This window comes from Acinetobacter genomosp. 15BJ (assembly GCF_000400715.1).
Classification (GTDB): domain Bacteria; phylum Pseudomonadota; class Gammaproteobacteria; order Pseudomonadales; family Moraxellaceae; genus Acinetobacter.
The window spans coordinates 1,091,052-1,280,388 of sequence record NZ_KE007347.1 but is presented as its reverse complement, the minus strand read 5'-3'; the positions used below and the strand labels follow the sequence as shown (position 1 = coordinate 1,280,388).

Here is a 189,337-nt window from a genome sequence, read left to right as displayed (position 1 = left end):
CAATTTGAAAGAGTTTGCATTGAAATGCCAAGTTGTCTGGCTGTTTCCGATACATTGCCTTGATTGGCTTCAATCAATTTTATTGCTTCAACTTTAAATTCTGCGGTGTAAGTCTTCTGTTTCTTGCTCATGGTAAACTCCTGATGAGTGTCTATAGTTTACCAAGTTAAAACCTCCTGTTTTCTCAGCACACATCAGCGTCTAGAAATGAAAAGAAATTCCAAACTGCAGATGAAGAATATGAAGAGTTTATGAAAGCGATAGTGAGCGTTTAAAATGTTTGAGATGTTGAAATTTGAAGGTCGCATTCAAAGATTAGAGATTTATGATGATTCTTTAAGTGCATTTGGTAAGTCTGGTGATACTCAAATTGCAGCTTCAGCAATTCTAAGCGGTGTAGCAGAAAGTGTTTCATTGTCCGCACAGACTGTATTTCTCGCATCGCGTAGTCGTTTACATGTTAAGTCCGTTGTTTTGGAAATAGGCGGTAAAGTTTGTGTGGGTCAATTTCATCGTGCTCTATTCGAACAGGAAGAGTATGTTATTTGCATTGTAAGAAGGCTAGAAAACAACTTATATGAGCTTTATTCTGTATTGAGCCCTAAAACAGGTCTACTCCATATGCAGGTTGGGATGGGAGCTTCTATCAAAAAACATAATATCTCAGCAAGAAAAGGCGGGTTATGGATGTATTTTATTTCTGTGATAGGCCTTCTTTTAATTCTTTTATTTGGGAGGGATTTTTCTTTTGATGATTTTTTGAGTTGGTTGATAGTCTCTATTTTATTTTATTTTATTTTATTTTTTATTATAAAAAATGCTTCAAAGTCATTAAAACATTTTTCAGAAAAGTCAGAACAGATTTTTGGCTTGTATGGATTTAAAGACCCCCAAGAGGTTTTCTTATTGCCAAGTCGCTATCTAAGTGAAAAAGATCACTTGTTGCTTGAGTCTGTATATGAATATAGAAAAATTATTGAAAGTGATCCATACCCAGAAAGCTATATAGAGCAAAAAGAACGGAATGTATAACTAGCTAGAAATTAAAAGGTTGTATAAGGTAAATCATTTGAAACTAAACTTAAAGCTTGTTTAAGGTCCAATCCACTCTCTAGAAAAAGCCAAATCTAAAATTCTTATAAATCAGAATGTGGGTGAGATTGCAGCAGGTACAGCTTTTTCGGGTGTACTTGCAGGAAGCAGCGCATTACTCACAAGCTCGCCGATTTTATTAATGGCTGGAAAGGCAAAAGATGGCATCACGTTTATGGGGGAAATAGAAGGACATTCTTTACTGGGGCAATCTGCATACGCCTGATAGATTTTCGGGCTAGAGATGAGTCGGAAATGATGAAGAATATTAGTAAAAATGAATTAATGCAGAGCTATATTATATTGCTACATTTTCATTGTGTAGCTATCTCTCTCCAGCATTGTTAGAAAATCTACGATTAAAGCAAATAGAAGAGGATGAATACCTTGTTGGGCAAGGAAGTTCATTAAATAATCTCTACTTACTAGTGGATGGAAAGTTGCAAGTACAACATTTTCAGCAACATGGAAGTTATGCTGTATTTTCTATTGAAAAGGCATTCTCGGTGATTGGTGATTTAGAGCTTTTTTAGATATCGATATGTATACGGTCAGTACTGTTTGGGCGATTCCAAAGTCAGATATTCTTGAAATACCTTTGAGCAAGATTCAGCAATATGGTTTTAATGACCCTATTTTTCTACGTTTTATTTGTACTCACCTGAGTAAAAAACTATATGCTTCGACTTAATTGCTGACGAATGTATCACTTCCTACATTTGTGAAAGAGCGAAAGTATTTGGCAATCAGGGCTGAAGTTGAAGGAACAGTTATCCACTTGGAAAAACGTGATTCTATTGCCGCTATGCTTGGAATTTCAACTAGGCAGCTGAATCGTGATCTTAAAGATTTAGCGGAGTTAAACATTATTCAGTTCAAAAATAAAACAGTGAAAGTACTGGACAGTGATTACCTGCCTGAAATCAAGGCGACAGATTTTTTCTAACTTAAAAGAGAATGTGTTGTTGGATAGCGATCACGATCTATTTTTAATTTTCAGAATTGATCAGCTTTCTTGAATAATATTTACACTTTATTGGAGGAGGGTATTGCAGACATTTCTTAAATTTGTAATCCTTGTCAAAAGGGTGTCTAGTTTTGAACTGAGGCAGGTGTTTGTTGTAGTCGGGCCGCTATAACGTAACTAAAGAGCACCTGTATGTTTAAGCTAAAGATTTTTGACGCAATCTCTACGGAAGTATTGACTTTAAAAAGTGATCTGGAACTGAATACTGAAATTCAGCTCATCACCAAATATAAAACATCTCACTCGGAAGCTTATAAAAAAGCGATCGTTTTAATATTTAAAGAACGAGGTTATTCTAGCCTAGAAATAGGGCAATTATTAGAGTTCTAATGCTTATATTTCTTTTTAAATCAAGGTTGTATAATCCTAGACATTATTATCTATAGCTATGTTAATTATCCCCATCCTTTTGTTATCGAGATTGGAAGGGCAATTATTGGACATGCTCCTAATAGGTCATGTCCTAGATCTTTTTTATTCCTTGAGACTAATTCAAGATATTATTTTTTCTTGATTGGTTTTTGAGACTAAAGATGTATCACGCTGCTAACAATATTTTGAATACTTTTGGATAGTAAAATAGCACTAAATATATGATATTTAATGCTATAATTGAGGTTTTAAGGGGTCTTGGCTTTGGCTGAACAGTAGGGGGTTCTTTACTTTATTTTCTTAAAAATAAAGTCATTAATTTTATGACCAGATTCAAGACCACGACGCTCAAATTTAGTCACTGGACGCCATTCTGGGCGAGGGTAGCTATTGCCTTTACCTGCCAAGTTTTCCATATCTGGACGGTTATCTAGGATGTCAAGCATCCACTCTGCATACGGTTCCCAGTCAGTTGCTGAGTGGAAGGTACCACCAAGCTCTAACTTCTGTTCAACCAGTTGCATACGCTCATGAATCACAAAGCGGCGTTTAAAGTGACGCTTCTTCTGCCAAGGATCTGGGAAATAAAGCTGTACACAGTTAATGCTGTTGTCTGGCATCTCACGTAACACTTGGATTGCATCAGCATCCAATACAAACAGGTTCTTTAAGCCTGCCATACCCGCTTCATACACACACTGTGCGATACCAGGCACATGCACTTCGATTCCGACAAAGTTACGTTCTGGGTTGGCTTTCGCCATTAACACCAAAGAACGCCCCATACCAAAACCGATTTCAACGGTTAATGGACGCTCAGGATGTTCAAAGTGTTGACGTAAATCACCAACAGGGTATTCCAAAATTAAATCACGATAATCTTCTAAAGCAGTACGTTGTGAAGTATTGAGCGGAGCTGAACGACGCATAAACGTCACAATTTCACGGTGCTCAGGCAAATTGTCGAGTTCCGTAATTTGCGTTTCTAACTGATCGTTTGACATGATTCTGGAGATATAAATATAGAAATGCCGTATTTTAAGTGTTCAGGTGGTCAAGTCAAACTTTAAGTGATTTTATTTAGCCAGTCATTTTTGAAATTGCTTAAAATTTGTCAAAAAATCTTCATGTAGCTGTCACAGAAATTGCATAGCCTAATTACAATTTTAACACTAAGTAAAAAACTATGAACAATTTTAAATACCATTCAATCGCCATTTGTCTAGGTTTATTAGGCGCATCTTCAATCTTTTCTGCTGCACATGCACAATTGATGTTTAGCCAATATGTGGATGGCAGCAGCAATAAAAAAGGACTGGAGATTTATAACCCCGATGCAACAGCCGTGAACTTGGCGGATTATGAAATCCAGCAGTTTAATAATGGTGGCACAGTTAAAACCGTGGCCTTCCCATTACAAGGAACTTTGGCCAGTAAACAAAAATTCCTGATTGGTCGTTCAGAATTACAGGCACAATTGGGTGATAAGGTTAATCAAGTTGCGGGATTATCTTTTAATGGTGACGATGCCATTGTTTTACTCTATCGTGGTACACCCGTAGATCGTTTCGGTCGAATTGGTGAGCGCCCAACTTCAGGGTGGGGTACGACGGTGTTTAGTACTGCGAATAGCTTTAAACGCATTCAAACGGACAATCCTGTGGTGAGTGTTGATCCGACCAGTCCATTTGATCTTGACCAATCTTGGCAGGCATGGACAGATCGAAATGACTTTTCGAATTTAACTGGCTCAACCACGACACCACCTGTAGATGCAGTGAGCTGTAGCAGTAGCGATACACCAATTGCTAGTTTAGCTGAGTCGACTCAGAATCAAAACTACACCATTCGTGGTGTAATCACGGCGGACTATCGTTATAGCAATGGCTTCTCAGGTTTCTATGTGCAAACGCCTGATAGCAAAGCAACGCCAAATGTCAGCAATGCCATCTTCGTTTATATTCCTGCAAGCAGTGCAGTTAAAGGTGGGCAGGTTGGTGATGAAGTGATCCTGCGTGGTCGTTTAACCAGTTATCAAAATCAACTTCAAATGGATCAGTTGCAGCAGGATATTAAGACCTGTAACCAGAACATGGCATCGCTGATTCAACCGCTGGATTTAAACTTACCATTTAGCAGCTTGACCGATACTGCGGGTAATTCGCCGAAACGCTATCAAGGGATGTTGGTGAAACTACCGCAAACGTTGACGGTGAGCGAAAACTATAATTTTGGTCGTTATGGTGAACTTTCATTGAGTCTTGGTCGCTTATTTATTCCGACCAACCTTTATCCTGCACTTTCAAATGAAGCCAAGGCTTTAGCGCAACAAAACTTACTTTCTAAGATTATCTTTGATGATGGTTATAACAATCAAAACCGTGCACCGTGGTTGCCACAAAACTTTAGTGCTTTAAATACGCTGCGTTCGGGATATCAGTTAAAGAATGCACAAGGGATTCTAGAATATCGTTTTAATGCTTGGCGTGTACAACCAATTGCGGGTGCGAACTTACCTGAAGTAGTCACTACCACCAATCCGCGTTCAAGCATTGCGGCTAAACAAAGCAAACATATTCGCGCTGCGGCATTTAATGTGCTGAACTATGACAATGGCAAGAATGGCTTCCCAACGGAACGTGGTGCCAACAGTCAGGCTGAATTTGATAAGCAACATGCTAAAATCGTTAACGCATTAAAATCAATCGATGCGGATGTGTATGGTTTGATGGAGATTGCCAATAATGGCTATGGCAGTGATAGTGCAGTTGCTAATTTGACTAAAGCTTTAGGGCCAGACTGGAAATATGTGATTCCAGAAGGACTAAATCAGCTCGGTACGGATGTGATTGCGGTTGCGATTATCTATAACAGCAAACGTGTTCAGCCTGTGAATAAACCTGCGGTATTGGACTTAGGTGATAAAAGCCGTTCGACCATTGCACAATCCTTCAAGCCTGTACAAGGTGGGCAAATCTTTACAGTGATTCCAAACCATCTTAAATCAAAGAGCTGTCGAGGTGTTGATGAAAACTCTCTCGATGCGGATCAACGCGATGGACAGGGCTGTTGGAACCCAACCCGAGTGAAAGCGGTTGAGCAACTCACTCAATGGATCGCCAAGAATCCGACCCAAGTTAAAAATCCGAATATCTTGCTCTTAGGCGATATGAACAGCTATGGCAAAGAAGATCCAATCTTAAGTTTTGAAAAAGCCAACTACAAAGTGCTCCTCAATGACAGCAAAGTGGGCGAGGGTAATAAAGCTTATAGTTATGTCTTCGGTGTAGCGAGCGATGCCGATGGTTATGGTGGAGCAGGTAACCTTGATCATGCCATTGCCGATACCAATCTGTATAAACGTGTGATCAAAGCTTTTGCATGGCATATCAATGCCGATGAGCCATCGGTATTGGATTATAACGAGGAATATAAGACCGATGAGCAAAAGGCCTTGTTCTTCGCAGCGGATGCTTATCGCTCTTCAGATCATGATCCTGTGATTGTTGATTTAGATATGAAAAGCTCGGATTCTCAACTGGAACCAAATAATCAGAAGAACATCATCGTTGAATTTTTAAACTCATTATTTGAATGGTTAGGCAAACTTTTTGGTCGAGCGTAATCTGATTTCCGTGACATTGTTGGGTTTGTTTTTTCATAAATTAATCAATCGTCACGGAATATAACTTGCAAGGCAGAAAAAAATTCATTAATAGTAGTGGTGTAGATGTTCTTAGCATGAAAGCTGTTATAAATTTTAGTTATTTCTGTTCTCGAGTTTCGTAGGAACGTTCTAGGGCATAAGTTGTTAGATAACAAGGATCAATTATGAAGTTGTATTATTCACCTGGTGCATGCTCATTGGCAGCCCATATTATTTTAAATGAAATAAACGTAGATTTTGATTTAGAACGAGTTGATCTAAAAACACATAAAACATCAAAAGGTGCAGATTATTACGAGATTAACCCAAAGGGCTATGTACCTGCTTTGGAAATTAATCCAGGTTTGATTTTAACTGAGAATGTGGCAATTTTACCGTTCTTGGCTCAGCATGACCCTAAACAGGATTTGATTCCACCGTCAGGCATGGGGCGTGCCAAAGTCCTAGAGTGGTTAGGATACTTGAACTCAGAATTGCATGATGCTTACTCAGTGTTCTTTGGCGGTAAACTCAGTGATGATGAGAAAACTAAAGCCTATGCAGAAGTTGATCGTTTGCTTAAATATATCGACAACTATTTAGCTGAATCGGATTGTGATTATTTGGTCGATGATAACTTTGGCCCTGCGGATGCCTATTTATTTGTTCTTACCAACTGGTCAAATCACATTGAGCATGATTTAACGCCTTATATCAATATTATTGCATTGCGCAATAAAGTGGCTGAACGTCAGTCAGTGCAAATTGCAATGCGCGATGAAGGTTTATTAAGTTAATTTAGACCAATAAAAAAGCCTCTGTTTACAGAGGCTTTTTTATTTCAACTCAATTATTGTTGAGCTTTTTCTTTCACATCAGCAGCAGTTGATTCTACAGCACCAGCAACTTTAGCGGTTGCATCACGTGCAGCAGCTTCAGTTTTAGCAGCAGCTTCAGCCGTTGCAGTTGCAGTGTGATCAGCAGCAGCATCAATTTGATCAGCAGCAGTATCTACAGCAGTTGCAACGTTGCTCGCAGCAGCATCAGTTGCATTTTGAACATCAGCACCAGCTTGATCAGCAGCATGTTCTATGTGCTCACCTGTAGTTGCACCAGTTTCAGGCGCTTTATCTTTATTACAGCCTACAAGCGCAACAGTAGCAGCAAGACCTAATGCAACAAGTAATTTATTCATTGTCTATTTCCTTTTCTTTGTGGCATCCAATCGGATATGGATACCGAAAATATAAACATAAACTTGATGAATAATAAAGTTGAAAATTTGTTGATAACTTGTAAAAACACGCACTTACATCGGAAAGTGTAAGTGCGTGCACATGTTTTAAATCGGCTTATACGCCAGAACGGATCATATAATCAAAGGCAGACAGCGATGCTTTGGCACCTTCACCTGTGGCAATGATGATTTGCTTGTACGGTACTGTCGTACAGTCACCCGCAGCAAATACCCCTTTGACATTGGTTTCATTGCGATCATTAATCACAATCTCACCACGGTTGCTGAGTTCAACCGCACTGTTCTTTAAGAAATCCGTGTTTGGCAATAAACCAATTTGTACGAAGATCCCTGCAAGTTCAACCGTGTGTTCAACCTCAGTGCCGCGATCTTTGTATTTCAACGCCGTTACTTGTGAACCGTCACCGACCACTTCTGTACTAAGCGCATTTAAGATCACCGTCGTATTTGGCAAGCTGTTTAACTTGTCTTGCAATACTTGGTCTGCACGAAGTTTGGTATCAAATTCAACCAAAGTCACATGCTCTACAATACCTGCAAGGTCAATCGCTGCTTCGACACCTGAGTTACCACCACCAATCACCGCAACACGTTTGCCTTTGAATAATGGACCATCACAGTGTGGGCAATACGCCACACCACGAGTACGGTATTCAGCTTCGCCAGGTACATTCATTTCTCTCCAGCGTGCACCTGTAGACAGGATGATGGTTTTCGATTCAAGTTTGGCACCATTCTCCAGTTCCACTTCAACCAGACCATTGGCCGTTTGATCTGCACCTGTGATCTTGCTGACACGTTGCAAGTTCATAATGTCCACACCGTACTCACGAACATGTGCTTCCATATCTTGAGCGAACTGAGGACCTACGGTTTTTTGAACAGTGGTGAAGTTCTCAATATCCATAGTATCCATCACCTGACCGCCGAAGCGTTCAGCCACGATACCGGTTTTAATGCCTTTACGTGCTGCATAAATCGCTGCTGTACCACCCGCAGGGCCGCCACCAATCACCAACACATCAAATGCATCTTTGGCATTGATTGCTGCTGCATCTTTCTCAGCTGAATTGCTATCCAACTTGGCAACGATTTCTTCTAAGGTCATACGACCTTGACCAATATGCTGATTGTCTTGGAATACCATTGGCACGGCCAAGATTTTGCGTTCTTCAACTTCATCTTGGAAGAAAGCACCATCAATCATGGTTGCCGTGGTATTTGGATTGTTGATCGCAATTAAGTTCAAGGCTTGAACCACATCTGGACAGTTATGACAGCTCAACGATACAAACACATCAAAGTTCGCTGTTAAGTTTAGACCTTTGATCTGGGCCAAAACCTCATCAGAAACTTTCGGCGCATAACCCGATACTTGTAATAATGCCAAGATCAAAGAAGTAAACTCATGTCCCATTGGTAAACCAGCAAAGAACACACGTGGTTGTTCACCTGCTTTGGCTACACCGAAACTAGGACGGCGAGCGTTTGAACCGTCAAAACGCGCCGTAACCTGATCAGAAAGTTCAGCAATTTCCGTGACGAGTTCTTTGATTTTTTCTGCTTTGTCAGAATCATCTAATGCAGCAACCAACTCGATTGGACTTTCTAAACGTTCTAAGTAAGCTTTTAATTGAGTTTTAATATTTTGATCTAACATGTATTTCTCCAAACGCTAAGACTTTTAAATCAGCTAAATTCATTCAATGAGGCTATAGTACGTAAAAGTACAGAATAGGTAAAACAGTATGTTTTTATGAGTTTAATCGGTTTTTTGAATTTTTGATAAATTTACTATTTTCTGAACATTTCTTTCACAAAAAATTTGATTACAATCAAAGTTGTTATATAACTGCAATCATTTCGTGGCATAAATAAAGGGTAAGTAATATGACCTTACAACGTGGCATTTATCAACACTATAAAGGTCAGCTGTATCAAGTGTTTAATGTGGCTCGTCATAGTGAAACAGAAGAAGAATTGGTGGTCTATCAATGCTTATATGGTGATTACTCAATGTGGGTACGTCCATTGGCAATGTTTAGCGAAACCGTTCAGCTCGATGATGGTCAAATTCTGCCACGCTTTAAACTGATACAAACGACTTAAGTTCAATACACTTTTGCATAAGCGTAGTTGGGGGATCAGATATGACCAGCACTGTATTTTTACAACGTATTTCTGATTTATATGATGAGTTTAAACAACATGATGCTCGACAGTCTGATCGCTTAAGACGCTACCGAAATATTGAAGCTGAATCAGCTAAGCTACTTGCGATGTTGGTTCGTACTCAACGATCAAAACGAATTTTAGAAATTGGCACCTCCACAGGTTATTCAACACTTTGGTTGGCAGAAGCAGGTAAAACCGTCGGTGGGGCTGTACAAACCCTAGAAATTAATGCCTTTCGTAGTGCGCAAGCAAAAAAATATGCGGAAGAATTTGGCTTAGAGCCGTTTATTGATTTTTGGGTGGGAGATGCGGCTGATTATTTGGCTGATGGGACTGAGCCTTTCGATTTAATTTTACTCGATGCTGAGCGTGGTAGTTATGTGAGTTACTGGCAAGACTTAAAGCGCTTATTGCAGTCTTCGGGAAGCACCTTGATTGTTGATAATGTGATTTCTCATGCAGCAGAGGTGAAGGAATTCCTTGAGCTGATTAAAGATGATGAAGATTACATGAGCACCATTCTGCCGATTGGTGCAGGTTTATGTATGGTGGTGTTGAAGTGAATTGATTTTACTTTGATGGTGGAGTCGATATGCTTGAGGGCTACAGCCAATCACTTTATTAAATGCACGAGTGAAATTGGCAGGATTGGAATAACCCAGCTCATAGGCAATATGGGTAATGGTAAAGCTAGAATTTTCTAATAACTCAATGGCTCGTTCAGTGCTGATCTGCTGCTTTAAAGCTTGAAATTCAACACCTTGTTGCTGCAAATAGCGTTGCAAGGTTTTAGTGGAAATGTTTAATACTTTGGCACATTCCATGAGGGTTGGGACTTGATTGGCTTGTCGCAACATCATGCTGACCCATTCAACAATTTCTCCTTGATGATAGATCTTCTGGATTTGCTCCTGACAGCGTTGTTCAACTATTTTTAAGCTATGTGCATCTGCTAAAGGCAGGGGTAGAGCCAATTGTTGCTGATCAATCACCACGCGTATGCCTGAAAGCCAGGTATAGTTAAAATGGAAATTGGCTTTTACCAAGGCTAAATAACGATCTTGATAACTTGGCTCTGGAACACTCAAATATACTTGGTAGCGTTGTAATTGCTGACCTGCCAATTCTAATAGGCTGTAGTAAAATGCTACGGCAATCGCTTCAATATGAAAGGCTAAACACTGCTTATTCATCTGCAAAATTGGTTCAAATAACAGTTCAACTTTTTGTGAGCCTGTTGGAAACTGAATGCTGAGCTTAAAACTTGGCATAATCAGTCTAAAATATTGTGCAATCAGCCTAAGCGCATGTTCCAGATTAGGACTAGTCATGAGTGCATAGCCGACAAGACTATGCGAGCTAAGTTTTATATTTTTACCCAGTTCAAAGGCCAAGTCTTGGGTATTGGGCAGACTTAAACCAATCTCAATAAATTGTTCAATTTGCTGAATCGATAATAATTCTGTTTTTGCCAGTTCTTGCTGAACTGCCATCAACAAATCATTATCGTATTGATGCGTACCGATTAAAATTTCAATCAGTCGTAAATAATAACGTGATGGAATAACAGGGATCTGTTGCTTTTGCACAAGAAAAACTCATTAAAGTCTTAAAATGATAATAGCAAGTCTTAAAATGATAATATAGAGCGGCGATGAAGGAACACAATCAATTCAAGCAAAGCATTTTGTGTTTGATTGAGGAATTTCTAATGAATATGCATACTCAACTGGATGTCGAGCAAGCGACAACAACATTTAAAGATAAAAAACGTCATTTATGGCTATTGGGTTTGGCTGTACCGACGATTGCAATGGGTGGTTTGGCGGGATATCAATTTGGCCCTAAAAAAACGAAAAAGTTCTTCGCTTCATTTGGGCCATTATTTATACATGGTGTTATTCCAACATTAGATAAATTGATTGGTGAAGACACGGAAAACCCGCCATTAGATGCAATCGCAGATTTAGAAGCTGATCCGTATTACGCTCGAATTGTTAAACTTTTTATTCCTTTACAATACGCGACCAATCTTTATGGAGCCTATTTAGCCAGTCGTAAAGACACGCCAGTTGCAGATCAAGTCTTATTGGGAACTTTGGTGGGAATGGTCAATGGAATTGCCATTAATACTGCACATGAACTGAGCCATAAGAGCGGACGTTTAGAGCATTATCTTTCTCATTTGGCTTTAGCACCATCAGGTTATAACCATTTCCGTATTGAACATCCTTATGGACATCATCGTCGCGTTGCTACACCAGAAGATCCAGCATCTTCACAATTTGGCGAAACCTTTTGGAAGTTCTTGCCGCGCACTGTGATTGGTAGCTTCAAATCGGCGATCGAAATTGAGAAAAACCGTTTAGAACGTAAGAAATTACCTTTCTTGTGTAAGGAAAATGAGTTGATTCATGGCTGGGCGATGTCTGCTGCATACCATACCGCCATGTTTAGCAAGTTTGGTATGCGTTCAATCCCATTCCAAGTCACGCAAGCGGCTTATGCGATTACTTTGTTTGAGTCTGTGAACTATATTGAACACTATGGTTTAAAGCGTGCAAAGAAAGAAAATGGCCAGTATGAACGTACTTTGCCAGAGCACAGCTGGAATAATAATAATGTCGTGACCAATTTGTTCTTGTATCAATTACAACGTCATTCGGATCATCACGCCAATCCGACCCGAAGCTTTCAAACCTTACGTCACTTTCAAGATGCACCGCAATTACCCGCAGGTTATGGTGCCATGATTCTGCCAGCGTTTATTCCATCATGGTGGTCAAAAATCATGGATGACCGTGTTGTAGCACATTATAAAGGTGACCTGAGTAGAATTAATATGCATGCAGATGTGAAGGAAGAAATGCTCGAGAAATATATTGAGCAAAATGACGCGGCTTAAATCATCGAAAGATATAAAACAGATCAGCCCCAGCGGGCTGATTTTTTTATGACTAGGCTGAAATACAGAGTCGTTTAAAATGTAGATCAAACTCAAGATATTTATGCACAAAGGCTGTTTTATCATTGGTGCGAAGTAAATTATTGTAGATAAACTCTGGAACGGGATGGTAAAGCTCACCTGAGCCATTGCTATAGAAAATTTTTAAATAGCGTGAAGAAACATCATATTTCCAAGAGGTTACAACAACAGATTTTTCCATATAACGACTCCTATTTTTGTTTGATCTTTTAGTACATATACAAAAACTCTTTTGTTTCATAATTTGACAGTACTCCAACTGCGGCAGTCTGACAATTCATAAATGAAGCTTGCTATAAATTTATAAGTATAAGAATTGTAAAAAATTAGCTATAAATTTTCGGTTGGAATAGGACTTGGATTGATAAAAATAATCAATAAAAAAACCACCCTAAAAAGGGTGGCTTCAAACCTATTGGTCTAATCTAAAAAATTAGATTTTACCAACTAAGTCGATAGATGGAGCAAGCGTAGCTTCGCCTTCTTTCCATTTAGCTGGGCAAACTTCACCTGGGTGAGCGTGAACATATTGAGCAGCTTTAACTTTACGAAGAAGTTCAGATGCATCACGGCCGATACCACCAGCGTTGATTTCAACGATTTGGATTTTGCCTTCTGGATCGATTACGAAAGTACCACGGTCAGCAAGACCAGCAGCTTCGATTAATACGTCGAAGTTTTTAGAAAGTGTCCAAGTTGGGTCACCGATCAATGGGTATTGGATTTTACCAATAACTTCTGAAGTGTCGTGCCAAGCTTTGTGCGTGAAGTGAGTGTCAGTAGACACGCCATAGATTTCAACGCCTAGTTTTTGGAATTCAGCATAGTTGTCAGCAAGGTCGCCTAACTCTGTTGGACATACGAATGTGAAGTCAGCTGGGTAGAAGAATACAACAGACCATTTGCCTTTAAGATCTGCTTCAGATACGTCAACAAATTGACCGTTATGGTACGCAGTTGCTTTAAATGGTTTAACTTCAGTATTAATTAAGCTCATCATTGTCTCCATGATTGAGGTTTTATTGAGAGGCTAACGCCTTACTTGTTTACGAGGTCAAGAATAAATAATTTTTAGTTATTGGGGAAATAGTATTTTTACATGACTAGAATCGGAAAATTGAATAAATCAATAAAAACGACTTTCACCCAAGAATATCTGTCCTATTTGACTGCATTGAGATGAAGCAAACATGACAAAAGATCCAGAACTAATGTGCATAACAACATGAAGTCTACGTCATCAAAATTCAAGGGTAAAATTGAAAAAATCTAAAATTATATAAAAAACGGAGGTATACGATTAAATTTTCTACGAGTATCAGTTTTATTTGGAAAACTATCTGTTCGTGATCCTGAGTTGTTGAGATAGATTGGCTAAAGAAAAAACACGAATCCGATAAGGAGAATAGTAATTAGTTTGATGAGATTATTGATTGGTTGCTATAAAAATTCAGGATTTATTTGGCAAGAGTGAAGGAATGGAATCATCTAATGGTCTGGTAAATGTTACACAAGCAAAAACTTATCTCCCAAAAGAGGGCGCAATATTTATTCCAAATTGTCAGGCAGTTGATTTATTCTCATGTTCGATGATTGTATTGGATGCAAAACAAAGTCAGCAAGAAATAAGAGAAGGCGCTATTTTCGTCCCAAAAGTATTAAAAGGAAAAGGTTATCAGCACTGGTCACAGGTCTCGACTTTTCTTAATCTTGTCGTTGATATTGATCCAAACGCAGTCAGTGGATCAAAATTAAGAGCTATTTTTATTGTTTCAGCCTCGGATGAGTAATTATTTAACTTGATTCAAGACCTGAATTTTTAGTGATAAGCCTCTGCGGTGGTTAAGACCTAGAAAAGCTTTCTTTGCATAGCAAGGGTTTAAGGCGTAAAATAGCCGATTATTTAATTTTTCAGGAAAGCTGTTCAGTGCAGAGTCATTTAAATGTAGATCAATTGGTTATGGCTCGTGACCGTCACCGTTTAAATCGACTGCGCAAAGATAAAAAAACAGAAACAGCAGAAATCGAAAAACTCATTCAACAATCGAATCATAAGGTAAAACAACGCTTAGCACGTGTTCCCACGATCAAGCTGAATCAAGACCTGCCTGTTACCCAATATGCAGACCGTTTAATTGAGGCAATTCAAAAGCATCAGGTCATCATTGTTGCTGGTGAAACGGGTTCTGGTAAAACCACACAGCTTCCACAAATTGCCATGCTGGCAGGCTGTGGACTCACAGGGATGATCGGTCATACTCAGCCACGTCGATTGGCTGCACGAAGTGTCTCGCAACGTATCGCTGAAGAAGTGGGCGAGAAGCTTGGCGAATCAATTGGCTTTAAGATTCGTTTTAATGAGCAAGGTTCGCAAGATTCAATCGTCCGTTTGATGACCGATGGTATTTTGTTGGCTGAATTAACCAATGACCGTTTTCTATCAAAATACGATACGATCATTATTGATGAAGCGCATGAACGCTCACTCAATATTGACTTCATCATGGGCTATCTCAAGCAGCTTTTGCCAAAGCGTCCTGATTTAAAAGTGATCGTGACCTCGGCGACTCTGGATGTAAACCGTTTTAGCCAGTATTTTTATAACGCACCGATTTTTGAAGTAGAAGGTCGTAGCTTTCCTGTCGAGCTACGTTATCGTCCGATTTCTGAGTTGAGCATTGTCGGTAGCGATGACGATGAGTTTGATGATTTTGAAGAAAATCTACCGCGTGCGGTGGTGCAGGCTGTAGAGGAATGTTTTGCAGATGCAGAGAGTAAAGGTCATCCTGAATATGCGGATATTTTAATTTTTGCCAGTACAGAGCAAGAAATCCGTGAATTACAGGAAACGCTGCAAAAATATGGTCCTCGTCATACTGAGGTATTGCCTTTATATGCACGTTTGGCTCTTGCAGAACAGCAAAAAATCTTTAGCCCAAGTGGTAAAGGGCGACGCATTATTATTGCCACCAACGTGGCGGAAACAGCACTGACTGTACCGAATATTCGTTATGTGATTGATAGTGGTTTTGCTCGTATCTCACGTTATAACTACCGTTCACGTGTACAGCGCTTACCGATTGAAGCTATTTCACAAGCTGCAGCCAATCAGCGTAAAGGTCGTTGTGGTCGTATTGCTGCGGGTGTCTGTATTCGTCTATACAGTGAAGAAGACTTTTTAAGTCGTCCTGAGTTTACTGAGCCTGAAATTAAACGAACCAACTTGGCCTCTGTTATTTTGCAAATGCAAAGCTTAGGTTTAGGTAATTTAGAAGATTTTGATTTTATTGAGCCGCCTGATTTTCGTTTGGTTAATGATGGACGCAAACTCTTGGTTGAGTTGGGTGCATTAAATGAACGTAAGAATGATTTAACCAAAGTCGGTCAAATGATGGCACGTATGCCGATTGACCCGCGTTTAGCACGTATGTTGGTTGGCGGTGCTCATTTTGGTGTACTCAAAGAAACTTTGATTATTGTCAGTGCCTTGGCCATTCAAGATCCGCGTGAACGTCCTGCGGACAAGCAAATGCAGGCAGATCAGAAACATGCCTTATTCAAAGAAGCAGATTCAGACTTTTTATTCTATCTAAAGCTTTGGAATACGTTACAAACCAGCCCCGAAACACAAACTGAAAATAAGCGTCGTCAATTTGCGCGTCAGCACTTTTTAAGTTGGTTACGTCTTCGTGAATGGAAACAAACCCATCAGCAATTGGTTGAATTGGCAGAAGGTTTAAAACTCAGTTTTAACGAAAAATCAGCTAATTATGAAAACTTACACCGTGCACTATTAACGGGTTTGCTTTCATTTATTGCGAATAAAACCGATGAACGTAATACCTTTATGGCGGTGCGCCAACAGAAGGCTAAAGTTTTTCCTGCAAGTACCTTACACAAGACCAATACCGCTTGGGTGATGGCATTTGAGATGGTGGAAACCTCTCAGGTGTATTTACGCACCTTGGCAAAAATTGATCCTGAATGGATTTTATTGGCTGCGCGTGATTTATTGAAGTACCACTATTTCGAGCCACATTGGTCGAAAAAGGCAGGTATCGTCAATGCTTATGCACAAATATCGCTATTTGGTTTAATCATTGAACCGAAACGAATGATTAATTTCGAGAAAGTTGATCAAGCCGCGGCACACGAAATCTTTTTACGTGATGGACTGACCACCGGGAATTTGGGCATTACACCGCCATTTTTAAAACATAACCTACTCAAACTTGAAGAAGTTGAACGGGTTGAAGATAAATTACGTCGTCGTGATTTGGTGGTGGATGAAGAGACCATTTACCAGTTCTATGCAGAAAAAGTGCCTGAGGAAATTGCCAGCCGTCGTAGTTTTGAAGATTGGCGCGCGACAGTCGAAACAGACAATCCACGTTATCTCTTTGTGGAAGATGATGCGTTGTGGATGAATGATCGTCCAACCACGCAACAGTTCCCTGATTATTTGCATAATGGACAACTGCGACTTGCTGCCAGCTATCGTTTTGACCCAAGTCATGATGAAGATGGTGCGACAGTTAAAATTCCTGTGCAGGCTTTACCGCAAGTGGATGAAAAGCAATGGTCGTGGGGCATTCCTGGCTGGCGTCAGGATTTAATCGAAGCTTTATTGAAAGCACTGCCAAAAGACAAGCGTCGCAATTTGGTGCCGATCCCTGATACAGCTAAAAAGCTCATGCAGGGGATTGATGCAGTTCATCTGCGTGAACATTTATTTAGCTACTTGGCGTTTGCTTTACGCGGTGAGCAGATTACGGAAAAAGACTTTTCTTTTGAACGTATCGATCAATATCTAATACCTTTTATTAAGGTTGTAGATGAAAAGGGCAAGTTGATTGCACAAGGGCGTGATTTAGACGAATTAAAAGCCCGTTGTCGTGTGGAAACACATCGCCCAGTGCAACAGCAACAAGGTGAGTTTCAGACCTTCCCTGAAAATTTTGTGTTTGAAGCATCACAAAAAGTAACAGGCGTTATTATTAAGCAGTATCAGGCTTTGGTTTCTACCAAGCAATTTGCTGAGCTTGAAGCCAAAGATGAATCGGGCGTGGTGATTCAAACCTTTAATGATCAGGATGAAGCGATTAAGCAACATCGGGAAGGGGTAATCCGTCTGGTACATATGCAATTGGGGGATTTAATCCGTCAATTGAAAAAGCAGATTTCTAAACCTTTAGCTCTCGCTTATTCACCGTTGGGTGATCGTGCCAAGTTAGAGCAAATGCTAGTCTATGCAACCTTGCAAGTTTCAATTCAAGAGCTACCAAAAAATGCGACTGAGTTTCAACAACTATTGACTGAAACTAAAAAGAAATTCTTAGCAAATGGTCAACAGACATTAAGTGATTTAACTGAAATATTTACCCAATGGCAGCAGATTCGCCGTGAATTATTGGTCTTGGATCAAACCATTTTTGGTCGAAGTGTAGATGACATAGAAGATCAACTTGATTTAATGTCATTAGCAAACTTTGTTTATAGCCAATCCCCTGAAATTTGGCAGGAATACCCGCGTTATTTGAAAGCGCTGCTATTGCGTTTAGATTGTTTGCCCAATAATCTACAACGAGACCTTGCTGCAATTGATGATGTCGATCCATGGATGGACAAAGTATTTAAATTTAAAAACGATCCTAAAATTAAAGAACTGTATTTGATGTTGGAAGAATTTAGAATTTCTTTGTTTTCTCAACCGATGAAAACAAAGCTGCCTATTTCACCAACTAGATTACAAAAACTATGGGATCGATTAGCAATCGGTTAAACTGAGAAATATGAAAGTTAGAACTATTCTTTACAGGAGTTTTACATGGGCATCCGTATAACAGGTACAGGTTTATTCCATCCAACTGAATCTATTTCCAATGAAGAGTTGGTTGAAAGTTTAAATGCTTATGTAGAACAGTATAACCAAGATCACGCAGCGCAAATTGAAGCTGGCGAAATTGAAGCTTTACGTGGCTCAAGCCCTGAATTTATCGAGAAAGCATCGGGTATTCAACGCCGTTATGTGGTCGAAAAATCAGGTATTCTTGATCCAGCACGTTTGCGCCCACGTTTGCAAGAGCGTAGTAATGATGAACTGTCACTTCAAGCGGAGTGGGGCGTTATTGCTGCTAAACAAGCGATGGAAAATGCAGGCGTAACTGCAGAAGACATCGATGTTGTAATTTTGGCATGTTCAAATATGCAACGTGCCTACCCAGCAGTTGCGATTGAAATCCAGTCTGCATTGGGTATTCAAGGCTATGCCTATGATATGAATGTGGCATGTTCTGCTGCGACATTTGGTTTGAAACAAGCCTACGATGCTGTGAAATGTGGCGCACGTCGTGTGTTATTGCTCAATGTTGAAATTACATCGGGTCATTTAGACTACCGTACTCGTGATGCACACTTTATCTTTGGTGATGTTGCGACTGCATCAATTATTGAAGAAACTGAAACCAAATCGGGTTATGAAATCTTAGATATTCATTTGTTTACCCAGTTCTCAAATAATATCCGTAATAACTTTGGTTTCTTAAACCGCAGTGAAGATGCGGTTGTCGACGACAAGTTATTCCGTCAAGACGGTCGTAAAGTCTTTAAAGAAGTTTGTCCATTGGTTGCTAAAATCATTACCGCACAATTGGAAAAACTTGAATTAAGCGCTGAACAAATCAAGCGTTTCTGGTTGCATCAAGCCAATGCCAATATGAATGAACTGATTTTGAAATTGGTAGTCGGTAAAGAGGCTGATTTAGAACGTGCACCGATTATTTTGGATGAGTTTGCTAATACCTCGTCTGCAGGTGTGATTATTGCAATGCATCGTACGGGTGAGCAGGTCAATGATGGTGAGTATGCCGTGATCTCTTCATTCGGTGCTGGTTATTCAGTCGGTTCGATTGTAGTACAGAAGCATATTGCTTAAGCTTTTGTTTTAATAATAAAAAACACCACAATTGTGGTGTTTTTTATTATTAAGCTCATTTAAATAAAATTGCTAAATCAATCACTTGAGGTGTGGAACTGTTTCCAATTTTCGATGCAGCTAAGTTTGGTGTGCCATCGACATTAATTGCTAATCTTGCACGCGGTGTTGTAATCGTTGTATCGCTATTTAAATCGATACGATAGAGGATGGATGCTCCCGATTCACCTGAAACTGTAGCAAGGGCATAACCATTATCTCCACCCGCAATATCAAAACCATTATCCAAGCCAAGATCAATGCCTAAATTTCCAATTAAATTTAGCGTTCCATTATTTGGAGGGTTCTGTTTCGCGAGAGTTTTATTGCTTTGATCTACATCAAAAAGTTCTGTGCTAAGCATGGCGATAGGTGTTTTAAAGCTATTTGTGTACGCTGCCGCTGTTACTTTTGCCCCTGAAGCTCCATTGATATCGCCATCTTTAATCGTATCGCCTGTATCAACATTTATTCGTAAGTTTTGTCCTGTGTCGCTAATTACACGGAGACGATCGGCAGTTGGATTGAAATCAACTGCAAAGCTCGTGCCTTGTAAAGTCGTAAAACCACTGCCTGCCGCTGGTTTTAAGGTGGTAACTAAGCTTGCTAAACCAGAATCAGTATTAATGGTATATAAGTTTGCCTTGTTGGTAAGTCCATACAGCTTGCCTGAATTTTCTGTTGCTGTTCTTAAGCGGTAGTCAATACCAATAAATCTTTCATCAACGAGCAGACCGTTTAAGTTTTTTTCAACTACTGAATTTGGGTTGCTTAAAGCGAAACTTAACAACTTATTATTTGCGGTTAAACCAAAGCCTTGAGCTGTTGAGTCGGTGGCTCTTTTTAAAGCAATTCCACGAATTCCCATGCTATTAAAACTTGTATTTAAATCACTCGTTGCAAAAATCGCATCACTGCTCGTACCAATATTAGCAAGGTTAAGTTGGTAGAATTTGTATGTTCCAGACACAAGTTTAAGCGCAGCAAATCCGATATTGTTGACAGGATCTATATCAAAGCCACCGCCACCATTGGTATTTATATCTGCACCAAGCGCTGCTGAACTTCCAAGTGTACCTGCATTGGCATTTTGTAAATAAATTCGATCAGAGTTTTGGTCGATGCTGTAAAGCTTTGTGGAGGCTGTTCCTGCAAAGGCATTGGTATATGCACCTGCAATAATAGCAGGGTTACTTTCTGCTAAATTAATTGCGCCGTCAGTAATTGTTGTACCTGTATCGACATTAATTCGAAGGTTTTGTCCAGTATTGGTCATAACTCTTAAACGGTCAGCAACTGGATTAAAATTCACAGTGATGAGGTTTGCCTCACCTAAAATTTTTGTAAATGGTGTATTTCCATCTATGGTATCGGTTGGATCTGCAATTAGAGCTTTAACAAATGTGGCAACGCCATTGGAGGGGTTGAGTGTATAAATATTTCCCAGTAAACCAATTGCGTAAAGCTTACTATCTTTAGGTCGATAATCAATTCCAACAAGTTCATCGCCAGATTGTAAACCTGTAATTTTAATATTTGAGACAATTGTGTTTGGTGTCATGCGGTCTATTGAACTGATCATCCCATTGTTGGTTAAAATTAAAGTATCACCAGTGTTGGCATTCAATGTCTCGGAGTCATTGTTTGAATCATTGTTACAGCCTAATAATATTAAGCTTCCTAGTATTGTCGCGGTGAGTGTGAATACTTTCTTCTTCATCGTTTTGGATCCTGATTAATATATTTTGGTTATAAGAAGCTTTGTAGATGCGTTGCTTGTTCTTTATAAAACGTTGTGCTTCTTGTCATTGAATGGCCTAGTGTTTTGGCCTTAAATAAAAATTTTGGCTTTATTCTTTAAATGTACGATTTAAAAACCTTGTATTCGGTCTAATCAGGATATAGAGGGATTTGGTTGAGGTAAACTAATGTTTTTATATGATTTTTTGTATTTGAGTTTTGAGTTGTAATTATTCACACTTATTTCACGGCCAACAAGAAAGTCTATTTTTATACTTAAGTTTATTGAAACTTGTGTTTTGAGATATAAAAGAAAGAGAGAATATTAGAATTCTCTCTTTCTTTTATTGAATCTTAAGCTTCAATCGCTTGAACTGCAATTTTCTTGGCAGGATCGACTTTACGGCGTACCGCTGGAACAGGTTCACCATGGTATTGGCGATCAGCAAAGTAGCTTGAGCGAACCATTGGTGCAGACCAGATATTTCTAAAACCAAGTTTACGACCATGCTCAGCATAGCGTTCAAACTCTTCTGGCGTTACAAAGCGATCGATTGGTGCATGTTGCTTAGATGGCTGTAGGTATTGACCAATGGTAATGTAGTCAACATCATGTGCTCTAAGATCATCGAGCAGGGCAATCACTTCTTCTTCAGTTTCACCGATACCGACCATCAAACCACATTTGGTTGGTACATCAGGGCAGTATTCTTTAAACATTTTTAACAAGGTTAAAGAGTGCTGATAGTCCGAACCTGGGCGCATCGCTTTATATAAACGTGGCACAGTTTCAATGTTGTGGTTGAATACATCTGGTGGACATTCAGTCATGATGCGTAAGGCGATATCCATACGACCACGAAAGTCAGGCACTAGAATTTCCAATAATGTTTTTGGGCTTAATGCACGTGCTTCTTTGATACAATCAACGAAGTGTTGCGCACCACCATCCAAAAGGTCATCACGGTCGACCGAAGTAATCACCGCATATTTGAGACCGAGATTGGAAATGGTTTCGGCCATATGGCGTGGTTCATCTGGATCTAAAGCATTTGGACGACCATGTGCAACGTCACAGAATGGACAGCGACGTGTACAGATATCACCCATGATCATGAAAGTTGCTGTACCACCACCAAAACATTCAGGTAGGTTGGGGCAAGCAGCTTCTTCACATACGGTATGGAGTTTTTGCGAGCGCAAGGTTGTTTTGATACGCTGAACTTCTTCTGGAGCGGTCATCTTGACTCGAATCCAGTCAGGTTTGCGAGGTACTTCAACCGTAGGGATAACTTTTACAGGAATTCTCGCGACTTTTTCCGCGCCACGAAGTTTTATACCCTGTTCAGGTTTACGGTGTTCAGACATATAATTTCTACAGCCTTTGACTTGAGATATCCCCTTATTATAGTCAAATTTACCGTAATAAAGCATGAAAAGTGGTATTCATTTTGAAAATGTAAATATATAAAAATATATAGTTGTGAAATACATCATCTGGCTGCATATTGGTTATCATATATATAGCAAAACGGTTAAGAGACAAAGGAGCTTTGAATGCCACGTAAGAAAGAGGTCGTCGGTGGGAATATTGTTAAATATGATGCAGTAATTCTCGGTTCTGGCCCAGCTGGCGAAGGCGCGGCAATGAAGCTTGCAAAAGCAGGTAAACGTGTTGCAATCGTTGATGTTCGTGATCAACTCGGTGGTAACTGCGCACACGTAGGCACAATTCCAAGTAAAGCTTTACGTCAAACAGTTTCAAGTATTATTCGTTATCAACGTGACCCAATGTTTCAAAAAGTAGGTGAGTGGAAACAATTCACCATGAAACAGGTATTACGTAATGCGCATAAAGTCATTCAACAGCAAGTTGATACGCATACACGTTTTTATGATCGCAATAAAATAGAAGTTTTCCACGGTCGCGCGTATATCCAAGATAAAAACACTGTACTGATTTTTGGTCAGGATGGCATCAAAGATACCATTATTTGCAAGCAAATCGTGATTGCAACCGGTAGCCGTCCATACCAACCGAAAGGTTTAGATTTCAATCATCCGCGCGTATTTGATTCAGATAAGATTCTCGATCTTGATTATTCAATCCAAAAAATCATCATTTATGGTGCAGGCGTAATTGGCTGTGAATACGCTTCAATTTTCATCGGACTTGATCATAAAGTTGATTTGATCAACACCCAGCAAAAGCTTTTAAGCTACCTTGATGATGAAATTGCCGATGCATTGTCATATCACTTACGTGAACAAGGCGTATTGATTCGCCACAATGAGCAAATTGATCGTTTAGAAACTTTTGATGATCATGTGGTCTTGCATTTACTTAGCGGTAAGAAGATCAAAGCAGATGCGATCTTATGGTGTAATGGCCGTTCAGGTAATACCGATGGTCTAGGCTTGGAAAATGTGGGTCTAGTACCGAATGGTCGTGGTCAGTTGATGGTGAATGATCAATATCAAACTGAAGCTGAAAATATTTATGCGGCAGGTGATGTGATTGGTTGGCCATCATTGGCGTCGGCTGCGTATGACCAAGGTCGTTGTGCGGGCGCAAATATGGTGGGCGAAAAGAATGTGAAGCCAATCCGTGATGTACCAACAGGCATTTATACCATTCCAGAGATTTCTTCAATTGGTAAGACTGAGCAAGAACTGACTGAAGAGAAAGTGCCTTACGAAGTGGGGCAAGCATCTTTCCGTCATTTGGCACGTGCACAGATTACTGGTGATACTGTTGGTGAATTAAAGATTCTGTTCAATCGTGATACTTTAGAAGTCTTGGGTATTCACTGTTTTGGTAACAATGCGGCAGAGATTATTCACATTGGGCAAGTGGTGATGCACAGTCCAAACAATACATTGAAGTATTTCGTAGAAACCACATTCAACTATCCAACCATGGCTGAAGCCTATCGTGTTGCGGCTTTGAATGGTATGAATCGACTATTCTAAATGTGATAGACGTTGTATGATCAAAATGCCAATCAATTCGATTGGCATTTTGCTATTTTGCGTCTGATAAAAGGTAAGTATGAAAACTCAAAAAAATAATCTGATCATTATTGCGATCATTGTATTGATTGCAGCTTATTTTGGCTTTGATTTAAAGCAAAAACAAAATACCAGCAGTAATTTACCGACTACAAATAGCAATGTCACTGTAGATGATCAACACAAGATCATGCAAGCCTATCAGCAGCAGCGAAGTAATGTGCAGGTTCAAGCGCAAGGTGTTGTGAAAGCTGTTTTGCCAGATGACAATGAAGGTTCAAGACATCAGAAAATGATTCTTAAACTAGAGAATGGTTTAACCGTATTGATCGCACACAACATTGATTTGGCTCCAAGAATCGAAGGGTTAAAAAAAGGCGATACAGTTGCGTTTTTTGGTGAATATGAATACAGCCAAAAAGGTGGGGTGATTCACTGGACTCATCATGATCCGCGTGGAAAACACGTCGATGGTTGGTTGAAATACCAAGGGAAAATGTATCAATAACAGTTTCCCTTGGCTGATTGCTTGCAAGATGTGCGCTAAATTAGCTTGTAAGCGCTGATTTTTGACGAATTTTCCATTTAGGTAGGACTTTAGCTAAATAAGCGTCCATGCACCATACAGGGCCAATCAGAAGGAATTGTAAATCTTTAAAGAATGAAGGTTTCTTGCCTTCAACTTTATGTCCATAAAATTGTCCGATCCACGCAATCACAAAAACACCGATATAGAATCCAACACCGACTGGTAAGATCACAATCAACCATGCCATAACGGCTAATAAGGCTGCCATCGCCACTGCTAAAACAATATCCAAGCGTGCATAAAAGACTAAAGTTAAAACCAGTAATAATGCGGTGAGTAAGGTGCTAAAGTGCGCCAGAATACCAATGATTGAAAATAGAATTGCAGGAACGCAGACCCAGTGGATTTTTTTGTTGGTTTGGTTTTGGTGACTGTCACTATATTCATCAAACCATTCGTCAATTGATTTCACAGCGCTCTCCTTGCGGTCTTCATTTTTATTTCTTCAATATACCGAAGAATAGGATAGGGCGTAAAGCATTAACAAATGTAATAGATAAAAATAAAAAAAGCCGCAAGAAGCGGCTTTTTAGTGATGGTCTTAACGATTAAGAATTAGGACCATCAACACGTTCAATGCTCACATTGCCCGTACCTGAACTAGACATACCAAGTTGCTTTGCAGCACCATAAGATAAGTCTAATACACGGTTACCATGGAATGGACCACGATCGTTAACTTTTACAACAACACTTTTGCCATTGTCTTTGTTTGTTACACGGATATAACAGTTCAAAGGAAGGCTACGGTGAGCAGCAGTCATAGCATTCATATCGAATGTTTCACCGCTTGCTGTTTTGCGACCATGGAATTGACGACCATACCATGACGCAACGCCATTTTGGCTAAATTTACGAACTGTGTTCGAAGCAACAGTATTCAGTTTTTCAATCACTGAAGGCTCTTCTGCTGGGATATCGATCTTAGCAGCGATCGTTTGGCGACGTACTTTGTCACCTGAACTCTCAGTGATTGAAAGACTATTAACGTTTGAAAAACGAGAATTAAAATTTTGAGAATCTTTGCTTAGTACGCGGGCAGCCAAATTAGAACCTTCCACATCATTGGTTAATGATGAAGACTGTACCATTTCAGCATGTAACGGGCTTAAACTTAAGCCTGCCGTCAGCGCTAGAATATATTTTAGCGAAAACTGCATTGTATAAACTCCTAGAGAACATGCTTTTCTATTTCAATAAAAACACCTTGAAATATAGTGCACATGTCTAATTATTCACTTTTGCAATTACTTTATCTTGCGGCGATAATATTCATCACTTACGAAGTGTGTCTAGTCCTTAACGATAAATAGTTACAAAAAGGGCAAAAACTTACAGTTTCTGGTTAAAAAATAATCAATATTGTAACAATTTATAAATTTTGCTGAATATATGCACTTTTTTAATAAAAAATTTATTGACTTTTCATAATTTTGTAAAAAAGCTAGCCTATCGGCTAGCTGCTTCTGTGCCCAATAACCACACTGCAGTGGCATACATTCTGCTTCTATTGTAGGTGGTAATCACTTGGAAATTTGGATAAGTAATATAGTAAATTGGACCGAATTGGTCTTGTAATTGAATAACATTGACTAAATCAAGGTCGTCAATTTTTACCAAAGGGTCAAGTGGTGCAATCCCTAATCTTTTCAATTCACCATAAGGGGTTGGCTGGGTTAAATCTTTAGCAATCACGCTATCTGGATTGTTACCTGAGTAACGAGCAGGGAAGCCAATTGGACGATCACGTTCCCATCCGTGTTGAGCTAAATAGTTGGCAATTGAACCAATCGCATCCGCAGCAGAGTTTCTTAAATCGATATGTCCATTACCATCGTAATCCACACCTAATTTTTGAATATTACTTGGCATAAACTGAGGGTAACCAATTGCACCCGCATAAGAACCCACAATACTGTTGGTTGGATAGCCTTCTTTATATGTCCAAGAAATTAAAGCGGCGAGTTCATCACTAAAATAGTCAGCACGACGTGGGTAACCAAAGGCAAGCGTGGCTAAGGCATCTCTGGTGATGAAAGAGCCTTTATTGGCCCCATAACCTGTCTCTACACCTAAAATGCCGAGAATCACCGATTTAGGCACACCGTACTGCTGTTCTGCACGATTAAGTACGTCTTCATATTGGCTTTTAAAACGTGCACCACGTTGAATGGTCCCTTCAACTAAAAACATTGAACGATATTGATACCAAGGTTTACTTTCACCAGGGCGAGTCATAATGTTCAAAATATTAGGTAAATTACGCGCACCACTCATCGCAGCATCGATTTGTTCGCTGCTTAAGCCGTAGGTTGTCATTGCCTTTTGTTTGAAAGCAACGTAATTAGGGTGATTGTAAAATTCATTTGCTTGTGCCCAATTACTGCTCAAGAATAAACCAGCACTTAAAGTTAAAAATTTAAAAGTTTTATTCAAAGTAGGAAGAAACATAAGTTTATAAAATTCCTCATTATCGATGTGTATGAATAGACATAACCAGTCCAAAAGTTGACATAAGGGTAATAATTGCAGTTCCGCCATAACTCATGAACGGCAAAGGCACACCTACTACAGGTAAAATACCACTGACCATGCCTGCATTTACAAATACATAAACAAAAAAAGACAAACCAAATGCGCCAGCAACTAAACGACCATAGTTATGGAAGCTTTGTAAGCCAATTTGGAATGTTCTAAAAATAATCGCGCAGTAAAGAAGAATTAGCAGGGTGACACCAATCAAGCCAAACTCTTCTGAATAGGCAGCAATAATAAAGTCAGTATGGCCTTCAGGTAAAAAGTGCAGGTGAGATTGAGTTCCCTCTAAGAAGCCCTTGCCTGAAAAACCACCAGAGCCGATTGCGGTTTTAGATTGAATAATGTTCCAGCCCGTTCCTAGTGCATCGGCTTCTGGATTAAATAAAGTTAAAACACGTTGACGCTGATAGTCGTGCAGTAAAAATTCCCATGCGATCGGAATAATGACACCTGCGACACCTGCTGCACCTGCAATCAATTTCCATGATAAGCCACTGAGGAAAAGCACGAAAATCCCACTGGCAAGTACCAATAAAGAAGTTCCTAAGTCGGGTTGTTCAGCAATGAGTAGAAAAGGCACCACAATCAGTAATAAAGACAGAATGACTTGTGAGAAGCTTGGAGGCAATGCTTTACGTGACAAGAACCACGCCACCATCATTGGCATACCAATTTTCATAAACTCACTAGGTTGTACGCTACCGAAGCCGGGAATATCAATCCAGCGTTGAGCACCCATACGTACTTCACCAAAGACCATGACAGCAATCAGGCACAATACACCGAATACGTAAAAGTAAGGTGAAAAGGCCTGATACACTTTTGGAGGAATCTGAGCCAAACTAAACATGACCACAAAACCGATACCAAAGCTCATGGCTTGTTTACTGACCAGTCCGACATCTTGTGCGGATGCACTATATAAGACAGTCAGCCCCAGCATGGCATTTAGAATCAGAAATAGACAAAGCCATGGGTCGATATGCAGTTGTTGCCAACGAGAAGGCTGATTGGCAGTGCTCAAGCCATCACGAGGTGCTTGACGTAAAAATTTGTATTGCGGGCTTGGAGACATGCGATTCTAAATCAGGTAAATCAACGCTTCGCGAATGCTAACATAAACGCTGATTTAGACAATGCAAATTTAGAAATTGTGACATTTATAAGAGATTAATTTGGAATAAAAAAAGCGACGATTTGGTAATCGTCGCTTTCTCAACATTCTAGGCTTATTTTTGTACCAAAAGTTGGTCGAAGTGCTTGGTAAAGACTTCAAGTTCCACTTGGCTTAAGCTCGGAATCAGTTTCTTAATCACGATATGAACAGCAGTTTCTACACCACTGGTCGCAACGCTGGCAACGCCACGTTTCACCATACCCAGACCAAGAGTTTTGTTGAATTCAGTCATAAAGTGATGGATCAAGGCATCCGCAAAAGCTTTAAACTGCTTTGTTAAAGCATCACGTTGCTCTTTACCGTTTCCAGCAGCGACTTCTGCAAAGCTCTTTTTCATCTCTGCAACAAGGCTATCTGGTAATACAGTACCTATACGTTGCTTACCTTCATTATCAATGAACAAGCTTTTTTCCATGAATGCTAATGATTCAAGCACTTGTTCATTTGAAGCTTTACCTAATAGCTGCTTCATTAAAGTTTCAACAATGCCGCGAATTTTAATCGCAAGTCCTTCGGTAGTATCTCGTTTGTCACTTGGTGGAAATTGTTGAACCAAGTGAACCAACATGGTGTCAATTAACTCATCAGTTAGCTGTAGAGAAATTTTGTCACGTAAAGGGTATTGAGGCTCTTTACTGTCACGGTTGGCTTGTGCAAGTTGAATATCCTGACTCAAACTTGCTGACGGAAGAATCCCGAAATAACTGGTCATTGAAGAACGTCCTCTATATCAAATTTATTCGTTTTATTGTCGTGCCAAGCGAATTGGCTCGGGCATCCATGACAGATCTGATACTCGGCATGGGTTAATATCCAAGCCCCCGCGGCGAGTATAGGTTGCATAGACCATCAGCTTTTCTGGCTTTAACAGTTGCCAAATATCCGCAAATATTTGCTCAACACATTGTTCGTGGAAACCATTATGCTGACGATACGAGATAATATAAGCTAAAACGCTGCGATAACAAGGTTTTTTACCTTGTAAACGAATAAAAACAGTACCCCAGTCTGGCTGACCCGTCACAGGGCAATTGCTTCTCAATAAATGTGAGTACAACTCAATTTCAACGTCATCTTGCACGCTTGCATCTAGCTGCAATAAAGTCGAATCAGGATGTTCTGATAAACACTCAGGGATTAGATCATCGATACAAATCCCTTTAGGTTTAGAAATCTCTAAATCATCGACTTGGAACAGTTGTAGTTCAACTTTTGCACCCGCAGCATTGGATAAATCACGTTCAACGGTTTCAACAAAGGTTTGCTGAGACTCAAATTGGGTGAAATTCATCCCATTGAAATAAAGTTTAAGTGACTTTGATTCAATTAAATTGGGAGAACTGGCTGGTAATGCCAAACGACCAATCGCTACTTGCGGTAAACCAAGATTATTCAGCCATGAAATTTCAAATACATGCCACCAATCTTTACCCTGCGTAATCCCGTTAACATGTAAATACTGCTGACGTGACTCTGCACGGGCAATGGGAAATAAAACATCTGGTTGATATTGAGTAGGGTATTGGGTGTCTTTACCCAATAAAGAATGTTCAACACTCATTCACGCATTCCTGAACCACGAGCTAATAAATGATAGGCAATTGCATAAAGGACAACACAGCACAGCGTCACAATACCTAAAGAAAAAGCAACATTGACATCACTGTGCCCTAAAATACCGTAACGGAAGGCGTTGACCATATATACAATTGGATTAACTAAAGAGACGTTTTGCCAAAATGGGCTGAGTGCACTAATGGCATAAAACACACCACCTAAATAGGTGAGAGGTGTCAATACGAAAGTCGGGATAATTGAAATATCATCGAACGACTTGGCATAGACCGCGTTGATGAAACCGCCCAATGAAAATAATAATGAAGTAATGATGACTGTATATATAGTCACAAACACATTATAAATTTCTAAGTGAGTAAAGAATAGGCTCATTATCGTGACGATCAAGCCGACCAATACACCACGGCTAACACCACCAATCACATAACCCCATAAGATTAAGTGTAAGGGTACTGGGCTCATAATCAGTTCTTCAATACTTTTCTGGAATTTGGCACTAAAGAAGCTTGAGGAAACGTTGGCATAGCTGTTGGTGATCACAGCCATCATAATCAAGCCAGGCACAATAAACTGCATATAGCTAAAGCCACCCATTTCACCAATACGTGAGCCCACTAAATTGCCAAAAATCACGAAGTACAAACTCATGGTGATTGCTGGTGGAAGCAGGGTTTGTGGCCAAATTCGCATAAAGCGACGAATTTCTTTAACAACTAAAGTCCAGAGAGCGGTTTGTAATTGACTGAAATTCATTAATCCGCTCCTGCAAGATTTTTCTCTACCATTTTTACGAACAATTCTTCTAATCGATTCGATTTATTACGCATACTGCTGACTTGGATATTCTGTGACTGTAATAATAAGAACAGATCATTCATGCTATGCGCTTTATCCATAGTCACTTCTAAGGTGACTGGATCAATCAAATTGAATTTAAAACCAATAATATTGAGATCAAATCCATTGATCGGTTCAGCTAAATCAAAAATGAACGATTCTTCATTCAGCTGATTAAGGAAGCCTTTCATCGAGGTATCTTCTTTAATCACACCACGGTCAATGATTGCAATACGACGACACAGCATTTCTGCTTCTTCTAAATAGTGTGTTGTAAGAATAATGGATGTGCCATTTTCATTCATTTCGGTGAGGAAGTCCCACATCGAACGACGTAACTCAATATCAACGCCAGCTGTCGGTTCATCGAGAATCAGCAGTTTGGGTTCATGCATCATCGCGCGTGCAATCATCAAACGGCGTTTCATACCACCCGAAAGCATACGCGATTGAATATTGCGTTTTTCCCATAAGCCAAGCTTTTCTAAATAATGTTCAGCACGTTGTTCGGCCAATTTCTTCGGAATGCCGTAATAACCCGCTTGGGTCACTAAAATATCGAAAGTTTTTTCGAATTGACCAAAGTTAAATTCTTGAGGAACAACACCAAGACATTGTTTTGCATGTGAGGGATGGGTATCTAAATTATGCCCAAAAATCTCAACTGAACCAGATGTTTTTTTGGTTAAAGAGCTGATGATACCAATCGTTGTCGATTTTCCTGCACCATTAGGTCCTAATAATGCATAGAATTCACCTTCAGGTACGGTAAGGTCAATCCCTTTTAACGCCTGAAAACCATTACGATAAGTTTTGGACAAACCGCTCAACACCAAAGCATCAGTCATAAACGTCTCACGTTGTTAAATAGAACGGCTATTTTGAGCGATATGAAAAAATAAACCAAGTAGAAAAATAGGTTTATGGCGTGTTAAAAACAGAACGATTATAAAAATAAGAGGAGATAGAGAAGAGAAGGAGATGCAATGGTGCGCTCAGCGGGACTCGAACCCACGCCACAGGCTTCGGAGACCTGTACTCTATCCAGTTGAGCTATGAGCGCATGTATGCGTGCCACATCATAGGCAAAAAATACAGGCAGGTAAATATATACCTTCCAATAAAGCTGCTTCTTGTTTATTAAAACATCAATTTTATTCTCAACTTATCGGGATTCTGCATATCTAACTATAAGTGCTGCACAGAATAATTGATTAATTTCAAAGTTTGATTCAGTTGAGCCGGTGGAATTCGTGATTCTTGCAGTGAGGTTATCCATTGCATTTGGCAGGCTTTGAGTTGTTGTAAAGAACTAATTGACTGAATTTTCTGTATCAATGGACGCGCCATCAAACCGCAAAATGTCGTGAGTGTTTGAATCATGACTTGCTGGATTTCAACAAAAGGTAATTTTTCTAACTCAAGAATTTCAGGTTCGATTTCAGGTTTTAATTCAGCTTCAATCGCTTTTGGTACGATTGTGATTGTTTCTTGTGTTGTAACGGGGTCTGATGGCGTTTTGAGCTCATGAGCTTTTAGTTCGGGCACTACATCTTCTTTTTGAACAATAGGTGTTGCTTGTTCAGCCAGTAGTCCCATATCAATCAGTTGTTGAACCAGTTCAGTCGGTGCAATCCTTTCCTTATAGTCTTGATCCAGTTCTTTAAAATCTTCATGATCAATTAAAAGTAGTAGACGACGTTGACGTGCTGTCAATGCAATACTGCGTTCTTGTAGGGCAGTTTGCCCAAGCTCTGTTTTAAAAAAATGTGACATCTCTTAATCTCCCCCAAATCAAGATCTAGACGGAGATTAAGATAAAGTTAAAAAATGACAATAATGTTAACAATTTATTAAATATCATTGTCTTGTTTAAAGTAAGTGGCAAATAAGCTAAAAATTGAGAACTTTATCCTTTATTTCACTCATTTAGTTTCTAATGCTTTACGCAAATATGGGTCAAGATCATCCTGACGCATCAACCACTGAATATAGTCAGCAGGCAGGTCTTGAATAGCAGTGCCTTTATGTTTGCCAAAGGTAATGCTTTTAGGAATACGGGCGTCTTCAGAAGCAAGATAAAGTTGTTCAATATTTTGAATGTTCAGCTGATGAATAATATGCATTAGAATGTTGGCGGTTAAGATAATGTCTGCATCGGCTCGATGCGCACCTTTCAACATTTCGCGGGCTTTATCACTGCCTTTCGAGATTAAATAAATCAGGGCGGAAATATTATGTGCCTCAGCATCTTCCCAAACGCGACGAGCTAAGGCCAAGGTACAAATTGGTTTTAGTTTTGAGGTATCAACGCCACAACGTGCAATAGCTGCAATATCATAATCAACGTTGTGCCCAATGATATAAGTTGTTTGAGCAGGAAGTTGAAATTCATTATAAAAAGGTTGGTCTACGAGATCGGATTCTAAAATATGGTGTACCGCCATCGCCGCAAAGGAAATAGGCTGACCAACTTGATAAAGCTGATCAAAAATTTGTTTTTTATCGAGACTGAGCTTTCCATTTTCAATTTCAATTGGGGCATAGGCAATTTCAATCGGCAAACCATTCAGTGTATGTGTTTCAGTATCTAAGATGATTGCTTGCATAAAGTTGACCTAGCTTGAGTTGAGAATTCGAATATCTTACAAGAAATTCATAGCAAGCAGTGCTGAATGAAGGGGAAGCCATTTAATTTTCTAGTTATCAAAAAAGAGTTTGAATAAATAAGCAGCAAAATAAAAAAATACTTGAACAATTTGGGATTTGGCGCATTCTTATGGAAGTAATTGCCTTAGTAAAAGAAATACTAAGCACTAAAATGAAAACGATAATAATCAGGGAAACATGACATGAATATGAAATTATTAACGGTTGCACTGCTGAGTTCTAGTTTGTTGCTTACAGCTTGTAATGATGATGACGACAATAATTCGTTTGTACCGAAGCCAGGCATTCCAGAAAATAATATTAAAAATCCTGTGGTTGGTATGCCTGTTGCCTATACCAAAACAGACTTTGGTGCCGTGGCTGCAGAAAGTTCAGTCATGACGTATAAAATGTTAGGACAAAATGGTAAAGAGACCATGGCGACCACGCTATTATTTGTACCTGGTGGGCCAACACCAGCAGGTGGTTGGAAAATTGTTGCATGGGCACATGGTACTACTGGTGTTGCTGATCAATGTGCACCAAGTCGTAATATAACCAATCCTGTTATTCAAAACATGATTAGCCAATTTTTGGAAGCAGGTTATGTGGTGGTTGCACCTGATTATGAAGGTTTGGGAGAGCCAAGCGGTCGTGAGTTGCATCCTTTCCTAAATGTAAAAAGTGAAGCTTATTCGATTACAGATGCAGTGGTTGCTGCACGATCTTATTTAGCAGGGCAAGGTAAATTAGTTTCACGCCAATGGATGACAGTCGGACATTCTCAAGGTGGGCAAGCCGCATTGGGTGCAGCACAATATGAAAGCCGTGCTAAGCTGGACTATAAGGGGACGGTTGCTGTGGCGCCTGCCTCTAATTTAGCTGCGATTTTGGTGAATGGTAATGCGTCAGTTGAAAATGCACCTTTAGCGCAAAAAGTTGGTATGTATGCCCAACTAGATACATTTACCGCTTTGATCACGGCCGGTTTAAGAAATATTGAACCAAGTTTTAATTACGCTAATGTTTTTAAAACTCCAACTGATTTGATAGCAAAACAAGCAGAATCAGATTGCTTTGACGTATTAGGTCAGAAATTTGGGGCAGCGATGTTGGATTATGCGAGTAAAAACAATAATAGTTTAACCAATTATCCACGTACCCAGACTAATTTTATGACAGTTCCTTTGGTCAAAACGTTCTTGGATACTGATTCCCAGCCGGCTCAGGTGAAACTGGATCAACCAGTGATCATTTATCAGGGAGCGAAAGATACAACAGTTCCTAAAGCTGCAACGGATGCATTGGTATCTACGGCCCAAAACAAAGGGTCAAAAATCCAGTACATAACCAATACTGAATGGGATCATGGTACAGCTTATGGGCTGAATATCGTTAGTATTGTGAATGATGTAAAAGCGGCGATGCCTGCAAATAATTAAGAGACGAGATAAGCCCGATTTATTTTTTACAAGGTAAGTTGGGCTGTTTATTTAATTTCTAATGATCTGTGTTTCCCAACCATCATATTTAGCATTAAATTGTTGAGCTAATTTACTTAGTTGTGTAGTACATTCATCAATAGATTGTTGATTCACAGAATCTTTTCTGGAAATTTGTAGTTGATAATGAAAGTTTTCACTTTCTTCAACTTGACCTTGCTGAATAACTTCAAAGCCTAAAGATTGAATTGTTTTTGAAAAAACAGTTCGGTCTGTGTCACTTTGGAAGTAAATCCAGTGATCTACAGGACGTTCAACTTCAAGATTATCTCCATGGTTTAAAAGTTTTTCAATGACAGATCTATTCGAAATGGATTGCATGATTTCTTCAGTCGGATACATATAATCGAAATAGGTTGACCAATTAGAATCAGCTTTTTGGTCAAAATGATAACTATAGTCTGGATAAGATTGCATAATTTTATGAATAATAGGGTCTACATCTATTCCATCTTGGCAATAAAAGTAAAAATATCTCAAATGATTATGAGTCAAACGGCCAACATAGAGGGTAGGGAGTCTTGTGGTAAGTGCAGGAATGATTTGATCCTCTATTTCGATCAGATGATCAAATTCCTCACTGGAAGATAGGCCATCTTCTCTTGAATGGTTCATCTGAATCTCAACCCTCAGTAAGGTTGATCTATCTGATATCGGTGCAATTCTCGTTAAAGCTAGATTGAGAAAATAACTTGCAGGTTGCCCATCTATATCGCACATATAAAAATCCCAATTTTCTGGAACTTCTTGTAATTGATTGGTGGATTCTTTCATGGTTGTATGATTCTTATTCGGCCAAAATTTATCTATTAATCCCATTCAGATACCCTTTTTTATTTGAGCTGTTAGCATAACAAGTAAGATGAGTAAAATTCACGAATAATTAAATAAATATCAATCTGTGAAACCATAAACTTCGTGCTACAATATGCACCAATCTTTAGCACGGCTTAAAAGCCCTAATTCATAGGACCCTCCGCTAATGTTTGCCAATATCTCTATTGCTGAATTTGATCCAGAATTAGCTCAAGCGATTGCTTCTGAAGGCGTACGCCAAGAAGCACATATCGAGTTAATCGCATCTGAAAACTATTGCTCACCAGCTGTAATGGAAGCACAAGGATCAAAACTTACTAACAAATATGCAGAAGGCTATCCTGGCAAACGCTACTATGGCGGTTGTGAATATGTGGATGTGATTGAACAACTTGCAATTGATCGTGCAAAAGAGTTGTTCGGTGCAGACTATGCAAACGTTCAGCCACATGCGGGTTCGCAAGCAAACTCTGCGGTTTACCTAGCACTTCTTAATCCAGGTGATACTGTTCTTGGTATGAGCTTGGCTCACGGTGGTCACTTGACTCACGGTGCTAAAGTAAGCTTCTCTGGTAAAACATATAATGCTGTTCAGTATGGTTTAAATACTGAAACTGGCGAAATTGATTATGAAGAAGTAGAGCGTCTAGCATTGGAACACAAGCCACGCATGATCGTTGCTGGTTTCTCTGCATATAGTCAAATTGTTGATTGGCAGCGTTTCCGTGACATCGCAGACAAAGTAGGTGCATACCTTTTTGTTGATATGGCGCATGTTGCTGGTTTAGTTGCTGCGGGTGTATATCCTAACCCAGTGCAAATTGCAGACGTAACAACAACGACAACGCATAAAACACTTCGTGGTCCACGTTCTGGTTTAATCCTTGCTAAAGCAAATGAAGAAATCGAGAAGAAACTTCAATCTGCTGTATTCCCAGGCAACCAAGGTGGTCCTTTGATGCATGCGATTGCTGCTAAAGCAATCTGTTTCAAAGAAGCAATGTCTGATGAGTTTAAAACTTACCAGCAACAAGTTGTGAAAAATGCGCAAGCAATGGCTGAAGTATTAATTGCACGTGGTTATGATGTTGTTTCTGGCGGTACAGAAAACCATTTATTCTTATTGTCTTTGATTAAACAAGATGTAACGGGTAAAGAAGTTGATGCTTGGTTAGGCTCAGCGCACATCACTGTAAACAAAAATGCGGTTCCAAATGACCCGCGTTCTCCGTTCGTCACTTCTGGTATCCGTATTGGTACGCCAGCAGTCACGACTCGTGGTTTCGGCGAAGCTGAAGTACGTGAACTTGCAGGTTGGATCGCTGACGTGATCGACAGCAAAGGTGACGAGAAAGTTATCGCTGACGTAAAAGCTAAAGTTGAAGCTGTTTGTGCAAAATTCCCTGTATATGCAAACTAATTTTTTGTATATCTAAAAAAAAGCGCCGTAAGGCGCTTTTTTTATGGATAAAGAAAACCTAAAAATATCAATCATTCCAATCTCACAGCATCATATTGGTGCTTTCTTTTTAAAACTGCACTTTGAACAAGCTAAAAATGATTCTTTAGGTATTACGAATATGAAAAATCGTATTACTTATTTGGCATGTCTTTTGCTTCATAACAAGATAGATAAAGTTGTCTAGGGTTCCGATGTGTCTGTACTGATACATGACTGGTCCGAGAGATAACGGTTCGATAGAACTACACGGAGGGATAAAAGCCCGGGAGGACAGGCATATTGCCATAACGAGGTTAAGCATCCGCAAGAGGTTTGTTATGAATCAATCGTTCTATCACGACAATAAAATACTGTGGCAAGAAATGTTGCCTGGTGGGCATCATTGGTCTAGTCGCATTCAACGTGGGGCAGTTTTACAACTGGAAGCACTGGGGCATGATGCCAATGTGTCTCTATACTGCGTCAATGCCGATGACAAGCTCGAGCACTTTAATATGCCCGATAGCCTGAAAGCACAACATACGGCTTTTCTCTCGACAGGGCATGTTTTGTACTCAGATCTGGGCCGTGTGATGGCCTCCATTATTCAAGATCAACATGGCTGGAATGATGTGTTTTGTGGCCCGAGTACCGCACAGCACATTGCACAAAATTTTGGCAAAAAAAACTTTCAAGATGCGCGTAATGACATGCATCAAAATGGTTTGGATAGTTTATTGGTGGAATTGACCAAGTTTGGTCTAGGCCAAGCAGATCTGAGCGCGACGGTGAATTTATTTTCAAAAGTCCAGCCCGATGATCATGGCCGATTAAGTTATGTCACAGACGACAATCAACAGCAAAAGATCGAATTGCGCTTTGAAATGGATTGTCTGGTTTTTCTTTCTGCGGCACCACATCCACTCGACTCATCCGCACATTATCAACCTGCCGATATCCAACTTCGCCTATTCAAAGCCAATGCCTTAACTGAACAGGATGTCTGTCGGGATTCATGCGCTCAAAATCAGCGTGGTTTTGCCAATAACACACGCTATTACGCATTGTCGAATTAAGGTAGGGAGCGAGAAAATGACAGCATCAGCAAAGATTGAACAGATTGTTTTAGACGAAATTTGCCTTGCAGGCGAAGCATGGATGGGCGAAGTGAAGCAAGGTCAGTACTTCCGCATTATTGATCTGGAAGGGAACCAAGCAGTGGATACCTTATTTATTAGTGCCAACAATGCCGAAGAGCGTTATAGCGCGACCGATACTTTAGTACAAAATCAGCAGCTTTATTTAGAAAAAGGAACGACCTTATTTAGTAATTTTGCCCGTCCTATTGCCAGCATTGTCGATGATAATTGTGGCAGACATGACACCTTAGGGGGCGCATGTTCATGTGAAAGCAATACGGTACGTTATGCACATGATAAATATCCGATGCACAGTTGCCGTAATAATTTCATGTATGCCTTGGCACAGCATCCGATTGCCAAAAAGCATCAGCTCAATGTCCGTCATATTGGGCCCAATATTAACTTTTTTATGAATGTGCCTGTGACTGCAGACGGCCATTTAAAGTTTGAAGATGGAGTTTCGGCGCCGGGTAAATATGTCGAGATCAAAGCGGAAATGGATCTGATCGTTCTGATTTCGAATTGTCCGCAATTGAATAATCCTTGCAATGCCTATAACCCGACAAAAATCCAACTTGTTATACGTGACGTGTGAGGGGGCATAATGTTTAAAAAAGTACTCATCGCCAATCGTGGGGCGATTGCCTGTCGTGTCATTCGTAGCTTAAAAGAACTTGGGATTCAATCTGTTGCTGTCTATTCCGAAGCGGATCGGGATTCCTTACATGTCAGTTTGGCTGATGAAGCGATTTTTATCGGTGATTCAGCTGCACAGCAAAGCTATTTAAATATTGAAAAAATCCTTGCCGCAGCACAGCACACTGGGGCCGAAGCGATTCATCCTGGTTATGGTTTTTTATCGGAAAATGCCGCATTTTGTGATCTGTGCGAGCAACAAGGCATTGCATTTATTGGCCCAACCTCACAGCAAATGCGTGATTTTGGTCTAAAACATACCGCACGTGAATTGGCAATTCAAAACAATGTGCCCTTGCTACCGGGCAGTCAGTTGCTCATCGACTTGGATGATGCATTGCTTCAGGCCGATCAGATTGGCTATCCCGTGATGCTGAAAAGCACCGCAGGCGGTGGCGGTATTGGTATGCGTCTGGTTTGGAATGAACAGGAATTAAAAGAAGCCTATCAAACCGTTTCGTATCTGGCACAGGCGAATTTTAAAGATGCGGGATTGTATCTGGAAAAGTTTGTCGAAAATGCCCGTCATATTGAGGTGCAAATTTTTGGAGATGGTCAGGGCCTTGTCATTGCACTTGGTGAGCGAGATTGTTCCGTACAACGCCGTAACCAAAAGGTGATTGAGGAAACACCCGCACCACATTTGAATGGTGAGCAACGCAATTATATTCAACAGGTTGCCATTCAATTGATGCAGTCGGTGCAGTATCGTTCCGCGGGTACAGTTGAATTTGTGATGGATACCGACACACAGCAGTTCTACTTTTTAGAAGTGAATACACGCTTACAAGTGGAACATGGGGTGACGGAACAGGTTTATGGCGTTGATCTGATCGAATGGATGGTGACCTTGGCCGGTGGAGATTGGCAAGCACCGCAACAGATTGCTGCACCTAAAGGTCATTCGATTCAAGTGCGTTTATATGCTGAAGATCCGATCAAAAACTTTCAACCCAGCGCAGGCTTATTGACCAGCGTCAAATTTGACGCTCAATCACGGGTGGAAACGTGGGTAGAAACAGGCTCGAATGTTTCTTCATTCTATGACCCGATGATTGCAAAGATTATTGTGACGGCAGCAGATCGAGAGCAAGCAATTGCTGCCATGCAAAATAGCCTAAGTAATACGGAAATTGCAGGGATTGAAACCAATCTCGAGTACTTACAGGAAATTATCGCGGGTGAGGTGTTTCAGCAAGGCACACAGACCACCCGTTTCTTGAATCGTTTTGAGTGGAAGACCCAGAAAATAGAGGTGCTGCAAGCAGGGATTCAAACTGCGGTACAAGATGTAAAAGGACGCTTGGGTTATTGGGATGTCGGAGTTCCGCCTTCTGGTGCGATGGATGCATTGAGCTTGAATGTTGCCAATCAATTGTTGAGTAATGCATTTAACAGTTCGGGACTAGAATGTACCTTACTTGGACCGACATTAAAGTTTCATTGTGATAGTCAGATTGCCATCACAGGTGGTGAGATGGAGGCCAGTCTAGATGGTCAACCTGTCGCGATGTGGTCAAGCATCAATGTGCGTAAAGGTCAGGTGTTAAAATGCGGTCGTATCAGTACGGGTTGTCGCAGTTATATTGGGATTAAACATGGATTTAATCTGCCTGCGTATTTGGGCAGTTTAGCAACATTTACCTTGGGGCAATTTGGTGGTCATGCAGGGCGTAACTTACTCATTGGTGATATGTTGCCAATCACTGAGGCGAAAACCGAGCAAACAGTTGCATTAAAACCTGAGCAAATCCCAAGTTTTAAAACTGAATGGGAAATCGCGGTCATGTATGGCCCGCATGGTGCACCTGATTTCTTTACGCCGAATGATATTGCCATGTTTTTTGATCAAGACTGGGAGATTCATTTTAACTCGAGTCGTACTGGTATTCGCTTGATTGGACCGAAACCTGAATGGGCACGGATTGATGGGGGCGAAGCAGGCTTACATCCATCGAATATCCATGACAATGCCTATGCGATTGGTGCAATTGATTTCACTGGAGATATGCCGATTATTTTAGGGCCTGATGGCCCGAGTTTAGGCGGCTTCGTTTGTCCTGCGGTGGTGATTAACTCAGAGTTATGGAAATTAGGACAACTCAAAGCAGGCGATAAAGTCAGATTTATTCCTGTCAGCTATGCACAGGCGCAACAGTTAGAACAACGCTATCAATCCACCTTACAGGATGAAACCACATCACAGCTTAATTTTGAACCGATATTTAAAGCAGAGCCTGTCACTTTAAAAAATGCGGTGTTGGCGACTTTGGATCAAGGCGCGGATAAACCGACGGTGAGCTATCGTCCCGCAGGCAACCAATATCTGTTGGTTGAATATGGTGAACTGGTCTTAGATCTCAATTTACGTTTTCGTATTCATGCCTTGATGCAATGGGTGCAGCAACAAAATATTCAGGGCATCATTGATCTGACTCCAGGCATTCGTTCTTTGCAGATCCATTATGATTCGACGGTCTTAGAGCAACTGGATTTACTCCGCTTGTTACAAGTGGCTGAAAGTGAATTACCTGATATTGAAAATATGCAGGTACCGTCTAGAACTGTGTATTTGCCGTTAGCTTGGGAAGACTCACAAACGCAGCTTGCAACCGAAAAATATACGCAATTGGTTCGTCCAGATGCACCGTGGTGTCCAGATAATATCGAGTTCATTCGCCGTATTAACGGTCTTGCATCTAAGCAAGCAGTAAAAGACGTGGTCTATGACACCGCTTATTTGGTGATGGGTTTGGGTGATGTCTATCTGGGTGCACCTGTTGCCACACCGCTAGACCCGAGACATCGCTTAGTCACCACCAAATATAATCCTGCCCGAACATGGACACCTGAAAATGCGGTCGGAATTGGCGGGGCTTATATGTGTGTTTATGGCATGGAAGGGCCGGGTGGCTATCAATTTGTAGGGCGTACCACACAGGTGTGGAGCCGTTATCGTCAAAATCCGAATTTTGAACCGCACAAGCCGTGGTTGCTCAGATTCTTTGACCAGATCCGTTTTTATGAAGTATCTGAGCCTGAATTATTGGAAATGCGTGAAGACTTTAAAGCAGGACGTTTGCAATTACGGATTGAAGAAGGGGTACTTAATCTCAAAGACTACAATGCTTTTTTGAAAGAAAATGAAAGTAGTATTCAGGCCTTTAAACAGGTTCAACAAAGCAATTTTGAAGACGAGCGCCGTCGATGGCATGAAGCAGGTTTGGCTGAATATGTTTCTGAAAGTATGGATGCGGTACTGGATGATTCAGAAATAACAGTTCCAAGTGGTGGCATGATTGTGGAGTCACATATGCCGGGTTCGGTCTGGAAAATTGAATGTACCGTGGGAGATATTATCGAAGAAGGTGAAACCTTGGCTGTGATTGAAGCAATGAAAATTGAAATCCCAATCCTTGCGCCTGCTAAAATGAAAGTCGACAGTATCTTGATTGATAAAGCGCAAACGGTAAAAACAGGACAGGCATTATTCACGCTAGCACCTGCCGTATAGCAATCAAATTCATGATGCAGAAAAGGCCCTATGATGAAACATCGGGCTTTTTTTATGTGCATTTATTCAGCAATTCACACCGGTTTTTCTACTTTATTTGGCTAAAAAACTGGCATAGATACTGCATTAAATATTACGAATTATAAATTTTGTATTACTAAAGCTGAGGTGGTTATGAAAAAGCAATCAATCCTAATTCAGTATTTAAAAATTACGATGCGCTGTTTTGCCAATTTACTTAGCGTCCGAGCAGGTCTGTATGTAAAGCAAAACCAAGTTTCTAAGCAATAGTCTGATCATTATGAATGCGCGTCCTAAACTGACTCGAATCAGTATTACCGTCCCTGAAAAGACGGTTGAAGCCTTAGATCAAACCATTGTCGAAGAGCATTATGAAAGTCGCTCTCAGGCGATTGTTGACATGATCAATAAGCATTTAATTGCTGAACAGGCACAGAAAAATGCAGTCATGGTCGGCACACTAACCTTGTTGTATGACGCCAGTTGTATGCCGTTGCGTATGCAGCTGTTGGATTTACAGCAAAAATTTTTAGAACAGGTGATCAGTTCATTACATATTCAACTGGATCAACAAAAAATATTGGAAGTCATGCTGTTACAAGGTGGCAGTAATGATCTTAAACAGATTAGTCAGCAATTTACTGCCTTAAAAGGGGTGATTAAAGGGCATCTGGAACTCATGGATGCCGTGATGCCACCCTTACAGCAAAATGAATAGCAAGCGACGACTGCATTCGTATGGTCGCTAAACACGTGGTTTAGATGTGGGCAAAATTTTCAAAAAAGATATGGGGTGATTATGAAGCAAGCAATAGCAACTTTATCCGTTTCAGTTCTGTTTGGGCTGCTCCTTACAGCTTGTGATAATTCGGCCAAGGTGCCAACAGCGGAGAAAGCGACCGAGGCCAAAGACGTGACGTCAACGACTCCAATGACGATTGGTTATAGTGATTGGCCGGGTTGGGTGGCTTGGCAAGTGGCGATTGAAAAGGGCTGGTTAAAAGATGCAGGCTTAAATGTTGACTTTAAATGGTTCGATTATTCAGCTTCAATTTCTGCCTTTGCTGCCAATCAACTGGATGCGGTGTTTATTACCAATGGCGATAATTTGGTGAATGCCTCGGGGGGAAGCAAGGGCATGATCATTATGGTCACAGATTATTCTGCGGGTAATGATGTGATTATTGCCAAAAATGGTATTAACAGCATTCAGGATTTAAAAGGGAAATCGATCGCAACGGAAAAAGGCTTGGTCGATCACCTGCTATTATCGACAGCTTTGACCGATGCCAAGATTCCATTTTCAGATATCAAACTGGTCAATTCAGTGACCAATGAACTGCCTCAAGTGTTTAGCAGTCAGGATATTGCTGCAATTGCAGTTTGGCAACCTGTTGCCAATCAAGCCCTAAAAGCCGTTGCAGGTTCCAGGATTATTTACAGTTCCAAGGATAAACCTGGCTTGATCTACGATACCTTGGCGGTAAATCCAAGTCATTTATCAACGCATAAAGAAGACTGGAAAAAGCTGATTCAAGTGTGGGATAAAACGGTGAAGTATATCCAAGACCCTGCAACGCATGCTGATGCCGTAAAAATCATGGCCAACCGTGTCGGTGTTGACCCTCAGCAATATGAGCAATTTATTGAGGGGACGCATTTACTGGATATTGCTGCGAATAAGAAAGTGTTCCAGAAAGGTACAGGCTTTGACTCGATTTATGGTTCGACTTATCACGTCAATCAATTCAATGTCAGTAACGGCATTTATAAAACTGAAGTCGATGTAGATGGCTTGATTTATCCAGCTTTGGTGGATGAGTTGAAATAAAGAATCTTTTTATAAATAAGGGGCTACTGTAATTCCAGAGAGATGATGGAGTTGTTGAATGTTAAATAAGACTTATCTGCCTATATTATTTTGTTCTGCGATTTTATTTGTAGGTTGTGATAATACCGCCAAGATTCCACAACCCAATAAAGACAGTATAGCCCCTCAAAAAGATCAGCCTATTACGATTGCCTATAGTGAGTGGCCTGGTTCTTTGGCTTGGCAAATTGCTCAAGATAAGGGATGGTTTAAAGAGGCAGGTCTAAATGTTGAATTGAAATGGTTTGATTATTCAGCATCATTACAAGCATTTATGGCAAATAAACTTGATGCAGTTGTAGTGGCGAACGGTGATAACTTTATTTTGTCGACAGGTGGTGCTCGCCCTGCCATTATCATGGCGCATGATTATTCTGCAGGGAATGATGTCATCATTGCGAAATCAGGCATAACTTCATTACAGGATTTAAAAGGTAAAACGATTGCATTGGAAAAAGGCTTGGTCAGCGATTTACTATTTACTACAGCGATGCAGGACGCGGGTCTTAATCCTAAGGATGTCAAAGTCACCAATGCAGCAACCAATGAGCTTCCACAAATTTTTCAATCTTCTGATATTGCTGCGATCGCCTTGTGGCAGCCGATCGCGCATCAAGCTTTGGCGAGTGTTCCCGATGCGAAAATTATCTATGACTCCAGTAAAAAACCTGGACTGATTTACGATACGTTGTCGGTGAATCAAGTACATTTGCAACAACATAGAGAGGAATGGAAAAAATCATTCAGATATGGGATAGAACGGTGAATTATATTAATGATCCTGCTACCCGTCAGGATGCGATTCATCTCATGGCGAAACGCGCTTCGATTAATCCAGTTGCATACGAGCGGATTATGAAAGGAACAAAGCTACTTAATCTTGCTGAAAATAAACGTATTTTTCAGAAAGGATCGGGGTTTGATTCGATTTATGGTGCTTCTTACTACGTCAACCAATTTAATCTTCGACAGGGTCTATATGCCCAAAGTCCAGTGGTTGATCAGTTAATTAATCCGAATCTGATTGAGGAGTTGCCATAATTTTTTCCAGTTTTGATGACGAAAATAAAGGCTGATTATTCAGCCTTTGGTTGTTGGTGAAATAGGCTTAATTTATTGGAATGATCCAAAGCTTATCAATGTCGTGTGCCGTGATCCATAATAGATGGTCGCAAGTGCAAATTGCACCGCTTCCTGCTGCTTGTTCATATTGAAAAACCCTTAAAATTACTCCTGAGTGTTCATCTATTTCAATCAGCGGAATATGGGTGGTGCGAATCCAGATTTTGCCATGACTTGCATGTATATCGCCACCATCACCGCATGCCAATGGAGGTAGTTGAATGGTTTTGATGCACAAGTTTGAATGAGGATCAATTTGGCTGACTGTGCCATGTGTTTGATTCAGTGTCCAAATCGCTTGTTTACTGGCGCAGAGAAACCATGGTTGTTGGTCAACCAGAATACAGTGGCTGACTTGTTTAGTGAATGGATCGATTCTTTGAACGCTGTTCTGTTTGGGATTGGTGAGCCAAAGTGAATTAAAAGCATAGCAAAGATTATATGACTCGGCTAAGACTTGGACGTGATGAGAGATGCGATTATTGACTGGGTCAATTTGGCAAATCAAACCATTCGCGCAAGCAACCCAGACACCATTGGGGTCAGCAGCTAAGCTAAATTCACCACTTAAATCTGCTAAACCAGTTGGAATAACACTAAGTACTTGACCTGAATCTGCATCGACACGGTAAATGGACTGAGTGGATAAGCTTGCGACCCAAATTGAATCAAAAGCATAAACTGGAATACCAGCAGCAGTTGGGACTGCTGCTTGATAGATAGGGGTAAATTGATCAAAAGAGAATTTTTGTAAAGTGTTTTGATTCGTCGCCCAAACAAACTGGTGATCTGTGGTTACAAAATCAATAAAACCAGCAATATCTCGACTTTGTAGGGCGACTTCTTCCATATACACATATTTCATATATGCCTCTAAATCAAAAAATTATGCAAAACGAGGCTTATTCATTATGAGAATGTTTACCAAAGTTTAGATTTGGTCCCGTTAACGTGATCTCACCACGTTGAATCATCCTTTGCATATAACCAAAGACTTTGGCGCTGACTTCAAAAAGATGTTGGCCTGCGATCACTGGGGGATATTTTTTCACAGCTTCAGGTGTTGCAAATTGAGGGAGGGGTTGAATGACAACATCATAGTCACAAGCAAAAAATAAAGGAAAAGCATAACGTTCTTCACTGACCTTCCTTACCCGATGAGAGGTCGCTATAAATCGTCCTCCGCTGAGTGCTTCGATCATATCCCCAATATTAACGACGAATGCGTTTTCAATTGGTGGTGCATCAATCCATTTTCCTTCCGAGTTGACGACTTCTAGTCCGGGTGCTGTTGGCAATAAGATTGTGAACAGTTCCATATCTGTATGTGCGCCAAAGCCAAGTGTATCTTCTATATCAGGATTGTAGGCATAGTGCATTAAGCGTAGCTGAGAAGTTGGCTTATTGACTAAACGATTTAGATCATTTGCGTTGAGTCCTAATGCCAATTCAAAACCACGGAGTAAGGTGCGTCCCAATTGAATGATGGCCTGATAATATGCATCAACATCTGTTTTAAAATTTGGAAGATCTGCCCAGACATTGCTGCCATGCATTGGTTTTCCCACAACTACATCAGGATCATCTTCTGGGAGGTCCCAGCTTAAATCAAAGGCTTCTTTATTATCGGTTTTATTGATGCTTCTATCGATCTCTACACTATTTTGCATCTCAGTACGTTCTTCACCAGGCGGGACATAGCCCCGATGTTTAATACCGAAATTTCCTGCATAGTATTTCATTTTCTCTGTTGTCGGCAGAGCAAAGAAAGCTTTTGCTTGGGACTTTAACTTATCAATCTGTGCCTTTTGAATATGATGGCCTGTAATATAGAAAAAACCGACATGTTCAGCAGCATAACCCAGTTCATCTGCCACTTTTTGTTGAATGGCGGGATCAGCACTATATAAACCAGTGATATCGATGACTGGTATATGGTCAAATGCTCGATTGGAAAGCGTGTGTTTTTCTTCTGTAATTATATCATTCATAGATCGTGCTCACTTTTCCAAGATTGGTCGTCCAACCTTTAGTTTTAAGCTGTTGATACAGGTCGTCCTGAAGCTTCATATCTAATCGTTGTTAGTCACTATGACTGACAGGTGTCATACGTGGAATCTGAGGTAAATCCTGCAAAGCGGGATCTACCGCTTCTTCTTGGTGATGTACCAACAGATCAACCCGCTGCCGTAGTTGTTTAAATTCAGGCGACTGCATCAATTCCATGCTTCGTGGGCGTGGTAAATTGACTTCGATAATTTCTTTGACTTTCCCAGGATTGGCTTTTAAGGCTACAATTCGATCTGCCAGTAAAATGGCTTCATCCATATCATGCGTGACAAATAAAATAGTGATATCAATGTTTTGCCACAAGTCCATGAGATGCTTTTGCATTTTTTGTCGGGTGTAGGGGTCAAGTGCGCCAAAAGGCTCATCCATGAGTAAAATCTTGGGTTCATTGACTAGGGCACGGGCAATGGCGACACGCTGTTTCATCCCACCAGAAAGCTCATGCGGGAACTGATTTTCATATTTTTCTAAGCCAATAATATTGATCCATTCACGTGCCATTTCTTCGGCACGGGTTTGACTGATACCTTTCATTAAGGGGCCAAACATCACATTTTCTTTGACGGTTTTCCATGGAAATAAGGTATAGCCTTGAAACACCATGCCACGTTCCGAACTTGGGCCTTTAATCTTTTGCCCTTCAACTAGAACTTCACCACTGTGGTAGTCATCTAGGCCTGCAACCACTCGGCTTAAGGTTGATTTTCCACAACCTGAAGGACCAATCACACAGACAAACTCACGTTTATGAATACGCAAATCAATCTGATTCAGTACGGTTCGTTCAGATGTGCCATGCTGAAAAATTTGCGTTAGTTGCTTGGTTTCCAACATTACGGGACGCGTATAAATATGCTCAAAATATGCTTTAGCATCAAAAAGATCAGTCATATTTATACTCCTTTTTTCCATTTGAATAGGAAAGTGCCCAATTTCATTAAAATCAAATCACACAACAGTCCAATCACCCCGATAATCAGGATAGCTGCATAAACATTATCGAAATTTTGATAACGCGCTTGTTGAGTAATAAACCATGTAATTCCTGAGGTCGCACCAATCAGTTCCGACACAATTAAATAGGTCCAAGCCCAACCCAATAGGACACGTTGATCACGATAAATATCAGGCAGTGCCGCAGGAATCACCACATGGAACAGGCTTTTAAGCTTATTGGTACCTAGTGTATAACCTGCTTCAACCAAGCCGCGATCAACCATTCGGGTGGTATTGGCAATGATCAAAATTTGCTGAAATAGTGTACCAATCACAATAATGGCAATTTTCGGGGCATCATTAATACCTAAAATCGCCACAGCCAATGCCCCAAAGGCAGGTGCAGGCAGGTAGCGAAAGAACTCGACAAAGGGTTCAGTTAGCTTGGAAATGGTATTGGAAAAACCACAGAGGATACCAAGCGGCACTCCGATCAAGGAGGAGATAAAAAACGCCGTAAATACAATCTTGATACTGTGCCACAAGCTTTGATGTAACCAAGGTGCGTCAGCCTGCTGAGGTGGCGTGGTAAACGAAGTAAACAGGGCTTTCGCCACTTGATGTGGTGCTGGCAGATAAATCGGATTGACCAGAATACCTGTAGGCGGTGTTTTACCTTGATTGACGGCATCTTGAGCCTCTGCATAATAAGCTTGCTTATCTATTCGGGTGCCTGCCTGTAGATAAGTGGCTGAGCCTGCATCGGTAATTTGAACTTGTGGATGCCAGATAAAAGGCAAGTAACTGACACAGCTCCAGATTAAGATGGGAATCAGAAAAGATCCCAAACTCAAGTAAAGCTTTTTCCTTTTTGACAATACTGAATGATGCATAGGTGCACACCCGTAGTAATACTAATTGAATAAAACGTAATACTAGTTAGCAATTTTGATGCCAGTGCAGATGCTGAATAGCAAAATCAGGATGAAGTACGGTCATTGAGAAGCGAGATAGGCGCTTTGTAACGTTTTTAATGTGTTTTCGCCTATATCGATGTGCGTATTTAATGTTTGAATAGATTGAGATTATTGAATTTTATCAGCAGCTGATCAGGAGATTCCAGCCACGCTGGGTCAGGCTGGATACAATCGATGGGACAGACAGCAAGGCAAGTGGGTGCTGTATATAAACCGATGCATTCAGTGCAACGTTCTGGATCGATTTCATAGACTTTTGCACCTTCATCAATCGCTTGATTGGGACATTCAGGCAAGCACATATCACAATTGATACATGCATTGGTAATGATGAGTGCCATATTAATGGGCCGAATAGGCAAGCGCTACAGATTGCAACTCGGTTGTGGCGTGTGGCAAATTACGGATCAAGAGTGCATATTCAATATCGACTTCTGGGGAAAATGGAATTTCGACGATATGTCCTGAGCCCTTGGCATTTTCAATGGCATTGCCTTTAAGATCACGCATTTGTTCTAATTTAAAGTTGATATTGCCTTTAGGTGTCATCAATTCAAGTGAATCACCAACCATAAAGCGGTTTTTAACCTCAATTCGGATATAGTCGCCATTGCGTTCAATCACTTCACCGCAAAATTGTTGATAGTCAAAATGTGATGAACCATCGGTATAATTTTGATAATCGCTATGCACATGGCGACGCAAGAAGCCTTCGGTATAACCACGATTGGCCAATCCTTCCAGTTGTGTCATCAAGCTAGGATCAAACTCTTTACCCACTAGCGCATCATCAATAGCTTTACGGTAAATCTGTGCAGTACGGGCACAATAAAAATAAGATTTAGTCCGGCCTTCAATCTTTAAAGAAGCGACTCCCATTTGAGTCAGACGTTCCACATGCTGCACTGCGCGGAGGTCTTTGGAGTTCATGAAGTAAGTGCCATGCTCATCTTCTTCAGCAGCAAACATGTCTTCTTTATTACGCTGCACCAAAACAGTTTGCGCCGTATCCGTGTTGTTAGATGTCTTTGAGCAACATTGCTGTTGAGTAGCGACCTGCTGAACAGGAATGACATCACCATTGGCATCTTCTTGCGCTGTGTGGATTTTATAGTCCCAACGACAGGCATTGGTACAGGCGCCTTGATTGGCATCACGTTTATTCATATAGCCTGATAGCAGGCAACGTCCTGAATAAGCCATACACAGTGCACCATGTACAAACACTTCCAATTCAATGTCTGGGACATATTTCTGGATTTCTTCTATTTCTTCGAGCGAAAGTTCTCGTGACAAGATCACGCGACTTAGACCATAGTCTTTCCAGAATTTTACTGTGGCCCAATTGATCGCATTGGCCTGTACCGATAGATGAATCTGCATCTCAGGGAAATGTTCACGTACTAACATAATCAAACCGGGGTCTGACATAATCAGCGCATCAGGTTGCATGGCAATAATCGGTTCGATATCTCGGATAAAGTTTTTTAGTTTGCTGTTATGTGGCTGGATATTGACCACCACATAAAATTTTTTGCTTAGGGCATGTGCCTCTTCAATCCCGATTTTTAAATTGTCATGGTCAAATTCATTGTTGCGCACGCGTAAGCTATAACGTGGTTGACCTGCATAAACGGCATCGGCACCATAAGCAAAGGCATAACGCATATTTTTAAGTGAACCAGCAGGAGAGAGTAATTCAGTATTCATGATGCAGAATAAAAGGCATATGGAAAATAAGGGATTATTCTAGAAAGTTCAGCATAAGGATTCAACCTAGCATTTTGCTCAGGATTTTATTGATGTTTAGGGAAAATCTAGGCCATAAAAAAGCACCCGAAGGTGCTTTTTAGAATTAGTGATGACGATGTTTTCTTTTTTTCTTGTATTTTTTAGACTGGTAATTGTCATAGTCACGGTCTTGACCGACTTTACGGCCTAGAGCAGAACCACCCGCCGCGCCAGCAGCAGCACCAATATAACCACCTGTAGTGCCACCCAGGTTTTTGCCTACAGTATAACCACCAACGCCACCTAGACCACCACCAATGGCAGCTTCAGTACGTGTACGTTTGCTACTTGCAGCTGCCGCACCACCAGCACCACCGAGTGCAGAGCCAATCATTGCGCCGCTGTTTCCACCCATTTCTTTACCAATTGCTGTACCTACAACACTACCAAGCGCAGACGTCGCAGCAACACGGGTTGCATTATCAGCATGAGCAGCAGTAACCAATGATGAGCTCGCAAAAACAGCAGCACATAACCAAGCATTTAATTTCATTTTTGACTCCGTGTCCGAAACATGGCGGACCTCTTTTTCATGGCTGCAAATGTAACAAAATTTGCATATGGAAGTGTGGAGAAGCTTTCCTGAATTATTACTCTTTAGTGTCTGGATTGTAGTGTTTTGTTGCTGAGGATGTTGAAGAATGAGGGTTAAGTTCGATTAAACAATAAGATAGTTAATCACTGCACAAAAACAATGGAACCTTATTTTAAGGTTCCATTCATTCTTTAATTAATCTAATTGATCGTCTTTGCTGATTTGTTCTTCAAGTTTGAGCTGGCGAGGATTCAGTTCAGTTTGCAAACGTAGATAGTTTAAGTCACGGATATTCTTTTGGGTTGCTACCACGCCAAACAGACTTAATAAGAAGGACATGATGTAAAAGCCTTTTTCACTCATGCTGAGTTCTGCATTCCATAAGCTCACCAATAATAGACCAATACAAAGTGCCATCGAAGCCCAACATAGTCCATAGTAAATCGCTGTAACGGGAATTTCTTCGAGTTGGTCACGAACAGTTTTCTGTAAAGAAGCCGCGGAAAAAAGTCCGTAAAGCAAAATCACAAGATAATAGCCTTTTTCATGCAAGGGCATATTGGTATTCCATAGACCAATCATAAAGCCAACGCCACCTGCGAGTAAGGCCACCCAGCTTGCAGCGATAAAGGCTGAGGTGGGACGGTTTATAAAATTATTCATAGATTATCCTGTTGTTTTATCTTTCTATTTGTCCTTCATTATTTATATATAAGCCTTGATCAGAGAACAAGCAATGAAAACTAAAACTGAACAATTTGTGATGAAATGGAGGAGGAATAGTAAGTTCCCCTGATTCTCTATGTCTTTTAAGCAGTAGAGTCTGTAAACTATGCGCAATTTTTTGATTTTGCTCGTGCTTCATTGGCACTGAGTCTTTAGATTTTGAGATATTCCGCCCATGAAAGCATCACTCCGTTTAAGACTCGATCAACTTTGTGATCGTCATGAAGAGCTGACTGCATTACTCGCTGATGTAGAAGTAATTTCGGACAATAAACGTTTTCGTAAACTGTCCCGTGAACACAATGATTTAACCGAAATCACCGAGGTTTGGAGCAAATATCGTCAAGCAGAAGAAGATATCGAAACGGCTGAAACGATGAAATCAGATCCTGATTTCAAAGACATGGCCGAGGAAGAAATCAAAGAAAATAAAGCACTGTTGGTTGCACTTGAAGAGCAATTGAATGTGTTGATGATTCCGAAAGATCCAAATGACGCCAATGCAGCCTATCTTGAGGTTCGTGCTGGGACAGGCGGTGATGAAGCTGCGATCTTCTCGGGTGATTTATTCCGCATGTATAGCAAATACGCTGAAACACAAGGTTGGCGTATTGAAGTGCTTTCTGAAAATGAAGGTGAGCATGGTGGCTATAAAGAAATCATTTGTCGTATTGACGGCGAAGGCGTTTATGGTCGTTTGAAATTTGAGAGTGGTGCACACCGTGTACAACGTGTTCCTGCAACGGAATCACAAGGTCGTGTACATACTTCGGCTTGTACGGTTGCGATTCTGCCAGAAGTCGATGTAGATACCACAGTCGAAATCAACCCTGCCGATTTGCGTATTGATACTTACCGTGCATCAGGTGCGGGTGGTCAGCACATTAACAAAACCGATTCAGCGGTGCGTATTACCCATATACCATCAGGTGTGGTGGTGGAATGTCAGGAAGAACGTTCACAACATAAGAACAAAGCCAAAGCCATGGCTTTGTTAGTCTCACGTTTAGAAAATGCGAAACGTGCGGCGGCTGATGCAGCAACCTCAGAAATGCGCCGTGACTTGGTTGGTTCAGGTGACCGTTCAGAGCGTATACGTACCTATAATTACCCACAAGGTCGTATGACCGATCACCGTATTAACCTGACCTTATATAAGTTAGATGCGATTATGGAAGGTGATTTAACTGAATTGCTGGATAGTTTGCATCGTGAATATCAGGCGGATCAGTTGGCGATGCTTGCACAGGAAAATGGCGGCTAATGAATATTGCTCAAGCCTTAGAGATTAAAGGTGAAATTGATAGCTATGAACGTCAAGAGGCGGCATGGCTACTCGAACATATTTTGGGGATTAATGCCTTAGAACTTAAATTAAGACTTGAGCAAGAATTGACGGAAATGCAGGAGCAAGCTTATTTAGATGGGCTGGCTCGTATTGAACAGGGTGAACCTTTGGCTTATGTCATTGGTTCTCAACCTTTCTGGACGCTCGATTTAAAAGTAACACATGACACTTTGGTACCACGTCCAGATACCGAAATCCTTGTGGAAACGGTGTTAAAACTGCCATTAAATTCACAAGCCAATATTGTTGACCTAGGTACAGGCACGGGTGCGATTGCTTTGGCACTTGCGAGTGAGCGTCCACAGTGGCAAGTCACTGCAACTGATATCTATGAACCGACTTTAGACGTAGCGCAGGACAATGCCGTGCGACACGGTCTCATGCAGGTCAAGTTTGCTTGTGGCGCTTGGTTTGAAGCTTTAGAACAGCAACAGTTTGATCTGATTGTATCGAATCCGCCATATATCGATCCTGACGATGTGCATATGCAAAAGCTCAAGTCTGAACCTGAGCGCGCATTGATTGCAGATAAGCAGGGTATGGCAGATATTGAAATTATCATTACCCAAGGTCAAGACTGGCTTAAACCGAATGGCTGGATTGTGCTTGAACATGGTTATGATCAAGGGTCAGCAGTATGTGAAATCTTTGAACAGTTAGGTTTTGAACAGATCCAAACTATCAAGGATTATGGTGGTAATGATCGGGTCAGTCTGGGACAAAAGCAGGCTTAATCTTGAATATATTGCTGTACTGCATTGGCTAAACGGCTTTCACCTTGTTGTTGCAGTCCATCCACCACGCCTAAAGCATCTGGCTTTTCCCGATTTTGGCTGAGTTTAAACTTTCCTGTAAGGTGTGAAATCGGAATTTCGATCCCAACAATGCCTTGCAGTTCCTGAGCAATATATTCGTCTGGTGCATCTGACATTTTCCATGGCTTTGCTTGTTTGGCTTCATGGGTACGTGTCAATCTAGCCAAGATGCCGCGTAACGCTTTTTCACCATGTAAGAAATTGATACATCCTTTGACGTGAACCACTTGATAGTTCCATGTTGGTACATGTTGATGGTGTTGTTGCTTGCTCGGATACCAATTCGGTGAGATATAACCTTGCTCACCCTGAAAAATAATCAAGACCGCTGCACCATTTTCAATTTGAGTATGTAGCGGATTATTCTTGGCAATATGTGCAATCAGTGTCGCTGTTTGGCTGTGCTCATCACGCAATAAATGAAAGGGTAAATGATTGGCTTCTAAGCCCTCAGCACTATGACTTATCAGTGTGGCAAAAGGGTAGTCCTGAATCAGTTGGTATAATTTTTCAAGATCTGTTTCTTCAAATATTTCAGGCAAATACATTGTCTACTCCTTCGATTATTCTAAATGACCCAACCGTTTCTTTTTATTGGGTGAAGACTTCCTATAGCTGCCCGGACTGACCCCCGTCCATTTTTTAAAGGCACGATGGAACGCACTTGGGTCATGGAAATGCAAATCATCACTGATGTTCTGGATTGAATCATTCGTTTTGCTGAGTCGTTCAATGGCAATATCACAGCGAATGTCATTTTTAAGCTGTTGATAACTGACACCTTCTTGCTTTAAACGACGTTGAATGGTAGCAGTCGACATATTCAGTTGCTGCGCAATCTCTTTTAGCTCATCCCATTGTGATGGTGGTTGTAACAGCAGTTGACGACGGATCTGTAAGCTTAACGAGTTCTCATTTTTAAAGCGTACAATTAGGTTATAAGGTGTGTGTTTGAGAAAATCCTTGAGCGCTTGTTTATCTTTTTTGATTTTATGCTTGAGATAATGCGCGTCAAACTCGATTTGGTTTTGCTCGGCATTAAATTGAATGTTTTCGCAAAACCGTACCCGATAATCTTGGATTTCCACAGGTGGGTGGCATCTAAAACTCATTTTATGAAAGCCAATGCGTTGATCACTCAACCAGCACATCAGACTATGCACCAACATTAAATAGGTAGAATAAGTAAACATCCGTTTGGGATGCTCACGATCATGCAAGATCAGATAGGCTTTAGCGCCACGTTGTACCAACTCACCCCGAATATCATCAAGCACCAAACTTAAAAATTTTAAAATCTCGTGGATGGCTTGCTCAAGGGTTTCAGCATTGAAAGCTAATTTTGCTAATAGGCTATAACTGCCTCGGCGCATGGGATGAGTGTCCATACCGAGAAATTCATCATTCATACTTTCCGCAAGCTCGATCCATAACTGTGCACATTGGGTCACGGGAACTCGTGCCTTGGAGGAAGTCAATAACTCTGCTGAAATACCTGCTCGATTGGCGATATTGACAATATTCAACCCACGACTTGCCGCAACACTCAACGCTTCACGAATTAAAGCATTTGAAATGGTGTCCTTAGCCGAATTAAGATCGAGGTTGAGATTTTTGTTCATATATCAATAAAATACAGGAGAAAAATGAAATCGAATGCTCAAAAGCCGCAGCAAATTTGCGACTTTTTGAAATTGTATCGGAAAAAACTTGCCTTTAGGCTTAGTTATAAAAATTTATATCTTTAATTTGATAGGAAACGTAAATGAAAATTCAGGGAAAACATTTTGTTATTACAGGTGGCGGTTCGGGTCTAGGCGCAGCAACAGCGGAATATTTAGTAGAAAAGGGGGCTTCTGTCACTTTGGTCGATATGAATGTCGACGCTGGGGAACAACAAGCGCAGACATTAGGTGCTCAAGCAGAATTTGTAAAACTGGATGTGACTGATGAAGCTGCGGCAGAGCAGTTTTTTAAAGATGTATTGGCGAAACATGGCAGTGTTTATGGTCTGATCAATTGTGCAGGCATTGGCCCCTCTGCAAAAGTCGTCGGTAAAGACGGCGTACATGATTTGGCCATGTTCTCAAAAACCTTGCATATCAATGTCACAGGGACATTCAATATGCTACGTTTTGCAGCAGATGCGATGAGTAAAAATACCGTTGCAGAAGGTGACGAAGATCGTGGCGTGATTGTGAATACCGCGTCAGTGGCTGCCTTTGATGGTCAGATTGGACAAGCGGCTTATTCTGCATCAAAAGGTGCTGTGGTGGCGATGACTTTACCGATTGCACGAGAGTTAGCGCGGCATGGTATCCGTGTCATGACCATTGCCCCAGGGATTATGGAAACTCCAATGTTGAAAGGTTTGCCTCAAAATGTGCAAGATGCTTTAGGACAAATGGTGCCTTATCCATCACGTTTAGGTCGCCCAGAAGAGTTCGCGCGCTTAGTGGCACATATTGCTGAAAATTCCTATTTGAATGGTGAGGTAATCCGTTTAGACGGTGCAATCCGTATGGCGGCGAAGTAATTTTTATTTTAATTAGGACATCAAGATCTGATTTTATGTAAAGCCGCTGTGGGCTTCACAGCGGTTTTTACTTTGGCATTGATGCTGTTTGGTATTTGATATTGTTTTCGAATCGATTTCGTTTTAAGGTCGAATCAGAATATTGATCTGGATGATAATAACAACGATGAAAGCGATGATCTTTTTATCTGCTATGATTGTGTCTTTAGCAGGTTGTGTGGGGAATATGAGCCCGACAGGTGGTAACTCAAGACCCAATTATCCCTACTATGTGACACAGCAACCAATGTTGGTTAAAAAAATTCATGTTCCAGCAGGAACGACCTTGGTCTATAAGGAACAGTACTTCAAACAAGGTAAGCAGCCCAAGATCATGTCAGAAAATAAACTGACCGATATTCGATTGCCCATTGGTCAAAGCATCGATTGGGGTGGTGTACCAGTCACCATGATTTCTCAGTTTTTTAATTCAGCTATGTGCGGCTATTCTGTGTATGCCGACTTTAAAAAACTAGATGCAGATAAACGAACCAGATTTTCTCAGCTATGGCAGAGTTGTGATGATGATCTAGGAATCAGCATCAAAGATCGAAAGGATTGGTCGTTTAATAAAGCCAATATTGCTGATGTGCAAAGCTGTAGTGGTCTTTATCAACGTTACTTTAAAAATGACCAAGAACAGCAGCAGTTCTTGGATCTTATGTATCGTGAATTGATGAAAATCAATGACCAATAAAAGAGGCAAAGCTTATTCTACCTTGCCTCATATCCATTGCTATTTCTTCGCCGTGACTTCGTCACCAATCAGATAGAATGTACCGCCTGCAATGTAATGCAGACTACGCAACTCTTTACTGGCATCTTGAAAGTGCCAATGCCCATCGCGGAATACCCGTGAATCAGCCCAAGCACCCACTACTGAGCCGATAAACAAATCATGGGCTTGTTGATTGTGTGGTTCTGGAATCACTTTACAGATCAGCCAAGCCAGACTACCTGCTACCAGTGGGACAGGAAAATCATCTTGGTAAAACAATTCAGTTTTGCATTCTTCTAACTTACTTGGATGATCAAACTGGCTAATGGTTCCAAGTTGATGCACCATATCAATTTGCGCATAGCAGGGCACTTGTAAGGCAAAATAACCACTTTGCTCAACCAATTGGCGAGTCTTGGTACTTTTATCTAGAACCACCGTGACTTTGGCTGGCGTAAGTTCCAGTGCGCAAGCCCAAGCCGCTGCCATGACATTGCGCTCTTGCCCATACTGAGCAGAAACCAAAACTGTCGGGCCATGATTGAGCAGGCGATAGGCTTTAGGAAGTTCAACAGCGGTAATTTCTGGCTGACTCATATAACATCCACAAGGTTGAGACATCACTCCATTGTTACATAAAGTTCTCTAATTTATTATTCAATTTCCCAGCGTTTATAGGCACGATTAAAACTTGAGAGAGAGGAATATCCCAGTTTTTTAGCAAGCTCATCTTTGGTCATAAAAGGATTTAGCATCAGTTTCTTGGCTTTTTCTTTTCGTACCTCATCATATAAGCTTTGGAAACTGATGGTTTTTTCTTGCAACATCCGTTGTAAGGTTCTTTTGGTTAAGTTTAGCTTTTGAGCAACTTGATCAATACTGAGTAAGCCTTCTGTTTTATCATCAATCAAATATTTGACTCGTTGTAAAATATCTTGCGTCGCATGTAGTTCATCCAGCTCTTTTTGACACAGTAATTTAAATTTCTCTGCTGTGAGTGGATCGGCCATACTGAGTGGTGCGTCTAGAAAAGTTGCAGCGGCAATTAAGCGGGTATAAGGCTGTTCATAACGTATTTCTACAAAAGTAGATGCCAAGATGTCGTTAAAACGAGAAAAATAATCAGGGTATTTACATTGTAGGTCGATGCTAGGTTTGAAGTCTGGGATAAAGAATCGGACTAAATGCACAAAACCAGTCAGAAAGAAAATACAGCTAAACTCGTAGGCTTGCGTATCAGATTCATCATTAAAATTCAGTAAGGAACGATCATAAGCAATGCTGTAATAGGCGAGCTCATTTTCAACTTTAAAATTTAATTCGACAAATGAACATTGCAAGCTGACAAATTGATTAATGGTTTCAATCGCTTCTAAGGCATTTTTTGAAATGGCAACAGTAAAACCGAGTAAGCCATGTGAACTGATTTTTAACTGGGTTCCTGCATAAAAACCGATGCCTTGTTCTTGTGTTAACTCAATGGTTCGAGCAATCACTTTTTTAAAGGCATTTAGGCTGATCTTATCATTGAGATCAGATAGTTTATCAATTTCAACACCTGTGCCCCAAAATAAGGTTTCAGCTGAAATATTCCATCCTGATACCACCTCACTCAGTAGATGTGCATAAGAGCTACTAATAAAATGCTGATTATGAAGACGGGGAATACTCATAGGACGAATTAAATTCCATTTTAAAGCTGATCCAATTCATTCTGAAATTAAAGCAGAGTGATGGATTTGAAAATGTGCATTCATCGGAATTTTTTCAATCCAGCGTAATTTTGGCACGAATTGTTATGATTTTGGCACAGTTTGTTTTAGTCTAAAAATCACACAATATTGCGAAGGAGTATAATTTTTTCCAGTCGTTTGTATGCTCGGAATGATTCCAGATACGAAGAAAAAGACTAAATCGTTGTAATAAAAATGAAAAATGCTAGGAGCAAAACGTGAAGAAAAAATATTTAAATGTCATGGCGCTGATGGCAGGCATGGTGGTGAGCAGCGGATCTGTAGTACATGCAGGTTTGTTTGATTTTTTTGCACCAAAGGCATCATGGCAAAACTGTAATGTGAACTCTTGTTCAGTCGGCGGTAGCACCAGTGTGACATCAAGTTATGCGAAAACTAAATATCCAATTCTATTGGCACATGGGATGGCAGGTTTCTCTGCGGTTGGTCCTTTGCAGTACTGGAATGGTATTACAGAGGACTTGGTGGGTAATGGTGCAAATGTCTTTGTCGCACAACAAGCTTCTTTTAATTCATCAGAAGTACGCGGTGAGCAATTATTGCTACAGGCGAAGCAAGTATTGGCAATTACTGGTGCGGAGAAAATTAACTTAATTGGCCATAGCCATGGCTCTCAATCAGTTCGTTATGTTGCGAGTTTGTTGCCTAACAAAATTGCTTCAGTCACAGCGGTGGGTGGTCCAACCAAAGGTTCGGATGTTGCAGATGTGGTTGACTCAGTGGTTAAGTCTCCTGTAGGTCCAGCACTTGCACCTATTATTGCGGCAGGGGTGAATGCCTTCTTCTCGTTGGTGGGTATTGGTTCTGGACATTATTATGATCAAGATGCACTGGCAGGCTTAGACTCTTTAACGACTCGCGGTTCAGCCAATTTTAACCAGCGTTTTCCAGCAGGTGTACCAACCACAGCGTGTGGTTCAGGAACAGAACTAGTCAATGGTGTGCGTTATTATTCTTGGAGTGGAACCAGTCCGTTTACCAATGCTTTAGATCCGATGGACTATGCATTAACAGCAACTTCTTTACTGATTTCTGGTGAAAATGATGGCTTAGTGCCGCGTTGTTCGAGTCATTTGGGAACTGTGATTCGTGACAATTATGCATTTAACCATTTAGATGAAGTAAACCAGATCCTCGGGTTGGTTGGTTTCTTACAAAACCCAGTAACCCCTTATCGTACTCAAGCAAATCGCTTAAAAAATCAAGGTTTATAATTTATTTGCCAAAGGGGCAATCCGTTGCTCCTTTGGCTATTAACGGTTCAACGAAAGAATGATAAATAGAGCAAGGGATGATGAACGGTAAATTTTTGAATAATAAAACCATCAGTATAGTTTTAATCGTATGTTTATTGCTCTTACTGGCTTTAATCTATTGGATATTTAAACCAGATGCTCAAAATACCCAGCATGCGCCAAATCAACAGGCTCAATCACAAATTACAGAAAATAGCTTAGAGGGGAGTGCGAAAAATAATCAAAAAGGCAAAATGCCTGAATTGGCATCTTCATTGCGAGGTACCGAAATTGACTGTCCAATTCAGGTCGATGCAAACGGTAAATTGATTTTAACCGTTGGGATTCGTAGTTGTTTTGATTATTTCTTTTCCAGTTTAGGTGAAAAAACCGAAACGGAACTGATTACCGATATTCGACAGTATCTCACTGCGACTTTACCTGACACAGCTTCAAGTTATGCGAGCTATCTGCTAGATCAATATGTTGCTTATACCCATGCCTTAAAAAATATAAAACCGACGGGTAATTTTAAAACAGGTGATATTGATGGATATCAAAAAGTGATTGAGCAGATGTACAAAGTACAACAGCAATTTTTTAATGCGGCTGAGATCAATGCGTTATTTGGCAATGAACGTAATTTGAACCAGTTTAATATCGATCAAATGCGTATTCATGCCAATAAAACCCTGAGCGCTCAACAAAAGGCGGCTGAGTTGGCGAAATTGATTGATCAACTTCCAACAACATTGGCTGATGGTGTTCGGGTTTCGATGCAATTCGCCGAATTGCAGCAGCTGACTCAAGAGGTTCGGGAAAAGGGCGGTTCTGCACAAGAGCTGCGGAATATGCGTGAAAGCTTATTGGGGCCAGAAGCAGCGGATCGTTTGGAGAAAGTTGATCAAGAAGAAGCAGGATGGCAAACACAGGTGAATGGATATTTGGCTGAACGTGACCAAATTTTAAAAAGCGATGCAAGTGATGCCAGTAAACAGCAGTCAATTAATCAGTTACGTAATCAATCTTTTGGAACTAAAGAAGATTTATTAAGAGCTCAGTCTTATGAAATGATGCATGATCGGAAGTAGAGTCAAAGTAATAGATGGAAATATAATCAGTAATCATTTTATTAGGCAAAGTTGAATATGTATGTGGCTGATTATATCGGTTTAGCATTGATCCAAGATATGACAGATAAGTGTTTGCCCCAGTCTGAAGTCTTGGTGAAAGGGAAAAAGACAGGGGTTAGGGTTGAGGGTAAAGTGTTAGAAGGTGTGGTCTGTGTATATTCTCACTGCTATCTTCTTTTCCTTAGCCATGATTGTATCTTCGAGGAAACTTTAACTTTGGCCTTAGCCGATCTGGATAAAAATATATTGCTGGAGTCATTATGGATAGGACAGGTTTATCAGACCGATATCTTTACTGGTCTGAGGATATGTGATGATAAGATCTTATTTGAATTTTTAGCCGAAAAAACATGGGTTCTTCAAGTATTACAAACTGCCAGAATTAGATTTCCCATTTCTTTAAACGCTTTGATACATCGTGGTTTTCAGTTTAAATCTTATCTCCAGTTAGAACATTAATTTATGTGACGTATGCCGTCATGAACGTAGACGGCACAGGCATCATTATTATTACGTTTTTCTAAATGACGTATGCCGTCATGAACCGATCGGCTCAGTTTTAGACTTTTCATAAAACTTTCTAAATGACGTATGCCGTCATGAACTAGGTTGATTTAAAATAACTGCCGTTTCTGTATTTCTAAATGACGTATGCCGTCATGAACTATAAAATAATTGAAATAATATAAGTTAAAACATTCAGTTATATCCCAAAAGGCAGAAATACCCAAAGTTTTTAACTGATATAGTAACTTATTGATTTGATTAAGCTGTTAAAGAGTAAGAAAAATATTGGGGTAAAAATAGCTTTTTGTCAAAAGAAAACAGTGTTCGTTCCCATTTATTACTTTCCTCAAATCCTACATCGACTTAAAATCGGCATTACCCTTGATGATAAAGAAGCAAGTCACGTGTCAGACCATTTAGAAAACGAATTTGAGCTAAGCAATGAGGAAATGCATCTCTATAGTCGTCAGATTTTATTAGATGGTTGGGATATCGAAGCACAAGAAAAACTAAAACTCGCGAATGTCTTGATTATCGGCGCAGGAGGAATCGGTTGCACCAGTGCTGAGCTATTGGCACGTGCAGGTGTGGGAAAGATTACTATTGTCGATGCCGATACGATTGAAATAAGTAATCTACAAAGACAAATCGCATTTACGACAAATGATTTAGGTCGATACAAGGCCGAAATATTGGCAAAACATCTACAAGAAATTAATCCGCATATACAGGTCAGCTATCAAAATATACGATTCGATGAAACGAATGCTGATGAACTCGTACAGCATCAAGATGTAGTCTTAGATGGTTGCGATAATTTTACCACTCGTTATCTGGTCAATGCAGTGTGTAAAAAACATCAGGTGCCACTCATCAGTGCCTCAGCCATTGGTTTTGAAGGGCAGATGTTTATGGTGGAATCGGATTCAGCCTGTTATGAATGCCTATTTCCGAAAGAGGATCAGACTAATGAAGGGCTGCGCTGTGCGGATTCAGGTGTATTGTCAACTACGCCTGTAATGATAGCGTCATTACAAGCACATCACACGTTACTGTTTTTAGGGCTTGGTTTGATGCCACTCAAGCAAAAACTATTACTTTGGAATGGTTTAAATCTATCGCAACGCATTCTTAAATTTGAAAAAGATGTAAATTGTCCAGTTTGTCAGGCAACTTGATCGGTAAATTGAGCAAAATTTGCTAAACTAATGCCATCTGTGAGGCAAGAAAGATTATGAAAAGAAATATTTTATTCGATGGATTACGATCTGTTGCACGTATTGGTGAAACAGTGGTGGTTGCAGCACAAGCAGGTGTGAAATATGCAACTGAAAAACCAAGCAACGCCAAACTTATGCGTGAGACCTTTGAGTCGCTTGGTTCGACTTATATTAAACTGGGTCAATTTATTGCCAGTACACCGTCTTTATTTCCGCGTGAATACGTTCAGGAATTCCAAGGCTGTTTAGATCAAACCCCAACCTTACCGTTTAGCTATATTCAAAAAGTATTGGCAGAAGAGTTTGAAGGTCGTAATCTCAATGAGATTTTCAGTTTTATTGATGAAAAACCTTTGGCTTCGGCGTCAATTGCGCAAGTCCATGCCGCTCGATTAGTCACGGGCGAAGATGTGGTATTAAAAGTTCAAAAACTTGGTGTTGAAACCATTTTGTATACCGACTTAAACGTAGTGCATTGGGCGACAAAACTTTTAGAAAAAGCTGTGCCAAAAATTAAGTTTGCATCGCTTTCTGAAATCGTAGATGAGATCAAAACACGTATGGTGCGTGAAGTTGATTTTATTGAAGAAGCTCAGAATCTGGATGACTTCATTCAGTACTTGAATGTTTCAGGCAATCAAGCAGCAACTGCACCAAAAGTTTATCATCAGTTTTCGACTCGCCGTGTGCTCACCATGCAGCGTTTATATGGTGTGTCATTGACTGACTTTGATGTGGTGAAACAATACGCCAAAGACCCAACACAGGTCTTGATCACTGCGATGAATACATGGTTTGGCAGCTTAATGCTATGTAAGAGTTTCCATGCCGATTTACATGCAGGCAATCTGATGCTGCTGGAAGATGGTCGTATTGGTTTTATTGATTTCGGTATTGTTGGGCAGCTAAACCCTGAGGTATGGACAGCATGTATGGCGTTTATGGATGCTTTACAGCATACCAATTACAACGCAATGGCTGAAAACATGCTGAAAATGGGCATGACCCATCAGAAAATTGATACTCAAGTATTGGCTGATGACTTAGAGCGTTTATTTAGTGGTGTGTTATTGGCAGATCCGCAAGAAATTCTGAGTTCCAATCCTTCAGATTTGAATGACATCATGATGGATATGGTGGCCGTGGGTGAGCGTCATGGCATTAAGTTCCCACGTGACTTCGCTTTATTATTCAAGCAAATGCTATATTTTGATCGTTTCATGCGTGTTCTCGCACCATATACCGATATTTATGCTGACCAACGTTTAAAAATGGTTCACAATATTGAACCTGCTTCGTTTTTAAAGCATTAATTTATTTATCGGTTCATTAGGTCATTATGGATGCCATTATAATTGAAGGGTTGAAGGTTGATACTGTGGTTGGCTGTTTCAACTGGGAACGCCAGATTATTCAACCTTTAATGTTAGATCTCACCATTCATAATGATCTATCACAAGCTGCCGATTCTGATGAGCTAGAAGATACGCTCAACTATGCGCAGCTTTGTGAGCTTGCAGCCCAAGTTATACAAGAGGCGAAACCGAAACTGATTGAGCACGCCGCACAATTGGTACTTGAGTGTCTATTTACGACTTTCCCCTCGATCGAATCGATCAGTATCACCATTCGCAAACCCGCCATCATTGCACAAGCCAATGCAGTAGGAATTCGCCTTGAACGCAACAGAAACAATTTTTGCGCTCGCACTGGCGAGTAATGTCCAGCAGCAACAAAATTTCACTTTTGCCTATGAGCAGCTCTCAAATTTGGGCACAGTGAAATTTTCTCCAATTTATGAAATCCCGTGTCGAGATAGGATAGGTGCAGATTATTGGAATTCTGCCTGCTTATTAAAAAGTCGCCTTGGTGTCGATGAAATGATTGAAATCCTCAAAAAATTAGAAGCACAATCAGGTCGAATTCGCCCATCACATCATATTAGTTTAGATATTGATGTCATTGCATGGGGTGAAACTTTAGATCATATGCAATTTAATCCAAAAAAGTTACCATTGGCTTTGGATGTAAAAATTCCTTTATATGATTTATGGCAGCATGCGGATTTAGCTCATCTTCAAAGCATGCAATATCCTGTCATTACAATGTAATACTTTGATAAAGTAACACTATAATAATAGGAAGTTTTTATGAAACTTATTTTGATTTTATCGACTTTAACGGTTTTACTTTCGGGTTGTGCGGCTATGAGTGTCGAGCAATGCAAAACAGCAAATTGGTTTAATGTGGGCGAAAGAGATGGCTCCGATGGGCATGAATCACGTTTAGACAAATACTATTCTTCCTGTCAAAAAGCCAATATTGTGCCCAATCAAAAACTATATGAACAAGGTTATCAGAAAGGTCTAGGGTATTATTGCCGACCAGAAATTATCTTTAGTGAAGCGCTCGAAGGTCGTGGCGATATTCGCGTTTGTCCAATCGAAAAGCGCGAATCCTTGCGCAGCTACTATCAAGTTGCCAATGAATACTATCAAGCAGATTCAGAGTTTGATCGTTCTCAAAATGATATGAATCGTTATTTGAAAGAGCTGGAACGAAAAGACCTTTCAAGCAAAGTACGGGATGATTATCAGAAACGTTTATATGATTTGCGTATCAATAGCAGTTGGGTACAGTCACGTTACCATCAAGCTGTCCGAAATCTAGAACGCTTTAAGGCCGAACATGGTTTGTATTAAGCCGTGATGCTTGAGTGATGATTTAAAAAAATCCATGGTTAAGTCCATGGATTTTTGTTTGTGACTAAACACACTTGAGTTACATACGCATGTATACAGGGATGTTTAAATAGATAACAAGCGAATAATGAAGGAATTATTTATGCAAGCCAAGTTACTTATTGCTCTAGGGATTATCCTCTATGGCAGCATGAACTCAGCCTATGCAATTGATGCCAAATATAGACAACAATTAGAACAATCGGGTTGTACCCAAGTCAGTGAAGCACAGGGTTGTGATATTAGCAAAAGCAAAGAAGAAAATATCAAGGCGGGATTTGTCGAACAAACGGTAGACGTATCAAGTCCGAGTGCATCAACTACAACGCAGCAACCACAGTGGATTGCGGAAAGATCAGATGGCACAGCTTTGGCTGTGATTAAAATTGATCAACAACAGCGAGTCTGGGTGAATGACACTCGTGTTATTGCTGTAAAGAAGAATGATCAGCTCAGTTTTAGACAGGGTAAAATCGACTACACGATTTTTACAGATTTAGACAAGCAGTCGCAGAGCTTTTGGAATGACCGTTATTCCACTGATAAAGGTAAAATTGTATTTCGTTAATTTTGATTGTGCCAGTTAAAAGAAAAGGGAATTACCAAGCAATAATTCCCTTGGATAACTTAAAGATAATAACTGGTTTTAGTCATAAGTTTTGAAATGGCAGTCATGGTAATCCGTACAGGTGTAGGTAAGTCCACACCACCTGCTTCTAGGGCGGTATCGCGATGATGCAATTCATCTTCATTCATCTGTACCAGAATTTTACGTGAACGTTCATCATGTGCAGGAAGTTGCTGAATGTGTTCCTGTAGGTGTTGGCTGACTTGACGTTCAGTTTCTGCGACAAAACCTAAGCTGTATTTGTCGCCTGCAATCCCGGCAATCGCACCCATACCATAAGATAGACCATACCAAATTGGATTTAACACACTGGTGTGACTATCTAATTCTTTTAAACGATCTTCGCACCAAGCCAAATGGTCTTGTTCTTCAATTGCAGCTTGCTGCATTTCTTCACGGACATGCGGTAATTTTGCAGTGAGTGCTTGACCATGATAAAGCGCTTGAGCACAGACTTCACCACTATGATTAACTCGCATCAAGCCTGCAACATGACGGGCATCACTGACACAAAGTTGTGAAGGTTCATCACTGGCAGGATTCGTCCGTTGTGCACTGGTTGCACCTGGTACCAAACTACGTAAGGCTTGATCAAACGAATGAATCATTTTATCGAGACCTGTGTAATGACGCATAGATTAATCCTCTAAAGTATTGGGAGCATTTTCCAATAAAGGTTTTAGGCGTTTTAATAACCAAAATGAAAAAATTGCACTTAAAACAGCGGTAATGGTAAATAAGATTTTAATATCAATTTTTAAAATGCTTAAGATTAAAATCGAGAAAACTGCGGAAGAGACCATAAATACAGCATTTAAAATGTTATTTGCTGCGACGACACGTGCTCGGTGTGAGCGTGGTGAATAGGCCTGCATCATTGCATAGAGTGGAACGATATAGAATCCACCGCTAATGCCCAGTAAAGTCACTGCCAACATCACATGATAATAGACTGCACCGAGCGTAAACATATCTTTTAAGCTAAGTAACTCACCCGTACGCTCAGGTACAAAGGCAAGGCTTGCTGCCAGATATAGCGCAAAAACGGTTAAACCAATTGCGCCGTATGGCACCATCTTGATATTAATGTCTGACCCACCAATTTTTCTGCAAAGTAAAGAACCGACGCCAATACCAACCGAGAAAAAGGTGAGTAATAGGCTCACTACATTTTCCGAAGCATGCAGGTTTTGTTGAGTCAGTTGTGGAATTTGGGTTAGGTAAGTTGCACCATAGAACCAATACCAAGAGTTACCCAACAAAATTACAAATACAACGGGGATGCTTTTGGCATATTTGATGGTTTGAAAACTGGTACGAATAAAGTTCCAGTCAATTTTTAAGTCTGGCGCGGCGACTTTCTGCGGCAAGATAAAGCGGCTACACAAATAGCCTAAGCATGCAATCGTCACAACGGTGACACTGATCCAGAGCAGATTGCCCGCAGAAGAAGCAATCACAGCGCCGCCTAGAATCATCCCCAACAAAATCGCAATCGATGTACCTGATTGAAACAAGGCATTGCCTGACATTAACTCTTGTGGCTTTAAAATTTCAGGCAAAATTGCGTATTTGATTGGACCAAAACAGGTTGAGTGAGTGCCCATTAAAAATAAGGCAAACAGCAGTAACCATAAATTGCCGAGCAGGAAGCCAGCCGTACCAATCAACATGATTACGATTTCTAATATTTTAATGAAGCGAATCAGTTGCGAGCGTTCGTACTTATCCGCGATTTGGCCTGCAGTTGCCGAAAAAAAGAAGTAGGGCAAAATAAACAATAAAGCAGCTAAATTATTTAAGGTACTGATCGGGGCACTTTGTTGTTGAATCCACCCATAGGTAATAACTAACAACAGCGCTTGCTTATAAACATTATCATTAAGTGCGCCAAAGAACTGAGTGAAAAACATCGGGGCGAACCGACGCGAAGTCATTAAGTGCTCGTCTTGTTTCATCGTGTGTTCACTTCATTGTGATTTATAAAAAAATGTGACGAACTGTAAAAATGTGATGAAATGCATGTATGATACCTATGTCTGATTGGATGAAAAATCAAAGATTTGAAGTTATTTCACCCGTCAAAAACGATAAATTAAAAAACAAATTTAGAGTTTTACATGCCATCTAAAACGAAGTTTAAACAGTCTACACTGGTTCATTCTATGCATTTAATTTTTAAAATGCAGGGTTTTCCTAAACTTATTTGTAGTGGTTTTTTAATTAGTTCTTGCATATCAGTTGCTTATGCTCAAGAGCAAAATTCAACTGTGTCTGAAAATCAGGCAGTTGAACAAACGGAACAACCTGTTGAATTGGCAGTTCCTGCATCTGCACCGACAACTCCAGCAATCAATCTTGCAGATCAAGGGGTATTGCCTGGGCAGGACAGTTTGGCTGCATTAAAAGAACAAGAACAATCAACTAATCAGATTAATGAATTAAAACCGATTCAGCTTGACGACAATTTAGAAAATTTGCCTGTAATTCCTGTGGATCAAGGTATGGCAAATGAAATCTTCCGTGTTGCTGAAGATGCGAAAAATGAAGCACAAGCGTATCGTGAAAATACGGCAAGAAATCCTGAACCAATCATCACTGATGCATCACAGACGGAACTGACTGAAATCAAGCAAGCGCCGTTGAATATTGACCAGTTAATGGGTGAGATCCAAGCGGATAGTAAAATCGTGGTTGAGGCCAATGAAACAGGTAAAACATTAGCTGATTTGCAGCCTAAGTCTGATCAACCGCAGGAAAAGGTTGGATTCTTTAAGCGAATTGTGAATCGTTTCCGCCCAGATAACTTACTCAATGTGGATAAAATTCCCCGTATTACAGCGGATGTAAGCGGTGCACCACCTATTCTTGCCCTCAATATTAAGGCAAAGCTCTCAAGTTTTACTCAAGAATCATTTGAGGAGTTTAATGTCGCTTTACCTCAACTCCGTGCTTTGACCAATCAGGCAGCACAGGCTGTAGGTTATTACAATGCAACTTATACCTTTGTGAAAGAGAGTGAGAGCAAAGTTAAGGTGATTGTGGTTCCAAATGAACCAGTCAAAATTAAAGAACAAAATATTGAATTTAGTGGTGCAGGCGCCAATACACCGCAATTCCAGGTCATCCGTTTAATTCCAGAACAAGATGTAGGCGATATTTTTAATCATGGTTCATATGAAGCAACCAAAACTAAAATTACCACAGTGGCTTCGGACAATGGTTATTTCGATGCCTTTTGGCGATTGCATGATGTTAAAATTAGTCAGCCTGAAAAAACCGCTGAGATTAATTTAAATTATGAAACAGGTGAGCGTTATAAGTTAAAGCAAGTTGAATATCGGATGAGTGATCCGAGCAAGCCTTTGCCACTCACTCAGAAGGTTTTAGATAGTTTGGCACCATGGAAAGAAGGCGATGATTATGCCTTCTGGCGTGTCAATGCATTGGCGAACAACTTAACCAACTCGCGTTATTTTAACTATACCTTGGTTGATACGATCAAGCCGGATGCCATTCAACCGCCTCTTGATTTACCACCTGACTTGCAAGCTTTGGTTGATCAGCAACGTGTGCAAGAATCACAATTGATGAGCAGTCAACAGAAAGCAGATCTTGCTCGTGCAAAAATTACCTCTGCGCAAGAAGTGACGCAGGATGTCGTGGATGAATCGCAATTCTCAGGCGCTGAACCTGCACAACCTTATGCTTTAGCTCGTTCAATGCCAATGCCCCCTGCACATGATGATGACGATGAAGAACGTCAAAAACTCGAAGAGCAAGCGCGGGTAGAACGCAAAATTCCTGTTGTGGTGACATTGAATGCCGATCGTTTAAATAGCCTTGAAACTGGTATTGGTTATGGGACAGATACGGGTGCACGTATTCGTACCCAGTACCGCCGTGCTATCGTCAATAAATATGGGCATTCTTTTGATGCCAACGTTGAGGTTTCAGAAATCCGTCAATCGATTGATGGTCGTTATAGCATTCCCTATAAACATCCATTGAATGACTACTTTAACCTTGTCGGCGGTTATGAACGTGAAACCCGTGATGACATTGGTCCAGATGTCAACTTATTGGTTGAATCTGCGGTACTCGGTGGTGAACGTGTCATTAAAAATCCCTTGGGCGATTGGCAACATACTTTTGGTTTACGTTATCGTTTAGACCGCCTCACCAAAAAAGGTGATGTCAATGTTGATGAATTACCTGATGCTTTTAAAGTTTCAGGAATTGATTCTGAGCAAGAATCCTTGCTCTTGGGTTATGAGGCATCAAAAACCAATACCAATACCCGTTTAAATCCAACGCGTGGATTCAAACAGACCTATAAAGTGGAATTGGGGACAGAATCTTTACTCTCTGATGCCAATATGGCAATTGTAAGTGCAGGTTGGCGTTTCATTTATTCATTGGGTGAAAACGACAATCATCAATTTGTCGGTCGTGGCGATGCAAGTTATATTTTTACCGATGACTTTAATAAAGTTCCTTATAACTTGCGCTTCTTTACCGGTGGTGATCAGTCTTTGCGTGGTTTCGACTATAAGAGTTTATCACCTGAAGAAAATGGCTATAAGATAGGTGGTCAAGCCTTAGGGGTTGGCTCTTTAGAATATAATTATCAATTTAAAGATGGCTGGCGTGCTGCGGTGTTCTCGGACTTCGGTAACGCTTATGACAAACAATTTAGCAACCCAACAGAATATAGTGTGGGTGTTGGTATCCGCTGGAGATCACCAATTGGACCAATTCGATTAGATATCGCATCGGGTATTTCTAATGATAACAATCCAATTCGATTACATTTCTTTATTGGTCCACAGCTTTAAAAACTTTTTTAGCCCTGTGTTTGATCAGGGCAAAACATTCTCGGGTTGATTATGACGGAAGTAGAACAGCAACTTACCCCTCCAACAAAACCAAGACCACCGCGGCGCATTGCTCGAAATGTAGTGCTGATTGTGCTGATCATTCTTTTATTACTGGTCAGTTCTTTGGTTGTGATGATGTCAACGGACAAGGGTAGCCGTTTTCTATTAGACCGTGTACTTCAAAGCCAGAAAACCATTAAATACGAATATGAAAGCGGTAATCTGATCTCAGGCATTATCTTAAAAAATGTGTTGGTACGACTGGAAGGAATTGATGTTTCTTTAGACCGCGCCGATGTATCTTTGGGATGGCGAGCGATTCTTAAGAAAGAAGTGCACCTTAGCCATGCCGATGTTCGTAATCTAAAAATTCTTGATAAGAAACCACCATCAGGCAAACCGTTTGGATTCGATCCGATCAAACTTCCTTTTGTATTGCGCGTTGATGAAGCCAGCCTAGACCATTTGCAATTGCAAACCACTACATCTAAAGTCGATTTTAGTGATATCTATCTAAAAGATGCTTTATGGTCAGAAACAAAATTAAAGTTCAAAGATTCACGCATGAAGATGGAATTTTTGGCAGTAAATAAGGCAACAGGAGAAATGGATTTTAGTGGTAAATATCCACTCAATGCGACTGCCGATTTGATCATTCCATCGCTCAAAAGCCTAGATATTGATGTGATTAAAGTCGCGGCTCGAGGCTCTTTAGATACCTTAAAAGTAGGGGTTGCAACACGTACCCCAGACCTGCTCACAGGTTGGGCGGTAGTGCATCCAGTACGTGATCATGTGCCGATGAATGGTGAGCTGTTCTTTAAGAACTATCATTTACCTTTATTGAAAGATCAGAAGCTTTTTGCCAAAGACGGTATTGCGAAATTTAATGGCGATATCCAAAAATTAGCTTTAAGTTTGAATACAGATTTAAAAGGCGAACAAGTTCCAGAGGGGCAATATACAGCACTGATGGATACTGATTTAACCCATCAATTGAATATCCGTGAGTTTAATGGCCAGTTGATGGGTGGTGTGGTTAGCTTACTGGGTTTTGTAAACTGGCATGATCATGTGTCTTGGGATGTTAAAGGTCGTTTAGAACGCTTAGACCCGAAAGACAAAACTGTTCCGCAAATTGCACAAGATTTCTTGCCACCAAACTTGGATGCGAATTTAAGTTCTACAGGTTCAATGGAAAAAGGCTTGGTGCTGAACGCGCAACTTGCATTTGATAAATTTGAAACTTGGGCGGTTAAGCTAGATCAAGCGGAAGAAAAAGATAATAAAGCACAACCAATGTTGCTGGATGTTTCATGGAAAGGGATTGATCGTGCCATGCCATATATTGGCTGGCTCAGTAGTGAAGAAGGTCATACCAATCTGACTTTAAAAGAAGGTCAGCAAGATATTTATCTGACAACAACGATTCGTCCTCATGAACAAGCTTTATTACCAACAGGAAAATATGATGCGCGTTTAGATGTAAAAGGCGATCTATTAGATGTGGAAAGCTTCCGTTATGAGTCGGAAAAAGGCAGCTTGTCAGGACAGGCCAAAGTTAAGTTGCCTACCGAAAAGCAACAGCTGTCGTGGCAAGCGCAGCTTAAAGCTCAGGATTTTAATCCGCAAACAGTTGCCGCGGCTGCACCGATTAACTTATTAAATGGTGAAATAAAAGCTACTGGTTTTGCCAAACCAAATCAACAAATTATTCAGCTTGAACAGATTGATTTAACAGGGCAATTGCCACAAGACAATAAAACAGAAACCATTGCCTTAAAAGGCAAAAGTACGGCTGCCTTGATTTTTAATGATGAAAAAGCAGGTGGCGGCTTTAAAAGTTTTGCCGTGGATTATAATGGCTCTTTAAATGCGTTGAATCAGGGTAACGGTGTATTAAAGATTAAGGTTGCAGGTACGCCGGATTACATCAAGATCAATGAACTTAATCATGATGGTGTGGCAGGCAAAATCTTTGCAACCGGTGCAGTCAATCTTAAAGATAAACTGGGTTGGGATATTGATGCTTCGCTGGTACGTTTTAAACCGCAATATTTTGTTTCAAGCGTCAAAGGTGAAGTCTCTGGACGAGTTAAAACACTTGGTGTTTGGTCGGATAAACTGAAACGTATTGATATCCGTCAGCTCAATGTTGCAGGTTTCCTAAATAACAAACCCATTCGTGGTCGTGGTAATCTGAGTTTGTTGCTTGATTCGAATCAACAAGGTTTCTTGCCACAACAATTCGAAGCCAATGACTTATTCTTTGCCTATGCACAGAACCAGTTACAAGCCACAGGTAATGCACAAAACCTACGTATTAAGTTGAATGCACCTGCTTTATATGAGCTTTATCCGGGCTTACGTGGTCGTGCCTATGGCAGTTTAAATGTACAGTCACAGCCACGCCTAAAAGCAACTGCGAATATGATGGTTGATAATTTTGCCTTTAATGATTTGGTGACAATTCGTTCATTAAAAGTGCAAGGTGAATTGCCAACCTCTGAAACCACACCAACACAACTGACCGCAACTGTAGATCGTTTGCGTAATGGCAATCGTGAAATTGAACAAGCGACAGTAAACTTGGCGGGAACGCGCAAGGCACATGTGTTAAAGGTTGAGAGTAAAAACCGTCAATCGAATTTTTATCTACAACTGGCTGGCGGTTTCAATCCGAAGAACGACTGGTTAGGTCAACTGCAAAAAGGTAATTTTACCTCGCGTAATATCAGTTTGGTACAAAACCAAAGTGCGCCGATTATCTATACCACGGCGCAACAGGAATTATATGTGGGTCAGCATTGCTGGCAGAGTTCGAGTAGTCAGTTATGTTTGGATCAACCTGCACGTCTTAGCAAAGCAAAAGGCAGTTTCTCATTCATTACCAAAAATCTGGATTTAAAAGACTTTACCGCATTTATGCCTGAAGGTTTGGCTGTTACAGGTCAACTCAATGGTTATGCCAAAGCATCTTGGGCACAGGGTAGTCATCCTAAACTAGATGCACGTTTAGTTACCCAAAAAGGTGAAATCGGATTGGCGGCAGATGATCCACAAGATCCTGCTACAACGGTCACTTATGATGAATTAAGTCTGATTGCGAAAAGTATCAGCGAAGGTTTGTTATTACGCGTCGATATGAAAACACCAGACATTGGGACGGGTTATGCCAATGTGATTGTTAATCCATATCAAGCCAATATGCCAATGCGCGGTGAAGTTGCATTTAATGATGTGCAGTTGAAAGTATTTAAGCCATTTATTAAAGATGTGCGTTCAATGTCAGGGACTTTGGCCTTAGCAGGTAAAATGAATGGAACCTTGACTCGACCTGAGTTTGTCGGTGAGATGCGCTTAAAAAATGGCGCAATTTCGATGATCTCTCTGCCTGTCAATTTAAGCAATATCCAACTTTATTCTTCGATACGTCAGCAATCTGCCAGTATTGATGGTGCGTTTAATAGTGGTCAGGGTGTTGGGCGTTTGAAGGGTAATTTTGATTGGAAAAATGACCCACATTTAAATCTGACCCTGAAAGGTGACAACTTATTGGTACGCCAAGCACCGATGATCACGGCCATTGTAGAGCCAGATTTAAGTTTGGATGTCTATCCTTTTGACCAACGTTTAAGCCTGAAAGGGAAAATTGATGTACCGCGTGCACGTATTTCGATGCCAGAAAGTTCTGCGACGGTAGTGAACTTATCACCTGATGTGCGTGTGGTTCAACAAGGTCAAGACCTGCTGGCGACATTAAAAGCGGCTAAACCGTGGGACATTCGTGCTGATATGACCGTGACTTTAGGTAACCAAGTCATTTTCCAAGGTTTTGAAAGCACCATTCCATTGGTCGGTCGTCTGCACTTATCGCAACGTGGTTTAGAAACTGCAATGCGTGCTAATGGTGCAATTGGTGTCAGTCAGAAAGTGAAGATCGAAGCCTATGGGCAAAGTCTTGATTTGAATCGAGCAATTGCACGTTTCAATGGGCCATTGGCGAACCCGACATTGGATATTGATGCCAATAAACCTGTTCAAGGTAGCATGGTCGGGGTGCGGGTTACAGGTACAGCGACTGTGCCGAATATTCAAATTTATAACGATGCAGGCTTGTCTGAACAAGAAGCCTTGAATGCCTTGCTGACCGGCCGTATTAATGAAGGTAATAGTGGTTTAAGTAACACTGAAGGCTTTAAGTCTGACGTGAATAATACCATTGCTGCTGCGGGTATCAGTATGGGCTTGGGCGGTACGCGTGCTTTGACCAACCAGATTGGTCGAACCTTTGGTCTAAGTGGCTTGGCATTGGATGCACAGGGTACAGGCGATGATACGCAGGTCAGTCTGACAGGCTATATCACGCCAGATCTGTTTATTCGTTATGGTATTGGTGTGTTTACCCCAGTGAATAAATTGACCTTGCGTTATCAGATGAATCGTCGTCTATATCTAGAGGCGAGTCAGTCTTTAGAACGTGCAATTGACGTATTCTATAACTGGCGTTTCTAAGCTTTCTTTAAGCTGTGCTTAGAACAGGAAAGAGGAATTATTTCGATGAAATAGTTCCTCTTTTTTATGGATGTAACACTGTTCAACCTCCCAAAAATCAATTAGGACAAATGTATTAGAGGCCTAGAATAATTTTCTAAACAGTTTTTTTATAAGACATTATCTTGGAAAATAGAAATGTGATAGAATTAATATAACTTATTGAAAATAAACGATTTTACGACATTTTTTGGAGAAAATAAATGAAATCTGTCACTTTTGGTCAGCTTTGGGCAGTGCTTGGCTTAGTGCTCCTCAGTTCGACACTCCAAGTTAATGCCAAGGAATATTATAAATGGGTCGATGCCAAAGGCGTTACCACCTATTCTGCAACACCGCAACCTGTACAAAGGCAAGAACCTCAGCTCGATCCTGTTAAAAAGAATAGCAATACCATAGCACAACAGCCGACTGCACCGAAAGAGCCAAAAATTACAACGGTGACCGCAGCAACTGCCGCAACAACACCAACCAAGCCTGTAACTGCGACCACGACAGCCACAAGCAACCTTACCGCGACAAGTGACGTGCTTATCCCTGTCAAAAACTGCAATGGGGTCAGATGTTGGGATATGAAAGGCAAGTTCTATAATCTCGTCGCAGGAACGACATATCTCTCTGCGAATGGGGGGAAATGTCAAAAGTTAGGCAATAACATGCGCTGTAGCAAATGATTTGTATGTTTTTATTACGGAAAGCATTGTTTTAAAGGCTTCCTTTTGCAAAATAAACAAGTTTCAGTATGATGTGTGCATCAAATTAGCCGCAGTATGATGATGAAAAAAGTTTTGTTTATTGCAATAGGTTTAGTTTTGGCTGGTTGTGCTGAGAAAAAGCCGTTAACCCCTGAAGAACAATGGCATGGCTATTGCGTCAGTGTGGGTAACGCTGCACGTTCGATTACGCTAGATCGTCAAAATGGAATTGAGCAAAAACAAGCAACGGAATATGCGGCAAAGATTGAAGATGAAATGACACGCAAATTTATCTTTAAAATTTTGGACACGGTTTATGCACTTCCTACCGATCAATTGAAAAAAGATCCAGAAGCATTACGTGAAAATTTAAAGAAACAGTTTATGGAAGAATGCTTGGTTACCCCACATGACAAGCTGCCAAACTATAAACTTTTTTAATGTGTATATAAAAAAGACAACACCGTTTGTCTTTTTTTATGGATGTAATTTATTGTTTTATTAGACTTTAACCTAAGACCAAAGCGGTATTTCCAAGGGATGAACATTTCGCTATAAAATAATGGGCATCACGTAGAAATACGGTAGTTGCATTAACATTTAACGCGAAGTCTAGTAAAATTTTACTTGTCCACATTACTTGTAAAGCTTGTAGCAAGCTGGAACTTACAAGTAATTTTTTAAAAAAGAGGAATAACACTGTGCTAGAAGCTTACCGCCAACACGTTGAAGAACGTGCCGCACTCGGAGTCCCACCGAAGCCGCTTGATGATGCTCAAACTGCTGAACTCGTAGCCTTATTAAAAAATCCACCAGCAGGTGAAGAAGCTTATTTAGTAGATTTACTAGAAAATCGTGTTCCAGCAGGTGTTGACCAAGCTGCATATGTAAAAGCTGCTTTCTTAGCTGCCGTTGCAAAAGGCGAAGCAACCTCTCCACTCGTATCTAAAGAACGTGCAGTTTACTTACTAGGTACAATGCTTGGTGGTTATAACGTAGCACCACTTGTTGAACTTCTAGACAATGCTGAACTTGCAGAATTAGCGGCTGAAGCGTTAAAGAAAACACTTCTTGTATTTGATGCGTTCCATGACGTAGCTGACAAAGCAAAAGCAGGTAATGCTGCTGCTAAAGCGGTATTACAATCTTGGGCTGATGCAGAATGGTTCACAAGCCGTGCTGACGTTCCAGAAGAAATCAAAATCACTGTGTTCAAAGTAACAGGTGAGACCAATACGGATGACTTGTCTCCAGCTCAAGACGCTTGGAGCCGTCCAGATATCCCATTACACGCAAACGCAATGTTGAAAAACGAGCGTGATGGTATTAAACCTGAAAAACCAGGTGAAGTTGGTCCATTAAACCAAATCAAAGAATTGATCGCGAAAGGCAACCAAGTTGCTTACGTAGGTGACGTTGTTGGTACGGGGTCTTCTCGTAAATCTGCAACGAACTCTGTACTTTGGTTCTTCGGTGACGAACTTCCACACATTCCAAACAAAAAAGACGGTGGTGTGTGTTTAGGTACTAAGATTGCGCCAATTTTCTTCAACACAATGGAAGATGCAGGTGCATTACCTGTTGAAATCGACGTTGCCAACATGAATATGGGCGACGAAGTTGTATTGAAAATTGATCACGCTGCTGCAAAAGTAACTGCATTCAAAGACGGTGCACAAATTGCAGAAGCTGAGCTTAAAACGCCTGTACTTTTAGACGAAGTACGTGCTGGTGGTCGTATTAACTTGATCATTGGTCGTGGTTTGACAACTAAAGCACGTGAAGAATTAGGTCTTGCACCTTCTACATTGTTCCGTACGCCTGTACAACCTGCTGACACTGGCAAAGGTTTCACCCAAGCTCAGAAGATGGTTGGTCGTGCATGTGGTTTAGCTGAAGGCCAAGGTATCCGTCCGGGTACTTACTGTGAACCTAAGATGACCACTGTTGGTTCTCAAGATACAACAGGTCCGATGACGCGTGATGAGTTAAAAGACTTGGCGTGCTTGGGCTTCTCAGCTGACTTAGTGATGCAGTCTTTCTGTCACACTGCTGCGTATCCAAAACCAGTTGACGTAACAACTCACCATACATTACCTGACTTCATTATGAACCGTGGTGGTGTATCTTTACGTCCAGGTGACGGTATTATCCACTCTTGGTTAAACCGTATGTTACTTCCAGATACTGTTGGTACTGGTGGTGACTCACATACACGTTTCCCAATCGGTATTTCATTCCCAGCAGGTTCTGGTCTTGTTGCGTTCGCAGCTGCAACTGGTGTTATGCCACTGGATATGCCTGAATCTGTACTTGTTAAGTTCAAAGGTAAAATGCAGCCTGGTATCACTTTACGTGACCTTGTACATGCAATTCCTTACTACGCAATTCAAGCGGGTGACTTAACTGTAGAGAAGAAAGGTAAGAAAAACATCTTCTCTGGTCGTATCCTTGAGATCGATTTATCAGAAATGGAAAATGACTTGACTGTTGAGCAAGCATTCGAACTTTCTGATGCATCTGCTGAGCGTTCTGCTGCTGGCTGTTCAATTACACTTTCTGAAGAGAAAGTTGCTGAATACTTACGTTCTAACATCACCATGTTGAAGTGGATGATTGCAGAAGGTTATGGCGATGCGCGTACAATGGCGCGTCGTGCTGAAAACATGCAGAAGTGGTTAGATAACCCAAGCTTGTTGAAAGCGGATGCTGATGCTGAATACTTAAAAGTTTACGAAATCGATCTTGCTGACATCAAAGAACCAATTCTTTGCTGCCCGAACGATCCAGATGACGCTAAACTTCTTTCTGACGTTCAAGGCGACAAGATTGATGAAGTATTCATCGGTTCTTGTATGACCAACATTGGTCACTTCCGTGCGGCGGGTCAGTTACTTGACAAAGTACCTGGTGGTTCATTGTCTACTCGTTTATGGTTGGCTCCACCAACACGTATGGACGAGCATCAATTGATGGAAGAAGGCTTGTATAACATCTATGGCCGTGCTGGTGCGCGTACAGAGATGCCAGGCTGTTCATTATGTATGGGTAACCAAGCACGTGTAGCACCGAACACAACATGTGTATCGACTTCTACACGTAACTTCCCGAACCGTTTAGGTCAAGGTGCAAACGTTTACTTGGCTTCTGCTGAGCTTGCGTCTGTCGCTGCGGTTCTTGGTAAATTACCAAGCCCAGAAGAATATCAACAGTACGCGTCGCAAATCGACAGCGCTTCTGCTGACATCTACAAATACTTGAACTTCGACAAGATGAGCGAATATACAAAAGAAGCTGATCAAGTTGATACCAAGAAAATCCAAGCTGCTCAATTAACCTAATACGTTAGTGAGCTAAAAATAAGGGCTGAGTAATCAGCCCTTATTTTTTTGATGCTGTACTGTCGTTATGCCAGATGTGACTTAACAATTTAGGCAAAGTAAATGTATTAAAAATGAAGATTTACTTTTCAGAATAACTTTAATCTGTGTTTTTTCTTGAGCAATTTCGAGTTTGCTTCTTTTCTATGCTAATTAAATCATCAATACATTTTAATTATTCATGAACAATAAACTTTCCTGTATATGTTCAAGCTTAGTATCTACTGCGTTTATCTTAAACATACAGGATTTTATTCAATCATATAAAAAGGAGTTCGATGATGGAAACTTTTTCCAAAACCTATGTTAAAGCAGCAGGTATTGTTCTTGCAGGATGCCTATTGGCAGCCTGTAATGGTGATGATAAGAAAAAAGTAAATTCTGAGATAAAGCTGCAAACCACCACAGTAGCCTTAACCGCTTTAAGTCAGAGCCTTGTTTGGAAAAATGACCAATGTGATTCGGTATATCGAGATGCGATAGAACAAAATAATAAAGCATTAACCGCCTTGTAAGATTTGAGAGCAGCATTATCCACGCAGCAAAACAATTTAGCCGCTTTTATTGATCAGCGCATGTTGCCTAAGCTTACTCAGTTTGGTTCAGAAGCCACTTTTATCCGTGAACGTTGTAATGCGTCAGATTATGATGGCACGGGTGTGAGTATGGAGCGTCCTGCAATGCTGCGTGAAATGTTGAATGAGTGGCAGGGAACCATTGATTTATTAACGAAACAGCTCAATAAGCCGCCACAAATGAATGTATCAATTCAACCTGCACGTTTAACCAATGTAGATGTTAATACAAACACCGTTGCGGCATTTAAATTTAAAGATTGTTCTGATGGCTTTTGCCCAGAGATGACAGTGATCCCTGCAGGAAGCTATCAAATGGGCGGGACGTTGGAAGAACAGGAGCGAGAAGGCGTACCTGCACAGGCAAGACCTTATGAATTGCCTCAACATCAAGTCAATGTTACGCAACCATTTGCAATGGCATCTCATGAAACAACTGTCTCTCAATTTCATCAATTCCAGAAAGAAACAGGTTGGGAAGTACAGGGCTGTAGAAGTTGGGAAACGCGTGGCGGTGAGTTTAATATGTGGTATCGCAAGGACTTAAACCCGAGTAATCCAGGATTTGCACAGACTGCCCAAGATCCCGTTGTTTGTGTACGTCGTGAAGATGGTCAGGCTTTTTCTGCATGGTTGTCTGAAAAAACAGGAAAAACCTACCGTTTGCCGACTGAGGCAGAATGGGAGTATGCAGCGCGGGCAGGGACATCTACCGCATTCTATTGGGGTAATGACCCTGAGCGTGATCAAGCCTGCAAGTACGCCAATGTTTTGGATGTAAGCACGACAAGCACAGAAACCAATACAGCGACATGGCGAGCATTTAACTGTAACGATGGTTATGCATATACCGCACCTGTGGGCTCATTTTTACCGAATGCTTTTGGTTTATATGATGTACTCGCCAATGCGCGTGAATGGGTAGATGATTGTTGGCATGCCAATTATCAAGGTGCGCCTGCAACAGCAGTACGTTGGGGTGCTGAAAATAATGGTCTGTGTAACTTCCCAGTATTGCGTGGTGGGGCGTGGATTTATAATGTTCATAATGTGCGAACGGCTTACCGCAATGCCTATTATTCGTCTCAGGCACGTTCAACGATGTGGGGTTTCCGTGTAGTTCGGGAAATTTAAGATTATCGGTTAAATTACTTAATTGACTTAAGCAGTTGGGTTAGCAAAAATAAGGACTGAGTAATCAGTCTTTTTTCTTAATTATTTGAAAAAGAATTAAAAATAGGATAAAAAGATATAAATAATTGGAAAAGTAATTATGGATAATAAAATTATAAGAGCTAGCTTGCTGGGTGATCAAATAGCGGAAAATGATAGGTTCAATCTTAGTATTAATTTTATTGAAACTGCAGCATATAGGACAATAATAGAATCTAAAGATGCTACTGTTGTGATTGGGCGGAGGGGTACAGGCAAAAGTGCTATTTTCTATAAACTCCATGAAGTATGGCGCCAGCAGAAAAATTATACTATTGCAATTTCACCAGAAGATCAGGAAACAATTTTTTTTAGAAGAGTTTTTTCATTCTTTAATGTTAATTACTCTACAGCTAGAGCTGCTGCAAAATTATTCGTTAAATATGGGTTTTATTTAGAAATATTAAATTCATTTTCGAAAGATTATAAATTGAAAGATGTATGTACAAATGATTTGGTTATTTTTAAGGAGCTAACAGAATGGCAGAAATATAATCAAAATAGTTTTTTTATGAGATTGGCGTTGAAAATGCAGGATGTTTTAAAAAGCTATAAAGACCCTGAGTTAGCTCTAGGGTTGTTAAGCGCCGATTTAAGATTGCAGGATTTTGAAAGGTTTATAGAAAAAAATATTGTTACTAAAAGAAATAATATATGTATTTTAGTAGATAAATTAGATGAAGGTTATGAAAATGATGAAATAGGGGCAGCTATAGTCTCTGGCACAATTCTTTCTGGTGTTGAATTAAATAAGAAGTTTGAGAAAATAAGAGTTATTATATTTCAGAGAGACAATATTATTCGTTCAGTAGCCCGTTATGATGATGATTATACAAGAAACATTGAAGGTGAGTTGATACGAATACATTGGGACGTAAGACAACTTTTTAACTTAGTTACGAAGCGTATAAACTCTAGTTTAAATCTTAATTTAGAAAATTCTAGAAAAATATGGGATCGTATTGCTGTAGATCAAGGGCTTGGTAATGAACTTAAAGGAGAAGAGGGCTTTAAAAAATGTTTACAATTTACTCTTTATAGACCTAGAGATATAATTTCATTATTAAATAAAGCTTTTTATCAGTGCCTATCAGAAGATAGAAATAACTTGATTATGCGAGATATTGAGGCTGCAGCTAAATTAATTTCTAAAGCTAGGCTAGATGATCTGCAAAAAGAATATTATGCAATTTTTCCATCAATAAAGCCTGCTGTAAATGCATTTATGGGCACAACATCCAAAATGTCTGTTGATGAAATGCTACAAACTGTTGAAAGTTATTTTAGTTCAGTGATTAGCTTAAGTGAGAAAGAAAAATTAGATTACAGCGTTTTAAGTTCCTCAGGTGTTTTGCGGTCATTATATAGCGTAGGATTCGTTGGTATATATGATAGTCAAAGTAATATTTTTACTTTTTGTCATGATGGAAGAAACCCAGATAGGGAATTTAGAGATAATGATAATGTATTAATTCATCCTTGTTATTGGATTGCACTAAATCTTTCAAAAAATGCTTTGTCTCCTGATGATGCTGAACAGATAAATGATGAATATGAAATTGAAGTAACATCTTTAGCACCTCAATTAAGATCACAAAAAATAGGTGAACTTACCTCTGCACTAGGAAATATAAAAGATGGCATAAGTGATGCTTCAGAATTTGAAAAATGGTGTTTTAATGTGCTCAAATTAATTTTTAGTTCACATCTTGATAATTTTAATTTACATCCAAATGGGGCGGCAACTCAGCGCAGAGATGTTATTGCCACTAATCTAGAAGTCTCTACAGTATGGAAACGTATTAAAGCAGATTATGATGTTCGTCATGTGATATTTGAGATAAAGAACTATAAAGACATAGGTTCAGATGAGTATAGACAAATGGCATCATATTTAAATAAAAACTATGGAAAACTAGGTTTTATTATTACAAAGAGTGATTTAAATGAACCAAAAAAAGGAGTTGAGTTAGATTGGTGTAAGGAAATGTATAATACTCAAGGTAAATTAATAATTAAATTAAATGCTAAGTTTTTAGCAAGTATTTTAAGTAAGTTGAGAAATCCAGAAAAATATGATGTGATTGATAAGTCCTTTGCCAAACTATTGGATAATTATGAAACTCAGTATCTAGGCGAATTCAAACATGAGGTGCGACAGTTTGAAAAGTCTTATGATAATCAACAAGCTGAGCAAATTTCTCTAATGGTGTAAGCCAATCTAACGCTTTTCTAGGACGAGTATTCAGTGACATGGCAACTTGATTTAAATAATGCTGATCTGCCTGATTTAAATCAATCCCTTTAGGTAAATATTGCCTAATTAAACCATTCATATTTTCGCATGTGCCTTTTTGCCAGGGTGAATGTGGGTCACAGAAATATACATCTATGCCTAAATCTTCTTCAAGTATTTTATGTTCTGCCATCTCGCGTCCACGGTCATAGGTCAACGTTTTACGCAGTTCTGCAGGTAAATATTTCAGAGCTTCAGTTAAAGCCTTGCGCACTGATTCTGCCTTTGCATCAGGTAATGTTGCCAAGATACAGAGCCGTGTATTTCGTTCAATAAGTGTTGCTATCGAACTTTTATTGTCTTTACCTTTAATTAAATCAGCTTCCCAATGACCCGGTATTTTTCTTTCTTGAACTTCGGCTGGGCGCTCATGAATAGTTTTAATATCCTGTAATATAGAATCTTTTTTAGGTTCACCGTTAGCTTTTCGCTTTTTATTTTCATGACGCAGACAGGATAATAAGTCTTTTTTCAACTCACCCTTTGGTAATGCTCGTATCGTTGAATAAATCGTTGTATGGCTTACATTCATTGTTTGATCCAAATCAGGAAATGTCTTTAAACGCTTTGCTATTTGCTGAGGAGACCATAAACAACGGATCGCTTCAACAATAAATTTCCAGAGGATTGAATCGATTTTGAGTTTTCTGTGACCACGTCTACGTCTAGCGAAGGTGTTATCAGAAGCATATCGAGCTTGATAAACGTCATTGATGCTATTTCTTTTAAGCTCACGATAGATCGTACTAGGATGTCTTTTAATGAGTTCAGCAAATTTTCTGGCTGAAAAGCCTTCTTTTCTTGACTCAAGCATTAATGCAGTACGATCTTCAAAGTTAAGATGATGGTATGACAATTTTATATACTCCATAAACCCTTTAAATTAATTAGGTGGTTTATGTCGCACTTCAAGTTTTACTCTGCCCTATCTCAAAAATCAACTAGAAAAAATATTAAGTAAAATTTTTGTGATGGTTTATTATTAAAACTAAACCATCACAAAAATTATTAAAATCACCAATAACCCAGCACTTTCCACCAAAGTCCGCCAATCACCACAAATATGATGATATTGACGACACTCATGACAAAGCCAGCTTTCCACCATTCACCCAGTGTGGTGTAACCCGAACCAAATACCACAGGCGATGTACCCGTTGCATAATGGGTTAAGGTCATCATGATGCTAGAGGCCGCTGCCATCATTAAGGCAAACAACATTGGTGGCGCACCTAACGCCAGTCCCGCTGTATAAAAGGCCGCGAACATGGCAGTAATATGTGCCGTGGTACTGGCAAACATATAATGTGCATACAAATAGGCGAGCATTAATAGTAAACAGGCCGGCATCCAGCTGAGACCTAAATGACCAATCCCAGTTTCTAACACACCTGAGAACCATGTGATTAAACCGAGCTTATTTAAATAAGTCGCCATCATCACCAAAGCAGCAAACCAAGTAATGGTATCCCACGCGCTTTTTTGCGTCAGGATATCTTCCCAAGTCAGTACACCCGTAATCAGCAGCAAGCCCAAACCAATAAAGGCAGTTGTGGTAGGGTCAACCGCCCAAGCTGAACCGAAGATCATGGCAGGGATACCTGCCCATAACAGCAGCAAGATACCAAATACACCGAGCATAATGATTTCATTTTTGCTGACAGGGCCCATTTCTTTTAACTTGGTTTTGGCAAACTGAGCAGCATTCGGAGTCTCTTTGACTTCAGGTGGATACATCCAGTACATAATCAATGGCATGATGATCAAAGCAATCAAACCGGGTAATAACATCGCCAGTGCCCATGTACTCCAACTCAAGGAAATCTGACTATTGGTTGCTTTCGCCACCAAATCAACGACCAAAGGGTTAGGGGCAGTTGCGGTAATAAACATGGCAGAGGTAATCGGGTTGGCTTGATAGTTGACCAAAGCTAAATATTTCCCCATACGACCTTCGGTGCCTTTGGAAGGGTCAGAGTCATAACTGGTAGAAATTGCACGGACAATCGGATGAATAATCCCGCCACCACGTGCGGTATTACTTGGGGTAACAGGTGCAAGAATCAGCTCGGAAAGCACCATGCTATAACCAATACCAATGGTTTTCTTGCCCCAAACTGCGATAAATAAATAACCTAAGCGTGCGCCGAGTCCCGTTTTTTGCAAACCTTTAGAAATCATGATCGAAATACCGATCAACCAAATCAGAGGATTGGCAAAACTGCTGAGTGCATCTTGAATAGCACCACTTGGACTATCGTTGGTAACACCTGTCACGGCGACTAAGGTAATGGCAATAATCGCAATCGCACCGATTGGCATGGCCTTACCAATAATGGCAGCAATCACACCAACAAACATTGCCAGTAAATGCCAAGCATCAGGATCAACGCCTGTAGGCACAGGAATTACGAACCAGATCAGTAATGCAATAAATAAAGAGATCAGCGTAGGGAGAGTTTTAAATCCCATGTAATTTCCCCTTGTTGTACGGGTTTAATAAAATTTATAGTTCTTTATGAATGAATCGTTAAAGAAAATAACCACTAAGCTTTTATTATCGTTGAAGCGAGCGCCAAACTGCAAAGAAAGTTTTGTTGAAACAGCGTTATATAGGACAATGAGTTGGCGAATGATTTTGTTTTAAACGAGAAAATAGGGCTTCAGATTAAAATCCCTTATTAAATATGAAAGCATCATGCTACATTTTGAGCTTGCTTGATCAAACAATAAGTATGGTATGACTCAATTTTCATGGCAGCAATTAAGACGCTTTGTTTATGACAATTTGCACAATGATGACTATAAAAGTACGGTTAGCACCTGCGTAAACTATCTACTGATTGCCTTGATTATTGGCAATGTTGCTGCGGTTCTATTGGAGTCCGTCAACGAATTTTATCAACTGTACAAGCCTTATTTCGATATTTTTGAAAATCTCTCGATCATCATTTTTAGTGGGGAATACCTGCTGAGGCTTTGGAGTATTGTTGAGAAGGAGCCACAAGAGGCTGCTTGGAAACAACGGATTCGCTGGATGAAAAGTGGTGGGGCAATTATCGATTTATTGGCGATTTTGCCTGCTTATCTCAATTTCATTGTTCCGATCGATTTGCGTTTCTTGCGGGTCTTACGTTTGGTTCGTTTATTGAAATTGACACGTTATTTTGTTTCCCTGCAAATTTTACTGCGCGTCATTCAACGTGAAAAAGGCTCATTCCAAGCGGTTATTTTTATCTTGGTCATTATGATTGTGATGACGGCATCTGCGATTTATGTGGTTGAAAATAAAGCTCAGCCTGAAGCCTTTAGCTCAATCCCACAATCGATGTGGTGGGCAGTGGTCACCTTAACCACAGTCGGTTATGGCGATGTGACACCAGTGACTAACTTGGGTCGGATACTTGGTGCATTTATTACTATTCTTGGTGTCGGTATTGCCGCTTTACCAGCAGGTATTTTGGCTTCTGGTCTTGCCAATGAGTTGAATATGCGTAATCAGCGACTGGAACAGGAATTTAGAGAGGTACTACAGGCCAAAGGTTTAGACTTGCTGCATGATCAAGTGGAAATTGAACGGATTCGCAAAAAGGTGGGTTTACCCAAAGAGCAGACCCATGAAATTATTATGCAACTGGTCAGGGAAAAGCTACTTGAAGATCAGGAGCAAGAAAAGAAATTGTGCCGCTACTGCCCACACTGTGGTGAAAAGCTTCCTGAATAATTTGAAATTTATTATAAAAATGTAGCCTAAGGTTTAAGTACCGGTTGGCAATACTCCGTCATTTATTCTGCTTAGATAGTACCTCAATTCGGCGCTAAAGCTCAGCTACGCTGCGGCTTAGCGTCTTTTTTATCATGATTAAATGTCGATTTAATTAAGCTGTACTTCACATAGATGATGTTTCATTTAAAAAAGTTAACAATAATCTTTATCATTTGTGATAGCTTCTTATTATCTGATTTGTATTTTTTAAGCTTATTTTAAGTTTGCGCATCCTATGAAGTTCTCCCAACATGATTAAGCGGCGTTATCTAATTTTACTATTGCTTCCATTGGCATTTATTTCCTTATTTGTCGGTGTGGGTGAGATGAGTCTTGCGGGTTTATGGGCAGGTAATCCACATGACTGGCAATTGTTCTGGACCAGTCGTTTACCGCGTCTCATGGCAATTATTGTGGCGGGTGCAGGCCTGAGTGTCTGTGGTTTGATTATGCAATCACTCAGCCGCAACCGTTTTGTTTCTCCAACCACTGCTGGTTTATATGACTGTGCCCGTTTAGGCGTACTGGTTTCGATTATTTTACTGCCGAGTGCTTCAATCTTTGTAAAAACAGGCTTTGCGATTGCCGTGACACTGATGGGGGCAATGGCATTTATGAGCATTCTGGCGACCCTCAAGCATCGGGATACCGTCTTTGTTCCACTGGTGGGAATGATTTTCGGCAGTATTATCTCAGCCTTTACCACCTTTATTGCCTTGCAAATGGATCTATTACAAAACTTGGCAGGTTGGTTGCAAGGTGATTTTTCCACCATTTTAAATGGCCAATATGAGCTGATCTATCTCAGTGTTCCTGTGTTGATTCTGATTTATGTCTTTGCCAATCGTTTTGTCTTGGCAGGTTTGGGACAGGATTTTGCCACCAATCTTGGACTGAACTATAAGCAGACCTTGTTTTTGGGTTTACTACTCGTCTCGGTGATTACAGGTGTGGTGATTGTGACCGTTGGCGCAATTCCTTTTCTTGGGCTGATCGTACCGAATTTGGTCAGCTTATATCTAGGCGACAATATCCGTCGAACACTTTCACATACTGCATTACTCGGTGCCTTACTGGTTCTGCTTTGCGATGTTTTTGGCAGGGTGGTGATTTATCCATATGAGGTCTCTGTGAGTTTGATTATGGGTGTCGTCGGCAGTGTGATTTTCCTGTGGTTATTACTGAGGAGATATCGCTATGCCTCATAAAACCAAGCTGATTATTTTAGCCTTCTTGATGCTGCTGAGTATTGCCTTATATCTGGGCTGGAATTTGGGTGTGGCATGGCAATACGCACTCGGTCTGCGTTTAAAAACCGTTGCTGCAATCATCGTCGCAGGCGTTGCTGTGGGTGTCTCAACTTTGGTCTTTCATACCATTGTGAATAACCGAGTGGTGACACCACAGGCTCTAGGATTGGATAAGCTATATGAACTATCCAAGACAGCAATTATTTATTTCTTTGGTGCGAGTACTTTACTGTCACTTAACTTTGTTACGGATTATCTGATCAGTTTGCTACTCATGGTCACTTTTGCCTTGTTGCTATATCGGTTTATTTTCCAAAAAGTTGCACAGCAAAATATTTATTTCCTGTTATTAGTGGGGCTGATCTGTTCGACTTTATTCGACAACATGACCACCTTCTTTCAGGTCTTGCTCGATCCTGATGAATTTCAAATTGCAGCCTATGCCGGTTTTGCTAGTTTTAATGTGGTGAAAATGGAAACGGTTGGACTGTCTTTGCTGACCATTGTGCCGATTCTGTTTTACAGCTTAAAGCACTATCACAGGCTGGATGTGATGGCGCTGGGACGAGATCATGCCCTGAATTTGGGTCTGGATTATGACAAGACCAGTCGCGTGTTATTGATTCTGGTGGTATTGGCCTTGGCTTCAGCAACAGCTTTGGCAGGTCCGATGATGTTCCTTGGCTTGCTGGTCCTTAACATTACCCTCGAGCTGTTCAAGACCCATCAGCATCACATCTTATTACTCGGCATTATTCTGGTCAGCATCCTGTGTTTGATGATCGGGCAATTCATCGTATTACATCTATTGAATTTCAAAACCACGTTGAGTGTGATCATTAATTTTGTCGGTGGAATTTATTTCTTCTGGATATTACTGAAGGAAAATAAAAAATGGCAATAGAGCTAAAGAATTTAAGCAAAAGCTATCAGCAACAACAGGTGGTACATGCGCTTTCACTGAGTATTGCCAAAGGTCAGTTTACCGCTTTCATTGGTCCGAATGGTGCGGGTAAAAGTACCGTACTTTCGATGATGAGCCGCCTAATCGAGGCTGATCAAGGGCAAGTTTTGCTGGACGGGCAAGATTTACATCAGATGAAAAGCGCCGAGATTGCGAAAAAGCTGGCCATCTTAAAACAGTCCAATCATACCGAGTTAAGACTGAGTATTGAAGATTTGGTGGCATTTGGTCGCTTCCCATATTCACAAGGACGCTTGACCGCAGAAGATCGCGAGGTCATCGACCGTTCCATTGCTTATATGGATTTAGAGGCACTACGCCATCGCCAACTCAGTGAGCTGTCTGGTGGCCAACGTCAGCGCGCTTATATCGCCATGATTCTGGCACAAGACACCGATTATATCTTGCTGGATGAACCTTTGAATAATCTGGATATGAAGCACTCTTCACAAATTATGAAGGTGTTAAAAGATCTGGCTGAAAATCATGGCAAATCCATCATTGTCGTGATTCATGACATCAATTTTGCCTCAGTGTATGCCGATCACATCATTGCCATGAAAGAAGGGCAATTGGTCTACCAAGGTCATCCACAGCAGATGATGGATGAACGCATTCTCAAGGATATCTTCGATTTTCATATCCCGATTCAACAGGTTCAACAACACAAATTAGGTTTGTATTTCATTAGTTAGGAGTTCGTTATGCTTTTCAAAAAAACATTGCCAGTCATGATGCTGAGTGTGGTCTTGGCTGCATGTGGTAATTCCAACGCACCTTCTGCAACACAGGAAGGAAATACGGCTGCTGCACAGGATACGCGTAGTTTCGAAAGTAAGGCGGGTCAAATCACGATTCCTGCAAATTTATCTCGAATTGCGGTATTGGATACCAGTGCTTTGAATACCATCCATGCTTTAGGCGCGGATGACAAAGTGGTTGCCTTACCCAAAGGCACGCCGTTGCCAAAAGTGCTGCAAGACTTTAATGAGGGTAAATATCTGGATGTCGGTACGGTCAAAGAACCGAATCTGGAAAAAATTGCAGCCAGCCAACCTGAATTGATTTTGATGAGCGGACGAATGGAAAATCTGGTGGCACAGATCAAACAGATTGCACCGACTTATTTTGTTGATGTGGATTACAACGATCAGTTCAATTCATTTAAGCAGCAAACCCTGAATATCGCTGAAATGGTGGGTAAAAAGCCAGAAGCGGAGCAGCAATTACAGACTTTGGAAAAAGATATTGCCGCATTAAAAGCCAAGACTAAAGGTAAAACTGCTTTGGTAGTTCTGGTCAATAACAGCAAAATTGCGGCTTATGGACCAGGTTCGCGCTTCGGTAATATCCATGATCTCTATGGTTTTACCCCAGCAGATCCTTCAATCAAAGTCGGCTTGCATGGTATGGCGGTGTCGCATGAGTTTATTGCCCAGAAAAATCCTGATTATCTGTTTGTGGTTGACCGTGGGGCTGCAATTACTGAAAATCAGCAAGGGGCAAAACAGGTGTTAAATAACAAGATTATCAACCAAACCCAAGCGGCGAAAAATGGCAATATCGTTTATCTGGATTCTAGTAACTGGTACTTGATGAATAATGGCTTGGATGGCATGAAGGCGATGCTGAAAGAAGTGGCAGATGCGGTGAAATAAAAATTCAATCGGATAATTTTATAACAAAAACCCGAAGTGCTGTCTTCGGGTTTTTTATATGATGTCATGAAATAAACCATACTTTAATAACATTATGCGTATTTCTATACTGTATTTGGGCACGGCGATTTTAGCCATTTTGCTGCTCATTTCTGGAATTCAACCTTTTGATCGAACCACATGGTGGCTTGAAGTAATCCCCGTATTGATAGCGATACCAGTATTATTTGCGACTTATAAAGCTTTCCCGCTCAGTCCTTTGTTATATGTGCTTATTTTCTTGCATGCCATTGTGCTGATTGTGGGTGGCGCGTATAGCTACGCACGGGTGCCTTTGGGTTTTGAAATAGCACAATGGTTGGGTTTAGAACGGAATCCCTATGACAAGATTGGACATTTTATGCAGGGCTTTGTCCCTGCCATAGCAGCGCGTGAAATCCTGATTCGCAATCATATTTTAAGCAAAGGGAAAATGCTCAGTTTTATTGTGATCTGTATTGTGCTGGCGATTAGTGCGGGCTATGAATTGATTGAATGGGCGGCTGCATTGTCTTTGGGCCAAGGGGCCGAAGAGTTCTTGGGTACGCAAGGTGATGAGTGGGATACACAGTCAGATATGTTCTTTGCCCTGATTGGGTCGATCAGCGCCTTGTTATTCTTATCAAAATGGCATGATCGACAGATTGCAAAATTAGTGCATTAAAATCAGTGAATGAATCTGCCGTTAAGATACGACAGATTCATTTTTTTGTGAATATTTGGCATAAGCCAGTGCAATCAACAGAATCGCGAGTCCGCCCAAACTTAATACAAAACCCACCCAGATTGGTGCTAACCAACCCATATTATGGCTGAGGACCCAGCCCCCCAAGAAAGCACCAAGTGCATTGGCCAAGTTAAAAGCAGAGTGATTTAGTGATGCTGCTAAGGTTTGCGCATCACCTGCAATATCCATCAAGTGGGTCTGTAAGGCACCACCAAGACCAATCACGGTAAAGCCAATCAAGAATAAAGCCGCAATCGCTGTATAGAGATGAGACATCATAAAACTGGCTGCAACAAATGCCAGTGCCGAACTGATCAAGATACCAATAATAGTTTTAAATAGATTTTTATCTGCCAACCAACCAGCAACTAAGCCACCAATCACCATACCAATACCCCAAATAGCCAGAGCTACAGGCACTACACGAATATCGGCATGGGTATATTCCGTTAGAATCGGTGACACATAGCTATATACCGAAAACATGCCACCAAAGCCAATCGCACCAACGGCAAGAGTGAGCCACATATTGATATTTTTTAAACCTGCCAATTCCGCTTTGATACTCGCAGTTTTTTGCAATGGAATATTGGGAACAAATAAACTGACACCAATTAGGGTAATAAACGCAATCACTGCAGAAAACTCAAAGCCCGATTTCCAGCCAAATTGTTGCCCCAGCCATGTGGCAATTGGCACCCCAATGACATTGGCAATGGTGAGACCCATCATGACTTGTGCAATCGCAGTTGCACGGCGTTGCTTACCTGCCAGTTCAGCCGCAACTAATGCCGCTACACCAAAGTAAGCACCGTGTGGAAAACCAGCAATAAAGCGAGACAGCAGCATGGCTTCCGGTGTGCTGGCAAAAGCCGTAGCAGCATTGGCCAAGCCATAAAAAAGCATCAGGCTGAGCAATAGCGTCTTACGCGGTACTTTTGCGCCTAAAATCGCAATAATTGGTGCACCCACCATGACACCGAGGGCATAGGCGCTGATGAAATAGCCTGCATGCGGCACACTGACATTTAAATCGGTGGCGATTTCCTGAATCAAACCCATTGCCACAAATTCAGTCGTTCCAATACAGAAACTACCAACCGCAAGGGAGAAAATAACCAGAAATAAGGAATAATTGTGTGGGGGTGTGGAATCTAAGGGAGAGCTTGGCGAAGACATAATATTTCAAGTCAAAAAGTACCGCCGTATTATATTCGACTCGCTTTAAGAAAAGTGAAATAGAACACAATTTTTATCTCAACTGATTTCGAGAGGCAGCATAAAATTTGATTAATTGAATGATAATTATTTTCATTTATGTATAATGCAAAACAGACGTTTTTTAGCTGAATTTTTATAAAGGGTGGAAAGAGAGTGAAAAAATTATTGATCAGTTCATTGTTACTTGCTTCAGCTTATAGCTTTGCTCATGAACCCTATGTTGAGCCACTTGCGTATACCACTGAACAAACTCAGGTCGCAATTATCTCGGGCTATGCAGAAGAAGCCTTGCAAAGTGAATATGCATTAAAAGATGCAAAGTTTGAAGTCACCAGCCCGAATAACAGCAAAACCACAGTTGCAGCAGAGTCTAAATTGGGTTCGGCAACCGTATTTGATTTAAAGTTGCCTGAAGCGGGAACTTATAGTGTTAAAACCAGTGCTAGTTATCCATTGAAATATGTACAAGATCAAAAAGAATGGAAAATGTTCTTTGATATGCCAGCAGACAAAGCACCTGCTAAAGCTGAGCGTGATTTTGTCATTCCTTCAGATTTAAAAGCGAAAAAATTTACGCCTGTTGAAATTACCCGTGAATGGACATTATTGACTTATGTGTCTAAAGAGAAGAACACGCCAGTGCAGGCAAGCACAGCACCGATTCAAGTTGAGTTTTTAACGCATCCAAGTGAGCTAAAAGCCAATCAAACAGTTAAAATTAAAGCATCGAAAGCCAATCAAGCATTGGTCAATGCCAATGTGGTCATTCGTGCTAAAGGGGCAACCGATAAGCAAGGCATTAGCCTGAAGACAGCAGCAGATGGTAGTGCTGATTTAGTTTTTGCTAAAGCAGGCGAGTATCTGATTGAAGTCAGTGAAGCGGTCGATCCAAAGCAAAAGCCAAGCAATCAGTTCTATAGCATTATCAGTGTTGCTGTAAATTAAGAAGCAGTAAGGCTAATTCATCTGAATTAGCCTTTTATTTCGACGTCACTTTTATTGATTTGACTCATCATCCATCGCATTACTATAAAATTTAACCCCCAATTTAATACGATCACGACCATTGCTCATACGCCAACGATTGCTATCTCTGAGTGAATAAACACAACCACAATATTCTTGTTGATAGAACTCTTCACGTTTGCTGATCTCTAGCATACGTACCGCGCCGCCATGTTTACGCCAGTTATAATCCCAATATTGAATATCTGGATAATGCGCCGCTGCACGCAGGCCACAATCATTAATTTGCTGCATATTCTTCCAACGTGAAATCCCGAGCGAACTGCTGATCAGACTAAAGCCATGTTCATAGGCATATAATGCGGTACGTTCAAAGCGCATATCAAAACACATGGTGCAGCGAATGCCTTTTTCAGGCTCATTTTCCATGCCTTTGGCACGGGCAAACCAGTTATCCGTGTCGTAGTCACAATCGATAAAAGGAATGTTATGCTTTTCGGCAAATCGGATATTTTCCTCTTTACGGATTAAATATTCTTTCACAGGATGAATGTTCGGATTATAGAAAAAGATCGAAAAGTCGATGCCTGACTCAATCAAGGTTTCCATGACCTCGCCTGAACACGGCGCACAGCATGAATGCAGCAACAGTTTGTCGTGTCCTTCGGGCAAGCTGAGTGTTTGGCGTTCAAGCGTCTTTTGACTTGGATGAGGCATCGTCGGCATGGTCTGCAAAAGTGAATTGTTTATTGTAAAAGTTTTAAAAGCCCGCAGAGCTTTAATTCCATGAAATGTTCTCAGTTCAAGCTGAAAATTTCTAAATACCAAACGTATCGAAGTACCAGTAGCACGTTCTGAGCAGAGTTTTTATACAACCATGGGTTAAAGGATGCTGAAATAAGCCTAAGTTGAGACAAACTAATTAATATTGTGCTAAGATGAATTAAATTCAATAATGGTAGTGGTCGTGTTAGAACTCCGTCATTTAAAAACATTACTCGCTTTAAGAGAGCACGGTTCATTGGTCGCAGCGGCCACCGATTTATGTCTTACGCCATCGGCTATTTCACATCAGTTAAAAGAATTGGATCACTGGTATGGGGTTGAAGTGGTCAATCGTCGAAGTCGTCCAGTGAGCTTCTCCAATGTGGGGGAGCGTTTACTGAAACTGGCAGATGATGTATTGCCTCAAGTACAAATTGCACAAACCGATATTACCCGCATCGTACATGGGCAAACGGGACGAATTATTTTCTCATCAGAATGTCATAGCTGCTTTGATTGGCTCATGCCATTACTCAATCAATATCGCCAGCAATATCCAGATGTGGACTTGGATTTTGCAGCAGGCTTTGAATCGAATCCGCACGAGTTATTACAAAATGCCGAATTTGATTTGCTGATCACTGCTGACCCAATTGCATTAAAAGGCATTGAGTATTTTCCAATCTTTGAATATGAATCTCGTTTAGTGCTTTCCAATACGCATCCGTTGGTGCGTGCAGAGCAGGTTACAGTCGAAGATTTGGCAGAAGAAACTTTGATTACCTATCCTGTTGATAAGCATCGTCTTGATATCATGGCGCATTTGTTTATCCCTGCCAATATTCAACCCAAACATATTCGTACCACTGATCTTACTCAAATGCTGATTCAATTGGTTGCCAGTGGCCGTGGTATTGCGGCATTGCCTGATTGGGTGGTGAATGAGTATGAACAAAAGGGTTGGGTGGTAAGTCGTCGCTTAGACTGTGTTTCTCCACAAGGTTTAAGACGGAAGCTTTATGCAGGTTATCGTAGTGAAGATAAGGAAAAGAATTACTTTGAAGGCTTTATTAAACAGCTGGAAAAGTTTTCTAAGTTACGCACCGTATATTATGAACAGTAATCAGTGATTGTTGGTTATCAGGTAGTGGCAGCACCACTACCTATTTGTTAACGTGCGATGAGTCCCTATTTTATAGTTCTAGTTTAATCAAGATTTACCAATCAGCAAGGACAATATCCCTGCGGCAATCAGTGGACCAACAGGTACGCCGCGTAATAGAGCAACGCCTGCCACGGTTCCAATCAGAAGTCCTGCAACCACATCTGGTTGATTACTCATCAGTTTGACCCCGCGTCCACCGAGCCAAGCCACCAATAATCCAACCGCAATTGCGGCCAAAGACTTAATACTAATAAATGATTTCAGGATGCTTTCACCGCTGATTTTACCGCTTGCGATCGGCGCAAGAACACCAATGGTCAGGATGATAATGCCAATATTCAAACCATGATTTTGAATATAGGGGAAAAACTGATTTAGAGGGGTCAATTTGACCAAGATCAGACAAGCAGCTGCGATCGTTACTGCCGTGTTTTGACTAAAGATACCGCAGCCCAATAAAACAAGCAGAACCAATAAGTTGACATCAAATTGTGAAAACATGCGCGAAACGTTTGCGGGAAAGAAAGTTGAATTATATCGTAAATTGTAGGCTAACTTCGGTTAAATTCATCTTAATAGCAGCGGAGAGGGCTTTCACACGCATGCTTTTGTAGATTCTCCAAGGCATTAAAAAAGCCATCTTTCAACTAAAAAGTTGAAGATGGCTCATTGTACGAAAGAGATTAAGCCAGTTTTTTGAATGTTCCATAATATGCAATTTGTTCATCCCAGAATTGTTCCCACAAATCACAATATTCAAGACAAATTTGGCGGATAGACGCATATTCAGATTCGACACACGCTTGTGCCAATACGAACCATAAATCATCTTCATGATCATCATCAGCAGCTTCAGCAGATGCATCATGTGAAACACCATGAACATAGTAGTAACCGCTATCAACATCAAAACCGACAGCATTGGTTGCTTGACGCAATGCAGGGCTAAATAAAATGACTTCCTCTTCCGCGACTGCTAACAGGGCAGAAACGGCTTGATAGCTGTGAAATGAATTTTCCAGATAATTGCGAACACGTTGTGAAATGAGAGAAGGTTGATAGTCATTCCGTTCCGATTGACTGAGCTCAAAGTCATTCAATACATCTTCAAACAGTGGGTAGTGAGCATATTCAGGATTGCCTGAATAGTAACCTTCTTCGTCTAAACCAGGACGGAAACCAAATTCATCCAGAATATTAAGATTAAGTAAAAAACGAGGGAACATTTTAGAACCCGATAATAAACGTGGTTCTAACTGTTTAGTTTGAAATTGAGCCATTAATAACGCATCAGTAAATACTTGTACGATGGCATGGCGGTATTCTAAATGAATGTGTTTTAGGGTTTCTTTATCAATAACACCGTCATTTAAAAGTTGAATAGCTGGATGACGCGAAACAGGGTGGTTTGAAATTTCTATACGTAATTGTTTCAGAAAGTTCAGATTCTTGTTCCATTGTTCAGCAGAAATACTATTCTTCATTCCTTCAATAGCTTTCTGTCTTGGGTCGTTAAAGTTTTCAAATTGTTTTGGCATAGTCTTGTACTCGATGAATTAATAATATTATTGCTTTTCCAATTATTTAGTTAGATTTTTTTTGGTTGCTTATGAATATAACTATTGGTTCAACCAAAGATCTTTTTATTGGATGATTTAAATATAAAATGATTTTTTTGTGAAATCAATTTATTAAATCGGCTAAAAAATAGTAAGAAAGTTTATGAATTAACTTAACTGTAAATAAAAGGTGAATTGCTTCACGTAATATTTATTTATTTTAAAAATAGAAAGATTTTTTTACAAATGAGCTTGTGTATAGACTGATTTTTACATACCCTATAAGAGGAACAATAAAGAAAATACGACTTTTCTATAATGCTCTTAAAATAACATAAACATACATAGTGGCCAGAAATTTCCAGCATGTAAACTATGTCTAAAAAATGCATTAAATTTTTTGATAGAATTCTAAAAGGATAATAAAATGTCAAAAAAAGAAGATATTATTGCAACGGCTCTAGACCTTTTTAACCGCCATAACTACAGTTCAGTAGGTGTGGATCGAATTATTAGTGAGTCGGGCGTTGCCAAGATGACTTTCTACAAGTACTTTCCTTCCAAAGAGAACTTGATTGAAGAATGCTTGTCTCGAAGGAATAAAAGTATTCAGCAAGCAATTGAAAATGAAATTAATCTGATATCAGAAGATGATTATTTGGGGAAAATCAAAGCCGTCTATTTTTGGCACCTATCTTGGTTTAACTCAGATGATTTTCATGGTTGTATGTTTCAAAAAGCATCATTAGAAATATTACAACAATATCCTTCGATTATTGGACCAATCGTGGAGTATCGCGAGTGGTTAATGGCTTTGGTTGAAGATTTATTTGAAAAGGCAAAAGTATATCAACCACATGTGCTCACAGCCATGTATATCAATATACTTGATGGTATGACGGCTTATGCAAAAGTGAATAAGGACCACGCGCAAATCGAAGAGTGTTGGTATTATATTGAACGTCTGATTCATTTAGAGGCGGCTTAGTGAATCATTTTATTTAGTTTTTTTTAAATGGCTGTTTTATAAAATTTAATATAAATAAAAATTAAGCTTAAATTGGGTTTTAAAAAAGAAAAACCGAGGCTTAAGCCTCGGTTTTTCTTTTTATTGATTGAAAATTATTTTTCAACAAATGCACGTTCAATCACATAATCACCCATCACGCCCATGCGTGGTGATTCAACTAAACCATGTTCATCAAGTAATGCCGCAACGTCTTTAAGGAAAGCAGGGCTACCACATAGCATGGCACGGTCAGTTTCACGGTTGAAACGTGGTAAACCAATTTTTTCAAATAGTTCGCCAGATTCAATTGCAGTCGTTACACGACCTTGAGTGTGGAACGGTTCACGTGTCACAGTTGGGTAGTAAACCAGTTTGTCTTTGATACCTAATTCTTCAAAGAACTCGTGGTTTGGCAGTTCATTTAAGATTAGATCTTGGTAAGCAAGTTCTGATACATAACGTGTACCGTGAACCATAATTACTTTTTCAAACTTTTCGTAAGTTTCAGGATCACGAAGTAGAGAAAGGAATGGAGCAAGGCCAGTACCAGAAGATAAAAGGTATAAATTTTTACCTGGTAATAAATCGTCGTGTACTAAAGTGCCTGTAGGCTTTTTAGAAATCAGGATCTCGTCGCCCACTTGTACTTTTTGTAAGATAGAAGTTAATGGACCGTCTTGTACTTTAATAGAGAAGAATTCGAGTTCTTCTTCATAATTCGCACTCGCGATCGAATAAGCGCGCATTAAAGGCTTACCATTCACTTCAAGGCCGATCATCACAAACTGACCATTTTTAAAACGTAAGCTGGTATCGCGTGTAGTTTTAAAACTGAAAAGCGTGTCATTCCAGTGGTGAACATGAGTAATGCGTTCAACGTTAAAAGCAGCCATTAAAGGTCTCGATCACAGTTAAAAGAAACAGATGGCTATTCTAATCTAAAATCATTCTCGATAAACTGAATATATTTAATTGTGTTTATAAGAAAAAGTGATGAGCAACTCAGTAGTCATGCCGATCATTGGCCATATGCATTCACCTTATCGAGAGAAGTTTGGTATTCCGCGACAGCCAAATCTGGTACAAGTCGAGTCTTATATAGAGATGGTGGAACCTTATAACGATATTCTGGCTTTTGAAGGTATCGAAGATTTTAGTCATTTGTGGCTGCTATGGCAGTTCCATGAAAACAAAAAACAAGATAACTCTTTGAATCAAATGTCTAAATTTCGTCCACAGGTGCGTCCACCGCGACTAGGTGGTAATCAAAAAATCGGTGTTTTTGCGACGCGGAGCATGTATCGTCCATCACCAATAGGTTTGTCTGTAGTACGTTTTTTACGTGTTGAAAAGCAGGGTAAAGCAGTTCGCCTGTATGTTATGGGCAGTGATTTACTGCATGGCACACCGATTTTAGACATCAAACCGTATATCCAATATTCGGATGCAATTGTGGATTCGGTCAGTGGCTATGCTCAACAAGAACCAATTCGAAAAATAGTACTTTGGTCGGAAACTGCACAGTCACAACAGCAACAGTTATTAAAGCAGAGGATTTTGGATAAAAAGATATTCGATGAACTGGAACAAGTGTTATCTTTAGATCCAAGACCTGCGTATCAAGATGATGCTGAGCGGGTTTATGGAATGTGTTTTTCAGAATTGAATATTCGTTTTACAGTGGATGATCTGAGTGTCACAGTTGTAGCTGTAGAGCAAAGCTAAAAAACTTTAAAAAAATAATTGAGTCATACATTTGGGGAACTGACGGTGATACAAGCGCAGGCAAAATTTGCAAACTTTTCGTTTACGGTTGATGTGACGTGGTGTTTAGAGCAACTACTGAAAGATGGTCGTATTACTGAACGGGATAAGTTACTCATCCAAACCACACATCGTCAGAAGGATCAGTTGAAATGGCATCCTTTGCAGTGGATTGCCAATTTTAATTTAAAAGATCAACTCAATGTGGGTTCCACGCTAGCGATGAATCGCTTGTGTCAGTGGTTAGCTGAAAAAGCAGATATTCCTTTATTTGTGATTGATCCGCTAAAAGCAGATGTGGCTGCTTTAACCAGTGTCATGTCACAAGAATTTGCGGCTAGAAACCATATTCTGGCGGTTGAAGTACACGCAGATCGGATTTTGATTGGGACGGATCAGCCCTTTACCACTGAATGGCTCAATAATTTGGAACGAAGCTTAGCGCCAAAGAAAATTGAGAAAGTACTGCTCAATCCCGAGCAACTGCAACGTTATCTGGTTGAATACTATCAAGTCAGTCGGGCGGTGAGTTCATCGCAAAATGCCAGTATTTATGATCGGGAAAATAAAGGCGTTGAGGCTTTATTGCAGTTAGGTGATACCCAAAACCCAGATGCCAATGATCAGCATATTGTGAAGCTGGTGGATTGGGTGCTGCAATTCGCATTCGAGCAAGGCGCCAGTGATATTCATTTGGAGCCAAGGAAAGATAAAGGTAAGGTACGTTTCCGTATTGATGGTGTCTTACACACGATCTATAACATGCCTGCCAATACGCTCACCGCGGTAATTTCGCGCATTAAAATCTTGGGTCGTATGAATGTGGCGGAAAAGCGAAAACCGCAAGATGGACGCTTAAAAACGCGTACACCGAAAGGGCAAGAAACAGAATTGCGTCTTTCTACCTTACCTACCGCCTTTGGCGAAAAACTGGTGATGCGTATCTTTGACCCAGAAGTGTTGGTACGTAGTTTCCAGCAATTGGGTTTTGAAGGGCATTTATTACATAGTTGGCAGCAACTCACTCAGCACAGTCACGGCATTATCTTGGTGACAGGTCCGACAGGTTCAGGTAAAACCACCACGCTGTATTCATCTTTAAAACAGCTGGCAACAGAACAGGTCAATGTTTGTACCATTGAAGATCCAATTGAGATGTTGGAGCCAAGCTTTAACCAAATGCAGGTTAATCCAAACATTGAATTAGGTTTTGCGGATGGGGTTCGCGCCTTAATGCGTCAAGACCCTGACATTATCATGGTGGGTGAGATTCGTGATCATGATACTGCAAATATGGCGATTCAAGCGGCATTAACAGGGCATTTGGTGCTTTCCACTTTACATACTAACGATGCGCCGTCGAGTCTGACTCGCTTGCACGATCTTGGAATCCAGCCGTTTCTTACCGCAGCAACAATTTTAGGGGTATTGGCACAACGTTTGGTACGTCGCCTGTGTCCACATTGCAAACAGCAAACCGCCATCAATGAACAAGAATGGGAACATCTCACTTTTGATTACATGATGGATATGCCGACTACAATGTATAAAGCCGTGGGGTGCGAGGCGTGTCGTCAAACCGGTTATAAAGGTCGTGTTGGCATTTATGAGTTTATGCCTGTTAGTTTGGAGTCAAAGTCGTTGATCAGTGCAAATTGCACACTCAATGATTTAAGAGCACAGGCCAAAAAAGAAGGGATTGAGCCCTTACGTATTGCAGGGGCACGTAAAGTCCTTGAAGGGGTAACCACTTTGGAGGAAGTTTTACGCGTGGTACCTCTGAGTTAAACAGAAAATTTGAATCTTCAGATTCACCTCATCTTCATTTGTTTTAATGCCTACATCGAAATGAAGAAGCCACAATGAGGTGTATAAAGATGAATGTTATTTCTAAAGTTGCAGTAATTGCTGGTTTGGTTGGTGTGACAACTTTTGCAGTTGCAAATACAAATGCTGTGAATCAACAAGCGATAGCACCAACTCAAACGACTACAGTTAAACAAGCATTGACGATGAAAGATGATACACCAGTGCAATTAAAAGGTTATGTGGTGAAGGCTACTGGCGATGAGAAATATCAGTTTAGTGATCAAACCGGTTCAATCACCGTCGATATTGATGATGACTTATGGCAAGGTAAAGCTGTATCGGCAAAAACACCTGTGACATTGATTGGTGAAATTGATATTGATTATAAACCAGCCAAGCGTGTTGAGGTTGATGTAGATCAAGTTCAATTCTAAGCAATCGGATTATCCCAAAAGGCCACATGACAATCATGTGGTTTTTTGCTTATGCTTTATTCTCAGAAAAATGTTATAGATCAAGAGAGAGGATTATTTTATGCGAATTTTATTGGCTGAAGATGATGCCTCTCAGGCAGAGAGTATTAAAGACTGGTTAGAGATGGATGGTTATAGCGTCGATTGGGTTGAACGTGGTGATCATGCGATCTTGGCGGTAGAACAACATCAATATGATTGCATCTTATTGGATCGGGGTTTACCACAGGCCACAGGTGATGACATTCTCAAAGCGATTCGCCGTCAGGATAGCAAAACTCCAGTTATTTTTATTACGGCCAAAGATCATATACATGATCGGGTCGAAGGCTTAGACCTTGGTGCTAATGATTATTTGGTCAAGCCATTTAATTTAGAGGAGTTATCGGCACGGGTTCGTTCACAATTACGCCAGCATCAAGCCCAAGCGGGGCAGTACCTGAATTTTTCCGATTTACAGCTAGACCCACAAGCCAAAACACTGAGTAAAGCAGGGCAGGCCATAAATCTGACTGCGAAGGAATTTCAGATTTTACATAAACTCATGCAAAAGCCTGATCATATTTTGACACGGGAACAACTGGAAGAGTCTTTATATGCATGGGGGGATGAAATTGAAAGTAATGCCATTGAAGTGTTTATATATCAAATTCGAAAGAAAATTGGTGGGCAATATATCAAAACCATCCGTGGTTTAGGCTATCGCATGCATCAGGAATAACAGAATGAAAGTGCTGTCCTTACAAAGCAAACTGGTCAAAACTTCGTTAATCAGCTCCATCGTTGCAGGATGTGTGGCATTGCTTTTATTCGCGGTCATTTCTGTTTACCAAACCATGCAAGTACAAGATGAAATCATGGATGAGATTTCAGATATGCTGCTTATCGCGGATTTAACCACTTCCTCTGGGCAGCAAATTGATGAACTCAGTGATCAGTTTGATATTCAATATCGTTTGAGCAATCAACAGCAGGTACTCACCCAGTCAAAAGACTTTCAACTCGATCAACAGTATTACAGCTTGATTGATGCAGCACATGGCGATTACGGTTTGATTTGGCAGAAAGGGCAGCTATGGCGAAGTTATGCGGGTGAAGATGAAAATTCGCATATGCAAGTGTTGATATTGCAACCTTTAGAAGAGCGTTTTCAAGATTTGCTGCATAGCTTTATGGGATATGCACTGGTCTTAATTTTGGTGTGGTTAATGCAGTGGATCATGCTGCATTTCCTGATCAAGCGACAATTTAGCGTGATTCATCAATTATCAAAGCAAATCTCGGCCAAGAATGTGGATGATCTTACTCCCGTTCAAGCGGGTGAGGTGGAGTTAAAAGAACTACAACCGATGTTGGGTCAGCTCAATCGCTTATTACAGCGCTTAGATCAGTCACTACAGGCTGAACAACGTTTTACCGCGGATGCATCGCATGAGCTACGTTCACCTTTATCTGCGATTCAAATGCGTTTGCAGTTATTGCAGCGTAAATATCCAGAACGCGCAGCTGACTTTACCCAAATGCAGCAGGATGTAAGCCGTGGTATTCAAATTTTAGAGAATTTATTGTTATTGGCACGTTTGGACCCAGAGCACGCGGAAAATTTGCCGAAAACTTATTTTTCGATGCAGGAGAGTGTTGAAGAGGTAATACAGGCACTTCACTTATTTGCCAAGGAAAAGCATATCCAATTGCATTGGCAGGCTGCAGCAGATCTGCAGGGTCAGATTCTTGCGAATCAGCAGTTAATCTTTACCTGTGTTCGAAACCTTGTGGACAATGCCATTCGATATACGTCAGAACATGGACAAGTCTATATCACTTTACAGCAACAGCAACAGCAACAATGTTTGGCTTTGATTGTAGAAAATGAAGGGCAAGGAATGGATACAGAAAGTTTGGCACGTTTGGGTGAACGTTTTTATCGGGCTTTGGGAAGCAAAACACAAGGCTCTGGCTTGGGTTTATCCATTTGCAGCAAAATTATTGAGTTGCATCAAGGCAAAATTCAGTTTGAACAGTCTCAATACGGTGGTCTAAAAGTCAGCATATTGCTTAGAAGCTTAGTCGCTTAAATGAATGTGGACAAACTAAAAAAGCAGTATGCGCTGACATACTGCTATTCCCACGTTTTTTGTTATTGTCCGATTATTATTATATTACTTCGTTAAAATCAGGCGATTATTACGGGTTAAACGTAAGCGATATTCCTCACCAGCATGCATGATGCGGATTTCGCGACCTAAGGCAAAAAGGTTGTTTGAATGCAACATTGGCAATGATTGAGCTGCATCGGTACTACGAGTAAATAGGCTGAATGGTGCGTTCATTTGTTATGCTCCGTGGTGTGTTTTTTAATGTTTTAAATGATAATCATTATCGAATAGACCTGTCAACGGAAATTTTAAGAATTTACAAAATCATCTATTAATTTTATTTTTTGACATGGGAATGCCGCGTGGAATTCCTTAGAATGAATCTGAAAAGCTGAGAGATTTTAAACGGTTATGACAAAGGCTACAGTTGATGTTGCGATCGCAATTTTATTACACAAAACTAAAGTTTTAGTGGGTTGGAGACAAGAAAACCAACATCAGGGCAACAAACATGAATTTCCTGGCGGAAAAGTTGAACAAGGGGAAAGCCCTGAGCAGGCTTGTCGGCGTGAAATTTATGAAGAAGTTGGCATTGGTCTAAAAGATTGGCATGCATTTGATCTGATTCGTCATGAATATGATGACCTGATCGTTAATCTGCATTTATTCCATGCTTATGTACCTGATGAATTACTTGGGCTTATTCATCAACCGTGGGCTTGGTATCACCGTGATCAGTTGGCTAACTTAAATTTCCCTAAAGCCAATGCTGCAATTTTACAGCGCTTAAGTTGGCCACATTTGATTCAAATCAGCGATCAACTTTCTCAAATATCACAACAGTCTGCTTTGTTCTATTGGCGTACATCTTTAGAAGATCAAGTGCAGATTGAATCACAATTACAGCGCTTAACCGATGCAGAATATTTGCGGCTGATTGTCAATTATGCGCTGTGGGAGCAGTTGAGCAGCGATCTACAAGCAAAAATTCAAACCATTCACCTGAAACAATCACAATTGATGGATTTAAATAAGGCTGGATTGATTGTAGGGAAACGTTTTATTGCGGCTTGCCATGATGCTGTGTCGTTGCAGCATGCGCATCAAATTGGCTGTGATGCGGTATTTTTAAGCCCTGTTAACGCGACAGAAACGCACCCTGAAGCACAGGGATTGGGGTGGAATGGTTTTGCAGATCTGGTACAGAACAGTGATATTCCTGTATTTGCCTTAGGTGGTGTTGCTCCCGCAGATTTAGAACAAGCCCAAAAGCATCATGCTTATGGGCTTGCAGGGATTCGTCAGTTTAGTTCAACTGACTAAGATCAGAGTGTCTGAATAGTCCTACGCGCTTCTTGGGTCTTAATGGTATGGCCACGGGCTTCACTGGCTTTCAGAATGATCAACCAAAGCTGTTTCTTCATGGCGTTGCTTTGCGCATAACTTAAGCCACGACGTGCCAATGCTTCGGCATTGGCATATTCTTTGCGCTGATCAGCAATCATTGCCAAATACAGATAAGTTTCTGTGGCTTGCGGCGCAATCCGTTGTGCTTGTAGAGCATAACGCTCAGCTTCTGCGAGTTGCTGCTGTTTATATGCCACTTGCGTTTTTTGCATTAAGGTTTTAAATGCGGGCAGTTGACTGCCATCATTAAACTTTTGCTGAACTTTTTGCTGTGGCACAACCACAGGCACACTTTGACGTTTAATCTCTTTCTGTTCATAAGGCGTAATTTTTACACCAGAAGAAGGTTGGGTGACCTTCTTCTGTGAGTTATTGGTCGGTGTTTGGTTTGTTGGCTTGGTGCTTTTTTCAGGTGCTGTGGTACAGCCTGCCAATAACAATAAGCCAGCGATCACAGTAATTTTTTTCATCATGCCAAGTATCCTTTTGTCAACTTAGTTGTCGCCACTATAACTGCCGCTTGAAATAACGCGGCTTGGTTGACGATTAGATAAATCTGTATCCATCTGGTTTTCACTTTCACGAATATAGTTACTTATACCGTCATTATGATCATCAGCAGGAGTTTCTTCCGACTGTGGAATATAGGTCGGTTCGACTTCGTAGTGAGATTGACCACAAAGGGTTGCACGACGTGGCACGGTTTGACGCAACAATGGAATATACATTGCACCATCACAACCTTGTGCTGATAAATCACCGCTGGCGCTATCAATCCATTGCCATTGAACATTATCCGTTTGACGCAGATTGACAGGCTCTTGGCGCAATTGACGCATCACATTGGTCCAAACCGGTAATGCGCCTGAAGAACCTGTTAAGCCAGTGACTTTATTGTCATCCAGACCTAACCACACTACAGCAACATGATTACCTGAATAACCCGCAAACCATGAGTCTCTAGTATCATTGGTAGTTCCTGATTTACCAGCTAAATTCAGTGATTCTGGTAGGCTGTTATATGCAGAACGCCCCGTACCAGAACGCATCACTTGTTGTAAACCATAATTAATAATGTATGCAGCAGCAGGATCAATGGTTTGTTGGACATTCAGACCATAACGTTCCAGTAAATGTCCTTTGGCATCGACAACGGTACGAATTGAGCGTGGTGGATATTTAAAGCCGCCCGTCGCAAAATTACCGTAAATGCTTAATACCTCCATTGGTGACATATTTACAGCACCAAGGTAAATCGAAGGGTAAGCAGGGATATCAGAACTAACCCCGAACTGTTTGAGCTTATTGCTGAATGCAGATAAACCAAATTCATTGGCTAAGCGTACAGTAGACAGGTTGTATGAATTTGCTAATGCTTGTTGCATTGGCACAACACCATGTTCACCACCACTGTAGTTCTTTGGTGTCCAGCTCTTGTCGCCATCAATCGGAATATTGACCGCACTGTCTTCAATTGGGCTTGCCCATGTATAGCGCCCAGATTCGATTGCATTTAAATAAATAATTGGTTTCAGCAATGAACCCACTTGGCGCTTAGCATCTAAGGCACGGTTAAAGCCTGTAAAGTCTTGAGTTGAACCCACGGCTGCAACCAATTCACCATTTTCAGGATGAGCAACCAATACTGCACCTTGTAAGTTTTTCAAACGGGCAGGGTTGGCTTTGGCTAAACGATCGACAGTGCTTTTAAATGCATTTTGTACTTGTGTTTGCGCAATAGGATCAAGAGTGGTGAAAATTCTTAAGCCTTGATTGGTAATATCACTTTCTTGATATTCGGTACGGAGTTGACGACGCACAATATCTAAGAAATCTGGGAATTTTGCAGGGCCTAGAGTCGGTTTACTCACTACATTTAAAGGACGGGCAATTTCGTCTTGATATTCAGCTTCGGTTAAATAGCCCATCACCATCATGTTATTTAACACAACATCACGACGTTTTTTCGCAGCTTCTGGATTACGCCAAGGGTTATATAAAGAAGGACCTTGAACCAGACCAACCAGATAGGCCTGTTGCGAAATATTCAGTTCACGCAAAGGTAAACCAAAGTAAAACTGTGACGCTAAGCCATAGCCATTGATCGAGTAGCTACCATTTTGGCCGAGGTTCACTTCATTTAGGTAAGCTTCCAGAATTTCATCTTTACTGTAATGTAATTCGATCAACAGCGACATGAGTGCTTCATTGACCTTACGTTTCAGCGTTTTCTCTGGGGAGAGATAGAAGTTTTTAACCAACTGCTGCGTTAAGGTCGAACCACCTTGACGGCGACCACCTGTGGCATTACTCACTAAAGCACGTGCTGTACCACGGATCGAAATACCATGGTGATGATAGAAGTTACGATCTTCTGTTGAAATTAGTGCTTCAATCAGGGTTTTTGGCACTTTATTTAATTTGATCAGAACGCGGTCTTCATTGTGCTGTGGATAGATACCACCAATCAATAAAGGCTCTAAACGAGCGACACCTGTATTCGAAGGCTTGGTTGAACGGATTTCACTCACCTGACCATCAGCGAAAGCAAGTTCTAACACTTGCTCAGGTTCATTACTATCGCCATAGTCAAAACCGCGGGTATGTACATACATCTGGTTGCCTTGTACCACATAGCTACCAGACTTGTCGTAATTTGCCGTGTTTTTGTAACCCAGTAATTTTAACTCTTGGGTAAAATTCTCTTGAGTAATCGGTGCACTAGAATAGATTTCTAATGGGCGAGCAAACACCTTGGCAGGGATGTCCCAACGCTGACCTTCAAACTTGTCACGAATAATATTATCCAAGCGGATCAGATAGATACTAAAAGCAACAAAGACACCTATCACTAACATTGAGAAAATGAGTGCTAGAAAACCAATACCACGTTCAAACTTCATAGATTTGTGTTAAAACCAAAACAATGTCGGTAATGATGCGATAGCTTATTGTCATTTTGCAATCATAAAACTGTGAATAAATAGCAACATGCAATAAAAACTTTAAGAATGCGTTGACATTAAACGTATAAAAAAACAACGGATAGACATTTTTATACTTTTTAATCAATCATCAACGCAACATTGGTTGTTAATGATATGATAGTCAGTAATCGCGACGGAGCTGAATTATTCGTGCAAATTTCACATAAATCCTTTCGAAATATTGGTCTAATTGGACGACCAGACAAGTATTCTGTAGTAGAAACGTTATGTTTAATTCATGATCATTTGATCACTTTAGGTTTAAACCCAGTTTTTGATCAGGAAACAGCGAAATTAGTGCCTTATGGTCATGGGCAGACGGTAAGCCGAAATTTATTGGGCGAAGTCGTTGATTTAGTGATTGTGGTTGGCGGTGATGGTTCATTGCTCCATGCCGCACGTGCCTTAGTACGACATAACACGCCAGTGATCGGTATTAACCGTGGTCGATTGGGTTTTTTAACTGACATTAAGCCTGCCGAAGCTATTTTTAAACTTGATCAGGTGCTACAAGGTCAATTTCAGCTAGATCGCCGTTTCTTATTGGAAATGGAAGTCAGAACCAACGGTGAAACGATTTATGATGCAATTGCATTGAATGATGTGGTGCTGCATTCGGGCAAATCGGTTCATATGATCGATTTTGAACTGAATATTGATGGGCAATATGTCTATCGTCAGCATAGTGACGGCTTGATTGTTTCAACGCCAACAGGTTCAACTGCATATTCACTTTCAGGCGGTGGGCCAATCTTGCATCCGAGTATGGATGCGATTGCACTGGTTCCAATGCATCCACATACTTTGTCATCACGACCAATCGTCGTCGGTGGGCAAAGTGAGGTGAAGATTACGATTCGGGAAAACCGTGTTTTGCCGATGGTCAGTGCCGATGGACAACATAGTGTTGCATTAAATGTAGGTGACACTGTGCATATTCGCAAACATCCGTTTAAACTAAGCTTATTACATCCACCCGGTTATGACTTCTATATGGCATGTCGTACCAAATTGGGGTGGAATCAAGATTTTGAATCTTTTCAACAGGATGACTCATGAATATTGAACAAATGCTCGCTATTTTAAATCCTGAAATTGTTGAGCGTCTTCGTACTGCTGTTGAAATTGGTAAATGGCCAAACGGTATTGCATTAACCAAAGAACAGCGTGAAATTTGTATGCAAGCGGTGTATGCATGGGAAATGGAACATTTACCAAAAGAACAGCGTAGCGGTTATATCGATCGTGGTACTAAAGATGAGGGTGAGGAATGTGATGATGATCATCACAAACATGAGCCTGAATTTAAGCCGATTCGTTTTGTTTAAACTTAAAAAGCCCAGTGATTACTGGGCTTTTTTTTATGTTTATCTAAATATAATAAAGAATCTTATGAAACGTTTAAAACCTGTTTACGCACTATTATTTCTTATATTGTTTAGTGGTGCTGCATTTACCAAACAACCCATTGAATGTTTACTCAAGGTGAAGGTTATTGCTAGCCAGAAATACACTTCTCCCCAAACTGAATATACAAGTATAAAGAACGATGGTTATCCCATGTTATTGATTGGGATTCAGGTGCTGGAGTCGAAAACAATACGAAGCTCCCAAAAGATCAAAGTGCATCATGCATATTGTAAGACACTTATAGGTCAGCAACGAGATGCTTATCTTTCGGGTCCTTACGATCCTAACAAGATTACAATCAAAATAGGTGATCACCTGAAGCTAAGAAATATCCATTCGTCAGGTCAGGAATATCCGTTTTGGCCAGATTTTTATTATATTGAACCTTAAAACCAAGGCCATTTGATAGCCTTGGTCTATTTGATATTAGAAACGGCTCTGCCAAAGCGCTTTGGCTTTATCCATTGCTTCATCATAGCTATTGACTACACCCATGGTATATAACGCGATTCCCATGGTTTCAATGACTGCCATTTCACCATATTCATGCGCCTGTTCACCTAGCCAAACTGCTTTAAACACAGCTAGATCTAGCTCTTCTTCAATTGGGCTACGGTCCGGCGTTAACTTTGGTAGTTCGTGTTCGTACAACTCACCATTTTGAATCCCGCAAATCAAAGTTTTGGCATCAGGATTACGTTCAAACTCACCACCTTCACCTTTAATCACTGCACTGTTCTGATAACCCAAACGGAATGCGGTCTGTTGATGTGAAGTACGATAAGCTGGATGGAAAATCGCTTGTAAGGTCGCTTTGGCATTAAATGGATTAATCAAGCGTGCCAAGGTGTGGATTGGAGAACGTAACCCCATCACATTTCGTAGCGAGATCAACTCACTTAAAATTGGTGAAATCACTTCAAGCGGTAGATAAGCAAAATTGTGTTGTTCCAGTTGCTCACGGACATCCTGTTGATTTTGACAAATCGAATAGCCTAAATATTGTAAAACTTGTTCAGTATAGACACGGTTAATGGTATGACCCGATGCACCATGCATCACAATCTTGTAACCATGATGTGCTAAAGTCAGTGCTGCCAATAAGAACCACGGATAGTGCTTACGCTTGCCTGCATAAGAGGACCAGTCAAGATCGACATCAAGCGGTTGAAAGTTGAGTTGATCACGCGAAGCTTGGACAAATCCTGCCAGTTCATCGACAGATTCTTCTTTAACACGGAGTAGCATTAAGAATGCACCCAACTGCACATCCAAGACTTCATCTTTTAAAATCATGCTAAAGGCTTGATAGGCTTCTTCATAACTGAGCGAACGGGAACCTGTTTTGCCCTTACCTAAAATACGAACATACTGAGCAAATGGATGTTCCGCGGTTTTATAGATATTACGTTTTGTGTTCATGGTCGTATTGAAGGTTGTCACAAAGAATAAAATGAATATGACATAAAACTGGGCGGTGTAGCATAAAAAAACCAATAAGCTGTTTAATCGATAAACAACCGTGATCTAAAGATCGGCGATGCAAACAAAATTATTGACCGAATCAGTCTAGTGATTTGATGTAAACGGGACATGACATCCCATCTAAAAGTTATTAGCATGACTGCGAACGAATTTTTAAGAACAATGAAAGCGAAAGGAAATAATGATGTTAGCTTACGATTCAGATTTGGAACTCTTCCGGGATAACTTTAAACGCTTTATGAGCGAGCAGATTGCACCACATTATGATCAATGGGAGCGTGAAGGGATCATGCCGCGTTCAGTATGGAACGCATTGGGTGAAAATGGATTCTTATGTGTCGATGTTCCCGAAGAATATGGTGGTTATGGTGTACCAACGCATTATTCATTGATGCTGGTTGAAGAGTCTGCACGTGCAGGCTATTGCGCATTATCAACCGCGATTTCATGTCACTCTGAAATTGCTGCGCCATATATCCAGCACATTGCGACAGAAGAACAAAAACAGTACTGGTTGCCAAAAATGGTGTCAGGCGAAGTGGTCGGTGCCATTGGTATGACTGAACCGGGTGCTGGCTCAGACTTACAAGCAATGCGTACCAGTGCCATCCTGCAAGATGATCATTATCTGTTAAACGGTTCAAAAACCTTTATTTCAAATGGTCAGCATGCGGATCTTGTGGTTTTGGCAGTAAAAACTGACCCACAAGCACGTGCCAAAGGTGTGTCACTTATGTTAGTTGACACGCATTTAGAGGGCTTTAAAAAGGGCACTAACCTCGACAAAATTGGTTTGCACTCACAAGATACTTCAGAACTATTCTTTGATAATGTCAAAGTGCCGAAAGATCAATTATTGGGTCAAGCAGGGCAAGGTTTTGCTTACTTGATGCAGGAGCTTCCGCGTGAACGTACTGCGATTGCTTCAACGGCGTTGGGTGCAATTCGTGGTGCGATTGATATTACCACGCAATATGTAAAAGAACGCCAAGCCTTTGGTCAGGCAATTTCACAATTCCAAAATACACGTTTTGTATTGGCACAAGCCAAGATTGACGAGTTGGCAACAGCAGCTTTCTATAATCAAAACGTGGCTTTATACAATGAAGGCAAATTGGATGTAGAGACTGCTGCAGCATTGAAGAGCTTCAGTAGCGATATGCAAATGAAAGTGGCTGATAACTTGCTGCAATTATTCGGCGGCTATGGCTATATGACTGAATATCCAATTTCACGCTTCTTTGTCGATGCGCGTATTCAGCGTATTTACGGCGGTACCAACGAAATCATGAAAGAAATTGTGGCACGTGGCATTATCGGTAAAGCTTAATTCGTATTATGTAATCAAACAGCCTGCTTTCGTGCAGGCTGTTTTGTTTTCAATAATTGCTAGATTAATGAAGAACTGGATAATTTTGTTGTTTAGGTAATTTCTGTAAGGCTTGATTGATCTTCCTAAGAAACTCATCAGCTTGATTTTGACGCAGTTCATCATCTGTATATTCACTGCGTTGTTGAATATTAATCCCACAGCCTCGTATTTGCATGTTAGATGGATTAAATGACCAATCATTAGGGTTCTTTAAGTTGATGTCTAAATCACTCTCACAACTTTTCCATAAATTTAAGAAAGCATTCGATTGTTCTGATTTAAAGCCTATTGCAGGATAGACGCTAAAGCCTGTCATTTTCGGATTAGAAAATTGAATAAACCTCTCAACCGGCATGCCTCCCCATAGGATTGCGGTATTTTCAGGAAGGGAGATACCTGTTAGGTTCTGTTCTTTTAAGGCATGGGTTTGCTGAAATTCTTGTTTAAAGTGCTGTGATTGATACGTCAATTTGGTTTGAGGGGGTAAAGGTATTCCCCGAACTTGATTACTCACAGGGGTGATAAAGTAAGGCGAGCGATCGGTGCCATTGCAACCTGCAATCATAGGACAGCCACCACATGCCGTTAAAACGATACTGATTAGACTCAGTAAACCTAAACCGAAAATCTTATTCATTGTATTTACTGTTGTTATGACATCTTCTCACAGTATAGCCAATCTATTCTATTGAAAGGCCCAAATTTAAGCGGAACGAATAGCCCGCTTAAATTTAGCTAGGCTTATTCAGGACATTATTGTGTTGGTTCATCAAATAGATTTAAACAACTTTGAGGTTGGCAACCTGCCAACATAATCGCTTTTGGTAAACTAGCATACATATTGGTCAGATGTTGTTCTGCTGGATGTCGGTAATTCCAGAATAAGAAATGCTTTGAACGTTGCTGATTAAAGTTTTGATAAAAGTTGTTCTGCTTCTGCAAGGATTCAGCATCAGGCGTTGGGCTACGAACATGTTCGTGTGTACCTACTGTGGTCATGAGCATGATATCTTGAGTTTTATTTTGATTTTTTAACCAATCTGCCTGCCGATTGAGCAACGCATAATTATCAAACCAAAGTGAAGGGCTGGCTGCAATATAACGTTGGAACATTTGTGGTTGGCTAAAGAAAGTGTGTAAAACAAAAAGTCCGCCAAAGGAATGTCCAAATAAGCTCTGTTGCAGTGGATTAACTTTAATTTTGGTTTGAATGGCAGGCTTTAGCTCCTTTTCTATAAATTGAATGAATTGGTCTGCGCCACCATAAGTGTACTTGGCTTGTTTTTGAAATTCAGCCGATGCTTTTGGGGTGTAGTCTAAAGCACGCTTTTCTACATCAAAACTGTTTTGTTGTGGATAGCCAATGGCGACAATTGCGACCGGACTCAACCCCAAACGATTGGCACCACCACCCACCGACTTAGCAATATTGGCAGCACTATCAAATGCGGCATTACCATCCAATACATACAGAACTGGAAAACCTTGCTTTGGAGCTTCACCAGCAGGTACAGAGATCTGAATCAGATAATCATGTTTGGTATATTTGGATGCTATAACAAAGCTTTGTTGAATATTAGTTTGTGATTTAAGAGGCGCTTTATTTGAACTCGAGGTCGTCGGTTGAGCCATAGCCAATGGTGTTGCCATGAGCAGAGAAAAAGTCAAAATACCAAGTGGTTTAAACATAATTTATTCGCAAGCATTGAAATTTTGCTAGCAATATATAATGAAAATCATTATCAATAAAGTTTGGTAATAAAAAGAGTTAAAACTCAGCGTGTTTAATAGCTTAAAGTGTTGTTATACTAGCTCGGATAATCAATTCACAGATGAATTGTAATCCATTCTTATAGATGATTTTGCTGAGGCTGCATTCAATGGTAAACGATGGACAAAACACATCGAATTCACTTAATTTAGAACAAATTCGTAACGATATTGATAGTGTTGATCAACAAATCCAAGAGTTACTCAACCGCCGTGCGACGCTTGCAGAAGCTGTAGCCAAAGCGAAATTTGCATCCGAAGAGAATCCGCTGTTTTATCGCCCAGAACGTGAAGCTCAAGTGCTGCGTAAAGTCATGGAGCGTAATCAGGGACCTTTGTCTGATGCGACCATGGCACGTTTGTTCCGTGAAATCATGTCAGCATGTTTGGCACTTGAAGCACCACAAAGCATTGCATTCCTTGGACCTGAAGGGACTTATACCCATTCGGCTGTGCTAAAGCATTTTGGTAAAGATGCTGTTGTACGTCCATTGCCAACCATTGATGAAGTCTTCCGTGAAGTTGAAGCGAGCAGTGCACATTATGGTGTTGTTCCAGTGGAGAACTCATCTGAAGGTATCGTCAATCATACGCTGGATTGCTTTAAATCATCGACTGTTAATGTAATTGGTGAAGTGGAGTTACGTATTCATCACCAATTCCTTGTATCGGAAAATACGCGCAAAGACAGCATCAAACAGATTTATGCGCATCAGCAAACTTTGGCACAATGCCGTAAGTGGTTAGATGCACATTATCCTGGGGTAGAGCGTGTCGCGCTAAACTCAAATGCGGAGGCAGCACGCCGTATTCGCAACGAATGGCATTCAGCAGCAATTGCATCTGATATTGCGGCAAGCATGTATAATCTTGAGATTTTACATAGCAATATCGAAGATAATCCTGAAAATACCACACGTTTCCTTGTGATTGGGCGTGAGAAGATTCCTCAAAGTGGCAATGATAAAACCTCTTTATTGATCTCTGCGCATGATCGTGCCGGTGCTTTACTGGAAATTCTTGCGCCGTTTGCCAAGCATCAAATCAGCTTGACCAGTATTGAAACACGTCCAGCATTGCCTGAGAAATGGGCTTATGTGTTCTTTATCGATTTAGAAGGACATATTGGTCAGGAAAATGTTGCAGCGGCATTGGAAGAAATTCGTCCAATGGTGAAAGAGTTGCGTGTTCTCGGTTCGTATCCAATCGCTGTTTTATAATCTAGTTATTGTATTTTGAATCCCTCCTGAGCAGTATAACTGCGCAAGACCTTTAAAAAAGGGAGGAGTTCCCCCTCTTTTTAAAGAGCTTACGAAGCGGGGTGCTTCTCAGGGGAGATTTTTACATAGGCAAATATGTTTTATGTCTCAACCATTATTTAAGAAAGTTGCATTTATTGGGCTTGGACTGATTGGGTCGAGTCTTGCTCGTGTGATTGTGGCAGAACAACTTGCAGCTCAAATTGTGGCTTCAACACGTTCAAAAAAAACATTAGAAGATGCTAAGGCACTCGGTCTTATTCAACACGGTTATGCAACGCCTGAAGAAGCAGTTCAGGATGCAGATTTAATTGTTTTAGCATTACCCGTTCGTGCGACACAAAAAGTGCTTGAACAGATCAAACCTTATCTTGCAGACAATGCCATTATTACCGACGTGGGTAGTACCAAAGGCAATGTGGTTGAAGCTGCTAAAGCTGTATTTGGTGAAAATTTACCTATTGGTTTTGTACCAGGCCATCCAATTGCTGGTGCAGAGCATACAGGCGTACATGCAGGTAAGGTTGATTTATTCGTCAATCATAAAGTGATTTTGACACCACTTCCGACCAGTGCCGATTGGGCAGTTGAAAAACTGATTCAACTTTGGTCTGCAGCAAAAGCAGAAGTGATTTGCATGGATGTCACCAAACACGATGAAGTGTTGGCACATACTAGTCATTTACCACATTTGATGGCATTCAATCTGGTGGAACAACTGGCAAATCGTGAAGATAATTTAGATATTTTCCGCTATGCTGCAGGAGGTTTTCGTGACTTCTCGCGTATTGCTGCCAGTGATCCACAGATGTGGCATGATATTTTCTTTGCCAATAAAACCGCAATTCTTAATGCTGTTGATGGCTTTGAACAGCAATTGTCAGTTTTAAAGAAATTGATTGCACAGGAAGATTCGCAAGCGTTGATGGGACTGCTCGGGCATGCTCAAGCAGCACGTCAGCACTTTAACCATATGTTGGCCAAAAAACCTTTGATGGAGAAAAACAAGGTGACACAGCAATTTACCATTTTACCGGGAAAGAAAACGTTTACAGGTAAATTCACCGTACCGGGTGACAAATCTGTGTCACATCGCTCAATCATGTTTGGTGCGATTGCAGAAGGCACAACACATGTGACTGGCTTTCTGGAAGGTGAAGATGCACTCGCAACTTTACAGGCTTTCCGTGATATGGGTGTGAGCATCGAAGGACCTAAGAATGGTGAAGTCACTATTCATGGTGTAGGTATGCAAGGCTTAAAAGCGCCAGCAAGCGCTTTGTATATGGGTAACTCAGGCACCAGTATGCGTTTGCTATCTGGCATGTTGTCTGCGCAGAAGTTTGATTCGGTGATGACGGGTGATGCGTCATTGTCTAAACGTCCAATGGAGCGTATTGCCAAGCCACTTCGTGAAATGGGTGCACTCATCCAAACCACAGGTGAGAAAGGTACGCCACCAGTCAGTATTACAGGTAGCCAAGCATTAAAAGGCATTCAATATGACTTGCCAATGGCGTCTGCGCAAGTGAAATCAGGCATTTTATTGGCTGGTTTATGGGCGGCTGGTGAAACTTCAGTGACTGAACCAGAACCAACCCGTGATCATACTGAGCGTATGCTACGTGCCTTTGGTTATGACGTAAAAACCGAAGGCAATAAAATCTCGCTTATCGGTGGTGGCAAGTTAGTCGGTACTGATATTCAAGTACCTTCTGATATTTCATCTGCTGCATTCTTTATGGTCGGCGCGGCTATTACAGAAGGCGCTGATGTCATTCTTGAAGCGGTTGGAATCAATCCAACGCGTACAGGCGTGATCGAAATTTTGAAGCAAATGGGTGCTGATCTAACTGTAGAAAATGAACGTATTGCAGGTGGTGAACCCATTGCAGATATTCATATCAAAGGTTCTAGAACGCTGAAAGGTATTCATATGCCTGAAGACCAAGTACCATTAGCGATCGATGAATTCCCTGCATTATTCATTGCTGCTGCATGTGCAGAAGGCCAAACGGTTTTAACTGGTGCTGCTGAGCTACGAGTTAAAGAATCTGACCGTATTCAAGTGATGGCAGATGGTTTGAAGATCATGGGGATCGACTGTACTCCAACCGAAGATGGCATCATCATTGAAGGTAAAGGAAAGTCTGGTGATTGGTCAGCGATTTTCACTGGTGGTGAAATTGAATCACACCATGACCACCGTATTGCCATGAGTTTCAGTATGGCTGGTTTACGTACTTCAGGTAACATCACCATTCATGGTACAGAAACTGTGGCGACAAGTTTCCCAACCTTCACCGAGCTTGCAAATACTGCAGGTTTGGATTTGCAGGTTATGAATCCATAAGCTGATCTGGAAAGGCAGTGTTTAGCTGAGTTAATCTGTTAAATGCTGCTTTTTTTATAAGCATATTTATAAAAACAATTGGCTAAATATAAGGCTAAAACGCTTAAATAATAAAAATGCTGAGTTTGTAGATGTACATATCTAATCGGGTCTAAATTTATCAATTTAGCTATAGAACTAAGACAATCAGCTAATCTATTAAAGACAATTGTATATATAATAATTCTTACCGTTCGCGTCGGATTTACTCTGCGATCCAGAGTTAAAACATAAAAATAGAGGGAATAGCATGAAAACGTTGCAATTTATAGCAGATTGCCCAAAACATGGGGTGGTTGATCATCCACCGAATGAATGCTATATCACGCAAGAGTATGTGGCTGCATTGCTGTATAAACAATTAGAACAATATGGCTTTGATGCACAGCATATTCGTCATGAGCATGAAAAAATTGAAGTGCGTATCGACAATCACCAATTGCCACTTTCAATATTATGCTCACAGCAAGATACAGAAGGACATATTCTCTGTGAAATCTCAGCCAATCCACAGCAAGAACAAGCTTGGTTTGAACGTATCGAGACACAAAGCATTATTCGCCAATTGGCTCAGGCTGTTGAAAATAGCTTAAAAGCAGAACATAGTTTTTCTCAGTTTGTGTGGAAAAGCTAAGTCAATTTTGCGTATAGATTCTTAATTGAAGTGATTTAAGCACCACCGTTTAGATGTATGGTGTATATTGGTTTAAACGCTTTATTTGAGAGTATAGGTGCATGATACAGGTCGATTTTTCTAAATTATCACCCCAAGCAGTTTGGCAACATTTTGAGACCTTATGTACGATTCCTCGACCATCCAAGCATGAACAACAACTCAGACAACATTTAAAAGATTGGGCGGAACAGCGCAATTTGGAAACCTATGTTGATGACATTGGTAATTTAATTATTCGAAAAGCCGCTTCAGCGGGTAGAGAGCACGTTGCAGGTGTGATTTTGCAGGGACACTTAGATATGGTGACTCAGGCAAATCGTGGTACGCAACATGACTTTTTTAAAGATCCAATTCAACCTGTATTAAAAGACGGCTGGCTGATTGCTGAAAATACTACCTTGGGTGCTGATAATGGCATTGGAGTTGCACTTGCGCTTGCTGTATTAGAATCCAGCGATATCGCGCACGGACCGATTGAAGTTCTGCTAACCATTGATGAAGAAGCAGGAATGAGCGGTGCTCGTTTACTCGAGTCAGGTGTGTTAACTGGACAGTGGTTATTTAATATTGATACCGAAGAATGGGGTGAACTGTATTTAGGTTGTGCTGGAAGTATTGATCTGGAAGTACAGCAATCACCTGAATATGAATCAGCACCTGCAAATTTGATTTATGTTGATCTGTTGCTGTCAGGTTTAAAAGGGGGACATTCAGGGGTTGATATTCATTTAGGTCGTGGTAATGCCAATGTCATTCTAGCTAATTTCCTCAATGATTATTTAGCATCATCCAATGGTCGACTGGTTGAGTTTGTTGGTGGATCGGCACGAAATGCCATCCCACGTGAGGCTGTGGCAACTATTGCGATTCAAGCAGAACAATTACTGGTGTTAGAAAAAGCCGTTGCTGTAATACAAACTGAATGGCAACAAAAGCTACAGGGTGTTGATGATCAGTTACAGATCAGCGTACAGCAAAATGCCAACCCGATAAATGAAGTTATGACATTGCAGCAGCAACAAGCTTGGTTGCAGGCATTGGCAACGTGTCCATACGGCATAGCACAGTGGAGTAGTGCTTTACCCGATGTGGTTGAGACTTCGAATAATATTGGTGTGGTCAAATTGACGAAAGATGAAGCCAAAACTTTAATTATGGTTCGTTCGATGGTGAACCAAGAAGCAGTGACATTTGCACAAAATATTCAACAGCATTTTGCCAATTTCCAGATTCAATCTGCATTGACGCCGTTAGTATCAGGTTGGACACCAAATCCAGATTCGGCTGCATTGAAATGTTTACAACAAGCTTATCAATCTGCATTTAAGATTGAGCCAAACTTGAAAGTGATTCATGCGGGCTTGGAATGCGGCATTATTGCGGAGCATTATCCTGATTTACAGATGGTATCGTTTGGCCCTGATATTCAGGGCGCACATGCACCGGGTGAACGGGTTAAAGTCGATACTGTCGAGAAATGTTGGAAGTTATTGGTGACGGCACTAGAATCTATCGAATAATTTCTGTTAAAGATTCAGTAATCAAAAGTTTTAGGAAGATGGTTTTGTTAGACTGACGCTACGTCCTTGCTACCGCAGTCTAACAGGGCGGCATCCATGTCGCCTACACTGATACTTAATACTGTGATAGAAAAAAACAAAATAATAAAACTTTAAGCTTTGTTATCAAGATTTACTTTGACCTGAAACAAATTTCTATCTAGTTCGATAAACTCAATCTCACAATCAATAAATTTTTCAATCATGGCGGCCTGAGTACGGGTATGTTCGCTAATACATTGTGCGGTGAACTCACCGCCTTGGCCTAGTGCTAAAGGTAATAGCAATTGATCTGCTAAATATTCATCCACCACGGCTTGAGAATTAATATATTGCTTCACCTGTTCAGCCAAATGATTGGCAATTTGTTCTGCACTTTTGCGCATTTCACCTAAAGCGGTAAATAGCTGAATGTGATGCGTGTATGCAACTTTGACATACATCGTATTGCCTTGACTGATCCCATTTAAATAGAATTGCTGTTGAGTATCTAAATTCAGTCTTTTATTTAAAGTCGCTAATTCCCGCTGTGCGATTTGCGCTTCCTCGGAAAGGTTTAATACTGCTGCAAAAGCCTCAGTGCTTTGCAAGGTACTACGATCTAATAAATTTAGTTTGTTTCGATGTTGCCACGGCTGAATCGTAATTTGAATTTCACCAGCACCAATCGGGAAGAAGCCTGCTTTGTTTAACTTAAACTCGACTTTTATTCCAAGTTTTTCTAATGCTGGCAAAAAGCAATGCTCGATAAAATCTGCTGTTGGGGCGAGTGGATTATGAGTACCCCCAGAAATCGTGAGATCACTGGCTTCATTTTGCAATAACAAAGCAGGCAATAGGGTTTGTAAAACCAGTGTTGTGCTTCCTGCCGAACCAATCTGGAATTGGTATTTTCCACTTTGTACATGTTGCGGTGCAAAGTACAGACGTTGGCTATGAAGCTCAGCACCTTCTACATACGCTTGGCTAATCTGTTGAGATGCCTGTACACAAACCAAATGCTGACGCATTAAACCAGGTTTTTTCCGTCCAGCACGAATGTTGATTAATTCAAATGCTTGACCTGTAATCATCGAAAGGGCAAGGGCGGTTCTTAAAATTTGTCCACCACCTTCACCTTGTGAACCATCAATCTGAATGGTTGCTGGCATATTTGCCAAAGCCTTATTCACTTCTATTTTCCTTATTTTCTAATTAAATGAACATACTGTCAGTACATGGTAATGCGAAGTAACGCGTGACTTTGCTTTTTGCAAAGGTTTACTAGGTACATGGTGCTGAGCCTAAGCGGTGAAGATTGATGCACGGCTCACATGCTGCTATAGCCGCCTGAATTATTTTCAATCCCTCAGATCGGAGTAACGCAGGATCTTGTACTCGCCCAGTATGTCCAAACTGTGATTGTGAACTAGATTCACAAAATCTATTGTCTATTCGACTAAATCAATCTGCCAATTGGCAGCCTGAATTTTAATATTTAAATCGCGTAGTTTCGCGCTGATATCATCGGCTTGTTTTTGCAAGCTAGAAACAGGGATAACCTTCTTCCATTTAATCTCACGTGAGCTATAACGATCAGGTTCACGATGTGTGTTGGCAATCGCATCAATGAGAATCTTGTGCTGTTCAGCATAACTATCACGCAAGCTTAATAGGGATAGCAATATTTTTCCATCTTCCAACTTGGCTTGCGCATTGGTCAAATGAATACGACAAATCAACTGATTGCTTTCTTGGGTTAAAGCAAATATCTGTTTGATCAGTTCATTTGGATCTTCACTCGGTTCATCGCCATCTTGTACCAATACATTGGCGTTGATCCGTTGTTTTAATGAAGCGAGCTTTTTTTGTTGATCGCTTCGAAGTAAAAGTGCTTCTGCGAGTTTCATTTTATTTACCTTTTATTCAATATGTATAATGACTAAGTCTGAAACATCTTCCAATTGCATACTAAATTTTGCGAATTCGGTAATATCTTCTAAAGTTTCATTTTCATGCCAAGTTGTCATGAAGCAATGAATGACTGGTGGTTGATAGTTATAAAAACCTAGATAGGTTTCATCTAGGATATCATCCCAAATAGAGCACTCATGTCCTGTCACCATTGCTTGAATGCATCGTTTTGAATAGACAATCTGCTCACAAATCCAATTACGCCATTCAGGTAGGATTTGTTCAGCATTCACAACCAAGATGATGAAATAGGGTTGCTCAGGGAGCATGAGATGAGCTTCCTCATTTGCTCTGATTCTACAGCTTCGAATATATAAACAATCCTTTTTCATGATTAACCCTTAACACAAACTACTTGTCTTAATGTATAAACCACTTCAACCAAATCCTGTTGTGCTTTCATCACATCTTCAATCGGTTTATAAGCTGATGGAATTTCATCAATCACAGCAGCATCTTTACGGCATTCCACACCTTCAGTCTGAGCAATCTGATCTTCCACAGTGAATCGACGTTTTGCCTCAGCACGGCTCATCACGCGGCCTGCGCCATGCGAACATGAACAGAATGATTCCTGATTTCCAAGACCACGAACGATAAAAGACTTGGCTCCCATTGAACCTGGGATAATTCCATACTCTCCTAAACGTGCGCGTACAGCACCTTTACGAGTGACCATCACTTCTTCGCCGTAATGTTCTTCCTTTTCCACATAGTTATGGTGGCAATTCACCGCTTCCAATTTTGCATTAAATGGTTTTGGAATAATCATTGCTAAAGCTTTAATCGCAGACTGCATCATGATTTCACGATTTTTCATGGCAAAGCGTTGTGCCCAACCCACAGCAAACCAGTAATCATCAAAATGTTCTGTTCCTTCAACTAAATACGCTAAATCTTTGTTGGGTAAGTTAATAAAGTGCTTCTGCATATCTTTACGTGCTAGCTCGATAAAATGATTACCGATGGCATTACCCACACCGCGTGAACCTGAGTGCAACATAATCCAAACGTGATCGTGTTCATCTAAGCAGACTTCTACAAAGTGATTTCCTGTACCCAATGTTCCTAGCTGTTTTCGGTTGTTGGTGTTTTTTAGGCGAGGGTGCTTTGCACAGATTAACTCAAAATCTGCAACTAAGTCTGCCCAAGCTTGATCTACCATTTCAGGTGGTGTTTCCCAAGAACCTTTATCTCGTCCACGTTTGGTCATTCCATGTGGAATTAAGCGTTCCAGTTCAGTACGTAAAGCATATAGGTTATCTGGTAAATCAGAAGCGGTTAAGCTGGTACGGGTGGCCATCATTCCACACCCAATATCGACACCGACTGCAGCTGGGATAATCGCCCCTTTGGTTGGAATCACGCTTCCGATGGTTGCACCTAAGCCAAAGTGAACATCTGGCATCACAGCCATCCATTTATAAATAAACGGCATTTGGGCAGTTTGCAGCAATTGTTGTTTTGAGTTGTCGTCAACAAGCACACCATTGGTCCACATTTTTACTGGCATACTCGTTTCATTTTTTAAAACTTGATAAGCACGTTGTTGCTGTTCTTGTTCAAATTGAGCTTGTTGGTTGATTTGTTCAACGACAGACATTTTCATTTTCCTTTCAAAGCCTGCCTGCCAAGCGTTTGCAGGCAGGTGATATTCACAAGATCCCAATGAAGTTGTGTACTTAACTACTATTGCAGTGAGTGTGCCAACTTTTTAAAATTCAACTCCATGTGATGTTAATATATTGATAATTAATAAAAATAATATTTAAATTATATTTGATTAAGATGTATTGGTTTTCTTTTTACAAGAAATGCATATTTAATTGGATATAAAAATATCTCAAAAGATATCTTTGAGATTGTCATATTTTTGCTTTTCCGAGCAAACTGTAGCTCGTTTTGCAATTTGTCGTCATAAAGTATTGTTGGGTGCATGATTTAAGTGAGAAACAGTGATTTCTATTTGATACCAAGCTTCGTCTTTTCTTATTTGTATTTTGTTGATCTAGAAGATAGATGGAATAGCTATTTGATATTTTCCAGACGAATATCTGTTGTTTAATCTGGATGTGAGTGTGTCTTTGTCTAAGGGCATGTTATAAGCATAACAAAACATAAATAAATTGCTAAATCTCATGGATCTTTTTCGTTATCTACTCACGATTATTTTATTTATCGCAGGGGTGTTTTGTCTTGTACAGTTCTTATTGGAAAATTTTAATCTTCTCTTTCTTGCACTAAGTTTGGTTTGTTTTGTATTTGCTTATTGGGTGAAACCAAAACGAGAAAATCATGATCGTGGAAATGATGCTTGGTATTGGTTTGATTTAATCGACATGTCTGTTGAGGCTGTTTATTGGATCATTAGATTGCCGTTCCGCCTATTAAGAAGAATATTTGATTTCTTTTCGCCGGATATTCCTTAATGAGAATGCTGTAAACTGGTCTTATTTGAGGTTTACTTTACTCAGTTGTCCTATGGCATCCAGTATAAACTGATCAAAATCATGAGCTAAGTAAAAGTTGCCTTGATAGAACTTTCTAACTTCTTCTGCAATCGCTTGTTGTCCAGCATTATCTTGATGGCGTGGACTAAAGTGCGTCAAGATCAGGTTGCTTAGACCTTGTTGTTGAGCAAATTCTGCAACTATCTTTGCGGAACTATGCATTGGGCCTGAACCCACTTTATCTAGAATGGCTTGGGTGTAGGTGCTTTCATGAATCAAGAGTTGAGCATCTTGACAAGCTTGTGCCAACAACTCGGGACGATCATTATCACCACCGACAATGGCGTGAACGCGATGTGTGTGAGTCTGAATAAAATCAGCTGCTTTCAAGGCTTGCCCATTAAACTGGATATCCAAGTTTTGCTGTAAATCACCCCAAGCTTTGCCTTTTGGTACGCCGAGTTGAATTAAGGCCTGTGTATCTAATTTTTTTTGAGTGTATTGCGCAATAATACTAAATGCAAAACTTGGTACACGATGACTTAGTGGATGGGCTTGAATCGAAAGTTCATCTGTTATTTGATGTATTTGAGTGGCTTCATTTACATCTACATCGATAAAGTTGAGAGAGTAAGGCAAATGTAAATCGGTCAGTTGCGCTGTAACTTCAATCCATTTTTGAATTTCTTTGGGGGCGATAATGGTTAAAGGCGCAGTGCGTGCATTCATGCCTGCACTGGCCAATAAGCCGACCAATCCATAACAATGATCACCATGTACATGAGTAATGCAGATCGCAACTAGGCTTTGTAATGAGAGTTTGGCTTGTTGAATGCGATGCTGTGTGCCTTCACCAGCATCGACCAATATCCAGTCTTTATTCTTGCTATTGCGGATTGCTAGGGCAGAAACGTTGCGTGTGAGTGTGGGTACACCAGAAGATGTGCCTAAAAAAGTAAAATGGAGCATATTGTTGGAATTTTTCATCGAATTGCGTATTGTATATGATAGACATATATAAAATATTATAGAAATTATGCTGAATGCAAAGAAAACTGTCGTAATTGGCTTTGTAGGCTCTACTTTAGATCAAGGAAAGCGTCCTGACCGATGGCAACGCTGGCGTCCGACCTTAAGTCTTCTGATGCATGAAGATCTGATTGTAGATGAGCTAGTGCTATTGCATGATCGACAACATCATAATTTAGTCAAATTTATTGCTGAAGATGCTCAAAATGTGTCGCCATCGACTGCCGTGTCGGGTTATCGAGTGAGTATCCGTGATCCTTGGGATTTTGCCGAGGTCTATGGTGCGCTATATGACTTTGTAAAAAGTTACACCTTTGATACTGAAAAAAATAACTATCTTTTGCATATCACTACAGGCACACACGTTGGTCAAATCTGTTGGTATCTATTAGTCGATGCCAATTATTTGCCTGCCAAGCTGATTCAAAGTGCACCCAATCAACAAAAAACACCAGAAGGTGAATATCGTATCATTGATCTGGATTTGTCTCGCTATGATGTTCTCAAGCAGCGTTTTGAAGATGAACAACAACAAAACTGGCAGCAACTAAAAGCCAATATTTCAACTTATAACCCCGAATTTAATCAACTGATCACTGAAGTTGAGTTGGTGGCAACGCGTTCCAGTGCACCGATTTTGATTATGGGCGCAACAGGTGTAGGTAAATCGCATTTAGCCAAACAAATTTTTCAATTAAAGAAAGATAAGTTTCATCTAAGTGGGCGTTTTATTGATGTGAACTGTGCGACGCTTCGTGGTGACAGTGCCATGTCGAGTTTGTTTGGGCATATCAAGGGAGCATTTACAGGTGCAGCGGCTTCACGGACAGGATTATTGAAAAGTGCTGATCAGGGTATTCTGTTTTTGGATGAAATTGGGGAGCTTGGACTAGATGAGCAAGCGATGTTGCTTAAAGCGCTTGAGGATAAATCCTTTTTCCCTGTCGGAAGTGACAAAGAGGTTCAGGCCGATTTTCAACTGATTGCAGGGACAAATAGAGATCTAAGAACCGAAGTGCAAGCTGGCCGTTTTCGTAAAGACTTATGGGCACGATTGAATACATGGACTTTCTTTTTGCCTAATCTCAAAGATCGAATTGAAGATATTGCCCCGAATATTGAATTTGAGTTGCAACGCTTTGCGGCAAATCAGCAACGGCAATTACGTTTTCAGCGTGATGCACTTGATGTGTATTTGAAATTCGCGAAGTCTAAAGAAGCATCATGGCAGGGGAATTTCCGTGATTTAACCGCTAGTGTGACGCGGTTAGCGACGTTATCCAGTGGTGAGTTGATCCGTTCAGAAACGGTGGAAAAGGAGATTCAGCGTTTAAAGCAGTTATGGTCGATTCAAACTATACAAAACCAATCTAAAAACGTAGATATTTTGCTCAAATATTTAGATCAAACACAGTTGAGCGAGATCGATGAGTTTGATCAGATTCAACTGCGTGGCGTGCTGCAAGTCTGTGAAAATGCCAAGTCGATGGCGGATGCTGGACGCCAACTGTTTGCTGCTTCACGCCAGCAGCGCAATACCACCAATGACAGTGACCGAGTCAAAAAGTATTTGGCTCGGTTTGGCTTAAGTTGGAGTGACTTTTAGTAATCATTCAGCTGGATGATCTTTCTTTATTTGGGATTGGCTAGGTAGAAACTCTAAGTTCCAAAGTTTTTCGGCATGTCGGCCAATCCACCAGAAAGATGCAGCGAGCAAGATAAAGAAAATGGCTTTGTGCATGCCATTCCAAAAGAACTCAAAATACTTGGTGTAGAGGTTAATAAATAAGAAGGTGATACCAAAACCGCGTGAGGTGGCATCATCGTGTTTTAAACCATAGACAATCGCGATGATGGCAATAAACGCGAATAGCACGCCCCAATGTAACAGCTCATATTGCTTGACGCTATACCAACTCCCTAAGTCACCATAATTGCCAAAGATTGAGAGAATCCATAAGGCAATAAATAGATACAGCAGGCCCATGACATAGGTTGAATGTGCAAAGTCTCTAAAATGCGCATAGCGTTTAAACAGCAAGCTTAATCCAATCAGTGCGCCGCCAAACAAGACAAAGCGTAAAGGGAAGTTCATCCCAAGATAATAGGCACCCCAGCCCGACATATAGCCAGTTTCCGTCCCAAACCATGAACCGAGCGAAAGTAGGGAAAATACCCAGATCAGTTTAGAGGGGAACCAGAAGGCAAGTGCTGCATAAATAATGGTGGAGAGCAGGAATAATAAAGAGAAATGCCCACTACCAGTATCAATTACTTGACCAAAATAGGCGACGGACGCTGCGGTAGACAGCACGCCTGCAAAAATAATCGCCTCATTGCTAAATTGATGTAAGGGTTTGGTCTTGCGTCGACGATAGGCAAAGCCATAAAAGGCCGCCGCAACTGCAGCAAAAATCAGACAAGGGATAATTTTAGAGTCAATAAAGATTTTTTCGATCAATTCCATTAAGAATTTATCTGCGGTAATTGCGGCAATCGCAATCACGGCGCAAATCATGGAAATCCAGAATGAATATTTTGCCAGTCGTTCCCAATCAAAAGGCCGAATCGAAAAGCTCTGATTTAACTCATTGGCTACATCAGGTGTAATCGTGCCTTGTTGTTGCCATTGCTCAATGGTTTGCTTTAAAAAAAGTCCCTGTTTTTTATTTAATTTCATTATTAAAGAACCCAAATACCCGTACATCTATACTGATATAACAGACATTGGGTTCAAAACACGTATATTTTTCTTAGTAATTTGTTGTTAAGTCTACAGTTTTAAAAAACGAGCAATGACTTGACGTAACTGTTTTAGATAGCCGGTAAAGAAATGATTAGCACCTGGCAAAATTGTGATCGGATGTTTTTGCGGTTGTGCCCAAGCGATCATATCTGAGAGCAGGGTAATATCATCTTGTTCACCATGAACAAATAAGATATCGCCGTCAATCTCAGGGGTTTTGTAATGGCGTAAATCAACCACTGAGCCTGTTGGCAAGCCACATAATACCAATTGTTTTGGACGTAACTCATTGCTGAGTTGTGCTTGGCATTTTGCGAGTACGTGAGAACCGAAACTGAAACCACCTGCATAGAAGGTAAGTCCTGCATGTTTTGCACGGGCATATTCGATCACAGCCATGATGTCATCAGTTTCGCCGTGTCCTTGGTCGTGTGTACCTTCACTGCCAGCTAAGCCACGGAAGCTAGGACGGTAAACCACGCACCCCATCTCATTAAAAATCTGAGCCAGTAAAACAGGGACTTTATGATGCGGTGTACCACCTTGCAAAGGATGTGGATGGCAGACGACAGCAAAACCTGTGATTTCACCTTGGGGTTGATCAACAAACATTTCGATTTGACCAACAGGACCTTGGATGAATAATTGCTCAGACATAAGATATGCAATGGATAATGGAAGAATCCACTATTTTACCGATAAAACTGAACGAGAACACGAATTGGCATTAAAAATTATCAACTGTTATAGTTTCACCAAGATAAATTTATTTTGATTGATTATGCTTGCTTTAATTTCTCCTGCTAAAACACTCGATTACACCACAGCACTTCCTACAGATACACATACCCAACCCCGTTTGTTGGCGCAATCTCAGCAATTGATTGATGTTTGTCGCAAGCTTTCTGCCACAGAAATTGCATCGTTGATGACCGTGAGTGAGAAAATTGCCAATTTAAATGTAGAACGTTTCCGTGACTGGAATGCAGATTTTGATTTTTCCAATGCACGTCAAGCCTTGTTTGCATTTAAAGGTGATGTGTATACCGGTTTAGATGCTTACCACCTAAAAGACCAGGATATTGATTTTGCCCAACAACATTTACGTATGCTGTCTGGTCTTTATGGTTTATTGCGTCCGTTAGACTTGATGATGCCGTACCGTTTGGAAATGGGCACTAAATTGAAAAATACACGTGGCCATAATCTATATGAATTCTGGGGCAGTATTATCACTGATCAAATTAACCAAGATTTAGCTGAAATTGATGCAAAAGTATTGGTAAATTTAGCTTCTGACGAATATTATAAATCTGTGAATGAAAAGAAAATTCAGGCAGAAATTATCAAGCCTGTATTCTTGGATCAGAAGAACGGAAAATATAAAGTCATCAGTTTCTATGCAAAAAAAGCACGTGGTCTGATGGCAAGATACTTGATTGAAAATAAATTAAGCCAAGTAGAACAATTAAAAGCATTTGATAGTGAAGGGTATTACTTTGATGCTGAAAGTTCATCGGATAAAGAATTGGTCTTTAAGCGAGATGAACAGCACGCAGCTTAGATTTGCCTTGGGCAGGGTGGGATGTTAACCAAAGAACTTTTATTAAAACACGCAATATCGTCTGATCAAGTTCGAATCAAAGGGCATTTGACAGAACCGCGTAGTTATGGGGTATATGCATTGCCTTTAGATCGAGATGGTACTCGACGATTCAGATTTGGTAATCATCCTATGCGCCAACAGGAACTAAAACATGAGTTTGGTTCCTGTACCTTGTATCAGCTCTTTCTTGAGCGTAAAGATGCTGAATCATTGGCAAAATGGCTGAATAAAGAAATCCAATGAGGATGAGCAATGCAGCAGTATTTATCCACATTAGAAAAATCATGGTTTGAGCTGCATCAGCATTATCATTTTTCTGAGCCGCAGAAAGTTTTTAATAAGTTGATTGCTGCCTACAGTGAAAAGCAGCGGGCTTATCATACGCTGCAACATTTGTATGAATGTTTGACTTTGCTTGAATCGATTCGAGCTGACTTAAATGATGCACATGCAGTTGAGTTAGCACTCTGGTTTCATGATGCGGTTTATGCCCCCCAAGCAAAAGATAATGAACTGAAAAGTGCCGAGCTGTTTGAACAGTATTTGGCTCAAGATTTATCAGCAGATGATGTTCAAAAGATAAAGCGATGGATTGTTGCGACGAAAAAGCATGAAGCAACGGATGAGCAAGACTTGCAGTTTTTACTGGATATTGATTTGGCGATTCTAGCGGCTTCAGCAGAGCGTTTAGACGAATATGAACAGCAGATTCAGCAGGAATATGCTTGGGTTTATCCTGATGTTTATTCGATTAAAAGAAAACAAGTTCTAACACATTTTTATCGGACAGAACCGCTGTATCAAACAGAATATTTTCAACAAAATTTTGAGCAACCTGCCAAAAGTAATTTAAAGAATATAATAAAATAAATGATTAAAGTTCATTCGTTGAGTTTGTAAGTGAAAGATTTAACATTAGATATTGCAGGGGGAAAACTTAATATTCGTGTAGCTGCTTGGATAGAGCATGAAGATCAGATTTTGGTTTCTACATTTCCAGATGGAAGCATCTCCTTGGTAGGAGGGCGATTAAAGTTTTCGGAAACAACATTAGAAGGGATTCAACGAGAAGTGCTTGAAGAAACAGGAGAGTATTTTAATTCGCCTGTGCTTTTTGCGATTGTTGAGAATTTTTTCTATGATCCTATTGTGGGTCGACATTTTCACGAATTTCTTTACATTTATAAAGGCAATATTCAAACGAAAGCTTGTTATCTTGATGATGCGACTGAAGCTCAGGTGATTTCATGGATGCCAAAGCATGAGATCAAACTGCTAAAGCCAGATGTTTTACATGATCTTGCTTTGCGATCAACGGAGCACGTTATTCATCTTGTTAATCTGGAATCAAGATAAATCATAATCGCATTAAAAAAGGGAGCCCAAAAGCTCCCTTTAATCGTTCTATTTTTACTTAAAGAAATACCCTGTCTCAGGTGAACTCGCATTCGCCATACGCTTACGCGGCATACGACCAGCTAAAAACGCTTCACGACCTGCTTCAACCGCTTTTTTCATCGCAGAAGCCATCAAAATTGGATTTTGAGCAGCGGCAATTGCTGTATTCATTAATACGCCGTCACAACCGAGTTCCATTGCAATCGCAGCATCACTGGCTGTACCGACACCTGCATCAACCAGTACAGGAACTTTGGCATTTTCTTTGATGATGGAAATGGTATGTGGATTCAGAATACCAAGACCAGAACCAATCAAACTGCCCAAAGGCATAATTGCAACACAACCCATGCTTTCAAGTTCTTGGGCAACAATTGGGTCATCCGAGGTATAGACCATGATTTCAAAGCCATCATCAATCAAGGTCTGTGCAGCTTTAAGTGTTGCAGTCACATTTGGATATAAGGTTTTTTCATCACCGAGCACTTCTAACTTCACCAGATTGTGACCATCAAGCAGTTCACGTGCCAGCATACAGGTACGAATCGCGCTATCTGCATCAAAACAACCTGCTGTATTTGGCAGAATCGTGTATTTTTCTGGTGGAATCACTGAAAGCAGATTCGGTTGATCGGCATGCTGACCGATGTTTACACGACGAATTGCAACGGTCACTATTTCAGCGCCACTGGCTTGAATGGCTAAATCAGTTTCATTGAGATCTTTATACTTACCAGTTCCGACCAATAAACGAGATTGGAAAGTACGTGAACCAATAATTAAAGGGGAATCTTGCATGGGCTTACTCCATTTTTAGCCGATTAGCCGCCACCAACAGCTTGAATAATTTCAATACGATCTTCAGGAGCAATTGTTGTTTGCTCAAGTCTACTTTTCGGAATAATCTGTTGGTTCTTCTCTACAGCAAAGCGTTTGCCTTCTAAGGCTAAATTCTGAATCAATTGCTGTAGGTTTTCACAAGACGTGTCTGTTGACTCGCCATTTAAATAGATGTGCATGATCAATCCTTATTTCGCATGCTTGATTGCTTGCCATGCGAGTAACAGCCAGCCCGCTATCATAAACGCACCGCCAATCGGTGTAATTGCACCTAAAATGCGAGGTAGGCCGAGTGCCATAATGTATAACGAACCGCAGAAAAAGATGATACCAATTTGGATCAAAATAAACGGAATTTTTATTGGAAATGTTGCTGTGGTTTTATGCAGAACACCCAAGATAAGTAAACTAATCGCATGATAGAAAAAGTATTGAGTTGCTGTACCCCACCAAGTAAGTTGTTCTGGGGTTGCAAAAGATTTGAGTCCATGAGCACCGAAAGCACCCAACATAACTGCAAGCGCAAGGTTAAGCGCTGAGATAGCTATCCACATAACGATAATGGAACTGGAAATTTGATGAACAAAGTTAACATATTCGGGTGCTTAAACAAAGCCAGATAAAACAAAAGGGCATTAAAGCCCTTGTGTTTGATTCGATTTTAGCTTGCAGACATTGCCGTTTTGATTTTTTCCATTGCATTTTTTTCAAGCTGGCGAATACGTTCTGCGGAAACATTATATTCTGCAGCCAGTTCATGCAAGGTTGATTTGTCATCATCTAACCAGCGACGTTGTAAAATATTCCGTGAACGATCATCAAGCTGATCCATTGCCTCATGTAAGGCAGTGGTGCTTTGTTCTTCGTAGTCTTCTTCTTCAACTAATCGAGCAGGATCGTAACGATTATCCTCAAGATACAGTGCAGGAGCGGTATGTGGTGTATCGTCATCATCATCGCCCTGAGCTTCAAAAGCAGCATCGTAAGCGGTTAAGCGACCTTCCATTTCGAGCACTTGTTCTGGTGTTACATTCAAATCATTAGCAATTGATTTCGCTTCTTCCAAAGTGAGTCGTTTGCTTGATTTTTTAAGACTACGCAAATTAAAGAATAATTTACGTTGTGCCTTGGTCGTTGCGATTTTGACAATACGCCAGTTACGAATCACATATTCATGTATTTCGGCTTTAATCCAGTGCACTGCAAAAGAAACTAAGCGAACACCCATATTTGGATCGAAGCGTTTTACCGCTTTCATTAATCCAAGGTTACCTTCTTGAATCAGATCACCTTGTGGCAATCCGTAACCTGCATAGCTGCGTGCAATATGTACCACAAAGCGTAGATGTGACATTACCAATAGTTTGGCAGCATCAAGGTCTTGGTCATAATAATAACGCTCAGCAAGTTCTTTTTCCTGCTCGGCCGTTAGAATTGGAATTTGATTGACAGTACTGATATATGCACCAAGGTTTACGCCTGGCGCAGACAATGACAGGGGCATCAATTGATTGCTGCTGTCAGTAGTCATGGAGTCTCCTTATAGGATGGTATTTAAGTCAACAATTTCATCTTAATGCGAATGTTCTTCATCACTAAGGAAATTTGAGTATAAAAATGTAAAGTTATCTAGTTTATCTTAGCTAGAGTTTAGCAAAGAATCACGTAGATTCAATTAAATAGTGAAATTCACTATCTGAAATTTTTTGAGTTAAACATTGAAGTTGCTGAATTTTGCAATATCGTGTTACATCAATTTCACTATGTGGATCAGAAGATTTTAATAGATATTGTTGTATGCCGCTGGTTTTCTTTAAAGCACGCTTCAACATTAATAGTGGCATTGGGCAAGGTTGCCCTAAAGCATCGATAATGATCGGTGTGTTGGATGTGTTGGTCATATATAATTAAATCACTTCATTCAGAATTATCTTAACAAATTTTTGCGTAATTTTTGAGAGAAAAATTTCATTAAAAAAACAGCTAAATTATTGAAAAAAACAGATAGAAATATAGGAAATAACTAAAAATAATTCTATTAATTGTGATAAACCCATGATAAGCTCGATGCGTTTTAGAAAGTTGTTTAATGCAAATTAATTGTTTTAAACTCTATAACAAATGGATGTAACCGGAAATTGTTGATAGTTTTACAGAATGATTACAAGCTTTAAAATTATAAATATTTTAAAACCTTGTTGGCTCTGCTGTTTGCAACACCGGAAGGTCCTTATCTTTCAATATCTGAGGATTGACTTATGACAGCTCGTGAACAAGGCGTAGTAAAGTGGTTTAACGACACTAAAGGCTTTGGTTTTATTCAGCGTAATGGTGGTGATGACGTATTTGTTCATTTCCGCGCAATTATGGGTGATGGCCACCGTTCTTTACGTGACGGCCAACGCGTAGAATTCAGTGTTGTTCAAGGACAAAAAGGTTTCCAAGCTGAAAACGTTCAGCCTTTAGACTAATTTGTTGCCTTAACGCAATAAAAACGCCCCAATCTTATTGGGGCGTTTTTATTTTTTATGGTTTATAATGATGACTTTCTTTTGGTCGTTGATGGTTCGAGAGCATATATGACATCTGGTTTTGAAACCTTAAATTTACATCCGCAGTTGAAGAAAGCGATTGATGCTTTGGGTTTTACACAAATGACCCCAATTCAGCAAAAGGTTTTAAAATATACATTAGCAGGGCATGATGCTATTGGTCGAGCACAAACAGGTACAGGAAAAACAGCTGCCTTTTTGGTTAGTGTGATCAATGATCTACTCAATAATCCAGTTCAAGAACAACGATTCCGTGGTGAGCCACGTGCGTTAATTTTAGCTCCGACACGTGAGTTGGCATTACAGATTGAAAGTGATGCGCAAGCATTAACCAAGTTTTCAAACCTACATCTTGTGACTTTGTTGGGCGGCGTAGATTTTGAAAAACAAAAGAAAATGTTGGATCGCAACTTTGTTGATATCATTGTTGCAACACCAGGGCGCTTGATTGATTTCGTTGAACAAAAAGAAGTTTGGTTGGATAAGATTGAATTTCTGGTGATTGATGAAGCAGATCGTCTGTTGGATATGGGCTTTATTCCATCCGTAAAAAGAATTGTTCGTTATTCGCCATTCAAGGAACAACGTCAAACTTTAATGTTCTCTGCAACATTTAGCTATGATGTTCTAAACTTGGCGCGTCAATGGTTATTCGAGCCTGTAACGGTAGAAATTGAACCTGAGCAAAAAACCAATAATGACGTTGAACAGCGTGTTTATGTGGTTGCTAAACAAGATAAATACAAGTTATTGCAAGATATTTTGCGTGAAGAGCCAATTGATAAAGTCATGATCTTTGCAAATCGTCGAGATCAGGTACGTCGTCTGTATGATCATTTGAAACGTGATGGTTATAAAGTTGGTATGCTGTCTGGTGAAATTGCACAAGATAAGCGTTTAAAGATGTTAGACCAATTTAAACAGGGTAAGAACAATATTATGATTGCAACAGATGTTGCTGGTCGTGGTATTCATGTGGATGGTGTTTCGCATGTGATCAATTTTACCTTGCCTGAACAGTCGGATGACTATGTGCATCGTATTGGACGTACCGGGCGTGCGGGCGCGCAGGGTGTGAGTATCAGTTTCCTGTCGGAAGATGACGCATTCTATTTGCCAGAAATTGAAAAAGCGATTGGTAAGAAATTACCATTAACGCGTTTAGAGGGTTATTGCTAAGTCTTGATCCATTTTATCGGATGTATTTAAGCGCAATATCTTTTAAGAAAAAGGCCAAATCAAACTGTGATTTGGCCTTTTTGATTCTTTAGTCAGAATAACAACTCAAATTACACAAAAGATTGAAGATTTTTTTATAATTACTGTGATTATTTGCTGAATTGAAATAGATCAGCATGTAGAATATGGCGCATTACCTGGGAGGATATTATGGCTCTAATTTCAATGCGCCAGCTCTTGGATCACGCTGCAGAACATAACTACGGCGTACCAGCGTTTAACGTAAACAACTTAGAACAAATGCGTGCAATCATGCTCGCTGCGGATGCAACGAATTCACCTGTGATCGTGCAAGCTTCGGCTGGTGCGCGTAAATATGCGGGTGCACCATTCTTACGTCATCTTATTTTAGCTGCGATTGAAGAGTGGCCACATATTCCAGTGGTAATGCATCAAGATCATGGTACAAGTCCTGATATTTGTCAGCGTTCAATCCAGTTGGGCTTTAGCTCAGTCATGATGGATGGCTCATTGGGTGAAGATGGTAAAACACCAACATCATACGACTACAATGTTGATGTAACACGTCGAGTAGTGTCTATTGCACATGCATGTGGCGTTTCAGTTGAAGGTGAAATCGGTTGCTTGGGTAGCCTTGAAACTGGCATGGCGGGTGAAGAAGATGGTGTAGGCGCAGAAGGCGTACTTGACCACTCTCAACTGTTAACATCTGTTGAAGAAGCAACTCAGTTTGTTGCGGATACCAATGTCGATGCTTTGGCGATTGCTGTCGGTACTTCACATGGTGCGTACAAGTTTACGCGTCCACCTACAGGCGATATCTTGGCCATTGATCGCATTAAAGAAATCCATGCTGCTTTACCAAATACACATCTTGTGATGCATGGTTCAAGCTCTGTACCACAAGAGTGGTTAGCTATCATTAACCAATACGGTGGTGATATTAAAGAAACTTATGGTGTGCCTGTAGATCAACTGGTAGAAGCGATCAAACATGGTGTGCGTAAGATTAACATTGATACCGATTTGCGTTTGGCTTCTACAGGCGCAATGCGTCGTATGATGGCTGAGAAACCAAGTGAATTTGACCCGCGTAAATTCTTTGGTGAAACAGTTGAAGCAATGAAGCAAATCTGTGTGGATCGTTATAACTCATTTGGTACATCGGGTAATGCAGATAAAATTCGTCCAATTTCTTTAGAGAAAATGGTTGATCGTTACAAATAATCAATTTGTAATGTAAAAAATAGTGGCAATTGCCACTATTTTTTTAACTAATTAATTTTTAAAATAAAAAATGCCAGCGAATTGCTGGCATTTTTGTTCAGCATATTTATTTTTGCTGTGCTTTTGAGTCTAAGCTTGCATCTTTGATCTCAACGTAGGCATTAGCACGAAGCTCACGCATCCAGCTATCAACTTCGGTATCGAACTGACGTTCACCTAAGATCTGGCGTGCCATACGTTCCTGAACTTCTTTGGTCATATCCTGTTCACGAGTGTCCATGACTTGTAAGATATGCCAGCCGAATTGGCTTTGGAATGGCTTGCTGATTTGCCCAACAGGTGTTTCTTTCATCACCTTTTCAAATTCCGGTACCATTACGCCTGGACTTACCCAACCTAAGCTACCACCATCCCGTGCAGAGCCTGTGTCATTTGAATAGGTTGCAGCAAGTGTTGCGAAATCTTCACCCGCTTTCGCACGATTATATAGGTTATCGATCATTTGCTTAGCGCGATCTATGCTTACAACTTCGGAAGGCTGGATCAGGATATGGCGCGTCTGGTATTGAGAGACTAATGCTTTTTGTTCGTTTTGCTTACGTTCAAGTAGTTTTAAGACATGCACACCATCACGAACATTGATTAACTCAGTAGTTTGTCCAACTTGAAGTGGGGCAATACGTGCCGAAAGTTCCGTTGGAATTTCTGATAGTGAGCGGAAACCCATGTCGGCACCATCGACTTTTACTGAAGCTGTTGATAGCTTAGAGCTAATCGATTTGGTGTCATCACTTGTTGTGAGGGATTGTTTTACCTGTTGAGCAACTTGTTGTACTTCATTGCTATTTTCACCTGAAATGCGCATGTGAATGACATGAACTTGAGTACCTAGCGCAGCTTGGCCTTCTGGTGACTTTAAAAAGTTTTCAACATCATGATCACTGATTTTAATACGTGACATCACTTGTTGCTGACGCAAACGGCCAATGGCTAAGTCTTCTGCAACACGGTTGCGCAAGTTTTCATATGTACCCGGCGCAATTGCATCTAACTTTTGTTGAAATGCTTCAAGAGTATTTGCACCTGATTGATTTGCAACTTTTAGTACCGCAGCATTTAAGCTCTTTTCATCAGGCTTAATGCCATAACGCTTCACTTGCTCTAATTGAGCTTGACGAATGATAAGTTGATCAAGCACTTGCATTTGTAAATACTGTTGTGGGGGAACAGTTTTGTTTTGTGCTTTCAACTGGTGTTCTGTTTCAGCAATCCCTTGTTCTAAATCACTTTTGAGAATGACACTACTATCTACAATGGCAACAACCTCATCCGTAGGTTGTGCAAAGCTTTGCATTGATGAAGAAATTAGGGCAGCGAGAACAGTTGCTTTAAAGATATGTTGAAAAGGTTTTATCTTCATTAACGTTGTGTCCAAGATTGATTAATTTTGTTGAAACCTAAAACTCTGTTTTCTAGGAGAGAAGCAAGCTTATTGTTTAAAGCACCAAGGCCTTTTAGGGTGAATTCAGCCATAACAGCATTCTTTTTACGAACGCCTGGGGTGTTTGGATCATCCAGATCATTATAATAAGAACGACCATAAACTGAGACAGCCCAACAACATGACTCGTAATTTACACCAAGTAAATATTCACGCATCACATTGTTGTCAATGTCGTATTGAGCATGACCCATAATACGCCAATTGTCTTTTACAGGTTGTATAAAGGATGCAACAACTTGGTCATAAGAATCTTGTCGATCTGGGATATCTTTACGGTAAAAATAGCCTAAGTTGTAAAGATTACCTTTGTCACCCGTATAGTAAGCTTGGAAATCTCGCTGTGCATTTTCGCCATTCGACATCCATGCAGAGTTAGATGTGATGGTAAAATTTTGATTAAGCTGGCTAGATAAACTAACAATAGGGCCTGTGCGTGTTTGGGTGTCAAACTCATCGAGTTTTTCATTCAGACTAACACGGCGGTCGCTAAAGTAATAACTCTGACCAATGCTTGCTTTAATGCGCTCTAGACCTTCAGTATCCAACAAGCTATAGGTCACACCAAGCGACAAGAAATTATTGTCATCTAGACGGTCATGTCCATAGAAGCGATATGGGTTGAACAGTTGATCATAGTTGATCGACGCTGTAGTCGAATCAAAGTTTGGGTGATCGTCTTGGTTTTTATAAGGTGAGTACGCATAAAAAGCACGAGGAGAAATACTCTGTAAGTATTTACCTTCCTTCTCGAACGTTAAGCCTGTGGCAAGCGTGAATTGAGGAACAACAACTGATTTTTCTAAATCATCAGAAGCAGACAGTCCACGGCCTTCTTTTGAATCTTGATCGTAGAAGGTGTTAATACTACGTACAGAGACTTCTGGGACAACATAGAACCAAGAAGGAGTTAAATAGTTGTAGCGAACTGCAAACTGGTTGTAGATACGCGTACCACTTGACTCTAGCGCAGAACCATCATCCACAGATTTTTTGAAATAAGCGGTATCGTTGTTAAACTCGTATTGTAGACCTTGAGGATCACCAGTGACATAGTTTAATAAGAATTGCGGAAGTCGAGCATATGGTCTATCGACATCTTTAATGGTCTTATCTAAGGTTTGGAAATCTTCAACCTTTAACTGAGCTTTAAGACCTGGAATTCCATTTTGGTAGTTGAGTTCCCAGGCACGACGTAGGTTTAGATCAGTTCGTGTGTTCGGATTATTATTGAAGTCTGCGAAGTAATCTTTATCTGATGCGTAGTTATATTCTAAATTGGTCGACCATTGATTATCGATTTTCCAATTATGAACAAAATGAAGGTCATCACGTGCTTCGCCACCATATTGATCATCTTTGGCGATATAGCCCCCCCAAATGCGACCTGAACCAAAGTTTTCAGTCATATAGCGGAAGTCAGCATCTAATTTCGGGCCACGTTTGCTCATGTAGCTCGGGGTAAGTGTGAGGTCGTAGTTTGGCGCAAGATTGAGATAAACAGGGGTGATTAACTGCGCACCACCATCATTGCTATAGCCAAAATTTGGACTTAATAAACCGGTAGTGCGGCGGTCATCAATCGGAAAGTTGAAATATGGAACTGCAAGCACAGGTACATCTTTGACATAAAGCTTGGTGCCGCGGGTTACACCGCGACCTGTATCTTGGTTTAGCTCAATTTCTTTGGCCTGAATTTTCCATGCAGGTTTTTGCTCAGGAGGGCAAGCTGTATAGCTTGCGTCCTTAAAAATGACTAAATTCTGGTTTTCCCGTTTTATTTGACTGGCATGACCATGTGCATGCTGTTGTTCAGAGATATAGAAACTATTGTTTAAATCACCAGTCTGGGTTTTTAAATTATAGTTAATCGCATCACTTTGGGTGAGTAATCCTGATTGAGCAACTTGAACATGACCTTCAGCATTGGCAAATGTTTGTGTCGAATCGATTGTAACTTGGTCGGCACGAATAGTTCGGCCTTCTTGATCAATGACAACATTGCCTTGTAAAACAGAATCACCTGTCGGGTTGTAATGTCCATAATCAGCGGTGAGCACAGAAGTGGTCGTATTTGCATTACCAGCTTTTGTTTCAGGGTTGATTGGGGTGACCCAAGTCCCTTGGCAAAATGAAGAGCTTAAATAACGATTGTCACGCAATTGTGCTTCTGGAGCAGATTTATCTACATAATATTGCTGGAAAAAACTTTCTCCAGGATAACTTTCTTGGTTTTGCTGTTCTTGATTCTGTCGAATGGCAGCTTTGAGCTGTTTATTGTCAAGCGTAGAGACAGCATCAGCTTGGGCCGCGAAACCTGATTGAATCGAGCCGCCGCACAAGAGTGTCAAAATAGCTGTTGCTAAAGGATTAAATTTAAACTGATGTTTCATTGTCTCATTAACCAATACGCTAATTCACAATTAATTATTGTCGCATCATAGAGAAAAAGTTGATAAGTGGCTACACTTAAGCTTTCAAAATCTCAGCTAGTTTTAGATTTTATTGCAAATGAATACACAACGTGAACAATTGATACAAACTTGGCTTCAAGCCACTCTCCAATCTGATCAATTTGAGATCAATTTTTTAGCAGGAGATGCAAGTTTTCGCCGCTATGCGCGGATTAAGATACAAAACAAAACATATATGCTCATGGATGCGCCTCCTGAAAAAGAAGACTGTGTGCCATTTGTTAGTATTGATGAGTTTTTTGACAAAAATGGTGTGCGTGTTCCACATATCGTTGCGAAAGACTTAACCTTGGGTTTATTACTGCTTGAAGATTTTGGTGATGTTGTTTTATCAACATTACTCAATGATCAAACGGTTGATCAGTACTATGCGCAAAGTTTTAAGCAGTTGATTGAATTGCAGCAGATCAATGGTCATGAACAATTGCCAGCGTATTCTTATGAAAAATTGATGACTGAGATGCGTCTGTTAACAGACTGGATGCTGCCGTCATTGGATATTCAACCAACAGAGCAGCAGTTGGAAACGATTGAACAGGCTTTTGATTTCCTTGCGATTGAAGCAACGAATCAACCACAAGTGATTGTACATCGTGACTTTCATAGTCGTAATTTGATGAAAATCGAAAATGAGCAAGAGCTTGGTGTGATCGATTTTCAGGATGCAGTGATTGGTGCGGATACTTATGACCTTATCTCGATTACGCGTGATGCCTATGTGCAGTGGAATGCTGAGCGCGTTTACGAATGGTTTAAAGTGTTCTATGACTTATTGCCAGCAGCAGCGAAAGAAAATCGTAGTTTTGAGCAGTTCAAGCGAGATGCCGATCTAATGGCGATCCAACGCCATCTAAAAATCTTGGGTATTTTTGTGCGTTTATTTGAACGTGATGGCAAATCAGGCTATTTAAAAGATTTACCGCGCGTGATGTGGTATTTGCTTGAAGAAAGTCAAGGTTATGACGAACTAAATGATTTTATCCAGTTTATTCGTGACATCGTGATGCCGAAGTTTATTGAAAAATATGGTCACTACGAGGTTGCAGCATAATGAAAGCAATGATTCTTGCTGCAGGTCTTGGTAATCGTATGCGACCATTGACCTTACATACGCCAAAACCTTTACTGGAAGTTGGTGGTAAGCCACTGATTGTTTGGCATATTGAGAAGTTGAAAAAAATAGGCATTACCGAGATTGTTATTAATACGGCTTGGTTGGGTGAGAAACTTGCTGCTGCTTTAGGTGATGGCTCTCAATTTGGTGTAACTATTTTATGGTCGCACGAAGGTGAAGGTTTAGAAACAGCAGGTGGTATTATTAATGCCTTGCCATTGTTGGGTGATGAACCTTTTATCTTAGTGAATGGTGATGTCTGGACCACAATGGATTTCTCTTCATTGTTAAATGTTCAGTTGGAAGATAAACAAGTACATTTAGTCTTGGTTGAAAATCCACCTCAGCACTTAAAAGGTGACTTTATCCTAGCAAATGATTTGGCTTACACTTTTGAGCAAGAGCAATTGGGTGAAGCTTTAACTTATAGTGGTGTGGCTGTTTTTGCACCACAGATGTTTGCAGGTTTGGAAAATGGCAAACGACCTTTAGCACCATTATTGAAACAAGCCATGCAGCAGCAGCAAGTTTCAGCTGAAAAGTTGCAAGGAGTTTGGGTCGATGTTGGTACACCTGAGCGTTTGGAGCAGCTTGATCAACAAATCAAGCAAGGCGCATTCGCATAATAAAAAATGCTTTGTCTATCTGTGATTTGCATAAGAAAAGACAAAAACTTAAAGGATTGTGCAGTTTATCATGCTTGTAAATGATTAACTGCATAATCGTTCAACAAGTCCTACTGTGCCTTGTATCAGAAATCGGTATACTGCACAGCAAGTTTATCGAGATGTCGCACTGTTATGCATCCTTTTTTTCAAGAATTAAAGCAAGGTAGCCAAGCCTTAGGTCTTAACCTAAGTGAAGAAGCCCTAACACTCTTATTGAAATATCAAGATGCGCTAGTGCTATGGAATAAGGCATACAATTTAACGGCGATCCGCGAGCCGAAAGAAATGTTGGTTAAACATTTATTAGATAGTTTAAGTATCTTAAATGATTTGCCCGAAGGCCGTTTGTTAGATGTGGGTACGGGCGGCGGTATGCCTGGCATGATCATTGCATTATGTCAACCAGAACGTTCTTGTGTACTATTAGATTCGAATGGGAAAAAGATTCGTTTCCTGAAGCAATTCATTGCTGACTTAAAACTGAAAAATGTAATTGCAGTTCAAACACGTGTTGAAAATGAAGACAGCATTGGAGAACTTGGTCAGTTTGATGTCATTACAAGTCGAGCGTTTGCTTCGTTGACCGATTTTGTAGATGCAGCACAACCTTATATGCATGAACAAAGTATCATTGCTGCAATGAAAGGCTTAATCCCAGAGGATGAAGTTGAGCAGATGAAAGATCAGTATTCATGTAAGATTATTGAACTGCGTGTGCCAAGATTGGATGAACAGCGTCATTTACTTTTACTTCAACGTATTCAATAAAAAATATTAAGGGTAGTCATGGCTCAAATTATTGCGATTGCAAACCAAAAAGGTGGTGTGGGAAAAACCACGACAGCAGTCAATCTTGCTGCCTCTTTGGCGATCTTGAAAAAACGTGTCTTGTTGGTCGATATGGACTCACAGGGGAATGCCACCATGGGGTCTGGTATTCAAAAGAATGATTTACTTTATTCGGTCACAGATGTGTTGTTGGGTGAAGTACCGATTGAAACGGCTATCCAAAAAGCAGAAGTCGGTTATAAAGTTTTAGGTGCAAACCGTGAGCTTGCTGGGGTTGAACTTGCGATTGCTGAGCAAGAAGGGCGAGAATTCATTCTTAAAAATGCACTGCAAGAAGTCGATGCTGCATTTGATTATATTATTGTCGATTGTGCACCAAGTTTAAGCCTGATCACTGTGAATGCCTTGGCTGCCGTCAATGGTGTGATTATTCCAATGCAATGTGAATACTATGCATTGGAAGGTTTGGCTGATCTTACACAGACCATTGACCGTATACAAAAAGCCCTTAATCCAAACTTGGAAATTGTTGGGGTATTACGTACCATGTATGATGCTCGTAATGCGTTGACTCGTGATGTGTCCGCTGAGTTAGAGCAATATTTTGGTAAAAAGTTATATGAAACGGTGATTCCTCGAAATATCCGTCTAGCAGAAGCACCTGCACATGGTTTACCTGTGATTTATTTTGAGAAAAGTTCTAAGGGCGCTGTTTCGTATTTGAATCTCGCTGCAGAAATGTTGAAGAAAAGTAAAGTGAAAAAAGGAAGTGCTGTATGAGCATCAAAAAACGCGGATTGGCTAAAGGTCGTGGTTTAGATGCGCTATTGGGTTCAATTCAAAAAGAGAAATTGCAACTTGAAGCACAAGCCTTGGATCATGGTCAACTCAAGCAAATTGATGTCAATTTATTGAAACGTGGTGAATACCAACCACGTAGTTTTATCCAAGAACAAGATTTACAAGAGCTGGCAGCATCAATTGAAAAACATGGTGTGATGCAACCGATTGTGATCCGTCCTGTGGATGATGAGCAACATCCTTACGAAATTATTGCGGGTGAACGTCGTTGGCGTGCTGCCCAATTAGCTGGCTTGACTGAAATTCCTGCGATTGTGCGTGACTTAAATGATCAAGTCGCAATCGCCTTGGCTTTAATTGAAAACATTCAACGTCAAGATTTAAATCCGATTGATCAGGCAGTCGCTTTGCAGCGCTTTCATGACGAGTTTGGGTTAAGTCATCAAGAGATTGCAGATACGGTGGGTAAGGCACGTACAACAGTAAGTAATCTGTTGCGCTTGTTGAGCTTAGCTGACCCGATTAAGGACCTAATACAACAAGGTCAGATTGATATGGGACATGCCCGTGCAATTTTGACTTTGAAGCCCAAAGATCAAATTGCTGTTGCGCAAATCGTGATTGAAAAAGGTTTGTCAGTACGTCAGACTGAACAGTTAGTTCGTGAGTGGAGTGAACCAAAGCCTGAAAAGGAAAAGGCCCGAATTTCTCCAGATATTGAGCAATTGACTCAGAAACTTTCAGAGCGTTTCGGAGCAAATGTGAAAATTGACCATAACCAAAAAGGTAAAGGGAAAATGGTCATTCATTACCACTCATTGGATGAGTTGGATGGAATCCTCAATATTTGTTTACCTAACTAATATTAAGGATGGGTTTGTTAGTCACTTAGCATGTCGATGTTATTGAGTGATTAATGAATCCGAATCTATCCTTTTATAGTTTAAATATTATTGGGGAATAATATGTGGGAACTTGTGAAAGCGGGTGGTTGGTTAATGCTGCCCCTCATTCTCTCATCAATTTTTACGGTTGCGATTACACTTGAACGATATATTCGTTTAAAACGGTCACAAGTTTTGCCGCAAACTTTACTTGTTAATGGTTCGGATGTTGAATCGGTGATTGCTCGTTTACAACAAGATGATGCAGCAAAAAGCCCACTAGGTCGTATTTTAAAAGCGGGTTATGAACATCAAGATCAAGGCGAACAGTTTGCGCGTGCTCAGATGGAAGCAACTGCTTCACAAGAAATCAGTCATCTCGAAAAAAATATCAATTTCTTAGGCACTTTGAGTGCAATCGCACCTTTATTGGGGTTGCTTGGAACGGTACTTGGGATTATTGAATCATTTTTGGTGATTGATGTTGGTTCTGCTGGTAATGCCAGTATGATGATGCCTGGTATTTCTAAAGCCTTGATTACAACCGCTGTCGGGATGTTGATTGCGATTCCTGCAATGATTGCTTATCGCTATTTCCAGCGAGTTGTGCATGAATATATTGCTGAATTAGAGCAACAATCGACTTTGTTTCATGCTGCGCTTTTTTATAAAAAAGCAGCACATGTACAAGAACACCGTCGTGCAAGTTAAGCCGAGGTGTTCGTATGAAGTTTAAGCGCTCTCAAGTTGAAGATATTCATATCAATTTGACACCAATGATTGACTGTATGTTATTTATTTTGGTGTTTTTATTATTATCGACGACATTTAGTCAACAAAGTCGTATAAACCTGACATTGCCAGATGCGCAGGGTGTTCCACCTAAACAATTCGATCACAAAATTGAAATCATGGTAGACTCCACAGGGCATTATTCTGTGAATGGTCAAGCCTTATCAAGTAAGGATATTGCGGATTTAAGCACGGCAATTAAGCAGGTTGCTCAAGATCGTCGTGATTTTATGTTTATTATTGCGGCTGATGCCAAAGCTGCGCATCAAGACGTAATTCGTGTGATGGATGTTGCAGGTCAACTCGGTTTTGTTAACGTCAATATCAGCACTAAAGTTCCAACGAGAGGTTTTACTGAGTGAATCAGGATTTTAAGGTATATGTCCGTTTAGTATCGTATTTAAAATCTTATTGGGGCGTTGCCTTATTAGTCTTGCTTGGCTTTGGAATCAACGCGGCGACGGAGGTTTCTGTCGCAAAGTTGCTGAAATACATTATTGATGCCATTCAAGAAGGTAGTCGTACCAACTTGGATTGGTTTCCAGCCCTGATTGTTTTACTGATGTTTTTCCGTGGTGTCGGCCTATTCCTCGGTGGATATTTTTCCGCTGTTATTTCACGTAGTTTGGTGTTTAGTATCCGTCAGGAAGTCTATGCAAAACTGTTAAGACTCCCAGCTCAATACTATCTTGATAATAGTGCAGGTCACATCAGTGCAAAGTTGATGTATAACGTGGAGCAGTTAACAGCTGCTTCTTCTGAATCTTTGCAGACACTGATCAAAGATGGTTTGATTGTTATCGGTCTATTAGGCTATCTCCTTTATACCAACTGGCGTTTAACCCTTTGTATCGTGGTTTTCATGCCATTTATTGGGATATTGGTCAGAATCGCATCGAAGAAAATGCGGAAACTGTCGATCCAAGTACAAAATACCATGGGTGATGTGAACCATGTGGTTCAAGAAACTATTACCGCTAACTCAGTTGTGAAGAGCTTTACTGGTGAGGCGTTTGAACAAAAACGTTTTTATAAGTCTTCAGAAGAAAACTTACGCCGTGGTTTGAAAATGGTGGTGGTGCAAAATATTAATAGCCCAATCATTCAGCTGTTATTATCAATGGCGATGGCAATCATTCTTTGGTTGGCGTTGCGTCCACAAGTATTTGGAGATACCTCAGCGGGTGAGTTTATTTCATTCATTACCGCAGCGGGCTTGATTTCTAAACCAGTGAAGAACCTGACTGATATCAATGAAAAACTTCAACGTGGTCTGGCAGCAGCGCATTCGGTCTTTGAACTATTGGATATGCCTGAAGAAGTCAATAATGGTCAACTTAAGCCTGTGTTGAAAGGTAATATTCAGTTTGATCATGCAAACTTGCGTTATGATGATGGCACCCATGCGATTAAAGACTTCTCTTTGGATATTAAGGCAGGTCAAACTGTTGCACTGGTCGGACGTTCGGGGGCAGGGAAAACCTCATTGGTCAACATGCTGCCACGCTTTCAAGAGTTAAGCGAAGGGCAAATCTATTTTGATGGTATTCCTGTTCAAGAGATTGAATTGGCTTATTTGCGCTCACAAATTGCAACAGTGAATCAGCAAGTGGTGTTATTTAACCGTTCAGTACGAGATAACATTGCTTATGGTCAGTTACAAGATTCAAGTGATGAGCAAGTGATTGCCGCTGCTAAAGCTGCTTATGCACATGACTTTATTATGAACTTGCCACAAGGCTACGACACGATTCTAGGTGCCCAAGGCTTAAATCTATCAGGTGGCCAGCGCCAACGTATTGCCATTGCAAGAGCAATTTTAAAAGATTCTCCGATTTTAATTTTAGATGAAGCAACAAGTGCGCTTGATAATGAGTCGGAATACTTTATTCAACAAGCATTTGATAAAGCAATGCAAGACCGTACCACGATCGTCATCGCACACCGCTTATCTACAGTTGAAAATGCAGATGTCATTGTGGTGATGGATAAAGGTCAGATTATTGAGCAAGGTACTCATGCTGAGCTACTGGCAAAACATGGCATGTACTATCAGCTTCACCAACGCAATTTTGAGGAAAACTAAGTATGTCGATGGCGCAACGAATACAGGATGCTTGGAATGAACAAGCTTCGTGGTTGGTGGTGTTGCGCCCACTGTCTTGGTTATACCGATTTGGTTTTTGTGCCAATCAAGCCTTGTATAAACACGGAATTAAATCCGTTTATACAGCACCCGTACCTGTCATGGTGATTGGTAATATTACTGTTGGCGGTAGTGGTAAAACACCATTGTTGATTCAGCTGGTCAAATATTTACAACAACATAATGTACGAGTGGGTGTTATTAGTCGAGGTTATGGCGGCGAAGGTCCATTTCCGCTTTTGGTGACTCAACAATCTGAGCCCGATGCTGCAGGTGATGAGCCTTGTCTTATTGTCCAATCTACCCAAGTGCCAATGGCGGTTGGGCCGAATCGACAAGCTTCGATCGAGTTGTTACTCGAAAATGAGCAGCTGGATCTCATTATTAGTGATGATGGCTTGCAACATTGGGCCTTGGCACGTCAGCTTGAATGGATTGTATTAGATCAAAATCGAGGCTTAGGTAATGAAAAATTATTACCAGAAGGCTATCTACGTGAGCCTAAATCACGCTTAAATGGTAGTACTGTCATTGAGCATAGCAAAACTGCACAAGCACAAAGAAGTATGCATTTGGCGGTTGGTCAGCCTTATCTTTTAAATGCAAATACAGATACAAATTGGTTTGATCCCAATCAATATTTCAATGCCGTTGTTGGAATTGGTTTTCCGCAGCGCTTTTATCAAACATTAGCATCTTTGGCTGTACAACAATATCAGGCACATGAATTTCCAGATCACCATGATTATGAAATTGATGATTTAATATTTGGAAATCATGATGCCATTATTACTACTGAAAAAGATGCAGTAAAGTTTAAAACTTTATTAAAGCAACATCCTGAATTTAGCACGCCGATTTGGGTGGTTCCTGTTGAGGCTGTTTTATCATCCGATTGTTATGACTTGCTGAAACAACAATTACAGCAAGTGGGTATTCAATTTTCTTAGAGAGCGACCATGAAACATATTGTCATTCCAGCTCGTTTTGCCAGTTCTCGTTTGCCAGCAAAACCTTTATTACTCATTCATGGCCGTCCAATGATTTTGCGTGTGGTCGATCAAGCAAAAAAAGTTGCTGGTTTTGATGATCTGTGTGTCGCTACGGATGATGAGCGCATCGCAGAGGTATGTCGAGCGGAAGGGATTGATGTGGTGATGACCCGTGCAGAACATCCTTCAGGTACCGATCGTTTAAGCGAGGTCGCACGTCTGAAAGGATGGTCACAAGATGATATTATTGTCAATGTACAAGGTGATGAGCCATTGCTGCCTGCACAATTGGTTCAGCAGGTGAGCCAGCTTTTAGTTGAAAATCCGCAATGTTCAATGTCTACGCTGTGTGAACCGATCCATCAGTTAGATGAGTTTCAGCGAGATAGTATTGTCAAAGTAGTGATGAGTAAGCGTAATGAGGCGCTGTATTTTAGTCGAGCAACCATTCCGTATGATCGCGATGGTGCGAAACAGGCTGAACCAACATTGCATGATCAAGCTTTTCGTCATTTAGGTTTATATGCCTATCGTGTGAAATTGCTACAAGACTATGTCACTTGGGAACAAGGTCATCTCGAAAAGTTGGAAAGTTTAGAGCAACTCCGTGTGCTTGAAAACGGTCATCGTATTGCCATCGCGGTAGCAGAAGCCAATTTACCGCCAGGGGTTGATACTCAGGCAGATTTAGACCGTTTAAATATCTTGCCTTTGAGTGCGTTTGAATAATTATGGTCGATACTCAATCTACAGTGATTTATCCTTGGCATGCTCAGACATGGGAGTTATTAACAACTCGCTTTCCTGAACTTGGGCATGGTCTTTTATTTTACGGAAAGAAAGGTTGTGCCAAGAAAGAGTTTGCAGAGCGATTTGTGGCTTGGGTGCTGTGTTTAAATAAGCAGACACAACGGGCATGTGGTGAGTGTACCAGTTGTCAATGGTTGAAGTCCGATACGCACCCAAACTATGTGCATATCACCACGGATGAAGACAATAAAAAGCAAAATGCAAAGATTAAAATTGAAAAAATCCGGGACCTACTTCCGTTTGTTCAGCAAACAGGAGAAGGTTGGCGTGTAGTGGTTATTGAGCCCGCTGAAGCATTGAATACCGCCTCAGCCAATGCACTGCTCAAGACCTTGGAAGAGCCTGGTGAGAAGGTTGTGTTGATCCTATTGGCTGACCATTACCTAAAACTGCCAGCAACGATTCGAAGTCGATTACAGCACTTTGCATTAGATCGCTTGACGATTCAGGATGCACAAACATTTGTACAGCAACAAATTCCAGAAATCTCGAATGAACAAATATCATTATTGCTGAGTCTTGCCAATGATATGCCATTGACGGCTATTGAGATAGAAAAGAGTGCGTGGTTGCAGAAACGTGCATTATTCTTGAATGATTGGTTTAAATTAGTTGCTGAAAAGAATATGCCTTTAAACTATTCAAATAAGTGGTCTAAAGAATTAAATTTCTCTGAATTGATCACCATGTTTGAATATCTTTTAGGGGATTTGATTAGTTTAAAGCTGAATCAATCATTAAAGAATGATGATTTGGACTTTAAACCACTTGCCGAGTTCTACAGTTTAGAGGCACTTTTTACTATTTATTCTGACTTACAGCAGAAAAAGTTAATGATTGAGCAAAATGTACAAACCCAACTGGTATTGGATGAATTGTTTATTCAATTGATGAATGTTACTTAAGTAGATTTTAAAAATATTTTAATTAAATTTATAGGCTTAACCCTTTGAAGCAATCAGGAGGGTGGGTTTTTATCATGTTTATGTAAAGTTTGTATATAAATTGTTCAGCGCTCTTCAAACCTTATTAAAAGTATATAAAATGTGAGTTACTTCACAATAATATTAAAAAATAAGGAATATAGAGATGAAAATAACATTTATCGCGATTGCTTTATCATTTGCAATGATACCTAATATTGCAATGGCTGAACCGAAATTTGTATCCAATATTAATGGCTCCTCATTTGCGATTAATGCTTCAAACGCAGGTTCTCAAGCATATGAATGTGTATATAGCTATTCTTTCAATCATGCCAGAGGTGTGGTAGCGAGTCAGTTCAGTGGTAAATTTTATATTGAAGCTGGGGTGAGTAATATTTCCGTGATTTCAAGAAATACAGATCAAATGATTAGCACATTGGATTTTGATTATAAATGTACTGAAAAATAGTCATTCATGAATTGAATACCGAGTAAAAGAAACCGCTTAGAAGAGCGGTTTTTTTTATGGGAAAAATTTGCCTTACATCGAATGTTAAAAATTCACATATATAATTAAATATGTTATTTTTTCACATGGCGTTTTGCTAGGTATGCTAGGGAATTTAGATATGCACATAAAAACACTTTTCGTCGCTTTAAGCTTTTTGTCATTGAGTGCTTGCCAGACATTGGATTCAGCAATGTCTGCAACGGATGGAATTTTAAATAAAACTGGAGATATCCTAAGTGGAGACTTTCGTGGTTTAGGCCCTGCAAAGAAAGCAACACTTTCTGAAATCTGGAGAGATTGGCAACAAAATGAAATTACTGCAAAACGAAAATGGGATGCTCAGCGTCTTGAAGTACCAGGAATCATTACTCGTATTACTAAAACGGGTGAAGTGATTTCTCAAAACCAGATTGCGATTATTTTTAAAGATCCAAGTAATAGCAAGTGTAAAGGGCAAGGTCTGACTCGCGATGATTTAAAAGTAAATACAGACAAAATTAGCAGTCTAAAAGTCGGTGATCGAATTACCGTGACGGGTGTGCTTGGTACCACTGAATCGAAATGGGCAACACAAGGTGAATGTTGGTTCTCATTTGATAAAGCTGAAATTGTAAAAGCAGCTAAGTAATGATTTGATTGGGATAGTAAGTCGGCCTTACTATCTCAATCTACCTGAATGATTTATGGGTTTAACATATTTTTATCATCTTCACTTCTTGCAGAAATAGGCGTGTGATAAACCAGTTTTAATTGGTTGTTGTTGAGGAGGTAGAATTTTTTAGCATAGATATCCGTTCCATTCATCTGGACGGAACCATGAGTGACCAATAATAAGCTATTGAGTTGGACATCAATTAATTTTCTCCAGTTTCACCACCGAATACTTTGAGAATTTTTCCTGTTCTTTTACTGATTAAAGTCAGGCTGAAACACATAGCACAACAACCCCAACCAACTGCGACATATTCTCCTGCATAGTCCGGTTTTTGTTTCAGCCCTTCTGATAATCGTGTTCTAAACAAACGAGCATCAGCATCATTCATGTCTAATATTGCAGTGGGTCCCTTATAAATCTGCACTGGATAATCGGTGAATTTGGGTTGTTTGTCCAAAGTCTTCGCATAGAGCATGGATGGACTTAATAGATAAGCACTACATCAGATGATTAGGTTTATTCCTTTCATTCTAAACTCCCTTTGATCTGCCTTTTTATGTTTTAATTGAATAGGTTCAGTCAGTTTTTGATGAATTGTCATCTAGTTTTAAACAATCCTTTCTAGAATGCATGGCTTGTTTAAATAAAGCGCAGATTGATTGCTTTGTTCGGGTTTTATTTAAACATTATTTGTTGTTTGTTCGATTGTTTTCTATAATCAAGTTATAAATCGAGTATAGATTTTTTATTAGACGGTCACCAATGAGAATTCTCTAAAATTATGTATGACTAGTAATATTTTTAGATTTATCAATGGTATAAAATTATTAATATGTTAATGAATTCAGTTTTGACAGGGGAATGTTATGCAACCACAAATGATGGGCGGAATTATACAGGTCAATATTCCAGATAAAACCACATTACAATCCAGCTATATGCCTTTTGTTGTGGGTGGTGGTTTGTTCGTACCGACGAAACAAGCCGTTAAAATGGGGCAAGAGGTGTTTGTATTGGCAACGTTGCCTGAGCAATCCCAAAAGATTCCTTTGACCGGAAAAGTGATCTGGATTTCACATAAACAGACGCATTTTAAACCACAAGGCTTTGCGATCCAGCTTGTGGGTGAGAAAGGTGTGTATTATAAAAACGAAGCTGAAAAATTATTAGCGGGTATGAAAGGCTTGGATCGTCCAAGTTATACGATGTAGTTGTAAAGAAAATAGGAAGAAAGAGTGTTTGTTGATACGCATTGCCATTTAACCATGTTAGATCTAAGTCCTTATCAAGGGGATTTGGATCAAGCACTTGAACAAGCTCGACTTGCAGGTGTATCTAAGTTCATGGGGATTTCAGTTGATCTTGATGATCATGTTAAATTGGCTGAAATTGCTGCTCGACATGAAGATGTGGGCTATTCAGTGGGTGTCCATCCTTGTGAAGACGAGCATATCATGGCGCGTGCAACAACGGATTATCTGGTGCAACTCGCCCAGTCAGACAAAGTCTGGGCCCTAGGGGAAACGGGTTTAGATTATTACCACAGCACTGATTTTGTTGCTGAGCAAAAACGTTGTTTTGCACGTCATATTGAAGCATCGAAAATTGTTAAAAAGCCAGTGGTGGTGCATACCCGAGCAGCGAAACACGATACTGTAGATATCATTCGGGCAGAACAATCTACACATGGTATTCTGCATTGCTTTACCGAGGACTGGGAAACGGCAAAAGCAGTTCTGGATTGTGGGTATTACATTTCCTTCTCTGGGATTGTCTCTTTTAAAAATGCGCAAGACTTACGTGATGTTGCGAAGCAGGTACCACTTGATCGTTTGTTGATTGAAACGGATAGCCCTTATTTAGCGCCTGTGCCGTATCGGGGTAAAACCAATGAACCGAAATACGTTCCTTTTGTAGCAAAAGCATTAAGTGATGTATATGATAAATCGGTTGAAGAGATTGGCATGATTACAACACAAAATTTTGAGAATCTCTTAAATTTGAAATAAACGGTTTTTGATGTACTAGGAAAGAGAGTTATTACGTGAAAATGGATCGTCAGGCTCAGTTTAGAGCACGAGAAGTATTAATTTTTCAAATCGCGGAGCAACTCCTATTAGAAAATGGCGAAGCTGGTATGACGCTGGATGCCTTGGCAGCTGAGCTAGATCTCGCCAAAGGTACGCTATATAAGCATTTTCAAAGTAAAGATGAATTGTATATGCTGCTGATTATCCGTAATGAGCGTATGTTATTGGAAATGATTCAGGATACGGAAAAGGCTTTTCCTGAACATTTAGCATTCTTTATGCTGCATCATTTACATCACCCAGAACGTACAGCATTATTTCACCAAATTGAAGAACGTCTTTCGACAACGGGTCAGGGCATTCAATTGCTTTTTAGTGAGTTGTATAAAGTACGCCGACAGCGCTTACGTATCATCATTCGTATGACCGAAAGTTACTTATTGGGTATCAATAGCACGATGACCACACGTGATTATCTCGCGTCAATTTGGTCGTTGACCTACGGTGCAGCGGTTATTTTGAATTCGAGTTTCTATCAACGCTATTTAGGTTCTCGAGATACCTTGCGTGTTGCCTATATTGAGCAGGCTTTAGCATTACCTAAGCTGCTCGAACCTGTTCTCCCATAGTTGAAACGATAATGAGATCACCACTGCATTCGCAAAAAGCCTTTACTCTGATTGAGATCATGGTGGTGATTGTTATTATGACCATCATGGCATCTTTGGTGGTGTTAAATATTGGTGGGGTCGATCAACGCCGAGCGATGCAATCTAGAGAAATGTTTATTCTGGATCTAAAAAAAATAAATAAAGAAGCAACAGATCAGGCCAAAGTTTTTGCTCTAAATACTCAGAATGCCACAGATGTTGCGCCGTTTAGTTATAACTTGTTTGAATACCATGATCAGAGTCGTGAGAAGATTCAGCAGGCAGACCGTACTTGGCAACTGTATAAAGAGTTTAAAACTCGCCAATTACCCGATCATGTGTCTTTTAGTATTCAAAGTCTGGATACAGCTACTTATAACAAAGCAAAAAATGAAGACTTGTTGGGGGGTAAAGCGCCTCAATTGATTTGGTTTGGGAATGGTGAAGTGAAACCAGTTCGAATTCAGTTCTATTATGAGCAAAAACCAATTGGCCATGAGTTGCAGTTAGATCACTTGGGTAAAATTGATGAAAGTTAGATATTTTGGAAATCGCGCTTCATCGTGTACTCGAAGCATAGCTTCTCGCCTTGCGACACGATCGAACCTTGCTCGATTTAATTGTGTCTCAGGATTTACCCTACTCGAAGTGATGGTGGCTTTAGCGATCTTTGCTGTAGCAGCAATTGCCCTAACTAAAGTTGCGATGCAGTACACGCAGTCAACTTCAAATGCGATTTTAAGAACCAAAGCACAATTTGTCGCAATGAATGAAGTGGCGATGATGGAAATCAATCAGGAATGGCTGGATGGAACACAATCCAAGCAAGTAACTTCTCAAGGTGAAACCTGGCAAATTGATAAAAAGGCCCAATCGACGATTAGTCCGAAAATCCAACGTATCGAGTTGCAAATCAGCTTATTTAATAGTGAACAAGGTAAGGTCGAGGCGGGTGTTACCAATCTTGTGTTCTTTAACTATCCTGCAAAGGCGAGAACACAATGAAATATAATGCTGGGCATCGCTTTTCGCCTCACTCAGGTTTTACTTTGGTTGAATTATTGGTTGCAATTGCGATTTTTGCAGTGCTTTCGATGCTGGGGTGGAAGGTCTTTGATTATCTATTAAAAGTAAAAGATCGAAATGCTGAGCATGAAATGCATCTATTTGCCTTGCAAGATGCATATCAACAAGTGTTAAGAGATAGTTTGCAGATTATTCCATTGACAGCAAATGATGGAAGGCAGTTACAGGCAGCTATTGTATTGAGTAATCAAAGTTTTTCATTTAGTAAGGCAGGTGTTTCTGATCCATTGAAGCAGGGACTATCACCTTATGAGCGTATTGAATATAGATATGATTCTGCACAGAAGAAAGTGTATCGATTGAAATACTCAAATCTCAATATCCCGAATCGTGTGCAACCAATCTCAAGTACATTGTTGGAAAATGTAGATCAGTTTAAAGTGCTGGTTTTAAACCCGCAGGAATTGACGCAGTGGCCTGAGAATAGTGACACGAGCAATATTACTGAACTTAAAAAATTACCGCTAGGCATAAAAATTCAGTTAACTGTTGCAGGTACGGACTATGAATGGATCTATAGTTTGTTGAATACACAGGCGTATTTGCAGTCAATAGGAAGTTCAAGTGGTGCGGGTGGGGGCACAAATTCACCTAATAATAAAGATGGATCAAATTCATCTAATCCTACTCAGCTTCCAACACAATGAGCAAGAGGCATATCCAGTGATTAGAAAAGCTCAAAGTTATGGAGTTGCTCAGCGTGGCATTGCATTATTAACCATTCTGGTCATGGTTGCTTTAGCAACGATTTTGGCCGCGACCATTGCCAAACGCCAGACCAATACCTCTGAAAATACTGGGTATTTGATGCGCCAAGATCAATCTTTACTGTATGCAAAAAGTGCTGAAGCTTTTTTTTCTGAGTTGCTTATCCAAGACAGCGATAATGGTGGCACGATTGATCATTTACAGGAGAACTGGGCGAAACCTATGCCACCGTTCCCAGTAGAGGATGGTTTTGTTTCTGGGCGTTTATTGGATGAATCTGGGAAATTTAATCTTAATAATTTGGTTAAGGCAGACGGCACTCAAGTTGATGATTCGGCTCGACGTTGGTTTGAAAAATTGTTGCAGCGAGTTGGTTTACCAGCTGAACTTAGTCAAGCTGTGATTGACTGGCAAGATGTTAATGATGAGACAACAGGTGCAATGGGTGCTGAGAGTAATTACTATCAAGGTTTAGACCCTGCATATTTAGCGCCAAATACTAAGTTTCACAGTGTAGATGAACTGAAACTGGTGAAAGGGTTTGAAGGTAAAAACTACGATTTAATTAAACCCTATGTCACAGCACTGCCCGAACAGACTAAAGTAAATATGAATACAGCACCTGCATTATTGCTCGCCAGTATTGATCCGAAAGTTGATGTTAAAGCGGTAGAGCAGGAACTGAAAACCAAACAAGCCAATTTGACTTATTTCAATAATGTTGAAGATTTATGGAGGTTAAGTGCTTTTTCTGGAATAGATGAGCAAAGCAAAACTGATGCTGCGACTTTCCTTGACAGTAAATCAAATTATTTCACTGCTCAAATTGAAGTTGTTTTAAGCGAACGGAAAAGGCAATTTACCAGCTCATTAGCACGAAAAGATAAGCAAGTATTTGTTTACTCTAGAAGTCTTTCGCCATTTGAGTAGTATTCTTTATTGAGTTATCAAATGGTGACAAGATTTAAAATCAATCCCAATGCTTGTTTTTTTGCTTTATAATAAAATTCGTTTGCAGATAAAAGATTAGCTTGGTGCATGTTAATTCGTAAATTGTTTAAGTTTGAAAATGCTCATATTGTACGTAACTGTACATCGGACCGTTGTAAGCGTTCGATTCATGGGCATAGTTATAAAGTTGAATTATTATTAAAAGCGTCAAAGTTAGATCATGGGCAAATGGTCTATGACTTCGGTCTGTTAAAAGGCGTCATCAAAGAGTTGTATGATAGTTTTGATCATGCAATTTGTTTTTGGCAGAAAGATGATCCTGCTTATATTGATGCATGTAAAACATTTAGCGCGCGTTGGATTGCGTTACCTGTTTCCCCATCAGCTGAACAGTTTTCGCGTATTTTCTTTTATCTTGCTCAGCAGGTATTGAACTCGACCACCACTCAAAATGGTGAGGGTGATGTTGAGGTTTACTCTGTTATTGTGCATGAAACGGATACTGGTTACGCGCAGAGTTTTCAAGAAGATATCGACAATGAGCAAATGGGTGTATTAAATTTGGATCAAATTGTTTTTTCAGAGCAAGTACAAGCTGAATGGAGTGATGTTCAGATGTATGAAAACCTGAAAAATGGAATCAAATTCCAAAATCCAAACGTAGAATTACAAGTTAATATTTGAGTGTGTTTTCACTCCAGTGAGTGAATTTATTTCAAGGAATGTGGATGCAATTTACTGAACAACAACAGGACAAACTAAGTAAAGTTCAGTTGGATGAGTCTTGGAAAATCTCACTTTCAGAGTTTCTATTGAGTCAAAAAATGGATAATTTGAGGGAGTTTTTGCAACAAGAGAAACTTGCAGAAAAAACCATTTATCCACCAAGTAAACAAATTTTTAATGCGCTGAATACGACACCACTCAGTGGTGTCAAAGTGGTGATTTTAGGGCAAGACCCGTATCATGGTCCAAACCAAGCCAATGGTTTGAGTTTTTCGGTACAAAAAGGGATTGCATTACCGCCGTCCTTGCGTAATATTTTTCATGAATTACATACGGACTTGGCAGTACCAGTTTCACGTCATGGCGACTTAAGTAAGTGGGCGGCACAAGGCGTACTCTTACTGAACAGTGTACTCACGGTAGAAGCAGGACAACCGACTTCACATCAAAAACAAGGGTGGGAAGAGTTCACAGATACCGTAATTGATGTATTAAATGAACAACGTGAACATATCGTGTTTATTTTGTGGGGTGCCTACGCACAGCGCAAAGGTCAACGTATTGATCGTAATAAACATCTGGTTCTAAGTGCAGCGCATCCATCACCGCTAGCTGCGAATCGTGGTGGTTTTTTTGGCTGTAAAGTATTTTCAAAAACAAATCATTATTTGAAACAACATGGCATTGAGCCTATAGACTGGCAATTGGACGCATAATGACTTCTCCTGATTTAAATAGCTATCATCCAGATTTAGTTATTGAACACGCAAAAAATGGTTGGCGAATCATTCGCCTAAATCGACCTAAATCCTTGCACGCCTTAGATGAATCAATCGTAAGTGCGCTACTTCAAGTGTTTGAAGATTTTCATGTTGATGAGACGGTTAAAGCGATTTGGTTTGACTCAACCACACCAAAAGCATTTTGTGCGGGCGGTGATGTTCGCAAGTTACGCCAATTGGTGATTAATCAGGAAGTAGATGCTGCCAATCAATTCTTTCAGCAGGAATATGCACTTGATTTACTGTTACATAACTACGCTAAACCAATCGTGGTTTGGGGAGAGGGTTATGTGATGGGTGGGGGGCTCGGTCTATTTATGGCTGCACCATTCCGCTTAGTTACGCCTTATTCACGTTTGGCAATGCCAGAAATTAATATCGGCTTATATCCTGATGTGGGAGCGAGTCGTTTCTTGGCTGATCGTGGGCAAATCGGTTTGTTTACAGGTTTGACAGGTTCAATTATGACGGCAGCTGGTGCGTTTAGCATCGGTTGGGCGACTCATATCTGCGAAGCGCAACGTGATAATATGCTTCAAAAAGTACTCAGTGTGGATTGGAATCATTACCCTGCTGGTGCATTTAGAGCGATTGACGATACCTTAAATAGCTTGCATCGCCCTGTGGCATCTGGGCCACTACAAAACTCGATTGATGTGATTCATAGCGTTTGTCGCGGTCAAAGTTTTGAATATGATTATCAGTCGATTATTGGTTTAAGTGACGCAAGTAGTGACTGGTTGCGTCAAGCCAGTGAAAACTTACAGAAAGGCTCGCCAAGCACGGCTGCAATCACATGGTTGTTATGGCAATGGGGCAAGCAAGGGCATGCATGGGATGAAGTGTTTGCATTGGAAGCACAGATTTCTGATTGGAAAATTCGTCATCCAGATTTTGTCGAAGGTGTACGTGCACGTTTGGTTGATAAAGACTTATCTCCAGAATGGCAGGCAACTGAGCAACTCAGCTTGAAAGGTATCTTGGGAGATTGTCCTCCTGTGACCAATATCGAAAGCTGGAATGCTTTATTAAAACAATACGGTGTCATTGCCTGATTGTTATGAGTTCTGAAAATTTTAATGATGAATTTTGGATGCAGCTTGCCTATGAGCAGGCTGCATTAGCAGCAGCGCAGGGTGAAATACCCGTCGGAGCAATTCTGGTCAGCAGTGGGCAAGTCATCGGTGCCGGATATAATGCGCCAATTAAATTGTCGGATCCAACAGCGCATGCAGAGATACAAGCTTTACGTGCGGCTTGTCAGTCTTTAAATAACTATCGCTTGCCCGACGATACAACACTTTATGTGACGCTTGAACCTTGTACCATGTGTGTGGGTGCATTAATTCATGCACGGATACAGCGCGTGGTTTTTGCCACTACCGAACCTAAAGCGGGTTCATTGGTGAGTGCTAGACAACTGCTAGATAGTGGCTATTACAACCATAAATTTGTCTTTGAACAAGGCTGTTTACAAGAACAATGCTCATTGCAATTGAGTGATTTTTTTAAGCAAAGAAGAAATGAAAAGAAGAAAATCCGTTCGTCAAAAACGTCCTTAAATGATTAAAAATGTCTTATGAGTTGTGGCAAACTAAGCCTCCGATGATTTTGGGTCACATCAAAAGGCGAACTTATGCGTAATGCAATCACCATAGAAAAAGAATTTAATGCTCCGATTTCCGAAGTTTTTGAGCTGTTGTCAAAACATGCCACTTACAATAAGGCGTTTGCACCTTTACAAGTTGTTCGCGTAAAGGATTCTGCTGATCCAAAACGACCTGATGGTGTAGGTTCGATTCGCCGTATGGGCTTTGGAGCGATTAAACCTTTACAAGAAGAAATCACTTTGTTGGAAGAAAATAAGCGTATTGAGTATAAGTTGATTAATAATCCTTTGGTGAAGCATCACTTGGGGCAAATTGATTTTAAAGAAATTACACCTTTTATAACTTTAGTAACTTATAAGATTGAATTTACAGCAAAAGCACCTTTAGTCAGTAAATTAGTTCTTGCACAACTCAAAGCAGCGATTACACTAGGGTTCTCAAAATTAGCCAAATCAGTTGCTTCATAAGAGATGGGAATGACAGTTCATATTATTACGATAGATGGTCCAAGCGGTTCGGGCAAAGGCACATTGGCTGCTAAAATTGCAGCACATTATCATTTTAATTTATTAGATTCTGGTGCCTTATATCGTTTACTCGGACTGTCATTGTTTCAGCGAGGCTTGTTGGATCAAATTGATGCGAACTTAGATCAATGCATTGAGTATGCGACTCATTTGGATATTGAATTTAAAACGACTGAAGCAGCGACACTTGTTTTTTTGGAGGGTGTAGATGTCACTAACACGATTCGAACGGAACAAGTGGGCGAGTATGCATCTAAAGTAGCAACTGTACCTGAATTAAGAAAGGCATTATTTTCGCGCCAACGAGCATTTATTCAAGCACCAGGATTGGTTGCAGATGGCCGTGACATGGCAACTTCTATTTTTCCAGAAGCCCAAGCGAAAATTTATTTAACCGCTTCGGCTGAGTCTCGGGCGGAGCGACGCGTAAAACAGTTGCAGGGTATGGGCCTTGATGCTAAAATAAGCGACATTTTATCTAACATACAGGCTAGAGATAAGCGAGATATGGAGCGTACAGTTGCTCCGCTCAAGCCAGCTGATGATGCGTATATCATTGATAGTTCTACAATAGGCATCGATGAAGTGTTTCAGTTAATGGTTGACTATATCAATAGCTGTATAAAATAGATACACAATTTTTTTATCAGTTGAAGCATTGCTTGATCAGATTTTTTGGACAATGTAACAACTTAACTAAACCGGCCTTGTCTGATCCAAGACCGCGGACTTTATCAGGTATATCATGACCGAATCTTTTGCAGCCCTCTTTGAAGAAAGTGAATTAAACCTCAACGTTGAAAAGGGTGCAGTCATCCAAGGTACTGTTGTTAGTATCGATTCTGACTGGGTTACTGTTGACACTGGCCTTAAATCTGAAGGCGTAGTTGACCGTGCTGAATTTTTAAATGAACAACGTGAACTTGAAGTTCAAGTTGGCGATACTGTTGACGTAGTTGTTGAAGCGCTTGACAACGGTATGGGTCAAACAGTTTTATCACGTGAAAAAGCGAAACGTGCTGAAACTTGGACTAAACTTGAGAAAATCTTTGAAGACGGCGAAATCGTTACTGGTGTTATCTCTGGTAAGGTTAAAGGCGGTTTCACTGTTGACATCGGTCCTGTACGTGCATTCTTACCGGGTTCTTTAGTTGACACTCGTCCTATCCGTGACACAACTCACCTTGAAGGTAAAGAGTTAGAGTTCAAAGTAATCAAACTTGATGCTAAACGTAACAACGTTGTTGTATCTCGTCGTGCAGTTATGGAAGCTGAATCTTCAGCTGACCGTGAAGCATTACTTGCTCAACTTGAAGAAGGTCAAACAGTTACAGGTACAATCAAGAACCTTACTGATTACGGCGCGTTCGTTGATCTTGGCGGTATTGATGGTCTTCTACATATCACAGATATGGCTTGGAAGCGTATCAAGCACCCTTCAGAAGTTGTTGAAGTTGGTCAAGAAGTTACAGTTAAAGTACTTAAGTTTGACCGCGAGCGTAACCGCGTATCTTTAGGCCTTAAGCAATTAGGCGAAGATCCATGGTTAGCGATCATGAGCCGTTACCCTAAAGGTTCTATCGTTAAAGCACGTGTAACTAACTTAACTGACTACGGTTGCTTTGCAGAAATCGCTGAAGGCGTTGAAGGCTTAGTACACGTTTCAGAAATGGACCACACAAACAAAAACATCCACCCATCTAAAGTTGTTCAGATTGGTGACGAAGTTGATGTTATGGTTCTTGAAGTTGACGAAGAACGTCGTCGTATTTCATTGGGTATCAAACAAACTCGTGCTAACCCATGGGAAGAGTTTGCTAAAGCAAATGAAAAAGGCGAAAAAGTTTCTGGTACGATCAAGTCAATCACTGACTTCGGTATCTTCATCGGTTTATCTGGTGGTATCGACGGTTTAGTACATTTATCTGACATTTCTTGGAACGAACAAGGCGAAGAAGCTATCCGTCGTTACAAGAAAGGTGACACAGTTGAAGCAGTTATCTTATCTGTAGATGCTGAAGGTAACCGTATCAGCCTTGGTATCAAGCAATTAAACAGCGATCCATTCAATGATTTCTTAGCTGCGAACGAGCGCGGTGCTTTAGTTAAAGGTACTGTAACTGCTGTTGATGCTAAAGGTGCTACAGTTAAATTAGCTGATGACATCGAAGCAACGCTTAAAGCTTCTGAAATCAACCGTGACCGCGTTGAAGATGCAACTAAATTCTTAGAAGTTGGCCAAGAAGTTGAAGCGAAGATCATCAACGTTGATCGCAAATCTCGCTCTATCAACTTGTCTATCAAAGCGAAAGACGAAGCTGAAGAGAAAGAAGCTGTAAACAATGCTCGTCAAGCTGCTGCAACTCAAACTGCAGAAAGCAATGGTCCTAAGACTATTGGTGACTTAATTAAAGCTCAAATGAAGTAATTTGTTAAAAAGTACGTTTCTTGTAACTGAGACGTACTTTTTTATACAAAAATACTGCAAACGGTAGCGTAGTAATCATGTACTGCGCTACCGTTTTGTATTTAAACAGGTTATTATTAAAAACATTGAAAAGTAGCAATAATTAAAGAGGTCATCAATGACTACTGAAGCACTTAATAAATCTGATTTAATTGAACGGATTGCACTTAAAAACCCACACTTGGCTGAACCTTTGGTTGAAGATGCAGTTAAGATTATGATTGATCAAATGATTGAAGCCCTTTCAAGCGGCGATCGTATTGAAATCCGTGGTTTTGGTAGTTTTGCATTACATCACCGTGAGCCACGTTTAGGTCGTAATCCTAAAACAGGTCGATCTGTAGATGTTGCAGCGAAAGCGGTCCCACACTTTAAACCTGGTAAAGCACTTCGTGATGCAGTAAACGAATCTGCTGAATAAGAATTGAGGTGTTTATGCGTTATGTATTAATTGCATTACTCGTTGCCATTTTTGGTTATTCACTCGCTTTGGTTCTTCAGAACCCAGCTGAGCTACAAGTGGATTTATTATTTACTCAAGTACCAGCCATGCGTTTAGGTCTACTACTTTTATTGACGCTTGCATTGGGTATTGTGGTGGGTTTATTACTGGGCGTTCAAGTTTTCCGAGTCTTTCAGACCAGTTGGGAAATTAAACGACTGCGTAAAGATATTGACTATCTTCGAAAAGAGCAGATTCAACTTGCACAACAAGCTGCCGCAGAAGCTGCTGCAAGTGTAAGACATGAAAAAACAGTGTTGGACATTAATCCTGAGAGTCAGACTCGTACACCACTGTAATTGAGAATATCGATCAAGTTATAAATCTGAGAAGAAGTTATAACTTGATTAAATAGCCCTTTATTTAAAGGGCTATTTTTTTGCGTTAAGGAACGCCGAGATATCTCAAAAATGCGGTAATCAGCATGGCAACTAGAATAACAACAATCAGTGAGTATTTTTTCCAAGCAAAAATAATCGCAACTGAAACCCCGATGATTTTGCTGATACCACTAAAATGAGTTTCAGTAAAAAGCGTATTGAATATGGCTAAAGTAAATAGAAGCACACAAGCAGAATCTGCGAGAAGTTGTTTGTGATGCTCTTTAAAGGACATACGATTGGCTAAATAAAATCCTGAATAACGTATCAGGTAAGTGCCAAAAGCGAGTAAAGCAATTCCAATAAAGATATAACTTTCACTATATTTCATTTTGATTTGCCTTTAAGTAATAAACCGAACATAGAAACTAAAACTGGTAACCCTATTGGTAATAAAGGAATAGAAGCTAAAGATAGGGAGCTACCTAAGAGCACACGATGTCGCGTGGTTTTGTTTTTTAGCATGGGGAGGATCAATGCAAACAGAATTGCAGGGAATGCCGCATCAAGACCAAAGACATAGATATCAGGAATATTTTTACTGAGTAGATAACCAATAAAGACACCGACTGGCCAAAGGATACAAATGCCCAACCCACACATCCAGTAAGCCCATTTTTTGGTCTGATCATCTTGTTGGCTCAGTCCAAACATGACGCTTTCATCATTCATAATATGACAAGCGATAAAGCGGTAAGCATTTTTTTCAATAAATGTTGCAACAGATAAGCCAAATGGTAGGTGGCGTAAATTGATTAATATGCCAGTCAAAGCTGCAAAAATAGGATTTGCTCCCGTTGCAATCATACCAATGAATGTAAATTCTGCAGCGCCAGCGAGTACTGTGAGTGATAACAGCAAAGGAATCCACATAGGTACAGCGAAGCTTGCGGCAACTGAGCCCAAAGAAATACCCACAATTCCTGTGGCAATTGAAATCAGTACGATGGCTTTGATTAGATTGAATTGTTCTTTATCTTGCATCATTTGTTTCTATACCGAACGAACGTACGTTATAATAGATTAATTTTATATCGTTCGTCAAAACGAACATTCGTTTTTTATGGTGCTATATGACTTTGCCAATTGAAATCGTTGCCAAGGGCTTGCAAAGAGAAAGACAGAAGTCTGGATTATCTTTAGCTGAAGTTGCTCGTCGAGCAGGCATTGCTAAATCGACTTTGTCACAACTAGAAGCGGCACAAGGTAATCCAAGTCTGGAAACTTTATGGGCCTTGTGTGTTGCTCTAGATATTCCATTTGCGAAATTGATGGAATCAAATATTGCGCAAACTCAAGTGATTCGTTTTGGTGAAGGACCATCAGTCAGTTCTGAAATCGCGCATTATCAAGCAATCTTACTAGCTAATTGTCCAACAGGCGCTAGGCGGGATGTATATATATTAACAACACAACCGGGTGAGCCACGTTGCAGCCAGCCACATCCGATTGGTAGTGTTGAACATATTATTATTATGAAAGGACGGGCAAAAGTGGGGTTGGTTGTAGAACCTATTTTGTTGAATGAAGGGGATTATATTTGCTATCCCGCAGATCAAGCACATATCTTTGAAGCTCTGGAAGTGGATACGAGAGCGATCTTAATATCAGAGCAAAGATAAAGATCATTTCATCATTTTGGAAAAGCTTTTTTGTATTATGATGACTTTCTTGCTTTGTTCATTCTACTAATCACTTTATAATTAGCCGATTTTTATGTGATGGAACTAGATTCGTGAGTATTATTGTTGCCCTAGACGCAAAAAGCCAATATGACGCCTTAACAATTGTAGATCAGCTTGATCCGTCACTTTGTCGTGTCAAAGTAGGCAAAGAGCTTTTTACTCATGAAGGTCCATCAATCGTGAAAAATTTACAAGACAAAGGTTTTGAAGTTTTTCTTGATTTAAAATTTCACGACATTCCAAATACAACGGCGCAAGCGGTGTGTGCTGCTGCAGACCTAGGGGTGTGGATGGTGAATGTGCATGCATCAGGTGGTCGTAAGATGATGGAAACCTGTGTAGAGCGCCTTAAAGCGGGCAATTATTCAACTCAATTGATCGCAGTAACAGTTCTTACCTCAATGGGTCGTGAAGACTTACGTGATCTAGGTTTGGATATCGAACCTGTTGAACATGTAAAGCGTTTAGCAAAACTTACTCAAGACAGCGGATTAGATGGTGTCGTGTGTTCGGCGCAAGAAGCCAAGATTCTCCGTGAAATGTTAGGGCAAGCGTTTGCATTGGTCACACCTGGAATTCGTCCTGAGGGTTCAAATGCAGATGACCAGAAACGTATCGTAACGCCAAAACAAGCAATGCAAGACGGTTCAACCCATTTAGTCATCGGTCGCCCAATTACCAAGGCTGAGAATCCAACTGAGATGTTGAAATCAATCTTGGCTTCAATCTGATAGAGTGCGATTTTAAAATTTCATACTTAGAAATAAGCTGATTAAGAGTGGTGCGAGAAGTGACAGGATCAATCCACTCATCATTGCATGTGGTACGTAATGTGTGCCACATGATTGTTTGACCATGGCAAGAGTCACATCCATTGACGTTGCACCGGCACTTGAAATCGCAGAGCGTGGAAAACGCCAGCCTAGACAATACATCAATAAAATCGCAAAAATTTCTCTAAATAAATCTGTTAATAAGGCAATGCCACCCAATTTTGCTGAATGCAATTCAGTAAATAAAATCCCTGACATTGAATACCAACCATAACCTTGGGCTAAGGCCATCACCTCGTTTAGCGTGTAATGATTGGATAAAATAAAATAGTTAAAGACCGCAGCTAAGCAGGAGCCGATAAAGGCCGCGATTGGCACAAGTAGAATTCTCCAACTCAACCAGCTACGATCAAATTGAGTGAAGGCCAGTTCGATGCCGATCAAAAAAATAAAGATCAGCAATAAATACCAACTATTAAAGTTGATTGCTAAACCTGCGCTATTGACCATGACTCCTAATAGAATACCAACGCCCAAAGCCAAAAACGCTTTGGCAATATTCTTGAGCGCGTTTAGAAACAGGTGTAAGGAAATTTTTCCTTGTACACTTTGGCGATCAATTAGTTTGTAGGTGATTAAGCAAATAAAGAATGAACCAATCGAAGTGGTAAATGCGATCAGTAACGCTGGCGGTAGAATAGCAGTAGGATTTTGAACGTGATTTAAGGCTTGAGTCAGCTCAAATGCCACACTAATCAGCAAAATATAAGAAAAATAGGGCAGTATTTTAAATACGAATTGTTTAATTGTTTGCGATAAATGTGGCCCGACAAAATAGCCTAAGCTAATGCAGACAAAAATCTGGAAGATTAAAACAAGAGAGGTCATACAATCAGAGCGTTTATAGTGCTGATTTATTATGCAGGGAAATCTGATACTTGGATAGATTTATATATCACTTGATATAGAATGTTATGCGATAAAAGTGCATTTAAACACATCAGAAGTATCTAACGTGGTTGATTCACTTCATTGTTGTCATGCAGCTATGAATATTATGTTGGCTGAAATATACTTTTGTAAGAAATAGAGGTAAATGATTTGTGACAGCAGCTAAGATTCAAAAATTTGCCTTGGAGCGTTTTGCAAAACAAGGCTTTGCAGCAACATCCTTAAATGAAATTGCGACTGATGTTGGAATTAAAAAGCCTTCAATTTATGCACATTTTAAAAATAAAGATGAACTGTATCTGAGCTTGATTCCAATCATGATTGATGAAGAGTTGGGACACGCTAAAACCGTCTTGCAAGGTGGTATGGGCATTCAGCAGCAATTACATGCTTACTTTATGAGTATCGAACAGCGCTTTGACGCTTCTTATGGAGTTCAGTTCTGGATGAATGCTTTGATTAGTCCACCTGTGCATTTATATGATCAGGTGATTGAGCCGATGCATGTTTTTATGGCTGAATTGGAACAGGTATTTTTACAGGCAATACAACAGTCGGTCTTGAAAGAAAATAAGCACCAACTGGATAGTTTGGTCTTGGCTCGAGTGTGTATGAGCTTTGTCGATGCATTACAAAGTGAGTTGATCTACGGAGGTCGAGATAAGTTCAGGCTTCGACTGGATGCCATTCTAAAAACATTAGATGTTCTGATCAGTCCTTAATTGTAGTCAATTACTGATCAGAACACGATATTTATTATTCTGTTTTCATTGTCGGTAAAGTGTCACTTTGTCTAAGTGCTGCATAAACACATAAGCCCAGTGCAATCATTCCGCAAAGGAATAGACTGGCCGGGAGTAGACTGATGTTAATTTCAAACAAGCTCACGATAAAGCCAATCAGCGAAGCAAAAGCATATTGTAATAAACCCATCAATGATGAGGCTGCACCGGTTAAATGTTGAGGGCTTTGTTGCATAGTCAGTGCAGTCAAATTACCAAAAATAAAACCTGTAGACCAAATACTAAGCCCCAGAAGAACAATGTATTGCCATAAGTTTAAGTGATAGAAAGTGACACTGAGCATTAGAATGAAGCTTGCACCACTAAATATACACATGCCCAGTACCAGTAATTGCTGCGCTGTCCATCGTTTTAATAACAGGATTGAAACTTGCCCAAGAATAATCAAGCCCACAGCATTAGCTGCAAATAGGCCGCTAAAACTTTCATTATGAATATGATAATGCTGGATAAAAATAAATGGTGATTGGCTCAAATAAACAAAGAAACCACCTAAGATAAAACCACCTGCCAAGGTGTAAGCCATAAAGCCTTTATTTAGAGCAAGCGTTTGATAATTTGTTCGGATCGCAGAAAATTGCAGCGGCTGACGATACTGAGGCTTCAGGGTTTCTGGGATGGCGTGATTACCCCATAACCAGAGAATGGCTCCTAGTACAGCCAAAGTATAGAAAATCAAATGCCAAGAGCCAATCCGCAGGATGAGGCTTCCAAACAAGGGCGCAATGATGGGTATAATCATCATCACTTGCATCAAAATGGAAAAGTTTTTGGCACTGGTTTTGGCATCGCAGACATCTGAAATAATTGCTCTTGGAACAACTAGACCTGCTGATGCGCCTATTGCTTGTAAGAAACGAGCAGCCAGTAACCACTCAATTGTTGGTGCGATGGCTGCCAATATTGATCCTAAGATAAAAACAGCAATTCCGATCAGTAATGGATTACGGCGACCAAAGCGGTCAAGTAAGGGGCCATAGATTCCTTGACCAATGGCCAGTCCAATAAGAAATACAGACAAAGTGAGTTGTATATGACCTGGCGTGGTTGCAAAACTTTCTGCAAGCAGTGGAAATGCCGGCAAATAAATATCAATCGCCAATGCATCTAAGGCGGTAAAAAGGGAGAGCAACAGCAACAAAGACCAACTGATCTTTGAGATGGGGGTAGCAGCGTTCATGTTTTGTGTACTCTATCGAGGGGAACAATATTTATTTTAACTACCTAACGGTAGGTAGTTAAAATATTAGCATGATTATTTATGTCTTGCATAGAGAAGAACAGGGAGATTTAAATTAGGTCCATAAAGCGTTGAAATTAAAAAAACACCTTTAAGTTTTTAAAGGTGTTCTTGATATTTGGAAGAATTCAGCTATTTCTGCTTAAGCAGCATGGTTTTTTGAATTAACTGCTGCGCTGATAAAATTATAATCAGCAACGTTGACTTTACGTGTCTCTAGCCAATATCTCCATGTATATGTTGGCCATAAAGAAAAGTTCTTACCATCTGCAGCTTGATACCAACTGCTACAGCCACCTGCTTGCCATACGGTACCTTTGAGCTGATCTTGAACACGTTCATTGAACTGGTCTTGAACTTCGTGCTTGATCTCAACCGCTTGTGTACCTGTTTTATCAACGGTTTGGATCAATTGTAGAATATAGTTGACCTGAGACTCGATCATGAAAATTACAGAATTATGGCCAAGAATGGTATTAGGTCCAAGTAACTGGAACAAATTCGGGAAGTTTTTGGTGCTCACACCATAATAGCTTTCCGCACCATCTTTCCATGCTTGCTTAAGTTCTATGCCGTTACGGCCAACGCAATTGAAATGCTTTAAGTAAATGCGTGGATCAGTAATAAAGCCAGTACCATAAATCAAGCAATCAATTTGACGTTCTTTACCATCTTTGGTGACGATACCGTTCGCTGTAATTTCCTGAATAGCATCTGTCACCAATTCAACATTTTTACGGTTGAAGGTTGGGAAGTACTTATTTGAAATAAGAATACGTTTACAACCCATGACAAAATCTGGCGTCAATTTTTTCGCAAGCGCTTTGTCTTTCACTTGATAGCGGATAAAGGCTTCAGCAAGTTTTTGACCATATTTCATAATCTGTGGTTGCACGATTGGCACAACACGCGATTCATTGGTCCAATAGAGACGGGTACGATGAATCTGGCGATAAATATTCGATGCTTTAAATAAGCTTTTACTTAGCTGAGAATATTTACGCTCATCACGTGGAATGACCCAAGCAGCGGTGCGTTGGAACACATAAAGCTGTTTTACTTCTGCTGCAATTTCAGGAATATATTGAATCGCGCTACCGCCAGTACCGATTGAAACGACTGCTTTGCCGCTTAGATCGTAATTGTGATCCCATTGCGAAGAATGGAACACTTTACCTTTAAATTTCTCAATGCCTTTGATATGGGGGATTTGTGGCACATGCAGGGGACCAGACGCAAAGATGACAAATTGAGCCTCAAGAGTTGTCTGATCTTCAAAATCTAGCGTCCACACATTGCGGTTTTCGTCAAATTCGGCATTGGTTACTTCGTGATTGAATTTGCAATAATCTCGAAGTTGATATTGCTCGGTAATATTTTGAATATAATCAAATATTTCATCTGCCTCAGCATAGCGTTTTGACCAGTCAGTTTTAGGTGCAAATGAAAGGGAATACATATGTGATTGAACGTCACACGCTGCGCCAGGATATTGGTTTTCTCGCCATGTACCGCCAACATCGTTGGTTTTTTCTAAAATTACAAAATCATTGATTTGACTTTGTAATAGTCGAATAGCCATCGCTAAGCCACCAAAGCCCGCACCAATAATTGCAACTTTTGTTTTTTGAATCGCATTTTTGGTTACATCACGCATAGTCTACGTCCTACACAGCTAAATTTTGTGCAAGTTTAACGGTTTTGACGAGATTAAATATGATTGTATAGACGTAAAACTTGATCATTTCGGCAATTCATTTGCACAACGTTTTATAGTAAAACATTAAAGTTTTGAGAACTGCATTCGGACTTATGAAGAGATCTATCCTCGGATTGATGTATTTGATTCAGGGCATGCGTCATGTCGGGATCGACGTGGATGCACGTTTAGCCAATATGGGAATACAGGCCGATGCTTTAGATCCTAGTTCAATTATTCCAGATGAGATTGAATGGGATATTTTGCAGCATATTAGTCAGGATATTTCACCTGAACAAGGTTTATTTATCGGACAGCATTATGCGTTAGCCGGTTATGGGCCTTTCCTGATGCTATTGGTTACTAGTGATACTTTGCATAAGGCCCTATTAAATGGGGTTCAGTATCAGCAACTCACTCATCTTTTTGGTTCATTGCAGTTAAAGATAGAAGATGACTTGATCTATTTACTGTATCGACCGATTGATTTAAGTATGCATTTAGGTCAATTGAGAGCGCAATGCGAAATCTCGGGTACTTATAAGTTTTTACAAGATATCTTTAAGATGATGGGACTTGAAGTTCCTCTAATTCAAATTGAACTGCCATTTCATCGACCCAAAGACTTAACACTACTTGCAGCATATCAAGATTATTATGGGAAAGATGTCAAATTTGGATGTGCACAAGCTGCTTTTATTTTAGAAAATACACAAATTTTAAACACAAAAATTCCGTCTGCTGATATTTTGACGTATCGCATTTATGAAGAAAAATGCCTACAGGATATTCAACATTTAGAAAAAACTGCCAGTCTCAAATTGACTGTGGTTGAGTATGTTGAGGATTATCTGGAAATGCAAAATGGGGTGATTCCAAGTATGGCGGAAACGGCTTGTGCATTGGATATTCCTGAGCGTACTTTGCGGCATCAATTGCAGCAAATGCAGACCAGCTATAAAGAAATTCGCGAAAGATTAATCAAACAGAAGGCAATAAAATTTATTGAAAATAGTTCATATTCAATCGAACAGGTGGCCGAAATGTTGGGCTATTCTGAGCCTGCTGCATTTAATCATGCCTTTAAAAGATGGTTTGGACTGAGTCCTCGTCAATATAATCGAAATCATTAAATGATTAAAAATGGTACATTATGATGTTTAAACTCTATGATAATTAAGCCTAAAATCTAATGTCATTGAACGGAATGTTCGATATAATTTTCACCAATTAAAATTGCAATAACACCTTATGTCAAATTCTAAACCAGACTCACATAGCACTGCATTTATCCCAACATCACCTGCCGAGCGTTATGCTCAAGCAATTGAGTCAGGACAATTCATGCCAGATGAAGCACAAGCTCAGGCTGTGCAAGAGTTAGATCGAGTATGGAAAGAGTTACACACTCGCTATAAGGCTTCAAAGAAAGCATTTCGACGTTTCCGTCGTCAGACTTATCCTAAAGGCGTTTATATGTGGGGTGGTGTAGGTCGTGGAAAAACGTGGCTAATGGATCAGTTCTATGAATCTGTACCATTCCGTCGTAAAACACGTATGCATTTCCATCATTTTATGCAACATGTACATAAAGAGTTGAATAAACTTTCTGGACAACGTAACCCTTTAGATTTGGTCGCTGATCAAATTTATAAGAATGCCGTTGTCATTTGTTTTGACGAATTTTTCGTATCGAATGTAACCGATGCCATGATCTTAAGTGATCTGTTCCAAAAGCTGTTTGAGCGTGGAATAACATTGGTTGCAACGTCAAACATTGCACCAGATGGTCTATACAAAAATGGAATTCATCGTGATCGTTTTATTCCGACGATTGAGCTGGTGAAGAAGAACTGTAGTGTTTTGAATGTTGATGCTGGGGTGGATTATCGTTTGCGCGTATTGAAGCAGGCGCAACTGTTCAAATATCCATTAACTGATGATGCTCAAGCGTGGTTATCTGGCCGTTTTAAAGCTTTGACACAAACCCAGACGCAGTCAAACTCACCGATCATGATTAATAATCGTGTGGTTGAAACATTGGGGCATACGGAAGACGTATTGTGGTGTGAATTTTCAGAGTTATGTTTTAAACCACGTAGCCCAGCAGACTTTATTGAAATCGCGAATATCTATAATACGGTTTTGGTCAGCAATGTTCCGCATTTGACCGATTTCCTGTCTGAAGGAACACGCCGCTTTATTTACTTGGTCGATGAGTTTTATGACCGCGGTGTAAAACTGATTCTCACCTCAGAAGATTCGATTATCGATCTGTATGAAGGCGAGAAATTGGCCTTTGAGATTGAACGGACGCGTTCACGTTTATTGGAAATGCAATCGGATGATTATCTACATTCGGAGCATCGACAAATTCAGGTCGCACAGACTTCATAAATGAAAAGGCATTCTTCGGAATGCCTTTTTTTATAAACTTACATGGATAAGGCTTTATTCTTGGTCAAATTTTGCTATAACTAGATGAGTTTGAAAAAGGGAGTATGTCGCATAACGATAGTAAAAACTCATTATTTGATATTTTGATAGGTATAAAAAAATGTGTTTGTCAATACTTCTAATGGGGAAAATGCTTACTATTTAGGAATGTGATATTACTATTCAGGCTAGTATAAATCAGTATACTAGAATTCTTGTTATAAAAAGTTAGCACCATCAGGAAAGACAATGACTGCACGTATTCAAAAAGGCAAGCTAGCGATTGCTAAAGAACTTTACGATTTCATCGAAAATGAAGCTTTACCAGGCACTGGTTTAGATAGTGAAACTTACTGGAAAAACTTCGAGCAAGTCGTTGTAGACCTTAGCCCAAAGAACAAAGCATTATTGGCTAAGCGTGATGATCTTCAAGCAAAGATTGATGAATGGCATCGTAACAATAAATTTGAATTAAATGCTTACAAGGCATTCTTAACTGAAATTGGTTACTTAGTGCCTGAAGTTGCTGACTTCGAGGTTACAACTGAAAATGTAGATGAAGAAATTGCATTATTAGCAGGTCCACAATTGGTTGTACCTGTACGTAATGCGCGTTATAGCTTGAATGCTGCAAATGCACGTTGGGGGTCTTTATATGACGCACTGTATGGCACAGATGTTATTTCTGAAGAAGGCGGTGCAGAGAAAGGCAAAGGTTATAACCCAGTTCGTGGCGATAAAGTTATTGCTTTCGCAAAAGATTTCTTAAACCAAACTTTCCCATTGGCTCAAGGTTCGCATGCCGATGCAACTCAATATGCAGTGGTGAATAACGGTTTAGCTGTAACGTTAAAAGATGGTTCAACCACTTCTTTGGCACATGAATCACAATTTGTTGGTTTTAACGGCGAAGCTGCAAGCCCAACTGAGATCGTTTTGTTGAATAATGGTTTGCATGTGATTATCGAAATCGATGCGAACAGCCCAGTGGGTAAGACTGATGCTGCTGGTGTGAAAGATTTAACTCTCGAAGCTGCGGTAACAACCATTCAGGATTTGGAAGATTCAGTTGCTGCAGTTGATGCTGAAGAGAAGGTTGAAGGCTATCGTAACTGGTTAGGCCTAATGAAAGGTGACTTACAAGAGTCAATCGAGAAAAATGGTAAGACCATTACTCGTACCCTAAACAAAGACCGTACTGTTCAGAACCTCATTGGTGGCACGACTAAATTACATGGTCGTTCATTGATGTTGCTTCGTAACGTGGGTCACCTCATGACAAACCCTGCTATCCTTGTTGATGGTCAAGAAGTGTTTGAAGGCATCATGGATGCGCTAGTGACTCCATTACTGACAGTTGCGGATATTCGTGGTCAAAACGAAAATCAAAACTCTCGTAAAGGTTCAATGTATATTGTTAAGCCAAAAATGCATGGTCCAGAAGAGGTTGCATTTGCGGTTGAATTATTTGAGCGTGCTGAACAAGCGATTGGCTTGCCTGCAAAATCACTCAAAATCGGTATCATGGATGAAGAGCGCCGTACCTCTGTAAACTTGAAGAACTGTATTGCTGCTGCGAAAGATCGCACCATCTTCATTAATACAGGCTTTATGGATCGTACAGGTGATGAAATCCATACCTCTATGGAAGCTGCACCAGTTGTTCGTAAAGAAGCAGTTAAAACACAAAAATGGATTGCTGCTTATGAAAACCGTAACGTTGCAATTGGTTTAGCATGTGGTTTACAAGGTAAAGCGCAAATTGGTAAAGGCATGTGGCCAAAACCAGACAGCATGAAAGACATGTTGGCGACGAAGACTGCACATCCAAATGCAGGTGCATCTTGTGCATGGGTTCCATCTCCAACAGGTGCGGTACTTCATGCATTGCATTATCACCAGATCAATGTAAAAGCACGTCAAGATGAGTTGGCTGCTGAAAACATGTTGTCATTAGATGACTTGTTAACACCACCGTTTGCGCCAGAAACAAACTGGACTGCGGAAGAGTTAAACAACGAACTTGAAAATAACTGTCAAGGTATCTTGGGTTATGTGGTTCGTTGGGTAGACCTTGGTGTTGGTTGTTCGAAAGTACCTGACATCAATAACGTTGGTTTGATGGAAGACCGTGCTACTTTACGTATTTCATCTCAACACGTTGCAAACTGGTTACGTCACGGTATCGTAACGCGTGCGCAAGTTGAAGAAGTGCTTAAACGTATGGCTGTGATTGTTGATCAGCAAAATGCCAATGATCCATTGTATACACCAATGGCACCAAACTTTGATGGGATTGCATTCCAAGCTGCTTCTGACTTGATCTTCAAGGGTGCAGAGCAACCATCAGGTTATACAGAGCCATTGTTACATGCTGCACGTTTAAAATTAAAAGGTTATACAGGTGATTAAGTTCATCTAAAATAAAAAAGCCTCTTCGGAGGCTTTTTTATTTTGTATGGAGCCTGTGGACTTTAACTGTAAAAATATAGACTCAATTTAAGTGGCCCAATTCATCTGGAACAGGATAAAACATCATCTTGATGAAATTTTTGTTATAATTCTCGCAGTTTGATCATTTAGCCGAATCATAACGATGTCACAAATTTTAAAATTAGATGCTTTAAAACAAGCGCAAGTTTCTACTTCGCCGTATCCTTACTTTGTAGTAGAAAATTCGATCGTAGATAGCGAAGTGAAAGCTGTTATTCAGGATTTCCCAAAGATTGAACAGGGTGGTAGCTACAACATTGAAGATGTTGAAATTAAGCCTAATTTTGATCGCTTTTTAAAGTCTTTAGATACCAAAGAATTCCGTCAGATTTTAACTGAAAAATTTGATGTGGATGTGATGGAACATCCAATGATGATCACCTTGCGTGGTTATTCACGCCAAAAAGATGGTCGTATTCATTCTGACTCGAAAACCAAACTTCTGACTATTCTTATTTATCTAAATGAGTCTTGGGATGCGCCTACAGGTCGTCTACGTATCTTGAATGATGAAAAGAACATGGATGACTACGTCGAAGAAATTGATGCGGGTCCAGGTACATTGGTTGCATTTAAAGTGACTGATAATGGTTGGCATGGTTATGTACCTTTTGAAGGACAGCGTCAATCAATTCAAATCAACTTTTTAACTAGCGACAAAGCCAATGCCAAGCACCGCTTTATCCATGGTTTAAGTGCAAAAATGAAAAAGTTATTTGGCTAATTTATGCAATTAGAAAGAGGAGGCTTGATACCTCCTTTTTTTAACTTTGTTTTTAAGGATAAATACTCAACCAACTATGTGTGCCAACTATAAACCATTAACAGTCGAGCAAGCTCAGCAGCTTGGTTTACCTTTGATTCCATTTGAATATGGGGATGAAGTTTACCCAAGTTATACAACCCCTTTGCTATTTAAATCGGAGCAAGGGCTGGAGTGGCGGGAAGTATTGTTTGGTTTGGTACCAAAATGGTCGGAAGATACCAATATTTCCAAGCATACTTATAATGCTCGACATGAAACCATTTTTCAGAAACCTAGTTTCTTGGAGGCAGCTTCAAAGTGCAAATTTGGAGTTATTCCTGTTTCCGAGTTTTATGAAAGTAAATATATTGATAATAAGCCACAAAGATGGGGTGTACGTCGTAAAGATGGACAAGCATTTTATATCGCAGCACTGTATGAAATTCGAAAGTTGAACGATCAGGTGATCCGTTCGGCAACCATGCTCACGATGGACGCGATAGACCATCCGATGATGAAAGATTTCCATGAGCCGGGAGATGTAAAGCGGTCAGTAGTAGTTATTCCGCATGAGCGTTTAGATGAATGGTTAAGCTTAAAACAACCACATCAGCTCTATGAGTTTATGCAGGGTTTTCCTGTAGAAGAATTTGAGTGTTCCCATGTTCCTAAAGCAAAGATCGTAAAAATAACACCGCAACTGAATATGTTTGATTGAGCTTAATATTTGAGTTGATGAGATTAAAAAAGGCTTCCAATTGGAAGCCTTTTTTAAATCAGTTGCTTAGCGCGCAAGATTTTTAAACATATGGCGTAGAATTTCCATTGTTTTTTCAATTTGCAATGGCGTTAAGCCATCAAATGATTGTTCGAGGATAACTGAGGTAAGATCATTGATTTTAGTAATCATTTCCTGGCCTTTGTCTGTTAGATAGACGCGAGTGATACGACCATCGTCCTTACACGAATAAGTATCGATATAACCTTCATCTTTGAGGCGATAAACAATCTTGGTTGTGGTCGACATTTTGGAAATGACCATGTCGGAAAGCTCTGACACACTGGCATGAGGTTTGACATGCAATGCAATGAGAATACGGCGACGAGAATTGTCTAAGCCATATTTTTTGAGCACGTTATCGATATTTTGAACGTACTGAGCATTTACTTGAGAAATCCAGTAAAAAGGAAAGTCTTCCAGGTTAAATGAATCGGCTGTAGGTAAAAAACGCGCATATTTTTTTGGCATCACTTATTTCCTATACTTGCACAAGGAGCCACTCCTAGTCGCTCCTAGATTCCATGAAATGTCTATAACTTGCCTGTTAAAAAAATCGATCCTCTGATTTTTTTAGCATTCCATTTTTTAACAAATCTGTTCAAAGATAACGGTGAAATTATCTTTATTCTCAATGAATAAGTCATCATAAAATTCACATAAATCAGCTATTAATGATGTACTATCCAGTCGTCTTTCCCTCAAGGTTGTCCTACAGTCTTGCATTACTGCTTATTTGTAGAATAATCGTATTGTAGAAAAAAAATACGATTTTTGACGTGACATTTTTATAATATTTTCTGTCTAAAATGTCATAAATATACGAAATCAATATATTTATAAAATAAATAACGCTTAAAAAAATAGCTAATACAAATGTTTGAATTAATCAATTGGTTAAAATATAGCACATAAAAATTTTTTAAAAAGTTGAATAAATACATTCTTTATCACATTTTTTCGATGAAATTTTAAAATTTGTAGCTTTGAATAGATTTTGATGGGTTAATTTAGATATAAATTTGGTGTGTAGGACGAATAGTGAGAAATCAAAAAAAGATATGAAAGGGATAACAATTGAGCTTCGGAGATCAAATAGATAAAAAGACGCATCTAAACAGGATTACAGGTTTAGATGCGTAAAGTGCAAAATTGTGATGACTGAATGTTTTTCTTAAAGCTTAAGTTCACTTTCCATCAGGGGCCATAGTTTTTGATGTGACTTTTTAAACATCGACATATGTCCAATTTGTTTATAGCCATGTTGTTGTGGATTCAGTTCAATTAATTTGGTTGGTGCATTGGGGTATAAGCGCAGTAAGTCTTTGACATTGGCTTGGGTGGCAATTTCATCATCAGTTGCCCAAAAAGAAGTAATCGGGCATTGAATTTCCTGATGATAATCTTCGAAGATGCTTTTACCAATCGCATTCATCACATAGCCAGGTTTACTACAAAACTCAGCCCATTGTTTTGCAACATTTTTAGGGAGGTTTTCTCCCATTCCAATAAATTGAGTTGCGCCATAACCTTTTAAAAAGCTGGAAACTGGGAAAATAACATTAAACATGACCGGCGCAAGGATTTTGGTTTTACCTTTCAAACCTTTGACATGACCTGTTGAGCCGGCGATCGCTAAAACCTTAGCAACCTTGTTATAGTTTGAAGTAATCCCGAGTAATTGCCCACCAGCACTATGACCAACAATAATCACTTTTTCAGCTTGAGTTCGCTCTAATAAGGTCTCAATTGCGGCTGGAATATCATAAATTCCCCAGTCATTTATACTGGCCGTAGAATTCTTGAGCGGGCCATGTAAAGACTCACCAATACCGCGAAAATCAAAACTTAAAACGCTATAACCTTGTTGGTTAAGCCATTCTGCGAAAGCATGATAGAAATTTTTAGTAATTCCTGTCGCTGGACAAATCAAGATTGGGTAGGGTTTGGTATGATCTTGTGCAGGATAAAATTGCGCTGCAAGTTGATAGTCATCTTTGCAACTGATCCAAAAAGATTCATAACTCTTCATTAGAAAGATACTCTTATATATGCATCGTTCTACTTTACACAAGTTCCAAAAAGAAACTCGTTTAAAAAATGACTTAAAAGTCAAATTTTATGTAATATACGCACACAAAAGGAATATTTTAATTTCGGGGATGTTATGTACGTTTTAAATACTGCAACACAGCTTGCTATTGTATTTAGTGGGATTTTTCTATGGGTGGGGATGCTGACTGGAGTTTGGAAATATTATCAAATCAGACAAACAGCGCAGGCAAGAGCACATTATTATGTGGATATTGCACATCGGAGCAGTCTACTTTACGCAGCAGCCAGTCTAATTTTAGCAGCCTTAAGTTTTTTTACAGTTTTATCTGATTCAATCGCATTATTTTGTGTTGTTGCAAACCTATTCTTCTTTACGATGTCGATTTTAATTTATATCTTGCATGGACTACTAAAAGATACAACCAATCAATTCAAACAGCCGCATCAAGTGGGGAAATGGACTTTACCAGCATGGTGTATGACGTTGATGATGTTGAGTTTAATTATTGTAGAGTTGGGTGCAACTGGGATTTTAGTATTGGGAACAATTGTTCAATTTTTACATTAAAAAAATGGATGATCACTCATCCATTTTTCCTAAAGAATTTTTTTGGCGCACTGCGCTTAACTGTCGAAACTTTCGATCGACGATCGCCCACATACAAAAGGCCAGAGATACAATCAATGCATATGCAAAATATTCGGGTTTTAAATTACCTTTAATTGTGCCTTGAAATAACAACGTAACCATTAAGGCCAGCGTTGTAGTTGCATATACGATTGAATCATTTGCCTTCAGAGTGTTAATGAAGACTTGCTTGCTGAAATGTATTGATAACATCTCCATCCCTCCTTGTTGTGACGACAAAACCATGTGTTTTTGTCTGAATTGTTTTTTAAGTTGTACTGCTATTTTCTGAGCATTTCAATAGGGATAATGACTATTTTGAAAATAAATTTCTAAATGTATTGATTTATATAACTTTTAAGTATTTTTTATATTGATTTATACTATTTTTTAGTTAAATATTAGCTATTATTTTTACATTTTGAAAAATTTGCCTATCAACTTATTTAAATGAAATAGTTGTTTTAGATCACAAATAAAGACAATCGGGTTGTATTTGACAGTGTTAACTTTAAATCAAGAAAAGAAAGATTTGTCGTAAACAAAAAATGAGCATTGGATAAAAGAACATTTTTTGTATAGCTAAAATCATGTTTGGGTAAAACATCATTTTAACGACAAATCATTTTAATCTTTAGATGCTGATACGCGATCGACCACAATTGCAAAAACAAGAACGATCAGCGATGGCAGTAACCATGCAAGATTTTGTTCGTTCAATGGTAAATGCTGAATAAAAGTCGGTAATTGCGCAGTAAAGCCAGCCGCTTTAATTGCTTCAAAAATACCAAAAAGGAAAGCAACAGCAGTTACAGATCCAACGACGATGGACGGATTGTTCCAACGTTTCCAGAAGAAGCTGAGCATGATCACGACAATCGCTGGCGGATAAATTGCACTAAGTACAGGAACTGAGATTGCAATCAGCTTTGTTAGACCTAGATTAGAAATCAACAAAGAAAAGCCAGTCAGGATAAAAACAAGTAACTTATAAGATAAGCCTGTTAATTCTGTGAAATATTCAGCACAAGCACAGGTGAGACCAATTGCGGTTACCATACATGCAAGGAAAATTAAGATGGTTAAGAAATACGATCCGTAATCACCAAATGCGTGTTGTACATAAGCATGCAGAATAATTGCACCATTGGCTGCATTAGGCGCGACTTCATGACTGCCTAAGCCAAGTTTAAACAAGCTGATATACACAAGCGTGAGTCCAACACCCGCGATCAAACTTGCGATAATGGCATATCTGGTAATCAGTTTTGTATCTGTTACACCACGTGATTGGATCGCTTGAATAATCACGATACCAAATACCAGTGCACCTAAGGTATCCATGGTCAAATAACCACTAACGAAACCTTCAGAAACAGGACTTGCGATATAGTTATTCACAGGCGCTGAAATCATACCTGTTGGAATCGCAAATGCTGCGATACCTAAGATTGCCAAGGCAATGATTTTTAAAGGTGCCAGTACATGGCCAACCGTATCGAGTAATTTATTTGGATAAAGTGAAACTGCTGTCACAAATGCAAAATACACAATACTATAAATAAGAAGGCTGCTACCTGATGTACCAAAATACGGTGCAAAGCCAATCTCATAAGAAACTGTTGCAGTACGCGGTGTTGCAAATAATGGACCTACGGATAAATAGCAAACAATGGTGAGTAGTAAGCTAAAGAATCGTCCAAGTGGAGAGCTGATGATTTCGATTGAACCTTTCATACGGGATAAGGCCATAATCGTAATGACAGGCAAACCAACTGCGGTAATTAAGAAACCGAAGGCAGCAAGCCAGACATGTTCACCAGCCTGCTGAGCAACGATTGGAGGAAAGATAATATTGCCTGCGCCAATAAATAACGCGAAGGTCATAAAACCTAAAGCAATGATATCTCCTGTACGAAGTTGATTCATAAAGAGGGAGGCATAAAATAAAAGTGCGAATTTTAGAACAAAAATGCGTTCTTTTGAAACTAATTTATGTGAAATTTGGTTGATTTTTGACTAAAAAGAAATGATTAAAATCATATAATTAGTAATGGTAAAGCTAATGTGTTGAAAAGCTTTCCAAAACTCAAAAAATGCAGAAGCATGTAGATTCCTCCTTTTAGGCTAACCGAATTTAAATATAAAAATAAAAATGGTCTTTTAGTCTTAAATAGATTGAAGATTTCAATGGGAAGGCGTACAAATATTGAAATACTTTATGCAGTCCCCATATTAATTTTTCTGCATGTGATTTTAATCTGATTGATGAATAAGGAAAATCTCGAATGAGAGCTTCTACTGTGACCATTAAAACTGAGCAAGATCTGGAGAAATTACGTATCTCTGGTCGTTTAGCGGCACAAGTGTTAGAAATGATCGGGCCTTATATCAAGCCTGGCGTTTCAACTGAATATTTAGATGATATCTGCAATGATTATATTGTGAATACGTTGCAAGTGATTCCAGCCAATGTGGGCTATCACGGTTTTACCAAGACGACCTGTATTTCTGTCAATGAAGAAGTTTGTCACGCCATTCCTTCTGCGAAAAAGATTTTGCAAGAGGGTGATATTTTAAATATCGATGTTGCTGTGATTAAAGATGGTTATTTTGGTGATACTAGCCGAATGTATTTTGTTGGTGAGCCCAAGCCGGAAGCGAAGAAACTGGTAGAAACCACTTATGAGGCGATGTTGGCAGGGATTCATACGGTGAAACCAGGTGCAACATTGGGTGATATTGGTTATGCCATCCAATCTGTTGCGCAGCGCGAAGGCTATAGTATTGTGCGTGAATACTGTGGGCATGGTATTGGTCGTATTTACCATGAACAGCCAAATATCTTGCACTACGGTCAGAAAGGTCAAGGTTTGGTCCTGAAAAAAGGCATGGTGTTTACCATTGAGCCGATGGTCAATGCAGGAAAACGCTATGTGAAAGAACTTAATGATGGTTGGACTGTGGTGACACAAGATAAATCATTGTCTGCTCAGTGGGAGCACATGGTAGCTGTAACGGATGATGGCTTTGAGCTATTAACGCCATGGCCGAATGGCACAGGACATTATTCAGCCATTTAAGTTGTCCGATAAATTAAAGCGCGATTTTTAATCGCGCTTTTTTTTAGTTGAGCATTGGGTAAGTTGTTCAACCAAATAATCAATAAAAACACGAACAGCCGGCAATAGACCGCGTCTCGATGGATAAACTGCGTGGAAAACACCGTGTGGTGCAGTCCATTCTGGTAACACTGTGACAAGTTGCCCTGTTTTTACAAAGTCTTGGGCAATACTGTCTGGTAGTAACGCAATTCCGCAGTTTTGCGTTGCTAACTCTGCCAACATGAGAAGATTTGATCCCATAATCACAGGATTCACTTTAATCTTTTTCTGTTGTTGATCTGGACCCGTGAGTAAGAATTGTTGATCCAGATGTTCTTCCGACATGCTAATAATGCGGTGTTCGGCAAGTTGCTCTGGACTGTTGAGATGACCAAATTCATTCAAATAGGCTTGACTGGCAAAGAGACGTTGTTCAATCGCTTCAAATTGGCGTAATACGAGGTTCGGATCATCATCCAATTTAGAACGAACTCGTAAAGCGAGATCAATTCCTTCGTTAATGACATCAACACGACGGTTGCTGATCATCATCTGAACCCGAACTTCAGGATATTTTTTCAAAAAGGCAGGTAGGATTTTTGCCATCTGGTTTTGTGCAATATCAACAGGCACACTTACTTTAATCACGCCACGGGGTTGGCTGCTTAAATGATTGACCACATCGTGCGCTGCTTGCGCGGCATTCATCATGACTTGCGCATGGCGGTAGACATCCATACCAATATCAGTCACGGCAAAATGGCGCGAACTACGTTGAATCAGACGCACACCCAGTTGTTCTTCAAGATTATAAACTCTGCGGCTGAGTTTAGATTTAGGAATGTCAGTCGCACGTTCTGCGGCACTAAAGCCACCGTGCTCTACAACGAGCGCAAAGCAATAAAAATCATCTAAATCCGTTAGCATTACGCTATAAACTCCAGCTTCTTGTCATCAAGTTAAATTCATACACACGTAATTATTAAACATTTTGGGCCAATAAAATATCTCGAACCTGTTTATATTCGTTCAATCGCTCAAAATCTTTGGCTGTTGGCGATGAAATTCGAGACAAGTCCATATTGTCAGTGATATCTGCCAATTTCACAACACGTGCCAAAGGGTTTTGTACAGTGCGCTGAGCGGCTTCGATTCGAGACTCACCATCCTGTTTGGTGAGAGCAACGATTGCTTCGATAATGTATGTCTGGAATCCTAAAGCTTTTAAATCTTCAACGCTTGTTTCGGTATCTTCTAAGACATCGTGCAGAACAGCAATGATTTTATGATCCATACTAGGTACATTCAGCATGACTCTAAGCGGGTGTAAAATATAGGGTACGTTGGCTTTATCAACTTGACCTTCATGTTGTTTTGCTGCGAATGCAATGGCTTGTTCAAGTGTTGCCATCAGCTAAATCCTCCTATGCAAGATAGATTAGCGCGTCATATTCTTTTAAACTAACTGAAATTTTTAACGCTTTATTATATATGTCATATCAACTCATCAACATTGTCGATGCGACCCAAAACATAGTATGTCCTTTTTGCCAGCATGCTGTTCTAGACTGGGATCAGGAGCAATATGTTCAACCGTGTGAGCATACAGTGTTTATGGCAATGGATTTGGGCTTTGAGTTTATCGCAGATCGCTTTGAAGAAGTTTTACCACAATCTGTCGATGAAATTCATGAAGACCCCAATATGAATATTTTTGCCAGTGTGACCCAAGCAAATTATCCTGACTTACACATTTATAAAGCTGATTTGGGTGTAGAAGGGATGTTCCGCTATGTTGGTTTTAGTCCAAACTAAAATTCGTCCAATAAAAAAGCCAATCATTTGATTGGCTTTTTGCTTAACAGCTTATGCTTCAGGCGCTGGGCTGTACTGTTCAACTAATGGTTTTAACTCACCATTTTGGAACATTTCAAGCATGATATCGCTACCACCAATGAGCTCGCCATTGATCCATAATTGTGGAAAAGTAGGCCAGTTCGCAATTTGAGGTAAAGTTGCACGAATATCTTGATTTTCCAAGATATTTACATAGGCAAATGGACGACCAATTTGGCTAAGTGCTTCTACTGCACGAGCAGAAAAACCACATTGCGGGAATTGTGGAGTGCCTTTCATGTAAAGTAAAACAGGGTGTTTCGCAATTTGATCACGAATTAACGCTACTGTATCACGCGCTTGTTCCGTCATAGATAGATCCTCAACTAATCTCCTTGCATTATACCTAAAAAAAAAGCGTGACGGAGGATTGCGAAAGATTTTTCTTATATAAATGTGACTTTAGGCTTTCAATCTACGCAAGTTTTTGCTTATATAACTTTTTTCACCACAACTACTGATAGATTGAGTTTGTTATGACTAATATCACTCTTGCTCCTGTGCAACCTGATCAACCATCACACCTTATGGCAACCTATGGTCGCCAAGCGATCAGCTTTGTACGAGGACGAGGGGCGTATCTATATACGGCAGAGGGGACAGAATATTTAGATGCGTTAACGGGGATTGCTGTGTGCGGTTTAGGACATGCACACCCTGTGATTGCAGAAGCGATTGCTGAACAAGCTGCGACTTTGGTACATACCAGCAACCTATATGAAATTCCTTGGCAAACAGCTGCGGCACAGAAATTGGCTGCCGTTTCAGGTATGGAAGAGATTTTCTTTTCAAACAGTGGCGCTGAATCAAATGAAGGTGCGATCAAAATTGCACGTAAATTTGGTGCTCAACAAGGCATTGTATACCCTAAAATTTTAGTCGCGGAACAATCTTTCCATGGCCGTACCTTGGCAACCTTGTCAGCAACTGGCAATAAAAAGGTTCA

At 40.2% G+C, this 189,337-nt stretch carries 190 protein-coding genes, 1 tRNA gene, 3 pseudogenes and 1 riboswitch (1 of these 195 running past the window's edge); of the genes and pseudogenes, 119 read left to right on the top strand and 75 right to left on the bottom strand.

Annotated features, from left to right (window positions below):
- A partial coding sequence (locus F896_RS08100) for a transposase (RefSeq protein WP_016164019.1) occupies positions 1-131 on the bottom strand: 131 nt, incomplete at its 3' end.
- A gap of 63 nt (positions 132-194) precedes the next feature.
- Here F896_RS08100 and F896_RS21455 point away from each other — a divergent pair.
- The 5 genes and pseudogenes from F896_RS21455 to F896_RS08110 form a co-directional block, all read left to right on the top strand.
- Positions 195-275, top strand: a pseudogene (locus F896_RS21455) (hypothetical protein); the annotation flags it as partial.
- Positions 276-285: 10 nt separating this feature from the next.
- Complete coding sequence (locus F896_RS08105; protein WP_155765790.1) at positions 286-1,032, top strand: putative type VI secretion system effector; 747 nt, start codon at positions 286-288, stop codon at positions 1,030-1,032.
- 70 nt (positions 1,033-1,102) lie between these two features.
- Positions 1,103-1,303: pseudogene (locus tag F896_RS20465) on the top strand (ABC transporter ATP-binding protein); the annotation flags it as partial.
- A gap of 567 nt (positions 1,304-1,870) precedes the next feature.
- Positions 1,871-2,038, top strand: coding sequence for a helix-turn-helix domain-containing protein (locus F896_RS21265; protein WP_228130613.1), 168 nt, complete (start codon positions 1,871-1,873; stop codon positions 2,036-2,038).
- Between the two features lie 213 nt (positions 2,039-2,251).
- Positions 2,252-2,449 carry a hypothetical protein gene (locus F896_RS08110; protein ID WP_016164016.1) on the top strand — a complete coding sequence of 66 codons (198 nt, stop codon included), beginning with the start codon at positions 2,252-2,254 and terminating at the stop codon, positions 2,447-2,449.
- 329 nt (positions 2,450-2,778) lie between these two features.
- On the opposite strand, the gene trmB is transcribed toward F896_RS08110, so the two are convergent.
- Positions 2,779-3,495 carry a tRNA (guanosine(46)-N7)-methyltransferase TrmB gene (gene trmB, locus F896_RS08115; protein WP_004654068.1) on the bottom strand — a complete coding sequence of 239 codons (717 nt, stop codon included), beginning with the start codon at positions 3,493-3,495 and terminating at the stop codon, positions 2,779-2,781.
- Positions 3,496-3,677: 182 nt separating this feature from the next.
- Here trmB and F896_RS08120 point away from each other — a divergent pair, with 182 nt between their 5' ends.
- Positions 3,678-6,116, top strand: coding sequence for an ExeM/NucH family extracellular endonuclease (locus F896_RS08120; RefSeq protein ID WP_016164015.1), 2,439 nt, complete (start codon positions 3,678-3,680; stop codon positions 6,114-6,116).
- Between the two features lie 206 nt (positions 6,117-6,322).
- Positions 6,323-6,934 (top strand): glutathione binding-like protein, encoded by a 612-nt coding sequence (locus F896_RS08125; RefSeq protein WP_016164014.1) that lies wholly within the window; start codon positions 6,323-6,325, stop codon positions 6,932-6,934.
- A 53-nt stretch (positions 6,935-6,987) separates the two neighbouring features.
- On the opposite strand, the gene F896_RS08130 is transcribed toward F896_RS08125, so the two are convergent.
- Together F896_RS08130 and ahpF are read right to left on the bottom strand one after the other, a co-directional pair.
- Entirely contained in the window at positions 6,988-7,332 is a 345-nt protein-coding gene (locus F896_RS08130) for a hypothetical protein (RefSeq protein WP_016164013.1), read from the bottom strand.
- 157 nt (positions 7,333-7,489) lie between these two features.
- Entirely contained in the window at positions 7,490-9,055 is a 1,566-nt protein-coding gene (gene ahpF / locus F896_RS08135) for an alkyl hydroperoxide reductase subunit F (protein WP_016164012.1), read from the bottom strand.
- A gap of 230 nt (positions 9,056-9,285) precedes the next feature.
- Between ahpF and F896_RS08140 the strand changes: the two genes are divergently transcribed.
- Positions 9,286-9,504 (top strand): DUF1653 domain-containing protein, encoded by a 219-nt coding sequence (locus F896_RS08140; protein ID WP_005204420.1) that lies wholly within the window; start codon positions 9,286-9,288, stop codon positions 9,502-9,504.
- 41 nt (positions 9,505-9,545) lie between these two features.
- The gene (locus F896_RS08145) at positions 9,546-10,133 is read left to right on the top strand and encodes an O-methyltransferase (RefSeq protein WP_016164011.1); all 588 of its coding nucleotides are present in this window, start codon (positions 9,546-9,548) and stop codon (positions 10,131-10,133) included.
- Here F896_RS08145 and F896_RS08150 read toward each other — a convergent pair.
- Positions 10,110-11,159, bottom strand: a complete 1,050-nt coding sequence (locus F896_RS08150; protein ID WP_016164010.1) for a helix-turn-helix domain-containing protein — start codon at positions 11,157-11,159, stop codon at positions 10,110-10,112. The two genes, F896_RS08145 and F896_RS08150, sit on opposite strands and share 24 nt — an antisense overlap.
- Positions 11,160-11,281: 122 nt before the next feature.
- Between F896_RS08150 and F896_RS08155 the strand changes: the two genes are divergently transcribed.
- Entirely contained in the window at positions 11,282-12,475 is a 1,194-nt protein-coding gene (locus tag F896_RS08155; RefSeq protein ID WP_032882257.1) for an alkane 1-monooxygenase, read from the top strand.
- Positions 12,476-12,527: 52 nt separating this feature from the next.
- Here F896_RS08155 and F896_RS08160 read toward each other — a convergent pair whose 3' ends face one another.
- Both F896_RS08160 and ahpC read right to left on the bottom strand, forming a co-directional pair.
- On the bottom strand, positions 12,528-12,737 hold the full coding sequence (locus tag F896_RS08160) for a KTSC domain-containing protein (protein ID WP_003652651.1): 210 nt from the start codon (positions 12,735-12,737) through the stop codon (positions 12,528-12,530).
- A 252-nt stretch (positions 12,738-12,989) separates the two neighbouring features.
- Positions 12,990-13,553 carry an alkyl hydroperoxide reductase subunit C gene (ahpC, locus tag F896_RS08165; RefSeq protein ID WP_004654049.1) on the bottom strand — a complete coding sequence of 188 codons (564 nt, stop codon included), beginning with the start codon at positions 13,551-13,553 and terminating at the stop codon, positions 12,990-12,992.
- A 436-nt stretch (positions 13,554-13,989) separates the two neighbouring features.
- On the opposite strand from ahpC, the gene F896_RS08170 reads away from it, so the two are divergent.
- From F896_RS08170 to F896_RS08180, 3 genes are all read left to right on the top strand, one after another.
- A complete protein-coding gene (locus F896_RS08170; RefSeq protein WP_228130612.1) occupies positions 13,990-14,346 on the top strand; it encodes a hypothetical protein in 357 nt (118 codons plus the stop codon).
- Between the two features lie 137 nt (positions 14,347-14,483).
- Positions 14,484-18,338, top strand: a complete 3,855-nt coding sequence (hrpA, locus tag F896_RS08175; RefSeq protein ID WP_016164007.1) for an ATP-dependent RNA helicase HrpA — start codon at positions 14,484-14,486, stop codon at positions 18,336-18,338.
- 45 nt (positions 18,339-18,383) lie between these two features.
- Positions 18,384-19,490, top strand: a complete 1,107-nt coding sequence (locus F896_RS08180; protein ID WP_016164006.1) for a beta-ketoacyl-ACP synthase III — start codon at positions 18,384-18,386, stop codon at positions 19,488-19,490.
- Between the two features lie 55 nt (positions 19,491-19,545).
- Here F896_RS08180 and F896_RS08185 read toward each other — a convergent pair whose 3' ends face one another.
- Positions 19,546-21,249 (bottom strand): DUF4394 domain-containing protein, encoded by a 1,704-nt coding sequence (locus F896_RS08185; protein WP_016164005.1) that lies wholly within the window; start codon positions 21,247-21,249, stop codon positions 19,546-19,548.
- A 374-nt stretch (positions 21,250-21,623) separates the two neighbouring features.
- The gene (gene lipA, locus F896_RS08190; RefSeq protein ID WP_016539771.1) at positions 21,624-22,637 is read right to left on the bottom strand and encodes a lipoyl synthase; all 1,014 of its coding nucleotides are present in this window, start codon (positions 22,635-22,637) and stop codon (positions 21,624-21,626) included.
- 189 nt (positions 22,638-22,826) lie between these two features.
- Here lipA and sthA point away from each other — a divergent pair, with 189 nt between their 5' ends.
- On the top strand, positions 22,827-24,242 hold the full coding sequence (gene sthA / locus F896_RS08195; RefSeq protein ID WP_004806376.1) for a Si-specific NAD(P)(+) transhydrogenase: 1,416 nt from the start codon (positions 22,827-22,829) through the stop codon (positions 24,240-24,242).
- A 79-nt stretch (positions 24,243-24,321) separates the two neighbouring features.
- Positions 24,322-24,789, top strand: a complete 468-nt coding sequence (locus tag F896_RS08200) for a DUF3465 domain-containing protein (protein ID WP_016164003.1) — start codon at positions 24,322-24,324, stop codon at positions 24,787-24,789.
- 40 nt (positions 24,790-24,829) lie between these two features.
- On the opposite strand, the gene F896_RS08205 is transcribed toward F896_RS08200, so the two are convergent.
- The 11 genes from F896_RS08205 to F896_RS08255 form a co-directional block, all read right to left on the bottom strand.
- Positions 24,830-25,282 (bottom strand): Mpo1 family 2-hydroxy fatty acid dioxygenase, encoded by a 453-nt coding sequence (locus F896_RS08205; RefSeq protein WP_016164002.1) that lies wholly within the window; start codon positions 25,280-25,282, stop codon positions 24,830-24,832.
- A gap of 136 nt (positions 25,283-25,418) precedes the next feature.
- Positions 25,419-26,030, bottom strand: coding sequence for a septal ring lytic transglycosylase RlpA family protein (locus F896_RS08210; protein WP_005153835.1), 612 nt, complete (start codon positions 26,028-26,030; stop codon positions 25,419-25,421).
- Positions 26,031-26,319: 289 nt separating this feature from the next.
- Entirely contained in the window at positions 26,320-27,321 is a 1,002-nt protein-coding gene (gene mltB, locus F896_RS08215) for a lytic murein transglycosylase B (RefSeq protein ID WP_016164001.1), read from the bottom strand.
- A gap of 19 nt (positions 27,322-27,340) precedes the next feature.
- The gene (gene rodA / locus F896_RS08220; protein WP_016164000.1) at positions 27,341-28,483 is read right to left on the bottom strand and encodes a rod shape-determining protein RodA; all 1,143 of its coding nucleotides are present in this window, start codon (positions 28,481-28,483) and stop codon (positions 27,341-27,343) included.
- Between the two features lie 154 nt (positions 28,484-28,637).
- Complete coding sequence (locus F896_RS08225) at positions 28,638-29,297, bottom strand: hypothetical protein (RefSeq protein WP_016163999.1); 660 nt, start codon at positions 29,295-29,297, stop codon at positions 28,638-28,640.
- Between the two features lie 33 nt (positions 29,298-29,330).
- Entirely contained in the window at positions 29,331-30,146 is an 816-nt protein-coding gene (gene queF / locus F896_RS08230; RefSeq protein ID WP_016163998.1) for an NADPH-dependent 7-cyano-7-deazaguanine reductase QueF, read from the bottom strand.
- The gene (locus F896_RS08235; protein WP_016163997.1) at positions 30,143-30,916 is read right to left on the bottom strand and encodes an ABC transporter permease; all 774 of its coding nucleotides are present in this window, start codon (positions 30,914-30,916) and stop codon (positions 30,143-30,145) included. The genes queF and F896_RS08235 overlap by 4 nt, the downstream gene beginning before the upstream one ends.
- Entirely contained in the window at positions 30,916-31,848 is a 933-nt protein-coding gene (locus tag F896_RS08240) for an ABC transporter ATP-binding protein (protein WP_016163996.1), read from the bottom strand. The genes F896_RS08235 and F896_RS08240 overlap by 1 nt, the downstream gene beginning before the upstream one ends.
- A gap of 139 nt (positions 31,849-31,987) precedes the next feature.
- Positions 31,988-32,063: transfer RNA gene (locus F896_RS08245), tRNA-Arg, on the bottom strand.
- A gap of 125 nt (positions 32,064-32,188) precedes the next feature.
- Entirely contained in the window at positions 32,189-32,776 is a 588-nt protein-coding gene (locus F896_RS08250; RefSeq protein WP_016163995.1) for a hypothetical protein, read from the bottom strand.
- Between the two features lie 149 nt (positions 32,777-32,925).
- A complete protein-coding gene (locus F896_RS08255; RefSeq protein ID WP_004654019.1) occupies positions 32,926-33,609 on the bottom strand; it encodes a putative quorum-sensing-regulated virulence factor in 684 nt (227 codons plus the stop codon).
- A gap of 243 nt (positions 33,610-33,852) precedes the next feature.
- On the opposite strand from F896_RS08255, the gene F896_RS08260 reads away from it, so the two are divergent.
- The gene (locus F896_RS08260) at positions 33,853-35,091 is read left to right on the top strand and encodes an alpha/beta hydrolase (RefSeq protein WP_016163994.1); all 1,239 of its coding nucleotides are present in this window, start codon (positions 33,853-33,855) and stop codon (positions 35,089-35,091) included.
- A 51-nt stretch (positions 35,092-35,142) separates the two neighbouring features.
- Here F896_RS08260 and F896_RS08265 read toward each other — a convergent pair whose 3' ends face one another.
- The gene (locus F896_RS08265) at positions 35,143-35,970 is read right to left on the bottom strand and encodes a DUF695 domain-containing protein (protein WP_016163993.1); all 828 of its coding nucleotides are present in this window, start codon (positions 35,968-35,970) and stop codon (positions 35,143-35,145) included.
- A gap of 163 nt (positions 35,971-36,133) precedes the next feature.
- Between F896_RS08265 and glyA the strand changes: the two genes are divergently transcribed.
- From glyA to F896_RS0119910, 9 genes and pseudogenes are all read left to right on the top strand, one after another.
- Positions 36,134-37,387, top strand: a complete 1,254-nt coding sequence (gene glyA, locus F896_RS08270) for a serine hydroxymethyltransferase (RefSeq protein WP_005313196.1) — start codon at positions 36,134-36,136, stop codon at positions 37,385-37,387.
- Between the two features lie 43 nt (positions 37,388-37,430).
- On the top strand, positions 37,431-37,613 hold the full coding sequence (locus F896_RS20820; protein WP_016163992.1) for a hypothetical protein: 183 nt from the start codon (positions 37,431-37,433) through the stop codon (positions 37,611-37,613).
- A riboswitch (guanidine-I (ykkC/yxkD leader) is annotated at positions 37,599-37,700 on the top strand. It overlaps the preceding gene by 15 nt.
- A 46-nt stretch (positions 37,701-37,746) precedes the next feature.
- On the top strand, positions 37,747-38,484 hold the full coding sequence (locus F896_RS08280; protein ID WP_016163991.1) for an urea amidolyase associated protein UAAP1: 738 nt from the start codon (positions 37,747-37,749) through the stop codon (positions 38,482-38,484).
- 16 nt (positions 38,485-38,500) lie between these two features.
- Complete coding sequence (locus F896_RS08285) at positions 38,501-39,145, top strand: urea amidolyase associated protein UAAP2 (RefSeq protein WP_016163990.1); 645 nt, start codon at positions 38,501-38,503, stop codon at positions 39,143-39,145.
- A 9-nt stretch (positions 39,146-39,154) separates the two neighbouring features.
- Entirely contained in the window at positions 39,155-42,760 is a 3,606-nt protein-coding gene (gene uca, locus F896_RS08290) for an urea carboxylase (protein ID WP_016163989.1), read from the top strand.
- Positions 42,761-42,934: 174 nt separating this feature from the next.
- Positions 42,935-43,051 carry a hypothetical protein gene (locus F896_RS21450; RefSeq protein ID WP_016163988.1) on the top strand — a complete coding sequence of 39 codons (117 nt, stop codon included), beginning with the start codon at positions 42,935-42,937 and terminating at the stop codon, positions 43,049-43,051.
- Between the two features lie 10 nt (positions 43,052-43,061).
- Positions 43,062-43,499: a CopG family ribbon-helix-helix protein gene (locus F896_RS08295; RefSeq protein WP_016163987.1), complete on the top strand. Its 438-nt coding sequence runs from the start codon at positions 43,062-43,064 to the stop codon at positions 43,497-43,499.
- 81 nt (positions 43,500-43,580) lie between these two features.
- On the top strand, positions 43,581-44,612 hold the full coding sequence (locus F896_RS08300) for an ABC transporter substrate-binding protein (RefSeq protein WP_016163986.1): 1,032 nt from the start codon (positions 43,581-43,583) through the stop codon (positions 44,610-44,612).
- Between the two features lie 58 nt (positions 44,613-44,670).
- A pseudogene (locus F896_RS0119910) lies at positions 44,671-45,692 on the top strand (ABC transporter substrate-binding protein).
- A gap of 67 nt (positions 45,693-45,759) precedes the next feature.
- On the opposite strand, the gene F896_RS08305 reads toward F896_RS0119910, so the two are convergent.
- The 8 genes from F896_RS08305 to yiaA all read right to left on the bottom strand — a co-directional run bounded on the left by F896_RS08305 (position 45,760) and on the right by yiaA (position 52,745).
- Positions 45,760-46,638 carry a Vgb family protein gene (locus tag F896_RS08305; protein ID WP_016163983.1) on the bottom strand — a complete coding sequence of 293 codons (879 nt, stop codon included), beginning with the start codon at positions 46,636-46,638 and terminating at the stop codon, positions 45,760-45,762.
- A gap of 37 nt (positions 46,639-46,675) precedes the next feature.
- A complete protein-coding gene (locus F896_RS08310; RefSeq protein ID WP_016163982.1) occupies positions 46,676-47,764 on the bottom strand; it encodes an isopenicillin N synthase family dioxygenase in 1,089 nt (362 codons plus the stop codon).
- A 91-nt stretch (positions 47,765-47,855) separates the two neighbouring features.
- Positions 47,856-48,734: an ABC transporter ATP-binding protein gene (locus F896_RS08315; protein WP_016163981.1), complete on the bottom strand. Its 879-nt coding sequence runs from the start codon at positions 48,732-48,734 to the stop codon at positions 47,856-47,858.
- Positions 48,735-48,736: 2 nt separating this feature from the next.
- Positions 48,737-49,672, bottom strand: coding sequence for an ABC transporter permease (locus tag F896_RS08320; protein WP_016163980.1), 936 nt, complete (start codon positions 49,670-49,672; stop codon positions 48,737-48,739).
- Positions 49,673-49,842: 170 nt separating this feature from the next.
- On the bottom strand, positions 49,843-50,097 hold the full coding sequence (locus F896_RS0119905) for a YfhL family 4Fe-4S dicluster ferredoxin (RefSeq protein ID WP_032882253.1): 255 nt from the start codon (positions 50,095-50,097) through the stop codon (positions 49,843-49,845).
- Between the two features lies 1 nt (position 50,098).
- A complete protein-coding gene (yegQ, locus tag F896_RS08325) occupies positions 50,099-51,466 on the bottom strand; it encodes a prephenate-dependent tRNA uridine(34) hydroxylase TrhP (RefSeq protein WP_016163979.1) in 1,368 nt (455 codons plus the stop codon).
- Between the two features lie 145 nt (positions 51,467-51,611).
- A complete protein-coding gene (locus F896_RS08330) occupies positions 51,612-52,040 on the bottom strand; it encodes a hypothetical protein (protein ID WP_004806422.1) in 429 nt (142 codons plus the stop codon).
- Between the two features lie 237 nt (positions 52,041-52,277).
- Positions 52,278-52,745, bottom strand: a complete 468-nt coding sequence (gene yiaA / locus F896_RS08335; protein WP_016163978.1) for an inner membrane protein YiaA — start codon at positions 52,743-52,745, stop codon at positions 52,278-52,280.
- 238 nt (positions 52,746-52,983) lie between these two features.
- Here yiaA and prfA point away from each other — a divergent pair, with 238 nt between their 5' ends.
- Together prfA and prmC are read left to right on the top strand one after the other, a co-directional pair.
- Positions 52,984-54,072 carry a peptide chain release factor 1 gene (gene prfA / locus F896_RS08340; RefSeq protein WP_005212840.1) on the top strand — a complete coding sequence of 363 codons (1,089 nt, stop codon included), beginning with the start codon at positions 52,984-52,986 and terminating at the stop codon, positions 54,070-54,072.
- Entirely contained in the window at positions 54,072-54,890 is an 819-nt protein-coding gene (prmC, locus tag F896_RS08345) for a peptide chain release factor N(5)-glutamine methyltransferase (protein ID WP_016163977.1), read from the top strand. Before prfA ends, prmC begins: the two co-directional genes overlap by 1 nt.
- On the opposite strand, the gene F896_RS08350 is transcribed toward prmC, so the two are convergent.
- Both F896_RS08350 and F896_RS08355 read right to left on the bottom strand, forming a co-directional pair.
- The gene (locus tag F896_RS08350; protein WP_016163976.1) at positions 54,887-55,519 is read right to left on the bottom strand and encodes an FMN-binding negative transcriptional regulator; all 633 of its coding nucleotides are present in this window, start codon (positions 55,517-55,519) and stop codon (positions 54,887-54,889) included. The genes prmC and F896_RS08350 overlap by 4 nt on opposite strands.
- 15 nt (positions 55,520-55,534) lie before the next feature.
- On the bottom strand, positions 55,535-56,593 hold the full coding sequence (locus tag F896_RS08355) for an AraC family transcriptional regulator (protein ID WP_016163975.1): 1,059 nt from the start codon (positions 56,591-56,593) through the stop codon (positions 55,535-55,537).
- A 143-nt stretch (positions 56,594-56,736) separates the two neighbouring features.
- On the opposite strand from F896_RS08355, the gene F896_RS08360 reads away from it, so the two are divergent.
- Positions 56,737-57,507, top strand: coding sequence for a 3-hydroxyacyl-CoA dehydrogenase (locus tag F896_RS08360; RefSeq protein ID WP_016163974.1), 771 nt, complete (start codon positions 56,737-56,739; stop codon positions 57,505-57,507).
- A 166-nt stretch (positions 57,508-57,673) separates the two neighbouring features.
- Positions 57,674-58,243 carry a hypothetical protein gene (locus F896_RS08365; RefSeq protein ID WP_016163973.1) on the top strand — a complete coding sequence of 190 codons (570 nt, stop codon included), beginning with the start codon at positions 57,674-57,676 and terminating at the stop codon, positions 58,241-58,243.
- A gap of 39 nt (positions 58,244-58,282) precedes the next feature.
- Here the strand turns inward: F896_RS08365 and F896_RS08370 are convergent, their stop codons facing one another.
- Complete coding sequence (locus F896_RS08370; protein ID WP_016163972.1) at positions 58,283-58,861, bottom strand: flavin reductase family protein; 579 nt, start codon at positions 58,859-58,861, stop codon at positions 58,283-58,285.
- A gap of 56 nt (positions 58,862-58,917) precedes the next feature.
- Entirely contained in the window at positions 58,918-59,937 is a 1,020-nt protein-coding gene (locus F896_RS08375) for a helix-turn-helix domain-containing protein (RefSeq protein WP_016163971.1), read from the bottom strand.
- Positions 59,938-60,215: 278 nt separating this feature from the next.
- Here F896_RS08375 and F896_RS08380 point away from each other — a divergent pair, with 278 nt between their 5' ends.
- The 9 genes from F896_RS08380 (at position 60,216) to F896_RS08420 (ending at position 67,422) form a co-directional block, all read left to right on the top strand.
- A complete protein-coding gene (locus F896_RS08380; protein WP_016163970.1) occupies positions 60,216-61,232 on the top strand; it encodes a lipase family alpha/beta hydrolase in 1,017 nt (338 codons plus the stop codon).
- Between the two features lie 80 nt (positions 61,233-61,312).
- Positions 61,313-62,344 (top strand): lipase secretion chaperone, encoded by a 1,032-nt coding sequence (locus F896_RS08385; protein ID WP_016163969.1) that lies wholly within the window; start codon positions 61,313-61,315, stop codon positions 62,342-62,344.
- 57 nt (positions 62,345-62,401) lie between these two features.
- Entirely contained in the window at positions 62,402-62,845 is a 444-nt protein-coding gene (locus F896_RS21445; protein WP_016163968.1) for a hypothetical protein, read from the top strand.
- 497 nt (positions 62,846-63,342) lie between these two features.
- Positions 63,343-64,071: a HesA/MoeB/ThiF family protein gene (locus F896_RS08395; protein ID WP_277606228.1), complete on the top strand. Its 729-nt coding sequence runs from the start codon at positions 63,343-63,345 to the stop codon at positions 64,069-64,071.
- Between the two features lie 56 nt (positions 64,072-64,127).
- Entirely contained in the window at positions 64,128-65,426 is a 1,299-nt protein-coding gene (locus F896_RS08400) for an ABC1 kinase family protein (protein ID WP_016163966.1), read from the top strand.
- A gap of 26 nt (positions 65,427-65,452) precedes the next feature.
- Positions 65,453-65,833 carry a dihydroneopterin aldolase gene (gene folB, locus F896_RS08405; protein ID WP_016163965.1) on the top strand — a complete coding sequence of 127 codons (381 nt, stop codon included), beginning with the start codon at positions 65,453-65,455 and terminating at the stop codon, positions 65,831-65,833.
- Positions 65,790-66,224, top strand: a complete 435-nt coding sequence (locus F896_RS08410) for a 2-amino-4-hydroxy-6-hydroxymethyldihydropteridine diphosphokinase (protein WP_016163964.1) — start codon at positions 65,790-65,792, stop codon at positions 66,222-66,224. Before folB ends, F896_RS08410 begins: the two co-directional genes overlap by 44 nt.
- Before the next feature lie 39 nt (positions 66,225-66,263).
- Positions 66,264-66,815, top strand: coding sequence for a DUF2799 domain-containing protein (locus F896_RS08415; RefSeq protein WP_004806464.1), 552 nt, complete (start codon positions 66,264-66,266; stop codon positions 66,813-66,815).
- 142 nt (positions 66,816-66,957) lie between these two features.
- A complete protein-coding gene (locus tag F896_RS08420) occupies positions 66,958-67,422 on the top strand; it encodes a hypothetical protein (RefSeq protein WP_016163963.1) in 465 nt (154 codons plus the stop codon).
- A 59-nt stretch (positions 67,423-67,481) separates the two neighbouring features.
- On the opposite strand, the gene coq7 is transcribed toward F896_RS08420, so the two are convergent.
- Both coq7 and F896_RS08430 read right to left on the bottom strand, forming a co-directional pair.
- A complete protein-coding gene (gene coq7, locus F896_RS08425; protein ID WP_016163962.1) occupies positions 67,482-68,117 on the bottom strand; it encodes a 2-polyprenyl-3-methyl-6-methoxy-1,4-benzoquinone monooxygenase in 636 nt (211 codons plus the stop codon).
- A gap of 3 nt (positions 68,118-68,120) precedes the next feature.
- The gene (locus F896_RS08430; protein WP_032882250.1) at positions 68,121-69,440 is read right to left on the bottom strand and encodes an MFS transporter; all 1,320 of its coding nucleotides are present in this window, start codon (positions 69,438-69,440) and stop codon (positions 68,121-68,123) included.
- Positions 69,441-69,602: 162 nt separating this feature from the next.
- On the opposite strand from F896_RS08430, the gene F896_RS08435 reads away from it, so the two are divergent.
- The 8 genes from F896_RS08435 (at position 69,603) to F896_RS08460 (ending at position 84,993) form a co-directional block, all read left to right on the top strand.
- Positions 69,603-72,320 (top strand): autotransporter assembly complex protein TamA, encoded by a 2,718-nt coding sequence (locus tag F896_RS08435; RefSeq protein ID WP_016163960.1) that lies wholly within the window; start codon positions 69,603-69,605, stop codon positions 72,318-72,320.
- Between the two features lie 51 nt (positions 72,321-72,371).
- Complete coding sequence (locus F896_RS08440; protein ID WP_016163959.1) at positions 72,372-76,877, top strand: translocation/assembly module TamB domain-containing protein; 4,506 nt, start codon at positions 72,372-72,374, stop codon at positions 76,875-76,877.
- Positions 76,878-77,119: 242 nt separating this feature from the next.
- Positions 77,120-77,590, top strand: coding sequence for a DUF4124 domain-containing protein (locus tag F896_RS08445; protein WP_016163958.1), 471 nt, complete (start codon positions 77,120-77,122; stop codon positions 77,588-77,590).
- Between the two features lie 102 nt (positions 77,591-77,692).
- Entirely contained in the window at positions 77,693-78,052 is a 360-nt protein-coding gene (locus F896_RS08450; RefSeq protein ID WP_016163957.1) for a hypothetical protein, read from the top strand.
- Positions 78,053-78,312: 260 nt separating this feature from the next.
- Positions 78,313-80,952, top strand: coding sequence for a bifunctional aconitate hydratase 2/2-methylisocitrate dehydratase (locus tag F896_RS08455; protein WP_016163956.1), 2,640 nt, complete (start codon positions 78,313-78,315; stop codon positions 80,950-80,952).
- 320 nt (positions 80,953-81,272) lie between these two features.
- Positions 81,273-81,506: a hypothetical protein gene (locus F896_RS21260; RefSeq protein WP_016163955.1), complete on the top strand. Its 234-nt coding sequence runs from the start codon at positions 81,273-81,275 to the stop codon at positions 81,504-81,506.
- Between the two features lie 3 nt (positions 81,507-81,509).
- Positions 81,510-82,700: a formylglycine-generating enzyme family protein gene (locus tag F896_RS0119900; protein WP_081402381.1), complete on the top strand. Its 1,191-nt coding sequence runs from the start codon at positions 81,510-81,512 to the stop codon at positions 82,698-82,700.
- Positions 82,701-82,839: 139 nt separating this feature from the next.
- Entirely contained in the window at positions 82,840-84,993 is a 2,154-nt protein-coding gene (locus tag F896_RS08460; protein WP_016163953.1) for a P-loop ATPase, Sll1717 family, read from the top strand.
- Here the strand turns inward: F896_RS08460 and F896_RS08465 are convergent.
- Together F896_RS08465 and F896_RS08470 are read right to left on the bottom strand one after the other, a co-directional pair.
- Positions 84,920-85,888 carry an IS30 family transposase gene (locus F896_RS08465; protein WP_014538385.1) on the bottom strand — a complete coding sequence of 323 codons (969 nt, stop codon included), beginning with the start codon at positions 85,886-85,888 and terminating at the stop codon, positions 84,920-84,922. The genes F896_RS08460 and F896_RS08465 overlap by 74 nt on opposite strands.
- A 200-nt stretch (positions 85,889-86,088) precedes the next feature.
- Positions 86,089-87,546 carry a DASS family sodium-coupled anion symporter gene (locus F896_RS08470; RefSeq protein WP_016163952.1) on the bottom strand — a complete coding sequence of 486 codons (1,458 nt, stop codon included), beginning with the start codon at positions 87,544-87,546 and terminating at the stop codon, positions 86,089-86,091.
- Positions 87,547-87,814: 268 nt separating this feature from the next.
- Here F896_RS08470 and F896_RS08475 point away from each other — a divergent pair, with 268 nt between their 5' ends.
- The 6 genes from F896_RS08475 (at position 87,815) to F896_RS08500 (ending at position 93,415) form a co-directional block, all read left to right on the top strand.
- Positions 87,815-88,798 carry an ion transporter gene (locus F896_RS08475; RefSeq protein ID WP_016163951.1) on the top strand — a complete coding sequence of 328 codons (984 nt, stop codon included), beginning with the start codon at positions 87,815-87,817 and terminating at the stop codon, positions 88,796-88,798.
- Positions 88,799-89,091: 293 nt separating this feature from the next.
- Positions 89,092-90,048, top strand: coding sequence for an ABC transporter permease (locus F896_RS08480; protein ID WP_016163950.1), 957 nt, complete (start codon positions 89,092-89,094; stop codon positions 90,046-90,048).
- Complete coding sequence (locus tag F896_RS08485) at positions 90,038-90,994, top strand: iron chelate uptake ABC transporter family permease subunit (RefSeq protein WP_016163949.1); 957 nt, start codon at positions 90,038-90,040, stop codon at positions 90,992-90,994. The genes F896_RS08480 and F896_RS08485 overlap by 11 nt, the downstream gene beginning before the upstream one ends.
- Positions 90,985-91,749, top strand: a complete 765-nt coding sequence (locus F896_RS08490; RefSeq protein ID WP_016163948.1) for an iron ABC transporter ATP-binding protein — start codon at positions 90,985-90,987, stop codon at positions 91,747-91,749. Before F896_RS08485 ends, F896_RS08490 begins: the two co-directional genes overlap by 10 nt.
- Before the next feature lie 9 nt (positions 91,750-91,758).
- The gene (locus F896_RS08495; protein WP_016163947.1) at positions 91,759-92,712 is read left to right on the top strand and encodes a siderophore ABC transporter substrate-binding protein; all 954 of its coding nucleotides are present in this window, start codon (positions 91,759-91,761) and stop codon (positions 92,710-92,712) included.
- Positions 92,713-92,806: 94 nt separating this feature from the next.
- On the top strand, positions 92,807-93,415 hold the full coding sequence (locus tag F896_RS08500; RefSeq protein ID WP_016163946.1) for a DUF2238 domain-containing protein: 609 nt from the start codon (positions 92,807-92,809) through the stop codon (positions 93,413-93,415).
- A 21-nt stretch (positions 93,416-93,436) separates the two neighbouring features.
- Here the strand turns inward: F896_RS08500 and F896_RS08505 are convergent, their stop codons facing one another.
- Positions 93,437-94,657, bottom strand: a complete 1,221-nt coding sequence (locus F896_RS08505) for an MFS transporter (protein ID WP_016163945.1) — start codon at positions 94,655-94,657, stop codon at positions 93,437-93,439.
- A gap of 195 nt (positions 94,658-94,852) precedes the next feature.
- On the opposite strand from F896_RS08505, the gene F896_RS08510 reads away from it, so the two are divergent.
- Positions 94,853-95,644: a DUF4198 domain-containing protein gene (locus F896_RS08510; protein ID WP_016163944.1), complete on the top strand. Its 792-nt coding sequence runs from the start codon at positions 94,853-94,855 to the stop codon at positions 95,642-95,644.
- Between the two features lie 51 nt (positions 95,645-95,695).
- Here the strand turns inward: F896_RS08510 and F896_RS08515 are convergent, their stop codons facing one another.
- Entirely contained in the window at positions 95,696-96,391 is a 696-nt protein-coding gene (locus F896_RS08515; protein WP_005204312.1) for an epoxyqueuosine reductase QueH, read from the bottom strand.
- A gap of 241 nt (positions 96,392-96,632) precedes the next feature.
- On the opposite strand from F896_RS08515, the gene F896_RS08520 reads away from it, so the two are divergent.
- Positions 96,633-97,553 (top strand): LysR family transcriptional regulator, encoded by a 921-nt coding sequence (locus F896_RS08520; RefSeq protein WP_171069664.1) that lies wholly within the window; start codon positions 96,633-96,635, stop codon positions 97,551-97,553.
- Between the two features lie 87 nt (positions 97,554-97,640).
- Here the strand turns inward: F896_RS08520 and F896_RS08525 are convergent, their stop codons facing one another.
- Positions 97,641-98,096 (bottom strand): DUF441 domain-containing protein, encoded by a 456-nt coding sequence (locus tag F896_RS08525; protein ID WP_004653942.1) that lies wholly within the window; start codon positions 98,094-98,096, stop codon positions 97,641-97,643.
- 182 nt (positions 98,097-98,278) lie between these two features.
- Positions 98,279-99,133 carry a hypothetical protein gene (locus tag F896_RS08530; protein ID WP_016163941.1) on the bottom strand — a complete coding sequence of 285 codons (855 nt, stop codon included), beginning with the start codon at positions 99,131-99,133 and terminating at the stop codon, positions 98,279-98,281.
- A gap of 448 nt (positions 99,134-99,581) precedes the next feature.
- On the opposite strand from F896_RS08530, the gene F896_RS08535 reads away from it, so the two are divergent.
- Entirely contained in the window at positions 99,582-100,142 is a 561-nt protein-coding gene (locus F896_RS08535; RefSeq protein ID WP_016163940.1) for a TetR/AcrR family transcriptional regulator, read from the top strand.
- Positions 100,143-100,276: 134 nt separating this feature from the next.
- On the opposite strand, the gene F896_RS08540 is transcribed toward F896_RS08535, so the two are convergent.
- Positions 100,277-101,056 (bottom strand): ferredoxin--NADP reductase, encoded by a 780-nt coding sequence (locus F896_RS08540; RefSeq protein WP_004806522.1) that lies wholly within the window; start codon positions 101,054-101,056, stop codon positions 100,277-100,279.
- Between the two features lie 118 nt (positions 101,057-101,174).
- Here F896_RS08540 and tsaA point away from each other — a divergent pair, with 118 nt between their 5' ends.
- From tsaA to F896_RS08565, 5 genes are all read left to right on the top strand, one after another.
- The gene (gene tsaA, locus F896_RS08545) at positions 101,175-101,888 is read left to right on the top strand and encodes a tRNA (N6-threonylcarbamoyladenosine(37)-N6)-methyltransferase TrmO (protein ID WP_016163939.1); all 714 of its coding nucleotides are present in this window, start codon (positions 101,175-101,177) and stop codon (positions 101,886-101,888) included.
- Positions 101,889-101,936: 48 nt separating this feature from the next.
- Positions 101,937-103,715 (top strand): type IV pilus assembly ATPase TfpB, encoded by a 1,779-nt coding sequence (locus tag F896_RS08550; RefSeq protein ID WP_032882404.1) that lies wholly within the window; start codon positions 101,937-101,939, stop codon positions 103,713-103,715.
- 89 nt (positions 103,716-103,804) lie between these two features.
- Positions 103,805-104,170, top strand: coding sequence for a NirD/YgiW/YdeI family stress tolerance protein (locus F896_RS08555; protein WP_004653936.1), 366 nt, complete (start codon positions 103,805-103,807; stop codon positions 104,168-104,170).
- Positions 104,171-104,270: 100 nt separating this feature from the next.
- Entirely contained in the window at positions 104,271-104,930 is a 660-nt protein-coding gene (locus tag F896_RS08560; RefSeq protein WP_016163937.1) for a response regulator transcription factor, read from the top strand.
- A gap of 4 nt (positions 104,931-104,934) precedes the next feature.
- Positions 104,935-106,284, top strand: coding sequence for a sensor histidine kinase (locus F896_RS08565; RefSeq protein WP_016163936.1), 1,350 nt, complete (start codon positions 104,935-104,937; stop codon positions 106,282-106,284).
- A gap of 84 nt (positions 106,285-106,368) precedes the next feature.
- Here the strand turns inward: F896_RS08565 and hemP are convergent, their stop codons facing one another.
- Complete coding sequence (hemP, locus tag F896_RS08570; RefSeq protein ID WP_004653932.1) at positions 106,369-106,539, bottom strand: hemin uptake protein HemP; 171 nt, start codon at positions 106,537-106,539, stop codon at positions 106,369-106,371.
- Positions 106,540-106,716: 177 nt separating this feature from the next.
- Between hemP and F896_RS08575 the strand changes: the two genes are divergently transcribed.
- On the top strand, positions 106,717-107,628 hold the full coding sequence (locus F896_RS08575) for a thiamine phosphate synthase (RefSeq protein WP_016163935.1): 912 nt from the start codon (positions 106,717-106,719) through the stop codon (positions 107,626-107,628).
- Positions 107,629-107,630: 2 nt separating this feature from the next.
- On the opposite strand, the gene F896_RS08580 is transcribed toward F896_RS08575, so the two are convergent.
- Both F896_RS08580 and mrcB read right to left on the bottom strand, forming a co-directional pair.
- Positions 107,631-108,185 (bottom strand): tetratricopeptide repeat protein, encoded by a 555-nt coding sequence (locus F896_RS08580; protein ID WP_016163934.1) that lies wholly within the window; start codon positions 108,183-108,185, stop codon positions 107,631-107,633.
- 21 nt (positions 108,186-108,206) lie between these two features.
- Positions 108,207-110,615, bottom strand: coding sequence for a penicillin-binding protein 1B (gene mrcB / locus F896_RS08585; protein WP_016163933.1), 2,409 nt, complete (start codon positions 110,613-110,615; stop codon positions 108,207-108,209).
- Between the two features lie 234 nt (positions 110,616-110,849).
- On the opposite strand from mrcB, the gene F896_RS08590 reads away from it, so the two are divergent.
- The 3 genes from F896_RS08590 (at position 110,850) to F896_RS0119895 (ending at position 112,499) form a co-directional block, all read left to right on the top strand.
- Entirely contained in the window at positions 110,850-111,758 is a 909-nt protein-coding gene (locus F896_RS08590) for an NAD(+) kinase (RefSeq protein WP_032882402.1), read from the top strand.
- Positions 111,755-112,027: a YeaC family protein gene (locus F896_RS08595; protein ID WP_005187866.1), complete on the top strand. Its 273-nt coding sequence runs from the start codon at positions 111,755-111,757 to the stop codon at positions 112,025-112,027. Before F896_RS08590 ends, F896_RS08595 begins: the two co-directional genes overlap by 4 nt.
- 64 nt (positions 112,028-112,091) lie before the next feature.
- Positions 112,092-112,499 carry a hypothetical protein gene (locus tag F896_RS0119895; RefSeq protein ID WP_032882401.1) on the top strand — a complete coding sequence of 136 codons (408 nt, stop codon included), beginning with the start codon at positions 112,092-112,094 and terminating at the stop codon, positions 112,497-112,499.
- Between the two features lie 36 nt (positions 112,500-112,535).
- Here F896_RS0119895 and F896_RS08600 read toward each other — a convergent pair whose 3' ends face one another.
- Entirely contained in the window at positions 112,536-113,531 is a 996-nt protein-coding gene (locus tag F896_RS08600; protein WP_016163930.1) for a glycosyl transferase family protein, read from the bottom strand.
- Between the two features lie 247 nt (positions 113,532-113,778).
- On the opposite strand from F896_RS08600, the gene F896_RS08605 reads away from it, so the two are divergent.
- The gene (locus F896_RS08605) at positions 113,779-114,924 is read left to right on the top strand and encodes an acyl-CoA dehydrogenase family protein (RefSeq protein WP_016163929.1); all 1,146 of its coding nucleotides are present in this window, start codon (positions 113,779-113,781) and stop codon (positions 114,922-114,924) included.
- Positions 114,925-114,988: 64 nt separating this feature from the next.
- Here the strand turns inward: F896_RS08605 and F896_RS08610 are convergent, their stop codons facing one another.
- On the bottom strand, positions 114,989-115,603 hold the full coding sequence (locus tag F896_RS08610) for a hypothetical protein (RefSeq protein ID WP_016163928.1): 615 nt from the start codon (positions 115,601-115,603) through the stop codon (positions 114,989-114,991).
- A gap of 116 nt (positions 115,604-115,719) precedes the next feature.
- A complete protein-coding gene (locus tag F896_RS08615; protein ID WP_016163927.1) occupies positions 115,720-116,655 on the bottom strand; it encodes an alpha/beta hydrolase in 936 nt (311 codons plus the stop codon).
- Between the two features lie 191 nt (positions 116,656-116,846).
- Here F896_RS08615 and pheA point away from each other — a divergent pair, with 191 nt between their 5' ends.
- The 4 genes from pheA to F896_RS08635 all read left to right on the top strand — a co-directional run bounded on the left by pheA (position 116,847) and on the right by F896_RS08635 (position 122,583).
- Entirely contained in the window at positions 116,847-117,956 is a 1,110-nt protein-coding gene (gene pheA, locus F896_RS08620) for a prephenate dehydratase (RefSeq protein WP_004653917.1), read from the top strand.
- A gap of 142 nt (positions 117,957-118,098) precedes the next feature.
- The gene (locus F896_RS08625) at positions 118,099-120,348 is read left to right on the top strand and encodes a bifunctional prephenate dehydrogenase/3-phosphoshikimate 1-carboxyvinyltransferase (RefSeq protein WP_016163926.1); all 2,250 of its coding nucleotides are present in this window, start codon (positions 118,099-118,101) and stop codon (positions 120,346-120,348) included.
- A gap of 289 nt (positions 120,349-120,637) precedes the next feature.
- Entirely contained in the window at positions 120,638-121,021 is a 384-nt protein-coding gene (locus F896_RS08630; RefSeq protein WP_004653914.1) for a hypothetical protein, read from the top strand.
- A gap of 101 nt (positions 121,022-121,122) precedes the next feature.
- Positions 121,123-122,583: an aminoacyl-histidine dipeptidase gene (locus tag F896_RS08635; protein WP_016163925.1), complete on the top strand. Its 1,461-nt coding sequence runs from the start codon at positions 121,123-121,125 to the stop codon at positions 122,581-122,583.
- 152 nt (positions 122,584-122,735) lie between these two features.
- On the opposite strand, the gene rtcA is transcribed toward F896_RS08635, so the two are convergent.
- The 4 genes from rtcA to F896_RS08655 form a co-directional block, all read right to left on the bottom strand.
- A complete protein-coding gene (gene rtcA, locus F896_RS08640; RefSeq protein ID WP_016163924.1) occupies positions 122,736-123,794 on the bottom strand; it encodes an RNA 3'-terminal phosphate cyclase in 1,059 nt (352 codons plus the stop codon).
- 258 nt (positions 123,795-124,052) lie between these two features.
- Positions 124,053-124,511 carry a DIP1984 family protein gene (locus tag F896_RS08645; protein WP_016163923.1) on the bottom strand — a complete coding sequence of 153 codons (459 nt, stop codon included), beginning with the start codon at positions 124,509-124,511 and terminating at the stop codon, positions 124,053-124,055.
- Between the two features lie 12 nt (positions 124,512-124,523).
- Entirely contained in the window at positions 124,524-124,907 is a 384-nt protein-coding gene (locus F896_RS08650) for a DUF7684 family protein (protein WP_032882241.1), read from the bottom strand.
- Between the two features lie 2 nt (positions 124,908-124,909).
- Entirely contained in the window at positions 124,910-126,178 is a 1,269-nt protein-coding gene (locus F896_RS08655) for an RtcB family protein (protein WP_016163921.1), read from the bottom strand.
- A gap of 535 nt (positions 126,179-126,713) precedes the next feature.
- Between F896_RS08655 and F896_RS08660 the strand changes: the two genes are divergently transcribed.
- Positions 126,714-127,004, top strand: coding sequence for a hypothetical protein (locus F896_RS08660; RefSeq protein ID WP_016163920.1), 291 nt, complete (start codon positions 126,714-126,716; stop codon positions 127,002-127,004).
- A 21-nt stretch (positions 127,005-127,025) separates the two neighbouring features.
- On the opposite strand, the gene F896_RS08665 is transcribed toward F896_RS08660, so the two are convergent.
- A complete protein-coding gene (locus F896_RS08665) occupies positions 127,026-127,994 on the bottom strand; it encodes a ribonuclease Z (protein ID WP_032882239.1) in 969 nt (322 codons plus the stop codon).
- Positions 127,995-128,061: 67 nt separating this feature from the next.
- On the opposite strand from F896_RS08665, the gene rtcR reads away from it, so the two are divergent.
- Positions 128,062-129,660, top strand: coding sequence for an RNA repair transcriptional activator RtcR (gene rtcR, locus F896_RS08670; RefSeq protein ID WP_016163918.1), 1,599 nt, complete (start codon positions 128,062-128,064; stop codon positions 129,658-129,660).
- Between the two features lie 3 nt (positions 129,661-129,663).
- On the opposite strand, the gene F896_RS08675 is transcribed toward rtcR, so the two are convergent.
- Positions 129,664-130,734: a DUF2157 domain-containing protein gene (locus F896_RS08675; RefSeq protein WP_016163917.1), complete on the bottom strand. Its 1,071-nt coding sequence runs from the start codon at positions 130,732-130,734 to the stop codon at positions 129,664-129,666.
- Positions 130,735-130,827: 93 nt separating this feature from the next.
- Positions 130,828-131,457 (bottom strand): alpha/beta hydrolase, encoded by a 630-nt coding sequence (locus tag F896_RS08680; protein ID WP_016163916.1) that lies wholly within the window; start codon positions 131,455-131,457, stop codon positions 130,828-130,830.
- Positions 131,458-131,581: 124 nt separating this feature from the next.
- On the opposite strand from F896_RS08680, the gene yaaA reads away from it, so the two are divergent.
- Genes yaaA through F896_RS08700 form a run of 4 tightly spaced genes read left to right on the top strand, consistent with a single transcriptional unit; the run spans position 131,582 to position 133,762 of the window.
- Entirely contained in the window at positions 131,582-132,364 is a 783-nt protein-coding gene (gene yaaA, locus F896_RS08685; protein WP_016163915.1) for a peroxide stress protein YaaA, read from the top strand.
- Between the two features lie 21 nt (positions 132,365-132,385).
- Positions 132,386-132,649 (top strand): hypothetical protein, encoded by a 264-nt coding sequence (locus F896_RS08690; protein ID WP_004653902.1) that lies wholly within the window; start codon positions 132,386-132,388, stop codon positions 132,647-132,649.
- A 9-nt stretch (positions 132,650-132,658) separates the two neighbouring features.
- A complete protein-coding gene (locus tag F896_RS08695; RefSeq protein WP_016163914.1) occupies positions 132,659-133,276 on the top strand; it encodes an HD domain-containing protein in 618 nt (205 codons plus the stop codon).
- A gap of 30 nt (positions 133,277-133,306) precedes the next feature.
- A complete protein-coding gene (locus F896_RS08700; RefSeq protein ID WP_016163913.1) occupies positions 133,307-133,762 on the top strand; it encodes an NUDIX domain-containing protein in 456 nt (151 codons plus the stop codon).
- A gap of 54 nt (positions 133,763-133,816) precedes the next feature.
- On the opposite strand, the gene F896_RS08705 is transcribed toward F896_RS08700, so the two are convergent.
- The 5 genes from F896_RS08705 to F896_RS08725 form a co-directional block, all read right to left on the bottom strand.
- Positions 133,817-134,602 (bottom strand): thiazole synthase, encoded by a 786-nt coding sequence (locus F896_RS08705; protein ID WP_004639328.1) that lies wholly within the window; start codon positions 134,600-134,602, stop codon positions 133,817-133,819.
- Positions 134,603-134,625: 23 nt separating this feature from the next.
- Positions 134,626-134,823, bottom strand: a complete 198-nt coding sequence (gene thiS, locus F896_RS08710; RefSeq protein ID WP_005204241.1) for a sulfur carrier protein ThiS — start codon at positions 134,821-134,823, stop codon at positions 134,626-134,628.
- 9 nt (positions 134,824-134,832) lie between these two features.
- On the bottom strand, positions 134,833-135,198 hold the full coding sequence (locus F896_RS08715) for a DUF423 domain-containing protein (RefSeq protein ID WP_016163912.1): 366 nt from the start codon (positions 135,196-135,198) through the stop codon (positions 134,833-134,835).
- 107 nt (positions 135,199-135,305) lie between these two features.
- On the bottom strand, positions 135,306-136,175 hold the full coding sequence (rpoH, locus tag F896_RS08720; RefSeq protein WP_004653896.1) for an RNA polymerase sigma factor RpoH: 870 nt from the start codon (positions 136,173-136,175) through the stop codon (positions 135,306-135,308).
- A 130-nt stretch (positions 136,176-136,305) separates the two neighbouring features.
- A complete protein-coding gene (locus F896_RS08725) occupies positions 136,306-136,545 on the bottom strand; it encodes a sulfurtransferase TusA family protein (protein WP_016163911.1) in 240 nt (79 codons plus the stop codon).
- Positions 136,546-136,902: 357 nt separating this feature from the next.
- On the opposite strand from F896_RS08725, the gene F896_RS08730 reads away from it, so the two are divergent.
- From F896_RS08730 to fba, 3 genes are all read left to right on the top strand, one after another.
- On the top strand, positions 136,903-137,115 hold the full coding sequence (locus tag F896_RS08730) for a cold-shock protein (protein WP_004653893.1): 213 nt from the start codon (positions 136,903-136,905) through the stop codon (positions 137,113-137,115).
- Positions 137,116-137,223: 108 nt separating this feature from the next.
- On the top strand, positions 137,224-138,375 hold the full coding sequence (gene rhlB / locus F896_RS08735; protein ID WP_005204238.1) for an ATP-dependent RNA helicase RhlB: 1,152 nt from the start codon (positions 137,224-137,226) through the stop codon (positions 138,373-138,375).
- A 210-nt stretch (positions 138,376-138,585) separates the two neighbouring features.
- A complete protein-coding gene (gene fba, locus F896_RS08740) occupies positions 138,586-139,623 on the top strand; it encodes a class II fructose-bisphosphate aldolase (protein ID WP_016163910.1) in 1,038 nt (345 codons plus the stop codon).
- A gap of 106 nt (positions 139,624-139,729) precedes the next feature.
- Here the strand turns inward: fba and F896_RS08745 are convergent, their stop codons facing one another.
- Together F896_RS08745 and F896_RS08750 are read right to left on the bottom strand one after the other, a co-directional pair.
- Positions 139,730-141,043: a peptidylprolyl isomerase gene (locus F896_RS08745; RefSeq protein WP_016163909.1), complete on the bottom strand. Its 1,314-nt coding sequence runs from the start codon at positions 141,041-141,043 to the stop codon at positions 139,730-139,732.
- Positions 141,043-143,517 carry an LPS-assembly protein LptD gene (locus F896_RS08750; RefSeq protein ID WP_016163908.1) on the bottom strand — a complete coding sequence of 825 codons (2,475 nt, stop codon included), beginning with the start codon at positions 143,515-143,517 and terminating at the stop codon, positions 141,043-141,045. Before F896_RS08750 ends, F896_RS08745 begins: the two co-directional genes overlap by 1 nt.
- Positions 143,518-143,635: 118 nt before the next feature.
- Between F896_RS08750 and F896_RS08755 the strand changes: the two genes are divergently transcribed.
- From F896_RS08755 to F896_RS08815, 13 genes are all read left to right on the top strand, one after another.
- Positions 143,636-144,649 (top strand): aminoglycoside phosphotransferase family protein, encoded by a 1,014-nt coding sequence (locus F896_RS08755; protein WP_016163907.1) that lies wholly within the window; start codon positions 143,636-143,638, stop codon positions 144,647-144,649.
- The gene (murU, locus tag F896_RS08760; protein ID WP_016163906.1) at positions 144,649-145,338 is read left to right on the top strand and encodes an N-acetylmuramate alpha-1-phosphate uridylyltransferase MurU; all 690 of its coding nucleotides are present in this window, start codon (positions 144,649-144,651) and stop codon (positions 145,336-145,338) included. Before F896_RS08755 ends, murU begins: the two co-directional genes overlap by 1 nt.
- A gap of 174 nt (positions 145,339-145,512) precedes the next feature.
- Positions 145,513-146,148 carry a 16S rRNA (guanine(527)-N(7))-methyltransferase RsmG gene (rsmG, locus tag F896_RS08765; RefSeq protein WP_016163905.1) on the top strand — a complete coding sequence of 212 codons (636 nt, stop codon included), beginning with the start codon at positions 145,513-145,515 and terminating at the stop codon, positions 146,146-146,148.
- Between the two features lie 18 nt (positions 146,149-146,166).
- Positions 146,167-146,949: a ParA family protein gene (locus F896_RS08770; protein WP_005241897.1), complete on the top strand. Its 783-nt coding sequence runs from the start codon at positions 146,167-146,169 to the stop codon at positions 146,947-146,949.
- Positions 146,946-147,833, top strand: a complete 888-nt coding sequence (locus F896_RS08775) for a ParB/RepB/Spo0J family partition protein (protein WP_016163904.1) — start codon at positions 146,946-146,948, stop codon at positions 147,831-147,833. The genes F896_RS08770 and F896_RS08775 overlap by 4 nt, the downstream gene beginning before the upstream one ends.
- 102 nt (positions 147,834-147,935) lie before the next feature.
- Positions 147,936-148,565, top strand: a complete 630-nt coding sequence (locus F896_RS08780; RefSeq protein ID WP_016163903.1) for a MotA/TolQ/ExbB proton channel family protein — start codon at positions 147,936-147,938, stop codon at positions 148,563-148,565.
- A gap of 14 nt (positions 148,566-148,579) precedes the next feature.
- Positions 148,580-149,008 (top strand): ExbD/TolR family protein, encoded by a 429-nt coding sequence (locus F896_RS08785; protein WP_004806616.1) that lies wholly within the window; start codon positions 148,580-148,582, stop codon positions 149,006-149,008.
- Complete coding sequence (msbA, locus tag F896_RS08790) at positions 149,005-150,732, top strand: lipid A export permease/ATP-binding protein MsbA (RefSeq protein WP_016163902.1); 1,728 nt, start codon at positions 149,005-149,007, stop codon at positions 150,730-150,732. Before F896_RS08785 ends, msbA begins: the two co-directional genes overlap by 4 nt.
- A gap of 2 nt (positions 150,733-150,734) precedes the next feature.
- Entirely contained in the window at positions 150,735-151,742 is a 1,008-nt protein-coding gene (lpxK, locus tag F896_RS08795; protein ID WP_016163901.1) for a tetraacyldisaccharide 4'-kinase, read from the top strand.
- Between the two features lie 9 nt (positions 151,743-151,751).
- Positions 151,752-152,513 carry a 3-deoxy-manno-octulosonate cytidylyltransferase gene (kdsB, locus tag F896_RS08800; protein ID WP_016163900.1) on the top strand — a complete coding sequence of 254 codons (762 nt, stop codon included), beginning with the start codon at positions 151,752-151,754 and terminating at the stop codon, positions 152,511-152,513.
- A gap of 2 nt (positions 152,514-152,515) precedes the next feature.
- Positions 152,516-153,499: a DNA polymerase III, delta' subunit gene (locus F896_RS08805; protein WP_016163899.1), complete on the top strand. Its 984-nt coding sequence runs from the start codon at positions 152,516-152,518 to the stop codon at positions 153,497-153,499.
- Positions 153,500-153,683: 184 nt separating this feature from the next.
- Positions 153,684-153,989, top strand: coding sequence for a hypothetical protein (locus tag F896_RS08810; protein ID WP_016163898.1), 306 nt, complete (start codon positions 153,684-153,686; stop codon positions 153,987-153,989).
- Positions 153,990-154,149: 160 nt separating this feature from the next.
- Positions 154,150-154,659 carry a lipoprotein gene (locus tag F896_RS08815; RefSeq protein WP_032882234.1) on the top strand — a complete coding sequence of 170 codons (510 nt, stop codon included), beginning with the start codon at positions 154,150-154,152 and terminating at the stop codon, positions 154,657-154,659.
- Between the two features lie 226 nt (positions 154,660-154,885).
- On the opposite strand, the gene F896_RS21255 is transcribed toward F896_RS08815, so the two are convergent.
- Positions 154,886-155,074, bottom strand: a complete 189-nt coding sequence (locus F896_RS21255) for a hypothetical protein (protein ID WP_228130611.1) — start codon at positions 155,072-155,074, stop codon at positions 154,886-154,888.
- Between the two features lie 478 nt (positions 155,075-155,552).
- On the opposite strand from F896_RS21255, the gene F896_RS08820 reads away from it, so the two are divergent.
- The 16 genes from F896_RS08820 to F896_RS08895 all read left to right on the top strand — a co-directional run bounded on the left by F896_RS08820 (position 155,553) and on the right by F896_RS08895 (position 167,024).
- The gene (locus tag F896_RS08820; RefSeq protein WP_004806631.1) at positions 155,553-155,897 is read left to right on the top strand and encodes a PilZ domain-containing protein; all 345 of its coding nucleotides are present in this window, start codon (positions 155,553-155,555) and stop codon (positions 155,895-155,897) included.
- Positions 155,898-155,921: 24 nt separating this feature from the next.
- A complete protein-coding gene (locus F896_RS08825) occupies positions 155,922-156,695 on the top strand; it encodes a TatD family hydrolase (protein WP_016163895.1) in 774 nt (257 codons plus the stop codon).
- 41 nt (positions 156,696-156,736) lie between these two features.
- Positions 156,737-157,345 carry a TetR/AcrR family transcriptional regulator gene (locus tag F896_RS08830; protein WP_017401929.1) on the top strand — a complete coding sequence of 203 codons (609 nt, stop codon included), beginning with the start codon at positions 156,737-156,739 and terminating at the stop codon, positions 157,343-157,345.
- Positions 157,346-157,356: 11 nt separating this feature from the next.
- The gene (locus F896_RS08835) at positions 157,357-157,905 is read left to right on the top strand and encodes a pilus assembly FimT family protein (protein WP_016163894.1); all 549 of its coding nucleotides are present in this window, start codon (positions 157,357-157,359) and stop codon (positions 157,903-157,905) included.
- Positions 157,895-158,371, top strand: a complete 477-nt coding sequence (gene gspI / locus F896_RS08840; protein WP_081402380.1) for a type II secretion system minor pseudopilin GspI — start codon at positions 157,895-157,897, stop codon at positions 158,369-158,371. Before F896_RS08835 ends, gspI begins: the two co-directional genes overlap by 11 nt.
- Entirely contained in the window at positions 158,368-159,099 is a 732-nt protein-coding gene (gene gspJ, locus F896_RS08845) for a type II secretion system minor pseudopilin GspJ (protein WP_016163892.1), read from the top strand. Before gspI ends, gspJ begins: the two co-directional genes overlap by 4 nt.
- Positions 159,056-160,090, top strand: a complete 1,035-nt coding sequence (gene gspK, locus F896_RS08850) for a type II secretion system minor pseudopilin GspK (RefSeq protein WP_016163891.1) — start codon at positions 159,056-159,058, stop codon at positions 160,088-160,090. Before gspJ ends, gspK begins: the two co-directional genes overlap by 44 nt.
- Positions 160,091-160,198: 108 nt before the next feature.
- Entirely contained in the window at positions 160,199-160,795 is a 597-nt protein-coding gene (locus tag F896_RS08855) for a 6-pyruvoyl trahydropterin synthase family protein (RefSeq protein ID WP_016163890.1), read from the top strand.
- A gap of 44 nt (positions 160,796-160,839) precedes the next feature.
- On the top strand, positions 160,840-161,553 hold the full coding sequence (gene ung, locus F896_RS08860; protein ID WP_016163889.1) for a uracil-DNA glycosylase: 714 nt from the start codon (positions 160,840-160,842) through the stop codon (positions 161,551-161,553).
- The gene (locus tag F896_RS08865) at positions 161,550-162,674 is read left to right on the top strand and encodes an enoyl-CoA hydratase/isomerase family protein (RefSeq protein WP_171061051.1); all 1,125 of its coding nucleotides are present in this window, start codon (positions 161,550-161,552) and stop codon (positions 162,672-162,674) included. Before ung ends, F896_RS08865 begins: the two co-directional genes overlap by 4 nt.
- 5 nt (positions 162,675-162,679) lie before the next feature.
- Complete coding sequence (gene tadA / locus F896_RS08870; protein ID WP_016163888.1) at positions 162,680-163,189, top strand: tRNA adenosine(34) deaminase TadA; 510 nt, start codon at positions 162,680-162,682, stop codon at positions 163,187-163,189.
- 66 nt (positions 163,190-163,255) lie between these two features.
- The gene (locus F896_RS08875; protein ID WP_016163887.1) at positions 163,256-163,696 is read left to right on the top strand and encodes an SRPBCC family protein; all 441 of its coding nucleotides are present in this window, start codon (positions 163,256-163,258) and stop codon (positions 163,694-163,696) included.
- A gap of 9 nt (positions 163,697-163,705) precedes the next feature.
- Positions 163,706-164,386, top strand: coding sequence for a (d)CMP kinase (gene cmk / locus F896_RS08880; protein ID WP_016163886.1), 681 nt, complete (start codon positions 163,706-163,708; stop codon positions 164,384-164,386).
- A gap of 115 nt (positions 164,387-164,501) precedes the next feature.
- Positions 164,502-166,184: a 30S ribosomal protein S1 gene (rpsA, locus tag F896_RS08885; protein WP_004806660.1), complete on the top strand. Its 1,683-nt coding sequence runs from the start codon at positions 164,502-164,504 to the stop codon at positions 166,182-166,184.
- A 157-nt stretch (positions 166,185-166,341) separates the two neighbouring features.
- Positions 166,342-166,644: an integration host factor subunit beta gene (locus F896_RS08890; protein WP_004806663.1), complete on the top strand. Its 303-nt coding sequence runs from the start codon at positions 166,342-166,344 to the stop codon at positions 166,642-166,644.
- 14 nt (positions 166,645-166,658) lie between these two features.
- Positions 166,659-167,024: a lipopolysaccharide assembly protein LapA domain-containing protein gene (locus tag F896_RS08895; RefSeq protein ID WP_016163885.1), complete on the top strand. Its 366-nt coding sequence runs from the start codon at positions 166,659-166,661 to the stop codon at positions 167,022-167,024.
- Between the two features lie 85 nt (positions 167,025-167,109).
- Here the strand turns inward: F896_RS08895 and F896_RS08900 are convergent, their stop codons facing one another.
- On the bottom strand, positions 167,110-167,436 hold the full coding sequence (locus tag F896_RS08900; RefSeq protein ID WP_016163884.1) for an AzlD domain-containing protein: 327 nt from the start codon (positions 167,434-167,436) through the stop codon (positions 167,110-167,112).
- On the bottom strand, positions 167,433-168,089 hold the full coding sequence (locus tag F896_RS08905) for an AzlC family ABC transporter permease (protein ID WP_032882230.1): 657 nt from the start codon (positions 168,087-168,089) through the stop codon (positions 167,433-167,435). Before F896_RS08905 ends, F896_RS08900 begins: the two co-directional genes overlap by 4 nt.
- 89 nt (positions 168,090-168,178) lie before the next feature.
- On the opposite strand from F896_RS08905, the gene F896_RS08910 reads away from it, so the two are divergent.
- On the top strand, positions 168,179-168,727 hold the full coding sequence (locus tag F896_RS08910; RefSeq protein ID WP_016163882.1) for a helix-turn-helix domain-containing protein: 549 nt from the start codon (positions 168,179-168,181) through the stop codon (positions 168,725-168,727).
- A 113-nt stretch (positions 168,728-168,840) separates the two neighbouring features.
- Positions 168,841-169,521 carry an orotidine-5'-phosphate decarboxylase gene (gene pyrF / locus F896_RS08915; RefSeq protein ID WP_016163881.1) on the top strand — a complete coding sequence of 227 codons (681 nt, stop codon included), beginning with the start codon at positions 168,841-168,843 and terminating at the stop codon, positions 169,519-169,521.
- A gap of 12 nt (positions 169,522-169,533) precedes the next feature.
- Here the strand turns inward: pyrF and F896_RS08920 are convergent, their stop codons facing one another.
- Positions 169,534-170,451, bottom strand: coding sequence for a LysO family transporter (locus F896_RS08920; RefSeq protein ID WP_016163880.1), 918 nt, complete (start codon positions 170,449-170,451; stop codon positions 169,534-169,536).
- Between the two features lie 215 nt (positions 170,452-170,666).
- Here F896_RS08920 and F896_RS08925 point away from each other — a divergent pair, with 215 nt between their 5' ends.
- A complete protein-coding gene (locus F896_RS08925) occupies positions 170,667-171,236 on the top strand; it encodes a TetR/AcrR family transcriptional regulator (RefSeq protein WP_016163879.1) in 570 nt (189 codons plus the stop codon).
- Positions 171,237-171,270: 34 nt separating this feature from the next.
- Here the strand turns inward: F896_RS08925 and F896_RS08930 are convergent, their stop codons facing one another.
- Both F896_RS08930 and F896_RS08935 read right to left on the bottom strand, forming a co-directional pair.
- Positions 171,271-172,497, bottom strand: a complete 1,227-nt coding sequence (locus F896_RS08930; RefSeq protein WP_016163878.1) for a multidrug effflux MFS transporter — start codon at positions 172,495-172,497, stop codon at positions 171,271-171,273.
- Between the two features lie 202 nt (positions 172,498-172,699).
- Positions 172,700-174,214, bottom strand: coding sequence for a flavin-containing monooxygenase (locus F896_RS08935; protein ID WP_016163877.1), 1,515 nt, complete (start codon positions 174,212-174,214; stop codon positions 172,700-172,702).
- A 155-nt stretch (positions 174,215-174,369) separates the two neighbouring features.
- On the opposite strand from F896_RS08935, the gene F896_RS08940 reads away from it, so the two are divergent.
- The 5 genes from F896_RS08940 to F896_RS08960 all read left to right on the top strand — a co-directional run bounded on the left by F896_RS08940 (position 174,370) and on the right by F896_RS08960 (position 180,648).
- Positions 174,370-175,389: an AraC family transcriptional regulator gene (locus tag F896_RS08940; protein WP_016163876.1), complete on the top strand. Its 1,020-nt coding sequence runs from the start codon at positions 174,370-174,372 to the stop codon at positions 175,387-175,389.
- Between the two features lie 118 nt (positions 175,390-175,507).
- Positions 175,508-176,653 carry a cell division protein ZapE gene (gene zapE / locus F896_RS08945; RefSeq protein WP_005153415.1) on the top strand — a complete coding sequence of 382 codons (1,146 nt, stop codon included), beginning with the start codon at positions 175,508-175,510 and terminating at the stop codon, positions 176,651-176,653.
- A gap of 288 nt (positions 176,654-176,941) precedes the next feature.
- Positions 176,942-179,104, top strand: a complete 2,163-nt coding sequence (locus tag F896_RS08950) for a malate synthase G (RefSeq protein WP_016163875.1) — start codon at positions 176,942-176,944, stop codon at positions 179,102-179,104.
- A 184-nt stretch (positions 179,105-179,288) separates the two neighbouring features.
- Positions 179,289-179,909: a 2OG-Fe(II) oxygenase gene (locus F896_RS08955; protein ID WP_016163874.1), complete on the top strand. Its 621-nt coding sequence runs from the start codon at positions 179,289-179,291 to the stop codon at positions 179,907-179,909.
- A gap of 76 nt (positions 179,910-179,985) precedes the next feature.
- Positions 179,986-180,648, top strand: coding sequence for an SOS response-associated peptidase (locus F896_RS08960; RefSeq protein WP_016163873.1), 663 nt, complete (start codon positions 179,986-179,988; stop codon positions 180,646-180,648).
- Between the two features lie 66 nt (positions 180,649-180,714).
- Here F896_RS08960 and F896_RS08965 read toward each other — a convergent pair whose 3' ends face one another.
- Both F896_RS08965 and F896_RS08970 read right to left on the bottom strand, forming a co-directional pair.
- Complete coding sequence (locus F896_RS08965; protein ID WP_016163872.1) at positions 180,715-181,179, bottom strand: MarR family winged helix-turn-helix transcriptional regulator; 465 nt, start codon at positions 181,177-181,179, stop codon at positions 180,715-180,717.
- A gap of 703 nt (positions 181,180-181,882) precedes the next feature.
- Complete coding sequence (locus tag F896_RS08970) at positions 181,883-182,740, bottom strand: alpha/beta hydrolase family protein (protein WP_016163871.1); 858 nt, start codon at positions 182,738-182,740, stop codon at positions 181,883-181,885.
- 135 nt (positions 182,741-182,875) lie between these two features.
- Between F896_RS08970 and F896_RS08975 the strand changes: the two genes are divergently transcribed.
- Positions 182,876-183,331, top strand: coding sequence for a hypothetical protein (locus tag F896_RS08975; RefSeq protein WP_016163870.1), 456 nt, complete (start codon positions 182,876-182,878; stop codon positions 183,329-183,331).
- Positions 183,332-183,343: 12 nt separating this feature from the next.
- On the opposite strand, the gene F896_RS08980 is transcribed toward F896_RS08975, so the two are convergent.
- Both F896_RS08980 and brnQ read right to left on the bottom strand, forming a co-directional pair.
- Positions 183,344-183,604 carry a hypothetical protein gene (locus F896_RS08980; protein ID WP_004806700.1) on the bottom strand — a complete coding sequence of 87 codons (261 nt, stop codon included), beginning with the start codon at positions 183,602-183,604 and terminating at the stop codon, positions 183,344-183,346.
- A 414-nt stretch (positions 183,605-184,018) separates the two neighbouring features.
- On the bottom strand, positions 184,019-185,320 hold the full coding sequence (gene brnQ / locus F896_RS08985; RefSeq protein WP_016163869.1) for a branched-chain amino acid transport system II carrier protein: 1,302 nt from the start codon (positions 185,318-185,320) through the stop codon (positions 184,019-184,021).
- Positions 185,321-185,679: 359 nt separating this feature from the next.
- Here brnQ and map point away from each other — a divergent pair, with 359 nt between their 5' ends.
- Positions 185,680-186,474 (top strand): type I methionyl aminopeptidase, encoded by a 795-nt coding sequence (gene map, locus F896_RS08990; protein ID WP_016163868.1) that lies wholly within the window; start codon positions 185,680-185,682, stop codon positions 186,472-186,474.
- Positions 186,475-186,501: 27 nt separating this feature from the next.
- On the opposite strand, the gene F896_RS08995 is transcribed toward map, so the two are convergent.
- Both F896_RS08995 and F896_RS09000 read right to left on the bottom strand, forming a co-directional pair.
- Complete coding sequence (locus F896_RS08995; protein ID WP_016163867.1) at positions 186,502-187,422, bottom strand: LysR family transcriptional regulator; 921 nt, start codon at positions 187,420-187,422, stop codon at positions 186,502-186,504.
- 55 nt (positions 187,423-187,477) lie between these two features.
- Entirely contained in the window at positions 187,478-187,906 is a 429-nt protein-coding gene (locus tag F896_RS09000) for an HD domain-containing protein (protein WP_016163866.1), read from the bottom strand.
- A gap of 80 nt (positions 187,907-187,986) precedes the next feature.
- Here F896_RS09000 and F896_RS09005 point away from each other — a divergent pair, with 80 nt between their 5' ends.
- Positions 187,987-188,310, top strand: coding sequence for a hypothetical protein (locus F896_RS09005; protein ID WP_016163865.1), 324 nt, complete (start codon positions 187,987-187,989; stop codon positions 188,308-188,310).
- A 51-nt stretch (positions 188,311-188,361) separates the two neighbouring features.
- Here the strand turns inward: F896_RS09005 and grxD are convergent, their stop codons facing one another.
- Positions 188,362-188,703, bottom strand: coding sequence for a Grx4 family monothiol glutaredoxin (gene grxD / locus F896_RS09010; RefSeq protein WP_004639270.1), 342 nt, complete (start codon positions 188,701-188,703; stop codon positions 188,362-188,364).
- Between the two features lie 164 nt (positions 188,704-188,867).
- On the opposite strand from grxD, the gene F896_RS09015 reads away from it, so the two are divergent.
- On the top strand, positions 188,868-189,337 hold the beginning of the coding sequence (locus tag F896_RS09015; protein WP_016163864.1) for an aspartate aminotransferase family protein. The gene runs 745 nt beyond the window's last position; the window shows 470 of its 1,215 coding nt (coding positions 1-470); its start codon is at positions 188,868-188,870; the stop codon falls past the right edge of the window.

What these genes read in the sequence shown, in the direction of transcription:
- rtcR (WP_016163918.1), top strand. Translation starts at nt 128,062, where the DNA reads ATGCTGAATGCAAAGAAAACTGTCGTAATTGGCTTTGTAGGCTCTACT.
- F896_RS08185 (WP_016164005.1), bottom strand. Translation starts at nt 21,249, where the DNA reads ATGAAGAAGAAAGTATTCACACTCACCGCGACAATACTAGGAAGCTTA.
- F896_RS08660 (WP_016163920.1), top strand. Translation starts at nt 126,714, where the DNA reads ATGGATCTTTTTCGTTATCTACTCACGATTATTTTATTTATCGCAGGG.
- F896_RS08930 (WP_016163878.1), bottom strand. Translation starts at nt 172,497, where the DNA reads ATGAACGCTGCTACCCCCATCTCAAAGATCAGTTGGTCTTTGTTGCTG.
- F896_RS08180 (WP_016164006.1), top strand. Translation starts at nt 18,384, where the DNA reads ATGGGCATCCGTATAACAGGTACAGGTTTATTCCATCCAACTGAATCT.
- F896_RS08995 (WP_016163867.1), bottom strand. Translation starts at nt 187,422, where the DNA reads ATGCTAACGGATTTAGATGATTTTTATTGCTTTGCGCTCGTTGTAGAG.
- F896_RS08420 (WP_016163963.1), top strand. Translation starts at nt 66,958, where the DNA reads ATGCAAGCCAAGTTACTTATTGCTCTAGGGATTATCCTCTATGGCAGC.
- F896_RS20820 (WP_016163992.1), top strand. Translation starts at nt 37,431, where the DNA reads ATGGATAAAGAAAACCTAAAAATATCAATCATTCCAATCTCACAGCAT.
- kdsB (WP_016163900.1), top strand. Translation starts at nt 151,752, where the DNA reads ATGAAACATATTGTCATTCCAGCTCGTTTTGCCAGTTCTCGTTTGCCA.
- F896_RS08225 (WP_016163999.1), bottom strand. Translation starts at nt 29,297, where the DNA reads ATGACCAGTTATTTCGGGATTCTTCCGTCAGCAAGTTTGAGTCAGGAT.
- ahpF (WP_016164012.1), bottom strand. Translation starts at nt 9,055, where the DNA reads ATGTTAGATCAAAATATTAAAACTCAATTAAAAGCTTACTTAGAACGT.
- F896_RS08435 (WP_016163960.1), top strand. Translation starts at nt 69,603, where the DNA reads ATGCCATCTAAAACGAAGTTTAAACAGTCTACACTGGTTCATTCTATG.
- F896_RS08500 (WP_016163946.1), top strand. Translation starts at nt 92,807, where the DNA reads ATGCGTATTTCTATACTGTATTTGGGCACGGCGATTTTAGCCATTTTG.
- F896_RS08630 (WP_004653914.1), top strand. Translation starts at nt 120,638, where the DNA reads ATGAAAACGTTGCAATTTATAGCAGATTGCCCAAAACATGGGGTGGTT.
- F896_RS08475 (WP_016163951.1), top strand. Translation starts at nt 87,815, where the DNA reads ATGACTCAATTTTCATGGCAGCAATTAAGACGCTTTGTTTATGACAAT.
- F896_RS08330 (WP_004806422.1), bottom strand. Translation starts at nt 52,040, where the DNA reads ATGAAATTAAATGCTTGGTTATGTGCTGCTGTTTTTGCGAGCTCATCA.
- F896_RS08895 (WP_016163885.1), top strand. Translation starts at nt 166,659, where the DNA reads ATGCGTTATGTATTAATTGCATTACTCGTTGCCATTTTTGGTTATTCA.
- F896_RS08400 (WP_016163966.1), top strand. Translation starts at nt 64,128, where the DNA reads ATGAAAAGAAATATTTTATTCGATGGATTACGATCTGTTGCACGTATT.
- F896_RS08295 (WP_016163987.1), top strand. Translation starts at nt 43,062, where the DNA reads ATGAATGCGCGTCCTAAACTGACTCGAATCAGTATTACCGTCCCTGAA.
- brnQ (WP_016163869.1), bottom strand. Translation starts at nt 185,320, where the DNA reads ATGAATCAACTTCGTACAGGAGATATCATTGCTTTAGGTTTTATGACC.
- F896_RS08450 (WP_016163957.1), top strand. Translation starts at nt 77,693, where the DNA reads ATGAAAAAAGTTTTGTTTATTGCAATAGGTTTAGTTTTGGCTGGTTGT.
- F896_RS08960 (WP_016163873.1), top strand. Translation starts at nt 179,986, where the DNA reads ATGTGTGCCAACTATAAACCATTAACAGTCGAGCAAGCTCAGCAGCTT.
- lpxK (WP_016163901.1), top strand. Translation starts at nt 150,735, where the DNA reads ATGTCGATGGCGCAACGAATACAGGATGCTTGGAATGAACAAGCTTCG.
- thiS (WP_005204241.1), bottom strand. Translation starts at nt 134,823, where the DNA reads ATGCACATCTATTTAAATGGCGAGTCAACAGACACGTCTTGTGAAAAC.
- F896_RS08745 (WP_016163909.1), bottom strand. Translation starts at nt 141,043, where the DNA reads ATGAAGATAAAACCTTTTCAACATATCTTTAAAGCAACTGTTCTCGCT.
- F896_RS08320 (WP_016163980.1), bottom strand. Translation starts at nt 49,672, where the DNA reads ATGCATCATTCAGTATTGTCAAAAAGGAAAAAGCTTTACTTGAGTTTG.
- F896_RS08890 (WP_004806663.1), top strand. Translation starts at nt 166,342, where the DNA reads ATGACTACTGAAGCACTTAATAAATCTGATTTAATTGAACGGATTGCA.
- F896_RS08430 (WP_032882250.1), bottom strand. Translation starts at nt 69,440, where the DNA reads ATGAAACAAGACGAGCACTTAATGACTTCGCGTCGGTTCGCCCCGATG.
- F896_RS08395 (WP_277606228.1), top strand. Translation starts at nt 63,343, where the DNA reads ATGCATCTCTATAGTCGTCAGATTTTATTAGATGGTTGGGATATCGAA.
- F896_RS08110 (WP_016164016.1), top strand. Translation starts at nt 2,252, where the DNA reads ATGTTTAAGCTAAAGATTTTTGACGCAATCTCTACGGAAGTATTGACT.
- F896_RS08265 (WP_016163993.1), bottom strand. Translation starts at nt 35,970, where the DNA reads ATGGGATTAATAGATAAATTTTGGCCGAATAAGAATCATACAACCATG.
- F896_RS08140 (WP_005204420.1), top strand. Translation starts at nt 9,286, where the DNA reads ATGACCTTACAACGTGGCATTTATCAACACTATAAAGGTCAGCTGTAT.
- F896_RS09000 (WP_016163866.1), bottom strand. Translation starts at nt 187,906, where the DNA reads ATGGCAACACTTGAACAAGCCATTGCATTCGCAGCAAAACAACATGAA.
- grxD (WP_004639270.1), bottom strand. Translation starts at nt 188,703, where the DNA reads ATGACGGAACAAGCGCGTGATACAGTAGCGTTAATTCGTGATCAAATT.
- F896_RS08260 (WP_016163994.1), top strand. Translation starts at nt 33,853, where the DNA reads ATGAATATGAAATTATTAACGGTTGCACTGCTGAGTTCTAGTTTGTTG.
- F896_RS08625 (WP_016163926.1), top strand. Translation starts at nt 118,099, where the DNA reads ATGTCTCAACCATTATTTAAGAAAGTTGCATTTATTGGGCTTGGACTG.
- F896_RS08355 (WP_016163975.1), bottom strand. Translation starts at nt 56,593, where the DNA reads ATGAACAAAAATCTCAACCTCGATCTTAATTCGGCTAAGGACACCATT.
- F896_RS08965 (WP_016163872.1), bottom strand. Translation starts at nt 181,179, where the DNA reads ATGCCAAAAAAATATGCGCGTTTTTTACCTACAGCCGATTCATTTAAC.
- mltB (WP_016164001.1), bottom strand. Translation starts at nt 27,321, where the DNA reads ATGTTTCTTCCTACTTTGAATAAAACTTTTAAATTTTTAACTTTAAGT.
- F896_RS08605 (WP_016163929.1), top strand. Translation starts at nt 113,779, where the DNA reads ATGTTAGCTTACGATTCAGATTTGGAACTCTTCCGGGATAACTTTAAA.
- glyA (WP_005313196.1), top strand. Translation starts at nt 36,134, where the DNA reads ATGTTTGCCAATATCTCTATTGCTGAATTTGATCCAGAATTAGCTCAA.
- F896_RS08350 (WP_016163976.1), bottom strand. Translation starts at nt 55,519, where the DNA reads ATGTATTTGCCTGAAATATTTGAAGAAACAGATCTTGAAAAATTATAC.
- tsaA (WP_016163939.1), top strand. Translation starts at nt 101,175, where the DNA reads ATGCCGATCATTGGCCATATGCATTCACCTTATCGAGAGAAGTTTGGT.
- F896_RS08250 (WP_016163995.1), bottom strand. Translation starts at nt 32,776, where the DNA reads ATGTCACATTTTTTTAAAACAGAGCTTGGGCAAACTGCCCTACAAGAA.
- F896_RS08470 (WP_016163952.1), bottom strand. Translation starts at nt 87,546, where the DNA reads ATGGGATTTAAAACTCTCCCTACGCTGATCTCTTTATTTATTGCATTA.
- sthA (WP_004806376.1), top strand. Translation starts at nt 22,827, where the DNA reads ATGCCACGTAAGAAAGAGGTCGTCGGTGGGAATATTGTTAAATATGAT.
- F896_RS08875 (WP_016163887.1), top strand. Translation starts at nt 163,256, where the DNA reads ATGCGTAATGCAATCACCATAGAAAAAGAATTTAATGCTCCGATTTCC.
- F896_RS08705 (WP_004639328.1), bottom strand. Translation starts at nt 134,602, where the DNA reads ATGCAAGATTCCCCTTTAATTATTGGTTCACGTACTTTCCAATCTCGT.
- F896_RS08530 (WP_016163941.1), bottom strand. Translation starts at nt 99,133, where the DNA reads ATGCCAAAACAATTTGAAAACTTTAACGACCCAAGACAGAAAGCTATT.
- F896_RS21450 (WP_016163988.1), top strand. Translation starts at nt 42,935, where the DNA reads ATGAAAAAGCAATCAATCCTAATTCAGTATTTAAAAATTACGATGCGC.
- F896_RS08365 (WP_016163973.1), top strand. Translation starts at nt 57,674, where the DNA reads ATGAAAGCGATGATCTTTTTATCTGCTATGATTGTGTCTTTAGCAGGT.
- F896_RS08540 (WP_004806522.1), bottom strand. Translation starts at nt 101,056, where the DNA reads ATGGCTGCTTTTAACGTTGAACGCATTACTCATGTTCACCACTGGAAT.
- F896_RS08360 (WP_016163974.1), top strand. Translation starts at nt 56,737, where the DNA reads ATGAAAATTCAGGGAAAACATTTTGTTATTACAGGTGGCGGTTCGGGT.
- murU (WP_016163906.1), top strand. Translation starts at nt 144,649, where the DNA reads ATGAAAGCAATGATTCTTGCTGCAGGTCTTGGTAATCGTATGCGACCA.
- F896_RS08255 (WP_004654019.1), bottom strand. Translation starts at nt 33,609, where the DNA reads ATGCAAGCAATCATCTTAGATACTGAAACACATACACTGAATGGTTTG.
- F896_RS08495 (WP_016163947.1), top strand. Translation starts at nt 91,759, where the DNA reads ATGCTTTTCAAAAAAACATTGCCAGTCATGATGCTGAGTGTGGTCTTG.
- F896_RS08305 (WP_016163983.1), bottom strand. Translation starts at nt 46,638, where the DNA reads ATGAAATATGTGTATATGGAAGAAGTCGCCCTACAAAGTCGAGATATT.
- F896_RS08460 (WP_016163953.1), top strand. Translation starts at nt 82,840, where the DNA reads ATGGATAATAAAATTATAAGAGCTAGCTTGCTGGGTGATCAAATAGCG.
- F896_RS0119895 (WP_032882401.1), top strand. Translation starts at nt 112,092, where the DNA reads ATGAAACGTTTAAAACCTGTTTACGCACTATTATTTCTTATATTGTTT.
- F896_RS08955 (WP_016163874.1), top strand. Translation starts at nt 179,289, where the DNA reads ATGTCACAAATTTTAAAATTAGATGCTTTAAAACAAGCGCAAGTTTCT.
- F896_RS08780 (WP_016163903.1), top strand. Translation starts at nt 147,936, where the DNA reads ATGTGGGAACTTGTGAAAGCGGGTGGTTGGTTAATGCTGCCCCTCATT.
- F896_RS21445 (WP_016163968.1), top strand. Translation starts at nt 62,402, where the DNA reads ATGTATGTGGCTGATTATATCGGTTTAGCATTGATCCAAGATATGACA.
- F896_RS08465 (WP_014538385.1), bottom strand. Translation starts at nt 85,888, where the DNA reads ATGCTTGAGTCAAGAAAAGAAGGCTTTTCAGCCAGAAAATTTGCTGAA.
- F896_RS08830 (WP_017401929.1), top strand. Translation starts at nt 156,737, where the DNA reads ATGGATCGTCAGGCTCAGTTTAGAGCACGAGAAGTATTAATTTTTCAA.
- F896_RS08650 (WP_032882241.1), bottom strand. Translation starts at nt 124,907, where the DNA reads ATGAAAAAGGATTGTTTATATATTCGAAGCTGTAGAATCAGAGCAAAT.
- F896_RS08375 (WP_016163971.1), bottom strand. Translation starts at nt 59,937, where the DNA reads ATGAGTATTCCCCGTCTTCATAATCAGCATTTTATTAGTAGCTCTTAT.
- F896_RS08580 (WP_016163934.1), bottom strand. Translation starts at nt 108,185, where the DNA reads ATGATGAAAAAAATTACTGTGATCGCTGGCTTATTGTTATTGGCAGGC.
- gspJ (WP_016163892.1), top strand. Translation starts at nt 158,368, where the DNA reads ATGAAATATAATGCTGGGCATCGCTTTTCGCCTCACTCAGGTTTTACT.
- F896_RS08910 (WP_016163882.1), top strand. Translation starts at nt 168,179, where the DNA reads ATGACTTTGCCAATTGAAATCGTTGCCAAGGGCTTGCAAAGAGAAAGA.
- F896_RS08445 (WP_016163958.1), top strand. Translation starts at nt 77,120, where the DNA reads ATGAAATCTGTCACTTTTGGTCAGCTTTGGGCAGTGCTTGGCTTAGTG.
- F896_RS08905 (WP_032882230.1), bottom strand. Translation starts at nt 168,089, where the DNA reads ATGCAAGATAAAGAACAATTCAATCTAATCAAAGCCATCGTACTGATT.
- queF (WP_016163998.1), bottom strand. Translation starts at nt 30,146, where the DNA reads ATGAGTGTTGAACATTCTTTATTGGGTAAAGACACCCAATACCCTACT.
- F896_RS08770 (WP_005241897.1), top strand. Translation starts at nt 146,167, where the DNA reads ATGGCTCAAATTATTGCGATTGCAAACCAAAAAGGTGGTGTGGGAAAA.
- F896_RS08240 (WP_016163996.1), bottom strand. Translation starts at nt 31,848, where the DNA reads ATGACTGATGCTTTGGTGTTGAGCGGTTTGTCCAAAACTTATCGTAAT.
- F896_RS08675 (WP_016163917.1), bottom strand. Translation starts at nt 130,734, where the DNA reads ATGAAATTAAATAAAAAACAGGGACTTTTTTTAAAGCAAACCATTGAG.
- hemP (WP_004653932.1), bottom strand. Translation starts at nt 106,539, where the DNA reads ATGAACGCACCATTCAGCCTATTTACTCGTAGTACCGATGCAGCTCAA.
- F896_RS08730 (WP_004653893.1), top strand. Translation starts at nt 136,903, where the DNA reads ATGACAGCTCGTGAACAAGGCGTAGTAAAGTGGTTTAACGACACTAAA.
- F896_RS08515 (WP_005204312.1), bottom strand. Translation starts at nt 96,391, where the DNA reads ATGCCGACGATGCCTCATCCAAGTCAAAAGACGCTTGAACGCCAAACA.
- F896_RS08200 (WP_016164003.1), top strand. Translation starts at nt 24,322, where the DNA reads ATGAAAACTCAAAAAAATAATCTGATCATTATTGCGATCATTGTATTG.
- F896_RS08715 (WP_016163912.1), bottom strand. Translation starts at nt 135,198, where the DNA reads ATGTGGATAGCTATCTCAGCGCTTAACCTTGCGCTTGCAGTTATGTTG.
- F896_RS08970 (WP_016163871.1), bottom strand. Translation starts at nt 182,740, where the DNA reads ATGAAGAGTTATGAATCTTTTTGGATCAGTTGCAAAGATGACTATCAA.
- F896_RS08370 (WP_016163972.1), bottom strand. Translation starts at nt 58,861, where the DNA reads ATGAGTCAGCCAGAAATTACCGCTGTTGAACTTCCTAAAGCCTATCGC.
- yaaA (WP_016163915.1), top strand. Translation starts at nt 131,582, where the DNA reads ATGCTTGCTTTAATTTCTCCTGCTAAAACACTCGATTACACCACAGCA.
- F896_RS08595 (WP_005187866.1), top strand. Translation starts at nt 111,755, where the DNA reads ATGAATATTGAACAAATGCTCGCTATTTTAAATCCTGAAATTGTTGAG.
- F896_RS09005 (WP_016163865.1), top strand. Translation starts at nt 187,987, where the DNA reads ATGTCATATCAACTCATCAACATTGTCGATGCGACCCAAAACATAGTA.
- F896_RS08300 (WP_016163986.1), top strand. Translation starts at nt 43,581, where the DNA reads ATGAAGCAAGCAATAGCAACTTTATCCGTTTCAGTTCTGTTTGGGCTG.
- F896_RS08105 (WP_155765790.1), top strand. Translation starts at nt 286, where the DNA reads ATGTTGAAATTTGAAGGTCGCATTCAAAGATTAGAGATTTATGATGAT.
- F896_RS08485 (WP_016163949.1), top strand. Translation starts at nt 90,038, where the DNA reads ATGCCTCATAAAACCAAGCTGATTATTTTAGCCTTCTTGATGCTGCTG.
- F896_RS08575 (WP_016163935.1), top strand. Translation starts at nt 106,717, where the DNA reads ATGACAAAGGCTACAGTTGATGTTGCGATCGCAATTTTATTACACAAA.
- F896_RS08285 (WP_016163990.1), top strand. Translation starts at nt 38,501, where the DNA reads ATGACAGCATCAGCAAAGATTGAACAGATTGTTTTAGACGAAATTTGC.
- F896_RS08315 (WP_016163981.1), bottom strand. Translation starts at nt 48,734, where the DNA reads ATGACTGATCTTTTTGATGCTAAAGCATATTTTGAGCATATTTATACG.
- F896_RS08505 (WP_016163945.1), bottom strand. Translation starts at nt 94,657, where the DNA reads ATGTCTTCGCCAAGCTCTCCCTTAGATTCCACACCCCCACACAATTAT.
- F896_RS0119905 (WP_032882253.1), bottom strand. Translation starts at nt 50,097, where the DNA reads ATGGCACTCATCATTACCAATGCATGTATCAATTGTGATATGTGCTTG.
- F896_RS08725 (WP_016163911.1), bottom strand. Translation starts at nt 136,545, where the DNA reads ATGACCAACACATCCAACACACCGATCATTATCGATGCTTTAGGGCAA.
- F896_RS08950 (WP_016163875.1), top strand. Translation starts at nt 176,942, where the DNA reads ATGACTGCACGTATTCAAAAAGGCAAGCTAGCGATTGCTAAAGAACTT.
- pheA (WP_004653917.1), top strand. Translation starts at nt 116,847, where the DNA reads ATGGTAAACGATGGACAAAACACATCGAATTCACTTAATTTAGAACAA.
- F896_RS08655 (WP_016163921.1), bottom strand. Translation starts at nt 126,178, where the DNA reads ATGTCTGTCGTTGAACAAATCAACCAACAAGCTCAATTTGAACAAGAA.
- F896_RS08810 (WP_016163898.1), top strand. Translation starts at nt 153,684, where the DNA reads ATGAAAATAACATTTATCGCGATTGCTTTATCATTTGCAATGATACCT.
- zapE (WP_005153415.1), top strand. Translation starts at nt 175,508, where the DNA reads ATGTCAAATTCTAAACCAGACTCACATAGCACTGCATTTATCCCAACA.
- F896_RS08665 (WP_032882239.1), bottom strand. Translation starts at nt 127,994, where the DNA reads ATGCTCCATTTTACTTTTTTAGGCACATCTTCTGGTGTACCCACACTC.
- F896_RS08560 (WP_016163937.1), top strand. Translation starts at nt 104,271, where the DNA reads ATGCGAATTTTATTGGCTGAAGATGATGCCTCTCAGGCAGAGAGTATT.
- F896_RS08680 (WP_016163916.1), bottom strand. Translation starts at nt 131,457, where the DNA reads ATGTCTGAGCAATTATTCATCCAAGGTCCTGTTGGTCAAATCGAAATG.
- F896_RS08690 (WP_004653902.1), top strand. Translation starts at nt 132,386, where the DNA reads ATGTTAACCAAAGAACTTTTATTAAAACACGCAATATCGTCTGATCAA.
- uca (WP_016163989.1), top strand. Translation starts at nt 39,155, where the DNA reads ATGTTTAAAAAAGTACTCATCGCCAATCGTGGGGCGATTGCCTGTCGT.
- F896_RS08695 (WP_016163914.1), top strand. Translation starts at nt 132,659, where the DNA reads ATGCAGCAGTATTTATCCACATTAGAAAAATCATGGTTTGAGCTGCAT.
- F896_RS08235 (WP_016163997.1), bottom strand. Translation starts at nt 30,916, where the DNA reads ATGAATTTCAGTCAATTACAAACCGCTCTCTGGACTTTAGTTGTTAAA.
- F896_RS08855 (WP_016163890.1), top strand. Translation starts at nt 160,199, where the DNA reads ATGTTAATTCGTAAATTGTTTAAGTTTGAAAATGCTCATATTGTACGT.
- F896_RS08490 (WP_016163948.1), top strand. Translation starts at nt 90,985, where the DNA reads ATGGCAATAGAGCTAAAGAATTTAAGCAAAAGCTATCAGCAACAACAG.
- gspI (WP_081402380.1), top strand. Translation starts at nt 157,895, where the DNA reads ATGAAAGTTAGATATTTTGGAAATCGCGCTTCATCGTGTACTCGAAGC.
- F896_RS08835 (WP_016163894.1), top strand. Translation starts at nt 157,357, where the DNA reads ATGAGATCACCACTGCATTCGCAAAAAGCCTTTACTCTGATTGAGATC.
- F896_RS08600 (WP_016163930.1), bottom strand. Translation starts at nt 113,531, where the DNA reads ATGAACACAAAACGTAATATCTATAAAACCGCGGAACATCCATTTGCT.
- F896_RS08555 (WP_004653936.1), top strand. Translation starts at nt 103,805, where the DNA reads ATGAATGTTATTTCTAAAGTTGCAGTAATTGCTGGTTTGGTTGGTGTG.
- F896_RS08160 (WP_003652651.1), bottom strand. Translation starts at nt 12,737, where the DNA reads ATGGAAAAATCTGTTGTTGTAACCTCTTGGAAATATGATGTTTCTTCA.
- F896_RS08805 (WP_016163899.1), top strand. Translation starts at nt 152,516, where the DNA reads ATGGTCGATACTCAATCTACAGTGATTTATCCTTGGCATGCTCAGACA.
- F896_RS08415 (WP_004806464.1), top strand. Translation starts at nt 66,264, where the DNA reads ATGAAACTTATTTTGATTTTATCGACTTTAACGGTTTTACTTTCGGGT.
- cmk (WP_016163886.1), top strand. Translation starts at nt 163,706, where the DNA reads ATGACAGTTCATATTATTACGATAGATGGTCCAAGCGGTTCGGGCAAA.
- trmB (WP_004654068.1), bottom strand. Translation starts at nt 3,495, where the DNA reads ATGTCAAACGATCAGTTAGAAACGCAAATTACGGAACTCGACAATTTG.
- F896_RS08155 (WP_032882257.1), top strand. Translation starts at nt 11,282, where the DNA reads ATGAATATGCATACTCAACTGGATGTCGAGCAAGCGACAACAACATTT.
- F896_RS08940 (WP_016163876.1), top strand. Translation starts at nt 174,370, where the DNA reads ATGAAGAGATCTATCCTCGGATTGATGTATTTGATTCAGGGCATGCGT.
- rhlB (WP_005204238.1), top strand. Translation starts at nt 137,224, where the DNA reads ATGACATCTGGTTTTGAAACCTTAAATTTACATCCGCAGTTGAAGAAA.
- F896_RS08750 (WP_016163908.1), bottom strand. Translation starts at nt 143,517, where the DNA reads ATGAAACATCAGTTTAAATTTAATCCTTTAGCAACAGCTATTTTGACA.
- F896_RS08615 (WP_016163927.1), bottom strand. Translation starts at nt 116,655, where the DNA reads ATGTTTAAACCACTTGGTATTTTGACTTTTTCTCTGCTCATGGCAACA.
- F896_RS08785 (WP_004806616.1), top strand. Translation starts at nt 148,580, where the DNA reads ATGAAGTTTAAGCGCTCTCAAGTTGAAGATATTCATATCAATTTGACA.
- rpsA (WP_004806660.1), top strand. Translation starts at nt 164,502, where the DNA reads ATGACCGAATCTTTTGCAGCCCTCTTTGAAGAAAGTGAATTAAACCTC.
- map (WP_016163868.1), top strand. Translation starts at nt 185,680, where the DNA reads ATGAGAGCTTCTACTGTGACCATTAAAACTGAGCAAGATCTGGAGAAA.
- gspK (WP_016163891.1), top strand. Translation starts at nt 159,056, where the DNA reads ATGGATCAAATTCATCTAATCCTACTCAGCTTCCAACACAATGAGCAA.
- tadA (WP_016163888.1), top strand. Translation starts at nt 162,680, where the DNA reads ATGAGTTCTGAAAATTTTAATGATGAATTTTGGATGCAGCTTGCCTAT.
- F896_RS08775 (WP_016163904.1), top strand. Translation starts at nt 146,946, where the DNA reads ATGAGCATCAAAAAACGCGGATTGGCTAAAGGTCGTGGTTTAGATGCG.
- F896_RS08480 (WP_016163950.1), top strand. Translation starts at nt 89,092, where the DNA reads ATGATTAAGCGGCGTTATCTAATTTTACTATTGCTTCCATTGGCATTT.
- ahpC (WP_004654049.1), bottom strand. Translation starts at nt 13,553, where the DNA reads ATGAGCTTAATTAATACTGAAGTTAAACCATTTAAAGCAACTGCGTAC.
- fba (WP_016163910.1), top strand. Translation starts at nt 138,586, where the DNA reads ATGGCTCTAATTTCAATGCGCCAGCTCTTGGATCACGCTGCAGAACAT.
- F896_RS08900 (WP_016163884.1), bottom strand. Translation starts at nt 167,436, where the DNA reads ATGAAATATAGTGAAAGTTATATCTTTATTGGAATTGCTTTACTCGCT.
- yegQ (WP_016163979.1), bottom strand. Translation starts at nt 51,466, where the DNA reads ATGAATACTGAATTACTCTCTCCTGCTGGTTCACTTAAAAATATGCGT.
- F896_RS08440 (WP_016163959.1), top strand. Translation starts at nt 72,372, where the DNA reads ATGACGGAAGTAGAACAGCAACTTACCCCTCCAACAAAACCAAGACCA.
- F896_RS08125 (WP_016164014.1), top strand. Translation starts at nt 6,323, where the DNA reads ATGAAGTTGTATTATTCACCTGGTGCATGCTCATTGGCAGCCCATATT.
- rodA (WP_016164000.1), bottom strand. Translation starts at nt 28,483, where the DNA reads ATGTCTCCAAGCCCGCAATACAAATTTTTACGTCAAGCACCTCGTGAT.
- F896_RS08385 (WP_016163969.1), top strand. Translation starts at nt 61,313, where the DNA reads ATGAACGGTAAATTTTTGAATAATAAAACCATCAGTATAGTTTTAATC.
- F896_RS21255 (WP_228130611.1), bottom strand. Translation starts at nt 155,074, where the DNA reads ATGAATGATGCTGATGCTCGTTTGTTTAGAACACGATTATCAGAAGGG.
- F896_RS08820 (WP_004806631.1), top strand. Translation starts at nt 155,553, where the DNA reads ATGCAACCACAAATGATGGGCGGAATTATACAGGTCAATATTCCAGAT.
- mrcB (WP_016163933.1), bottom strand. Translation starts at nt 110,615, where the DNA reads ATGAAGTTTGAACGTGGTATTGGTTTTCTAGCACTCATTTTCTCAATG.
- F896_RS08610 (WP_016163928.1), bottom strand. Translation starts at nt 115,603, where the DNA reads ATGAATAAGATTTTCGGTTTAGGTTTACTGAGTCTAATCAGTATCGTT.
- F896_RS08975 (WP_016163870.1), top strand. Translation starts at nt 182,876, where the DNA reads ATGTACGTTTTAAATACTGCAACACAGCTTGCTATTGTATTTAGTGGG.
- F896_RS08645 (WP_016163923.1), bottom strand. Translation starts at nt 124,511, where the DNA reads ATGAAACTCGCAGAAGCACTTTTACTTCGAAGCGATCAACAAAAAAAG.
- F896_RS08535 (WP_016163940.1), top strand. Translation starts at nt 99,582, where the DNA reads ATGTCAAAAAAAGAAGATATTATTGCAACGGCTCTAGACCTTTTTAAC.
- rsmG (WP_016163905.1), top strand. Translation starts at nt 145,513, where the DNA reads ATGCATCCTTTTTTTCAAGAATTAAAGCAAGGTAGCCAAGCCTTAGGT.
- rpoH (WP_004653896.1), bottom strand. Translation starts at nt 136,175, where the DNA reads ATGACTACTGACAGCAGCAATCAATTGATGCCCCTGTCATTGTCTGCG.
- F896_RS08565 (WP_016163936.1), top strand. Translation starts at nt 104,935, where the DNA reads ATGAAAGTGCTGTCCTTACAAAGCAAACTGGTCAAAACTTCGTTAATC.
- F896_RS08920 (WP_016163880.1), bottom strand. Translation starts at nt 170,451, where the DNA reads ATGACCTCTCTTGTTTTAATCTTCCAGATTTTTGTCTGCATTAGCTTA.
- F896_RS08935 (WP_016163877.1), bottom strand. Translation starts at nt 174,214, where the DNA reads ATGCGTGATGTAACCAAAAATGCGATTCAAAAAACAAAAGTTGCAATT.
- F896_RS08210 (WP_005153835.1), bottom strand. Translation starts at nt 26,030, where the DNA reads ATGCAGTTTTCGCTAAAATATATTCTAGCGCTGACGGCAGGCTTAAGT.
- coq7 (WP_016163962.1), bottom strand. Translation starts at nt 68,117, where the DNA reads ATGCGTCATTACACAGGTCTCGATAAAATGATTCATTCGTTTGATCAA.
- F896_RS08130 (WP_016164013.1), bottom strand. Translation starts at nt 7,332, where the DNA reads ATGAATAAATTACTTGTTGCATTAGGTCTTGCTGCTACTGTTGCGCTT.
- yiaA (WP_016163978.1), bottom strand. Translation starts at nt 52,745, where the DNA reads ATGAATAATTTTATAAACCGTCCCACCTCAGCCTTTATCGCTGCAAGC.
- F896_RS21260 (WP_016163955.1), top strand. Translation starts at nt 81,273, where the DNA reads ATGGAAACTTTTTCCAAAACCTATGTTAAAGCAGCAGGTATTGTTCTT.
- lipA (WP_016539771.1), bottom strand. Translation starts at nt 22,637, where the DNA reads ATGTCTGAACACCGTAAACCTGAACAGGGTATAAAACTTCGTGGCGCG.
- F896_RS08145 (WP_016164011.1), top strand. Translation starts at nt 9,546, where the DNA reads ATGACCAGCACTGTATTTTTACAACGTATTTCTGATTTATATGATGAG.
- F896_RS08310 (WP_016163982.1), bottom strand. Translation starts at nt 47,764, where the DNA reads ATGAATGATATAATTACAGAAGAAAAACACACGCTTTCCAATCGAGCA.
- prfA (WP_005212840.1), top strand. Translation starts at nt 52,984, where the DNA reads ATGAAAGCATCACTCCGTTTAAGACTCGATCAACTTTGTGATCGTCAT.
- F896_RS08755 (WP_016163907.1), top strand. Translation starts at nt 143,636, where the DNA reads ATGAATACACAACGTGAACAATTGATACAAACTTGGCTTCAAGCCACT.
- F896_RS08635 (WP_016163925.1), top strand. Translation starts at nt 121,123, where the DNA reads ATGATACAGGTCGATTTTTCTAAATTATCACCCCAAGCAGTTTGGCAA.
- prmC (WP_016163977.1), top strand. Translation starts at nt 54,072, where the DNA reads ATGAATATTGCTCAAGCCTTAGAGATTAAAGGTGAAATTGATAGCTAT.
- F896_RS08120 (WP_016164015.1), top strand. Translation starts at nt 3,678, where the DNA reads ATGAACAATTTTAAATACCATTCAATCGCCATTTGTCTAGGTTTATTA.
- folB (WP_016163965.1), top strand. Translation starts at nt 65,453, where the DNA reads ATGGATGCCATTATAATTGAAGGGTTGAAGGTTGATACTGTGGTTGGC.
- ung (WP_016163889.1), top strand. Translation starts at nt 160,840, where the DNA reads ATGCAATTTACTGAACAACAACAGGACAAACTAAGTAAAGTTCAGTTG.
- F896_RS08815 (WP_032882234.1), top strand. Translation starts at nt 154,150, where the DNA reads ATGCACATAAAAACACTTTTCGTCGCTTTAAGCTTTTTGTCATTGAGT.
- F896_RS08525 (WP_004653942.1), bottom strand. Translation starts at nt 98,096, where the DNA reads ATGTTTTCACAATTTGATGTCAACTTATTGGTTCTGCTTGTTTTATTG.
- F896_RS08280 (WP_016163991.1), top strand. Translation starts at nt 37,747, where the DNA reads ATGAATCAATCGTTCTATCACGACAATAAAATACTGTGGCAAGAAATG.
- F896_RS08980 (WP_004806700.1), bottom strand. Translation starts at nt 183,604, where the DNA reads ATGTTATCAATACATTTCAGCAAGCAAGTCTTCATTAACACTCTGAAG.